This is a genomic window from Thauera sp. WB-2, assembly GCF_027594845.1.
Lineage (GTDB): Bacteria > Pseudomonadota > Gammaproteobacteria > Burkholderiales > Rhodocyclaceae > Thauera > Thauera mechernichensis.
The window spans coordinates 627422-856012 of the sequence record NZ_CP088935.1 but is presented as its reverse complement, the minus strand read 5'-3'; the positions used below and the strand labels follow the sequence as shown (position 1 = coordinate 856012).

Here is a 228591-nt window from a genome sequence, read left to right as displayed (position 1 = left end):
CTACGGCAACAACAGCAGCCCGGAATCGCTGGCGGCGATCAGCCGTGAAGACCTGGCGGACTTCCATCGCCGATACTACGGCGCCAACCGCGCCGCAGTGGCGATCGTCGGCGATATCGACCGCGCCACGGCCGAGCGCATCGCCGTCCGCCTCACCGAAGCCCTGCCGCAGACCACAGCCGCCAGCCCGCCGCCGCCCCCCACCCCCACCCGCGCCCAGACTTTCCGCATCCCCCACCCTTCAGCCCAGGCCCACATCCTCGTCGGCCAGCCCGGCATGGCACGCGAGGATGCGGACTACTTCGCGCTGCTGGTGGGCAACCACGTTCTGGGCGGCGGCGGCTTCGTGTCGCGCCTGACCCGCGAAGTGCGCGAGCAGCGCGGCTTCGCCTACAGCATCTATAGCTTCCTGTCGCCGCAACAGGTCGCCGGCCCCTTCCAGATCGGGCTGCAGACGCGCGGCAGCCAGGCCGACGACGCACTCTCGGTCGTGCGCCAGACACTCGACACCTTCATAGCCGAAGGACCGACTGCCGACGAGTTGCAGGCCGCCAAGGACAACCTGATCAACGGTTTCGGACTGCGCCTCGACTCCAACGCCAAGCTGCTCGACCATGTCGCCATGATCGGCTTCTACGGCCTCGCCCTGGACTGGCTCGACACCTATCCAGCACACGTCGAGAAGGTCACCGTGGCGGCAGTGCGCGACGCTTGGCAACGCCGCATCCGCCCGGATCAGCTCATCACCGTGATCGCTGGCGGCGACGGTGATCGCGCGCCGGATGCCGCTGCCACGCCGAGCGCCGCGATAACGGACGGCGCCAATTGAGCCGGGTACGCATCGTCGGCGGGCAATGGCGCTCCCGCCTGCTCGACGTCGCCCAGGTACAGGGACTGCGCCCCACGCCCGATCGTGTGCGCGAAACCGTGTTCAACTGGCTGGGCCAGGATCTGGACGGCCAGCACTGCCTGGACTTGTTCGCCGGCACCGGCATCCTCGGTTTCGAGGCGGCCTCGCGCGGTGCCGCGGGCGTGGTGCTGGTCGAGCGTGATGCACGCGCTCTGGACGCACTGCACAAATCGGCAAAGACCCTACAAGCATCGCAAGTAGAGATCGTGCGCGGCGATGCGGTAAGATTCGCGCAAACCACACCGCGAAGGTTCGACGGCGTGTTCCTCGACCCCCCGTACAAGCAGGGTTGGATCGAGCGTGTAGCCCCCTGGCTCGACCGCATCGTCCAGCCCGGTGGCTGGCTTTACGTGGAAGCCGAGGCGCCGGTCACGAGCCTGGGCAAGTGGCACGTCGTCAGGCAAGGACATGCCGGCCAGGTTCATTTCCATCTGATGCGTGGGAGCGATGAATGAAGGAAGCGATTGCGGTCTATCCAGGCACCTTCGACCCGTTCACCCGAGGCCATGAGGACCTCGTGCGCCGGGCCTCGGTGCTGTTCGACCGTGTCGTGGTCGCAGTGGCCAAGAGCAACAGCAAGAACCCGATCTTCTCGCTCGAGGAGAGGGTCGAGATCGCACGCTCGGCCGTCGCCGCCTTTCCCAATGTAACGGTGGTCGGCTTCGACTGCCTGCTCATGGACTTCCTGCTGCAGCAGAATGCGCGCGTAATCCTGCGCGGCCTGCGTGCGGTGTCCGACTTCGAATACGAATTCCAGATGGCGGGGATGAACCGCAAGCTCTATCCGGACGTCGAAACAGTATTCCTGACCCCGGCAGAAGAGTACATGTTCATCTCGGCCACCATGGTGCGTGAGATCGCCCGCCTCGGCGGCGACGTGAGCAAGTTCGTGCAGCCTCAGGTGCTGGCACGGCTGCAGGAAAAACTGAACTCAAAGTGAAAGCAAGGAAGCAAAGAACATGGCTCTGATCATTACCGACGAATGCATCAACTGCGACGTGTGCGAACCGGAGTGCCCGAACGGCGCCATCTCCCAGGGTGACGAGATCTACGAGATCGACCCCGGCAAGTGCACCGAATGCGTCGGCCACTTCGACGAGCCGCAGTGCCAGCAGGTGTGCCCGGTCGACTGTATTCCGCTCGATCCCGACCACAAGGAAACCAAGGATCAGCTCATGGAGAAGTTCCTCAAGCTGACCGGCAAGGCCTGAGCCCCTTCTCAGCGGGCAGACGCTGAAAACTCGAATGGGCGAGCCGCGGCTCGCCCATTCGTCTTTGCGGCCGCATGCGCTCAGGCGACGGCGCGCCCCGCCTCCGTGTCGACAGACTCCACCCGTGCCAGGCCAAGCGCGTCTGCGATCGCGTTCTCGTGCGCATCGAGGTCGGCGATGAGCGCCAGCACGGCCTGCTCGCCCTGCTTGAGCTCATCGACACGGCTCTCCAGCGTGTCGGTCGCCTCGTGGATGCGCTTCACGCTCTCAAGGCGGCGCTTGAGCTGGATCTGGTACTCGCGCACCTGGGTTTCCAGTGGCGACATGACTGCACGCAACCACTGCTCGACGTCGCGGTTGGCGATTTCGAACGTGCGGCGCGCCTGCACAGCCACGGTCTCGAAGAACTTCTGCGTGAGCGCGTGCTTCTCCGTCGTGACCAACACCAGCGCGGTATTGATCTGGCGATTGAAGGCCGCCTCGAGGCGGTCGATCTCCTTCTCGTAGCGTAACGTCGAGAAGCTCTCCGGCGGCGTCAGCTTGAGCCCGTGCTCGACGCTGAAGCGCTTGTACATGGCGTCGAGCATGCGCGTGATCTCGCCGATCTCTGCCGTCGACCGCTCCAGATTGGCGCGCAAGTGTTTGAAGAAGCCCTCCATCGCCTCGCGCAGGCCGCGCGAGAAGGAGGACTCGAGCATGGCCTCGCGCGTGCGTCGGGTCTCGTCGCGCAATGCATCCAACCCCATGTGGGCAAGAAGGTTGTTGGTCAGGTTGGAGAACACCGAGCGCACTGCGTAGTACTTCTGCAGGCCCTGCTCGAACTCCTCCTTTTCACTGCGGATCTTGCGCATCATGTATTCGATGACGCTCTGGTTCTTGCCGCGCAGGTCGGTGAGTTCCTGCAACTGCTCGCGCAGGCTGCCCAGGCGGGCCTCCAGCAGGCCGCGCGTGGCAGCGATGACCTCGTGCGTCTCGGCGAACATGTCCTCGCGCACGATCTCCTGCTTGGTGGGCAGCAGGTCCTCGCTCAAGGCGCGCTCGAGCACGGGCACGCGGCTACGCTCGAGCAGCGCCGCATCGCCCTGGATGCGGGCCACCAGCCCCTTCTGCGCCGACACCGGGAAGACCGCGGCGGGCTCGATGCCCAGCGTATCGGCCACCGAATCGACCTGGCGCGCGATCTCGGCTTCGATCCGCGCCTCGTCGCGCAGGCCGTCCCACAGGCCATCGATCTTGTTCAGCACCACCATGCGACCGCGCTGGCGCTCCGCACCACCCTGCACGTAGCTGCGCCATACGGCAAGGTCGCTCTGCGTCACCCCGGTGTCGGCCGCCAGAATGAAGAGCACGGCGTGCGCATTGGGCAACATCGACAGGGTCAGCTCGGGCTCGGCGCCGATGGCGTTGAGGCCGGGCGTATCGAGCACGACCAGGCCCTGCTCGAGCAGCGGGTGCGGGAACTGGATCACCGCATGGCGCCAAACCGGAATCTCGACCAAGCCGTCGGCGCCGGGCTTGATGCCCTCCTCGCCCTTGACATCGACCGCGAAGCCGAGCGCGTCGGCTTCGGGCTGGCTGACGCGCTGGGTGTCGCCCACGCGTGCGAGCGCACGCTGCAGGCTGGGCGCATCGACCGCATCGAGCGGCAACACATGCCACTCCTCGGGATAACGCTTGAGCTCGCTGACCGGCGTCTGGCGCACGCGCGTGCCTATCGGCAGCAGCCTGAGCTCTGCCTTCGCCCCCTTGGACCACTGCAGCTCGGTCGGGCACATCGTGGTACGCCCGGCGCTCGAGGGCAGGATGCGATCGCCATGGTCGGCAAAGAAGATGGCGTTGATGAGCTCGGACTTGCCGCGCGAGAACTCGGCAACGAAAGCCACCGTGAGCTTGTCGTCACGCAGGCGCTCGAGCAGGTACTGCAGGCGCAGGTCGGACTGCGCGTCACCCACCTCGTTGCGCGTCAGCCAGCTGCGCAGGCGGGTCACCGCATCGCCTGCATTGGCGCGCCAGCGGGCGTAGGCGGAGAACTGTTCGGTCAGATCGGTCATCTGCACCCTCGTCGAGTGGGTTGCCATGGATATTCCTGAAGGATAGCGGCGAGCACCGCCGTTTACAACGTGAAAAGCGCCTGCTGCGGACAGGAGGCGTGCCGCGGCCGACGAGCGACCTAGTTGCGACGCTGGCAGCGCGGGCAGAAGTAGGTGGCACGCTGGGCGCTGACGATCCGCCGCACCGGCGTGCCGCACACCCGGCATGCCTCGTCGTCACGGCCATAGACGAAGTACTGCTGCTGAAAGTAACCCGGCTGGCCATCGCCACCGACAAAATCGCGCAAGGTACTGCCACCCGCGGCGATCGCCGCCTCCAGCGTCTCGCGCACGGTACTGACGAGGCGTTCGCAACGCTGCTCGCCGAGCCGCCCGGCCACCTGGAGCGGATGGATGCGCGCCCTGAACAGGCTCTCGGAAGCATAGATGTTGCCGACACCGACAACCTTGTGGCTGTCCATCAGCACATGCTTGATCGGAGCACGCAGCCCACGCGTGACGCGGTACAGCCAGGCACCGTCGAAGCCGGCTTCGAGCGGCTCGGGCCCCAGACCGGCAAGCAGCCGGTGCCCGGACGCGGCACCGGGCTGCCAGAGCACCATGCCGAAGCGGCGCGGGTCGCGCAGACGCAAGGCCTGCGCACCGAACACGAAATCGACATGATCATGGACACCTGCGGGCTCATTCGCCTGCACCACGCGCAGGCTGCCGGACATGCCAAGATGCACGATCACCGTACCCGTACCGAAATCGAACAGGAGGTACTTGGCGCGCCGCGTCACCGCCTGCAGCGTGCGCCCCCCCACCTGCGCGGCCAGGTTGTCGGGTACGGGTTCACGCAGGCGCGCATTGCGTACCACGACAGCGTTCAGGCAACGCCCTTCGACATGCGGCTGGATACCGCGGCGGGTAGTCTCGACTTCTGGCAGTTCGGGCATGAAGATGGGCTGGGCGAGGCGAAACCCCGTGACGGGAAGGGAAGGCGCAGCGGGCGGAGCACCCACATTCGCGGGCCGGGCGGTGCCAATGGCGCACGCTGCTTGCGAGCAGTGCATCGAACTGCATACCATGACGCGAACCGAATTCTAGATCAGCCCTCCAACCCGCGTCAGCCCGCACACGGCCCCGCAACGCCGCGGCCCGCGCCGCATCGATCGAAGTCTGCCGGACCCTGCCCATGAAGACCCACTTGAAGCGCCTTGCCCGATCAGTCTGCCTCGCACTCGCGCTGGGCACGGGCGGGACCGCCGTAGCAGCCAATGGCGACATCGTCGGCGGCGCACTGCCCGCGCAGGAACTCACCGCGCGCACGCTGTACCACTTCCTGCTCGCCGAGATCGCCGGCGCCCGCGGCGAAATCGGCCTGTCCGCCCAGCTCTACCTCGACCTTGCGCGCTCCACCCGCGACCCGCGCATCGCACGCCGAGCCACCGAGATCGCAATGTACTCGCGCAACGTCCAGCTCGCGATCCAGGCTGCGCACATCTGGAGCGAAGTCGCGCCGGAGTCGGAGGAGGCCCGCCGCCTGCTTGCAAGCATCGCCGGATCCGGAGAGGCACGCGACAGCATCGATCTCGACGCGGTGCAGATCCAGCTCGCGCGGGTGCTCGCCCAGTCGAGCGAGCGCCTGCCGCAGAACCTGCTCGGCCTCAACCGCACGCTCGCGCGCATCCCGGACAAGCAGGCCGCCAAGGAGATCGTGCAACGCCTCACCGAGCCCTACCTTGAAGTGCCTGAAGCCCATGTCGCACGTGCGCAGGCCGCCATGATCGCCGAGTCCCCGATGGAGGCCCTCGCTGCGGCCGACAGCGCGCTCGCACTGCGCCCGGGCTGGGAACCCGGCGTGCTGCTCAAGGCCCAGATCCTGCAACAGGCGGGCGCCGGCGCCGAAGCCATGCGCCAGCTCGAAGCCGAGGTCAAGCGTGCGCCCGAAAGCCGCAGCCTGCGCCAGGCCTACGCACGCGCCCTGGTCGGCAACCAGCGCTTTGCCGAAGCGCGTGCCGAGTTCCGCCACCTGCTCGTCGGCGCGCCCGAGGATGCCGAGCTGCACTATGCCGTCGGCCTGCTTTCGCTCCAGCTCGGCGAAGCCAGCGAGGCCGAGTCCAGCTTCCTGCGCGCCCTTTCCGCCGGGCACCTGCAGGCCGACATCATCCGCCTCCACCTTGGCCAGATCGCCGACGGACGCGGCGAGGGCGAACGCGCCCGCCAGTGGTTTGCCGATGTCAGCGACGAGGGACACCGCACCGAAGCCATCATCCGCAGCGCCCAGAGCCTGGCGAAGGAAGGCCGCCTGGATGAAGCCCGGACGCTGCTGCAGGCTGAAGCCGACGAACCCGAGACCCAGCGCCGGCTGGTCCTCGCCGAGGTGCATCTGCTGCGCGACGCGAACCAGCCGGGCGAGGCCTTGCTGGTGATCGATGACGCCCTGCGCGAGACACCCGACGATACCGACCTCCTCTACGAATCGGCCATGCTGGCCGAGCGCCTCGACCGTATCGACCTGATGGAGACGCGCCTGCGCCGCATCATCGAGCTCGACCCCGAGCATGCCCACGCCCACAACGCCCTCGGCTACTCGCTCGCAGACCGCAACCTGCGCCTGGACGAAGCGCACGAACTGATCGAGCGCGCGCTCGAGCTCGCCCCCGACGACCCCTTCATTCTCGACAGTCTGGGCTGGGTACACTTCCGACGCGGCGACAAGCTGGCCGCGCTCGAGCACCTGGAGCGCGCCTACTCCATCCGCCAGGACGCCGAGATCGCAGCCCATCTCGGCGAAGTGCTGTGGGCGCTGGAGCGCAAGGACGCGGCCCGCCGCATCTTCGACGAGGCCTTGAGCGCCCACCCGGACAACCGCCTGCTCAACGACACCGCGCTGCGCCTGGGCGTGCGATGAGCACTGCGCAGCCTGCACACCGCCGGCACGGCCGCCAGCGGCGCGTGCTGATCCTGGCTCTGGGCGCCAGCCTGGCGCTCTCTGCATGCGCCCCCCTGCTCCCCTCATCGCCGGCAGGCGGCACGCCCGCGGCCGCGCGCACGGCATTGCCCGCCTTCCTGCTAGAAGGCCGCCTGTCGGCAAGCGACGGGGTGCAGGGTGCAAGCGGCAGGCTGGAGTGGCAGCACACGCCCGACGCCGATACGCTGGTGCTGCTGTCCCCGCTCGGCCAGATCGCCGCCCGCCTCGACAGCAGCGCTGAGGGCGCCCGCCTGAGCACCGCCGACGGCTCGATCATCGAGGCCCCAAGCGCAGACCTGCTGCTTCCCCGGGTGCTCAACGTCGACATCCCCGCTGCGCGCCTGCGCCTGTGGGTGCAGGCAGTCACCGACGGCAGCGCCGAGGTGCGCCTGCGCGACACCGCCGGGCGCCCCGTACTGCTCATCGACCGCGGCTGGCGGATCGAGTACGCCGCCTATGCCGACGACAGCGCCCAGGCCCTGCCCACGCGGGTGGACATCTCCCGCGGCGATGCCCGCATCCGACTGATAGCCGATTCATGGACCATCCTGCCCTGAACACCCCCCCCCTCCTAGGCACCGTTCTGCAAGCCGGCAAGCCGACCCAACTGCTGGGCTGCCCAGCGCCCGCCAAACTCAACCTCTTCCTGCACGTCGTCGGCCGTCGGCCCGATGGCTACCACCTGCTGCAGACCGCATTCCGCCTGCTCGACTGGGGCGACACGATCGACCTGCGGCTGCGCACCGATGGCGTCATCCGGCGCACCAACGCCATCGCTGGCGTTGCCGAGGAACAGGACCTTGTCGTGCGCGCCGCACGCCTGCTTCAACAACGCACGGCCACCACCCTGGGGGCAGACATTACCCTGCACAAGCAACTGCCCATGGGCGGCGGGCTGGGCGGCGGCAGCAGCGATGCCGCCACGACGTTGATCGCGCTCAACCGCCTTTGGCAAACCGGCCAGTCACGCGCGCAATTGCAGACCATCGGACTCGAACTGGGCGCCGACGTGCCGGTTTTCGTCTTCGGCGAGGACGCCTTCGCCGAGGGCGTTGGCGAGCAGCTGCAAGCCCTGAGGCTGCCCTCGGCGTGGTACGTGATCCTGTCGCCAGGCGTCTCCATACCGACTGCAGAAATTTTTTCGTCGAAGGACTTGACGCGCAACACACCTCTCATCAAAATGGCGGACTTCGCAGCAAGCACCACCCAAAACGACCTGCAGACAGTAGCCTGCAATCGTTATCCGGAGGTGCAAGAAGCGATCGACTGGCTGAGCACCTTTGCACCAGCCAGAATGACAGGCTCGGGCGCCTGCGTATTTGCGGAAGCACGCTCTGAAGAGCAGGCGGATCGCATCACGAAAAGTTGTCCGCCACGCTGGAAAGCTTGGAAAGCGCGCAGTCTTGCTCGCCATCCGCTTTACGAGTGGTTACAATAGCGCCCGCCCTGCCAAGCGATCTGCATCGCGGGCGAAAAGGTTTCTTGGGGAGTCGCCAAGTCGGTTAAGGCACCGGATTTTGATTCCGGCATTCGAGGGTTCGAATCCTTCCTCCCCAGCCAGATGACGACGGGCAGGCCATGGGCCTGCCCGAGTCGTTTCTGCGCGACAATTTTTATTCGCGCGTCGTTTAAACGGCTTCGGAGTAGCTGAAATGCCCCACGGCAGCCTGATGGTCTTCACCGGCAACGCCAACCCCAAGCTTGGCGCCGATGTGACGCGACGTCTGGGTATCTCCCTCGGTTCGGCCACCGTCGGCCGCTTTTCGGACGGCGAGGTCAATGTCGAACTGCTCGAGAACGTGCGTGGCAAGGACGTCTTCGTCCTCCAGCCCACCTGCTCGCCGACCAACGACAACCTGATGGAACTGCTGGTGCTGGTCGATGCGCTCAAGCGCGCCTCTGCCGGCCGCATCACCGCTGCCATCCCGTACTTCGGCTACGCCCGCCAGGACCGCCGCCCGCGCTCGGCGCGCGTGCCGATCACGGCCAAGGTCGTCGCCAACATGCTGCAAGCCGTGGGAGTGCAGCGCCTGCTGACCATGGACCTGCACGCCGACCAGATCCAGGGCTTCTTCGACATCGCGGTGGACAACGTCTACGCGGCGCCGGTGCTGCTCGCCGACCTCGACAAGCAGAAGTACGACGACCTGCTCGTGGTCTCGCCCGACGTCGGCGGTGTGGTGCGCGCACGCGCCTTCGCCAAGCGCATGGAATGCGACCTGGCGATCATCGACAAGCGCCGCCCCAAGGCCAACGTGTCCGAAGTCATGAACATCATCGGCGAGGTCGAAGGCCGCACCTGCGTGATCATGGACGACATCGTCGACACCGCAGGCACGCTGTGCAAGGCGGCTGCCGCGCTCAAGGAGCACGGCGCCAAGCGCGTGCTGTCCTACTGCACGCACGCCGTGCTATCGGGCGCAGCCGTATCGCGCATCAATGATTCGGCGCTCGACGAGCTCGTCGTCACCGACACCATCCCGCTGCGTGAGGACGCCAAGGCCTGCAACCGCATCCGCCAGGTCTCGGTCGCCTCCCTGCTCGCCGACACCATCCTGCGCATCAGCAACGAGGAATCGGTGTCCTCGCTGTTCATGGAATAAGTCTTTCGCCCGTACGGCCCCGTGCCGTACGGGCTTTCACCGTCTTCGCCTGGTCGCGGGCGAAGACACTCTTCACTCAGGAGCAACACAATGCAGATCGAATTCAAGGCCACCAAGCGTGACGCTCAGGGTACGGGTGCGAGCCGCCGCCTGCGTCGCGCCGGCCAGCTGCCGGGCATCATCTACGGCGGCGCGGGCGAAGTCAGCCTGATCACCATGGACCACAATGAGCTCTACCACCTGCTGCGCAAGGAAGCTTTCCACGCCTCCGTGCTGAGCATCGAGGTCGAGGGCGCCAAGGAATCCGTGGTGCTGCGTGACACCCAGTGGCACCCGTTCAAGCAGCAAGTGCTGCACATCGACTTCCAGCGCGTCGCTGCCGACCAGAAGATGCACCTGAAGGTGCCGCTGCACTTCGTCGGCGACGACGTCAGCCCGGCCGTCAAGCTCGGTGGCTGCATGATCTCGCACACCATCAACGAAATCGACGTCCAGTGCCTGCCCAAGGATCTGCCCGAGTTCATCTCGGTCGACCTGTCCGCGCTGGAAGCCGGCCAGTCGGTGCACGTGTCGCAGATCAAGCTGCCGGCCGGTGTCGAGCTGGTGATGCACGGTGAAGGCGATCCCGTGGTCGCCACCGCGCTGCTGGTCAAGGGCGCTGCGACCGAAGGCGAAGGCGAAGCGGCCTGATCGGCCACAGCCCTGCCCGTACAGCCAAGGCCGACACTGATGAGCACTGCGCCCATGCGCCCGCCTCGTCTGATCGTCGGCCTCGGCAACCCGGGCGCCGAATACTCCGAGACCCGGCACAACGCCGGGTTTTGGTTTTGTGAGCGGCTCGCCGACAAGTTCGGCGTACGCTTCTCGCACGAATCACGCTTCCACGGCCTGGTCGCCAACGCGCGCGAAGCCGGCATGTGGCTGTTGATGCCACAGACCTACATGAACCGCTCCGGCCAGGCCATTGGTGCGCTGGCGCGCTTCTACCGCATCGAACCGGCCGAGATCCTCGTCGTCCATGACGAGCTCGACGTGCCGCCCGGCCAGCTGCGCCTCAAGTTCGGCGGCGGCCTCGGCGGCCACAACGGACTCAAGGACACCTCCGCCCACCTCGGCACCAACGACTACTGGCGCCTGCGCATCGGCATCGGCCACCCTGGCGACCGCAACGAGGTGGTCAATTTCGTGCTCAAGCCGGCACGGCGCGAAGAGCAGCAGCTGATCGACGAGGCCATCGACAAGGCGCTCGCGGTCTGGCCGCAGATCCAGCGCGGCGAGCTCAATGCCGCCGCCACCAGGCTCAACGCACGCCCCGCGCCGCCCAAACCTCCGAAGTCGCCCAAGCCCCCCGGGCCACCCGCAGCCGTCGGCTCGGACGAGCCGCCCGCAGGGGACGGCTGAGGCCCTGATCGCGCTCAGTAGCCGACTGCAGCCAGCGCGCGCAGCGGACCCACCGCGCGGATCGCCTCGATCTGCTCGCGGTGGCGGGTGTATAAGGTCCCGCCGAAGCACACTGCGCTCATCGAGATGCCCTCGAAATGCTCCCGGCTGCGCGGAATCGCCAGCAGCCAGCCATCACCCACGAGTAGGTTGAAGGGCGGCAGCAGGCCATCCTCGCCCGCGCGCAACCCGAGCTCGGCACAGGCACGCTCGAAGCCCGCCAGCAGGCTGTCGGCTGACACGGCCACCGCCTCACCCCGTCCGCAGCGCACACGCACGAAGCAGTGCCGCATCGGCAGCGCCGGATGCGTGGCCACCCCCTGCTCTGCCAGCGCTGCCGGCAGCCCGGGCACGAACAGGCGCAGGCTGGCATTGCCCTCGGCCTCCGGCATCCACTGCACATGCTTGTGGCGCTGGCTGGCGCCCGCGGCAGCGCCGCCGTTGTAGAGCCCGATCCCGCCTGCCGCGGCCATCAGCTCGGCAAGCGCGGCAAAGTCACAAAGCGCCAGCGGTGACAACTGCTCGGCGAACTCTCGCCGCGCCAGCACCAGGTGACGCGCGCACAGCGGAAACTTGTTCAGGATCGCGACATGCCCGGGTCCGACCGGCCCGACGGTGAGTTCGGGGTCGGGATTGAGGAAGGGATTGAAGTTCGGGTCGCGCGGACCGCCGGGGATCGCCACCGTCTTGTCGTCCCTGGCGCCCTCAACCTTCACCGCGGCGGCTGCCTTGCTCGCATCTTTGGCCGCCAGCGAGGACACCCAGCGCACGATGAAGCGCATGCCGGCGTCCTCCATCTCGATCTGCTCGGCCTGCACCGGCACCAGCGCCCCCGACGCCAGCGCCGCCGTGCTACGGTCGTCGATCGCCTCGATCCAGCTCGCGTTCATCCATGTCTCCCTGTTTCTGGTTTCTGTTTTGCACAAATGCAGGACGGACGATTGTAGGCCAGGCACAGGACAAGAGCCACGCCGCCTCGTCTCGTCATGCGAAGGGATCGCCTTTGGAGCACCACACTGCGACGCGGTACAATCCGGGGTTTTCCACACCGGATCAAGCCCGTAGCCCTGCGAGCGGCGGCGCGCACCGGAACGATCAAGGATTCACATGAGCCTGAAATGCGGAATCGTCGGCCTGCCCAACGTCGGCAAGTCGACCCTGTTCAATGCGCTGACCAAGGCCGGCATCCAGGCCGAGAACTACCCCTTCTGCACCATCGAGCCCAATGTCGGCATCGTCGAGGTGCCTGATCCGCGCCTGGCCCAGCTGGCCGAGATCGTCAAGCCGCAGAAGATCCAGCCCGCCATCGTCGAATTCGTCGACATCGCCGGCCTTGTCGCCGGCGCATCCAAGGGCGAAGGCCTGGGCAACCAGTTTCTCGCCAACATCCGCGAGACCGACGCCATCGTGCACGTCGTGCGCTGCTTCGCCGACGACAACGTGATCCACGTCTCCGGCAGCGTCGACCCGATCCGCGACATCGAGGTCATCGACACCGAGCTCGCCCTGGCCGACATGGCCACCGTCGAGAAGGCCATCAACCGCTACAAGCGCCCTGCCGCTTCGGGCGACAAGGAGGCCAAGATCCTCTTCGCCGTGCTCGAGAAGTGCTTCGCCCAGCTCGACCAGGGCAAACCGGTGCGCGCGCTCGAGCTCGCCAGGGAAGAATGGGCCAGCCTCAAGCCCTTCTGCCTGATCACCGCCAAGCCGGTGCTCTATGCCGCCAACGTCGCCGAGGACGGTTTCGAGAACAACCCGCACCTGGACGCCGTGCGCGCCCATGCCGCCGCCGAAGGCGCCGAGGTCGTGGCGCTGTGCGCGGCGATCGAGGCGGAGATCGCCGACCTCGAGGACGCCGACAAAAAGGAGTTCCTCGAGACCATGGGCCTGGAAGAACCCGGTCTCGACCGCCTGATCCGCGCGGGCTACAAGCTGCTTGGCCTGCAGACCTACTTCACCGCGGGCGTCAAGGAAGTGCGCGCGTGGACCATCCACGTCGGCGACACCGCGCCGCAGGCAGCCGGCGTCATCCACACCGACTTCGAGCGTGGCTTCATCCGCGCCCAGACCATCGCCTTCGACGACTTCATCGCCTGCAAGGGCGAGGCCGGCGCCAAGGAAGCGGGCAAGATGCGCGCCGAAGGCAAGGAGTACGTGGTCAAGGACGGCGACGTACTGAACTTCCTGTTCAACGTCTAAAGCACCTCGACCTGACACACAACGCTTACGGACCGAGCCGGCTGCATGACGCGCCCCCGCAGCCGGCCACACGTCCCCCGTTGTAGCCTACAATAAGGCGATAGTCAGCAATCGCCCGCCACATGAACATGTCTGCTCACCACCGCCTCACCCGCTGCCGCGCGCCAGTCCGTGCGGGTGGGCGTGTGCGCGCGCGCAGCATGATGTCGCCGCTGCGCGATCTCGCGACCCAGCTCGCGTTCAAGGTTACAGGGTCTCCCGCCGTGCTTTCCCAGGCCGTGCGGGGCCAGTACCGGGGCTAAGCCCCACCCCCGCACGGCACCTTGCCCGGGACGCGCATGACGCGCCTCCCGATCAACGTGCAGCCGCTGCGGGCACCTGTCCAGTCCCCCGCTCCCAGACCGCCCAGGCGGTCAGGCCCCGGTCCATCCGGGCCACCCCGGTCATCGACGCCCCCATCGGCTGCACCCCAGGATGCCGCGCCTTGGCGCGGCCAGGCGATGCACGAGGGTGATGCAATGGTTCTCACACGCAGTTTCGTCAGGGCGAAGCGGCCCTGCACAGACGGTTTTCGCTGGTTCGTCCGCCAGTTCGGCGACGGCGCCAACTATCAGGACATGCTCGACGAGATGGTGGCTGCCGGCCGCGTCGGCGACGCCTGCTGGCTGCTCGAGCAGTTCGGCCCCACCGATGAGGTCCGCGTGCTCGACGCGATCGAGGCCGAGGCAATCGTATTCGCCGGTACGCTCGAGGTGCGCGGCAGCGTCGATGTCGAAGGCATCGTGCGTGTCGGACGCTCGCTGCATGCCGGTGCCGGGGTACGCGCCGGCGGCGAGTTGCGCATCGGTGCCGACCTGCGCATAGAGGGCAGCATCCGCGCCGAGGCCGAGCTGCGCGTAGGGGGCGACCTGCGCGCGGGCTGGGGCGTGGACTGCGCCGGCGAGCTGCGCTGCGACGGTGAGGTACGCATCGGCTGGGATCTGCGCTGCGCCGGCCGCGTGCGGATTGCAGGGAACGCCTTCATCGGCCTCGATCTTGAAGGCGACGAAGGCGTACGCTGCACCAAAAGCCTGCAGGCAGGCGGCGACATCCGCGTCGCGCACACGCTGCGCGCTGGCCAGGGCATCGCCGCTGGCGGCTCGATCGAGGTCGGCATGCACCTGGAGGCCGGTTGGGGCATCAAGGCCGGCAAGTTGATTGGTGCCGCCGGGGCCATCCGTGCCGGCGAGAGCCTGAACGCGGGCGAAGCCATCCGCGCTGGCACGGGCTACGGCGTTTTTGCCGGTCTCGACGTACAGATGGAGGCCTGGGAGAGCAGTGCGCGGGTAAGCGCCCCGCAGCGCCCGGAGGGCCTGATGAGCGGCTGGTGGGCCGGTCCGGCACCGTGCTGAGGGGAGGACGACGAATGAACGCAATCGCCCTTTGCCGCCGCTCGCTCGGCCACCTGCACACCCCACCCTCGCACCGCAGCAGCTTCTCGCCGCGCTCGGCGCTGGCCTTTCCGCAGCCGCCGCCCACGCGCACCGCCTGGGACGCCGTGCTGTCACTGGCGTGGCGCCTGCTCGCGCTCCACCGCACACTTCCGCCCCAAATCCGCCCACCGCGCCTCGAGCTGCGCATCGACGTCAACCCGCCCGACGAAGACATCGAGGCCGAGCTCTCTTCCCTCTACCGCCGCCTGCACACGCCGGGCGACGCCATGAACGCCTGCGCGCGCCTGGCCGCGTTGCAGCCGGGCCTGATCTTCCATCACCGCGAGGCCGACGGCGAACACTATGTGTATGTCGAGGACCCGAGCCGCGGCTGCCTCGCCGGCTACACCGTGTTCAACCGCCTGATCGAGGTCGACCGCCGCACCGATCGCCACGTGCGCTCGCCGCATTCCAAGTACGCCCCTGCCTATCAGGGTCGGGGCATCGCCAGCACCGTTTACGCCTGGGCACTGGGCCGCGGCCTGTGCCTGGTCAGCGGCGCGCGCCAGTCCGAGGGGGCACATGCCCTGTGGCGCGCGCTGGCGCGCCGCCATCCGCTGCGCTGGGTCAGCCTGCAGGCCAAGCGCATGCACGACCTCGGCAGCGAGGCGCCGGCCGCCCGCGCCGCCGCGCTCGACACCCGCATGCTGCTGCTGGGCGAGGGCTGGAGCCTGCCCCAACTGCACGCGCACCAACTGCTGCACCCGGCCGCCCCGGGGAGCCGCTGAGATGAAGACTCCCGACGCGCCGAGCGCCATCCCCTCCTGGCTGCGCGCCGCGGCCGCGCTTGCTCTGCTGGTGTTGGTCGCAGCCCTGGCCGAGCCCCTGTTCCAGCGCCTGCCCGCCGCCCATCCGCTGCAGGGCTGGCGCGAACCCGTGCGCAATGCGGCCCTCGCCCTCGCCCTGCTGTTCGGCGCCCACCTGCTGCATGCGCTGGTGAGCACTCGGCTGTCGCAGCGCCGCAAGGGGCAGCGGCCGGTGCCCAAGGTCCTGCTCGACTTGTTCCGGGTCCTCCTCTTCGCCGCGGCCACCCTTCTGGCGCTGTCACTGCTGCTGCGCCAGGGCCTGTCTGGCCTGCTGACCGGCTCGGGCCTGGTGCTGGCGGTGCTGGGCTTCGCCATCCGCAACGTGGTCGCGGACACCTTGTCGGGCATTGCGCTCGGCATCGAGGCGCCGTTTCGCATGGGCGACTGGGTGCGGATCGAGACCCTGGCGCAGGGACGGGTGCAGGAGATCGGCTGGCGCACCACCCGCCTCGTCACGCGCGACAGCACCTACGTGATCCTGCCCAACAGCCAGATCTCGCGCCAGCGCATCACCAATTTCAGCGCGCCGCGCAAGGAGTACCGCGACCATGTCGAGCTCACCCTGCCGGTGGACCTGCCGGTGGCCGAGGCCAGGGAGCTGATCCGCGTGGCGCTGGACGGCGCCCACAGCCTGGTGGACGGCAAGCCGCCCGAGGTACAGGTGGTGCAGTACGGCCCCCAGGGCATCAGCTACCGGGTGAAGTACTGGGTGCCTCAGCACGACCGCGAGCCCATGTGCCGCGACGAGGTGTTCAGCCTGATCGATCTCGCCCTACGGGAACGGGGCGTGCGCTTCGAGCGTACGCCGGCGGCGGCGCCTTGTGCACTGCGCGGCACGATGCGGGACGAAACGCTGTGAGGCGCGGCCCGGCCGCGGGCGCGTGCTGCCCCTTCAGCCCAGACTGCGCAGCAAATCCCTGACCCAGCGCCAGCGGCTCAGCACCAGCGCCGAGAAGATCAACGCGCAGCCGAGGAACTGTTGCGCGCTCATCGTCTCGCCGAACCACCACGCCGCCACCAGCGCGGTCCACATCGGCTCGAGCATCAGGATCACCGCCGCGTGGCTGGCGCTGGTCAGGCTCTGGCCGCGCAGCTGGACGAAGAAGCGCAGTGTGGTGGCGAGGATGGCGCTGGCGAGCAGCCAGCCCACGACCGGGGCGGCGACCGTTTCCGGCCAGCGCTCCAGCAGCAGCGACAGCGGCAGCATCAACACCGCGACCATCAGCACCTGCACCGCGCTCAGCGCCAGCGGCGGCACGTTGCGCACGATGCGGCTGTTGAGCGTGAACAACACAGCAAACACCAGCGCGGCGCCGAGGAAGAACCACTGCCCGGGCTCGAAGCGGAAGCCCTGCTCGAGCGACAGGCAGGCAAAGCCCAGCAGCGCGAGCGGCATCGCCACCCAGGTGATGCGCGGCGGGCGCTCGCCGAACAGCAGCCAGCCGATCAGCGGCACCATGACGATGCCAAGGCTGGAGATGAAGGCGCCTTCGCCGATGTGGGTGGCGTGCTCCAGGCCAGTGATCCACAGCGCCATCGCCGCGGCGAACAGCGCGCCGACGATCAGGGCGCCCCTGAGGCCCGCCGCCGTGAGGCGGCGCAGCTGTGGCCAGGCGAAGGCGAGCAGCACCACGCCGGCCAGCAGAAAGCGCAGGCTGACGAATTGCAGCGGCGCCAGCCCGGCGAGCGCCTCCTTGGAAAAGATCCAGCCGGCGGCAGCCAGCAGCGTGGTCGCCAGCAGCCACAGGTCGGCCTTCAGAGTGTGGGCGGGGGGCGTCACCGCGCTCACACGCCGCCCGGCGGACGTGCGAGCTTGCGCTGCAGCGTGCGCCGGTGCATCTGCAGCGCCCTCGCTGTCGCCGAGATGTTGCCCTCGTGTTCGGCGAGCACGCGCTGGATATGCTCCCACTCCAGGCGATCGACCGACATCGGCGCGCCCGGCGCGTGATCGTCGATGATCACATCCTCGGCTCGCAACGCCTTGATGATGGCATCGACCTCGGCTGGCTTGGCGAGGTACTGCACCGCACCGAGCTTGACGGCATCGACCGCGGTGGCGATGCTCGCGTAGCCGGTCAGCACCAGGATGCGCACCCCCGGACTGGCATCGAGCAGGGGGCGGATAAGCTTGAGGCCGGATTCGCCACCGATATTGAGGTCGAGCACGATGAACTCGGGGGTATGGTCCCCGGCAAGCTCGAGCGCCCCTTCGCTGTCGGTGGCGCCATAGGTATCAAAGCCGCGCTGAGCAAGCGCGCGCACCAGCACCCTGTTGAAGGCGGGGTCGTCATCGACGACGAGCAGGGTGGGAGCATTGTCGGCAATCATTGCACTGCAGCCTGGGACGGAATCATCAAGCGCGCAATGGTGCCACCGCCGGGCCGCGGACGGAACTCCAGCCGACCGCCATGGTGCTCGACCGCGGCGTGGGCGAGCATCAATCCCACCCCCATGCCCTGGGCATGAGCCCCGAGCGGCGCCCGGCGCGCAGCATCGATGCGCGCCGCGGACAGGCCCGGCCCGCGGTCGGCGACCTCGATGCACGCCAGCCCGGCGCTTGCGGTGATCGACACCTCGATCGCGCCGGCTACATCGGCCGCGACAACGGCGCCGGCTGTGGCGCACATGTGCTGATTGGCGTTGGCCGCATTATCGATGAGGTTGTGCAAGGCTTCGCCGAGCGAGGCATCGGCGACGATGCTGCCCCCCTCGCCCTGCACCTGGACAGCGACGCCGGGACGCAGTTGCCGCCAGCGCGCCGCCACCTGGTCCACCCAGACGCGCACTTCTACGGCGCCACCGCCTTCCGCGCGCTGCTGCCCAGCCTCGCGGGTGAGACTGTTGAGGATGTCGCGACAGTGGTCGACCTGCTCGCGCACGAGCTCCAGATCGTCGCGCACCTCGGCATCAAGGTCCGTGCGCCGAGCCAGTTCGCCGGCAAGGATGCGCATCGTTCCCAACGGCGTCCCGAGCCGGTGCGCCGCGCCAGCGGCGAGCTTGCCCAGGCCGACCACGTAGGCGTCGCGCGCACGCGCTGCGTTGGCTTCGGCCAACTCGGCCTCGCGGCGGGCGAGTTCGGCATTGAGGCGGGCGATGAACCACACCACCGTCACCGCCGCGAATACGAAGCTGATCCACATGCCGGCCAGGTGCCACTGCATGGCGAGCCCGCTGTCAGTGAGGCGCACCGGCTCGTGAAAGCGCCACAGGAAGGAATAGACCCCGACTGCCAGCACAGCCAGCGCCCAGCCCTGAGCAGCCGGCAGGATGGATGCGCCAATCGCCACCACCGGCAGCAGCAATGAGATCGCCGGGTTGGCGACACCGCCGGTGAAATACAGGAAGGCACCCCAGGCGACAAGATCCACCGTCAGCTGCAGGAAGGCGCCCCAGCGCCCCACCAGCCAGCGCGCCACATCCGCCAGCAAGGCCAGATTGACCGCCAGCAGTGCGAACGTCACGCCCGCCAGCGGCGCCAACGGCTGCGCTGGCACCAGCCATGGAAACACCACAAAGCTCATCGCGGCCATCGCCGCCAGCGACACCCAGCGCAACTGCAGCAAGCGCGCCCGGTTCGTGCGCACTGCGCTCAACCCTGACGTTTCGACCCGCCCCCCTTCCACCTCCATGCGCATGCCATTCACTCCGGTTATGGATATCCCTTTTCACGTCAGGGGCACGTCCCTGTCTTTGCGGTACATCAAGGTTTATGCCATGGCTGCTTCATAGAATGACCCTGCGACAAAACGTCACAGGACAAAACGTCACAGGACAAATTGTCACAGGCAGGCCGCACAGCCAACCCGGCGCGAGGGGCGCAGGGCGCAGTGATTGACTGGATGCCGGCGATCTTATGTGAATACGGGAGCGACGAACCATGCAAGAAACCAAGATGAACACGGTCGAGGCGATGCCCGATCCTAGCCGCCGCAAGTTCCTGAACACCGCCGCCTTCGCAGGCCTGGCGGGTGCAGGCCTGTCGGTCGGCTTGTCCGCCTGCAACAAGGAGTCCGCTCCCGCAGCCGGCGCACCGGCCGCCGCTGGCGCACCTGTCGCCGCAGCCAAGGCCGCCTACAACGATCCGCACCTGAAGCCGGGCGAACTCGACACCTACTACGGCCTGTGGTCGGGCGGCCACACTGGCGACTTCCGCGTGCTCGGTCTGCCTTCCGGGCGCGAACTGCACCGTGTGCCCTGCTTCGTGCCGGACGCACTGGTGGGCTGGGGCCACACCAACGAATCCAAGAAGATCATGGGCACCAAGGCTGACGGTAGCCTGCGTTACACCGTCGGTGACACCCACCACACCCATGCCTCCTACAAGGACGGCAACTACGACGGCCGCTACGCCTGGATCAACGACAAGATCAACAGCCGCATCGCCCGTATCCGCCTCGACTACTTCATCTGCGACAAGATCACCGAGCTGCCCAACGTGCAGGGCTTCCACGGCATCTTCCCGGACAAGCGCGACCCGGTGGACCCGGCGATCAACTACACCACCCGCGTGTTCTGCGGCGCCGAGTTCCATGTCCCGCTGCCGAACGACGGCCGCGACGTCGACAGCCCGGAGAAGTACCGGACGCTGTTCTCCTGCGTTGACGCCGAGACCATGGAAGTGCGCTGGCAAGCGCTGATCGACGGCAACTGCGACCTCGTCGCCACGTCCTTCGACGGCAAGCTCGCCGCAACCAACCAGTACAACACTGAAGGCGGCTACCACTACGAAGGCATGATGTCGGCCGAGCGCGACGCCTGCCTGTTCTTCAACATTGCCCGCATCGAGCAAGCGGTGAAGGACGGCAAGTACACCACCTACGGCACGTCCCGCGTGCCGGTGGTCGACGCCACCAAGGCGGCCAACACCGACCCGAAGACCGCGCTGGTGTGCTCCGTCTCCGTGCCGAAGAACCCGCACGGCGTGAATGCCAGCCCGGACGGCAAGTACTTCATCTGCGCCGGCAAGCTGTCGCCGACCGCCACCGTCATCGAACTGTCCAAGGTGCTGGACTGGTTCGACGGCAAGGTGGATGACGAAGACAAGACCATCGTGGCCGAAGTCGAGCTCGGCCTCGGCCCCCTGCACACCGCCTTCGATGGCCGCGGCAACGCCTACACCACGTTGTTCCTGGACAGCCAGATCGTCAAGTGGAACGTGGACGCCGCCATCAAGTTCCACAGCGGTGACAAGAGCGCGCAGTACGTGGTCGACCGCCTGGACGTGCATTACCAGCCCGGCCACATCAACGCGTCGCAGTCCGAAACCATGTTCGCCGACGGCAAGTGGCTGTGCGTGGGCTGCAAGTTCTCCAAGGACCGCTTCCTGCCCGTCGGCCCTCTGCACGCCGAGACCGAGCAGTTTGTCGACATCTCCGGCGAGAAGATGGTGCTGGTGGCGGACCACCCTGTCCGTCCCGAACCGCACGACTTCATCATCTTCAAGCGTGAGCTGCTGCAGCCCAAGCAGGTCTATGACATCAACGAGTTCCCGCTCGCGGTCAAGGACCCGAAGGAAGCCGGCGTCTTCCGCGACGGCAACAAGGTGACGGTGAAGATCACCTCGCTGGCGCCGGCCTTCGAGCCGCGCGAGTTCAAGCTGCAACTCGGCGACGAGGTCACGATCATCCTGACCAACCTCGACAAGATCGAGGATCTGACGCATGGCTTCGCGATCCCGAAGTACAACGTCAACTTCATCGTCAATCCGCAGGAGACGGCCTCGGTGACCTTCATCGCCGACAAGCCCGGCGTGTTCTGGTGCTACTGCACCCATTTCTGCCACGCCCTGCACCTCGAGATGCGCTCGCGGATGATCGTCGAGGCATAACGCAAAGCAATATCCAGGCTGGAAGACACAAGGGGCGAAAGCCCCTTGTGTCTTTTGATGGAGCGTCATTTCGCCCATCAAAAAATTAGAATTTGATAATGAACAAGGCAGGCGGCGGCGGGCCTCAATAGACTCTCCGCCAGCTTTCAACCGGAGCGCATCATGAACCCGTTCTCCGCCCTGCGCAGCGCCACCATGGGTGCTTTGCTGGCCGTCGCCACCCTGCTCGGCAGCCCGCCGTCATTCGCCCAGACCGCATACGAGGCCCCGCTGCCCGCCCAGATCAACACCGACCCCGACCTCTGCGCGCATGTTGCCTGTACCGAGGTGCTGCCGGCCGCCAGCAGCTTCTCGCACCGCATGGGCAAGCCGACCTACGTCGAGGGCTACCGTGACGACGCGGGCCAACGCAAGCTCGTGGGCTATGTGTTCCTGTCGACCGACATCGTGGATATCCCCGCGTACTCCGGCAAGCCCGTGATCACACTGATCGGCATGGATACTGACGGCATCATTACCGGGACCAAGATCCTGCGCCACAGCGAACCCATCCTGCTGCTGGGCATTCCCGAGAGCGTGCTGACGAAGTTCGTCAACCAATACCTGGGCAAGTTCGTCGGCGACAAGATCGAGATCGGCAAGGCGCGCAACGAGGAAGGCTACATCGGCCTCGATGCGATCACCGGCGCCACCGTCACGGTGATCGCTCAGAACCAGGTGGTGATGCGCTCGGGCGTGGCGATCGCACGCCAGGTCGGCATCCTGAAGGTCGAACCACGGCCGGCGATCCGCTATTCGGCCATCGACGAGCGTCTGAGCTGGGAGCAGCTGCTCAAGGACGGCAGCGTACGCCGCCTGACCGTGAAGTCCGAACAACTGGGCATGCCACGCACCGCTGAGCCTTATGTGGACATGTTCTTTGGCCACCTGAACACGCCCTCGGTCGGCAAGAGCATCCTCGGCGAGAGCGGCTACACCAGCCTGATGTCGCGCCTGAAGGACAACGAGCACGCGATCTTCATCATCTCCAACGGCTACGACTCGTTCAAGGGCTCGGGTTTCGTACGCGGCGGCATCTATGACCGCGTGCAGGTGAGCCAGGACATGGACGCCTACACATTCCGCGACCTCGACTACCTCAACCTTTGGGGTGTGCAGGCGCCCGGCGCCCCGAGCTACAAGGAGTCGGCGATCTTCATCATCCGCGACCCGGGTTTTGCAGCAGCCTACCCGTGGAGCCTGGTCTTCCTCGGCAACAAGCTCGACCGCAACACCGGCCACCGCGACTTCGTCAGCTTCGACAGCGAATACTGGGTGCCTGCGAAGTACATGGAGGGCGGCCGGCCCAAGGTCGTCAAGCCCGATGCCCCCTGGGTGCGCGTATGGAAGATGCGCGCGGTCGAGATCGTACTGTTCTCCATCCTGCTCGTCGGCGTCGCCGCCGTGTATGCGATGCGCGACCGCCTGACCCGTCTGTCCACACGCAAGAACAAGTGGCCGGTCGATGGCTTCAAGTACGCGGCCTGGCTCATCAGCATCTTCTTCGTCGGCTTCTACCTGCTTGCGCAGCCCTCGATCACCCAGGTGCTGACCTGGTTCCACGCCCTGCTGTTCCAGTGGAAGTGGGAGCTGTTCCTGACCGACCCCTTCATCTTCCTGTTCTGGATCTTCATCATCGTCACCGTGTTCGTGTGGGGACGCGGCCTGTTCTGCGGCTGGCTGTGCCCCTTCGGCTCGCTGTCCGAGCTGCTGTACAAGGTGGGCGCCAAGCTCGGCCTCAAGCGCTTCCAGTTCATGCTGCCGATGAAGTGGCACAACCGCCTGAAGTGGGTGAAGTACTTCGTGTTCTTCGGCCTGCTTGCGGTGTCCATGCTGTCGATGGGTCTGGCCGAGAAGCTGGCCGAGGTCGAGCCCTTCAAGACCACCTTCCTCGTCGGCCTGTTCAGCCGCAGCTGGCCCTACACCCTGTTCGCTGCGGGTCTGCTCGGGCTATCGATCTTCACCGAGCGGCCGTTCTGCAAGTACCTGTGCCCGCTCGGCGCAGCGCTCGCCATGCCTTCGACCTTCCGCTGGTTCGGCCTCAAGCGCAAGCAGGAATGCGACTCGTGCAAGGCCTGCGCCGTGGGCTGCGGATCGCTGGCGATCGATGACAAGGGCCGCATCGACCACCGCGAGTGCATGCTCTGCCTCGACTGCATGGTGATGTACACCGACGAGCACGCCTGCCCCCCCCTGGCCCAGGAGCGCAAGCGCCGCACCAAGGCCGGCCTGGCACTCACCCCCATCGGCGCCGACGGCTACTACATTCCGATCAAGCCGGTGGCTGCAGCCACCCCTAAAGCCTGAACCAGGAGGACACGAGAATGGTCGATCCGCGCATCCTGACCGAAGCCGTCCACCCACCCTACGAGGACCAGGGTGCAACCCGCCTGCTGGCCGAGGCCTGGGACCACATCTGGCCGTGGAGCCGCAGCGGGTTCGAGCGCCAACGCGCCGTGCAGGCGGCGGGGCTGGCTATTGCGGTCGCCGCCACGGTGGCCTGGGTACTGGCCGCAATGGGCAACCTGACACCTGGCGCCATCATCGGCTGGTGGTTCGGCTGGAGTGTCTTCGAGGTCGTGGTGCGCATGGGCGCCAAGCCCTACGTGAAGGACGGCCCCTGGTGGGGCCGGCGCTACCGCAAGGCCAGCCCGATGGACATGGTGTGCTACGTCGGCTTCAAGAACCTGCTGGTCGGCGCTGTGCTCTTCATCGGCCTCAAGAGCCTCGGCCTGATCGTGATCTGAGCGCAGCCCGGCAACGGGCTGGTTGAAAAAAGGCGGAGCGCTGCTTCACCCAGATCAAGGCAGCATGCGGCACTTCGTCGCACACTGGCGCCAGCCTCGCCACAGAGCAGACAATGCCCCACCCCCTCTTGCCCTTTCGCCTTGCCGTATTCATCGCCTTCGTCGTCCTGCTCGCCGCAGGGATCCTGCCGGCCCATGCGGCGACCTGGCGGGTGCAGCCAGGCGAATCGATCCAGGCCGCAATCGAGCGTGCGGCGGCCGGCGACACCGTGGAAGTCGAGCGCGCACGCTACGTCGAGAACCTGCGCATCGACAAGGCGCTGACCCTGCGTGGGCTCAACCGGCCGACGATCTCGGGAGGGCTGCGCGGCGACACCATCCGCATCACCGCCAGCGACGTCACGATCGAGGGTCTGATCGTGTCGGACTCCGGCGACAGCCTGCGCGAGCAGAACGCCGGCATCTACATCTTTCCCGGCTCGGACCGCGTGGTGGTGCGCAATTGCGACATCACCTACAGCCTGTTCGGGCTGTGGATCGAGAAGGCCAACGACGTCCTGATCGAGGGCAACCTGATCACCGGCAAGCGCGAGTACGCCTCGCCACAGCGCGGCAACGGCATTCAGCTCTACAACACCCGCCGGGCGCGCATCATCGGCAACAACGTCAGCTTCGTGCGCGATGCGCTCTATGTCGATGTGTCGCATGACGCCGAATTCCGTGACAACAAGCTGCACCACAGTCGCTACGGCACGCATTACATGAACGCCTACGACAACCTGTGGGAGAACAACGAGACCTGGATGAACCGCGGCGGGCTGGCGCTGATGGAAGTGCGCCGCCTGACGGTGCGCAACAACCGCGCCTGGGCCAACTCGGACCACGGCATCATGCTGCGCACCATCCAGGATTCGGTGATCGAGAACAACGTGGTCGCCGGCAACCAGCGCGGCTTCTTCATCTACGACGCCGAGTACAACACCCTGCGCGGCAACACCGTGGTCGACAACGTGGTCGGCATCCACCTGTGGGCGGGCTCCAAGAACAACGTGGTCGAACGCAATGACTTCATCTTCAACCGCGAACAGGTGCGCTACGTCGGCGCGCGCGACATGGTCTGGGGCGAACAGGAAGGCAACCACTGGGGCAACTACCTCGGCTGGGACCGTGACGGCGACGGCATCGGCGACGTGCCCTACGAGGCCAATGACCTCGTCGACCGCCTGACCTGGCGCCATCCGATGATGAAGCTGCTGCTCGGCAGCCCGGCAGTGCAGACCCTGCGCATGGTCGCGCAGCAGTTCCCGCTGCTGCGCGCGCAAAGCGTCGTCGATCCGAATCCGCGGATGGAGCCCAACAACCCTGACTGGAGCCAATGGCGTGGCAGACACTTCCCCCGCGCTCAATGAGGCCGGCAAGGCGATGATCGTCGCCCGCGGCGTGCGCAAGCATTTCGGTGCGATCCACGCGGTCGATGGCGTCGACCTCGACATCCGGGGGGGCGAGCTCTTCGGCCTCATCGGCCACAACGGTGCCGGCAAGAGCACCCTGTTCAAGATGATGCTCGGCCTGATCCCGATCACCGCCGGCGAGATCCGCATCGATGGCGCCCCGGTGGGCGCTGGCGGCGGCAGCTTCCGCGCAGTGCGCCGCAAGGTCGGCTACCTGCCCGAGAACGTCGTCCTCTACGACAACCTGACCGGGCTCGAAACCCTCGATTTCTTCGCCCGCCTCAAAGGGGTGTCGCCCGCCGACAACATGCGCGTACTGGAGCGCGTGGGCCTGGTTCACGCCGCCCGCCGACGCGTGCGCGAATACTCGAAAGGCATGCGTCAGCGCCTGGGCTTTGCCCAGGCCTTGCTCGGGCGGCCGCGCATCCTGTTCCTCGACGAACCGACCAATGGCCTCGACCCCGAGGCGATCCGCGGCTTCTATGCCATCCTGCGCCAGCTGCGCAGCGAGGGCGTGACCACCGTCATCACCTCGCACATCCTGGCCGAGATCCAGGAGCGCGTGGACCGGCTGGCCATCATGGCTGCAGGCAAGGTACAGGCCGTCGGCACCGTGGCCGGACTGCGCGAAAGGATGGACCTGCCGCTGTGGTTCGACGTGCGCGTTGCGCCAGCCGATTTCGAGGCGGTGCGCGCGGTGCTCGGCCATCTGCCCGTCGGTGCCGTCGAGGCGCACGACGACCACGTGGCAGTACAGTGCGCACGCGAATCGAAAATGGCCGTCATCGCCGCGCTGGCCTCGCTCGACGGCAAGGTGCTCGACCTGAGCGTGCGCGAACCTTCGCTCGAAGACGTGTTCTTCGGCTTTTCGGACTGAGAGGCAGGCCATGGAGTTCTCGCAGATCACCACCATCGCCGGCAAGGAATTCTGGGACCGCATCCGCAACCGCTGGGTGCTTGCGGTGGCCCTGGTATTCACCGTGTTCGCGCTGTCGATCGCCTATTTCGGCTCGGCCCAGCAAGGCGCGGTCGGGTTCCGCTCGATCGAGGTCACCATTGCCAGCCTGGTCAGCCTGGTCATCTACCTCATCCCCTTGATCGCGCTCCTGCTCGGCTTCGACGCCATCGTCGGCGAACGCGAGCGCGGCTCGCTCGATCTCCTGCTGTCGATGCCGATCACCCGCTTCGAGCTACTGCTGGGCAAGTACCTCGGCCTGGCCGGCGCGCTCACCTTCTCGACCATCGCCGGCTTCGGTCTGGTCGGGATCGTGCTGTCGGCCCAACTCGACCTCAACGCGCTGTTCCATTACTTCGGCTTCATGCTCAGCTCGGTCCTGCTGGGCTGCGCCTTCCTGAGCCTGGCAGTGATGCTGTCGGTGTTCGCCAGCGACCGTACCCGCGCCTCAGGCCTCGCGATCGCGCTGTGGTTCTTCTTCGTGCTGATCTTCGACCTGCTGGTGCTGGGCGTGCTGGTGGTGACAGGCGGCCAGTGGGGCGGCGAGGCGCTGCCCTACGTGATGCTGCTCAACCCGGCCGACGTGTTCCGCATCCTCAACATCTTCACGCTGGAAGATGTACGTACGCTCTACGGCCTGGCCACGGTCTTCCCGGCCACCCTCGCCCAGCCCTGGCTGCTGGGCCTGGTGATGGCGGGCTGGATCGCAGCACCGCTGGCCATTGCCGCCTGGCGCTTCCGGCGCTGAGACCCTGCAATACGTTCTGACTGAATGGAGCAATCCTCATGTGCACACATCACGCCTGCCAGAGCCGCCGCCGCTTTCTGATGGCCGCTGCCGGCGCTGGCCTGCTGGCTGCCTGCGGCAGCGGCAGCGAAGGCGGTACCGGCAACCTGGTGCCGCTCGAGATCGATCTCAACTCGAGTTGCGCACTCGACGGCATGCTGCTCGCCGACTATCCCGGCCCGAAGGTGCAGATGCACTACGCAGGGCGCGCCGAGCCCGACTGGTTCTGCGACACCATCGAGATGTTCAGCATCTACCTCAACCCAGAGCAGGCACGCGTCGTCCGCGCCATTTTCGTGCAGGACATGGGCAAGGCCGACTGGGACAGCCCGAAGGGCCATTGGATAGACGCCAAGACGGCGTTCTACGTCTTCGGCTCCAGGCGACTGGGCAGCATGGGCCCCACGGCAGCCTCCTTCTCGATCGAGGCCGAAGCCAAGGCTTTCGCCGACGAACATGGCGGCCGCGTGCTGCGTTTCAACGACGTCACCCCGGACATGGTCGTCCTGGACGGTGGCGCCCTTCATGATCAGCGAATGTAAATAGGCAATAGAACATGGATCCGGTCTACAGCGCCCTCCCTCCCGATGATGCCGCGCATGTGCAGCGGCTCAGCCGGCTGATGTACGAAAGCCGGGAAAACTGCCGCGATGTCCTCAATGCCCTTGGCGCCGGCTCGGCGGACGAACTCCTCGCCCGTATCGCGCACGCCGAACTGCCCGAACACCCGGCCTACGAGCACTACCTTGCCGCACGCATCCTCGCCGACACGCACGAGATCGCACGCAGCGAAGTCGCACGCATCCTGAAGGAGGCCAACGCACAATGAGCCTGCATCCGCACCTTGCCTCGGTGCTCGCCACCGAGCGCGCCGACTGTTTCGCCGCGCAGCCCCGCCTCACCCAGGACGCCATGCTGCTCGAGCTGGCGAACGGCGTCGAGATCACCGTCCGCTACGCCGCCCAGGACGCCTACTCCGTGCGCTGGCGCTGCCCGGACGGCAAGGAGCTTGGCATCGATACCGCGCCGACCCATCCCGGCCTGGCCACTACACCCAACCACCTGCATCTGGCCGAGGGCCTGGTGGTCGCCGACCCGCTCACCCGCACCGGGGACACGGCCGAGGACAACCTGCTGCGCATCATCGATGCCCTGATGCAGGACCCGCTCCTCGCCAGCGAGCGCGCATGACGACGCTGAACGGTCGCCGCCGCACCCTGCTGGCCGGCGGCGCCTTGCTTGCCGCGGGGCTAGCGGGCGCCCTGTTCTGGCGCCACGGCACGCGCGCAGGCACCGATTTCGAACCGCCCTTCGAGGACATCTGCATCGTTCCGCCGACGCGGGTGTCGACGCCACACCCATACGACCCGGCCTCAGGCCTGGCCATGCACGAGGCTCGCCCTGTCCCGGCTGAGGCACGTTGCCCGGTGTGCGGCATGTATCCCGCGCGCTTCCCGCGCTGGGCTGCACAGATCATCTTCACCGACGGCTCGGCGCACTTCTTCGACTCGCCGGTCGATCTGTTCATGTTTTTGGCCGAGCCCGGCCGCTTCGACGCCAGCCACAGCGCGGAGGACGCCGCCGCCCTGTATGTCGCCAACTTCGAGGACGGCAGCTGGCTCGACGCGCGGACGGCGGTGTTCGTGATCGAGGCCCGCGTACGAGGCCCCATGCGCGGCCCGGACCTCCCCGCTTTCGCAAGCACGGCGGCCGCCCAGGCCTTCATCGCCGCACAGGGCGGTCGCGCGCTGCACTTCACGGACATCGACCCTGCCGTCGTCGGCAGCCTGCGCGACGCTAACCACGGTCACCACACGCACTGATCCCCGGCACGGTCCTGCATTCAGTCCAGTAATTCGCCGCTGTCGGGGAAGGCACGTATGACCCGGTTCTTGCCCTGGCGCTTGGCCTCGTAGGCGCCACGATCGGCCCGCGCGACGAAATCGCGTGAACTCTCGCCTGGAACGAAACGCGTAACACCAATGCTGGCGGTGCAATGCACCAGAGCGGGCGCTCCTTCCGGGAGGAAGCTGCTTTCACGAAACAATGCCCGGACCCGCTCTGCGGCAGCGAGCGCCTCTCTCACCCGAGTTTCCGGCAGCAGCACGACGAACTCCTCGCCACCATAACGGAAGGCCTGGTCCGTCCGGCGCAGACAGGCGGTAACGCACTCGGCAAGGCGGATCAAGACCTGATCGCCCTCGACATGCCCCCAGGTGTCGTTGAAAAGCTTGAAATCGTCCACGTCCATCATCATCAGCGACAGCGGATGACGATAACGCTCGGCCCGATCCATTTCCTCGGTCAGTCGCTGCACGAAATGGCGCGCGTTGAAAAGCCCCGTCATGCCATCGGTGATCGACAACAGCCGGAAGCGCTCTTCGCTGCGACGCAGCTCCGCCTCGGCCCGCTTCTGCTCGGTGATGTCCTGCAAGGTCTCGACGGCACCGATGATCTCGCCACGCGCATTGCGCAAGGGCGCAGCCGTGAAGTAAAGCCAGCGCCCGCCATCTCCGAAAGCAGCGAAGAAGTCCTCGGCCTCGTAGGCGCCAGGCAGGGTCGCCGACGGGCGGTACCCCTTGCCCGCATAGTAGCGGTCGATCTCGCTCCCGACCGTGCCATCGACGACAAGATCGGCCAGGCAGGGACGTGCTTCGGTGTAGAAGGCCTTCCAGTGCTCGCCGGTGCCGACGATCTCATTGGCTGGGATACCCGTCAGCTGCGCACAGGCTCGGTTCCAATGCGTCACCTGGTGACTGCCGTCGATGACGAATGTGGGCACCGAGGAGCCATCGACGATCTGCTCCAGGCGCCGGCCCTCGTCGACATACGGCTGCCTGTCACGCGGCCGGGCCCGGACGCGTGCAGCGGACACCACCTCGACCAGACGCCCGCTCCAGTCGCCGCGTTCGTCGCGGACGACGATGTCAACCGCCCCCGCCTTCATCAACGCGATCGCGGTCTCAACCCCGTCGCAGGGACCGATGACGACCACCGGAACAGCGGAATCCTCGGCCACGCGTCGGCATGTCTTCAGCAGTGCCGCGTCGTCATCGCCGACCAACAGCAGCAGGTCGAACCCGGACATGTTGCCGCGCGGCCCGCTGCCATCAAACGCCGGGCGGCACGCCTCAACCTCAGCACAGCCGGCCAGACGCGCAGCGATCGTCGCCGATGCAACGCAGTCGTCGGACACCAGATCAATGAGAAGGATACGCATGGCGCTTTCGCTCTGCCTGGACGCCGATGCACGATATTGCCTCATCGTCAGCGGGCCGACAACGCGTGCGAACGGAGCGGAAGTGCGCTCATGCCATGCGCAAGAAGCAAGAATGGACCCCAGTGGGGTCCATTCTTGCTTCTTGCAGGGCGCGCGCGCGCCCATGCAGCCTGATCGCGCCTGCTTACTTGGACAGCGCGACCATGTAGTCCACGGCGGCCTTGACCTCGTCGTCGGTCAGCGATGCACCACCGCCACGGGCCGGCATCATGCCCTTGGAACCAGTGTAGCCCTCGATGGCGTGCTTGTAGAGGGTCTCGTCGCCCTGGGCGATGCGCGGCTCCCAGTCTGCCTTATCGCCCGGCTTGGGGGCGCCCGCGACACCCGCCGCATGGCACAGTGCGCAGGTCTTCTTGTACACGCTCTCGCCGGCTGCATTCACGGGTGCGGCAGGCGCCGCCGGAGCGGCGGGTGCGGGAGCGGCGGCTACCGGGGCGGGGGCCGCCGCCGGGGCACCGGAGTCGGAACCGCCACAGGCGGCAAGTACCACCGAGGCGAGCGCGGCAAGGATGAAGGGCTTCTTGATCATGGGGTCTCTCCGATTCGTCATGTTGGGTCACGCGAGCACAGCCTGCGAGTCGTTCGCACACTAACGGCATTCCCGTCATATTGGCTTGATGGCCATCAAATTGGGGCGAGGCCTGCTGCCGCTGCGGCAGATCGACGCAGTGCTATGATCCGCCGCCAGGCGCCTCCTGGATGCACCAGCAACCGGGCGGGCAGCGCTTAGACAAACCCACACCAAGCGCATGAATTGCACCTCCCGGACCTGTATTGGCCGATTTGCCCCCTCTCCAACCGGTGCCCTGCATTTCGGCTCACTGGTGGCCGCAGTCGGCAGCATGCTGGACGCGCGCGCGCGCGGCGGACGCTGGCTGCTGCGCATCGAGGACGTGGACACGCCACGTGCCGTGCCGGGCGCGGCCGATCGCATCATCACCACGCTGGCGCGCTTCGGCTTCGAATGGGACGGCGACATCGTCTGGCAATCCCGGCGTGGAGAGGCCTACCGCCATGCATTTGATACCTTGGTCGCCGCGGGCATGGCCTATCCCTGCGCCTGTACCCGTCGCGAGCTAGCCAATGCACCGCTTGCCCGCGACGGTTCACGCCGCTATCCAGGCACCTGCCGCGACGGCCTGGGAGCAGGTCGCAGCGCACGCGCCTGGCGGGTACGGGCCGAGGGCGTGATCCGCTTCAACGACCTGGTCCAGGGACCGCAATCGCTCGAGCTCGCGAGTGACGCCGGCGATTACGTCGTGCTGCGTGCGGACGGCCTGTTTGCATACCAGCTCGCCGTGGTCGTGGACGACATTGCGGCGGGCGTCACCCACGTGGTACGCGGCGCAGACCTGTTGGACTCGACCGCACGCCAGATCCACCTGCAGGGACTGCTCGGGGCTCCGCCACCAACTTACGCACACCTGCCGCTTGCGACCAACGCCGCGGGAGAGAAACTCTCGAAACAGACACTGGCGCGTGCGATCGACGACGCCCCCCCCGCCGCGGCGCTGCTCGCTGCACTGCGCTTCCTCGGCCAGGCGCCGCCACCGACGCTGGCGTCCGCGCCCCTCGCGCAGATCTGGGCGTGGGCGCTCGCCCACTGGTCGATCGATGCAGTGCCTCGCTGCCGGCAGGCCGTCGCAACGGCCTTCTTCTGAGCCTCCAGCCAAGCGCAGGAATCGACGCGGGCGGACTCCCGGACGACGCTGGTGCGCCACGCTCAGTGCACCCGGCCCAGCCCCGCCAGACCAATCGCAAGACGCACGCACTGGTAGGCCAGCCAGCTCAGACCACGGCGCAGCAAGGGCAGGCGGCGCCAGTCGCTTGCCCTAAGCTCCTGCGCGCCCTCGGCCATCGCAGCCTCCAGGCTGCCGCGCAACTGGCGTGCAAAGCCGACATCATCCACCACCACGTTGGCCTCACGCGCGAGCAACAGGCTGAAGGCGTCGATGTTGCTGGAGCCCACGGTTGCCCAGTGGTCGTCGATCACCGCCACCTTGGCATGCAGGTGACTGCGGTGATACTCGAACAGGCGCATCCCGCAGGCCAGAAAGTATGGGTAGAGCGCACGCGTGGCGTAAGCCTGCATCGGATGGTCGGCCAGCCCCTGCAGCAGCAGGGTGATCCGCACGCCGCGCGCAGCGGCTTCGGCGAGCGCGTGGCGAAAACGGCGGCCCGGAAAGAAGTAGGCGTTGGCGATCACGATGTCCCGCCGCGCGCGCGCGATCGCCTCGAGATAGGCCTCCTCGATCGCACGCCGATGGCGCAGGTTATCGCGCAGCACGAAGGCAGCGCGGATCTCGCCCGCTGGCTCTGTGCGGGCCTCGGCACGCAAGGGGTGGTGCTCGCGACGCTGGAAGCTGGCCCAGGCCACAAGCCGCCACAAGCGATGCGCCGAGGCGACAATGGGCTCGAGCAGCGGCCCCTCCACCTTCACGGCGTAGTCGTAACGCGGATGCTGTACACCATGCGGCTCGTAGTCATCGATGATGTTGATGCCACCGACGAAGGCCTCGCAGCCATCAATGACGACAAGCTTGCGGTGCAGGCGGCGCAGACGGTGGCGCTGCAGCGAGAAGCGACGCAACTCACGGCGGTAGATCAGCACCTGCACTCCGGCATCGCGCAATCGCGACTCCAGCCCGGCGACGAAGCTGCGCCCGCCAAATCCGTCCACCATCACGCGCACCGCCACGCCACGCGCCGCTGCCCGCGCCAGCGCATCGGCAATGCGCCGCCCGCTGCGGTCGTCCTCGAAGATGTAGCTCTGCACGAAGATCTCGAGCTCCGCACGCTCGATCGCAGCCTCGAGGGCGGGGAAGTACTGTTGCCCGCTCTCCAGCAGCGCCACTGCGTTGCCGGCCAGGAACTGCATCAGCGCTCGGGCTCCAGGTCGGCGGTGAGCGCAGCATGGTCGGAGATCTGCGCCCAGGGCGCGCCGTAGTGCACCTGCGCCTGGCGCACACGGAAGCCACGCACATAGATGCGGTCGAGACGGAAGAAGGGCAGCGCACTGGGAAAGCTGCGCGCCGGCCGCCCCCGCCCCGCACCGAAGGCCTCGGTAAGGCCGAGCCTGGAGCCGAGCAGGTCGTCGGCATGATTGCGCCAGTCGTTGAAGTCGCCAGCGATGATGAGCGGCGCATCACCGGGGGCAAGCTGCTCCATGCGCTCGGCCAGCGCCGCCATCTGCCGCCGCCGGCTGCCGGCCATCAGGCCCAGGTGCACGCACACGCAGTGCACCGGCACGTCGAACTGCGGCATCTCGACCTGGCAGTGCAGCAGGCCGCGGCGCTCGAAGCGGTGATCCGATACGTCCTGGTTCGCCGTGCTGAGGATGAGGTGGCGGCTGAGGATGGCGTTGCCGTGGTGGCCGTGGTCGTAGACCGCATTGCCGCCATAGGCGGTCTGGTGCCAGGCATCCTCGGCGAGGAACTCGTGCTGGGGCTGCAGCGGCCAGTCGGGATGGCGTGCCGGGTGGCCGAGGTGCAGGCCCTGCACCTCCTGCAGGAAGACGAGGTCCACGTCCAGGCTACGCAGGCGCTCCCGCAGTTCATGCACCACCATGCGGCGGTTGAACTGCGAGAAGCCCTTGTGGATGTTGTAGGTGCAGATCCTGAGCGTCATCGCCGCCGCACCCCGTCGGCCTCGATCAGGACACGGCGAGCATGCGGTCGAGCGCAATGCGCGCCAACTCCGCCTCGTGCTCGGGCACCTTGATCTGGTTCACCACCTTGCCCTCGGCAAGGTTCTCCAGCGTCCACGCAAGATGCTGTGGGTCGATGCGCTGCATCGTCGAGCACATGCACACCGTGGGTGCCATGAACTGCACCACCTTGCCCTGCGGCTTCATCTCCTCGGCCAGCCGGCTCACCAGGTTGAGCTCGGTGCCCACCAGCCAGTGGGTATTGGGTGGCGCCTGGGTGATGGTATTGAGGATGAACTCGGTGGAACCGACGTAATCGGACTTCTGGCACACCTCGAGCATGCTCTCCGGGTGGGAGATGACGAAGCCGTCGGGGTGCTTTTCGCGCCAGCGGTCGATATGCACCGGCTGGAACATCTGGTGCACCGAGCAGTGGCCCTTCCACAGCAGGACCTTCGCCTTGCGGATCTGCTCGGGCGTGAGGCCGCCGTACTCGAGGTCGGGATCCCACACCACCATCTCGTCGAGCGGAATGCCCTTCTTGAAACCGGTCCAGCGCCCGAGGTGCTGATCGGGGAAGAACAGCACCTTCTCGCGCTTGGAGAAGGCCCAGTCGAGAATGGTCGGCGCGTTGGTCGAGGTGCACACGATACCGCCGTGCTCACCGCAGAAGGCCTTGAGATCGGCTGCCGAGTTGATGTAGGTGACCGGCGTGATCAGCGCGTCGGGCGTATCGAGCACCTCGGCGAGTTCACGCCAGCAGCGCTCGACCTTGGCCAGGCTCGCCATGTCGGCCATCGAACAGCCGGCCGCGAGGTCGGGCAGGATGGCAACCTGGCTGGGCTTGGACAGAATGTCGGCCACCTCGGCCATGAAGTGCACACCACAGAAGACGATGAACTCGGCGTCGGTCTGCGAGGCCAGGCGGGCGAGCTTGAGCGAGTCGCCGGTGAGGTCGGCGTGCTGGTAGACGTCAGCGCGCTGGTAGTGGTGGCAGAGCAGCACCGCCCGCTCGCCAAGCCGGGCGCGGGCGGCGCGGATGCGCGCCTGCGCCTCGTCGTCGGCGAGCACGTTGAAGCGGTCGAAGCTGATGGTTGCAACTTGCATGATGCGGGTCCGGGTCCTTGCGAGAGGTTCGAGGCCTGGGGCGCTGCGCGCCCTCAGCCCTGCTGCCAGGGCAGGTTGGCGTGACGCCAGCCGCCGATGTTGTTGCGCTGCCCACTGGCATCGCGATCACCCTCGAAACCCTCGAGGATGTTGTAGCAGTTGCCATACCCCGCCACCGACGCGGCCTTGGCTGCGGAGTCCGAGCGTGCACCGGAGCGGCACAGGAACATGACCAGCGCCTCCGGGTCGACCTGATGCTTGAGCTGGGTCATGAAGTGCGGGTTATCCTGCATCGAGGGGTAGGTCTTCCACTCGATCTCGACCGCTCCGGGCACACGCCCAACCCAGTCGAGCTCGGCACGGGTACGCACGTCCACGAGTCGCGCCCCTGGGGCAAGCTGCATGACCTGCCACGCCTCGGCGGGCGTGAGCGCACCCTGGTAGGGCACGCCCAGGTTCTCCGCACGCTCGCGTGCAAGCGTCAGCAAATCAGAGAGGGTTCCCATGCGATCATCCGTCCACAGTCGAAAGTCGGCGAAGTATAGCGCGTCCTCCATGCCATGAAGCCTCACGGCCCCGCCCCCCATACTCAGCTGCCGCCGATGCGGCATCAACCGCCCGCGGCCGATCAGGCCCGCAGCCGTGGTATCCGGCGTGCAACCCTGATCGCCATCGTCACCAACGCCAGCCTGGCCATCAGCCAGGTGGTGGTTGGCCTGTTCGCGAACGCCTTCAGCCTGGTTGCCGATGCGGCTCACACGCTATCGGACCTCGTCACCGACCTGATGGTTCTGATCGCCGGTCAGCAGAGCGCGCACCCGGCCGACCTCGACCACCCCTACGGCCATGGCCGCATCGAGACGGTAACGACCATGGTACTGGGCGTCGTGCTCGCGACAGTGGGCATCGGCTTCCTGTGGAGCTCGGGCCTGCGCCTGCAGGATATTGAAGCTCTGCCCGCACTGCACCCTGCAGCACTGCTGATGGCGCTGCTTACCCTGGCCGCCAAGGAGGGCCTGTTCCGCTACACGCTCGCAGCCGGGCGCAGGCTCAAGGCGCCGATGCTGGAAGCCAACGCTTGGCACGCACGCTCGGACGCCGCGTCGTCACTGGTCGTCGCCGCAGGCATTGGCGGCAGCCTGGCGGGCTACCCCTTCCTCGAACCACTGGCCGCCGCGGTGGTGGGCTTCCTGATCTTGCATATGGGAATCAGGCTCGCACTCAAGGCGGTGCGCGAACTGATCGACACCGGCCTGCCCGCCGAGGAGCTTGCACGCCTGCGCCGCACCATAGAGGACACCCCCGGCGTGATCGGCCTGCACGACATGCGTACGCGGCGCATGGCGGACCGCGTGCTGTGCGACGCGCACGTCCAGGTCAGCCCTCACATCACCGTGTCGGAGGGCCATCGCATCTCGGACGCGGTCTATTTCCGGGTGCGCGACGCCCACCCCGAAGTCCGCGACGTACTGGTGCATATCGACCCCGAGGACGACACCGACCTGCAGGTGGTGCCTGCCGGCCCGGTTCCCGAGCGCGCCGAAGTGCTCGCCGACGTCCGCCTGTTGCTCGGACCGGAAGTCCCGCAGCCAAAGCGTGTCCAGATTCACTACCTGGGCCAGCGCCTCGAGGTGGAGCTCTTCCTGCCCCCAGCCCTGGACCAGGGGCAAGTCACAGCCATCCGCAACCGTGTGGACGCGTGGCTCGAAGAGCACCCGCACTACCGCGCAATCAGGCTGCTCCAGGAGATTGCACCATAATGGTGCATTCAATCCATGCGATGCACCATTGTGGTGCCAACCTCTTGAGGAATGGGCACCGCTTTCGAGCACTTGCCCTTGTGGCACAATGACTCGCCAGCCCGCTAGCGCCTGGCACGCTTAGTGCTTATACGCCTCACACGAATCCGGCGCATCGATCTCGTACCGCTGCTCCACCCGCTCAACGCAAAGACCGCCTCATCTCACCAGGAGTGAAAATGAACGCCCAAGACGTCATGAAAATGATTCAGGAAAACGAAGTGCGCTTCGTGGACCTGCGCTTTACCGACACCCGCGGCAAGGAACAGCACGTCGGCCTGCCGGTTTCGGCCTTCGAAGAAGAGCACTTCGAGCACGGCCACCCGTTCGACGGCTCGTCGATCGCCGGCTGGAAGGGCATCCAGGCTTCCGACATGGTTCTGATGCCCGAGCCTTCGTCGGCCTACATCGACCCCTTCTTCGATGAAACCACGCTGGTCATCACCTGCGACGTCATCGAGCCGTCGGACGGCAAGGGTTACGACCGCGATCCGCGCTCGATCGCCAAGCGCGCCGAGGCCTACCTGAAGAGCACCGGCATCGGCGACACCGCCTTCTTCGGCCCCGAACCCGAGTTCTTCATCTTCGACGCCGTCGAGTGGTCGGTCGACATGTCGGGCGTGTACAGCAAGATCATCTCGGAAGAGGCCGCCTGGTCCACCGCCGACAAGTTCGAAGGCGGCAACACCGGCCACCGTCCGCGCGTCAAGGGCGGCTACTTCCCGGTACCCCCGGTCGACAGCCTCAACGACGTGCGCGCCGCCATGTGCCTCGCGCTCGAGGCCTGCGGCGTGCCGGTCGAAGTGCACCACCACGAGGTGGCCAACGCCGGCCAGTGCGAGATCGGCACCAAGTTCAGCACGCTGACCAAGCGCGCCGACTGGACCCAGGTGCTCAAGTACATCGTGCACAACGTCGCACACCAGTACGGCAAGACCGCCACCTTCATGCCCAAGCCCATCGTCGGTGACAACGGCTCCGGCATGCACGTGCACCAGTCGATCTGGAAGGATGGCCAGAACCTGTTCGCGGGCAACGGCTACGCCGGCCTGTCCGAGACCGCGCTGTACTACATCGGCGGCATCATCAAGCACGCCCGCGCGCTCAACGCCATCACCAACCCGGGCACCAACTCGTACAAGCGCCTGGTGCCGCACTACGAAGCACCGACCAAGCTGGCCTACTCGGCCCGCAACCGTTCGGCTTCGATCCGCATCCCCTACGTCGCCAACCCGAAGGGCCGCCGTATCGAAGCGCGCTTCCCGGACCCCCTGGCCAACCCCTACCTGTGCTTCGCCGCACTGATGATGGCGGGCCTGGACGGCATCCAGAACAAGATCCACCCGGGCGATCCGGCCGACAAGAACCTGTACGACCTGCCGCCGGAAGAAGACGCGCTGATCCCGACCGTGTGCACCAGCCTCGAACAGGCGCTGGAGTACCTAGACAAGGACCGCGAGTTCCTGACCCGTGGCGGCGTGTTCTCCAATGACTTCATCGACGCCTACATCGCGCTGAAGATGGAAGAGGTGGACCGCATGCGCATCACCACCCACCCGGTGGAGTTCGACATGTACTACAGCCTGTAAGCCGAGCGCTACGGGACATCACGAAAGGGACGGGCATTGCCCGTCCCTTTTTTCTGGGGTCTAATCCAGGCTCGTCCCGCACGGTTTCGGGCCGGGCTGCGCCACTGCGCAGCCGCACTCCACCCCGGCAAAAAGCGCATGCGAACGTCAACACTCCTGCCTCTGGCACTGCTCGTACTCCTGCCATCTGCCGCCCAGGCGGACATCTTCAAGTGCACCGACGCCGACGGCCGCATCACCTATACCAATGACCGCAGCCTCGGGCGCGGCTGCGTACGCCTTGAGTCGGACCTGCCGGTGTCTTCGGTCCCGGCGCCAGTTCGCCGCCCGGCGGCAACCACCCCCCAAGGCAGCTCCAGTCCTGGCGCCTTTCCGCGCGTCAGTCCCGCCGACCAGCGCAGCCGAGACGACGCACGCCGCGAGGTGCTGAGCAACGAGCTCGCGGGCGAGGAGTCCGCACTTGCCGAGGCCGAGAAGGCGCTTGCCGAGCAGGAGTCGATCCGCCATGGCGACGAGCGCAACTACCAGAAGGTGCTGGACCGGCTGCAGCCGTTCAAGGACAAGGTGGAACTGCACAAGCGCAACATCGAGGCACTACGTCGGGAGATCTCTGGCCTGCGGTAGGCCCAATGCATGGCGCGCATCTTGCTTATGAATTGCCGTAACTTCTGGACGCGCCCATGCCATCGCCCCCCTTACACGCTGCCAACGGCCCCTTTGCAGGACTCGAACTGCTGTCGTCGGCGGTCGTCCTGGTCGACGGCAAGCTCTTCATCCGCTACATCAACCCGGGCGCGGAGAACCTGTTCGCGATCAGCCAGCGCAAGCTGATCGGTCAGCCGCTCGCCCGCATGCTGGGCGCACCGCCCGGATTGTCCGCCGCGCTCGACAACGCCCTGCGCACCAACTGGAGCTATACCGGACAAGACCTGACGATCACACGCAACGGCTCGGAACCGATACGGCTCGACTGCACGGTCACACCGGTCGAGACCTCCGGCGTGCGGCTGCTGCTGGAGTTCCGCCCGATCGACGCCCAGCTGCGCGTCGCCCGTGAAGAGCAGTTGCTGCACCAGCAGCAAGCCAACCGGGAGCTGATCCGCAACCTCGCCCATGAGATCAAGAATCCGCTCGGCGGCATCCGTGGCTCTGCACAGCTGCTTCAGCACGAACTCGATGACCCGCAGCTGCGCGAGTTCACCGACGTGATCATCGCCGAGGCCGACCGCCTGCAGGACCTGATGAACCGTCTGCTCAGCTCGCACAGCATGATGCGCCCGGCGCCATTGAACATCCATGACGTGCTCGAACGCGTACGCCGACTGATCCTGGCCGAGTTTCCTCAACTCAGCATCCGGCGCGACTACGACCTCAGCCTTCCGGAACTCACGGCCGACCGCGAGCAACTCATCCAGGCCACGCTCAACATCGTACGCAATGCCGCCCAGGCGCTGGAGGGCCACGGCGAGATCCTGCTGCGCACGCGCATCGCACGCCAGGTCACGCTCGCCAAGCGTCGCTTCAAGCTGGCACTGGAATTGCAAGTGATCGACAACGGCCCCGGCATTCCAGCAGAGATCCGCGACAAGATCTTCTATCCGCTGGTGTCGGGCCGGGACGGCGGGAGCGGGCTGGGCCTGTCCCTGGCGCAGAGCTTCATCGAGCAACATCAAGGCATGATCGACGTGGACAGCCGCCCGGGGCGAACCTGCTTCTCGATCCTGCTGCCGATTTCCGAACGCACCTGAACGGGTCACCGCCTGCCCTCCCTGGGGCTGAGGTGCACGACAGGCGCACAAAAACAGTGCATTTGATATGAATACAGTCTGGATCATCGACGATGACCGCTCGATCCGCTGGGTGCTCGAGAAGGCACTCAGCCGCGAAGGCATCAACCACGCCAGCTTCAGCTCCGCAAGCGACGCCCTGGCCGAGCTCGAAGCCACCCCCCACCCGCCGGCGGTGCTGCTGTCCGACATCCGCATGCCCGGCGAGTCGGGGCTCGACCTGCTGCAAAAGGTCAAGACCGGCCACCCTCACCTTCCGGTCATCATCATGACCGCGTACTCGGACCTGGACAGCGCGGTATCGGCGTTCCAGGGCGGCGCCTTCGAGTACCTGCCCAAGCCCTTCGACGTTGACCAGGCGGTCGCACTGGTACGCCGCGCACTGGAGCAAGGCGCGCACCAGAATGGTGCAGCAGAAGATACGGCCGTCGCGCCCGAGATCCTCGGCCAGGCACCATCGATGCAGGAGGTTTTCCGTGCCATCGGCCGTCTCGCCCACTCCCACGCCACCGTACTGATCAACGGCGAGTCGGGCAGTGGCAAGGAACTGGTCGCACGGGCGCTGCACCGCCACAGCCCTCGCCGCGACGCCCCCTTCATCGCCATCAACACCGCGGCCATACCGCGCGACCTGCTCGAGTCCGAGCTCTTCGGCCACGAACGCGGCGCCTTCACCGGCGCCGCCACCCAACGCCGCGGTCGCTTCGAGCAAGCCGATGGCGGCACCCTGTTCCTCGATGAGATCGGCGACATGCCGGCAGAGCTGCAGACCCGGCTGCTGCGCGTTCTGTCCGATGGCCACTTCTACCGAGTTGGTGGCCAGCAGCCGATCCGCTCGAACGTGCGCGTCATCGCGGCAACCCACCAGGACCTGGAGGAGCGCGTTCGCCAGGGCCTGTTCCGTGAGGACCTCTTCCATCGCCTGAACGTCATTCGTCTGCGCCTCCCTCCCTTGCGCGAGCGGCGCGAGGACATCCCGCTGCTCGTTCGCCACTTTCTGCAAAAGAGCGCCCAGGAGCTGGGTGTCGAGCGGAAGCGCATCTCGGATGCCGCACTCGAGTACCTCCAGGCACAGCCCTTCCCGGGCAACGTCCGCCAGCTCGAGAACCTGTGTCACTGGCTGACGGTGATGGCCCCGGCACAGATCGTGGAAGTCACCGACCTACCGCCGGAGATCCGCGACCAACCCGGGCGCGAGGCACCAACGAGCTGGATGGAAGGACTGGGTGCGGAAGCCGACCGCCTCATCGCCACCCACCCAGGTGAGGTGTTCGACCGCCTCACGCGCGAGTTCGAGCGCACACTCATCCGCCGCGCCCTGGCGGCCACCGGCGGACGCCGTATCGAGGCTGCACAACTGCTCGGCATCGGTCGCAACACGATCAGCCGCAAGATCCAGGAACTCGGCATGGACGACGTGCGCAACGGCGACGACGGCGAGCACTGAACACCAGCGGGGCGGGCGGGACACTCGTGCGCAAGCACGGGATGGCGGATAATGCGGCGATCTCAATGTTTGCCGGACTCCCGCCTTGTCATCGTCCAAACCTCAGACGGCTGCCCCAGCGCAGTCGTCCGCAGTGCCTGATGCCTCACCCGCCTCCCGCGAGATAGAAGCACGACGCGCGCTCGAGCACCGACTCGGACGGCTGGCCGACAGTTTCGTGATCGACTGGCGTGCTCACTGCACCTCCACCAATAGCGCACTGATCGAAGCCACACCGGCTGACGACGGCTTCATTCATGTGCTGATCGCCGACCGCCAGAGCGCGGGGCGCGGCCGCCGCGGACGACAATGGCTGTCCTGGGATGACGGCAGCCTGACGTTCTCGGCATTGTGGCGCTTCGCTCCAGGTGCGCCAGTGCCCGCCGGGCTGTCGCTGGTTGCCGGCCTCGCGCTCGCGCGCGCACTGGAGGAGCTCGGCGCGCAGGGCGTGCAGCTCAAGTGGCCGAACGACGTACTGATCCACGGCGACAAGCTTGCCGGCATCCTCGTCGAGCTCTTGCCCGGCCGTGGCCGCACACCCGCCGCGGTGATCGGCATCGGCATCAACCTGCAGCTCCCGGCAGACGCGCAGGTTCCGGAGCAGCGCGGCGTCACCGATCTTGCGCATGCCCTCGACACGGCGCCTCCGACACGAGCTACGGTTCTGGCCGCCGTGCTCGCGGAGCTGCGCAGCCTGCTCGACACTTACGCCGCCGCGGGCTTCGTCGCCCTGCGCGACGCCTGGCAGCAACGCAACGCCTTCGCCGACCTGCCCGTCTGCATCAGTGGCGAAGCGGAGACACTGCAAGGCATCTGTCGCGGCGTCGACGAGGACGGCGCCCTGCTGCTGGAGACGGCTGTGGGGATGCGCCGCGTACTGGTCGGCGATGTTTCGCTGCGCGCTGGCGGCGGAGGACAGGCGTGATCCTGCTCATCGATGCCGGCAACACCCGCGTGAAGTGGCGGCTCACCGCCGCCGACGCGCCACTGCAGGCCATCGAAGAGGGCGCACTCGCGCATGATGCGATCGGCTCGCTGGCCAGTCTGCGCGCGCGCTACCCGGCCCTGTCGCGGGCCGTGGGCTGCAATGTTGCCGGGGCGGCAATCGCCGCACACCTGGACCAGACCCTGGCGGGCATCGGCATCGAATGGCTACGTCCGGGCGCAAACTGCTGCGGCGTCCGCAACCATTACGAACAACCCGCGCGCCTGGGCGCTGACCGCTGGGCGGCACTGATCGGGGCACGCCAGCTGCACCGCCAGGCCTGCCTCGTGGTCACCGCAGGCACGGCCACGACGATCGACCTGCTGAGCGCCGACGGCGAATTCCTCGGCGGACTGATCCTGCCTGGTGTCGACCTGATGCAGCACGCACTCGCCCACGGCACGGCTCAGCTCCCGCTCGCCGAAGGCCGCTTCACGCTGCAGCCACGACGCACCGTCGATGCCATCCACTCGGGCTGCCTGCTCGCCCAGGCCGGCGCGGTGGAGCGCATGTTCCGCCAGATCGCCAGCCAGCCTCAGGCCAAGTGCCTGCTCGGCGGCGGCGCAGCAGACAGCTTTGCCGGCCTGCTCGACATTCCGCTGCGGCGCGTAGACAACCTGGTCCTGATTGGCCTGGGCGCAATCGCCGCAGCCGGCGAAATTCATCCACAATGACAGCGAACATACTCGCGAAGGGAGAACAAACGATGGAAGCAACCCGCATCCTGCTCGACGCCGCCGACATTCCGACCCACTGGTACAACGTCGTCGCCGACCTGCCGACACCGCCCGCGCCGCCACTCGGCCCGGATGGCAACCCGGCGACACCCGAGCAGATGGGGGCCATCTTCCCCGGCGCCATCCTCGAGCAGGAGATGAGCGCCCAGCGCTGGATCCCGATCCCCGAGCAGGTGCGCGAGATCTATCGCCTGTGGCGGCCGAGCCCGCTGGTGCGCGCGGTCCGTCTCGAGCAGATGCTCGGCACCCCAGCAAAGATCTTCTTCAAGTATGAGGGCGTCTCGCCCGCAGGCTCGCACAAGCCCAACTCGGCCGTGCCGCAAGCCTTCTACAACAAGCAGGCCGGCATCAAACGCCTGACCACCGAGACCGGCGCTGGCCAGTGGGGCTCATCGATCGCTTTCGCCGGCCAGATGTTCGGGCTCGAGGTCCGCGTCTACATGGTCAAGGTCAGCTATGGCCAGAAGCCATACCGCCGCTTGATGATGCAGACTTGGGGGGCCGAGGTGTTCGCCAGCCCGTCGGAGCTTACCGAGACCGGCCGTCGCCTGCTCGCCGAGGACCCCGACAACCAGGGCTCGCTCGGCATCGCCATCTCCGAGGCGGTAGAAGAAGCGGCCAGCCGCGCCGACACCAACTACACCCTCGGCTCGGTGCTCAACCACGTGGTCCTGCACCAGAGCATCATCGGGCTTGAGGCCAAGAAGCAGTTCGACAAGGTCGGCCTTTACCCGGATGTGGTCATCGGCCCGTGCGGCGGCGGCTCGAGCTTTGCAGGCATCGCCTTCCCCTTCCTCGCCGACAAGGCGGCGGGCGACAAGCGTGCCGAGAATCTGCGCTGCGTCGCAGTCGAACCGACCTCCTGCCCCACCCTCACCAAGGGCCAGTACGCCTACGACTACGGCGACGCCTCGGGCTTCACGCCGCTGATGAAGATGTACACGCTCGGGCACGACTTCATGCCGCCGGGCATCCACGCCGGCGGCCTGCGCTACCACGGCGACTCGCCGCTGGTATCCCAGCTCTTCCACGAAAAGCTGATCGAGGCGGTCGCTGTACCGCAGCTTGCCACCTTCGAGGCCGGCGTGCAGTTCGCGCGTGCAGAGGGCATCATTCCCGCTCCCGAGTCCTGCCACGCGATCCGGGCGGCGATCGACGAAGCGCTCAAGTGCAAGGCCACCGGCGAGGCCAAGACCATCCTGTTCAACCTTACCGGCCATGGGCACTTCGACATGAGTTCCTACGAGCGCTTCCTGTCCGGCAAGCTCGAGAACTACGACTACCCGGCCGAGGCGGTAAGCGCTTCGCTCGCGCATCTGCCCAAGCTGGGCTGATGTCGACGGCGACAGCCGCGGGGCCCGCCAGGCCCCGCGGTCGCCGCCCGCCACCGCCACCCGATCCCGATACGCCTGCCGCATGACCGTTCTGCGCTTTCTGATCATCCTGCTGCTGATGCTCAACATCCTGGCCTTGGCCGCGATACAGGGCTGGCTCGGCACCCCGGCACCGAGCGGCGAACCGGAGCGCATCGCAAACCAGCTCAACCCGGAACACATCCGGCTATCGAGCGAGACCGCCACCGGCGCGCCAGTGGCGGCCGAGCCCGCGGAGCAGACCACGGCCGCATCGCCCTCTGCAGACACCAGCGGCCAGCTCACCTCCGAAGCAATGCCCTCCCCGCCCGATCCGACGCCCGATCCGGCACGCGAAGCCGAGCCCCCCACGCTTGCCGCCACCGCGCCCATGCCACCCGCCGCAGCGGAGCCGCCGCCTGCCGAAGCCGCATCGCCACCGACCGTTTGCCAGGCCTGGGGCGGCCTGTCCGCAGACGAAGCGGAGCGGCTCAGCGCGCGCCTGCGCCGCATCGGCGTCACTGCAGCACGCAGCCGCAGCGAAACGCCGGACTCTTGGTGGGTACGCATTCCACCGCAACGCAGCCGTGCAGAAGCCGAGGCACGTGTCGCCGAGTTGCGCATCCTCGGTGTCACCGATACTTATATCGTGCCCGAGCCGGGCCCTACACAGTTCGCGGTCTCCCTTGGCGTATTCAAGACCGAGAGTCGTGCGCGCCTGCTGCTCGGACAACTGCGCGAACGCGGCGTCCGCAACGCCGGCATCGAACCACGCATGACCACCACCCACCGCATCCAGGCCAGCCTGCCTGTGGCCCAGTTGCGCAACGTCGAGCAGGCTGTCCCGGGAGTGGGCGCAAAGCGCCAGGCCTGCTCGCGCTGACGCCCCACGGAACCGCAATGAACGACATCGCCCCACGCCCGTACATCATCGGACTCACCGGCGGCATCGGCAGTGGCAAGAGCGCTGCCGCAGCACATTTCGCTCGTCTTGGCGCCGAGGTGGTCGACACCGACCTCATCGCGCATGGCCTCACTGCGCCCGGCGGCGCAGCCATGGACGCCATCCAGCGTGCCTTCGGTACCTCAATGATCGCCGCCGACGGCAGCCTGGACAGGGCCGCCATGCGTGCAAGGGTGTTCTCGCACCCGGAGGCCAAACGCCAGCTCGAGGCCATCCTGCACCCGATGATCCGAGACGAGAGCGCCCGCCAGTGCCACGCGGCGACTGCCCCCTATGTGATCCTCGCCGTTCCGCTGCTTGTCGAGTCCGGCAGCTACCGTGAGCGCTGCGACCGCATCTGCGTGGTGGATTGCCCCGAACACCTGCAGCTCGAGCGGGTACGCACGCGCAGCGGCCTCGACGAGGCACAGGTGCGCGCGATCATGGCGACCCAGGCCAGCCGCGAGGCGCGCCTCGCCGCGGCCGATGACGTGATCGACAACAGCACCAGCCTCGAGGCACTGGAGCAGCAGGTGGCAAGCTTGCACGCACGCTATCTCGCGGCCTCGAGGACGCGTTGAGCACGCAGCCCACTCGCCCTGTGGCGCTCGGGCGCTGTGCTATCATCGCCCCGAACTCAAGCGGCGCGATACTTGCGGATAGTGTCTGGTGATTAGCTACGAATACCCTCTCAACGAACGCATCCGCACGCTGTTGCGTCTCGAGGACCTGTTCGTCAAGATCGCCCACTTCTCCAGCGGCACTGCTCCACAGGATCACCACGTCGCCCTGCAGACGATCTTCGAGACCCTCGAGGTCGCAAGTCGTGCAGACCTCAAGGTTGATCTGGTCCAGGAGCTCGAGCGCCAGCGCCAGATCCTGATGTCCTTTCGCAACAACCCGGACATCTCCGAAGAGGCGCTCGCAGGCGCGCTCTACGAGATCGAGCAGGCCTCCACCGGACTCCTCGCCATGGCTGGCAAGATCGGCCAGTACCTGCGCGAGAACGAATGGCTGATGAGCATTCGCAGCCGGGCCGCCATCCCCGGCGGCGTCTGCCAGTTCGATCTGCCGGCCTATCACTACTGGCTCAACCGTGACCCCGAGGTCCGTCGCCGCGACCTCGACACCTGGATCCATCCGATGGCCCCCATCCGCGATGGCATCGAGATCGTGCTGCGCCTGCTGCGTGCAAGCGGCCGCGCAGAGAGCCAGCTCGCGCGCAGCGGCGCCTTCCAGCTGACAATGGCCGGGCGCACGGCACAAATGGTCCGGGTACGGCTGGAGCGCACGGACGCCGTGGTCCCCGAGATCAGCGCCAACAAGTATGCGCTCAATGTCCGCTTCATGCTGCCGGAGACGGTTGCGCGCCCCCGCCTGGCCGAGCGCGACGTCGCCTTCGAGCTCACCTTCTGCAGCCTGTAGCCCTTCCGTATGAGCCAGCCCGTGCGTACCGTGAACTGCCCGACTTGCGGCAAGCCCGTCGAGTGGAGCAAGGACAGCCAGCACCGCCCGTTCTGCTCCGCACGCTGCCGTCAGATCGACCTCGGGGCTTGGGCGTCGGAGTCCTATCGGGTGCCGACTGCCCCTCCCGACGCGCCGGATGAGGCCGACGGCTTCGCGCCACCCGGCGTCGGCGAAGGTCGCAATCGCTGACCGGCCTAGGCCGGCTAGGGCTGAGCCGCAGCGCGCCTGGGCCTTCAGGCGTCTTTCGGCCCCCACACACCGCGTATCGCCGCAATCCCATGCGCCCCTGCATCACGCGCCTCTGACATGTCATTCTGTGTCAGGCCGCCCAAGGCAAAGACCGGAATGGGTAAACCTTCGATCAGCTCGCCAAAGCGCGCCCAACCCAATCCAGCCTGGTCGGGATGCGTCGCGGTGGGTTGCACAGGACCGAGGAGCGCATAGTCCAGACCCAGCGCAGCCGCATGCTCGAGCTCGGCGCGCGTATGACACGACGCGCCAACCCATTCGAACTCGGGCCTGTCGCTGCTGGCCAGGAGGCGCTGCGCGGTAAGGTGACATCCGTCGGCACCAATGCGGCGAGCCAACTCGAGGTCGGAGTTGACCACCAGCAGTCCTCCGCTGGCCCTGACCCTGTCCAGCGCTGCACGCGCGAAGCGCTCCCGCTCACCGGCGTCCAGCGCCGCTTCGCGAACCTGGACCAGCCCCAGCCCCTGCTGCAGCGCGCGCTCGAGCACACTCAGCTGCTCGGCCGCGCCTATCGCCGTTGCCTGTGTGATACCCATGATGCGCGGCAGGCGTAGCGCCTTCAGGATCGGTCCATTGGCCGGCAGCATGGGTGCAGGCACGGGATCACCCGGCGCGACCCAGGCCAAAGCGCTGTGCACCCTGTCGTTGAGCGTTCCCTGCCAGGCCGCGACTTCGAAGAAATGCAGCCGCACATGCGCATGCTCATACAGATGTTCGCGGCGCAGCCAGGGTCGCAAGTGCGTAACGTGGATGCCCAATTCTTCTTCGAGCTCACGGCACAACGCCTGCGCAGGACTTTCGCCACGCTCGACCTTGCCACCGGGGAACTCCCAGTAGCCCGCATAGACGGTGTCGGGAGCGCGCTGCCCGAGCAGGTAGGCACCATCTGCGCGCAGCAGAACGCCTGCCGCTACATCGACCAGCTTGCGCGTCATCGGCCATGCCCCTCGTCATCGAGCCGCCCGGCGTGGTCTCGTGCGAACTGCCAGGCCACGCGCCCGGAACGCGAGCCACGCATCAACGCCCACTGCAGCGCGTCCTGGCGAGCCGCGGCGATCGCCTTCTTCGGCACGCCGAAGTGCCCGAGCCAATGCGCGACGATATCGAGGTACTCATCCTGGCTGAATGGATAAAAGGATATCCAGAGGCCAAAGCGCTCGGACAGCGAAATCTTCTCCTCCACCGCCTCGCCCGGGTGCAGTTCGCCATCCACATGACGTGCCTGCAGATTCTCATCGTGATACTCCGGCATCAGGTGGCGACGGTTCGATGTCGCGTAGATGAGCACGTTGTCGGACATCGCCGAAACCGAGCCGTCGAGCACGCTCTTGAGGGCCTTGTAGGCATCCTCACCTTCCTCGAAGGAAAGATCGTCGCAAAACAGGATGAAGCGCTCGGGCCGCCCCTCGATCAACTCGACGACCTCGGGCAGATCGACGAGGTCGGTCTTGTCCACCTCAATAAGGCGCAAGCCCCGCGGCGCATACTCGTTGAGGAGCGCCTTCACCAGCGACGACTTGCCCGTACCGCGGGCTCCTGTAAGCAATACGTTGTTGGCCCGGCGCCCAGCGAGGAACTGGCGCGTATTGCGATCGATGCGGGCCTTCTGCTCATCGACATCGTGGAGGTCAGCCAGGGCGATGCGATGCTGCAGGCGAATCGGTCTGAGCTCGGCACGACCGCGGCGGCGCTGCCAGCGGAAAGCGGCCGACGCCGTCCAGTCGGGCGCCTGAACCGGGCCTGGCAACAGGGTTTCGAGCCGTTCGAGCACCTGCTCGGCACGGCGCAGAAGATCTTGCAATTCAGTCATGTCTTGAGGACTCACCATCATCCGTGGGCGAGCGCGGCGCGGCTGGGGGCCGCGGCCTCAACGCCCGCAACACAACCAGCACCAAGGTCAGCGCAACGCCGAGTTCGAGGAAGATCAACCACACATCGCATCTCCGGCGACCGGCCTGGCACCGGTATACTCTGCCGCATCCGCCCACGAGTTTAACCGATGCACCCGATGATTCCGGCCGCTATCAGACGCCTTGCCCTTGCCTCCACTGTTGCCCTGATCGCCGCGGGCTGTGCACACCAGACCGAAGCCCCGGGACCTGAAGCGGCCGCACCGACCTGTCCGCCGCCACCTGCCTGCCCAGCCTGTCCGGTCTGCCCTGCACCTACGCCCGACAAGCCACCGGCGCCAGCCGCCGCCCCCCTGCAACGCGCTGACTGGAGCGCGTTGCCGAATTGGCAACTGGACGACCCGGCGGCAGCCTGGCCTGCGCTGCGGACCTCATGTTCGAAGCTTGTTCGTCAGACAGCGTGGAAGAACGCCTGCACGGCCGCCGAGAGCCTGGGTCGTGCGCCATCGGGCGCCGATGCGCGGCGTTACTTCGAAACGCATTTCGTTCCTTGGCGCCTGGTCAATCCAGACGGCAGCATGCAGGGGCTCATCACCGGCTATTACGAACCACTCATCCGTGGCAGCCGCACTCGCGGCGGTCGCAACACCTGGCCTGTCCATGGCGTGCCGCGCGACATGCTGACGATCGAGTTGGGCGACGTCTACCCGGAACTCAAGCATCTTCGTCTGCGTGGCCGCGTCGAGGGAAACAAGGTCTTGCCCTACTTCACCCGCGCGGAGCTCGAACAGCGCGGCGCGCAGCTCCCCGCCCCCATACTATTCTGGGCGGATGACCCGATCGACCTCTTCTTCCTGCAGGTGCAAGGCTCGGGCCGGATCCAGTTGCCCGATGGTTCGATGGCTCGTGTCGGCTACGCCGACCAGAACGGACACCCTTACCAGTCCATCGGCCGCTGGCTGGTTGCCAAGGGCGAGCTCAGCCTGGACAAGGCCTCGATGGACGGGATCAAGCGCTGGGCGCAGGACAACCCGCATCGCCTGGCGGAAATGCTGAATGCAAATCCGAGCTACGTGTTCTTCCGCGAGCTGCCCAGTTCAAATGATGGTCCGATCGGTGCTCAGGGCGTCCCGCTCACCGAGGGTCGCAGCATCGCAGTGGATCCGCGCTATGTGCCTCTGGGGGCGCCGGTATTCTTGTCCACCACCTATCCGCTCAGCGACCGCCCGCTCAATCGTCTGATGATGGCGCAGGACACGGGCGGCGCGATCAAAGGCGTGGTACGCGGGGACTTCTTCTGGGGCTTTGGACCCGAAGCGGGCCGCGAAGCAGGTCGCATGCGCCAGCAGGGCAGCATGTGGGTTTTACTGCCACGCGGCATGACACCACCCGCGCTGCAATGAGCGCACGCATGGCACATAAGGGCACCTCGAATAACGCGAGGTTTTCGTTGAATCCCGCCGCCAAACAATGACAGCGACCGAACTCGGTTCAATTTCTCCGGCAAATCACCGCTTTTCTCTGCGGTGTCGCTCCGTTTTCTCTTCGAATCGCCCGGGAAATCGGCGATTCGGCCCATTTCGGGCGTCAGAAAGCCTCGATTCCGGCCTTCTGGAAGTACACCAGCCGCTTCAGGTTGTAGCAGGCGGCCATCATCGTCATCGCAAAGTTCGCTCGCGCCTGGCCGATCGTGCGGATCAGCTTGCCACCCATCTGATCGATGGCCGCGAACACGTGCTCGACACGGGCGCGCGTCTTGGCGATGCGATGGTTACGCCCTTGCTGACACTCAGACAGCGGCTTGTTGCGCGTACCCTTTCTCTGAATCTGGTTCCGGTAACCCTTGTCCTTCAACCAGTCTTCACGCCCCTTGGACGTGTAGCCCCGGTCCGCATAGACGTCTCGGCTCGTGTTCAGGGTGTAGAACACGCTCTCGAAGTGCTGGCTGTCGTGGATGCTGGCCGTACCCGTCTCGATCTTGCGGATGACCTTGTACTTCTTGTCGACGTTGATCGAGAGCTTGTAGCCGAAGTGACTCTTGCCGTGCTTCTTGGTCCAGGTGGCATCGGTGTCTTTCTGGCGCCGTTTGGCCGGTTTCCAGTCGGCCGGCATCGCCCCTTCCTTGACGAGCTTGTTCTCTTCACGGCTGTTGCGTTGCTTGGGCGCGGGCACCAGCGTGGCGTCGATGATCTGACCACCGCGGGCGATGAAACCGCGCTTGAGCAGTTGGGCCGACACGCCGTCGAACAGGACCTTCGCGCCGGCTTCACCGATGCGATTCTCGAACGTCCACATCGTCGTTCGATCCGGAATATTGATCGCGCTGGCCAACCCGCAGAAGCGCTTGTAGCTCATCCGGTCAAGCAACTGATACTCCATCTGTTCATCCGACAGGTTGTACAGCCGCTTCAACACCAGAATGCGTACCATCGTCTCGGTCGGATACGGCGGACGACCGCCTTGCGGACTCACCGGACGCGGCGCCACCCGATCCACTTCCGCCGCCAACGCCCCGAAGTCGATGTACGACTCGATTTCGGCCAGTGGATCTCCGAGCGTGTCGATCTTCTTGCGGTGATGCTCGTCGGCGAACAGGTCGGTCTTGATGGCGGTGCGTTTCTTCATGGCTGGTGGCAGAGAACGAAATCAGGACAATCCAATTTTACCAATCACAGAGGTGCCGAGGTTTTTCGAGGCGCCCATAAGAAAGGGGGCGACCAGCGCCCCCTCGCGAACAAGCCGAACCCGCCCTAGCGCTTGACGCTGTCCATTGCCTTCTCGAGTTCGGCGGCCGGAACGTAGCCCCCGATGCGCGAGCCATCTGCGAGAAAGATGGTCGGCGTACCGCTGATGCGCAGGCTCTGCCCAAGTTCCACGTTGCGCGTGATCACACTGGTGTCGCAAGTCGCCTTGGCCGGCACCTTGCCGTCGACAACCCAGGCAGTCCACGCCTTGCCCTGATCCTTCGCACACCAGATGTTGTTGGACTTCTGGGTCGAGTCCTCACTCAGGATCGGATACAGGAAGGTATAGACGGTGATGTCATCCATCGCGTCGATCTCCTTTCCGAGGCGCTTGCAATAGCCGCAGTTGGGATCCTCGAAGGTGGCTATCACGCGCGTCCCCTTGCCCTTGACTACCTTGACCGCCTGATCGAGCGGCAGCGTCGAGAAGTCGATCGCTGAAAGCTGATTCAGGCGTGCGCGGGTAACGTCGCGTCGCGTGGCGGTATCGATCACGCTACCATCGACGATGAAGCTGGCCTTCTCATCCGTATAAACGAGCTGACCGTTCTTGAGCACGACCTCGTAGAGGCCCCCATATGGAGTCTGACTGACAGACTCCACCGCCGGCGCACCGATGAAGGCCTCCATCGCCTTCCTGACCTCATCTTCGCCAGCATGCGCGGCGGAGGTCAGCCCGAGTGCGATCGAAACGGAAAGGAGCTTCACCCGTACGGGCTTCAACAAGGCTTGCATCGAGTTCTCCGAAATATCAAAAGCGACCATGCACGGCGTAACGCACCAATGCGTTAGTTACGACTGGTACGCGGTTCGTAAGGTTCATTCCTGCATTACGCAAGAAGCCGAGCAGGGGGTCCTGGGCACCAAACAGCCGATTGAGCCCGTGGGTCAGATACTGCAGCAGGAAGGGCTCCTCGGCGCGACGGCGCGCGTAACGCCGCAATACCGCAAGTTCACCGACATCGCGCCATGACGGCAGGCTGCCCAACTCCTCAGCCAGCACCTTGGCATCCTGAAAGCCCAGATTGATGCCATGGCCGGACAGCGGATGAATTGCATGTGCAGCATCGCCGATCAAGGCCAACCTGGGTCGCACCACCTCGGCGACACGCATCAGCCTGAGTGGAAAGGCAGCCCGCGGCGTCGCCAGTTCGAGCACTCCGAGCCGCCGACCACCGGCCTCCATGACCCGCGCACAGAAGGTATCGTCGTCCAGCTTCATCAGTTCGCCAGCGATCGCATCCGGAGCCGACCAGACCATCGACATCATGCCATGCGCAAGGGGCAGCCAGGCGAGCACACCATCCTCGCGAAACCACTGAAAAGCGGTGCCACGATGCGGGCGCTCACAACGAAAGTTGGCCACGACCCCCATCTCGTCATAGGGCGTCGTCTGCGCTTCGATTCCGGCCGCACGACGGAGCCAGGAGTCACGACCGTCCGCTCCGACAGCCAGCGCCGCACTCAGAGTGCGGCCGTCCTCGAGCGTTACGGCAACCCGCCCCTCCTCCTGCAGGAGCGCCACCGGCACTGCCGGACACAGCAGGGTAACGTTATGCTGCCGCTTCAGACTCTCGCAGAGCTCAAGATGGACCAGGCTGGACTCGCCAATCCACGCCAGCTCGGCCAGCCCACAGTCATGGGCCGAGAAGCGGAGCTCACCATTGGCATCGCCATAGATCAGCATCTCGGCCACCGGCTCGAGACGACTCCGATCCAGATGGGACCACACGCCCAGCGCGGACAGAAACGCTGCGCTTGCGGGACTGTAAGCGTAGATACGCTGATCCCAGTCTTGCGGGCGCGATGGCACAGCATGCTCAAGCACCGCGATCTGCAGGCTGCTGCGACGCAAGGCAACTGCGAGCGCTGCGCCGGCCAGACCACCACCAACGATGACGATATCGAACTTCATAGGCTCAGCGATCCCGACGACAGCTGAGCATTTTGCCCCACGCAGGCCCCTTCGTCACGATCTGCGATCCCTATCGTTCCTTTCGCTGGCCGTTGACGTAACAAAGCCCTGCTTTCTTTTGAGAGCAGGGCTTTGTTTTGTGGGTTAGTCTGACGATGACCTACTTTCACGAGGGCGGACCTCACTATCATCGGCGCATGTGCGTTTCACGGTCCTGTTCGGGAAGGGAAGGGGTGGTTCCACACAGCTATGGTCGTCAGACTTTGACTTGTTCTTCAGCGTATTGAGCTGAAGCAAAGTTAGGAAGAAGTGTTGTGTGATTGTCTGGTGTGTTGATGCTTTCACCAGAGAGTCGAGTTCGTTTTGTGTTGAAGGTTATAGGATCAAGCCACACGGGCAATTAGTACCGGTTAGCTGAACGTGTTGCCACGCTTACACACCCGGCCTATCAACGTTGTGGTCTTCAACGACCCTTCAGGGGGCTCGAGGCCCCGGGGAAGTCTCATCTTGAGGCGAGTTTCCCGCTTAGATGCTTTCAGCGGTTATCTCTTCCGCACATAGCTACCCGGCGATGCGACTGGCGTCACAACCGGTACACCAGGGGTGCGTCCACTCCGGTCCTCTCGTACTAGGAGCAGGCCCTCTCAAACTTCCAGCGCCCACGGCAGATAGGGACCAAACTGTCTCACGACGTTTTAAACCCAGCTCACGTACCACTTTAAATGGCGAACAGCCATACCCTTGGGACCGGCTACAGCCCCAGGATGTGATGAGCCGACATCGAGGTGCCAAACTCCGCCGTCGATGTGAACTCTTGGGCGGAATCAGCCTGTTATCCCCAGAGTACCTTTTATCCGTTGAGCGATGGCCCTTCCATACAGAACCACCGGATCACTATGACCTGCTTTCGCACCTGCTCGTCTTGTTGGACTCGCAGTCAAGCCACCTTTTGCCATTGCACTATCAGTACGATGTCCGACCGTACCTAGGTGACCTTCGTACTCCTCCGTTACCTTTTGGGAGGAGACCGCCCCAGTCAAACTGCCCACCATGCACGGTCCCCGACCTGGATTCACAGGCCTGGGTTAGAACCTCAACGACACCAGGGTGGTATTTCAAGGTTGGCTCCACCGGAACTGGCGTCCCGGTTTCATAGCCTCCCACCTATCCTACACAAGTCCCGTCAAAGTCCAATGCAAAGCTACAGTAAAGGTTCATGGGGTCTTTCCGTCTAGCCGCGGGGAGATTGCATCTTCACAAACATTTCAACTTCGCTGAGTCTCAGGAGGAGACAGTGTGGCCATCGTTACGCCATTCGTGCAGGTCGGAACTTACCCGACAAGGAATTTCGCTACCTTAGGACCGTTATAGTTACGGCCGCCGTTTACCGGGGCTTCGATCAAGAGCTTGCACCCCATCACTTAACCTTCCGGCACCGGGCAGGCGTCACACCCTATACGTCCACTTTCGTGTTTGCAGAGTGCTGTGTTTTTAATAAACAGTCGCAGCCACCGATTCTCTGCGACCCCGTTCCGCTCCGGCCGCGAGGGCCTTCACGTACCAGGGGCATACCTTCTCCCGAAGTTACGGTATCAATTTGCCGAGTTCCTTCTCCTGAGTTCTCTCAAGCGCCTTGGTATTCTCTACCAGCCCACCTGTGTCGGTTTGCGGTACGGTCACTCTTAGACTGAAGCTTAGAGGCTTTTCCTGGAAGCCGGGTATCACTCACTTCGGATCCGAAGATCCTCGTCATCACGCCTCAGCTAAGCCACGCGGATTTGCCTACGCAGCACGCCTACACGCTTAAACCACCTATTCCAACAGATGGCTGAGCTAACCTTCTCCGTCCCCCCATCGCATCTAAGAGCGGTACAGGAATATTGACCTGTTTCCCATCGACTACGCATTTCTGCCTCGCCTTAGGGGCCGACTCACCCTGCGCCGATGAACGTTGCGCAGGAAACCTTGGGCTTACGGCGAGGGTGCTTTTCACACCCTTTATCGCTACTCATGTCAGCATTCGCACTTCCGATACCTCCAGCATCCCTTACGAGACACCTTCGCAGGCTTACGGAACGCTCCCCTACCACGTGTCAAAGACACATCCGCAGCTTCGGTTCATGGCTTGAGCCCCGTTACATCTTCCGCGCAGGACGACTCGACTAGTGAGCTATTACGCTTTCTTTAAAGGGTGGCTGCTTCTAAGCCAACCTCCTAGCTGTCTATGCCTTCCCACCTCGTTTGCCACTTAGCCATGCATTTGGGACCTTAGCTGGCGGTCTGGGTTGTTTCCCTCTTGACACCGGACGTTAGCACCCGATGTCTGTCTGCCGTATATCACTTTGCGGTATTCGGAGTTTGCTATCGCGGGGTAGATCGCAATGACCCCCCCAACGATTACAGTGCTCTACCCCCGCAAGTGTCCGTACGACGCACTACCTAAATAGTTTTCGGGGAGAACCAGCTATTTCCGGATTTGTTTAGCCTTTCACCCCTATCCACAGCTCATCCCCTAACTTTTCAACGTTAGTGGGTTCGGACCTCCAGTACCTGTTACGGCACCTTCATCCTGGCCATGGATAGATCATCCGGTTTCGGGTCTACGCCCAGCGACTAAGTCGCCCTTATCAGACTCGCTTTCGCTACGCCTCCCCTATTCGGTTAAGCTCGCCACTGAACGTAAGTCGCTGACCCATTATACAAAAGGTACGCAGTCACCCCTTACGAGGCTCCCACTGTTTGTATGCATGCGGTTTCAGGATCTATTTCACTCCCCTCCCGGGGTTCTTTTCGCCTTTCCCTCACGGTACTGGTTCACTATCGGTCGATCACGAGTATTTAGCCTTGGAGGATGGTCCCCCCATCTTCAGACAGGATTTCTCGTGTCCCGCCCTACTTGTCGCACGCTCAGACCCGCCACCGGCTTTTCGCATACGGGACTATCACCCTGTATCGTCGGACTTTCCAGACCGTTTTGCTAAGCTGATGGTTTAGTCGTGCAGGCTGCTCCGCGTTCGCTCGCCACTACTTGCGGAATCTCGGTTGATTTCTGTTCCTGCGGCTACTTAGATGTTTCAGTTCGCCGCGTTCGCCTCCTCAGACCTATGTATTCAGTCTGGGATACCCCTTGCGGGGTGGGTTTCCCCATTCGGACATCGTGGGATCAAAGCTCTATTGCCAGCTCCCCCACGCTTTTCGCAGGCTTACACGTCCTTCATCGCCTGTGATCGCCAAGGCATCCACCACATGCACTTAGTCGCTTGATCCTATAACCTTGGATCCTCTCCGATCTTGCGATCTCGAAGACCCTTCGTACAGGAACGAACTCGTTTGTGCGATCCGGCACTACGCTGACAAGCTCAGCACCGGATCAATGCAATCACACAACTTGCAGTACGCACCGGCTCGGTACGTACTACACTTCTTCCACTTTGTTAAAGAGCGAACCTCAAACAACCGACAACCGACTCGAACCGAGTCGCCCATCGATCAAGAAGTCAGACATGACGACATCCATCACCATGTCTGACTTCTCGAACGCCTACTTGCAGCACCGCTTTCATGCCGCACGAGTTCTGGTGGAGCTGGTCGGGATCGAACCGACGACCTACGGCTTGCAAAGCCGCCGCTCTCCCAGCTGAGCTACAGCCCCCTCTCGTGTCGAGCAACCAAAAAGACTTGGTGGGTCTGGTTGGGTTCGAACCAACGACCCCCGCCTTATCAAGACGGTGCTCTAACCAGCTGAGCTACAGACCCTCTCATATGCTTCGAGGCTCTTCGCCTGAACAACCGATAAGCTGTGGATACTTGGCAGACCGTGATCTGTTCTCTTGAAAGGAGGTGATCCAGCCGCACCTTCCGATACGGCTACCTTGTTACGACTTCACCCCAGTCATGAATCTCACCGTGGTAAGCGCCCTCCCGAAGGTTAAGCTACCTACTTCTGGTGAAACCCACTCCCATGGTGTGACGGGCGGTGTGTACAAGACCCGGGAACGTATTCACCGCAGCATGCTGATCTGCGATTACTAGCGATTCCGACTTCACGTAGTCGAGTTGCAGACTACGATCCGGACTACGATCGGCTTTAAGGGATTGGCTCCACCTCGCGGCTTGGCAACCCTCTGTACCGACCATTGTATGACGTGTGAAGCCCTACCCATAAGGGCCATGAGGACTTGACGTCATCCCCACCTTCCTCCGGTTTGTCACCGGCAGTCTCACTAGAGTGCCCAACTAAATGATGGCAACTAGTGACAAGGGTTGCGCTCGTTGCGGGACTTAACCCAACATCTCACGACACGAGCTGACGACAGCCATGCAGCACCTGTGTTCTGGCTCCCGAAGGCACCCTCGCCTCTCAGCAAGGTTCCAGACATGTCAAGGGTAGGTAAGGTTTTTCGCGTTGCATCGAATTAATCCACATCATCCACCGCTTGTGCGGGTCCCCGTCAATTCCTTTGAGTTTTAACCTTGCGGCCGTACTCCCCAGGCGGTCGACTTCACGCGTTAGCTGCGTCACTCAGTGCATTGCTGCTCCGAACGACTAGTCGACATCGTTTAGGGCGTGGACTACCAGGGTATCTAATCCTGTTTGCTCCCCACGCTTTCGTGCATGAGCGTCAGTACAGGCCCAGGGGGCTGCCTTCGCCATCGGTGTTCCTCCTGATATCTACGCATTTCACTGCTACACCAGGAATTCCACCCCCCTCTGCCGTACTCTAGCCTTGCAGTCACAAACGCAGTTCCCAGGTTAAGCCCGGGGATTTCACATCTGTCTTACAAAACCGCCTGCGCACGCTTTACGCCCAGTAATTCCGATTAACGCTCGCACCCTACGTATTACCGCGGCTGCTGGCACGTAGTTAGCCGGTGCTTCTTAGTCCGGTACCGTCATCCATGGCCTATGTTAGAGACCACGATTTCTTCCCGGCCGAAAGAGCTTTACAACCCGAAGGCCTTCTTCACTCACGCGGCATGGCTGGATCAGGGTTGCCCCCATTGTCCAAAATTCCCCACTGCTGCCTCCCGTAGGAGTCTGGGCCGTGTCTCAGTCCCAGTGTGGCGGATCATCCTCTCAGACCCGCTACGGATCGTCGCCTAGGTGAGCCTTTACCTCACCTACTAGCTAATCCGACATCGGCCGCTCCAATCGCGCGAGGTCTTGCGATCCCCCGCTTTCTCCCTCAGGACGTATGCGGTATTAGCGTACCTTTCGATACGTTATCCCCCACGACATGGGCACGTTCCGATGCATTACTCACCCGTTCGCCACTCGCCGGCAGGCCGAAGCCCCCGCTGCCGTTCGACTTGCATGTGTAAAGCATGCCGCCAGCGTTCAATCTGAGCCAGGATCAAACTCTTAAGTTCAATCCAGCAAAGTACTCAAAATACTGACTTTAATCAGCATGAGCACCTAATCATTGTGAAACCAAAACGACCGAAGTCGCTTTCGACCACAACCACCAAGCACCCACACTTATCGGTTGTTCAATTTTTTAAAGAGCGCTGCATTCGCTGCAGCAGAGAAACGAGATTATGATCAGCTTCAAACTCACTGTCAAGCATTTCGTGAATCTTTTTTTACCGCCGCCCGGCTACGCCGAACAAAGATCCACCAAACACCCACCTCACTTCCCAACTCCACCGCCGCCTGCACTTCCGAAGAAACCGCTGCAGCGCTGAAGAGGTGCGCATTATAGACACCCAATCCATACCGTCAAGAAAAATAACGATCAAGGTTTTAAATGGATGTATGCAGGCGCATCCAGTATGCCCCCCCCCAGCGCCCGTCAGTAGGCTCCCGGTCCGGCCGCATAGTTTTCGAATCGCGTGTTCTCACCAATGAAGGTCATGCGCACGGTGCCGGTCGGACCGTTACGGTGCTTGCCAATGATCAGCTCCGCCGTGCCCTTGTCCGGCGAATCGGGGTTGTAGACCTCGTCACGATAGATGAACATGATGATGTCCGCATCCTGCTCGATCGCACCGGATTCGCGCAGATCGGACATCACGGGGCGCTTGTTGGGACGCTGCTCGAGGCTTCGGTTCAACTGCGACAAGGCGATGATCGGCACATGGAGCTCCTTGGCCAGCGACTTCACGGAGCGCGAGATCTCGGAGAGCTCTGACGCCCGGTTGTCGCCTTCGCGCGTACCGCTCATCAGCTGCAGGTAGTCGATGACGATGAGGCCGAGCTTGCCGCACTGGCGAGCGAGCCGGCGCGCACGCGCGCGCAGATCGATCGGATTGAGGCCCGGCGTCTCGTCGATGAAGAGCGGCGCATCGTAGAGCTTGCCCATTGCCATGGTGAGCCGCTGCCAGTCATCGTCGGTAAGCCGTCCACTACGGATCTTCTGCATGTCGATGCGACCAACCGAGGAGATGAAGCGGGTCGCCAACTGCGTGCCCGGCATTTCCATCGAGAAGATCGCCACCGGCAGGCGCTGCTCGATCGCAATGTGCTCGGCAAGATTCAAGGCGAAGGTCGTCTTGCCCATTGCCGGACGCCCCGCAACGATGATCATGTCCGACGGCTGCAGGCCGGACGTCTTGGCATCGAGGTCCACCAGCCCAGTGGGCACCCCCGTAACCTCTTGCGGGTTGTCACGGTCATAGAGCTCCTGCACCCGATCCACCACCTGCTTGAGGATGGGCTGGATGGAGACGAACCCGCTGGCATGACGGGCGCCGGCCTCGGCAATCTCGAACACCCTCGCCTCAGCCTCGTCGAGCAAGGCCTTTGCGTCCTTGCCGGAAGGGCTCAGCGCACTCGCCGCAATCTCGTCGCCGACCGCCACCAGCTTGCGCAGGATTGCGCGCTCGCGAACGATCTCGGCGTAGCGGCGGATGTTCGCCGCCGACGGCGTGTTGTTGGCGATCTCGGCAATATAGGCCAGACCGCCGGCCTGCTCGGCCTCGCCGTTCTTCTCCAGCGACTCGAACACCGTCACCACGTCAGCCGGCCGCCCCTGATCGATGAGCCGGGTGATGTGGCGGTAGATGCGACGATGGTCGTCGCGATAGAAGTCAGACTCGTTGGCTAGATCGGCAACCCGCTCCCAAGCCTGGTTGTCGAGCAGGATGCCGCCGATCAGCGACTGCTCGGCCTCGATCGAATGCGGCGGCAGCTTGATCTGCGCCAGTTGCGGATCGGCCGCAACATGGTCGGCAAAACGGGAGGGAGGAGAGCTCATCACGACCACCTTTCGATTCCACTCGTCGGATTCTAGCGATGCTAGCGGCGCGCCACTCGCACGGCACGCCTCCGAAAACAAAAAAGGGCTGCGCAAGGCAGCCCTTTCGATCACGCGCAAAGACGCGGGAATTACTGCTCGCCAACCACCGTCACGGTGATGGTCGCGAGGACATCTGCGTGCAGGGACACTTCAACCTGAACATCACCGACCTGCTTGAGCGGGCCATCGGGCAGACGCACGGCCGAACGCTCGATCTCGAAGCCCTGAGCCACCAGTCCATCGGCGATGTCGGCGTTGCCGACCGAGCCGAACAGGCGACCGTCCATGCCGGCCTTGCGGGCGACCTGGACGCTGACACCTTCGAGCTTGGCTGCGAGCGCCTGGGCGGCAGCGAGCTTCTCTGCCTGGGCGCGCTCGAGTTCAGCGCGGCGGGCTTCGAACTCGGCCAGATTGGCCTGCGTGGCACGCTTGGCCTTGCCCTGCGGAATCAGGAAGTTACGAGCGTAACCGTCCTTGACCTTGACCACATCGCCGAGGCCACCCAGATTGACAACCTTCTCGAGAAGAATGATTTGCATGACGTCGTTCCTCTCTTACTGGTGCAGGTCGGTGTAAGGCATCAGAGCCAGGAAGCGGGCGCGCTTGACGGCGACCGACAGCTGACGCTGGTAACCCGCCTTGGTGCCGGTAATGCGGGCCGGCATGATCTTGGCGTTTTCGGTGATGAAGTCCTTGAGGATGTCCACATCCTTGTAGTCGACTTCTTCGATCTTCTCAGCGGTGAAGCGGCAGAACTTGCGACGCTTGAACAGACCACGACCGCCGCGGTCATCTTTCTTCTTGAACTTGGATTTGGGCTTGAAGGCCATTTTCAGTTTCCTTCGAGAAATTCGATTGTGTTCAGATGCAGAACCGGGCTGCGACTGCGCATGCTCCTGGCGGCCATGAAACCGGTCGCGCGGATCGCGCATCCCGGAGCCGCCACCGCGAGCACCGCAGCCAGATCACCCACTGCGACCGCCTGGAGCTCCACCGAAACATCGCGGCTCAAACCCGCTTCGATCTGTTTCGATTCGTGCGCCAACGTACAGCTGGCGACCGGCACTCCGGCAGGGGTTCGACGCAACGGCAGCACTTCGGCCACGCGCGCATCGATGCGCAGTTGGTTCAGACCCGGTTCAGGCAACTCAGGCAGCAGCAGCTTCGCTGTCGGCCGGCTTGTCGTCGGAAGCGGTGCTCAGCGAGCGCGACTTCTCTTCCTTCATCATCGGCGAAGGCGTGGTCACGGCCTTCTTCATCTTGATGGTGAGGTGGCGCAGCACGGCATCGTTGAACTTGAACGAGTGCTCGAGTTCAGCCAGCGTCTCGCCGTCGCACTCGATGTTCATCAGCACGTAGTGAGCCTTGTGCACCTTCTGGATCGGGTAGGCCATCTGGCGGCGGCCCCAGTCTTCCAGGCGGTGGATCTGGCCATTGCGGGCGGTCACGATGGTCTTGTAGCGTTCGACCATCGCCGGCACCTGCTCGGACTGGTCCGGGTGGACGATGAATACGATTTCGTAGTGTCGCATGCAGACTCCTTGCGGTTGAGTGAAGCAGCCCCCCGGCATGCGAATCCGGTGGGGCAAGGGAAGCCCGCGAATATAACAAGAAACCCGGGGATGTCAAAGCCTTGTATTGACAAAGCGGACACAACGAGCCCCATGTCGGCGCGCTCGAAAAATCCTGCTTACATTCGCACCGCCCCCGCATGCGCCGCAGCGCCTAGCATGCAGACACCGGGGCCATGCCCTGCGACACGACAACACGAACGAGGCAGATCATGAAGACACCCCTCTACCACAAGCTGCTCACCGCACTTCTGTGCGGCGGACTGCTCGCCAGCGCGGGCGCTGCCGAAGCGCGCGGCGACCGTGATCACCGCGGCTGGGACAGGCACGGACACACCCATAAGTACAAGCATGCGTACAAGCACAAACACGTCCACCGCGGCTGGGACGAGCGCCATGTCGTGCGCGAACGCGTGATCATCCACGAGCGTCCTCGCCACTATCGCGAGACGATCGTGCACAAGCACTACTACGAACCGGCGTATCGCCCCTACACCTATAGCCATTCGCCCGCAGTGGTGATCGGGGTGAGCGTCCCCCCGATCGTGATCCCGCTACGCTGAGACGGCGAGAGCCGCCCGCGTCGGGCTAGCGCGGGCGGCTCTCCCAGATCTTCTGCAGACGCTTGACCGACACGGGCATCGGCGTCCTCAGCTCCTGCGCATACAGACCGACGCGCAACTCCTCCAGCAGCCAGCGGAATTCCTCCAGCGCAGGGTCTTCGACGCCGGCGCGGCGGCGCGCCAGTCGCTCTCGCTCCCAGGTCTGGGCAAGCTGCCTCCACTCGGCCATGGCCTGTGCATCACGCGCCGGATTGTTGCGGAGTTTGTCGAGCCGAACCGATGCTCCTTTCAGGTAGCGCGGAAAATGGGCCAGCCTTTCCCACTCGAAGGCGACCAGGAAGTCCTTGGGCAACAGCCCGCCAAGTTGAGCCTGGATGTCTGCAACGACCTCGGGGAAGGTTTTCAGCCCAGACAGCCGCTTCTGCAAGCCCGCGTGCTCAACCAGCAACTGGCCCGCCAGGCGTACGAACTCCTGTGCAACCAGACTGACCCGCGTCTTCGCCTCTGCGCACCGCTGCGCGAAGGCTCCCGCCTCGGTCGGCAAAGGCTCCAGCAGACAGCAACGGCTCAATGTGGCGTCCACCAGGCGAGCCTTCAGCTCGGCCTCGGTGCCGAAGCTCATGTACTGCAACGCAAGCTCACGCAGGCCGGGCAGGCGCTCGACAGCACGCACCTGATCCTTCAGGTTCAACGCAAACAGACGGGCGAGACCGCGCCGATGCACACGCGCCGCCTCCTCGGGGGTGTCATAGGGCCGCAGCGAAACACTGTCGCCGTCATCATGCAGCGCAGGGAAGCCAATCACCTCGCGGCCGGCGACGCGGATCTCGAGCAGCTCGGGCAAGGGGCCAAAACTCCACGTGGTGAAGCCGGACAGCGTCTTCGCCGGTAGCGCTGGTGCCTCATTGCCCAGCCCCGCCACCTCAGCCGTCGCCCCGTCACGCCCCCGCGCGGCACCGCCCGCCTGCGCACCGCGGCCCGATGCAGCATGACTCGCACCGGGGCCGGACTGCCCTCCACCCGCGCGATCCGCCCGAACGCTTGCGGGCGCGCCTGCGACGCCGGCCGCCGAGAGCGCGCCCGCAAGCGCACTGCCGATATTCGCCGCCGAGAAACGCGCCGCCACCTGCTCGCGGAAGCGCGCGCGCAGGTCCATCAGGTTGCGCGACTGCCCCATCACCCGGCCGTGCTCGTCTATCACGCGGAAGTTCATGAAGCAGTGGGGCTTGAGGTTCTCCGTGCGGAAGCTCTCCAGCGGCAGCTTCAGCTGCACGCGCTCCTCGACGAAGCGCTGCAGCATCTTCAGCAGCGGCTCGTCGGTGTCGAACTCGCCGGCCTCGCAAGCCACCATGAAGGCCGCTGCGCTCTCGGCCACCGGCTGCAGGCGGTGGCGGTGCTTCTGCGGCACGGTCTTCATCAGCGCCGCGACTTTCTCCTCCAGCAACCCCGGCACCAGCCACTCGCAGCGGTTGGTCGGGACCTGATTCAACATGGCCAGCGGCACGGTCAGCGTCACACCGTCATCGGCCTCACCGGGTTGATGCAGGTAGGTGAGCTTGAGCTTCTGTCCCAGCACCTCCAGCACGGGTGGAAAACGGTCGGTCGTGACGCCCTCGGCCTCATGGCGCATCAACTGCTCGCGCGACAGGTGCAGCAGCCTGGGCTCGGACTTCTCCGCCTTCTTCCGCCATGCCTCCAGGCTGGCGACATCGCAAACATCCGCGGGGATCTTGCTGTCGTAGAAGGCCTCGATCAGCGCCTCGTCCACCAGCACGTCGGGACGGCGCGACTTGTGCTCCAGACGCTCGATCTCCGTCACCAGGCGCTGATTGTGAGAAAGGAAGGCCATCGCGCGCGCCGCGCCCTCCGCAACCTCGCCCTGCACCAACCCCTCGCGGATAAGGAGCTCGCGGCATAGTGCCGGATCGATGTCCCGATAGGCCACGCCGCGGCGCGGGTAGATCACCAGGCCGTACAGCGTGCCGCGCTCCCAGGCGCGCACCGCGCCCGAAGCCTTGGACCAGTGCGGCTCGAAGACCTGGCGCTTGAGCAGATGGCCGCCGACCTCTTCCACCCACTCCGGCTCGATGCGCGCGATGCAGCGCCCGAACAGGCGGCTGGTCTCGACCTGCTCTGCGGCCATGATCCACTTGCCGGCCTTCTTCGCGAGCGACGAGCCTGGATGCGGCCAGAACTTGATCCCGCGCGCGCCCAGGTAGGAACCCGCCTGCGGGCCCTTGGTTGCGTGCTCTCCTTCATCAACCTTGCAGCCTATGTTGCCGAGCAGCCCTGCGAGCAAGGCCTTGTGGATCGCCTCGTAGTTGGCGGGTTGCGCGTTGTCCTTCCAGCCGTGCTCAGCGCACAGCGTGTGCAGCTGACTGAACACGTCACGCCATTCGCGCATGCGCATGGTGTTGAGGAAGTGCTTCTTGCACCAGGCCTTCTGCTTGCTGGACGACTCGTGACGCTGCACCTCGTCCCAAGCCTTCCACAGATGCCAGTACCAGAGGAACTCGGACTTCTGGTCCTGCTCGCCGCCACGGAACCTTGCGTGGGCCTGGTCGGCGCCGCCGGGACTGTCCTGCGGCCGCTCGCGCGGGTCCTGCACCGACAGCGCGGCGGCGATCACCAGCAACTCGGCGAGCGCGCCACGATCGCGCGCGGCGAGGATCATGCGGCCGATGCGCGGATCGAGCGGCAGCCTGGCAAGCTCGATGCCGATCGGGGTGAGCTTGCGCTCATCGTCGTCGCTGACGGCGCCGAGCTCGGCGAGCAACGCATAGCCGTCGCCGATCAGGCGCGAGCCCGGCGCATCGATGAAGGGAAAGTCCTCCACCGCGCCCAGCTTCAGGGCCTTCATGCGCAAGATCACGCCAGCCAGCGAGGAACGCAGGATCTCGGGGTCGGTGTGCGCCGGGCGGCGGTTGAAATCGTCCTCGTCGTAAAGACGGAAGCAGATACCGTCCATGACCCGGCCGCAGCGCCCAGCGCGCTGCTTCGCGGCCGACTGGGCGACCTTCTCGACCTGCAACTGCTCGACCTTGTTGCGCGGCGAGTAGCGCTTGATGCGTGCCAGGCCCGTGTCGACCACGTAGCGGATGCCGGGCACGGTCAGCGAGGTCTCGGCCACGTTGGTCGACAACACCACCCGGCGCCCGCTGGAGGGCGAGAACACGCGCGCCTGCTCCTGAGCCGACTGGCGCGCGAACAGCGGCAGGATCTCTGTACCAGGCAGATGATGGGCCTTGCGCAGCGCCTCTGCGGCCTCGCGGATCTCGCGCTCGCCCGGCAGGAAGACCAGCACGTCGCCCGGGCCGCAGCGCTGCGCCTCGTCGACCGCATCGACAAGGGCGTCCATCAGGTCGCGCCCCTTATCCTTCGACTTGTCGCCCTTCGCCGCAGCCGTCCGCGCGGCCGCGGCGGGGTCGAGCTCCTCGCTCTCCACCGGCCGGTAGCGCATTTCGATCGGATACAGTCGCCCCGAAACCTCGATCACCGGCGCCGGCTGGCCCGCGGCGTCGGCGAAGTGTGTCGCGAAGCGCTCGGCATCGAGCGTCGCCGAGGTCACCACCACCTTAAGGTCGGGCCGGCGCGGCAGCAGGGTCTTGAGGTAACCGAGCAGGAAGTCGATATTGAGGCTGCGCTCGTGCGCCTCGTCGATGATCAGGGTGTCATAGGCGGCGAGCAACGGATCGGTCTGAGTCTCGGCGAGCAGGATGCCGTCGGTCATCAGCTTGATGTGGCTGCGCTCGCTACTGCGGTCGGTGAAGCGGATCTTGTAGCCCACCACCTCGCCAAGCGGGCTCCTGAGCTCCTGCGCAATGCGGCTCGCAGTTGCGCGCGCGGCAATCCGGCGCGGCTGGGTATGGCCGATGAGACCGGCAACGCCGCGACCGAGCGTCAGTGCGATCTTGGGCAATTGAGTGGTCTTGCCCGAACCGGTCTCGCCACAGACGATGATGACCTGGTGGGCGGCCAAGGCCGCGGCGATCTCGTCGCGCCGCGCCGAAACCGGCAGCTCGGGCGGAAAATCCGGCGTCGGCAGTGCGGCCCGACGAGCGGCATAGGCAGCGCGGGAACGCATGAGCAGCGTCTCGAGATCGGCCTGCAGCCGGGCGTGCTGGTCCGCTGCGCGCGGCGGGCGCGCGAGATCCCTCGCCAATCGACGCAATCGTGGCCGGTCGGCGCTCAGGCAATCATCGAAGTTCGGCGTGTCGGCCGGGCGGCGTGCGCCCCGTTGTTCAGCCCTCATGGATCCGTATCGGCGTCGTCAGGGCGCGCATTATCCTCCGCATCGCCCCCTTGTTGGCGTCGCAGTGCGACAATGGCGGCTGACACCGTACGCGCCGAACGCCGAGCCCGACCATGCCAGCCACAGCCATTGCCGCCGTCGTATACAAGCCCACCGACAACATCGAGGCCCTGCTCGCCCAGGCTGCACGCGCGCTCGCGGCAGACGGCGTGAAACTCGGCGGCGTGCTGCAGCACGACATCGCCACCGTCATTGACGACCCCTGCGCCATGGAACTGGAGAACCTGGAGACCGGCGAGAGCATCCCGCTGTCGCAGGAGCTCGGACGCGGCTCGGTGGCCTGCCGGGTCGACCCCGACGCGCTGGCACGCGGCTCGGTTGCGGTGCGCGGCGCGATCGAACGCGGTGTCGATCTGGTCATCATCAACAAGTTCGGCGCCCAGGAGGTCTCGGGCGCCGGCCTGCGCGCCGAGATGGGCGAAACGGTGATGGCTGGCGTGCCACTATTGACGGCCGTTGGCGAGCGCTTCCTCGGCGAATGGAAGAACTTCACCGGCGACGAAGGTGCGCTGCTGCCGCCCACGCTCGAGGCCGTCCTCGACTGGTGGTCAGCGCTGCCTGGGCAGGCATAGGCAATGGACTGTCGCTCGGGCTGCGCTGCCTGTTGCATCGCCCCCTCGATCTCCTCGGCCATCCCAGGCATGGCGCAGGGCAAACCGGCTGGCGTGCGCTGCATCCAGCTCGACGCCTCAAACCGCTGCCAGCTCTTCGGCGACCCGCGCCGGCCCGCGGTGTGCACCAGCCTGCAGCCCTCCATCGAAATGTGCGGCAGCGAGCAGGCGCACGCGCTGCGCTACCTGGACAGGCTCGAAGCACTCACCGCCGCCTGAGCGCTCCCAACGGTTCGGCGGACAACCGCCGAAGGCGACCGTGTCACGCATTCGGCATTGCCGCCGCAGTGCAACATCCCGGGGGCTATAATCCCGCCGCCCCCTTTCCCCACACCCAAGCCGCATGGACCTCTCTCTCCTTCTCGTCGCCCTCATCCTCGGAATCGTAGAGGGCCTGACCGAATTCCTGCCCGTGTCCTCCACCGGCCACCTGATCATCGTAGGCGACCTCCTCGGCTACAACGATGACACCAGCAAGGTATTCAAGATCGTCATCCAGCTCGCCGCCATCCTCGCCGTGTGCTGGGACTACCGCGAGCGCCTGATCAAGGTCGCCGTCGGCCTGCCCACGCAACCAAGCGCACAGCGTTTCGTGTGGATGCTGTTCATCGGCTTCCTGCCCGCGGCCATCCTCGGCCTGATGTTCCACTCCACGATCAAGGGCCTGCTGTTCAACCCGATCACGGTGGCGACCGCACTGGTGGTGGGCGGGCTGATCATCCTGTATGTGGAAAAGCGCGCCTATCACCCGCGCATCAACGACGTCGACGAGATGCGCTGGCCCGACGCGCTCAAGGTCGGCTTCGCGCAGGCGCTGGCGATGATTCCCGGCACCTCGCGCTCGGGCGCCACCATCATGGGCGGACTGATCTTCGGCCTGTCGCGCAAGACGGCAGCGGAGTTTTCCTTCTTCCTGGCGATCCCGACCATGTTCGCCGCCACCGCCTACGATCTGTACAAGAACTGGGCGCTGCTGCGGATCGAAGACCTGCCCGTGTTCGCGGTCGGCTTCGTCGCCTCCTTCATCGCAGCCATGTGGGCGGTGAAGAGCTTCATCAAGTTCATCTCCAACCACACCTTCATCGTCTTCGCCTGGTACCGCATCGCCTTTGGCATCTTCGTGCTGGCAACGTGGTACTTCGGCTGGGTCGAATGGTCCGAGCCCTGATCGAGGAACACACGATGATCGTCTACCTGCATGGTTTCCGCTCCGCCCCGGCCTCGATCAAGGCCCAGGCGCTCAAGGCGCGCATGACCGAGCGCGGGCTTGCCGAGCAGTTCTGGTGCGAGCAACTGCCCGTATCGCCGCGCGCCGCGATCGCGCTCGCCGAGGACGCGATCGCCCGCGCCCGCGCCGCCGGCCTGGAGCCGGCGGTGGTCGGCAGTTCGCTCGGCGGCTACTACGCCACCTGGCTCGCCGAACGCCACAACCTGCGCGCGGTGCTGGTCAATCCGGCGGTCGTCGCGCCGCTCTCGCTCGAGGCATACATCGGCACGCAGGACAACATGTACACCGGCGCGCGCTTCGAGTTCACCCGCACCCACATCGACGAGCTGCGCGCCCTGGAAGTGGCAACGATCACCCGCCCGGAACGCTACTGGCTGCTGGTTGAAACCGGCGACGAGGTGCTCGACTACCGCCACGCAGTACAGCGCTACACCGGCGCCCGGCAGACTGTGCTCGAGGGCGGCGACCACGGCTTTTCGCGCTGGAGCGACTACCTCGACGCGGTGATAGACTTCACCTGCCCCTGACGCCCGGCTGCCACCGATGAGCACCTACGACACCACCCCCAGCACACCGGACGCAGCCCAAGGCGCCGCACCCGGCTTCGACCCGCGCCGCTTCAAGGCCATGGAGCGCGCCGGTTTCAATCGCATCGCCGCACGCTATGCCGAAGGGGCGCACTTGCGCGCCGACCTCGCCGCAGCCCTGCTCGACGCCGCCGCGCTTGCGCCGGGACAGCGCGTGCTCGACCTCGCCAGCGGCCCCGGCCTGCTCGCACGCGACGCCGCGCTGCGCGTTGCCCCCGCCGGCACCGTGCTCGCCACCGATATCGCCGAAGGCATGCTCGCCGAGGGCGCGCGCCGCTGTGGCGAGCATGCCAAGGCGCCCTGCTTCGCGGCCACCGACGCCGAGCACCTGTGCCTGGCCGATGCCAGCGTGGACCGCGTGCTCGCCGGCCTCGCACTGTTCATCTTCCCGCAGCCCGAACGCGCGCTCGCCGAGATGCACCGCGTGCTCGTGCCCGGAGGGCAGATCGCGCTGTCGGTGTGGGGCACGCGAGAAACCGTGCCACTGATACACCGCGCGCAGGACACCATCGCCCGCCTGCTGCCGCCGCCCAAGGTCGCCCGCCCCTCGGTGTTCCGCTACGGCAAACCGGAAGTCCTGGCACAGACGCTGAGCGCGGCCGGTTTCATTAACGTCGACATCCGCACATGTACGTTCAGCTGTCACTTCGACAGCGCCGAGGCCTACTGGCAGGCCTTCCTCGACCTCGCGGGTGGCGCGGCCGAAGCCCTCGGCCGGCTGCCCCAGGCAACGCAGGAGGCGCTACAAGCGGCAGTCGCCGACGAGCTGGCCGATCATCGCTGCAGTGACGACCGCGGCGGTTACCTGCTGCAAGCTCACACCCTGATTGCCACCGCTACGCGTCAATGACCCTGTAGCCCCGTGTCGCCTGCGGCTCAGCACCTGCACGGCACGAATGCGCAGCAAGGGCCCCCTGTCCACCTCACGCCCCGTCACCCAGCCCACTCCACGCCATAGCTTCGCTCGTGCCCACGCCTTCCCCCCATACCCACGCGCGCAACGGCATGCTGGCCGCGCTGACCGCCTTCTGCATCTGGGGGCTGGCGCCGCTCTACTTCCGCGCCATCGGCAGCGTGCCGCCGTTCGAGATCGTCGCCCATCGTGTGTTGTGGTCAGCCCTGTTCCTCGCCGGCCTGCTCGCGCTAATCCCTTCGACCGGCGGATTCGCTCGCGTGCGCGCGGTCCTCGCGCAACCCCGCCTGCTCGCGCTGCTCACCCTCACCGCACTCCTGACCAGCAGTAACTGGCTGGTCTTCATCTGGGCGATCGACGCCGGTCGCTTGCTCGAGGCCAGCCTGGGCTACTTCATCAACCCACTCGTCAGCGTGGCCTTGGGCGCGATCTTCCTTGGCGAGCGCCTGCGCCCGCTGCAAGCGGCAGCAGTGGCGATCGCCTGTGCCGGCGTGGGCTGGCGGGTTTGGCAGCTGGGCAGCCCGCCATGGATCGCCATTTTCCTCGCCGGCACCTTCGGCCTCTACGGCCTGTTGCGCAAGCGCGCCCCAGTGGAGGCCGCAAGCGGCCTGTTCATCGAGACCCTGCTGGTCGCACCGCTGGCGCTGGCGTGGCTGGTCTGGCTGGGCGCACAGAACGCACTCACCTTCGGTGCCGGCACGACCGTCGACTGGCTGCTACCGCTCTCGGGCATTCTCACAGCAGTACCACTGACGCTGTTCGCAGTCGGTGCGCGGCGACTGCCGCTCGCCACCGTGGGTTTCCTGCAGTACCTCGCGCCCAGCCTCAACTTCCTGGTCGCGGTCGTGATCTTCCGCGAACCCCTGGACACTACCCAGCTCGTCGGCTTTGCCCTGATCTGGCTTGCACTCGCGGTGTACTCGGCCGACCTCATTCGCAGCGCGCGCAGAGCAGGGAACACTGGATAGGCAGCGCGGCACCGCGTGGAAGGCGCCCCGCAAGCCCGGAGCAGCGGTGCGCAAGCGCGATACGAGCGGCAACGCATCCGGAAATGGGGCTGACCGCCCGAATCCAGTAAACTAGCGCGCTTGCTTTCTTCAGGCGGATGCCGATGTTCGTGCTGTATGAAGAGGACGGGGCCTTCAAGGCCGGCACGATCCTCGCTGATAACGATGCCACCCTGCAGGTCGAGAACACCCACGGCAAACGGGTGAAGCTCAAGCGTGCCAATGTGCTGCTCGAGTTCCGCGACCCCGGCCCCTCCGACCTGCTCGCGCGCGCCGAGGCCGCGGCCGACGAGCTCGACATCGAGTTCCTGTGGGAAGTGTGCGGCGACGAGGAATTCGCCTATGCCGACTTCGCTGCCGAGTACCAGGGTCACACGCCGACCGCGGTCGAGTCCGCCGCCATCCTGCTGCGCCTGCATTCGGCGCCGATCTGGTTCCATCGCAAGGGCAAAGGACGCTTCCGCAAGGCCCCTGCCGACATCCTTCAGGCCGCGCTCGCGGGCCTGGAGAAGAAGCGCCAGCAAGCCGCTGCGATCGAGCACATGCGCACCGAGCTGGTCGCTGGCCGCCTGCCCGCCGAGCTCGCCGCCCTGCTGCCGCAGGCGCTCTACCGCCCCGACCGCAACCGCCCCGAGATCAAGGCGCTCGAGGCCGCCTGCGTCGACAGCGGGCTGTCAGCCGCACGCCTGCTGCTCAAGTGTGGCGCGCTCGCATCGAGCTACGACTTCCACTACAACCGCTTCCTGTTCCAGAACTTCCCCGAGGGCCCGGACTTCCCCGCCTTCGAGCCACCGGTGACGCCGGCCGACCTGCCGCGCGCGGAAGTCGCCGCGTTCTCGATCGACGACGCCTCCACCACCGAAATCGACGATGCCTTCTCGGTGACACCGCGACCCGAAGGCGGCTGGCGCATCGGCATCCATATCGCAGCCCCGGCGCTCGGCTTCGCCCGTGGCTCGGGCCTGGACGCGATCGCCCGCCGACGGCTGTCCACGGTGTACATGCCGGGCAACAAGATCACCATGCTGCCCGACGAGGTGGTGCAGGGCTTCACGCTGGCCGAAGGCCGTGACTGCCCGGCGGTGTCGCTGTACCTGGACGTGACACCAGGCCTGGCCATCGTCGCCGAGCACAGCCGGGTCGAGATGGTGCCGATCGTCGCCAACCTGCGGCATCACGACATCGAGCCGGTGTTCAACGACGAGACCGTGCACACTGGCCTGGCCGACTTCCCCTGGAAGCAGGAACTGTCCCTGCTGTGGGATCTCGCCACCGTGCTCGAGGCCGGGCGCGGCAAGGCAGGCGGCAACGAGGACCGCATCGACTTCGGCTTCAGCGTGGACTGGAACATCGATACCGCCGACGGCCCCGGCCATGTCAGCATCAGCCGTCGGCTGCGCGGCTCGCCGATGGACAAGCTGGTGGCCGAGCTGATGATCTACGCCAACATGACCTGGGGCAAGCTGCTCGACGCCTCTGGCATTCCCGGCCTGTACCGCGCCCAGGGCGGCGGCAAGGTGCGCATGACCACGGTCGCCGCGCCGCACGAAGGCCTGGGCGTGGATTGCTACGCGTGGTCGAGCTCGCCGCTGCGTCGCTACGTCGATCTGGTCAACCAGTGGCAGATCATCTCGGTGCTGCAGGGCACCCCGCCGGCCTTTGCACCCAAGTCCGCCGACCTGATGGCGGCACTGCGCGACTTCGAGCTCACCTATGCCGAATACGCCGAGTTCCAGCGTGGCATGGAGCGCTACTGGTGCCTGCGCTGGCTGCGCCAGCACGGCCGCGGCGAGGTCGAGGCCACCGTGCTGCGCGAGAACGTGGTGCGGCTGACCGAGGTACCGCTGGTGTTCCGCGTCCCCTCGATGCCGCTGCAACTCCCCGGCAGCCGGGTAAGGCTTCACGTCGAGCACACCGACCTCCTCGACGTCGAGGTCGAGGCCCGCTTCGTGGCGATCCTGGCCGAGCCGGAGGCACGAGACTTCAGCGAGGCCGGCTTCGGCTTCGCCTGAGCCGGCCGTCATCGAACCGCCATGGCACCGCCCGGCATGCCCCCCTCCGAACCCTCCGCAACGCCGGCACAGCGCGGCACGCAGGGCGTGAGAGGCAGGCTGCGCCGCCTCGGCGGGCCGCTGCTGCTGGCGGCATTCGCCCTCTCGCTGCTGCTGCACGGCCTGCTGCTGCTCGTTCAGTTCCGCCTGCCCGAGAGCAAGCCGACGCGCGACAAGGGACTGGAGGTCGTGCTGGTCAACACCCGCCACGCCCAGGCGCCGGAGAAGGCCGAGGTGTTCGCCCAGGCCAACGTTGATGGTGGTGGCAACACCGAGCAGGACGCACGCCCGAGCACGCCGCTGCCACCACAACCGAACCGCCAGGACGGCGACGCCCTGGTCGAGGCCAAGCGCCTGGCGCCCGCGCCGGTGCAGGAGCAGAAACCGGTGATCACGCGCGACAAGGCGCCAGCCAAGGTCGCCGCGGCTCCGAAGAAGGTCGAGCAGCCGGCACCAACCCCCGAGCCCGAACCGCGCCTGAGCGGGCTCGACCTGCTCGACAGCGCTGCTGCCGTGGCCCGGCTCGAGGCGCAGATCGACCGCGACCTGCAGGAGCTCGCGAAACGCCCGCGCAAGAAGTTCATCGGCGCGCGTGCACAGGAATACCGCTTTGCCCAGTACGTCGAGGACTGGCGCCAGAAGGTCGAGCGCATCGGCACCCTGAACTATCCGGAAGCGGCGCGCGGCAAGCTCTATGGCAGCCTGTTGCTGTCCGTCACCATCCGCGCCGACGGCTCGGTGGACAAGGTCGGCGTGCATCGCAGCTCGGGCCACAAGCTGCTCGACGACGCGGCGGTTCGCATCGTCGAGATGGCCGCGCCCTACGCGCCCTTCCCGCCTGACATCCGCAAGGACTACGACGTGATCGAGATCACCCGCACCTGGACCTTCACCAACCGCGACCAGGTGCGCGCCAACTGAGACCCCGCCCATGGACCGCTACGCCGTCATCGGCAACCCGATCGCCCACAGCAAGTCGCCGCAGATCCACGCCGCCTTTGCCCGCCAGACCGGCCAGACACTGAGCTACGAGGCCCTGCTCGCACCGCTGGACGGCTTCGTGCGCGCAGTCGAGGACTTCCGCGCCGAAGGCGGACGCGGCATGAACGTCACCGTCCCCTTCAAGCTCGAAGCCTTCGCCCTGTCCACACGGCACACGCCGCGCGCCGAACTGGCCGGCGCGGTCAACACACTCGCGTTCGGGGACGACGGCATCCTCGGCGACAACACCGATGGCGCCGGCCTGGTGCGCGATCTCATCGTCAACCTCGGCTGCACGCTCGGCGGACGCCGCGTCCTGGTGCTGGGTGCCGGTGGCGCCACCCGCGGCGCCCTGCTGCCGCTGCTCGACTGCCGGCCCGCCACGCTCGTCGTCGCCAACCGCAGCCCGGCCAAGGCCGACGAACTGGTCGCCCTCTTCACCCCCCACGCCGGACGCGCCGCGCTCGCGGCCAGCAGCTTCGACGCCCTTGCCGGTCATCGCTTCGACGTCGTCATCAATGCCACCTCGGCCAGCCTGTCCGGCGCGCTGCCACCCCTGCCATCCGGCCTGTACGCCCCCGGGGCAGTCGCCTACGACATGATGTACGGCCGTGGCGACACCCCCTTCATGGCCGCGGCGCGCACGCAGGGCGCGGCGCGCGTGGCCGACGGTCTGGGCATGCTGGTCGAGCAGGCCGCCGAGAGCTTCACGCTGTGGCGGGGGGTGCGCCCCGACACCGCGGCAGTGCTGGCCGAACTACGCCGCCAGCTCGATGCTGGCTGAGTGCCCATGAGCGCAGCCGGCATGCGGCGCGCACTGGGTTGGCTGGGCCGCGGCCTGGCCATCGCAGTGCTCCTGCTGCTGTTCTGGCAGGCGGTGATCTTCACCCAGATCGTATGGTGGAGCCGCTTCGATCCCGACAGCACGCGCTTCATGCGCATGCGCCTGGCCGAGTTGCAGAAGACGGACCCCAACGCCCGCCTGCGTCACGAGTGGGTGCCCTACGAGCGCATCTCCATCCACCTCAAGCGCGCGGTGGTCGCAGCCGAGGACGACCGTTTCCTGGACCACCGCGGCTTCGACTGGGAGGGCATCCAGCGCGCGCTCGAGCGCAATGCCGAACGCGGCCGGCTGGCCGCCGGCGGCTCGACGATCAGTCAGCAGCTCGCCAAGAACCTCTTCCTGTCGCCCTCGCGCAGCTGGCTGCGCAAAGGCCAGGAGGCGGTGATCACGGTGATGATCGAGGCGACCTGGGACAAGCGTCGCATTCTCGAGGTCTACCTCAATGTCGCCGAATGGGGCAACGGCGTGTTCGGGGCGGAAGCGGCAGCACGCCACTACTACGGCCGCCCGGCTGCCAGCCTGGGGCCGGCAGAGGCGGCAAGGCTGGCCGTCATGCTGCCCAACCCTCGCCGCTACGAACGCAGTTTCGGCCCCCGCCTGGCCACCCACGCCAGCCGCGTGCAACGACGCATGGTGCATTCTCAGGTGCCGTGATGCGGCGCAACGAAAAATTCACCTGCCGTGACATGTTCAGGGTCGCCTGCGCCCGCCCAAGCCCGTAGAATTCCGCTTTTCCGCCCCGCCCGCCCCCAGCCTCCCTCCCACAAGGCCGTGCGATGACCGAGCCCGAAGAACTCCACCCCGACGACGTCCAGCACCACCTGCGCGAGGTGCAGGACCTGCTCGCACGCCAGAAAGTGGTGGAAGGGCTCGTGCACCGCCAGGACATGCCGCGCCATGAGCTGGTCGAGAACCTGGTCCACAAACAGCACGAAGCCGGGCTGCGCACCAAGCTCGACAGCCTGCACCCGGCCGACATCGCCTACATCCTCGAGGCCCTGCCGCGCGAAGAACGCCTATACGTGTGGGACCTGGTCAAGGCCGAGCGCGACGGCGAAATCCTGCTCGAGGTTTCGGACGCAGTTCGCGAGTCCCTGATCGAGACCATGGCGCCGGAAGAGCTCAAGGCCGCCGCCGAATCGCTCGACGCCGATGAGCTTGCCGACCTTGCCCCCGACCTGCCGCCCGAGGTCATCCAGGACGTCTTCCAATCGCTAGACACCGAGGGCCGCGAGCAGCTGCGCGCGGCCATGTCCTACCCTGAGGACTCGGTCGGCGCGCTGATGGACTTCGACATGGTGACGGTACGCGAGGACGTCAGTCTCGAAGTCGTGCTGCGCTACCTGCGCCGCTTCGACGAGTTGCCCGACCATACCGACAAACTCTTCGTGGTCGATCGCGAGGATCACCTCAAGGGCATCCTGACGCTCGAGTCCCTGCTCATCAACGACCCCGAACTCGAGGTCGCCGATGTGATGCGCTCGGAAACGGTGATCAGCTTCACGCCCGAAGACGAGGCCGATGAGGCCGCGCAGGCATTCGAGCGCTACGACCTCGTCTCGGCACCAGTCGTCGACGGCGAGAAACGCGTGATCGGCCGCCTGACGGTGGCCGACGTGGTCGATTACATCCGCGAGGAGTCCGAGGCCGAAATCCTCAGCCACGCCGGTCTGCGAGAGGAAGAAGACATCTTCGCCTCGGTGTGGAGCTCGGTGAAGAACCGCTGGGCCTGGCTGGCGATCAACCTGGTCACCGCCTTCATCGCCTCGCGCGTGATCGGCGCCTTCGAAGGCTCGATCGAGAAGCTGGTGGCGCTCGCTGCGCTGATGCCCATTGTCGCCGGCATCGGCGGCAACTCGGGCAACCAGACGATCACCATGATCGTGCGTGCGATCGCGATGGGCCAGGTCGAGCAGTCAGCGATGAACCGCCTGCTCAAGAAGGAACTCGGCGTCGCGCTGTTCAACGGTCTGGTATGGGGTAGCCTGCTCGGCGTACTGGCGTGGTGGCTGTATGGCAACGTCGAGCTTGGCATGGTAATGACCGCGGCGATGACCCTGAACCTCTTGCTCGCTGCCAGCGCCGGCGTGCTGATCCCGATGATCCGCATCCGCCTCGGCGCCGACCCGGCGCTGGGCAGCTCGGTAATGATCACCGCGCTGACCGACTCGGGCGGCTTCTTCATTTTCCTCGGGCTGGCGACGATATTCCTGCTTTGAGCGCGGCGGCTTGCGCCCTGCCGTAGGAGCGGCGCGAGCCGCGAGCCTTCTGGGGCGCTTCCGATCCGCCACGCCGCCTTCAACCCCTCGCGGCTGGCGCCGCTCCTACGACGACCCCACGCGCCGCTGCTCGCTGTAGGAGCGGCGCGAGCCTTTTGGGGCGTTTCCGATCCGCCACGTCGCCTTCAACCCCTCGCGGCTGGCGCCGCTCCTACGACGACCCCACGCGCCGTTGCTCGCTGTAGGAGCGGCGCGAGCCGCGAGCCTTTTGGGGCGCTTCCGATCCGCCACGTCGCCTTCAACCCCTCGCGGCTGGCGCCGCTCCTACGACGACCCCACGCGCCGCTGTTCGCTGTAGGAGCGGCGCAAGCCGCGAGCCTTTTGTGGCGCTTCCGATCCGCCACGCCGCCTTCAACCCCTCGCGGCTGGCGCCGCTCCTACGACGACCCCACGCGCCGTTGCTCGCTGTAGGAGCGGCGCGAGCCGCGAGCCTTTTGGGGCGCATCCGAGCCGCCACGTCGCCTTCAACCCCTCGCGGCTGGCGCCGCTCCTACGACGACCCCACGCGCCGTTGCTCGCTGTAGGAGCGGCGCGAGCCGCGAGCTTTTTAGGGCGTTTCCGATCCGCCACGTCGCCTTCAACCCCTCGCGGCTGGCGCCGCTCCTACGACGACCCCACGCGCCGTTGCTCGCGGTAGGAGCGGCGCGAGCCGCGAGCCTTTTGGGGCGCTTCCGATCCGCCACGTTGCCTTCAACCCCTCGCGGCTGGCGCCGCTCCTACCGGAGCTTCGTCGCGCGCAGCGAGGGGCTGGACAGGGTCGCGGCCTGGTTACCGCGGCGGCCTCAAGCCAGGCCGGCGAACACCTCGCGCGCGGCCGCCACCGTGGCGTCGATCTCGGCAGCGCCATGCGCTGCCGATACGAAGCCCGCCTCGAAGGCCGAGGGCGCGAAATAGTGGCCTGCCTCCAGCATGGCATGGAAGAAGCGGTTGAAGCGCTCCTTGTCCGAAGCCATCACATCGGAGAACGACGCCGGGACCTTATCGGCGAAATAGACGCCGAACATGCCGCCGACCGAATCCGCACTGAAGGTGACACCGGCATCCTTGGCTGCAGCGGCGAGACCACAGACCAGGCGTTGAGTGCTCGCAGCCAAGCCCTCGTAGAAGCCGGGCTCGCGCGTCAGCTTCAGTGACACCATGCCTGCCGCCACTGCCACCGGGCTGCCCGACAGCGTACCGGCCTGATAAACGCTGCCCAGCGGGGCGATCTTTTCCATGATGTCGCGGCGGCCGCCGAAAGCCCCAACCGGCATGCCGCCGCCGATCACCTTGCCAAGCGTCGTCAGGTCGGGCGTGATGCCGTAGAGCCCGGCCACGCCCTGCGGGCCGACACGAAAGCCCGTCATGACCTCGTCGAAGATCAGTACCGCGCCGTACTCGGTGCAGATCCGGCGCAGGCCTTCGAGGAAGCCCGGCTGCGGCTTGATCAGGTTCATGTTGCCGGCCACCGGCTCGACGATGATGGCGGCGATTTCACCGCCGCGCGCCTTGAACACGTCCTCGACCTGCTGCAGGTCGTTGTAGTCGAGCACGATGGTGTGCTTGGCGAAATCGGCCGGTACGCCACCGGACGACGGGTTGCCGAAGGTGAGCAGGCCGGAGCCAGCCTTCACCAGCAGGCTGTCGGCATGACCGTGGTAGCAGCCTTCGAACTTGACGATGGCATCGCGACCGGTAAAGCCCCGCGCCAGGCGGATCGCGCTCATCGTCGCTTCGGTGCCGGAACTGACCAGGCGCACCATCTCGACCGCGGGCAGAAGTTCGCAGATCAGCTCTGCCATCTCGACCTCACTCTCGGTCGGCGCGCCGAAGGACAAGCCCTTGAGCGCGGCCTCGCGCACCGCCTCGACAATGGCGGGATGGGCGTGGCCGGCGATGGCCGGCCCCCAGGAGCCGACGTAGTCGATATAGGCCTTGCCATCGGCGTCCCAAACCCGGGCGCCCTCGGCGCGCGCCAGGAAGCGCGGCGTGCCGCCGACCGAGCGGAAGGCACGCACCGGCGAATTGACACCGCCCGGAATGGTCTGCTGGGCGCGCTGGAAGAGGGTTTCGTTACGACTGGTCATGGTGCATTCGTCCTGAACTGCTTGCGAAAGGCGACATTGTGGCGCCCGCATGCGGCGCCGGTCCACCGTCAACATCAAGAACCGTCGCGCCCGCAGACCGACGCGCTAGAACAGGAGGCGGTATGCGCGCGCACGCGCCGCAGGGTCAGCAGCGCCGAAAACGTCGTTCACCACCGCCAGCAGGTGCGCGCCTGCGTCCACCACCTGCGCCGCATTCTCGAGCGTGATGCCGCCGATCGCCGCAACCGGCAGGCCCAGCTCGCGCCGCGCGCGGCTTATCAGTGCGAACGGCGCCGGCGGTGCATTCGGCTTGGTCTGCGAGGGAAACATCGCACCGAAGGCAATGTAGCTGGCCCCCACCTCGGCACCCTCAGCGGCGCGCGCCCAATCAGCATAGCAAGTCAGACCGAGGATGCGATCACGGCCAAGGGCTTCGCGCGCCGCAGCCGGCAGACCGTCGTCACGGCCGAGGTGGGCGCCGTCGGCGTCGAGTTCGAGCGCCAGCGCAAGGTCGTCATTGATGATGAAGGGCACGCCGGCGCGACGGCAGAGCGCCTGCAGCGCACGTGCCTGAATACGGCGCAGTCGTGCATCGGCGACCTTGCTGCGGTACTGCAGCAGCACCGGGGCGCCCGCGAGCACTTGCTCGGTGAGTTCGAGCAGGCGCGCCGTGTCCGGCGTGTCGGGGGTAACGGCATACAGGCCACGTAGCGTCGTGGCAGCAGATTCGGTCGACAGCTCAGTCATCGCCACCATCCTTGCCGCGCGCCCAGAAGAAGCGGTCTGGCAGTGGCTGGCCCATGCCAGCGCGGTAGGCATGGCGCAGTGTGTGGTGGGTGAACTCCTGCGCCTCGCGCACCGCCTCGGGAAGCGCCATGCCATGGGCAAGCGCCGCCGCTGCCGCAGCCGCGAGGGTTGTTCCCGCCCCCAGGAAGCTGCCCTGCAGGTATGACCATGCATCCGTGCGCACAACGCCGTCCTGACCGAACAAGGTATTGACCACTTGCGGCCCATGCCCCCGGGCGCCAGTGAGCAAGACGAACTCGGTGCCGCAGCCAAACAGGCGGGCGAGCACTTCGTCACTGGCGGGATCGGGCACCACTGCATCTTCGTCCGCGTCGTCCTCATCGGCCTCGGTCATGCCCGCAAGCAGGCACAACTCATGGTAGCCCGCCACCAGCAAGGTGGTCTGCGGCAGGATCAGGTCCGACAGGGCGGCAACGATCTCGTCACCGTCATCGCCGATGGCGACTGCCGCCTGCAGGGCGGGCTCCACCACCAGCGGCACCTCGGGATAGTCGGACAGGATTTCGGCGATCAAGGCGACATTCTCGACGCTACCGCAGAAACCGAGCTTGAACGCAGCGACCGGTACGTCCTCCAGCACGGTGCGCGCCTGCATGACGATCAGTTCGGGCTCGACCGGCCACACCTCGTGGATGCCGCGTGTATCCCGCACCAGCGCAGCGGTCTGCACTGGCAGCGGATGGCACCCCATGCTGGCCAGGGTCAGAACTTCGGCAGCAAGGCCTCCGCCGGCGGTCGCATCGGCCGCAGACAGGCACATCACACAGGGCGGGGTCTCAGGAATGGCTATGGGCATGAACGCTGACTGAAGAACTGCGCCACTCGGGCGCGACGGTGAATGCGGTAATATGCGGCGAATTCTAACCGCTGGGCTCGGGGCACAGCGCCTCGAGTCAGGAGTAATCATGGCCGATCGCGATTACAAGACCTACATGTGCCTCATCTGCGGCTTCATCTACGACGAGGCCGCCGGCCTCCCCGAGGAGGGCATTGCGCCGGGAACGCGCTGGGAGGACGTCCCGCCGAACTGGACCTGTCCGGAATGCCAGGCACGCAAGGAAGATTTCGAGATGGTGGAGATCTGAGCGGCGGACTGTCGCACTCCCGCCCCTTTGGACGTTTTGGCAGGAAAGCAGCATGGATATTGCCGGCCTGAAGGTCATGATCATCGATGACAGCAACACCATCCGCCGCAGTGCCGAGATCTTTCTCGGCCAGGCCGGATGCGAGGTACTGCTCGCCGAGGACGGCTTCGACGCCCTGGCGAAGATCACCGACCACCGCCCGGACGTGATCTTCGTAGACATCATGATGCCCAGGCTGGACGGCTACCAGACCTGCGCCCTGATCAAGAAGAACGCCCGCCTGGCATCGACGCCGGTGATCATGCTGTCCTCCAAGGACGGTCTGTTCGACCGTGCTCGCGGACGCATGGTCGGCTCCGACGAGTACCTGACCAAGCCATTCACCAAGGACAGCCTGCTCAAGGCAGTCGCAAACCACGCGGCGCGCGGCGGCGCGCGCTGAGCATTCAACCCGCAGGACCCGACGATGCCGATCCGCAAGATTATGGTGGTGGACGATTCGCCCACCGAGCGCCTGTCGCTACAGGAGCTTCTCACCCGTAACGGCTACCAGGTGATCACCGCCGAGGGCGGCGAAGAGGCCGTCACCCGTAGCAAGACCGAGTTGCCCGATCTGATCCTGATGGACGTCGTGATGCCCGGCATGAACGGCTACCAGGCCACGCGCACGATCAGCCGCAGCGAAACGACGCGCGAGATCCCGATCATCATGTGCACAAGCAAGGGCCAGGAAACCGACAAGATCTGGGGGATGCGCCAGGGCGCTTTTGCCTACTTGGTGAAGCCCGTCGACCACGAAGAACTGCTTGCCCGCATCCGGGCCCTTGGCTGAGACCGGACATGGCCCGCGGCAGCCTGCGTGAATTTCAGGAGCACCTCGCCCGCCGGCTCGCCGAGTCGAAGACGGCAGAACGGCGCGGCCTGCTCGGTTTCCAGTGCGGCAACGAGAACTGGGTGATCGAGCTTGCCGAGGCAGGCGAGATCCTTCCCCCACCTGCACTGGCCGAAGTCCCGCTCACCCGCCTCTGGTACCGAGGGCTGGCCAACGTACGCGGCACGCTCTACAGCGTGGTCGACCTGGCGCAGTTCTGCGGCCAACCCCCCATCGTGGCAGCGGGCCGGGCGCGCTTGCTGCTGGTCGGCGCCCGCCTGGGCATTCACTGCGCCCTGCTCGTCTCGGCGTCGTCCGGCCTGCGCAGCCACGAGGACTTCGAAACCGACCCGAACGCTGACGGGCGCCCCTGGGTTGCGCGCCGACTGCGCGACCTGCAGGGTCGGATCTGGCACCAACTGGACGTGGCGCGCCTGCTTGCCCATCCCGACTTTCTCGACGCGGGCCTGCACTGATACCGCACGCATGCACGCGAACCGAACCCACACAATGACGATCGAGCATCCGACATGGCCATGACACTGTTCGGCAGCAAGCCCTCCAGCGACAACACCGACGGCAGCACCATCATCGACACCGGCGCCGGCAAAGCCGGCGCCCCGGCAGCGCGCAAGGACGAGAGCGCCATTGGTACCCGCCTGCGCAGCCTGGGTGCCCTCTTTGTCCTCCTCGGCGCAGCCAGTGCAGGCCTGCTCGTGTTCCAGGCCCGTGAATCGGCCACCGCGACCTTGCAGGTGCGCGCGGCAGGCGAACTGCAGCTCCTCTCTCAGCAACTCGCCAACGCGGCCCCACCGGCTGCGCGCGGCGACGCTGCGGCGCTGAGCGCGTTGGGCGATGCGCGCAGCCGCTTCGGCACCCTGCTCGGCGCCCTTGGCCAGGGCGGCGCAGTCGACGGTGGCACGATGGCGGCTCTGCCTGAACATGCACGCCCCCATCTTCAGCAGCTCGAACAATCCTGGCAGCAGATCGCAAGCGACGCCGGCCAGCTCACCGGACAAGGCCCGGTATTGGTCGAGGCGAAGGCTGCCGCAGCGGTGATCGTCGAGCGAGCGCCGACGCTGCAGGCGCTTGCAGAACGTGTCGCCGGCCTGCTCGTGCTGGGTGAGGCAAGCACCGGGGAGATCGTGGCCGCCCACCGCCTGGCCACACTCTCCCAGGGGATTGCCAATGCCGCGACGACGCTGCAGCTCGCCGACACCCTGCCACCGGATCTCGGTGCCCGCCTGACGCAAGATGCGGAAGCCCTGCTCAATCAGTTCGAGCGCCTCCGCCGCACGAACGCCAACGGCAACTACGCAGGCCTGTTCTCCGAACTCGAGAACGGCATCGGCAGCGTGCGCGAAGCGGCTACCGCTCTCGCCGAGCCCTTCGAGCCCCTCGCCGCCAGTCGCACCGCGGCACAGCGCATCCAGTCGGACGCGCGCACCCTGGGTGCTTCGGCCGCTGCGCTCGGCACCACGCTCATCGGCACCTCGAGCGCCATTGGCCCGCTCAATGCGGGTGCGGCGCTCTGCACGCTGCTCGCCCTTGTCGTGCTGCTGTTGATGGCCCGCACCTACCGCGCGGATGTCGCGCAACGTCGCCAGGAAGCCGAGCGCCAGCGCCAGGATGCAGAGAACGAGCGCAACCACACCCAGCAGGCCATCCTGCGGCTGATGAACGAAATGGGCGACCTCGCCGACGGCGACCTCACCGTGCGCGCGACGGTCACCGAGGACATCACCGGCGCCATCGCCGACTCGGTCAACTACACCATCGAGGAGCTCTCCGTCCTCGTCGGCCGCATCAACGATGCCGCCTCCCGCGTCACCTCCGCCACCGAAACCGCCCAGCGCACCTCGACCGAGTTGCTGGCCGCAACCGATCGCCAGTCCCAGGAGATCGAGGAGGCCGGCAACAGCGTCGAACACATGGCGCAGTCGATGTCCGAAGCGTCGGCACGCGCACTGCAGTCCGCACAGGTCGCACGCAGCTCGCTGCAAGCGGCCCGCAAGGGCGCAGACGCGGTGGAAAACACCATCCGTGGCATGAACGACATCCGCGGCCAGATCCAGGAGACCGCGAAGCGGATCAAGCGCCTCGGCGAGTCCTCGCAGGAGATCGGCGAAATCGTCGAGCTGATCTCGGACATCACCGAACAGACCAACGTGCTGGCGCTCAATGCCGCCATCCAGGCCGCCTCGGCAGGCGAAGCGGGGCGCGGCTTCACCGTCGTTGCCGAGGAAGTGCAGCGGCTCGCCGAACGCTCGGCCGAGGCGACCAAGCAGATCGCCGCGATCGTGAAGACCATCCAGACCGACACCCAGGATGCCGTCAGCGCGATGGAGAACGCCACCCGCAATGTGGTCGAAGGCGCCCAGCTGTCCGACGCCGCCGGCCAGGCGCTTGCCGAGATCGGCCAGTTCACGCAGGAAACCGCACGCCTGATCGAACAGATCTCGATCGACACCGAGCAACAGGCCACCTCGGCGGGACGCGTCGCGGCAAGCATGAAGGACATCCTCGGCATCACCGAACAGACCACGCTTGGCACCAAGCAGACGGCGGTGTCGATCGGCCAGCTCGCCGAGCTCGCAGTCGAACTCAAGGGCTCGGTTTCGGGCTTCAAGGTCTGACCTCCGGTACGCGGAACCCCACCATGACAAACGCCACCGCGCCGGACCTCGGACCGCTGACCTGGGTCAAGGGCGAGATCGACGCCGCGCTTGCCCGGGCCGACGAAGGCCTTCAGGACGCCGGATCAGGCACATCCGCACTGCAGTTCGCGCAGACTCACCTCCATCAGGTCCGCGGCGCGCTGTCGATCGTGGGCCTCGACGGTCTCACCCAGTTCGCGGACACCCTCGAGCAACTGCTGGGCGACATGATCCGCGGCGAACAGCCGGCCGACCCGGCGCATCGGGCGCTCGCCCGGCGCGCACTGGCCGTGATCGGCAACTACCTCGAGGAAATCGCCCACGGCGCGCCCGACCAGGCGCTGCGCCTGGCGCCGCATTACCTTGCCCTCGGTGCTGCCCGCGGCCTCAGCGATGCAGGACCGGTCGACCTGTTCCATCCCGACCTGTCGCGCCGCCCATCACTGCGCACGCCGGCACGGACGCCCACGGAAGACCATGCCACCAGCCTGCGCGCAGCGCGCAGCCGCTTCGAGCGCGGCCTGCTCGACTGGCTGCGCAAGGGGCCGGCGAGCGACGGCGCGCGCGCCATGCGCGAAGCCATGGCCGAAGTCGAAGCGCTGCAGCGCGCGACCCCCACACACACCCTGTGGTGGGTGAGCCTGGGCTTCTTCGACACCCTGATCCACGACGACAGTACGCCCGACCCGGCGCTCAAGCGCCTGTGCGCACAGGTCGATGCGCAGTTCCGGCGCCTGCTTGCCGGGACACCTTCGGCACCCGACCGGCTTGTGCGCGAGCTGTTGTACCGCATTGCCACAAGCCCCACGCATACCCCGCAGCAAGCCGAGGTGAAAGCGTGCTGGCAGCTCGATGGACTGATCCCGGAGCCCGGAGCAGCAGTCAGCGAGACACCGATCGCCCCCCTGCTCGAGCGCCTCAACCGACAGCTTGCCCAGGCCCGCGAGCACTGGGACGCATTCTGCTCAGGCACCGCCGTTGCGCTGGCCCAGTTCGACGACGCGCTCGAGGCGCTCAGTCTCGCTGCACGCCCGCTCGAACGTCCGGTCGCCCTGCGGCTGCTCGATGCCATGCTTGGCTTTGCGCGCTGGCTGCGCCGCGACCCGCTCCAGTTCACCGACGCAGGTGCGCTCGAACTCGCAACCGATCTGTTGATGCTCGAAACGGCTTTCGAGCGCCGCCCCCCCGATGCCGACCTTGCCCGGCGGGTGAATATCGCTCTCGCCCGCCTCGCGAGCCTGCAGCGCGGCGAGACGCTGCCCGAGGATGGAGGCGCCCTCGACCTCGGCAGCGCAGCCCAGTCGCAGGAGAAGGCGGCACTCGCCCAGGTCGCCAAGGAAATGCTCGCCAGCCTCGCCCTGGTCGAACAGGCGCTGGACGATTTCTTCCGCAACCAGGCCAAGCGCGAGCCGCTGCAGCACCTGCACAAACCGCTGCAGCAGATCATCGGCGCGCTGAGCATGCTCGGCGAAACCGACGCACTGCGCCTGGTGCGCGACGCCTCGACCCGTATCGCCGGTCTCGCCCACGCCGAGAGCAGCGACAGCCCGGGCGAGTTCGAAGCCCTTGCCCACACGCTCTCGGCCCTGGGCTTCTACATCGAGGCGCTACCTCGCGGCAACGTCCGCCTCGACGACTTGCTCAACCCGCATGCGGCCCAGGAGCAGCCGGCGTCGGTCCAGGCCGCAGGCTACACGGCCGCCGAACTCGCCCCCGCCGGCGTGTGCACCGAAGCGGAGGCGGAACCCGCCCCGGCCTCCGAAGCCTGCGCATCCGTAGGGGACACGGCAATCGCCACGCCTGGCCCAACGGCGCCCCCGGCGCCGACACAGGCCACGGATGAACGCAGCGAGCCCGAGGCCCTGCTGCCGCAGGAGCGCGATGATGACGAGATCACGCTCATCGAAGACCTCGAAGACGCCGCGGCGCTCGAATTCGACATCGCTCCACCGTTACTGGCCCCGCTCGAGATCCCGACCGCCACGCCCGCTGTGCCGGTGGCGAGCAGCGCCAGCCAGATCGATGCGGAACTGCTCGCGATCTTCATCGAGGAGGCCGTCGAGGTCCTCGCCACGGTGCGCGAGCACCTTGAACTGCTGCGCACGGAGCCGTCCGCGGGCGAGCATCTCATCACCATTCGTCGTGGCTTCCACACCTTGAAGGGCAGCGGCCGCATGGTCGGCCTGAGCGCGCTCGGCGAGGTAGCGTGGGCGGTAGAGCAAACGCTCAACCGCTGGTTGCAGCTGGACTGGCCGATCACACCTGCCTTGCTGCATTTCGTCGATGACGGACAGCAACTGTTCGACAGCTGGGTATCCAGCCTGCAGGCGGGCAGCGGCAGCATTCCCGATGCGCAAGCGCTGACCGCAGAAGCCGAGCGCCTGCGCGCTGCGGAAGAGCCCCCCCTCGCTCCCCCCCTTGCCCCCGAGTCGGCGCCGGAATGGTCGCCCGAGGCAGCGACGGACACCCGCATCGAAGCCGATGCAGGCGTCACCGCGCTCGACTTCCCCACCCTCGAACTCGGCGACGAGGGTGAGATCCTGCCGCTACCGGCCTTGGGCGACGAAACCGTAGCGGTGGAACCGGCGCCGGCGGCGGAAACCGGGGTCACCATCGAAGCTGCCGACTATCTGCTCGATGGCGATATCGGTGACATCGGCATCATGCCCTCCACCGCCGAAGCCGATCAGCTCGACGCGGAAGAGGCCGTCGAGGATCTCGGCACGCCGGCAGCCGCCGCGGCCGAAGCCCCCTCGGCAGCACAGCCCAGCGCTGAGACGTCCGCCGCTGCCGAGTCGATCGAACTTGACGGACAGTCGATCTCGCGAGCCTTGCACGAGCTCTACTGTATGGAGGCTGCACAGCACCTGGACGCGCTCGAGATCGAGTTCGAGCGCCTGCGTCTCGAGGGTAGCGGCGGCCCGACGCTGGCCGCACAACGCGCCGCCCATACGTACGCAGGCATCTCGGGCACTGCGAGGCTGACGGCGCCCCACCAGCTGGGGCGCGCACTCGAGCACGCGCTCGGGCGCCTGCGCGATGGTGGGCGCAGCCCCGATGCAAGCGAGCTCGAAGTACTCGACGCCAGCCTCGCCGCACTGCGGCAGATGCTCGACGACGTCTGCGCACTGCAGGCGCCCGAGCCGCAGCAAGCGCTTATCTGCGCACTCGATGCGGGCTTCCCGGCACAGCCGCCTGCGCCGCCTGCCGAGCACGAAGACGTCATCGCTTCGCCAACAGACAATCAGGCGGGCGCAGGCGTCGAACCGATCGCACAAGTGGAACACGAGGACGTTGGCCACGATGTGCAGCCGAGCGCGGCCGCAGGCGGCGCTGCGCCGGCCAGCCCGGCCGCCGGGCGCACGGCAGCGCCCGAAGACGAGGCCGCGCAGCACGACGACGTCGACACGCAGCTCCTGCCGATCTTCCTGGAAGAAGCCGCCGAACTGCTGACCGAACTGCATGCGACGCTACGCAGTTGGCGCAACGAGCCCGCGTCCGAGGAACATCCACGTGCGGTCGCCCGCGTGCTGCACTCGCTGAAGGGCAGCGCACGCATGACCGGTGCGATGAAGCTCGGCGCCCGCCTGCACGCACTGGAGTCGCGTCTCGAGGATGGGGTCGCGGCGCGCGAGGCGGCTGCCAGCCTCGCCGACGAGCTCGCCCTCGGCCTCGATACGTGCGAGCAGCTCATCGACAACCTCGCCCTTCCGGGAGCGCCTGCGGCTGCGGCAACCGAGTCCGCGCCCGTGCCCGAGGCGGCGGCCGGCGTCGCTACGGACGCAGACGCACGGCCCATCAGCGCAGTGGCAGAGGGCGGAGAGGGCGAAACCATCGCCACCCCAACACTGCGCGTGCGTGCCGAGCTGATCGACCGCTTCGTCAACCAGGCGGGCGAAATCGGCGTCGCGCGCAGCCGAATCGACGGCGAACTGCGCACCCTGCGCCGCTCGCTGCTGGACCTGACCGAAAACGTCATCCGCCTGCGCAACCAGTTGCGCGAGGTCGAGATCCAGGCCGAGGTGCAGATGCAGTCACGCATCGCCCAGGCGGAATCGCAACACGGCGAGTTCGACCCGCTCGAGCTCGACCGCTACACCCGTCTGCAGGAACTGACGCGGATGATGGCCGAGAGCGTCAACGACGTCACCACGGTCCAGCAGAATCTGCTCCACAACCTGGATGGCGCCGACATCGCGCTCAACGGCCAGGCGCGCCTGTCACGCGATCTGCAGCAAGGTCTCATGCAGGTGCGCATGCTGCCCTTCGACAGCCTGGCAAGTCGGCTCTACCAGGTCGTTCGGCAAAGTGCGCGCGAACTCGGCAAACGTGCCACGCTCGACCTGCGCGGCGGACGCATCGAGCTCGACCGCAGCGTGCTCGAACAGGTCGCAGCCCCGCTCGAGCATCTGCTGCGCAATGCCGTCGCCCACGGCATCGAAACCCCGGCCGCACGCCGCGCCGCCGGCAAGGCGGAGACCGGTCGCATCGACCTCAAGGTGACTCAGGAGGGCAACGAGGTCGCGATCGAGATCGCCGACGACGGTGCCGGCCTCGACTTCGAGCGCATCGCCCAACGTGCGCGCGAACGTGGATTGATCGGTCCCGGCGAACACCCCGACGACAAGCGGCTCACCAACCTGATCTTCGTCTCCGGATTCAGCACGGCAAGCGAGCTGTCGGCAGTCTCCGGGCGCGGCGTCGGCATGGACGTGGTCAAGGCGCAGACCGCAGCAGCCGGGGGCCGGGTGGACGTCAGCAGTCGCCGCGGCGAAGGCACGCGCTTCCACATCCACCTTCCCCTCACCCTCGCCGTCACCCAGGCGCTGCTGGTACGGGCAAGTGCGCGGACCTGGGCCATTCCATCGAACATGGTCGTCCAGGCCATGGAACTCAAGCCCGACGCATTGCGCAAGGTGCAGGACGAACGCGGCCTGAACTGGCAGGGCGAGCACTTCGCCTACCGCTATCTGCCGCGGCTGCTCGGCGACCACGATGCCCGCCCCGAAGCGCAACGCTATACCTGGGTGCTGCTGCTGCGCGCAGGGGCGCAGACGCTCGCGCTACATGTCGACGGCCTGCGTGGCAACCAGGAAATCATCGTCAAGAACGCCGGCCCTCAGCTGACCCGGATCATCGGCATGTCGGGCGCCTCGGTGCTCGGCAATGGCGAGGTCGTGCTCATCCTGAACCCGGTTGCCCTGGCCAGCCGCGGCCTGACGGATGAGGATGGCGACGCGCCGGGTACTATCGAACCCCCGCCGCCGCCGCTTCACCTGCCGACGGTGATGGTGGTGGACGATTCGCTGACGGTGCGCAAGATCACCGGCCGGCTGCTTGAACGCGAGGGCTACCGCGTACTGACCGCAAAGGACGGCGTCGATGCGCTTGAACAGCTGATCGACACCCGCCCGGACGTCGTCCTGTCGGACATCGAGATGCCGCGCATGGACGGTTTCGACCTGCTGCGCAACATCCGTGCCGACGAACGCCTGCAGCACCTGCCGGTGATCATGATCACCTCGCGCCTGGCCGAGAAGCATCGCCGCTACGCTCAGGAGATCGGTGCCAACCACTACCTGGGCAAGCCCTATCAGGAAGAGGAACTCCTTGCCCTGGTTGCGGGCTACTGCGGACGAGTGGCCGGCTGAGACAGGCGCTGCGGCTCAGGCACCGAGCGCACGCGCCATGCGCGCGAGGGCTTCGTCGAGCGTCGCACGCGGACAACCTAAGTTGAGACGGACGAAGCCGGGAGCGCCAAAGGCTGCACCATCCGACAAGCCGACGCCGGCGGCCTCGAAGAAGGCCGTCGGGTCGGTCTGCGCGCGCTCGGCCATCATCTGCCGGCAGTCGATCCAGGCCAGGTAGGTCGCTTCGGGTACGACCATCTCAAGCCCGGGCATCTTGCCCACCGCCTCCACCACGCGCGCACGATTGCCGCGCAGATAGGCAAGCAGCGCCTGCCGCCAGTCGTCGCCATCGCGATACGCCGCCTCGGCCGCCACCATGCCGAGTACGTTCGCATGAGGCACGATGCCGCGCATGGCCTGCCGGTAGCGTCGACGCACCGCGTCATCGGGGATCACCGCGAAGGCGCAGTAAAGCGCGGGAATGTTCCAAGTCTTGGAGGGTGCCATCAGGGTGATCGTGCGCCGCGCCGTCGCCTCGTCGAGCGCGGCGATCGGGCGATGCGGACGCGCCTCGTCAAGCACCAGGCCGCAGTGGATCTCGTCCGAGCAGATCAGCAGGTCACGCTCGGCCGCAAACGCTGCAAGACGACGCAGTTCGGCCTCGTCGAACACGCGGCCGACCGGGTTGTGCGGGCTGCACAGCAGCAGCAGGCGGCTTCGCGACGAACTGGCTGCGGCAAGCGCGTCCCAGTCCCACTGCCAGCGCCCGTCTTGCAGCACCAGATCGCAGCGCTGCAGCACCCGGCCGACGTTCGCCGGCGCACTCAGGAAAGGCGGATACACGGGCGCGGCAGTCAGCACGCCATCGCCCGCCTCGCCCGCGATGGCGCAGGCGAGGTTGAAGCCCGTGACCACGCCCGGCAGCCACACCAGCCAGTCGGCCTCGATCGACCAATCGTGGTCGCGCCGCAAACCGTCGATCACCGCGTCGACGAGCGAGGGCCAGGCCTCCGTGTAGCCGAACACGCCATGGCCAACGCGCTGCTGCAGCGCCTCGAGCACCGCAGGCGGCGCCGCGAAATCCATGTCGGCGACCCACAGCGGCAGCACGTCGCGCCCGGCATAGCGCCCCCACTTCTCGCTCGGCAGGCTGCGGCGGTCGATGATGCGGTCGAAATCGAAAGGCTCGGCGGTCATGGTGCAGGATCCGGGGACAGGACACGCATTGTCCCGCATTGCGGCCCGAGCTTGCACGCTGCTGTGCCGACTCATCCACCATCCTTGAGCACCCCGAAGCGCAGCAGCGTGCGCTCGCGTGCGGCCGCGTGATCCACGATCGGCGCCGGATAGTCCGCGCCGATCCGGGTCCGGCATGCGCTCTGATCGATGCCGCCCATTGTCCACGGCGCATGGATGAATTTGTCCGGCACGCGTGCAAGCTCGGGCAGGTAGCGGCGAATGAAACGCCCCTCCGGGTCGAACTTCTGCGACTGAGTTACCGGGTTGAAGATGCGGAACCAGGGTTGGGCATCGCAGCCGGTAGAGGCCGCCCACTGCCAGCCACCATTGTTGGCCGCAAGATCGTAGTCGTTGAGGTGGTCGGCGAAGTGGCGCTCGCCGCGCCGCCAGTCGATACCCAGGTCCTTGGTCAGGAAAGACGCCACGATCATGCGCAGCCGGTTGTGCATGTAGCCGGTCTGGTTGAGCTGGCGCATGGCCGCATCCACGATCGGATAGCCTGTGCGCGCCTCGCACCAGGCCTCGAACAGCTCAGCGTCGTCGTCCCAGACGATCGCCGCGTACTCCGGTCGGAAGGCGCGCTCGAGCACATGCGGGTTGTGCCAAAGGATCATGTGGTAGAAGTCGCGCCAGATCAGCTCGCCGAGCCAGCATTCCGCCCCCTCGCCACCGCGGCTGCGCGCCGCCGCGCATAGCTGGCGCACCGACACCGTGCCAAAGCGCAGGTGGGTCGACAGATAGCTCACCCCTTTCACCGCGGGGAAGTCGCGGGCGCGCTTGTAACGCTCGATGCGGGCGAGAAAGTCGTCTAACAGCTGCCTGCCGCCACTCATGCCCACCGGCATCCTCATCGCGGTCAGGTTGGTCGCCTCGAAACCGATCGCGCCGAGCGCCGGTACGCCGTCGCCAGCCTGCCGTGGCGCCAGGCGGCCTGCAAGGGGCTCGACGGGCCATGACGCGAGGCAGGCTTCGTCCACCATCCTCAGCCAGGCATTCTTGTAAGGCGTGAATACGCTGAACGGACGGCCAGCCTGGGTCAGCACCTCGTCGCGCTCGAACACGACCTGGTCCTTGAAATCCTCGAAGCCGATACCGGCTTCAGCCAGGCGCTGAGCCACACGGCTGTCGCGCTGGATCGCCGCCGGTTCGTAATCGCGGTTGGCGAATACCTTGTCCACACCCAACTCGAGCGCGAGCGCCGGGATCAGTTCATCGGCACGGCCATGGCGGACGATCAGCCCTGCCCCCCCACCTCCCGCTGCGCGGGACAGGGCATCGAGCCCGGCATCGAGTTCGATCAGGCTGCGCTGTATGAACTCGACCCTGCGGTCGGCTTTCGAGGGCAGCGCATCGAGAATCGCGCTATCGAACACGAAAACGCAATGCACACGATCGGCAAAGCGCAAGGCATGATACAAGGCGGCATGGTCGAAGCTGCGCAGGTCACGGCGAAACCAGACAAGGGCGGATGGCATGTTTTGTCCAGGACAAGTTTGAGCACATTATGGCGCATCCTGCACACATTCCCTCGGCTCACCAGACACGGACCAAGTGATCGGACCGCGGCGGCTCAAGACATGACCACGCCCTGCCGATATTCTGGTCAGCATCCCCTGGCAGTGTCCAACAACAACATCCCGAAGAATCGGAGTTCTGAATGAACGGCCTCTTTTCCTCACTAAAAGTAGGGTTACGCCTGGGTATCCTGCAGGTGCTTATGCTGGCATTCATGCTCGGCATTGGCACACTCGGCCTCTATGGCATGGCATCGACCGTATCCAGCCTGCAGCGCATGCATACCGAACAGCTGACGCCGATGCAGCACCTGGGCGAGGTCCGGGGGGCAGTTCAGGGGATCAACCTCGAGCTGCTGCGTGCGCTTCAGCATCAGCCCGGGCACGCACTGGTGGCACTGCACAATCACCCGACGTCGCTGCACCTGGAACGGGTCACCAAGCATGTGGCCACCTTGACCCAGAGCTGGCAGGGCTATCAGGCGGGACGATCGCTCGATGCCGAAGAGCGCGCCCTGGTGGCGCAGTTCGACGAAGCGCTCAAGGAGATTCTGCCCCTGGTTCGCGATACGACTTCGGCCCTGAACCAGGACGACTTCTCGATGGCGGTCCAGCGTCGCTTCATCGTCGAAGGGCAGGCAATGATGATGTCGCGCTTCACCTTGCTCGATCAACTCGCCGCGGTTCAACTCAAGAAGGGCGAGGCGCTGACGGCGGATGCCGAGCGCGCCTACCGCGGCCAGCAGTGGCTGCTCTCAGGCCTGGTCATCGCCGCCGTACTGCTGGGGCTCATGGTGGGCGTCGCGATCCTGCGCTCGATCACGCGTCCGCTTGGCGAAGCACTCGCGACGGCGGAGACGATCGCCGAAGGGCGCCTTGACCGCCCAATCGCGCTCAGCGGCGGCAATGACGAACTCAGCCGACTCGGCGCTGCCCTTGAAGCCATGCAACGCAACCTGCGCCAGATCATCGGCGCCCTGCAGCACTCGGCGGAGCAGCTCTCGAGCTCGGCCTTGCAGCTGACCACCTCGGCGGACAGTGTGGCCAAAGCCTCGGGGCATCAGAGCGAAGCCGCGGCATCGATGGCGGCCTCGGTCGAGGAGGTGACGGTCAGCATCAACCACGTCGCCGACTCGGCGCGCGAAGCTGCGCGCCTGGCGCAGGAGGCGGGCGACCAGAGCAAGCAGGGCAGCGCCGTGATCAACCAGGCGGTGACCGGCATGCGATCGATCGCCGAGAGCACGCATTCCGCTACGCTCCGGGTGAGCGAGCTGCGCGATCGCACCAGCGAGATCTCGCGTGTGGTCGGGGTGATTCGCGACGTCGCCGACCAGACCAACCTGCTCGCCCTCAACGCCGCAATCGAGGCTGCACGGGCCGGCGAGCAAGGCCGCGGGTTCGCTGTGGTGGCGGACGAAGTACGCAAGCTGGCCGAACGCACCGCGCTCTCCACCACCGAGATCGGCCAATTGGTGGGCGCGATCCAGAACAGCGTCGGTGACGTGTCCGGCGTCATGGAACACAGCGCCACCACCGCAACCGAAGGGGTCGCCGTCGCCAATCAGGCAGGCGAGGCCATCGGCCGCATCGACGCCAGCGCCCAGGCAGTCGACAGCGTGGTCGGCGAGATCTCGACGGCCTTGCGCGAACAGGGCGCAGCCGCCAATGACATCGCCCGCAACGTCGAGCGCATCGCCGAGATGGCCGAGCACAACGCCAGCGTGGTCGAGCAGACCTCCGTCGCCGCACACACGCTGCACGAGATGGCCAAGAACATCGACAGCATGCTGCGCCGGTTCAGGATGTAGCACGGACGCCCTGCCGCCCCGAGTCCAGGCGCAAAGCGCCTGCACTCGGGGCCCGGAGCGGGCCAACGATCTCCACACCAAAATTGACACAGACCCCGCGCCATGAACCGGGGTGATCGGCGTAAAATCGGCGCATGGATACACCCACGGCCAACTTCACGCATCACTTCCTGATCGCCATGCCCAACATGGCCGATCCGCACTTCACGCGCACACTCACCTACATCGCCGAACACAACGAGCAGGGTGCGCTCGGCATCATCGTGAACCGGCCGATCGACATGACGCTGCACACCTTGTTCGAGCGCATCGACCTGCCGCTCGATGCGCCCGGCTTCGATGCGCAGCCGGTGTATTTCGGCGGTCCGGTCCAGACCGACCGCGGTTTCGTGCTCCACCGCCCGCTCGGCGAATGGCACTCGACGCTCAAGGTCAACGACGAGATTGGCCTGACCAGCAGCCGCGACGTTCTGCAGGCGATCGGCGCCCATGGCGAGCCGCACGACGTGCTGGTCACGCTTGGCTATGCCGGCTGGGCTGCGGGCCAGCTCGAGCAGGAACTGATGGACAACGCCTGGCTGACCGTGCCTGCCGACATGGCGATCGTGTTCGATCTGCCGCCCGAAGAACGCCTGGTCGCGGCCATGCAGAAGCTGGGCGTCGATTTCGCCAACCTCAGCGAGGTCGCCGGGCATGCCTGATGCGGCTCGCGCCGCGACGACAGGTCACGAAACCACGCCCGCGGGTGCGGCGCTGCCTGCTCGCGGCACGCTGCTCGGCTTCGACTTCGGTCTCGCCCGCATCGGCGTCGCCACCGGCGAACTCGAGACCGGGCAGGCCAGCGCCCTTACCACGCTGCACGACGAATCGAACGACGCCCGCTTCAAGGCCATCGCCCGACTCATCGCCGAATGGCGGCCGGTCGCGCTGGTGGTTGGCATTCCAGCTCACCTCGACGGCAGCGCACATGCGCTGACCGCGCGCTGCCAGCGCTTTGCCAACCAGCTCCACGGCCGCTTCGGCCTGCCCGTCCTCACCGCGGACGAACGCCTGAGCTCGGTCGCTGCCGAGGTCGAACTTGCCGACGCCGGCCTCAGGCACTGGCGCGAACGCAAGGCCGTGCTCGACGCCGCCGCGGCCCAGATCATCCTGCAAACCTTCCTGGACACACGCCGCCATGAAAGACCTTGACGCCGAAGCCCTGTATCAAACGCTCGCCGAACAGATCCGCCCGCAGGTCAGCCCCGCAACCGCCCTTGTCGGCATCTACACCGGCGGCCTCTGGCTGGCCGAGCGCCTGCACCGCGAGCTCGGCATCGCCCAGCCCCTGGGCGCCATCGACGTCTCCTTCTACCGTGACGACTACGCGAGCAAGGGACTGCACGCCAAGCCGCAGAAGACGGACATCCCGTTCAATGTCGACGGTGCCCACGTCATCCTGGTCGATGACGTGTTGTTCACCGGCCGCACCACGCGCGCGGCCGTCAACGAACTTTTCGACTTCGGCCGTCCGGCCATGGTCGAGCTCGCGGTCCTGGTCGACCGTGGCAGCCGCGAACTGCCGGTCGCCGCGCGCTACTGCGCCCACACCCTGCCCACGCCGCTGGCGCGCGAGCAGAACCTGGACCTGCGGCGCGACGAGGACGGCGTATTCTCCCTCCAGCTCACCCAGGCCAACCGCTGATACCGAGGCACGCCCGATGCGCAACCCCCAACTCAACAAGCACGGCGAACTGCAACACCTGCTGACCCTGGACGGTCTGCCGCGCAACATCCTCACCGCCATCCTCGACACCGCCGCGCCCTTCACCGAAGTCGCCGAACGCGAGGTCAAGAAGCTGCCGCTGCTGCGCGGCAAGAGCGTGTTCAACCTGTTCTTCGAGAACTCGACGCGCACCCGCACCACCTTCGAGATCGCCGCCAAGCGCCTGTCGGCCGACGTGGTGAACCTCAACATCAACACCAGTTCGGCCGCCAAGGGCGAGAGCCTGCTCGACACCGTCGACAACCTGTGTGCGATGCAGGCCGACATGTTCGTCGTGCGCCACGCCGCCAGCGGTGCACCGATGCTCATCGCCCAGCACCTGCAGAATACCGGGCGCGACCACATCCACGTGGTCAATGCCGGCGACGGCCGCCATGCGCACCCGACGCAGGGCCTGCTGGACATGTACACGATCCGCCACTTCAAGCAGGACTTCACCAACCTGACGGTGGCGATCGTCGGTGACGTGCTGCACTCGCGCGTGGCGCGCAGCCAGATCGCCGCGCTGACCACGCTGGGCGTGCCCGAGGTGCGCGTGATCGGTCCCAGGACCCTGCTGCCGACCGAGGTCGAGAAGCTGGGCGTACGCGTGTTCCACGACATGCGCGAGGGGCTGAAGGGTGTGGACGTAGTGATGATGCTGCGCCTGCAGAACGAGCGCATGAACGGCGCGCTGCTGCCCACACCGCAGGAGTACTACAAGATCTGGGGCCTCACCGCCGAAAAGCTGGCGCTGGCCAAGCCCGACGCCATCGTGATGCACCCCGGGCCGATGAACCGCGGCGTCGAGATCGACTCGGCAGTGGCCGACGGCGCGCAGGCGGTCATCCTGCCCCAGGTCACCTTCGGCATCGCCGTACGCATGGCGGTCATGAGCATGCTGGGCAGCCACTGAGCGCCCACTACCGATAGGCAATAGAGCATGAACATCCTGATTTCCAACGGCCGCGTCATCGATCCGGCCAACCGCAGCGACGCGGTGCAGAACGTGTATGTATCTGGCGGCAAGATCGTCGCCCTCGGCCAGGCGCCGGACGGCTTCGTCGCCGAGCGCACGATCGACGCCAGCGGCCTGGTCGTCGCCCCCGGCTTCATTGACCTCGCCGCACGCCTGCGCGAACCCGGCTTCGAGTACCGCGCCACGCTCGAATCCGAGATGGAGGCGGCGATGGCCGGCGGCGTCACCAGCCTGGCGATCCCGCCCGACACCGACCCCGCGCTCGACGAGCCCGGGCTGGTCGAGATGCTCACCTACCGCGCCAAGAAGCTCAACCGCGCCCACATCTACCCTGTGGGCGCGCTCACCATCGGTCTCAAGGGCGAGCGCCTGTCGGAGATGGCCGAACTGGTCGAAGCCGGCTGCGTTGCCTTCTCGCAGGCCAACGTGCCAATCGTCGACAACGCCGTACTGATGCGTGCATTGCAGTACGCCGCCACCTTCGACTTCCGTGTCTGGCTGCAACCGCTCGCACCTTTCCTGTCGCGCGGCGGCAACGCCCATGACGGTGAAGTCGCCACGCGCATGGGCCTGGCAGGGATCCCGGTCGCCGCCGAGACGGTGGCGCTGTTCACCTATCTGGAGCTTGCCAAGATCACCGGCGCACGCCTGCACATCACCCGCCTGTCGTCCGCTGCCGGCCTGGCGCTCATCGAGCAGGCACGTGCCGAGGGCATGGACGTCACCTGCGACGTGTCGATCAACCATGTGCACCTGTGTGACATGGATATCGGCTACTTCGACTCCAACTGCCACCTCATCCCGCCGCTGCGCAGCCAGCGCGATCGCGAGGCGCTGTGTCGAGGGCTGGCCGAAGGCCGCGTCAACGCGCTGTGCTCGGACCACACCCCGGTGGACGACGACGGCAAGCAAGCCCCCTTCTCGGAATCCGAGCCCGGTGCCACCGGCCTGGAACTGCTGCTGCCGCTCACGCTGAAATGGGCCGAGCGCGCCGGCCTGTCGCTGCTTGATGGCCTCGCCCGCATCACCTCCGATGCGGCCAGGATCGTCGGCATCACCAAGGCCGGCCACCTGGCGGTAGGTGCACGTGCGGACATCTGCGTGTTCGACCCCGACACCCACGTCACCGTTACCCGTGACAACCTGCGCAGCCAGGGCAAGAACACGCCCTTCCTCGGCATGGAGCTGCCGGGCAAGGTGCGCTACACCCTGGTCGAGGGGCAGGTGATGTACGCGGTCGACTAAGGCTGTGAGAGCCGGCCCTGCAGGGCCGGCTCCACTTCAGGCAAGCCCGGGCTCAGGCCCCGAACAGCAGCGGCGCAAAGCCGCCGCGCAGCCCGGCCAGCACCATCAGCACGATCTGCAGCACCAGCAACAGCACGAGCGGCGACAGGTCAACATTGGCGATGCTCGGCACCACGCGGCGGAACGGGCGCAGAAAGGGATCGGCAAGGGCATGCAGCAGCGGCGCAAGCGGTGCGTGCGGGCTGACCCAGGACAGCACGGCCGAACCGAGCACGACCGCGAACAGCAGATAGATCATCATGCGCACGGTCTCGATCAGGCCCACGCCGAGCAAGCCCAAGGCCACTGCGCCGGCATTGCCGCTGAACACCGCGCCGCGCAGGCTGAGCTCGAAGGCCACCAGCAGCATCTGAACGAGCCACGCTGGCAGCAGGCTCGCGAGGTCGAGGCCAAGCACGCCGGGGATGAAGCGGCGCAGCGGACGTACCACCCAGTCGGTGGTGGTCACGACGAACTGGCCGATCTGGTTGCGGAAGGAGATGCGCTGCCACTGCATGTAGAAGCGCGCGAGCAGCATCAGGGTAATGAAGCCGCAGACGGTGTTGAGCACCAGCAGCAGGATGTTCGCGAGCATGTTCAGTCCTTGCCCAGTTCGTCGCCCAGGGCGCGACCACGGGCCTCGGCCGCGCTTACCGCCGCCACCAGCGCATCGTGCCAGCCCGACGCCGCCAGACTGGCCAGGGCCGCTTCGGTGGTGCCACCCTTCGAGGTGACCTTCTGGCGCAGCACGGCGGGTGAGTCTTCCGCGCTCGCCGCCAGCCTGGCCGCACCGAGCACGGTATCGATCGCCAACCGGCGCGCACTGGCCTGGTCGAAGCCGAGGGCGCACCCGGCGGCCTCGAGCGCCTCGATGAAGTGGAACACATAGGCCGGCCCGCTTCCCGAGATTGCCGTCACCGCGTCAATCTGCCCCTCTTCGGTCGCCCATACCGTACTGCCGACCGCAGCCAGGATGCGCTCGGCAGCCGCGCGCCCAGCCTCATCCACCGAGGGGTCAGCATACAGGCCGGTGACGCCGCAGCCGATCAGGGCCGGTGTATTGGGCATGCAGCGCACTACGCGCGCATGGGGCTGCTCCGGCGTACCCAGCCAGCGCCCGAGATCGGCCAGGCGCAGCCCGGCGGCGATGCTGATCACCAGTTGCCCCTGCAGGCGACCCGCAATCGGCGCCAGCGCCGCCTTCATCTGCTGCGGCTTGACCGCCAGCACCAATACATCGCAGGCCAGCGCCGCGGCATCGAGGGACGCATGCACGCCGACGCCAAAGCGCGCCGCAAGCGCAGCGCGCGCCTGCTCGCCAAGCTCGACGACGGCAATATCGGTCGCCGCGAAGCCGCGCTCGATCATGCCGCCGATGAGGGCGCTCGCCATGTTGCCGCCGCCGAGAAAAGTGATCTTCATGATTTGATCCGTTTGGGTTGAACCGATTTACTTGAGCCGATGCCGCCCAGGCGCCGCATCAGCCGGGTTGAGCAAAAGCGCCTGCCTGGCGCTCGCCGAAGATCGCCGTGCCGACGCGCACGACGGTGGCCCCCTCGGCTACAGCGGCTTCGAGATCATGGGACATGCCCATCGACAAGGTATCGAGCGTGAGGCCGCTCACGGCAAGCTCGTCCTTCAGCCGGCGCAGCAGCGCAAAGCGGGCGTGCAGAAGCGCCGGATCGGCACTCGGCTCCGGGATGCACATCAGGCCGCGCAAGCGCAGGCCCGGCAGCGCCGCCACTGCTGCCGCCAGGCTGGCCGCATCGATGGGCGCGACGCCGCTCTTGCTTTCCTCGCCACTGACATTGACCTGAATGCAGACATTGAGCGGGGGGAGATGCACGTCGCGCTGTGCGGACAGACGTTCGGCGATCTTCAGCCGATCGATGCTATGCACCCAGTCGAACGCATTGGCCACGAGCCGGGTCTTGTTGCTCTGCAAGGGCCCGATGAAATGCCACTCGAGCCCGAGTTCGCGCAGGGCCTCGACCTTGTCGACACCCTCCTGCACGTAGTTCTCGCCGAACGCACGCTGGCCGGCCGCAGCGGCCTCGCGCACGGCTGCTGCCGGCCAGGTCTTGCTCACCGCGAGCAGGGCGACCGAATCGGGGGCACGGCCCGCGGCGTGCGCGGCAGCGGCGATGCGGTCATTGACCGCTTGCAGTCGGGCAGCGATTGTCGTCATATTGCGTGGCCTAATTCCTCTAGCACAGGGCGCAAAAAGTATAGCATTGCGCTGTTGCCCACCCTTTCCGGCCCCCGGCTGCCGGCCATACCATGGACATCACTGAACTCCTCGCCTTCGCAGTCAAGAACAAGGCCTCCGATCTTCACCTGTCGGCCGGCTTGCCGCCCATGATCCGCGTCCATGGCGACGTGCGCCGCATCAACCTGCCTCCGCTCGAGCACAAGGAAGTGCACGCCATGGTGTATGACATCATGAACGACGCGCAGCGCAAGCAGTACGAGGAGTCCTGGGAATGCGACTTCTCCTTCGCCATACCCAACCTGGCGCGCTTCCGGGTCAATGCCTTCAACCAGAACCGCGGTGCAGGCGCGGTGTTCCGTACCATTCCGTCGAAGGTGCTGACGCTCGAAGAGCTCAACTGTCCGAAGATCTTCAAGGACATCTCCAGCCAGCCGCGCGGCATCGTGCTGGTGACCGGGCCGACGGGCTCCGGCAAGTCGACGACGCTGGCGGCGATGATCGACTACGTCAACGAGAACCAGTATGGCCACATCCTGACCGTCGAAGACCCTATCGAGTTCGTGCATGAATCCAAGCGCTGCCTGATCAATCAGCGCGAGGTGCACCGCGACACGATGTCCTTCAACAATGCCCTGCGCGCGGCGCTGCGCGAGGACCCGGACGTCATCCTCGTGGGCGAAATGCGCGACCTCGAAACCATCCGCCTGGCACTGACCGCAGCCGAAACCGGCCACCTCGTGTTCGGCACCCTGCACACCTCGTCCGCGGCCAAGACCATCGACCGTATCGTCGACGTGTTCCCGGCGGCGGAAAAGGACATGGTGCGCTCGATGCTGTCGGAGTCACTGCGCGCGGTGATCTCGCAGACCCTGCTCAAGACCAAGGACGGCCAGGGCCGGGTGGCGGCGCACGAGATCATGATCGGCAGCCCGGCTATCCGCAACCTGATCCGCGAGAACAAGATCGCACAGATGTACTCGTCGATCCAGACCGGTCAGAACGTCGGCATGCAGACCCTCGACCAGTGCCTGGCCGACCTGGTGCGCCGCAATGTCGTCTCGTCGGCCGAAGCCCGTATCCGGGCACAGAACAAGGACAACTTCGTCTAGGCCGAGCAAGGCGCATCGGAGCACATTGAGGCCAGATTCGAGCCTCAGCGCCCGCGGCGAATTGCGCGGGTCCCAAGTTCATTGCAGCACGCCGCACACAAGGTGCGCCAGGAGTCTGAAACATGGAACGCGACCAGGCACTCAGGTTCATGCACGATCTGCTGCGGCTGATGCTGCAGAAGAACGGCTCCGACCTGTTCATCACCACCGGCTTCCCGCCAGCGATCAAGATCGACGGCCGCATCATGCCGCAATCGAACCAGATGCTGCAGCCCGCACATACCGCCGAGCTTGCGCGCGCGATCATGAACGACCGCCAGGCCGCCGAGTTCGAGTCGCACAAGGAGTGCAACTTCGGCATCTCGCCAGCCGGCATCGGGCGCTTCCGGGTCAACGCCTTCGTGCAGCAAGGCAAGGTCGGCCTGGTGCTGCGCACCATCCCGCAGCGCATCCCCAAGTTCGAAGAGCTGGGCCTGCCCCCGGTGCTCAGCGATATCGCGCTGACCAAGCGCGGCCTGGTGATCTTCGTCGGTGGCACCGGCACCGGCAAGACCACCTCGCTCGCCTCGATGGTGGACTACCGCAACGAGAACACCTACGGCCACATCATCACCGTCGAGGACCCGATCGAGTTCGTGCATGCACACAAGAACTGCATCGTCACCCAACGCGAGGTCGGCCTCGACACCGAGTCCTGGGAGAGCGCACTCAAGAACACCCTGCGCCAGGCACCGGACGTGATCCTGATGGGCGAGATCCGCGACCGCGAGACCATGGACTACGCCATCGCGTTCGCCGAGACCGGCCACCTGTGCCTGGCCACCCTGCACGCAAACAGCGCAAACCAGGCCATCGACCGCATCATCAACTTCTTCCCGGAAGACCGCCGCCAGCAGCTGCTGATGGACCTGTCTCTGAACCTGCGCGCAATGGTGTCGCAGCGCCTGCTGCCCCTGAAGGACCGCAAGGGCCGGGTGCCGGCGGTCGAGGTACTGCTCAACTCGCCGCTGATCTCCGACCTCATCTTCAAGGGCGACATCCCGGCAATCAAGGAGATCATGAAGCGCTCGACCGAGCTCGGCATGCAGACCTTCGACCAGTCGCTGTTCCAGCTCTATGAGGACGAGCTCATCAGCTACGAGGACGCGCTGCGCAACGCCGACTCCGTCAATGACCTGCGCCTGCAGATCAAGCTCAACAGCCGCCACGGCGAACGCGACACCAGCGACAGCCTGAAGAACCTAGGCATGCTGTAAGCCTGCCTCCGCCCGGAGGCAGGGCGCCCGGCTCAGCTCGAAGCCGGCGCTGCGTCGCGGCTGCGGTTGCTGCCTGCCACCATGCGGTATTCGTACAGCCGGCACTCCAGCGCGCCGTTGAACAAGGGCGTGCGCCGGCTGGCCTTGAGACCAATGAGCTTGGGCAACTGGATGTCGGCGGTAAACAGATAGCATCGCCAGCCACCCCAGTTGCGCTTGAGCGCGTCACCAAGCCGCGGATAGAACGCAGCGAGCTCCTCGGCCTCGCCGATCCGCACGCCATAGGGCGGATTGGCCACCATCACGCCCTCGGCTGCTGGCGGCGTACGCTCGAGCACATCGGCACGGTCGAGACGCACACAGTCGGCGAGCCCGGCAGCCTCCAGGTTGAGGCGGCTGCGGCGAACCCATTCGCCAACGATGTCCGAGCCGAACACGGGCAGCACCCGCGGCGCCTGCCGGCGCCGTTCTGCCGCAGCACGCACCGCTGTCCAGGCACTGCGGTCGTGGTGGCGGAAGCGCTCGAAGGCGAACTTGCGCCCCAGCCCCGGCGCCACGTCCAGCGCCATCAAGGCGGCCTCGATGAGGAAAGTGCCACTGCCACACATCGGGTCGACCAGCGCCTCGCCCGGCTGCCAGCCGCTCAAGCGCAGAATGCCGGCAGCCAGGTTCTCCTTGAGCGGCGCCTCGACTGCCGCTGGCTTGTAGCCGCGCTTGTAAAGCGCCTCGCCCGAGGTGTCGACGTACAGCGTGACCGTATCGGCAGTGAGAAAAACGTGGATGCGGACCGCCGGATTGGCTGTATCGACACTCGGCCGCCGCCCGCTCACGGTGCGGAAGTGGTCGCACACGGCGTCCTTGACCCGCAACGTGATGAACTCCAGGCTCTTGAGCGGCGACTTCTGCGCGGTGACGTGGATGCGGATGGTGTCATCGGCGGTGAACCACTTCGCCCAGGTCACGCTGTAGGCAAGCTTGTAGATGTCCACCTCGGCGCGATAACGCCCCTGCCCCACCCGCCACAGCACCCGGGTTGCGATCCGACTTTCGAGGTTCGCACGCTGGCAGGCCGTCCAGTCGCCCTGCCAGCCCACGCCTCCGAGCACGGCCTGCACCTGACGCGCGCCCAGGCCCTCGAGTTCGGCCGCCAGCGCGGTCTCGAGCCCGCGCGGGCATGGGGAAAAAAAATGCTCGGCCATGAGGCCTCCGATCACATGAGACGGCGCATTGTAGCGCTCGCCGCCGCAGGCGCGCCGTCCGCGCAGGATTCATGCCCTTTACATGATGCAAGAGACGCCTTGCACAACCTGGCCAAGGTATTATTTCCCCGCAATTATTCAAATAACCAGCAATACTCCGCAGCCTGGGGTGCAACGAGGAAGACACGATGCAGGCCAACCGAGACAACGCCCTCCCGCCGGCTCACGGACGCGGCCCATTTGGCGCGACACTGCTCGGCCTGGTTGCCGCCGCATGCGCGCAAGGCGCACTCGCCCAGGACTTCATCTACGTCGTGCGCCCCGGCGACAACCCGTGGAACATCACCGAGCGCTACCTGAAGAGCATCGATTACTGGCCGCGCATCCAGGACTACAACCGCATCCTGGAGCCGACGGCGATCCAGCCCGGCACCCTGCTGCGCATCCCCGTAGGCTGGATGCGTGCCAGACAGGACACCGCACGCGTGATCGACGTGCATGGCAGCGTCGAGCACCGCCGCGGCAGCACTGTCGAGCCCGTGGTCGCAGGCATGGAGCTCACCGCCGGTGCGACCATCCACAGCGGCGACGACGGCAGCCTCACCATCGAGTTCGCAGACGGCAGCCGCAGCCGGGTCGGCAACAATGCCGAGTTGCGGGTTGGCCAGGTCCAGCGTCTGAACGCGTCCGGCGCCCAACAGGTCGGCATCGAGCTCAAGCGCGGGCAGATCGAGAGCGTGGTCACCCCGGCACGCAAGGCCGGCGGCCGCTACACCATCGAAACCCCGGCTGCAGTCGCCGCCGTGCGCGGCACCGACTTCCGCGTACGCACGGACGGCACCGCCATGCTCGCGGAGACACTCGAAGGCGAGATTGCGCTGCGTAACCGGCGCGGTGAAACCCGCCTGCGCGCGGGGACCGGCACCCAGGCGACACCCAGTACCGCGCCCGCGCCGGCCCAACGCCTGCTGTCCGCACCCGCGCTCGATGCCCTCCCCGAGCGCATCGAGCGCGTCCCCTTCAGCATCGACATCGCCGACGTCCCGGGCGCGACCGGTTACCGTACGCAGATCGCGCCCAGTGCGGCCTTCACCGTCGTCGCCTCGGACCGTGTCAGCGCCGCGCCCGCTGTTCGGGGCGAGGCCCACCTGCCCGACGGCGAATACATGATGCGGGTGCGGGCGATCGATGCGCGCGGCCTCGAAGGCATCGATGCCGAACGCAGCATCATCATCGACGCTCGCCCCGAGCCCCCTTTCCCCAGCCAGCCGGCCCCCGACGGCTTTGCCACCGAGGAGCGTATCGGCTTCACCTGGGGGGGCATAGCCGACGCCCTGCAGTACCATTTCGAGCTTGCCGGCGACCCAGGCTTCGAGCACCTGCTCCAGCGTGAGGACCTTGTCGAGCCGCACTTCGTGCTCGCCCACGCGTTGGAGGCGGGCGACTACTTCTGGCGCGTCGCCGTCACCACCGCGAGCGAAGGCCGCGGCCCCTTCTCCGACCCACAGCGCTTCCGCCGGCCTCCGCCCGGCCCCACCCCCGAGGCCCCCGAGATCGACGGCGAGCACCTGCAGTTGCGCTGGCGCGCCAGCGATGGTGCCGAGCGCTACGAAGTGCAGGTGAGCAGCGACGCCAGCTTCAGCGCGCCCGAGTACACGCTCGAAACCGAGCGCGCAGAACTGGTCATGCCCCGCCCGCCGGGCGGCACATGGCACGTCCGCATCCGCAGTCAGGCGGCCGCGGCGCCCATGGGCCCCTGGGGCACGCCACAGCAACTCGAAGTGCCGCATAACCATTGGCGCGCACTGCTGATCCTGCTGCCGCTGCTGCTCGCGCTATGACCCTGCGCTGGCGCCCCACCGCACTCGGGCGCCGATCCGGCTGGCTGGTCTCGGCACTGTTTGCCTGTGCGCTCGCACTCTTTCCGCCGGGGGTCATCCAGCGCACAGACCTGCTGCTGTTCGACACCCTGGAGCCGTGGTTCCGAGCCCCCGCACTGCCCACCGAGTCGACCGTGATCGCCATCGACGAGGCGACGCTCGCCGCCATGGGGCGTTGGCCCTGGAACCGTGCGGTACACGCGGAACTCATCGACCGCCTGACCGCGGTCGGTGTCTCGTCGATCGCCATGGCCATCCTGTTTCCCGAAAGCGCTCCTGGCGACGCCGAGCTGGCAGAGGCCATGCAGGCGTCGGGCCGCGTGATCCTTGCCGTCGCACCCCATGCAGGCACCGCCACGGAAGGCATGTCCGAGCTGCTGCCTGTCGACACCCTGCGCGCAAGCGCCGCTGCGCTCGGTCATGTCGACGTCGAAATCGATGTTGACGGCCTTTCCCGTCGCACCTACCGCCTTGCCGGCAGTGGCCAGCCACGCTGGGATGCACTCGCAGTCGCAGCATTAAGGCACCCTGGCAGCGGCGAGCCTTCAGGACTCAATGCGCGCGCCCGGGCAGGCCTGCAACAGGTCGTCCAGCGTCCGCTCTGGGTCCGCCAAGGCGAGTTGCTGCTGCCGTTTCCGGACACGCGCGGACGGCCCGAGGTGGTGTCCTATTACACCTTGCTGAGCCGCCCAGAGCAGGTACGCCGCCTCGAAGGCCGCACGGTATTCATCGGCACCACTGCAAGCGGTATCGACGCAGGCCTGGCGACCCCCAGTGCGGCACACGGTGGCAACATGCCGGCGGTCGAGTTCCACGCCCGTGCGTTCGAGGCATTGCGCAGCGGGCTGACCTACAACAGCGCAGCAGCCGGCCTCGCCCTCGCCCTCTGCCTGACCGTGATCAGCCTGGCAGCACTGCTCCGGCCACAAGCAGGGACACGAGGCAAGCTCCTGCTCGGCGGCCTGCTGCTGATGCCGCCCCTGCTGTCGGGGGCAGTCCTGGGCGCATTCCAGCTATGGATACCGCCAGCCAGCGCCATGGCGGGCCTGCTGCTGGGGGGTGCGCTTTGGTTCCTGTCGGTGCTTCGCCACACCCAGGGTTCGCTCGCCCAGGCCCGCCACGACGCCGACGCCACCCTGCGTTCGATCGCCGACGCTGTCCTGACGATCGACGAGGATGCCCGCGTCGTACTGCTCAACCCGGTCGCCGAGCGCCTGACGGGGGCGACCCTGGACAGCGCACGCGGCACCCCGGTGGGCGAACTCATCCGCGACTTCACCGACCAGAGCGCGGTAGTGGTCGAAACCATCCTCGGCTGCCTCAAGCATCGGCAGGCCATCCGCCTGCCCGAACCGATCGCCTGGCAAGCCGTCAGCGGCAAGCATCATGCGCTGCGCCTGACCGCAACACCGGTGGGCGGAGAGGGCGAGGGTGCGGTGCTCGTGTTCCACGATGTCACCGAGACCCTCGCCATCACCGCGCGCCTGCAGCATGAAGCCACCCACGACGTGCTCACGGGGCTACCGAACCGCGCCCTGCTCCTCGACCGCCTGCACCAGGCGCTGGCGAACGCCCAGCGCCGAGGTAGCCTGGTCGCCCTGCTGTTCGTCGACCTTGACCGCTTCAAGCGCATCAACGACAGCCTGGGCCATTACGTCGGCGACCAGGTGCTTCAGGTGGTGGCCGAGCGCCTGACAGCCTCGGTACGCAGCGGTGACACGGTCGCGCGCTGGGGCGGTGACGAGTTCATCATCCTGATGGATCACCTGCGCGACCGCAGCGCAGTGGTGGCAGTGGCCGGCAAGCTGCTCGACCTGCTCGAGCGCGAGGTCGAGACCCAAGGCGAATCCGGGCTGGTGCTGTCGTGCAGCATCGGCATCAGCGTCGGCCCCGCCGACAGCAGCGACGCCGAGACCCTGCTATCGATGGCCGACAAGGCGATGTACCGCGGCAAGCTCGAGGGCGGCAGCCGCTACACCTTCTACTCGCCCGAGATGAACACCTGGTCGCGCGACCGCCTGAACCTGGAAGCAGCACTGCGCAAGGGCCTGGGCAATGACGAATTCGAGCTCTTCTACCAGCCCCAGATCGACATCCGCAGCGGGCGCCTGGCCGGGCTCGAGTCGCTCATCCGCTGGCACCGACCAGGCAGCGGCCTGGTGCGCCCGGACCTCTTCATCGCCGCCGCCGAGGAAAGCGGCCTGATCACGAACATCGGCGAGTGGGTGCTCAACGCCGCCACGCACCAGGCGGCGCGCTGGAGTGCGGACGGCCTGGTGCCCGTGCCGATCGCGGTCAATGTATCGGTGCGCCAATGCACCGACATGAGCGTGGTCGACACCATCCGCCACGCGCTCCGCGACAGCGGCATGGACCCGCGCCAGCTCAAGATCGAGGTAACGGAGTCCACTGCAATGCACGATCCGGAACGTGTCGCCGAACTGCTGCACCGCGTCCACGCGCTCGGCGTCGGCGTGGCCGTCGACGATTTCGGTACCGGCTACTCGTCCCTGTCGCTGCTCAAGCGCTTCCCGATCTCCGAACTCAAGATAGACAAGAGCTTCGTCATCGACCTGGCCGAAGACAATGATGACGCAGCCATCGTCCGCGGCACCATTGCCCTCGCCCACAGCCTGGGCATGCGCGTGGTGGCGGAAGGCGTCGAGACCGAACTGCAACTGCGCTTCCTCGCCCGCCACGGCTGCAACGTGGCCCAGGGCTTCCTGTTTGCACAGCCCTTGCCCACTGCCGAGATCCGCCACTGGTTAAGGATGCCCCCACCGCACGCACAGCGGGCCATCGAAGGCTTGCAGCACGCGCGCGCAGGAGCCCCGGGAACGAACGGCGACGGATAAAACAAGGCCCCGGCGCGGTCGATCCGCACCGGGGCCAAATAATCCGGGCCAGAGGGAGGTCAGGAGCAGGCCCGGATCAAAGCCATCGGCAGGGGCGCAGCCCAGTGGTGCGCCCCTGGCAGGCGATCAGGGATGCCCGGACTTGCCCGCCTTGATGTCCTGATACCAGATTTCGTGGTGCTCCTTCGCCCAGGTCTCATCCACGTAGCCGGTCTTCATCGACTCGTAGGCACCTTCCACGCCCAGCGTACCCATGTAGATATGGCCGAATGACAGCCCCAGCAGCAGGATGGCGCCGATCGCGTGCACGATGTTGGCTGTCTGCATGTCGGAACGCGTCCACTCGCCAATGTTGGGGAAATCCAGGATCAGGCCCGAGATGACCACTGCCAGCCCGAGGAAGGTGACGCCGATCCAGAACCATGTCTTCTCGCCGAAGTTGAAGCGTCCCGATGGGACATGGCTGCCGTCGAGCACACCGCCTGCACGACGGATCCACACCGCGTCGATCGCCTGCCAGACGTTATCACGCAGGAAGGTCAGGATCATCAGCACGACGAACACCCCGAAGGCCGGGCCGACGTAGTTGTGCACCGTCTTGCCGACGTCGAGCAGCGCAGCGAGCACACCATGGCCGAAGATCGGCAGCAGCACATGCTTGCCGAACAGGATGGCCAACCCGGTCACCGCCAGCACCAGGAAGGTGATCGCAGTGCCCCAGTGGATGAAACGCTCGAAGGCGGAGAAGCGCTTCATGAGGCGTCCCGTGCGTGGCTGGTGCAGCCTGATCGTGCCCTTGACCAGCCAGAACAGCACGATCGCCGAAGGCACCAGGATCAACAGCCAGCCACCGTACTGCGTGATCGGCCCGTTCCTGAGCTGACGCCAGGTGTTGCCCTCGCTCTGGATCAGCACGCCCGCCTCGGGGCCTCGCACATTGGTGGTGTGCACCTCGCCCGAGCGCACCGCACGCCACACCGGTGCGTTGTTGAGCGGACGCTCGACCTGGCGCTCGGCCTGATCCGCCGCGCTGCTGCCGGCGGGCCGCTCGGCCGCATGCAGCGGCAGGGCGAACGCCCACAGCAGGAGCATGAGCAGCAGTGCGGCGAACCCGCCGCCCTGCGCCCGCATCATGCGTATCGTCATGGTGCTCTCCTCACTGGATGCGGTTGTACTCGGACTGGTTGCGGGCACGCTGCTTGAGCGCCTTCTCCCAGGCCGCGCGGTCACCCTTGAACTCGCTGTCTTCCCAGGGCCGGGTGTCGGTCTTGCCGCGGTACTGCCCCTGCTCGTACACGGTGACCTGCGGCACCTCGCCACAGGCCGACAAGCCGGCAGACAGCACCCCCGCCAGCACGAGCACAGGCAGACGCTTCAAAGGGTGGCGGCTCATGATTGCCCCTCCCGCTTGCGCTCGCGCTTCTGCTCGCCACCGCCGTAGGCCGCATCCCAGCCCCACACCTCGGCGCCCGTGCCGCGGCGCAGCACGCGCTCGCGGAAGATGTCGGCCACCACGTTGGCGTCACCAGCCAGCAGGGCCTTGGTCGAACACATCTCGGCGCACAAGGGCAGCTTGCCCTGGGCCAGACGGTTTGAGCCGTACTTGTCGTACTCCGCCTGCGAGCCGGTTTCCTCGGGGCCGCCGGCACAGAAGGTGCATTTGTCCATCTTGCCGCGCGCACCGAAGGCCGCCTGGCCATTGGGGAACTGCGGCGCCCCGAACGGACAGGCGAAGAAGCAGTAGCCGCAGCCGATGCACTTGTCCTTGTCGTGCAGCACCACGCCGTCTTCGGTCTTGTAGAAACAGTCGGTCGGGCATACCGCCATGCACGGCGCATCCGAGCAGTGCATGCAGGCGACCGAGATCGAGCGCTCGCCCGGCACGCCGTCGTTCATCGTCACCACCCGGCGGCGGTTCACGCCCCAAGGCACCTCGTGCTCGTTCTTGCACGCAGTGACACAGCCGTTGCATTCGATGCAGCGCTCGGCGTCACAGAGAAATTTCATGCGTCCCATCGTGTTCTCTCCTCGCCCTTACGCTTTGCTCACGCGGCACAGGGTGGTCTTGGTTTCCTGCATCATCGTCACCGGGTCGTAGCCATAGGTCGTGGCGGTGTTGACCGCCTCGCCACGCACGATCGGTGCCGCGCCATCGGGGTAGTACTTGAGCATGTCCTGGCCCTGCCACCAGCCGGAGAAATGGAAGGGCAGGAACACCGTGCCCGGAGCAACACGCTGGGTGACCTGGGCACGCACCTTGAGGCGCGCCTTGGTCGGCGACTCGACCCAGATGTACTCGCCGTTGCGAAAGCCCGCATCGTTGGCGTCCTTGGGGTTCACCTCGGCGAACATCTCCTGCTGCAGTTCGGCCAGCCAGGGGTTGGAGCGCGTTTCCTCCCCGCCCCCCTCGTACTCCACCAGACGGCCGGAGGTCATGATCAGCGGGTATTCGCTGGAGATGTTCTTGACCTTGTCCTGCATCGACTTGTAGAGCGTCGGCAGGCGCCAGAACTTCATCTTGTCGTCATGGGTCGGGTACTTCTCGACCAGGTCGGGCCGCGGCGAGTAGATCGGCTCGCGGTGCAGCGGCACCGGGTCGGGGAAGTTCCACACCAGCGCACGCGCTCTGGCGTTGCCAAAAGGGTGGCAGCCATGGTTCTTCATCGCCACGCGGATGATCCCGCCCGACAGGTCGGTCTTCCAGTTCTTGCCTTCCGCCGCCTGCTTCTCGGCGTCGGTGAGTTCGTCCCACCAGCCCAGCTTCTTGAGCAGCACGTCATCGAACTCGGGGTAGCCCATCTGCAGGTCGGCGCCCTTGGAGGCCGAGCCCTCGGCGGCCAGCAGCGATACGCCGTCCTTCTCCACGCCGAAGTTGGCGCGGAAATTTCCGCCGCCGTCCATGACGTGCTTGGAGGTGTCATAAAGGTTGGGCGTGCCCGGGTGCTTCATCTCCGGGTTGCCGTAGCACGGCCACGGCAGGCCGAAGTACTCGCCGTCGCAAGGGCCGCCGGCCGCCTTCAGCGTCCTGACGTCGAAGGTGTGCATGTTCTTCATGTGCAGCTTGAGGCGCTCGGGCGACTGGCCGCTGTAGCCGATGGTCCAGGTGCCGCGGTTGATCTCGCGCAGGATGTCCTCGATGTTCGGCTCGTCCCAGCCCTGGGCGTCCTTGTCGACCTTGATGTTCTTCACCAGCTCGTCCGCCCAGCCGAACTTCTTCGCGAAGGCGTACATGATGGTGTGGTCGGGCTTGGACTCGAACAGCGGCTCGATGACCTTCTCGCGCCACTGAATGGACCGGTTCGACGCAGTACACGAGCCAGTGGTCTCGAACTGGGTGCAGGCCGGCAACAGGTACACGCCATCCTTGCGCACCATCGCCGCCATTGACGCAGTCGCCGACGGATAGGGGTCGATCACCACCAGGGTGTCGAGCTGCTTCATGGCCTCGACCATCTCGGCGCCGCGCGTCTGCGAATTGGGCGCATGGCCCCAATACACGACTGCGCGCAGGTTGCTGGGCTGGTCGATCAGCTCCTTGTTCTCGGTCACGCCGTCGATCCAGCGCGACACGGTGATGCCCGACTTGGTCATCAGTTCCTCGGAGGCGTAGCGGGCCTTGACCCACTCGTAATCGACGCCCCACACCTTGCACCAGTGCTTCCACGAACCGGCGGCCAGGCCGTAGTAGCCAGGCAGCGAATCCGGGTTGGGGCCGACGTCGGTCGCGCCCTGCACGTTGTCGTGACCGCGGAAGATGTTGGTGCCGCCACCCGATACGCCGACGTTGCCGAGCACCAGCTGCAGGATGCACATCGCGCGCACGTTGGCGTTGCCGACGGTGTGCTGGGTCTGGCCCATGCACCACACAACGGTCGAGGGCCGGTTCATGGCCAGCGTCTCGGCGACCTTGAACACCTGGTCTTCCGGAATACCGGTCACTTCCTGCACGCGCTCGGGCGTCCAGGTCATGATCTCTTCCTTGACCTTCTCCAGGCCGAAGACGCGGTCGTCGATGTACTTCTGGTCTTCCCAGCCGTTCTTGAAGATGTGGTACAGCATGCCCCAGATGAAGGGGATGTCGGTGCCCGAGCGGATGCGCACGTACTGGTGCGCCTTCGCCGCCGTGCGCGTGAAGCGCGGGTCCACGACGACCATCTTGCAGCCGTTTTCCTTGGCATGCAGCATGTGCAGCATCGACACCGGGTGGGCCTCGGCCGCATTCGAGCCGATATAAAGCGCCGCCTTGGAGAACTGCATGTCGTTGTAGGAGTTCGTCATCGCACCGTAACCCCAGGTGTTCGCCACGCCCGCCACCGTGGTGGAGTGGCAGATGCGCGCCTGGTGGTCGCAGTTGTTGGTGCCCCAGAAGGACACGAACTTGCGCAGCAGGTAGGCCTGCTCGTTGTTGTGCTTCGATGAACCGATCCAATACACGGCGTCCGGGCCGGACTCCTCGCGGATCCTGAGCAGGCGGTCGCCGACCTCGTTCAGCGCCTGCTCCCAGGACATGCGCTGGTACTTGCCGTCGACCAGCTTCATCGGGTACTTCAGGCGGTGCTCGCCGTGGCCGTGCTCGCGCAGCGCCGCACCCTTGGCACAGTGCGCGCCGAGGTTGATCGGCGAATCGAACACCGGCTCCTGATGCACCCACACGCCATTGCGCACGATGGCATCGGTCGAACAGCCGACCGAGCAGTGGGTGCATACGGTACGACGCACTTCGGCGGGGCCGTCGCTGCGTGACACGCCCGCGGCCGCAGCGTCTGCCGCACCGATGAGGTTGTAGGGCAGCTGGGTGGCGATCGCCCCCGCGCCCACGCCCAGGCCCGAGCGCTTCAGGAAGGCGCGCCGATCCATGGTCTGGCCCAGCGGCCGCGCTGCCGCGCCGCGCAGGCGACGCGCACTGCCGGCAGTCGCAGCGGATTTCTTGGTCAGCATCGTGGCGTCCTCCTCAGATCCGCGCGGTGCGGTAGTAATTGCGCATGTGCGCGCTGGTGCCCTGCTCTGCAGCCTCGCGGCGTGCATCCTCGACCACGGCCGCCGCCTGCGGTACGGCCTGGGTCGCTGCCGTCGCCACCGCGGCGGCGCTTGCGGCACTGCCCGCACCGACGGCCATCAGGAAGTTCCGCCGGGACAATTTCGTCGTGTCGTCTTTCATCATCGATCTCCCCCCCAACAAAGAATCGGCATCCGCCCGTCAGGCGGACACCTCCAGCATGTCGAACGCCTCGCGCTCGATGTCCATGAAGGCCAGCAGCAAGGCACCCACCTTCGCGTAAAAGTCCGCCCCGGGCGCCTGCGCCAGGGCATGTGCAAAATCGGCATACCAGGGCGCGATGTGGCGCGCGAAGAACGCGCGCTGGCGCTGCAGGCCCGCCTCGTCAGGCCCGGTCAGCACCAGGTGGCGCATGACCTCGGCGAGCGCGGCGATGTGGTCCTCGGTTTCCGTCACCCCGGCGCGACGGCCAAGCCCGAGCTCGGCGAGGTCGGCACGCAGTTCGGCTAGCGGTTCCTCTTGCAGGAAGCCGGTCAGGTACCACGAGCCATTGGCCATCACCGCCGGCTTGCCAACGCTGATGAAGAGGGCGTTGAATTCGTCGCATACCCCCTGCAAGGGCGCACCAGCCGCAGCGCCAAGTGCGGCCCAGGCCTGCGGCAAGGCGCCGGCCGTACCGCCGAGGGCGCTCGCCGCCGCTGCAAGCGCAGCCAGCAGCGGCGCATCCGGCGCGCCATGGAGCAGGCGCGCAAGCAGTGCGTAGTGCTCGGCACGAGCACGGTCCTCTTCGGACCAGCTGGGTTGGGCATGGACGGGGATGGTAGCGGCGCTCATTCGGACAGATCCCAGGCCTTCACGGCCGAACTTGAGGTCGATTCGGACTTCATCATGTCGATGACACGGCAGTCCGCACACATGCGCAGGCGGGCGCGCTCAACCTCGGTGGCGAACATGGAATGCCCGGACAGGCGGGCGATCATGGATTCGATCAGCGGCGTGGCCCCCATCGCCTTGCCACAGGCGGTGCAGTGGCACATGTCGGCCTCACGCAGGGCACGCGCCCGACGCGCCTCCTCGCCCAGCGCCAGGCGGGGTTCGAGCGCCAGCGCCGACTCCGGACAGGAGGCGACGCACAGGCCGCACTGCAGGCAGTTGCGCTCGATGAAGTCGAGCCGGTAGCTGTCGGTCGCAGCACGCAGGGCGCCAGCCGGACAGGCGCCGGTACAGGCCATGCACAGCGTGCATGCGTCGGACACGACGACCTGACCGAAGGGCGCGCCGGCCTTCAGTGCGATCGCGGCGGGCAAGCCCGGCGCGGCCTGCGCCGCGGGAGCGTGTTGGACAAGGTGGCGGAGCGCGAAGTCCAGCGTCTCGCGCTTCTTCGGCAGCAGGCGGAAACGCGCCGGCACGGCAACGCCGGTTGCGGGCGTCCACGACCACAGGACGCGCTCCAGTGCCTGCCAGTCCTCGGCATCGGCCTCGATGATGCGCAGATGCTCGCCCGCGTAGCCGAGTGCAGACAGGATGGTCTGGCCGTAGCCGGCCTGGGCCTTGAGTGGCGCGGCGTCGTGACTGCCGGCAGCGAGTACGGCGACCTGGCAGGCCCCCAGCGCCAGGCTACCGAGCATCAGGTCCAGCCCGACCGCATCCGCGCTCCACACCTCGACCGGGATCACGCGCGCAGGCAGGCCGCGACCACGGCGCGCAAGACGGGCAATGGCAGCGGCACCGTCCTCTGCAGCGTGAAACACGATGCAGGCGTCGCGGCCACCCGTGCGGGCGTACTCAGAAAGCAGGGTCTTCACACGCAGGCCTACATCGGGCACGCGCGGAAACTGGAAGCCCAGCGCACCCGACGGACACACCGTGCTGCAGGTGCCACAGCCCTTGCACAACCAGGGATCAACGGCGATTACGTCGCCGTTGGAACGGATTGCCTCGGTGGCGCAGACCTCGATGCAGTTGGTACAGCCCGTCTTCCTGGCGCGGCTGTGCGCGCACAGGCCCGCGTCGAAGGCAACGTAGCGCGGCTTCTCGAACTCGCCGATGAACTCGCCCAGCGACTGCACCGCCAGCGCCTGCTCGAAGGGATCGCGGCCCGGCGCCGCGTAGCCGTCGGGCAGTTCGATGCGCTTGAGCAGAGGCTCGACGGACAGGTCGAGCACGAGGTCAAAGCGCTCGCTGCGCGCCGTATCGGTGCGCGCGAAATCGATCGCGCCGATCTCGCCACAGGCGGCGACGCAGGCGCGGTGGCCGCGACAGGCGTCGACATCGACCTGCAGGTCGAAACCGATCGCGCCCTCGGGACAGGCCTTCACACAGGCGTTGCAGCGCACGCAAAGTTCGAGGTCGATCGGATTGCGCTGCTGCCATTGCAGCTCGAATTCGCCGAGGTGACCGGACAAGCTCAGCACCTTGCCCGACCACACCGGGTACTCATTGGCCGCGGGCAGTTCGACTTCGCCAGCACGCTGGGTTATGAGCACCGCCGGATCGAAGCTGCCTGCCAGGCGTTCTGCCCAGCCAAGCGCGGCGCCTGCTTCACCGATGATCAACAGGCTGCGCCCAGCCTGCATCTGCACCGCGGGCACGGGCTCGGGCGCGGGCAAGGTGGTCGCTGCCGCGATCAGCGCGGCCAGCTTGGGCGCCGCCTGCGCCGACTCGGCCGAGCGGCCGGCGTTCTCGCGCAGGTTGAAGAAGTGGATGCGCTGACCGGCCTCGTGCGTGTCGGCCAGTTCGCCGAACAGCGCGGTTTCCTGCGTACAGGACACGAAGACCGTGCGCCCGGCGGCAAGGTCTGCGTCCACCACAGGCAAGTCCTGGGCGCACAGCGCGTGGTGACAGGACGCAACGACGCCGGCAGCAGCAAGCTGCCCGGCGTCCAGCGAGAAACTGCGATTACAGTCGCAGAGGCGGATCCGCTCTTGATTGTCGTGCATCGATTCGTCCGTTTAATCCACCGATTCGAAGCACTCGGCGGGCCAGCCAAAACGGAACCCTGGACCACAAAACAAACCGCAAAAGACCACCCTGGGGCGCCAACTGGTCTCAGTACAGACAAATTGTCCCAGACGCCCCGTTTTGTCCCACCGGGCCGGCTACGCCTCCCAGGCAGCGCCGTTGGTCTGCCCCTCGGCCGCGCTCCCGGCTGCAGGCGCAGCTTCGGCAAGGCCTGCAGCCGACGCCTGCTCGCCGGCTGGGGGCGTCGAGGCGCCCTCGGGCACGAGCTCCTCGGATAGGCCCGCTGCGGACGCGGCAGCGGGTGTATCCAGAGTTTCGCCGGGCGCCTCCGTCTGCTCTGCAGGCGGCGCATCCCCCAGCCACTCGCGCGCATGCTTGAGCTTTTCCATCAAGTTCGGCGGGATCGGGTCGGCGATGTTGTAGTCGTCGATATAGACGTCCAGCCCGTCCATGCGGTTGAAATGCGGGTCGGCAAAGAGCTTCTTGAGCGCCTGGCGGCGCACGGCCTCGCTGACCTCCTCCTTGAGGAAGGCGGTGAAGTCCGACGCCAGCGTCAGCGCTTCAACCGGGGGCAGTTCGACCGCCGCGGGCGCCGGAACGGCAAGGGCGGCATCCGCATGTTCGTCCAGCCCGCCATCGGCAGCTCGATCCGCGACCGTAACCGGCGGCTCGGCAACAGGGCGCACGGGCGCGCCCCCCGCTGCGAGCTTGCGCTTCGACCAGCGCGACAGGAAGCCACCGCTCACTGCGGCCTCCTGTCCTGCGCAAGCGGGTCATTGCGCCTCACCTTGCGACGCGGAGCTGGCTTGTAATGGGTATTGACGAAATCGCCCACCCAGTCGGCGATCTCACGCGACATCGCCACCCCATCGACCTGCTCGCCCGAGTCCAGCCAGCGCGCCGCCTCACCATAGCTCACTGACACGGCAGCAGGCAGCGCCTGGCCGCCTTCCTTGCGCCACATCACGAACACCTTGGGAATCGGCGAGCTCATGTTGAGGAAATAGTTGTCCACCTCGTCACGAAAGAGCGCCAGCGCGTGACCGCCAATCCGCCACTGCCGCCGCTCCGGCTCGGAGACGATCTCGGCGACCCCGGGTCCGGGGTCGGCGAAGGCCGGCACCACCCCGACCGCCTCCCAGGCCTCATCCACCCAGGGATTGTTCAGGCGGCGACACTCCATGATCACCGCGATCGGAAACTCGTTCATGACTCTTCACCTGACTTGTGGAACCGAACTCTGTCTACAGCATACGTCCGCAGCCTCGAGCCGGCGACCATCGAGCACTGCAGCCCGGTGATCGTAGCACCGCCACGCAGCGCCCCGCTTGCCGCTACAATCTTCTGCTCCAGGGCCTGCAGCCCCGCGTGCAACAAGCGATCCGCCCATGAATGCGCCTCCCCCGAATCCTCCCCTGCTGAGCCAGGCCAGCCGCCCGCTCACGGTCGACATCCCGGCGATCAACGAACACGGCGACGTCGTGCCGACCTCGATTGCCGGCGAACACCCGCTCACGCTGTATGTCGACAAGCGCGAGATCGTCACCCTCATGACCCTCGGCGCAGCGCCCGAGGCGCTCACCATCGGCTGGTTGCGCAACCAGCGCCTGGTGCGCGCGCTGGACGAGATCGCCGCGGTCCAGGTCGACTGGGAGGTCGACGCCGTGTCGGTGACCACCCGCGCCGGGCTGCGCGACCTCGACGACAAGCTCGGCAGCCGCACCGTCACCACCGGCTGCGGCCAGGGTACGGTGTTCGGCGGGCTGATGGACGAGATCGACCAGATCCGCCTGGCCCATGAGCGCACGCTCAGACAGTCGACCCTGTATGCGCTGATGGACGCGGTACGTCACCATGAGTCCATCTACAAGCAGGCTGGCGCCGTGCACGGCTGCGCCCTCGCCCAGGCCACGCCGGGCGGGTGCGAGATCCTGATGTTCTTCGAGGACGTCGGTCGCCACAACGCGGTGGACGCGATCGCCGGGCAGATGTGGCTCGACGGCCTGGATGGCGGAGACAAGATCTTCTACACCACCGGCCGGCTGACCTCCGAGATGGTGATCAAGACGGCGCAGATGGGCATCCCCTTCCTTGTCTCGCGCTCCGGCCTCACCCACATGGGCTGGCAGATCGCGCAGCGCATCGGCCTCACCATGATCGGGCGCGCACAGGGCAAGCACTACCTGCTCTTCACCGGCGCCGACCGCTTCGAGCGCGACTGAAGCCACCACAAACAAAGCCAACCGCGTACCGATGGAGCCCAGACGATGACCGCGACAACGACGCCTGCCGGCCTCCCGGACTCCGGCCGCGCCGCCGATCGGCGCATCACCGGCGTGCTACTGGCGGGCGGCCAGGGCAGCCGGATGGGCGGCGTCGACAAGGGTCTGGTCGAGCTCGCCGGACGGCCGATGGCCGCACATGCGCTCGAGCGCCTCGCCCCCCAGGTCGATGCGCTGATCATCAACGCCAACCAGAACCTCGAAGCCTGGCAAGCATTCGGCTATCCGGTATTCGGCGACGACATCGGCGGATTCGCGGGGCCGCTGGCCGGGCTGCATGCAGCACTCACGCGCGCTCGGCACCCCCTGGTCGTCACCGCGCCCTGCGACTCGCCCTTCCTGCCCCATGACCTTGTCGAGCGTCTCGCCAGCGCACTGCATGCAGCCAATGCACAGCTTGCCGTGGCAAAGACCTTCGACCAACCCCACCCGGTGTTCTGCCTGTGCCGGCGCGATCTCGCCGAGCACCTCGGCACTTTCCTCGCCAGCGGCGGACGCAGGATCGATCGCTGGTACGGCAGCCTCGACGTGGTCGAGGTGAGCTTCGACGACGAGGAGGCTGCCTTCCGCAACATCAACACCCGCGACGAACTCGCCGCTGCAGGGCAGGAGCTGCCCGCAGGCCATGGCTGACAGGGACAAGCGGGTGACGGACCCGGCCTTGACACAGCGTGCACCGCAGGATGTCGCGCTCCCGGCAGCCTGCCTGACCGCGCGCGAAGCGGCCAGCTTCCTGCAGCTCAACGAGAAGAAGCTCTACGAGCTCGCCAATAGCCGCGAGATTCCGGCCGCACGCATCGGCGGCAAGTGGCTGTTCCCGCGCGCCTTGCTGGAGGAGTGGCTGCTCGAGCAGGCCCATGGTGGCGCACTCACCGACCGCCTGCTGATCACCGGCAGTGACGACCCGCTGCTGGCCGCGACCACCGCGGCGCTGGCCGCCCAACTCGGCGCCGAAGGCCTGGTCGCCTACAGCCCCACCGGCACGCTCACCGGCCTGGAGCTGCTCGCACGCCGTCGAGCCAACGTGTGTGCGCTGCACTGGGGCGGGGTCGAGCACAGCGCGCAGCAGCATGCGCTCCTGTTGCGCCGCTTCGGCGCCAGTCGCGGCTGGACCCTGGTGCGCCTGGCCCTGCGTGAGCAGGGCGTGATCCTGCGCCGCGGGCTGGAGGTCGACGGTCTCGAGACGCTTGTTGCTTTCGACTACCGCTGGGCGATGCGCCAGACCGGCGCCGGCTCGCGCCACTTCCTGGAGTCGGCCCTCGCCAGCCGCGGGTTTTCCGCCGCCGATTGCAGCGTGGTGGCAGAAGCACGCAGCGAGCGCGAAGCCGCTGCGGTGGTCGCACGCGAGGACGCCGACTGTGCACCGGGCACGCGCGCGGCGGCGGCGGAGTTCGGACTGGGCTTCCTGCCCCTGGGCTGGGAGGCCTTCGATCTCGCACTGCCGCGCGACATCCTGTTCCGCCGCCTGTTCCAGGACCTGCTCAGCGCCTACGGCAACGCCCGCGCGCAGTCCCTGTCACTGCGCCTGAGCGGCTACGATCTATCGCCGCTCGGCCGCGTACTCACCCTGGACTGAAGCAGGCCTCCTGCACGAGGGCGAGCGGACTCAGCCCTGCATCCAGTCGACGATGAAGTCGGCCACCTTCACGGGGTCGTTGATGTTCAGCCGCGGCAAGGGCGTGACCAGGTCGACATCGGTGGCGACAGCGATGATGTGCGGGTCGTCCGGATGCAGCAATGGCTCGGAAACGACCGCCCGATGCACCTCGATCTTGGGAATCTGTGCGCGCTTGAAACCCTCGACCAACACCAGATCGCAGGGCCCCAGATGGGCAAGCAACTCATCGAGCGTGGCCTCGGGCTGCCCGCGCAGCTCGCGGGTGAGCGACCAGCGCTGCGCCGAACTCACCAGCACCTCACGGCAGCCGGCCTGGCGATGACGCCAGGAGTCCTTGCCAGCATGGTCGATATCGAAGCTATGGTGCGCATGCTTGACCAGCGACACGACGAGACCGCGTGCGCTCAGCACGCCGACCACCTGCTCGACGAGCGTGGTCTTGCCGCTGCCGGACCAGCCGGCGAACCCGATCAGTTTCATCTTGCTGCATGTTCCATTGGGTTAGGGGTGGATGGGCGCACCGCTGGCGGCATTGTCCGGCGCAGCGTCACGGCGATAGACCGGCTCGGCAAGCAGGCTGACGATGAAGGCACTGCCCTGGCCGGGTTCGCTGTCAACGCCGATGCGTCCGCCGTAGCGCTCGACCAGGGTATGGCTGATCGACAGCCCCAACCCTGTGCCCTGGCGTTTCTTGGTGGTGAAGAAGGGGTCGAAGATGCGCGCCATGTCTTCCCGCGCGATGCCTCTGCCCGTATCGCGGACGACGATGACGACACCGGCTGCATCGGTGGCGGGATCGCGATCCGCCGTCTCGAGCGTCAGCGTACCGCCCTCGGGCATCGCTTGCACGGCGTTGACGATGAGGTTGATCAACACTTGCTGCAACTCCTGCAGGTTGATCAACACCGGACAACGCGCCTCGAGGCGCTGCACCAGCTGCACCTCGCTGCGCGCCAGGTGCTGGCGGGTAAGCACCAGGCAGTCGGCAAGCGCGGCATTGACATCGACCGCCTCGACGTAGCCGGCAAACTCACCGGGGCGGGCAAACTGCAGCAGCTTGGTCACGATCAGGCGGATGCGGTGCACCTGCTCATGGATGAGGCGGATCTCGTTGGCAACCGGGCGGGCCGCCGGCCCCAGCTCCTCGCGCAACACGTCGAGGTTGCCCTGGATCACCGCCGTCGGGTTGCTGATCTCGTGCGCGACCCCCGCAGTGAGCTCCCCGATGGCCGCGAGCTTCTCGCTCATCACGAGGCGGTGCTGCGCGGCCCGCAGATCCTCATTGGCAGCAGCGAGATCGGCCGTGCGCTCGGCCACCTTGCGATCGAGCGACGCATTGAGGGCCTGCAGCTCGCCGCGCTGCGCGGCCTGGCCGTCGAGCAGGTGATCCAGCGCAGCAGCCAGGCGGCCCAGTTCGTCGCGGCTGCCCACGCTGCCGACGCGCGCAGCCTCGTCGCCGCCGTCGACGCACTCGATGGTGGCATGCATGCGCTCGATCGGGCGGAAGATGCTGCACGCCCAGTGCAGCGTCAGCAGGGCGCCGATGAAGCTCACCAGCAAGGACACCACCGCGACGATGAGCAAGGACATGCGCTTGGCCGCGCGGAAAGGGGCTTCCAGAAACCCGACATAGAGCATGCCCACACGCTCACCGCGACTGTCGAGTACGGGCTCGTAGCCCGACACGTACCAGTCATTGACGACAAAGGCGGTCTCCAGCCAGGTCCGCCCCTGGCCGAGCACATGCTCGCGCACCTCTGCCGACGCCCGCGTGCCGAGCGCGCGCACATCCGCGAACAGACGCACATTGGTGGCGATCCGCGTGTCATCGACGAAGAGCGTGGCCGTACCCTCGCTGCCCTCAGGCAGGGCCCCCTCGCGGTAGACGATGGCATTGATCGTGTCGACGAAGCCGAGGTTGCCATTGAGCAGTACGCCGCCCTCGAGCACGCCGACCTGCCTGCCAAGCGCATCGCGCACCGGCGCCGCGGCGTGGATGACGAGACCGCGCGACTCTTCCAGGCGCAGGTCGGGCTGCGCGCGCTCGGTGGCGATCAAAGGCAGGCGTGCGCGCTCGCGCAGCGCCGGCGCGAGCGCCAGCAGGTCATCAGGCTCAAAGCGCTCGATCACCGCGCCGCCGCCCGACTCGAGCGCGCGTGCGACGATCGGCCAGGCGCTGCGCGCACTGCCCGCCGCCGTCCCGGTCGCGGCGTGCAACACGCGGCCTTCGGCATCTAGCAGGTTGAGGAAGTCGAGTCCGAGCCGGGTCTGCTGCGCCCCAAGCAAGGCCGGCAGTGCATCGCCCTCGCGCGCGACGGACAGCGCCTGTGACGCCGCCAGCGCGTCGACACCGCCGCCCACACCGTCGATGACGCGCTGGAAGTAGGCGTTGGCCGTGACCAGGTCGCTGCCGACACGAGACACCATCAGACGGTGGTAGTAGGCCTCGCCCCAGTACCACACCAGCCCCATCATGACGGGGAAACCGAGCATCAGCGGCGCCAGCACGAGGCAAAGCAGCTTGGCCCGTACCGAGCTGCGCAACCAATCCAGCCCGGGCACGCTCAGCCTCGCCCGCCGTTGATGCCTGCCCGGCTCATGCACGCCGCACGAGATCAGGCGCAGGCGCCTCCTCGGCCCACTCGGCGAACTTGCGCTCCAGGGTCTTGCGCGACACCCCCAGGCGGCGTGCGGCCTCGGTCTTGTTGCCCGCACAGGCCTCGGTAACACGCTCGATGTGGCGGCGCTCGACCGCGGACAAGCTGAGCTCGAGCTCGTCCGCAGGCGGAGCGGTGTCGTGGTCTGTCTCGGCGAAGCAATCGGTGGCGAAGCAACCGAGGATCATCGAACGCTCGACGTAGTTGCGCAGTTCGCGCACATTGCCCGGCCACGCATAGCGCTGCAAGCGGCTGACGACGCCGTGCGACAGCGGCAGCGGCGCCACGCCGAGCTGGACCGCGAGCGGCCCCATGAAGTGATGCATGAGATCGGGGATGTCCTCGACGCGCTCGCGCAAGGGCGGCAGGCGCATGTCCACCACAGCAAGGCGATAGTAGAGATCCTGGCGAAAGCGCCCGGCCTGGACTTCGGCCGCAAGGTCGCGATTGGAAGCGGCGATGATGCGCACGTCCACCGGCACCTCGCGCTCGGAACCGACCGGGCGCAGCTTGCGCTCCTCGATCACGCGCAGCAGCCGGGTCTGCATGGCCAGCGGCAGCTCGCTGATCTCGTCCAGGAACAAGGTGCCACCGTGAGCGTAGTAGAACAAGCCATTGCGGCTCTCGCCCGCTCCGGTGAACGCGCCCTTCACATGACCGAACAGCTCGCTCTCGATCAGCTCCGAGGCGATCGCGGCGCAGTTGAGCGGCACGAAGGGCCGTTGCGCACGCGGACTGGTCTGGTGCAATGCGCGCGCCACGACCTCCTTGCCCGTGCCCGACTCACCGAGCAACAGGACCGTGCTGGGCATCTGCCCGACACGCCGCACTAGCCCGCGCAACTGCTCGATCGCCGCCGAGTGGCCCACCAGCCCCATCGGATCGGCAGCCAGGCCGGCGAGCTCGCGGCGCAGCACGAAGTTCTCGCGCGCAAGACGAGCGCGCTCGAAGCAGCGCTTGATCGAGTTCAGGATCTGATCGACCCGGAAAGGCTTGAGGATGAAGTCGGAGGCACCACCCCGTAGCGCGTCGATCGCAGTCTCCATGTCGGCGAACGCGGTCATCAGGATCACATCGCCGGTATAGCCGTGCTCGCGCAGCTCATGAAGCCACTCGATGCCCGACTTGCCCGGCAGCGCGATGTCCAGCACAAGCAGATCGAAATGCAGGCGCGCCATGAGCGCGGCCGCATGCTCGGCATCGCCCGCGCTCTGCACCATGCCGCAGCGGCGCGCGAGCGTGCGCTCGAGAAAGTTGCGCATGCCCTCCTCGTCATCGACGACGAGGACCGAATGGGCTTGCCAGTTGTACTCGGCCAGGTCGACCGGCCTGTCCGTCATGCCTGCTGTCTCTTGCAGCATCGTGTCTCCTCCTGATCCTTCGTCTTGCCTGAACCCACCATCAGAACGGCTTGAGCACAACGAGGAAGACGACGACGAACAGGATCAGCACCGGAACCTCGTTGAACACGCGGTACCAGACATGCGAGCGGGCGTTGCGGCCTGCGGCGAAGTCGCGCATCAGCCGGCCGCAGTACAGGTGGTAGCCGACGAGCACCAGCACGAGCAAGGTCTTCACATGCAGCCAGCCACCGGCAAATCCGTAGCCGAACCACAGCCAGAACCCCAGGCCGACGGCGAGGATGCCGAGCGGGGTCATGAAGCGATAGAGCTTCAGCTCCATCATCGCCAGGCGCTCGCGTGTCGCGATGTCGTCGACCATCGCGTGATTGACGAACAGACGCGGCAGATAGAACAGGCCGGCGAACCAGCTCACGACGAAGATGATGTGCAAGGCCTTGAGAGTCAGCATGTGCAGAACGTGCTCCAGAAAAAAGGATGTCGCCAGGCGGCGCAGCCGTAGGCAGCGCCTCAGCCGGGCGCAACGACGCACTCACGCGCTGCAGCCAGGCCAGCAGAGATGGTCGGATAGGCAAGCTGCGCACGCAGTTCCCGCTTCATGCGACGGTTGTCGATCCGGCGCGATTCGCTCATGAAGGACAGCGTGACGGGCGACAGTCGCTCGACGATCTGCCGCCGATCGAGGCGAGGCGGCCGCGCGAGGGCGAACGTATCGGCCACCGCATCGAAGTAGTCGCCCATCTTCATGTCCGAATCGTCGCTGACGTTATACACACGACCGGGGAGCGCACGAAAGAGCGCCAGACAGGCCAGGCGAGCGAGATCCACGGCATGGATGTGGTTGGTGTGGACATCGTCTTCGGCACACAGCACCGGATCACCGCGCCGCAGCCGGTCGAGCGGCAGGCGGTCGGCCGCATAGATGCCAGGCGCGCGCAGCACCGATACCCGCACCCCTGTGCGTCCGCCAAAAGCGCGCAGACGCTGCTCTGCATCGACCCTGCGCCGCGCACGTGCCGTCTGCGCCCGACAGGGCCGCAGCTCGTCCACCCGCGCACCTGCACAATCGCCGTAAACCCCTGTCGTGCTTATGTATACGAGGGCCTGTGGTAGACTTCGGCGCGCTCCGAGCGCAGCCAGCAGGCGCTTCGTCCGCGGGTCGCCCTCACCGGCGCCGGGCGGCGGTGCAAAGTGCAGGATGGCGTCGGCGACGCCACCCAGACGGGCCAGACTGCGCGCATCATCGAGATCGGCCACGATCGGGATGGCACCGGCGGCACGCAGCGGAGCGCATGCCTCGCGGTTGCGAACGAGCGCAAAAACACGAAAACGACGCGTCAGCCAGGGCAGTGCGCGCCGGGCCACGTCGCCACTGCCAACGATCAGGACTCTTTTCATCAGGGCATTATCTCACGCACCATGAACCACCGGATTTCACTTCAGCCCGGCAACCACCAATTCGACGCCGAAGCCGGACAGACCGTGCTCGAGGCCGCGCTTGGCGCGGGGCTGCTGCTCCCGCACAGCTGCCGCGATGGCGCCTGCGGCGCCTGCAAGGGCAAGGTACTCGAAGGCGAGGTGGTACACGGCCCGCACTCCGAAGGCGCCCTCCCGGAGGCCGAGCGCGCCGAGGGCTACGCGCTGTTCTGTTGCGCGCAGCCGGTCTCGGACCTCGTCATCGAGGCACGCAATGTAAGCCGTGCGGACGACATCCCGGTGCGCAAGCTGCCCTGTCGCGTGCAGCGGCTGCAGCGCCTGGCCGACGACGTGATGCTGATCGACCTCAAGCTGCCGGCCAGCGAAGCCTTCAAGTTCCGCGCCGGCCAGTACATCGACATCCTGCTCGCCGACGGCGCCCGGCGCAGCTTCTCGATCGCCAACGCCCCGCATGACGCCGGCCACCTCGAGCTGCATGTCCGCCGCATCGATGGCGGCCGCTTCACGCGCCACGTCTTCGAGGCCATGAAGGAGAAGGAGATCCTGCGCTTCGAAGGTCCGCTCGGCAGCTTCTGGCTGCGCGAGGACTCCGCCCGACCGATCGTGATGGTGGCAGGTGGCACTGGCTTCGCACCGATCAAGGGCCTCATCGAGCATGCACTGCACATCGGCTTGCAGCGCCCGATCACGCTCTACTGGGGCGCGCGCGACCGCGCCGGGCTCTATCTCGACGCGCTCGCGCGCGACTGGGAAGGCCGCCTGCCCGGCTTCCGCTACATCCCGGTACTGTCCGACGAGAAGCCCGACGACGCCTGGACAGGACGGCGCGGCCTGGTCCACCAGGCCGTGCTCGACGACTTTGCCGACCTCTCGACACACGAGATCTACGCCTGTGGCGCACCGGCGATGATCGACGCCGCGCGCTCGAGCTTCGTCGCCAGCCGCAGCCTGCCCGAGGACGCGTTCTTCGCCGACGCCTTCACCTTCGCCCAGCCGACGAACTGAACCGCCCCACCTGGAGCGCTCGATGAGCCAGACCACCCTGCTGACCCGCGAGCCGGTCGTCAACAAGAACCGCGCCATCACGGCCAACCGCATCATCGCCCATGGCCCCAACGTGGCGTCGGTGGTCGAGGCGCTCGCGACCCAGACCGAAGTCTGGCCCAGCCATCACCCGGTGTTCGTCAGTCTCGGCCGCCTGGTGCCGACCCCGGAGCTGCTCGAGTGGGCGCTGCCCGAGAACGCCACCATCGAGATCCCGGCGCAGACCCTGGCACACCCGCAGACACAGGCGCTCATGGCTCGGCTGCAGGAAGCCGGCACGGGCATGTGCCTGACCTGGTTCTCGCCCGGCACCGCCCTGCCAGCCGGCGTGGATTGGCGTTTCGTGCTCATGGACGGGCGTCGCAACACCGCCCCTGCCGGCTCACCCGGCCTGACCATGGCCTGGGGCCTGGCCGATATCGGCGCCTTCCGCCAAGCCGTCGGTGCGGGCTTCGACGGCGCCTCGGGATGGTTCTTCCTGCACGGCAACCCGCCCGCCAAGGCCTTGAATCCCGGGCACGCACAGATCGTGCGGCTGCTCAACCTGGTCCGCAACAACAGCGAGGTGCGCGACATCGAGGCGGTGCTCAAGCAGGATGTGGCGCTGTCCTACAAGCTGCTGCGCTACATCAACTCGGCCGGTTTCGGTCTGATGTGCGAGATCCAGTCCTTCCGCCACGCAGTGAGCATCCTCGGCTACGACGCCCTGAACAAGTGGCTGTCGCTGCTGCTGGTCACGGCCAGCCGCGATCCCAGCGCGCCGGCGATGATGCAGACGGCGATCGCGCGCGGCCGCTTCATGGAGGAGGTGGGCTCGGCGTACTTCGACGCATCCGAGCGCGACAACCTGTTCATCACCGGCGCCTTCTCGCTGCTGCACCTGCTGCTCGGCACCTCCATGCAGGAAGTGCTCGAGCAGATGAACCTGCCCGCCAACGTCAGCGAAGCACTGCTCTACGGCCAGGGCGAGTTCGGCCCCTTCCTCAAGCTTGCACAAGCCTGCGAAAGCTTCGACGCCAGCACCCTCGCCAAGGTCGCGACCGACCTGCACATCCCCTTCGAGCGCATCAACCGGGCCCAGCTGCTGGGGCTGAACTTCGCCGACAGCATGCAGGCCTGAGCCGAGCCCGCACACACGCGGCCGCGGCATGGATCACGCCCGCTGCACATGGCTCGGGCTAGAATCGTGGCTCCTGCGCCATCCAACCGCCTCGCCACCGAATGCTCCCTGCCACCTTCAGTGCTTTCGAGCTGCAGCCCGTTCCGGATGGCGCATCCACCATCCTGCGCCTGCTCGCCGCAGCGGCGCCGAACTGGCCCGAGGTGGCCCTGGTCGCTGCACGCGACCCGGCACTCAGCCTGGCGCTGCTGATCGCGCGCCCGCTTGCCGCCGGAGAGCTCGACGGCGGGATCAACAGCGCCCTGCGGCGCAGGCTGGAGGATATCGGCACCGACCTGCTGCGCGCCTGGCTACTGGGTCTCGGCCACCTCGGCAACGGCAATGCCGAAGCCGGCACGAAGGCCTTGCTGCGCGCAGAGTGCGCCATGCACCTGGCGATCGAGTCCGGCTACCCGCGCCCGGACGAGGCCTATCTGGGTGGCCTGTGGCGCGGGCTGTCCCGCCCCGGCTCATGCCGCGACGGCCGCCGCCCCCCGTACCACAGCCTGATGCGTGACTGCGGCCTGCCCGCCAGCCTCGCAGACGGCCTCGAACTCGCTGGCCTGGCCGATGAACGCGCAACCGGTGCTCACCCCCTGCTCGCGCTCCTCTCCGCCGCCGACCTGCTCACCGCCGACGACTGGGAAGCGCACATCGCACGCGTCTCCGGACTCGCCGGCCTGCCAGCGGAAGCGGTGCTCAGCCTGCGCACGGATGTCGGCTACATCGTGTCGGGGCATGCCGTCTATCCGCCCGCAGGATCACCCCTGCAAACCACGCCTCACCCGCCTGCGCGGCTGTCCGACGACCCTTATCGCAGCGCAGGCATGCTGGGCCTGCTCACCGCGGCATTCGTAGACCTCGACACGGCCGCCATCAAGGCACGCCTGCAGCTGGCCTGCCCGCTGTTCGGCCTGCATACGCCCCCGGTCCTGCTCGGTGTCGACGGCGACGGACTGCTGCGCCCGCTGCTGGAGGCCGATTGCGGCAGCACCGAGGCCCTGATCGCCGAACTGAGCCTGCGCCTCGAAGACGAGGCCAGCTGCATCGCACTCAGCACGCGCAGCGAACTGCCCACCTCCTTCATTCCCGCCGGCGGCGCACCGGGGCGCAGCGTGGCCGACTGGCAGATCGCACGCTGGCTGGGCCAGCATGGTTTCCACTGCCTGCCGCTGTCCAGCGGCCACGATGCCGCAGTGGCACTCATCCCGGCGCCTTCGGAGAACGCGCTCGACAGCGAGCTGCGCTGGCGTTACGCCGCACTGCTGGGTGCCGCCGCCCGTGCACTGCGCAACGTTGCCCGCCAACGCAACGAGATCGCCGCGCGCGAGGCGATGCTGCAGCAACGCTTCCGCGAGCATGTGCGCAAGATTGCCCACGAGGCCGCCAACCCGCTGACCGTCCTCAAGAGCCGGCTCGGCATGCTCGTCCAGCAACGCCCGGAGGACGCTCCGCTGCAGGACGAAATGAGCCTGCTCAATGCCGAGCTCGACCGCATCGACAACCTGCTGCGCAGCGCCGCCGAGCTCCCCACCGACACGGCCGAGCCGCGCTACTGCCGGGTTCCCGAACTGCTCCTCGACATGCGTACGCTGTACGGCGAGCCGCTGTTCGGCAGCCGCGATCTTCAGCTCGAATTGCGCGCCGCACGCGACGTACCGACTGCCGCAATACCCGCGTCCGCACTCAAGCAAGTCCTGCTGAACCTGCTGCGCAATGCATCGGAGGCGCTGCAGCCTGGTCAGCGCCTGGTCATCTCGGTGTTTCCGCAGGTCAATGTGGACGGCCGCAACTGCCTCGAGATCCGCTTCGTCGATAACGGCCCGGGCCTGCCGACGGACCGCCTCGACGACCTCCTCAGCGCGCGCCCCAGCGCCAAGGGCGGCAACCACCAGGGCGTCGGGCTTGCCGTGGTGCGGGACATCCTCGCCCAGTGGAGCGCCACGCTACTGTGCCGGAGCCAGGCGGGCACCGGGACGAGCTTCCAGATCTTCGTTCCGCTGGAACAAACGGCCTGAGTGTTGCATCATGAGGGCGGACAACACATCTGCTTACACTGCCCTGAGAGCCATGGTCACTCCGGCTGAGCAACCGTTCCGGCCTCAGGTCGAAGGCGCTGCGGACGCTGACACCGCCACCTTCCGCATCCTCGTCGTCGATGATGATCCGGCCTTGCGCCGGACCTTTCCCCACGTGCTCGCGCGCCCGGGGCGGCTATTCGACGAGTGCGGCAGCATCGGCGAGGCCATAGACCGCCTGCTGCAGCGTCACTACGACCTCATCCTGCTCGATTACCGTCTGCCAGACGCAAATGGCCTCGCGCTGCTCGACTGGCTGGGCGACAACCAGCGTGACGAGGCCGTGGTCATCATCAGCGGCGAAGACACGATCGACGCAGCGATCGGCGCCTTGCGCAAGGGCGCCGACGACTACGTGCGCAAGCCCTACCACGTCGCCCAGCTGCAGCGGGCGGTTGACGGCGCACTGCACAAGGGTGCGCTCGAAAAGACCAACCGCCTGATGAGCCAGCGCCTCAAGGCCTCGGAGCGGCTGCATCGCTACCTGGTCGAGAGTTCGCCCGACCTCATCTTCACCCTCGACAGCGAGGGCCGCTTCAGCTACCTGAACCCACGCGTCAAGGCCCTGCTCGGCTACGAACGCAGCGCACTCATGCGGCGCCCCTTCACCACGCTGGTGATGCCCGAGGACCTCGACCGCATCTTCGGCCTGCTCAGCCAGCCGAGCAGCTTGCCGGGGGAGAGCTTCAACGTCGAACTGCGCCTGCGTCGCCACCACCCCGACGGCGATGGCGACAGCGTCACCGTATCGCTCACCGGCATTCCGATGCTCACCCACGAGAACGACCGCCGGGTCGTCGGCCTATACGGCGTGGCGCGCGACATTTCCGAACGCAAGCGCGCCGAGGAGATCATCTCCTTCCAGGCCTACCACGACCAGCTCACGCACCTGCCCAACCGCGTGCTGTTCAAGGACCGCCTGGAACTGGCCATCGCCCAGGCCCAGCGCCGTACCGGCGCACTGGCGGTGATGTTCATCGATGTGGACCGCTTCAAGCTCGTCAACGACACCTTCGGCCATGCCGAGGGCGACAACCTGCTGCGCTCGATCGCCAGCCGCCTGTCGGCAACGCTGCGCCGCGGCGACACCCTGGCCCGCCTCGGCGGCGACGAGTTCACCGTGCTGCTGCCCGACATCAACCAGCCCGAGGACGCGAAGGTCATCGCACGCAAGATCCTCGACACGCTGACGCCGCCCATCAAGCTGAGCCAGGGCGACTTCCGCGCCACGGTGAGCGTGGGCATCGCACTCTTCCCGCGCGACGGCAGCACGGCCGAAGAGCTGACGCGCAACGCCGACGTCGCGATGTACCAGGTCAAGCGCTCGGGCAAGAACGCCTTCCGCTTTTTCGACCCGGAGCTCAACAGCCGCCACCGCGACCGCATCGCACTCGAGAACGACTTGCGCAGCGCGATCGCCCGCAACGAGCTCGAGCTGCATTACCAGCCCCAGGTCAGCTTCAGCAAGCGCAGCATCGTCGGCCTGGAAGCCCTGTTGCGCTGGAACCACCCCTCGCTCGGTGCCGTGCCCCCAGGCACCTTCGTCCAGGTCGCAGAGGAGGTGGGGCTGATCGGCGAGATCAGCGCCTGGGTGCTCGAGCGCGCCTGCAACCAGATTTCCGAATGGCAGCGCAACGGCGTCGAACCCCCGCGCATGTCGATCAACCTGTCGGCGCACGACTTCCTGCGCACCGACATCGTCGACACCATCACCGCCTGCCTCGACCGCCACGAGGTCGCGCCAGAGGCGCTCGAGATCGAGATCACCGAAAGCATCATGATGAACGACACGGCCGGTGTCGCCAGCAAGGTGCGCGGCCTGCGCTCCGCGGGCCTGAGCGTGGCCATCGACGATTTCGGCACCGGCTACTCTGCGCTTGCCTACCTGCAGAAGTTCCCGGTCAGCACACTGAAGATCGACCGCAGCTTCGTGCGCGACCTGGAAGGGCCGATGACCAACCCGATCATCTCGGCGATCACCGGCATTGCGCGCGGCTTCGAACTCGACCTGGTGGCCGAGGGCGTGGAGAACATCGAGCAGGCAGACGCACTGCGCACGCTGGGCTGCGATGTCATGCAGGGCTACCTGTTCGCGCGCCCGGCACCCGCTGCCGCGGCCGAAGCCTGGCTGCGCAGCCCCGAGTTGCTGTTCGCCCAACCCCATTGAAAATGGCCGGCAAGGCCGGCCATCGATGCACGACCCCCACCGCTGCGGCGGTGGGGTAACGCGCTTTTACTTCTGCGCCATCACCCACTCGGCCAGCGCCTTGGCGTCGGCGTCATTCACCTGCGGGTTGGGCGGCATCGGCACCGGACCCCAGTTACCCGAACCGCCCTTCTGGATCTTGGCGGCGAGCACTTCGACCGCATCGCCCTGGCCTGCGTACTTGGCAGCGACATCCTTGTAGGAGGGGCCGACGAGCTTCTTGTCCACTGCATGACAGGCCATGCAGTTCTTGGCCTTGGCCAGCTCGGCGGACGCGAACGCCGGCGCAGCGGAGAGGAGACCTGCAGCAACTGCAGCAGCAACGAAAACCTTCATCTTCCTTACCTCGTGGTGTTGGTTGAGACAGCCTCGCGATGTTAACCCAGCCCGCCCCCCTTGCCTATTGATCCACCTCATAAGCAAAACGCTGTTGCGCATTAATCCACGACGAAAATCAAGGACAGCGCCACTTACTGCCTGACCTCCATCGCCTCGTCCGCACGCAGATGGGCGTGACTGGCGCGAAAAGGGTTGATGTCGAGTCCGCCGCGCCGCGTGTAGCGTGCCCACACCGCCAGCTCGCAAGGCCGGCAACGCGCCATGAGATCGCAGAACACACGCTCGACGCACTGCTCGTGGAACTCGTTGTGGTCGCGGAAGGAGACGATGTAGCGCAACAAGCCCTCGCGATCGATCGCCGGGCCGCGGTAGCGCACCACCAGCGTGCCCCAGTCGGGCTGGCCGGTCACCAGGCAGTTCGATTTCAGCAGGTGCGAGTAGAGCGTCTCGGCGACCTCCTCGCCTGCCGCAGACAGCAGGCCGGGATCGGGCTGGTAGCGATCGATACCGATATCGAGCTCATCGAGGCAGTGCCCCTCCGGATAGGCGCTGTGGCGCTGCGGCCGCGCCGAGAGCGGGACGACGGAAACGGCGACAGTCGCGCCGGCGGCAGCGGACAGGTCGCGCGCGATCGTTTGCGTCACCTCTTCAAGCGAAGCACAGCGCTGCTGGTTGAAGGCGTTGAGATAGAGCTTGAGCGATTTCGACTCGATCAGCCGGGGCGAATCTGCCGGCACGCGGAACCCGCCCAACGCTACGACCGGCTTGCCGCGGGGGTCAAGCCAGGACAGCTCGTAGGCATTCCATGAATCCTCGCCAAAGAAGGGCAGCGCGCCGACTGCGATGCCAAGCTCGGCGCGCTTGAGCTGGCGCTCGATCGGGAACAGCAGCTCGGGCGCATAGGTGTCGCGATACGCCACCGGGCGACCGAGCGGGGAGGCCTCGGCGCCGTGTGCGGGTGTGGGGGTCGGCTCGGTCATGCGAAATCCTGTGCGTTGATCTTGAGTGCCGGGAGCTTGCCGTCGAACAAGGCGTCGACATCGAGATGGCGCTCGACGGCATCGGCGAGGCGGTCTATGTCGGCCTCGCGACGCGCCGCCAGGTCCACTGCCTGCACTCGCTCCAGCCCGGCCCAGGCGAGCAGCGCGGCCAGTGCCTCCGGCGCATCGAACAACCCGTGCACATAGGTGCCGAGGATGCGGCCATCGGCGGACAGCGCGCCATCGGTACGCGCGCCGGCACCGTCATCGACCACCAGGGCCGGGCGCGACAGCGCCGGCCCTGCCGACCGCCCCATGTGGATCTCGTAGCCGGCAACTGCAGCCTGGCCGTGGTCAAGCTCCACGCTCAGACTGCCCCTCACGTTGCAAAGTTGCTTGTCGCGCTCGAGTACCGTGTCCATGTCGAGCAGACCGAGTCCGGCACTGCTGCCGGGCGGGCCCTCGAGCCCAAGCGGGTCGGCCAGTGTCTGCCCCAGCATCTGGAAGCCGCCGCAGATGCCCACCACGCGGCCGCCGTAGCGCAGGTGGCGCAGGATGGCTGCCTCCCAGCCTTGCGCACGCAGCCAGGCGAGGTCGGCCTGCACGCTCTTGGAGCCCGGCAGCACGATCAGGTCGGCGGGCGGGATCGCCTGTCCGGGCCCGACCCAGTGGAAGTCGACCTGCGGATGCAGGCGCAAGGCATCGAGATCGGTGTGATTGGAGATGCGCGGGTAGACCGGCGCCACCACCTTGAGCGCTCCGCTGCCGGCCGCCACGTCGGCGGCGGCGTCGGCGAGCCCGTCCTCGGCATCGAGAAACAGACCGTGCAGGTAGGGCATCACGCCGTACACCTTGCGCCCGGTGCGCGCCTCGAGCCAGTCCAGGCCGGACTGCAGCAGGCCGATGTCGCCGCGAAAACGGTTGATGACAAAGCCCTTCACCCGCGCCTGCTCGCTCGCGGAAAGCAGTTCCAGGGTTCCGACCAGGTGGGCGAACACACCGCCGCGGTCGATGTCGGCGACCAGCACCACCGGCACGTCGGCCGCCTCGGCAAAGCCCATGTTGGCGATGTCGCGGTCGCGCAGGTTGATCTCGGCCGGGCTGCCTGCCCCCTCCACCAGCACGGCGTGGTAGGCGGCGCACAGCCGGCCCCAGCTCTGCATCACGGCGGCCATCGCGGTGGGCTTGTAGGCGTGGTAATCGCGCGCCGACAGGTTCGCCGTGGCGCGCCCGTGGATGATGACCTGGGCGCCGATGTCGCTCGAGGGCTTGAGCAGCACCGGGTTGAAGTCGGTGTGCGGCACAACGCCGGCGGCCAGGGCCTGCAGCGCTTGGGCACGACCGATCTCGCCACCGTCGGCGGTGACCGCTGAGTTGAGCGCCATGTTCTGCGGCTTGAACGGCGCCACCTTCAGGCCGCGCCGGCGCAGCACGCGGGCCAATCCTGCCACCAGCGTGCTCTTGCCCGCATCGGAGGTCGTGCCTTGCACCATCAGGGTCAGAGGAGGAGACATCGCGTAAAATCACGTTCTTCAGGAAGGGGGCGGATTATCGCCGATTCCGCCACTGCGGGTCCCGGGCAGAGATGACCGCCCCCTGCATGCATGTCGAGGCAAGCGCCTGGACGACCAATACCGCGCGGCTGGCGCCGCTTGCTCCCACGATTGATTGAAGCGCCAAGCGCTACCCACCGCCCCATGCCGATCACGCCCTCCCTCGTCCTCACCTGCAAGCTCGCCGCCGGTGTGCTCGCCGACCGCCTGCTGGGCGAGCCACGCCGCCTGCACCCGCTCGTCGGCTTCGGCCGCTGGGCAGCTGCGGTCGAAGCCGCTGTACGCCGCATCGCCGGCGACGGGCGCCTGGCCGGCGTGCTGGCCTGGTCGGTGGCGGTACTGCCCTGGGTCGGACTCGTGCTCGTCCTGCGCGCTCTGACGCCGTGGGCGCACTGGGTGGTCGACATCGCCCTGCTCTACTTCGCACTCGGCGCGCGCAGCCTCGCCGAGCATGCCGAGGCGATCGCAGCCCCACTCGCCACCGGCGAGCTGGCGCAGGCGCGCGAGCGCGTGGGCTGGATCGTCAGCCGCGACACCGCCAGTCTGGACGCCACCGGCGTAGCCGCCGCCGGGACCGAATCGGTGCTCGAGAATGGCAACGACGCGGTGTTCGGCGCGCTGTTCTGGTTCGTCGTCGCCGGCGGCGCCGGTGCGCTGCTGTTCCGCCTGGCCAACACGCTGGATGCGAGCTGGGGCTATCGCACCCCACGCTACCTGCGCTTCGGCTGGGCGGCCGCGCGCATCGACGACCTGCTCAACCTCGTGCCTGCCCGCCTCACCGCGCTCACCTATGCTGTGCTTGGCCGCACCCGCAGTGCGCTCGCATGCTGGCGCCGCCAGGCCCCGGCCTGGGACAGCCCGAATGCCGGTCCAGTGATGGCTGCAGGCGCGGGCGCACTTGGCGTCGCCCTCGGCGGCCCCGCGGTGTACCACGGCAAGCTCGAACAGCGCCCACCGCTGGGCACCGGCGCGGCACCCGATGCGGCGACGATCCGCGCCGCCGTCGCCCTCGTGCGCCACGGCGTGCTGCTGTGGCTGGGGCTCGCACTGTTGTTCGCTCTGGCCGTGCAGGTGCATGGAGGACTGCAGGCATGATCGAACATGGCGGTCGGCTCAGGCGAGCCGCACAGCAGTACGGCATCGCGCTCACGGACTGGCTCGACCTATCCACAGGCATCAACCCGCACCCTTATCCGGTGCCGCCCATTCCGGCCGAGACCTGGCAACGGCTGCCGGAGGACGACGACGGCCTCGAAGCCGCCGCTGCAGGCTACTTCGGCACCGCTGCGCTGCTGCCGGTGGCCGGCTCGCAGCCGGCGATCCAGGCCCTGCCCCAAGTGATCCCGGGTGTGCGCGTGAGCGTGCTTGCCCCCAGCTATGCCGAGCATGCGCACGCCTGGCGCCATCACAATGCAAGCAGCTTTGCTGCCGAAGCGCTCGACGATGTCGCCGCAAGCAACGACATCGTCGTCGTGGTGCAGCCAAACAACCCCACCGGCACGCTGTTCCCACGCGAACGCCTGCTCGCCGCGCACCGCCGGCTCGCCGCACGTGGTGGCTGGCTGGTGGTCGACGAGGCCTTCATCGATACCACCCCCGAGGTCAGCCTGGCCACGCTGGCGGGCACCGACGGCCTGGTGGTGCTACGCTCGATCGGCAAGTTCTTCGGCCTCGCCGGCGCACGCGTCGGCTTCGTGCTGGCACCCGCCACAGTGCGTGCAGCACTGGCCGAACGGCTGGGCCCCTGGACCGTCAGCGGCCCGGCCCGCCATGCCGCCCGCCATGCCCTGCTGGACCGCGCCTGGCAGGACGACACTCGGCGCAGGCTGGATATGGCCGGAGCGCGCCTGGCGCGCCTGTTGCGAGACACCGGCTGCGGCCAGCCGCGCGGCCCGGCCCTGTTCAAATGGATCGCGCGCAGCGACGCCGGTGTGCTGCACGCGCGACTTGCGCAGCAAGGCATTCTCAGCCGCCTGTTCGAACACCCACCCGCCGTGCGCTTCGGCCTACCGGCCAACGAGGCGGAGTGGGCGCGCCTCGAAACTGCCCTCAGCGCCTGCGCCGCCAATACCATTGCCACGGCCAGCAGCACCTGATCCGTGCTGGTCCGCCGTCACCGCAACCCGAGGAACATCGTCGTAATGAATCAAGCATCGTCCCCCACCCGCCACATCGGCGCGTGCCTGAGCACCGCCGCCCGCGTGACGGCCACGCTGGTGCTGGCCAGTTCCGGCACCGCGCTGGCGCAGATCGAACTGACCGACGATGCCGGCAAGGTCGTGCGCCTGCAAGGCCCTGCACAGCGCATCGTCAGCCTTGCGCCGCACGTCACCGAACTCCTGTTCGCGGCCGGCGCAGGCGAGCATGTCGTCGGCGTAGTGGCCTACAGCGACTACCCCCCGGCGGCGCGCGAACTGCCCCAGGTCGGCAGCTACACCCAGGTCGACCTTGAAGCGGTGGCGAGGCTGCGCCCCGACCTGGTCGTCGGCTGGCGCAGCGGCAACCGCGGCCAGCACCTCGAGCGCCTGCAGGCGCTCGGCATCCCGATCTGGATCAACGAGCCGCGCAGCCTGGACGACGTGGCCCGCAGCCTGGAGTCCCTGGGCGCGCTGGCGGGCAGCAGCACAGTGGCCAACGCCAACGCCAGCGACTTTCGCCAGCGTCACGCCGAACTGCGCGCACGCTACAGCGAGCAAGCGCCCGTACGCACCTTCTACCAGATCTGGAATCGGCCGCTGATGACAATCAACGACGAGCACCTGATCGCAGACGTGATTCGTCTTTGCGGCGGACAGAACGTATTCGGGACGCTGCCGCAGCTGGCCCCCACCATCGGCGTTGAGGGCGTACTCGCTGCCAATCCTGAGGCGATCGTCGCCAGCGGCATGGGCGAGGCGCGCCCCGAATGGCTGGACGAATGGAAGCGCTGGCCGGCCCTGGCCGCCACGGCCGCAGACAACCTGTTCTTCGTACCGCCCGACCTGCTCCAGCGCCACACGCCGCGCATCCTCGACGGCGCACAGCAACTGTGTACGCACCTCGAGACCGCGCGCAGCCGGCGCGCCTCAGCCCAACCTGCCGCGGCGGGCACCCAGGAACGCTGAACATCGGGAAGTCCGGAGACCGCTCAGCGCCTGGCTACAAAACCCTGCACCGACGCCACTTGCTCCGGACCAAGCATCGGGTGCCTGGGGCTGCGACTGTACTCGCACCACTCCCGATCGAAGACCCAGGCCAGGGTCGGTACCAGCCCGGCGAAAAAGCGTTCGGCCGCCGACCCGGCACCCTGCGGCAACGGCAGCTGGAACTGCCGGCAGGCGACCCTCAGCGCACGCAAGCGGCGCCGCGGCGTAGGGTGGAGGTCGTGGCGCCGGTCGCGCACGCCCTCCACGACATCCGCGCAGGCAGCGGCAGCCTGGGCATAGCCGGCGAGTACGCCGTGCCCCATCTCACGGAACGGACGCACACGCGAGCCGGCATCCGATGACCTTAAGGCCTGAACCCGCGGCCAGTAGTCGTGCTCGAGAAAATGCGCCTTGCGGCTCAACTCGACGAGGGTCTCGCCGACCAACTCGGCACCAACCAGTCGCGCGGCCACCGCATCGGCTTCGAACTCCTCCATCCGCGCAAGCCGCTGCATGTCCAGGAAGTAGCGCTCCGCCGCACGATCGAGCCAGCGACCATCGCCGACCTCATCATCGATCACGGCATTGAGGATGCGCGCCCACCATGCGCGCACATGAGCGGACCAGCCGTCACGCCCGCGTCGCTGCGCAGCCAGATGGCCGAATTCGTGCGCCAGCACGGCAGCGAACTGCTCGGGGGAGACGCTATGCACCAAGGGCAAACCGACGAGCAATTCGGTCCGCAGCGGCCCTACCAGGTTAAGCGCCGGGCGCTGCATCACGGCAGCATTGATTTCTCCGGTTATGCGCACGACGTGCACCGGGGCTACCGCAGTCTGCGCCGCAAGTTCGTCCAGCAGCGCGAACAGATCGGGCGCAACCGCCCTCGGCAGGCGGACACCCTCCGCAACTGGGACACCCGTCGACAAGGCATTCAGCAAACCGACCGCGGCGAGGGCCATGACCAGCATCGCCCCCACCCACATCACGGTCTCCACGGGTTGACCGGACTCGATCGCCAACCAGGCCCGTGCCGCGCATGCCGCAGCGACCACCAACACCAGCAAGCCGGTCGCCAGCACCGCGGCCACGCCGCCGATCGCCCACCACGTCAGGCGCCGCGCGAGCCGGGCGCGCAGGCGGATGACGCTGGATCGGGGTTCGAAATCGTGCATTCGGGCAGGCGCACGGTCGTGGACGAGCCGAGGAGTGTAACCAAGAATCACGCCCTGCGCAGCCGTGGGCCGCCCCCTACCTTGGTGCACGTGCGAAAGACCTCGCTAAACGGACACGAAGCGCTTATAGTCCAGCCTCGCTGCGGTGCACCAGTCGTTCGCAGCGTCTCCTGAAACGATCCGCACGGCCTCGGCCCGGATCCCTTTCCCGCAGCCCGGATTGGTGTCGCCGTACAACGCGCGACGGGCTCGCGCCGGACCATCGAATGAACCCCGAACTGACTTTTGCCAGCCTCGCGCTGGCGGAACCCATCCTGCGCGCCATCGGCGAGGCGGGCTACACCCACCCCACGCCCATCCAGGCCCAGGCCATTCCCCAGGTGCTTGCCGGCGGTGACCTGCTCGCAGCGGCCCAGACCGGCACCGGCAAGACCGCAGGTTTCACCCTGCCGGTGCTGCACATGCTGGCAGCCACCCATGCACACCCGCATCCGCCCGGGCGACCGCGCTGCCTCATCCTCACGCCCACGCGCGAGCTCGCGGCGCAGGTCGAGGAGTCGGTCAAGACCTATGGCAAGCACCTGCCGCTCAGCTCGCTGGTCATGTTCGGCGGTGTCAACATCAACCCGCAGATCAGTGCGCTGAAGAAGCGGGTGGACATCCTGGTCGCCACGCCGGGCCGCCTGCTCGACCACGTCAGCCAGCGCACGCTCGACCTGTCGGGCGTGGAGATCCTGGTACTCGACGAAGCGGACCGCATGCTCGACATGGGCTTCATCCGCGACATCCGCAAGATCCTCGCCCTGCTCCCCAAGAAGCGCCAGAACCTGCTGTTCTCGGCGACCTTCTCCGACGAGATCCGCGAACTCGCCAACGGCCTGCTGCACAAGCCTGGCACCGTGGAGGTGGCACCGCGCAACACCACGGCCGAGCGAGTGGACCAGGCCGTCTACGAAGTGGGCCAGAAGCACAAGCGAGAACTGCTCGCGCACCTGATCAAGGAGAAGCAGTGGTTCCAGGCGCTGGTGTTCACCCGCACCAAGCATGGCGCCAACAAGCTGGCCGAGTACCTCAGCAAACACGACATCCCTGCGGCCGCCATCCATGGCAACAAGAGCCAGGCCGCACGCACGCGCGCACTGGCGCAGTTCAAGGACGGCTCGCTGCCCGTGCTGGTCGCCACCGACATCGCCGCACGCGGCCTGGATATCGATCAGCTGCCGCAGGTGGTCAACTTCGAGCTCCCCAATGTGCCCGAGGACTACGTGCACCGCATCGGCCGCACCGGCCGCGCCGGTGCCGCAGGCCACGCGATCTCGCTGGTCGACCGGGAAGAGCTCAAGCTGCTGACGGCGATCGAGCGTCTGATCAAGCGCCGCATCGAGCGTGCGACCGCGGAAGATTTCGTCCCCAGTGCCGGCGCCGAGGCTGCACATGATGCCGACCATCGGCGCGAACCCCTGCAGCGTCGCGGCGGCGGGCGCCCCGGCCAGAGCCAGGGGCGTGCCGCCAGCGGCGATGCAGCGCGCGGCGGCAATCGTGGCAACGGCGGGCGCAGCTCATCGGTCGCCAAGACCGACGGCCGCACTCAGCCGCGCGCCCATGGCGACGTCGACGGCAATCGCCGGCCGGCGCCCCGCCCCGATGTCGATGGCAACCGCGGCAACAGCGGGCGCGCCCCAGGCGCAGACGGCAATCGCGCGCCGCACGGGCAGGGCCGCGGCACGAGCGGACGACCTGCCCAGCGTCCGGCCCTGTTCGCGGCCAAGCCCGGCAGCGGCAATCGCTGACCTCCCCGGGGCCCCACCCCGGGTAATCGCTGTCAGGCGCCCCCTTCGCAGCGCCTGCAGAGACCGTTTAAGATTGAAGCAAGGATGCATCCACGCCTGACACGTGTCCTGGCGCGCACTGCGCGTACCAGGATACGTGACGGGCATTCGCTTTGCGCTTCTTCATCCAGGCGGAACGACTCATGGGGCCTCATGGCGACGATCTGGTCGAGTTCATCGACGACTCCCCTCTGCCTGGGCCTGCGCCGGCCCATGGAAGACGCAGCTGGACCGTTCTCATCGTCGACGACGACGAGGACGTCCATGAGAGCACCCGTTTCGCCCTCCGCGGCCTGGACATAGAGGAGCGCCCACTGCGCCTGCTCCACGCCCATTCGGCGGCGGAATGCATGGCCGTGTTGCGCGCAGAGCGCGACGTCGCGGTCGTGCTGCTCGACGTGGTGATGGAGGCCTCCGACGCCGGGCTCGTCGCGGTGGAAGGCATCCGCGGCGCACTGGGCCTGCACAACACGCGCATCATCCTGCGCACCGGCCAGCCCGGCCAGGCGCCCGAGATCGACACGATCCGCCGCTATGACATCAACGACTACAAGACCAAGAGCGAACTCACTCGCACCAAGCTGTTTACCTCGCTGACCGCGGCAATCCGCTCCTACGCGCAGTTGTGTCAGCTCGACGAGAGCCGCAGGGGCCTGGAGCAGATCGTGGCCTCCAGCCACCACCTGATGGCGCACGACGGCGTACAGGGCTTCGCCGCCGGGGTGATCACCCAGATCGCCGGCCTGTTCGGCATCCCCTCGGAGGGACTGGTGTGCGCAAGCGCCAGCGGCGACCCGGACAGCCTGACCGCAGAACAACTCAGGATCATCGCTGCGGCGGGCTGCTTCAGCCACCTCGTCCAGCACCCCGTCTCCGAGATCGGCGATCCGCAGATCATCTCGAACCTCACCCGCTGCCTGCGCGAACAGCGCAACCTCGTAACCGAAACCAGTGTCACGCTGTGCTTTTCCGGCCACGAGGATACCCGCTATGCCGTGTTCATCGATTCACCCGAACCCCTGGGCGACGTCGATCGCGAACTGCTCGGCGTGTTCTGCACCAACATCTCGCTGTGCGCGGACAACGTCGAACTGGTCACCCGGCTGCGCGAGATCGCCTTTGTCGACCCCTTGCTGGGTCTGCCCAACCGTAGCGCCTTCGTCCAGCACCTGGACACTGCGATCGAGGCCGACGCCCTCGCGGGCTGCACGATCGCCCTCATCGACCTCGACCAGTTTGCCGAGACGAACGACATGTTCGGCCACGTCTATGGCGACCGCCTGCTTGGCGCCATCGCCAGCCGCCTTCGCAAGGCCCTGCCGGGCTCATGCACGATCGCGCGGGTCTCGGGCGATGTGTTCGCGATCTGCGGCGACGAAACCCTGGTGTCGCCCGCCCACCTCGCACCACTATTCGAAACCCCTTACGTGTTCGACGGTATCGAGCGCCCGGTGTCGGCGTGCATGGGCTTCGTGCGAGCCGACACCGGCTCCAGCGCTGGGGCCGAACTGCTCAAGGATGCATCCATCGCGCTCAAGCGCGCCAAGGCGCGCGGACAGGGCGAGCACGAGTTCTACACCTCGGCAATCGGGCTGGAGTCGCGCCAGCACACCCGGCTGCTGCACGAACTGCAGCAATCCTTCGGCAGCGATGCGCTCTTTCTCGCTTTCCAGCCGCAGCTCTCACTGGAAAGCGGACGGGTCACCGGCGTGGAGGCCCTGCTGCGCTGGCGCAGGGCCGATGGCAGCTTCGTCCCGCCAGACCAGTTCATCCCGGTAGCCGAGCGCTCCGGCATCATCACCCTGCTGGGGAACTGGGTCATGCGCACCGCACTGGGCGCACTCGCGCAACTCGACCATGCCGGCTTCAGCGACATCCGCATGGCCATCAACGTCTCGCCCGCTCAGTTGCGCGACCGCAGCTATGCCGAACAGCTCGGCCTCGCCCTGCAGGAGAGCGGGGTGGCGCCAGGGCTGCTCGAACTGGAGATCACCGAGTCAGTGGCCGTCATGGGCATGGCCCGGGTGTCCGCGCTTCTCGCCGAAGTCAAGGCACTGGGCGTCGAGATCGCGATCGATGATTTCGGGACCGGCTTTTCATCGCTGTCCTACCTCGACCAGCTCCCGGTGGACCGGCTCAAGATCGACCGCAGCTTCATCGCCCTGCTCGACAGCTGCCGCCCCGGCGCCCGCATTGCGGAGATGATCGTACCCCTCGGCCATTGCCTTGGCATCGCGGTGCTTGCCGAGGGTGTGGAGACCGAACGCCAGGCCGAACGCCTGCGCGCGATGGGCTGCAACGAAGCGCAAGGCTACCTCTACGCGCGACCGATGCCGCTCGATGCGCTCTTGCAGTGGCTGCAGTCATACCGGACAAGAGTCGCATGAGCGTACAACGCATCCTCATCTTTCTGCTCGCGGCCTTGCTGGCAGCATGCGGCAAACCCGAGCCGATCGTGATTGGCTTCATCGCCGGCCTCTCCAATCGCACCACAGACACCGGTGAAGCGGCGCGCAATGCGCTCACCCTTGCCATCGAGGAGCGCAACGCGGCGGGTGGCATCGGAGGCCGTCCGCTGCGACTGCTGGTCGGTGACGACGGCCAGGACGCTGCCACTGCTCACCAAGCCATGCAAGCGCTGATCCGTGCCCGCCCGGCGGTGATTGTCGGCCCGTACACCAGCGCGATGGCCGATGTCATCCTCCCGCTGGCCGACGCAGCAGGCGTCGTTGTCCTCAGCCCTGTCATCACGGCAATGCACTTCGTCGGCAAGGACGACATGCTGATCCGGCTCAACCGCAGCACGCGCGACAATGCCGCGGACTATGCCCGCGTGCTAGCCGAACGCGGCCTGCACCGGCTGGCTGTGGCTTACGACGTACGCAACCGGGCATTCTCCGAGTCCTGGCTCACCGAACTGCGCAGCCAGTTCCCAGCCTACGGCGGAGAGGTCATTGCCGCGGTCGAGTTCGAATCCACCGCAGATACGATGTTCAGCGAGGTCGCCGCACGCCTTCTCGAAACCGAACCCGATGGGCTGCTGTTCATCGCCAATGCAGTGGATGTCGCGCGGCTGGCACAACAGACGCGCAAGCTCTCACCAAACATGCCGCTCGCTGCCGCGGAATGGGCCGCAAGCGAACAGCTGGTGGAGCTCGGCGGCCAGGCCGTGAACGGACTGTTGATCGCGCAATCCCACGATCGCACCGACGAAGCGCCTCGCTTCACTGCCTTCCGCGACGCCTACCGGGCCCGTTTCCAGCGCGACCCCGGCTATAGCGCGATCGCCAGCTACGATGCCGGCATCGTGCTGTTCCAGGCACTGGAACGGCGCAAGAGCGGGCAGTCCGTGAAGGACGCCGTCCTGCGCCACGGTCCCTACCCCGGCTTGCAGCACCTGATCGAGATCGACGCCTTCGGCGACAGCACGCGGCCGATCCATTTCGCAGAGATCCGCGACGGCCAGTTCGTCCTGGTGCGCTGAATGACCCTCCGGAACTGGCGGCTGCGCAGCTTCGTCGTTGCCATCATGGCCGCCACGACCGTCATGGTCGTGGTGCTGGTGGTAGCGGCCCTGCTCGCGATCAGCATTCCCGCCCTCGAAGATGAGACCCAGCGCGAAGTGCAGTTGCAGGCCAACGACCACGCCAACCGCACACAGATCGTGCTCGGTGCTCTTGAGTCGCGCCTGGAGGTGGTAGGCGAGAGTCATGCTCTGGTTGACGCAGAGGTATTCGCGGGCGTCCTCGACATGATCATCGCGCGCACTCCGATGCTGCGAGCGCTTTACCTCGTCGATGCCAACGGGCGTGTGACAGCGGCAGGACTGGACTCGTCGATGAGCCGGCTACGCAGCGAGATCCTCGGTAGCGATCTGTCATCCACCCCCTTGTTGCGCGCAACCCAGGCGACCCGCAGTACGACCTGGAGTGACACCTACCTGTCCGCGCTCTCGGGGGTGCTCACCGTTGGCGTCGCGACACCGGCCGGTGACTCGCACGTACTGATCGGCGAGGTGCCGCTCGACGCCGTAATGAGCACCCTGGAAGAAACCGGCAGCACTCGCCTTGCCGCACTCTGGGTAATCGATAGCCGTGGCGAGGTCATCACCGAGTCCCGCCACGGCCCGGGTGCCCGACGCATGAATCTCAACGGCCTGCCGCTTCTTCAGGCCAGCCTTGCAGGCACCCCCCTGCCCCCCTACATCGACTTCGAAGGACAGCGCTACCACGCCGGGCTGGCGCTCTCGGAGGCCCTCAACTGGCGCTTCGTCACCATTGCCCCGACCGGCCTCGACAACCCACGTGTGAGCCGTATGGTGATCGCCATCGGGGCGGCGTTCGCGATCGCCTTGTTGCTCGGCGTACTGCTGTCACGCAGCCTCGCGCAGCTTCTGCTCGCGCCACTGAACAGCATCATTGCCCAGGCCCGCGACACAGCGCACGGCAGGCAGGGCCACTGGCCGCGTGGCCCGGTGGTCGAGCTCAATGCCCTGTCCGGCGACCTTGAGGCGATGGCCGCGCACCTGCAATCGCTCAACCTCGACCTGGAGCAGCGCGTAGCCCAGCGCACCGAGGCCCTCGCCGAAAGCAACCGTTCGCTGCAGGCCACGCTGGCAGAGCTCGAGCGCACCCAGCACGAACTCGTACGCGCCGAAAAGATGGCCGCCCTCGGCGGCCTGGTGGCCGGCGTCGCCCACGAACTCAACACTCCGATCGGCAACGGGCTGATGGCGGTGAGCACGCTGCAGGGGCAGGCCGGCGACTTCCGCCGCTGCATGCAAGCCGGGCTGCGACGCTCGGACCTCGATGCCTTCCTGCTCAACGTAGACCAGGCGGCAGACATCGCAACGCGGAACCTGAGCCGTGCCGCCGACCTTGTGACCAGCTTCAAGCAGGTCGCCGTGGATCAGTCGAGTGCCCAGCGCCGTCGCTTCATGCTCGACGAGGTCGTCGACGAGATCATCATCACGCTGCGGCCCTCGATCAGACGCCTGCCGTTCTCGATCGAGACCGACATCCAGCCCGGCCTGGAACTCGACAGCTATCCGGGCCCGCTCGGGCAGGTCCTGGCCAACCTCATCAACAACGCCTTGATCCACGCATTCGAAGATCGCGAGCAGGGCACGATCGTCATCGCCGCACGCCGCGCTGAGGACGGACGCATCAGGCTGACCGTCAGCGATGATGGACAAGGCATGGACGCAAGCGTACTGGAGCAGGTGTTCGAACCCTTCTTCACCACGCGCAAGGGGCGCGGCGGTACCGGACTGGGCCTGCACATCGCCTTCAACGCCGTCGCCAACGTGTTGGGCGGCAGCCTCACGGCCAGCAGCGCAAAGGGCAGGGGCAGTTGCTTCGAACTGCACATCCCAGCGATTGCCCCAAGCATGAGCGAAACAGGCGCGACAGCCTGACGCCACATCGCATCCATACGTACCAGTATGGAACCCGGTATAATCCGCGGTTACGCCACTAAAAGCACCGTTGCCACGGAGGACAGCATGACCGAGCCGCAAGCCCTTTATCTCGAACGGCGCATGACACCCGCCGATGCCGCCGGCTTCGTGCGCGACGGCGACACGGTGGTCGTACCCACCGGCGTCGGTGAGCCGCCCGCGCTGCTGCACGCACTGTCCGAACGCCGCAACGCGCTGCGCGACGTCGCGGTGAGCCAGATCCTGCCGCTGCGCAAGTTTGCCTACCTCGACCCCGAGACGCGCGCGAACATCCGCCACGACGCCTACTTCTTCGGCGGCGCCACCCGTGCAGGTGGCCAGGCGGGCTGGGTGGACTTCATTCCCGCCTACTTCTCCGAGCTGCCGATGCTGATCGACCGCGGCCTGTCGCCGGCCGACGTGGTGGTGTCGATGGCCTCGCCGATGGACGAGCACGGTTACTTCAGCCTGGCGCTGGCGCCCGACTACACGATGGCAGCGATCCGGCGCGCCCGCGTGGTGCTGCTCGAAGTGAACCCGAACGTGCCGTTCGCCAACGGCAACTGCCACATCCACATCTCGCAGGTCACCGGCCTGGTCGAAAGCGCCGAGGAGCTGTTCGAGGTCGGCCTGCCACAGATCGGCCCGGTACAGGAAGCCATCGGCAAGTACGTCGCCGACCTCATCGACGACGGCGCCACACTGCAGATCGGCTACGGCGGCATCCCCGACGCGGTCGTCATGCAGCTGCAGCACAAGCGCGACCTCGGCATCCACACCGAGATGATCGGCGACGGCATCCTGTCGCTGATCGAATCCGGCGCCGTCACCAACCGCCAGAAAACCTTCATGCCGGGCAAGACGGTTGCCACCTTCGCGCTCGGCTCGCGGCGCCTGTATCGCCACCTGCATCGCAACCCGGCGGTCGAGATGCACCCGGTGGACTTCACCAACGACCCCTACATCGCAGCGCGCAACGACAAGCTGTGCGCGATCAACGCCACGCTGCAGATCGACCTGCTCGGCCAGTGCGGCTCGGAGAGCCTGGGCCACCTGCCCTACTCGGGTACCGGCGGCCAGGTGGACTTCGTGCGCGCAGCCAACCGTTCGAAGGACGGCAAGGCCTTCATCGTGCTGCCGTCGACGGCAAAGAACGACACCGTGTCGCGGATCGCGCCAGTGCTCTCGCCCGGCACTCATGTCACCACGAGCAAGAACGACATCAACTACGTGGTGACCGAGTATGGCGTCGCCGAACTTCGCGGCAAGACCGCCAAGCAACGCGCGCAAGCGCTGATCGGCATTGCCCACCCCGACTTCCGCGCCGAACTGCGCGAAGCTGCAAAGCGCATGGGGCTGCTGTAAGCGAAACCGGGAAGTCGTGCTGCAGGGCGATCGCCCCGCAGCACGGATCGCTCAGAGGATGACGGTGATTTCCTCGCGACGCACCAGTTCGGAACCGAAGTCCAGGGCATCGAGCGCAAGCGCATCGCGCGCCGTCACCACGCCAAGCGGACGACGGTCGGCATCGACCACCGGCACGTGGCGCACGCCGTTCTCGAACATCAGATGCAGGGCATGGCCGAAGGGCTTGTCATCGGTCAGCGTCTGCGGGTTGTGGGTCATCACCTCACCGACCGGCGTGGCGTCGGGATCGAGGCCGGCGGCAAGCACGCGGAAAGTGGCGTCCCGTTCGGTGAAGATGCCGGTGAGCACGCCATGCTCGGTGATGAGGGCAGCGCTGCAGTGCAGGTCCTGCATCATGCGGGTGACTTCGCGCACCGGCTTGAAGATCGAGACGCTGACGAAGGGACGCTCGGCGAGAACCTGATGGATCGGACGGCTGGGCATGATCTGTCTCCTGATGCTCTTGTGGAAAGGCACAGTTATCAAAGCTTCAACCGTGCCAGCTTCGGCACCCTCTGCCGCAACCCGACAGCAGGCGCCAAACACCTGTTTTAGCGCATCTTTTTGACAGCATAATGACGTTACAAGAATATTGCAGCGCAATATCCCGCCTGCAGCATGCCTCACCAGCGTGCATGGACAGCATGGCTCGCACCGCGACGGTGCAAGCGAGGACGCTCAGTCCTCAACCTTCTTGCACTGCGCCATGGCCTCGCCCATGCGTACCGGCCGCGCTGCGACCCACTCGGAACTGAAGCGCAGCACGTCGCGCGGGAACAGCATCACCACGGTTGAACCGAGCAGGAAACGCCCCATTTCAGCGCCCTGCTCGAGCACGACCTCGCCCTCGGCGTAAGCGCGCTTCTCGATGTCCGGCCGCCGCGGCGGATTGACGACGCCGTGCCATACGGTCGCCATGCTGCCGACGATGGTCGCACCCACCAGCACCATCACGAAGGGCCCGAACTCGCCCTCGAATACGCACACCACACGCTCGTTACGCGCAAACAAGCCCGGTACGCCGCGCGCGGTGGCCGGATTGACCGAGAACAGTTCGCCAGGCACGTAGATCATCTGGGTGAGGCGTCCCGCGCAGGGCATGTGGATGCGGTGGTAGTCGCGCGGCGACAGGTACAGGGTGGCGAAGTCACCGTCCTCGAAGCAGGCAGCCAGGCTGCGGTCGCCACCCACGAGCGCAGCGGTGGAATAGAAGTGCCCCTTGGCCTGAAAGATCTGGTCGCGCTCGATGGGTCCGAACTGGCTGATCGCACCATCCACCGGGCACACGAAGTCGGCCTCGGCATGCGGCCGCGCACCTTCGCGCAGCGGGCGGGTGAAAAATGCGTTGAAGCTGGCGTAGCTTGCCGGATCGGGATTGGCCGCTTCGGCCATATCCACGCCGTAGCGCTTGATGAACCAGCGGATAACGGCAGTGGTCACGCGTCCGCCCTCGAGACCGGCCAGCTTGCCGGCAAGCTGGGTAAGCAGACGCTTGGGCAGGACGTACTGCAGGGCAACGGTGAGACGTTCGGACACGGCGAGATCCTGGACAAGAGCGGCGCAGCAGGCGCCAAGGCCACGATTATAGCGGCCGCCCCGGTCTCACCCTATGCCAGCAGCAGCGATGCGGCGATCCCCCACAGCATCAGGGCGACCAGCCCGTCCAGCACGCGCCACGCCAGCGGACGGGAGAACAGCGGCACGAGCAGACGCGCACCGTAGCCGAGCAGCACGAACCACACGATCGACGCACTGATCGCACCGGCGGCGAAAAGCGGACGCAGATCCTCCGCCTGCTGGCTACCGATCGAGCCGAGCAGCACCACGGTATCGAGATAGGCGTGCGGGTTGAGCAGGCTGAAACCGGCCGCCGCGAGCAGGGCCTGGCCTCGCGACATGCGTTTGTGCTCGGCGAGGTTCATTTCCCGCCCCCCGCGCAGCGCCGAGCGCAGGGCGCGGCCACCGTACCAGAGCAGGAATGCGGCGCCACCGTAGCGCGCCATTGCCATCAGGTCCGGGCTGGCGACGAAAAGGCTGCCAAGCCCTGCGATGCCGACCAGGATCAGCGCCATGTCGCACAGTGCCGACACGCTCACGGTCAGCAGCACGTGCTCGCCGCGCAGCCCCTGGCGCAGCACGTGGGCGTTCTGCGCGCCGATCGCCATGATCAGGCCAAGCGTGAGGATGAAGCCGTTTAAGTAGACATTGCTCATGATGCGTTCCGTTGTCGTTATGGGTCGGCGGCAGCGCCCGCGCGATCCTTTGTATGCAGCGAGCGGTGCAGCACCGCAATGACCCAATGTAGCGCTGCAGAAACGTACTATTAAGTAAAATCGATTTAATTCATTTTCGACAAAAACTGCTAATGGTCGACCATCGCCTGCTCGCCTTCGAAGCCGTGCTGCAGGAAGGCGGCTTTGAGCGCGCCGCGCGCCGCCTGGCGCTCACCCAGTCCGCGGTGTCGCAACGGGTGAAGCTGCTGGAGGCCGAACTCGGCCAGGTGCTGCTGGTGCGCAGCAAGCCGGTGCGCCCGACGCCGGCCGGCCGTCGCCTGCTGCCTTACCTCGCCCAGCTACGACTGATGGAGACCGAAGCGCGACGCGCCCTGGAGCCGGGACAGCGCCACGGCCCGATGCGGCTTGCGGTTGGCGTCAACGCCGACTCGCTCGCAACCTGGTTCATAGGCGCCGTCGCCGAAGTGGTCCGTGAAGAGGGCCTGGTCCTCGACTGCGTGGTGGACGACCAGGATCACACTCATGCCCTGCTGGCCGACGGCGAGGTACTGGGCTGTGTCTCCACCCGCCCGGATCCGATGCGCGGCTGCGCGGCGATCCGGCTTGGCGAGATGCCTTACCTGTGCGCTGCCTCGCCGGCCTTCCGCGCACGCTGGTTCCCGCGCGGCCTCAGCCGCAGCGCGCTGGCGCACGCGCCGGCGATCATCTTTGGCCGCAACGACGACATGCACGAGGCCTTCCTGCAGCGTCACTTCGGGCTGGATACCGGGCAGTACCCTCACCACGTCGTACCCTCTTCCGAGGGCTTCATGGCCTTCGCGGTCGCCGGCCTGGGTTACGGCTTCATCCCCGAGATCCAGGCCCGCGCCCACCTGGCGCGGGGCGAGCTGATCGACCTCGCCCCGCAACGTGAGGAGGTGGTGCTTTACTGGCACCACTGGCAGGTACAGTCCCCGGTGATGGCGCGGCTCGCAGGCGCGATCGCGGAAGCCGCCGCGAGAGCGCTGGGTACGCCCTGATGACCAGCCCCCTGCAATCGCCCTTACCGCGCTGTTCGGTGGAAAGCGGCGCCAGCCGTGAAGGGTTGAAGGCGATGGGGGTTGGGCGGAACGACGAAAGGCTCGCGACTTGCGTCGCTCCTACAGCACACCGCGCGCGCCCCTCGTAGGAGCGGCGCCAGCCGCGAGGGGGTGACGGCGATGGGGGTGGGCGGGTGCGACGAAAGGCTCGCGACTTGCGTCGCTCCTACCGCACACCGCGCGCGCCCCTGTAGGAGCGGCGCCAGCCGCGAGGGGGTGAAGGCGATGGGGGTGGGCGGGTGCGACGAAAGGCTCGCGACTTGCGTCGCTCCTACCGCACACCGCGCGCGCCCCTGTAGGAGCGGCGCCAGCCGCGAGGGGTTGAAGGCGATGGGGGTGGCGGGTGCGACGAAAGGCTCGCGACTTGCGTCGCTCCTATGGCACGCCATCGGGCGGCGCGACGTGCCTACGCCGCGCGGGCGTTGCCAGCCAACAGGGCCGCAACGGCGGTCGGGTTGGAAGGGAACCAGAAATGCATGTAGGAGGCGGTAATCGAGCCGAGCCGATACACCGCCTCGCCCTCGCCGCCATCCGGCCGTTGCGCACGCAGCCAGGGCTCGAGCGGTGTCACGGTCTTCGAATAGTGGAAGGTGTGACCGGTGATACGCCCTTCGGGCAGGTCCGCCTGCTGCATGCCGAGTGCAGCCAGACGCTGCTGCATGATCGCCCGCCCCGGCAGCACGCCGGCAAAGGCGTGCTCGACGCCTGCCTTGTCCACCACAGCTTCGAGCAGGCTCATCATGCCACCGCACTCGGCAAGCAGCGCCCGTCCGGCCGCCACGTGGGCATGGAGGTCGGCGCGCAGGCGCACGTTGGCCGCCAGCGCCGCGCCGTGCAACTCGGGATAGCCACCAGGCAGCCATACCGCGGCGCTGCCCGCCGGCAGCGTCTCGCCTGCGAGCGGGGAGAAGAACGCCAGATCGGCACCCAGTGCGCGCAAGGTGTCAAGATTGGCCGGATAGATGAAGCCGTAGGCAGCATCGCGAGCAATGGCGATGCGCTGCCCCGCAAGCAGCGGCGGGGGTGCGGGCAGCGCCATTGGCGGAAAACTCACCGCGGGCGGCAGCGCGGCCGCGCCCGTCTGCTGCAGATGATCGGCAAGGCGGTCGAGGCGCTCGTCCAGGTCGGCGATCTCCGCCGCCTGCAGCAGGCCAAGGTGGCGCTCTGGCAGCGCAGCCTCGGCGTCGCGCATGACTGCGCCGAACCAGCGCATGCCCGCAGGCAGCGCCGCACGTAGCATGTCGGCATGGCGCGCGCTACCGACGTGGTTGGCAAGTACCCCCGCAAAGGGCAGTCCCGGCTGATAGTGCGCCAGGCCGTGTGCGACGGCGCCGAAGGTCTGCGCCATCGCGCGTGCGTCGATCACGGCCATCACCGGGATCCCGAAACGGCGTGCAATGTCGGCGGCGGAAGGGGTGCCATCGTAGAGCCCCATCACGCCTTCGACCAGGATCAGGTCTGCCTCGCCGGCGGCAGCGTACAGGCGCGCAGCAATGTCGGCCTCGCCGCACATGCCGAGGTCGATGTTATGCACCGGAGCCCCGCTCGCCACCGCATGGATCTGCGGGTCGAGGAAGTCCGGCCCGCACTTGAACACCCGCACCCGCCGTCCGAGCCGGGTGTGCATGCGCGCAAGCGCCGCGGTGATGGTGGTCTTGCCCTGGCCGGAGGCCGGTGCGGCAACGAGCAGCGCCGGGCAGGCACGCCCCCCTGCAGCGCTCACGCTGCGCCCTTGCCGTGCACCACGGCGCAACCGGCATGCGGCAGCGGCGAGGACTTGGGCTGGTCCTGGGGTTCGAACCAGGCGAGCTTGGGGTACAGGCCGACCACGCTGCCGATCACCGTCAGCGAGGGCGGGCGCACACCTTCTTCCAGCACACGCTGCGCCAGGGTGGCGAGGTCGGCCACCACCACGCGCTGGGCGTGCGTGGTACCGCGCTCAATGACCCCGGCCGGCGTCTCCGGCGGCAGGCCGTGGGCGACGAACTGCGCACAGATATCGGCCAACCGCGAAATGCCCATGTAGATCACCACAGTCTGATGCGGACGCGCCAGCATCGGCCAGTCGAGGTCGACCTTGCCCTCTTTGAGGAAGCCGGTTGCGAACACGACGGACTGGGCGTGGTCGCGGTGAGTGAGCGGAATGCCCGCGTACGCCGCGACACCCGCCGCCGCGGTTACGCCGGGGATGACCTCGACCGGGATGCCCGCATCGACCAGCACCTCCATCTCCTCGCCCCCACGACCGAAGATGAAGGGGTCGCCGCCTTTCAGGCGCACGACACGCTTGCCTTGCTGCGCGAGCTCCAGCAGCAGCTGGTTGATCTCGTCCTGAGGCAGCGAGTGGTCGGCGGCCTTCTTGCCGACGTAGATCCGCTCCGCCGCGGCAGGCGCGAGCTCGACGATGGCTGGGCTAACGAGGTTGTCGTACACGACGACATCCGCCCCGGCCACCAGTCGCGCACCGCGCAGCGTGAACAGCTCCGGATCACCAGGGCCTGCCCCCACCAGATACACCCAGCCGGGCTGGGGACCGGGACGATGAACGGCAAGATCGGGAATAGTCATGTCAATTGCTCCATACCGGCCGCCGCCTTCGCCCCTGCGGCGATGTCAAATGCGTCCAGCTTCATGTCGATGACGCCGCCCGGCGTGCCAGGTCGCGTCCAGAGGGCGAGAGCGTACGTCCTTACGACGCGCAATGCACGCTCGGCCACAGGCTAAGGCGCCTTCTGTGGCGCGCATCCGGGCAGACGCGCTCGGCCTCTGCATCAGCTTCAACGGCTTCACTCGCCGGGGCACCTCAGTCCGGCAGGAACACCACCCGCCCTTCGTGCTCGATGCGGCGCAATGGGTGACCAAAAGCCTGGCCAAGCAGGTCGGCACGCAGCACAGCGTCGCGGTCACCGGCAATCACTCCGCCGCGGCCATCGAGCAGGATGATGTGGTCGGCATAGCGTGCAGCAAGGTTGATGTCGTGCAGCACCATCACGCTGCCGCGCCCCGTTCCAGGCTCGCGCACCAGGCGCTGGAACAGCTCGAGTGTGGCGATCTGGTGGTGCAGATCGAGGTGGTTGAGCGGCTCGTCGAGCAGGAACAGCCGCGGCGCCTGCGTCAGCAGTGCGGCGATCGCCACGCGCTGGCGCTCGCCGCCCGACAGCGTATGCACCGCGCGCTGCTCGAAGCCCGCCAGCCCCACCTCGGCCAGCGTCCGGCGCGCGATCGCAACATCCTCCGCACTCTCCCAGCCCCAGCGCCCGAGGTGCGGGTGGCGCCCCACCAGCACGGTCTCAAGCACACCGGCGGCGAAGGGGTCGGGCTGCTGCTGGGCGAGCAGACCGCGATAGCGCGCGGCCTCGAGTGCAGGCCACGCCGCATACGGCAGGCCGCCCAGGCGTACCTGCCCCACCGTGGGCTCGCGCAGGCCGGCGAGCGTATGCAACAGCGTGGTCTTGCCAGCGCCGTTGGGCCCGAGCAGCACCAGGCACTCGCCCGCGGCCAGGCTCAGGCTGAACTCGCAGCACAGCCAGCGCTCTCCCACCTGCAGTGCGAGGCGTTCGGCCTCGAGCAAGGGTGCGGCATCGACGGGCAGGCGGCGCGCGGCGTTCATGTGCTGCTGCGCGGACTGCGCGAAAGCAGGAACAGGAACACCGGCACGCCGATCATCGCGGTGAGCACGCCGACCGGCAGTTGCTGCGGCGCCAGCATGGTGCGCGCCGCGGTGTCGGCCAGGGTGAGCAGGGTGCCGCCCACCAGCGCCGCCGCGGGGATGAGCACGCGCTGGTCATTGCCGAGGACGAGCCGCACCAGGTGCGGCACGATGAGGCCAACGAAACCCACCGAGCCAACCAGCGTGACCGCGGTGGCGGTAAGCAGCGAGGCCAGCACGTAGAGCACGATGCGCAGCCGTTGCACGCGCACGCCGAGCGCACGCGCCGTAAGCTCGCCACGCGCGAGCACGTTCAGATCACGCGCGAACGGCATCACCGCCAGCAGCGCCAGTACCAGCACGACCACTGCCGGCCACGGCCGCGCCGCCGCGCTGGCGTCGCCCATCATCCAGAACAGCATCGGCATCACCCGCGTATCCGATGCCAGCGCCAGCATCATCGACACCGCCGCGCCACAGCCGGCCGCGACGATGACGCCGGTGAGCAACAGCCGCGTCTGCGTCCAGCTGCCGTCGCCGTGCGCCAGGCCGAACACCACCAGCATCGCCGTGAGTGCACCGGCAAAGGCCATCGCATCGATCCAGAACGCCGCTGCCCCGAGCGTGATTGCTCCCAGCGCCCCCACCGCCGCCCCACCCGAGATGCCAAGGATGTAGGGGTCGGCAAGCGGGTTGCGCAGCAGCACCTGCATGAGCGCGCCCGCGGTGGCGAGCAGGCCGCCACTGACGAACGCCGCGACGGCGCGGGGGAGGCGGAGCTCGAGGATGATGGCGGCCTGCAGATGCTGCGCGCCACTCAAAGCGGCAGCAACATCTGCAAGCCCCATCGGAATCTCACCCGCCACCAGCGCTGCGAACAATGCGCCGCAGCCCAGCGCTGCAAGCGCGATCAGCGAAAGCACGTGCCGGCGACGACATGACATGGCCGGGCCCCCGAATGCGCGACTTCAGGACTCAGCGCGGCGCATAGCGCACACCGATGAACACGCCAGCACCCGGTGTTCCATAGCCACGCGCCGTCTCATACTGCTTGTCGAACACATTGTCTGCGCGCGCCTCGACTGACCAGTCGCGATCGATTGCATAGCGTGCGGTCAGGTTAACGAGTCCGTAGCCGCCGAGCCGGTTGGTTTCGAAGTTGGTGTCGTACCGCGACCCGACCAGCGCCCACTCCCCACCAAGCGTCCATGCCCCAATCGTTCGCGTGGCAGAGACATTCATCGACTGCTTGGCACGCCGCCCCAGCCGGAACCCGGTCGTACGGTCCTTTGCATCGAGGAAGTCCGCGTTGGCTGCGAAGTCCCAACCATCGACGTTGAGCGCATAGGCGAGCGTGAGGCCACGGATCCTGGCCTTGTCTACGTTCGCGTAGCCGCCGCTCCAGCCGATCATGTCCTCGATCGTGTTGATGAAATAGGTCGCGGAAACCAGCTGGTTACCGCTTGCCCAGGTCAGCCCCAGTTCGCGATTAAGCGCATTCTCCGGTTTCAGGTCCGGATTGCCGTAGGAGACGTTGTAGAGCTGGTCAAGGCTCGGACTCTTGAATGCCTTGCTGACGCCTGCGCTTGCACGCAAGTCGGGCGCAAGCTGATAGCCGTAGGACACCCCGCCGGTAAGCTTGTCCCCGTAGCGGCTATGGTCGTCGTGGCGGACATTTGCCTGCCAGCTATGTGGCCCCAGATCGGCAGTCCAGCCCAGGCCAAGAGAGTCGATCTGCACATTTCCCTCGGCGAAGGTCTCGCGCGGGCGCGCCACCTGCTCGAAGCGTTCGACCACGACAAGTCCCGTCCCGATCGGCAGCGCGATGTCGTTCTGCCAACTCAAGGTCTTGTTGGTGCTCTCCCGCCGGGTGATGCCCAAAGGATCCCAGGGCGCGGGCTCGCTGTAGTCCGCACGATCCTCGTCGGTGCGCCCATACGACAGGCGACTGGACCACGACGAGGTCAGGCGGTTTCGGACGAATGCGTTGAATACCGAGGTCTTGAAGCTCGCACGGTCATCGAAGTTGCCGCTACCGCCAAAACTGTCGTATTGCACCGTTCCCGACTGTTCAAGGAAGGAAACGCCCACTTCGTGCCCCTCGGCAGGATGGAAGGACAGCGCACCACCATAGCCCTCGTTGCGGTAACGATCGTCATCCGCATCGCGATTGCTGGCGCCCCTGCGGGACGAAAAGCCATCGGTGTTCAGCGAGTTGACGTGAAGGCGGAAGCGCCACCGCTCATCCCCACCCGACACTGCCAGATCGCCCTGACGCGTATCCCGACTGCCAGCACCGGCATATCCGTCCAGGCGCAGCCCGGGCTCAGCCGTGCGGGTGATGATGTTGATCACTCCGCCAATGGCGTCCGCGCCGTAGATCGCACTCGCGGCCCCACGGACGATCTCGATACGCTCTACGTTGTTGAGCGACAGGTACTGCAGCGACGAACCCGACAAGGCAGTGGAGTTGAACGGGACACCGTCGACCAGAATCTTGGTCTGATCCGGTTTCGTGCCCCGCAGGTAGAGGCTGACCGATGCGCCGGGACCACCATTGCGGGCAAACTGGACACCGGGCTGGCGGCCAAGCAGGTCGACGACGTTGGATGCCGCGGCGCGCTCGATCTGGGTGCGATCGATCACGGTGACGTCGGCGAGCAGTTCGTTGGCCTTGACCGGCTGACGCGTTGCGGTAACGACAACCGTCGGAGCAATGTGCTCCTGAGCGTAGACCGGCACGGCAAGGACTGCCGACGCCAGGCCGCCAATACAGAGGCCAAGTTGGGAATAACGCAGATTCATCGAAAAGACTCCCTGAGCTGCGCAATGCGTCCCCGCATGCGACAAGCCATCCAGCACATGGACGCACCACGACCCAGGTAGAACCGAAGAGAGCAGAAAGAGAAACCACCACGCCCGTCGCCGCCACCCCGCGGCACATCCGCCATTTCGCGCTCCGGCCGGTCTCCGGGCTCGTGCGCTGTGCCGGCGGAGCCGGACGGATGGATCGCCTTCCCGGGTCGAGGACCCAGTGGCTGCATGACCCACCTTGCGCGCACTTACCGTTGCGGGGGCAGCACAGGCATTGCGGCCTCGTTTGCGAGGGGCCGCGCACCTGTTTCCCGTTTAACCCTGGGCGAGAAACGCCCGTGGGCACCGATAACGCGTTGCCCCTTCCGGGGCAGTCGGCGCGGATGATACCGTACGGGGCGGTATCGTGCACTGCAATAAGATACAGACGTTCCCTACACAAGGACCCGCCAGAACAATGACATGCGAACTGATCCTCGGTGGCGCCCGCTCCGGCAAGAGCCGCGAGGCCGAGCGCCGGGCGGCGGCGTCGGGGCTGGCGGTGACGGTGATCGCCACCGCCGAGGCGCTGGATGCGGAGATGGCTGCGCGCATCCGGCGCCACCAGGCCGACCGCCCCGCCGGCTGGCGCACAGTGGAGGCGCCGATTGCGCTCGCGGACACGCTGCGCGAAGCCTCCGCCCCCGGGCACTGCCTGGTGGTCGACTGCCTGACGCTGTGGCTGAGCAACCTGCTCACCGATGCCCACCACCTACCCCCGGGCGCGAGCGCCGAAGACTTGCCTGCCTTCCGCCGCGAGCGCGACGCATTGCTGGCCGTGCTGCCGACCCTGCCGGGGCACATCATCCTCGTCGCCAACGAAGTTGGCCTGGGACTGGTCCCCGAGACCGCGCTTGGCCGGCTCTTCCGCGACGAGGCGGGCCGACTCAACCAAGCGGTTGCGGCAGCGTGCCCACGCGTGGTGTTCGTCGCTGCAGGGCTGCCGCTGGTGCTCAAGGACGGCTAAACTCGCGCTCATTCCGTCTGCATCCTGCAGGCCCGCGACCCGGCATTCGTAAATCATGAACTTCCAGCTCTCCCAGCCCGACACCCTGCTCAGCGCTGCCATCCAGCACAAGATCGACCGCAAGACCAAGCCAGTGGGCGCGCTCGGGCGGCTCGAGGCGCTCGCGCTACAGATCGCACTGGTGCAGCAGACGCCTGCCCCCGAGCTGCACCAACCGCACATCGTCGTCTTTGCCGGCGACCATGGCGCGGCACGCGCCGGGGTATCGGCCTACCCGCAGGACGTGACCTGGCAGATGGTGGAGAACTTCCTCGCCGGCGGGGCCGCGATCAACGTCTTCAGCCGCCAGATGGGGCTGGGGCTGAGCGTGGTCGACGCAGGCGTGAATCATGAGTTCGGCAAGCGCCCGGGCCTGATCGACGCCAAGATCGGCCCCGGCACGGCGAGCTACATCGACCGCCCGGCGATGACGCCGGCGCAGCGCGACGCCGCCCTCGAGCGTGGGCGCGGCATCGCCCATGCACTCGCCGGCAACGGCAGCAACTGCATCGGCTTCGGCGAGATGGGGATCGGCAACACCGCCTCGGCGTCCCTGATCACCCATTGCCTGGTGGGTGCCGACCACGACGCCGAGCTCTACAACGTCACCGGCCGCGGCACCGGGCTGGATGACGCCGGCCTTTTCCGCAAGCGCAGCCTACTGGCGCAAGCGCTCGAGCGCGGCGGCCGGCCGAGCGATCCGCTGGCAGTGCTGGCCGAGTACGGCGGCTTCGAGATCGCGATGATGGCCGGCGCCATGCTCGGCGCGGCCGAAAAGCGCATGCTGCTGCTGATCGACGGCTTCATCGTCACCTCGGCATTGCTTGTCGCCTACGCCATCGATCCGCGCATCCTCGCCTACTGCGTGTTCGCCCACCGATCGCAGGAGCCGGGCCACCGCGTGCAGCTCGACTTCCTGCAGGTCGAGCCGCTGATGGAGCTCGACCTGCGCCTGGGCGAGGGCACGGGCGCAGCGCTCGCCTTCCCGCTGGCGCAGGCGGCGGTCAACTTCCTCAACGAAATGGCGAGCTTCGAGTCGGCTGGCGTCAGCGACCAGGGCTGAAGCCCGATGCGCACGCAGCTCGAACTGTTCTGCATCGCCCTCGGCTACTTCACCCGCATCCCGGTGCCGGGCTGGGTGGCGTGGGCACCGGAGCGCCTCACCCACGCCGCACGCTGGCTTCCGCTGGTGGGCTGGGTGGTGGGTGGCACAGGTGCGGCAAGCCTGCTGCTGTTCGCCCAGTTCCTCCCGGCCAGCCTGGCGGTGATCCTGTCCATGGCAGTGACGATCCGCCTTACCGGCGCCTTCCACGAAGACGGCTTCGCCGACAGCTGCGACGGTCTCGGCGGCGGCTGGGACAAGGCGCAGATCCTGGCGATCATGAAGGACTCGCGCATCGGCAGCTATGGCGCCATCGGCCTGGTGCTGATGCTGCTCGCCAAGGCTGCGGCGCTGATCGAGCTGGCCGCGGCCAGCCCCGCCACCGCCGCGACCGCCCTCTTCGTCGCCCACGCGCTGTCGCGCCTGGCGGCCAACGCGGTGCTGCACGCCCTGCCCTATGCGCGCAGCGACGACAGCAGCAAGGCAGCGGCCGTCGTCGGCCACCTGGGCCGCAAGGACCTCCTCATCGCCGCCGCCTGCGGCCTGCTGCCCGCGTTCGTGCTGCTCGCGCCGCTGCCTGCGCTGGCCGCGCTGAGCCTGGCGGCGCTGCTCACCGTATGGCTGGCCCGCCTCTTCCTGCGCCGCCTGGGCGGCCACACCGGCGACCTGCTGGGCGCGGTGCAGCAGGTGACGGAGCTGGCGTGCTACGTCGGCCTCGTCGCCGTCAGCCTCTGAGCACCTGGGATATACTTCAACCATATCCATGCAGAACGAGGTGAGGCCATGACGAGCTCCTCGCAAACCACCGTCTTTCGCAGCAACAAGACTCAGGCCGTGCGACTGCCCAAGGCGCTCGAGCTGCCCGAATCGGTGAAGAAGGTCAGGATCACCGCGATCGGCAATACCCGCATCATCACACCCGCCGAAGCGAGCTGGGACGCCTGGTTCGACGGCCCCGACGTCAGTGCCGACTTCTTGAGCAGCCGCGACCAGCCTGCGGACCAGGTGCGCGAGGCCTGGTGAGCATGCTCAAGTACCTGCTCGACACCAACATCGTCATCTACACCATCAAGAACAAGCCTGCCCAGGTGCGCGAACGCTTTCGCCAGCACGACGGCCAGATGGCCATCTCCAGCGTCAGCCTGGGCGAGCTCGTGTTCGGCGCCGAGCGCTCGGCCCAGCCGGAGGCGAACCTGGCCGTCGTCGAGGGCTTTGTCGCCCGTGTCGAGTCGCTGGATTTCGATGCCGCCGCCGCCCACCACTTCGGCCAGATTCGCGCCGAGCTCTGCCGCGCCGGCCGCCCCATCGGCCCCTACGACATGATGATCGCCGCCCACGCGCGCTCGCGCGGCCTCATCCTGGTGACCAACAACACCTCGGAGTTCGAGCGCGTTGCAGGCTTGCGGCTCGAGAACTGGGCCTGACGCGGCACGATCACCGACGCAAGCCCGGCCGCACTGCCCTCAGCCTCTCCACGCCCATGCAACTCCATCTCATCCGCCACCCCCGTCCCGCTGTCGCGCCCGGCATCTGCTATGGCCAGACCGACCTTGGCCTTGCCGAATGCCCGGCCACCGTCGCCGAGCGCCTGCGCCCGCTGCTGCCCGAAACCTTCGCCCTGCACACAAGCCCGCTCGCGCGCGCACGCCTGCTCGCCGAAGCGCTCGGCACGCCGCGCGAGGATGACCGCCTCAAGGAAATCCACTTCGGTGACTGGGAGGGCCGCAGCTTCGCCGACATCGGTCGCGCGATCGACGACTGGGCAGCTGACCCGCTCGGCTTTCGCGCACCGGGCGGCGAGTCGCCGCGCGAGATGGCCGCGCGGGTGCTGGCGTGGCTGGAGGAGGCAACGGGTAATGGGGGACAGACCCCGATTTCCACGGAAATTGGGGTCTGTCCCCCATTACCGGAGGCGGTGGTCGTGGTGGCCCATGGCGGGCCGCTGCGCGCAATCGCCGGGCACCTGCTCGGCATGCCGCCCGAACGCTGGATCGGGCTCGACTTCGGCTGCGGGCAGGTGACGCGGATCGACGTCGAGCGTTGGGGGGTGGTGTTGAAGTGGTTCAATCGCTGAAGCGTCGCTCGCAGTGAAGCGGCCCTTCCAGCTTGCGACATGCGCACACACCACCTATCTTACAAATCTAAACTTCAACTTTAGATTTGTAAGATGATCCCGCGATCGGCTCTCTCGACCCTTCAGCGCCTGGCGCGTGGTTTCCCCGTGATCGCCATCACCGGCCCGCGCCAGGCCGGCAAGACCACGCTCGCTCAGCAAACCTTTGCCGACAAGGCGTATGTTTCGCTCGAGAACCCGGAGGAGCGCGAGTTTGCCGAATCCGACCCCAGGCGCTTTCTTGCCCGCTTCGAGGGCGGCGCCATATTCGATGAGGTTCAGCGCTGCCCTCAGCTTCTGTCGTGGCTGCAGGGCATCGTCGACACGCGCAAGCGCATGGGTGACTTCGTGCTCACCGGCTCCCAGCAGTTCGAGCTCGTCTCGGGCATGACACAGTCGCTCGCGGGCCGGGTGGGCCGAGTCGAGTTGCTCGCGCTCTCCACCCAGGAGCTCGCCGCGGCTGCTCGCCTGCCCGCGCGCCTCGACGACATGCTGTTCAAGGGTGGCTACCCCGCCCTGTACGACCGCGACCTGAGCCCGGAAGATTGGTTCGCCAATTACGTCGCCACCTACCTGGAGCGCGACGTCCGCCAACTGATCGCGATACGCGACCTCACCCAGTTTCAGCGCTTCGTGCGCATGTGTGCCGCACGCTCCGGCCAACTGCTAAACCTGAGCGCGCTCGGTGCCGACTGCGGCATCACCGCGGTCACCGCGCGCGAGTGGCTGTCCGTGCTTGAGGCCAGCTATCTGGTGGCGCGCATCCCGCCCTACTTCGAGAACTTCGGCAAGCGCCTGGTGAAGACACCCAAGCTCTACTTCCTCGATGTCGGCCTGATGTGCTGGCTGCTCGGCATCCGCGACGCCGAGACGATCGCCACCCACGCCATGCGCGGCACGCTGTTCGAAACCTGGGTCGTCTCCGAATTCATCAAACAGCAGTTCAATGCGGGCCGCCCCGCCGACCTTTACTTCTGGCGCGACAACGTGGGCCATGAGGTGGACCTGCTGTTCGAGACGCGGGACGGTCTGCAGGCGGTGGAAATCAAGTCTGGCCACACCTTCGCCAGCGACTGGCCGGCTTCCGCCCTGAAGTGGCAGAAATTGAGCGGCAGCCCCCTGGCACCGTGGATCATCTACGGAGGCGAGGGGGAATATGAACGCCAGGCTTGCCTCGCACTCGGCTGGCAAACCTTCGCCAAGCGGGACGTATCCGCCCGATGAGTAGCACGACACTCATGCTCACCCTCTGGCTCATCACCGACAACAAGCCCGGCCACCGCAGCCAGTTGCAGGGGCTGGCGCAAGCGCTGGCAGCGCGCACGGCGGTCGATACGCACTGGATCGACGCGCCAGCCGGGCGCAGCTCGCTGTGGCAATGGCTCGGGGGCCGCTTCCCAGCCGGCGCAGACCTGCCCGCCCCGGACCTGATCCTCGTCGCCGGCCACCGCACCCACCTCGCCGGCCTCGCCGCCCGGCGCGCACGCGGCGGCAAGCTGGTCGCGCTGATGCGGCCGAGCCTGCCGCTGGGCTGGTTCGATCTGTGCGTGATCCCGCAGCACGACAAGCCGCCCGCCCGCACCAATGTCCTCGCCACCCGCGGCGTGCTCAACACCGCCCGTCCCAGCGCCGAACGCGAGGCCGACACGGGGCTGTTCCTGATCGGCGGTCCATCGAAACACCACGGCTGGGACACCCACGGCCTGCTCGCCCAGATCGACGCCATCCTCGCCGCCACGCCCGGCATGCGGTGGACGCTGACCACCTCGCGGCGCACGCCGGCCGAAACGGAAGCCGCCCTGCTCACCCTGCGCGAACGCGGGGTCGATGTGCGGCCGGTGGCCGACACCCCGCCCGGCTGGGCGATGGCGCAGGTGGCGCGCAGTGCCCAGGCCTGGGTGACGGAAGACAGCGTATCCATGGTGTACGAGAGCCTCACCGCCGGCGCCGCCACCGGCCTGCTCGCGGTGCCGCGGCTGGGCGAGACGCGTATCACGGCCGGGGTGGCGCAGCTGCAGCAGGAGGGTTTCGTTACGCCTTTCGCGGGCTGGCAGCGTGAGGGCCGGCTGCACACGCCACCAACGCCTCTGCGCGAGGCCGACCGCGTCGCGGACGCGGTCCTGTCTCGATGGCCGCAATAGCGCGCGGCGCGATCGCCTAGAATACGGACATCGCCGCAACCCGCCAGGGGCACCGCCATGGGTCTCGCACTGAAAGAGGAAAAGCACCACACCTACGCCGACTACCTCACGTGGCGGGACGACGCGCGCTACGAGCTCATCGACGGCGAAGCTTTCCTGATGGCGCCCGCGCCGCTCATCGAGCATCAGGAAGTCGCGGGCGAGGTGTTTCGCCAGCTGGCCAACCAGCTCGACGGCCAGCCCTGCCGCCCCTACATCGCCCCGGTCGACGTCCGCCTGCCGCGCAAGGACGAGGCCGACGACGCCATCGACACCGTGGTCCAGCCCGACGTCCTGGTGGTGTGCGACCAAGCGAAGATCGACCGCCGCGGCGTACGTGGTGCGCCCGACTGGCTGCTCGAGGTGCTCTCTCCCAGCACGGCCGCCCACGACCAGATCGCCAAACGCCGCACCTACGAACGCGCCGGCGTGCGTGAATATTGGCTGGTGCATCCGGGCGACCGCACGCTCACCGTCTATGTGCTCGAAAACGGCCAGTACGGCCGCCCGGAGATCTACGAACTGAAAGATGAGACCCCGATCGGCGTGCTGCCGGGCGTGTCGATCGCGTGGGATGCGCTCGTGGCGCGTCTGCCAAAGCCGGAGTACTGAACCGAGCGATGAAACCCCTCAAGGTCCTGCAACTGCTCCCCGCGCTCGACAGCGGCGGCGTCGAGCGTGGCACGCTGGAGATCGCGCGCGCGCTGGTCGCGGCCGGGCATGAATCAGCGGTGCTGTCCAAGGGCGGGCGGCTGGTCGAGCAGCTGCAGCGCGAGGGCTCGCGCCACATCACGCTCGACCTCGGGCGCAAGTCGCCGACCACCTTCCTGCAGTACCGCGCGCTGCGCAGGCTTTTCGAGGCCGAGCGCTTCGACATCGTCCACGCGCGCTCGCGCCTGCCCGCCTGGGTGGCCTGGCTCGCCTGGCGTGGAATGCCGGCGGACACGCGCCCGCACTTCGTCACCACGCTGCACGGCATGCACTCGGTGAGCCGCTACAGCGCCATCATGTGCGCTGGCGAGCGCGTGATCGCGGTCAGCGACACGGTGCGCGACTACATCCGCACGCATTACCCGCCGACGCGCTGGCCGCATCTCACCGATGACCGCATCACGGTAATCCCGCGCGGCATCGACCCGGCGGAGTTTCCACGCGACTACCGGCCGTCGGACGAATGGCTGGCGCGTTTCCATGCCGAGTTTCCGCAGATCGGACAGCGCAAGGTGCTGACGCTGCCGGGGCGGCTCACAAGGCTGAAGGGGCATCACGACTTCATCAGCCTCGTCGGCAAGCTGGTCGCCGAAGGGCAGGACGTGGTGGGACTGGTCGTCGGCGGCGAGGACCCGAAGCGGCCAGGCTACGCGAAGGAGATCCGGGAGCGGGTGCAGGCGGAAGGACTGAGCGAGCGCATCGTATTTACCGGGCACCGGACCGATGTGCGCGAGATCTATGCGGTTTCGGACTGCGTGCTGAGCTTGTCGAGCACGCCGGAGTCGTTCGGGCGCACGGTGCTGGAGCCGCTGGCGATGGGGCGGCCGGTGGTGGGGTATGCGCATGGCGGGGTGGCGGAGATTCTCGGGGAGTTGTTCCCGCAGGGGGCAGTGGCGAAGGGGGAGTTAGAAGGGGCGACAAGCCGCGTCAGAGCGGTGCTGGCTGGGCATTCCGGCGCCGTGCTCGCCAATCACAGCTTCCTGCTGGGAGAGATGCAGGCGGCAACGTTGACGCTCTACATGAGCTTAACGACCAGCACAGCCGCACACCGCATCACCCAAGCCACTTCCATCCATGCTTGAAAAAATTCTAATCTGGGCACGGGGTGCCACACTTGAGAACGCCTACTCGCGCGACCGCGTCGTATATCGTTTGCTGCGGCAAAGCGGCGTCCAACTGAGCGTTTTCAGCCCCGCCATTTCTGTGATCGGAGACATCGAGGCCCTGATCAAACGCCTCCCGAAGGCTGATGCCGTGTGGGTACCCAGCTTCCGGCAGCGCGATATCGCTGCGGCTTCGCGCTTTGCACGTCGGCGCGGCATCCCTCTGATTGTTGACCCTCTGATCAGCGCGTATGACAAGCAAGTCAACGAGCGCCGCAAGTTTCCTGCCGATAGCACAAGAGCAAGAAAGCTGCTCGCCCAGGAGCGCGGCCAGTTTTCGGTTGCCGACATCGTAATTGCCGATACGCAGGGGCACGCCGACTACTTCCACGAGATACTCGGCGTCGCACGCACAAAGATTATCGTGCTGCCGGTCGGGGCTGACGAATCCATCTTCAAGGCCCAGCCGCTCAGCCCAATGTGCGAAGGTCGCCCGATTCGCGTGCTCTTTTACGGATCGTTCATTGGCTTGCACGGCTTGCCAACCATCGTCGACGCAATCCGGCAGTATGACGGCCCTGCGGTCGAGTTCCGGTTCATTGGCGAAGGGCCGATGCGCGCTGAGGCTGAGCGGGCACTTATAGCAATGCAAGCTCGCACATCAATCGCCGCGATCCGGTTTGAAGACTGGCTCGACATCAACAGCCTGGCGGGCCGCATTGCGGAGAGCGATATTGTGCTAGGGGTCTTTGGCACGACAGGCAAGGCACTACGCGTGGTGCCAAATAAGGTCTATCAGGCGCTAGCCATGGGGAGACCGGTGATCACCGGCGACACGCCGGCGTTCGACGACAAGTTCCGGAGTTCCACGCCTGCAGCAATCGCCTTCTCCACCCCGGGTAACCCCGGCGCCCTGGCTAAACAGATTGCGGATTGGGCACGCGAGCCCACTTTGCTCGAGCAGAGAGGAGTCACAGCACAGAAACTGTTCAAAACCGAATTCGCCGAGGAGCCGCTCAGGCTAAACCTCATGCGCGATCTGCTTCTTCACCTCTGAGTCTGCCTCCCAAGTTCGCCCGCACTAATCGAAATGCAAACAACAACACGCGACTCCCTATTCGGCGCTCTTCTGGCTGCACCGATCGTGGCCTTTCCATTTGCCCGTTCATATCTCATCTTCTACGTTGCAATCATAATTACGGCCATGATTGCGCGGCGCACAGTGCCTGCCCTGCGAGCAGAGCGCGACCTGGCGCTCGGCGTGGCACTGCTCGCAGGCCCCGTACTGATCACTGTCATCGCGCTCGCACTCAGCACTGGGAACATCGAACGCGTGTGGCTGGAAAAGCTGGGCCTCATCCTGATTGCGGGGCTGCTTGGTTTCTCTATTGTAGGACTCTCAACAGCCCCACGTAGTCGCGACATTGCTGCCGCGATCATTGGGCTGACAATCCTATTCTGGATCTTCGATGGACTCGTGCAGTTGCTCTTCGGAAAGGATCTGTTCGGTATTGCGGCAAATACTCAATCGGGAGGCGAGCGCATCGGAGCCTTCTTCGACAACCCATACAGGTATGGCTACTTCATTGCCTTCCTAGCCGCACTCCCAGCATTCTGGCTGCTTTCGCAATCCAGAGGACGCTTGCTGGGTTCGCTGGCGCTCATCTCCGGCGGCACAGTAGCGCTTGCAGGGGGTAGCCGTTACGCCATGCTCGGATACGGTCTGCTTGCGATGATCTTTGTACTCGTGATGACACGCGGTCTGCCCACCAGTCAGCGTAAAGGTCTCCTGATAGGCGCCCCGATTGCTCTGGCTGCGCTCGTGGGACTTCTTCTTCTGGCAAGCCCAAGTCTCCAACAGCGCATTGCTGACACCCTGATCATCTTGGATGGGGTGGATCGTCATACGCTTAACCTAGCGCTCTCCCACCGCCTAGACATCTGGGAGCCTGCGCTCGCCCTGGCCAGCGACAACTGGCTATTCGGCACGGGCCCCAGCCAGATCACTGCGGCAATCAAGCCCTATCTTCCGCCCGATTCCATCTTCGTAACGCAGAACATCGATGTCATGCACGCGCATCAAGTGCTGATCGAAGTACTCGTGGGCACGGGTGCCATCGGCCTGATCTGTTTCATCGCCTACTATGCGAGGGTAGGCGTCATCGCTTGGCGGCAGCGTGGCGCATCAGCCACGTTCGGCTGGGGTTGCCTGCTCGCGTTTCTGCTCATGTGGATGCCATTCGGCAGCCAAAAGGATATCTACGGCTCTGAGCAAATGCTGCTCTCGTTCTACCTGCTGGGCCTAGGCTTCGGCTTCCTACGCAACAGGGAAACGGCATGAGCCTGCGTGTCAAATTCCTCAGCCGGCTGGCTCCCGGCGAATGGGCACGCTACTTCCCGAACGAAAACGGTCTTTGGGGGAACTGCCACTTCATCTTCGAGCGAGACGAAGCACGTTACGACTGGCTTGTCGCCTACGACGACATTCCGAGCGCACCGGGTCAAGCTCGCACTAGCGCCTGCGAACCACTCAGTTGCCCAGCTCAGAACACGATCCTCATCACAACCGAACCGTCGTCAATCAAAGCCTACGGCAAGTACTTCGCAAGCCAATTCGGACATGTCCTCACCAGCCAGCCCGCCTGGGCACTACCACACCCACAACGGCACTTCCAGCAGGCAGCCAACCACTGGTTCTACGGCAGCGGCAGCCAGAAACGAATGACTAGGGAAGAAATGCTCAAGAGTCCGTGCGCGGCAGACAAGAAGCACGCGATATCGACGGTGTACTCGTCGAAGCGCCAGTGGCACACCATGCATGCCCAACGGTTCGCCTTCATCGAGAAGATGCGTCAACTGCTACCTGAAATGGACCTCTTTGGCCGCGGCGCAACGCCTATGGACGACAAAGCCGAAGCCCTGGCACCCTATCGCTACCATCTCGCGGTCGAAAACCACATAGCCCCACACCACATCACCGAGAAGCTAACCGACGCGTTCCTTGGTCGTTGCCTGCCCTTCTACGCCGGAGCACCCAACGCGGCAGACTACTTCCCTGAAGGGAGCTTCATTCCCATCGACATTCGCGATCCGGAAAGCGCCGCAGCGACAATTCGCACCGCCATTACCAACGACGCATGGTCAGAGCGCCTGACGGCCATCGACGAAGCGCGGCGCCGCACCTTGGAGGAGCATCACCTTTTCGCCGTGGTGGCGCGGATCATCGGGAGTTCGGAATCGTCCCCACACGCTGCAGCCCAGCCAGGCCACGTCCTTTTGAGTCGACACGCCTGGCGCAAGGCACACCCCCTGGGAGCTTTGCTGCACATGGCAGAAAAACTGTACGTCCGCACCCGGACGCTTGCTGAAAAACAACTCACGAAGTGAAGCACATGACCCTTGGCAGCGAGAGCGTCCTGATCATCAAGCACGGCGCCTTTGGCGACATCGTGCAGGCAGACGGCGTCATTCGAGACATCCGCGCGCAACACTCCCAAGCAGAGGTCACGCTACTGACGACGCCGCCGTTTCGCAAGCTCATGAGCCGCTGCCCGCATATCAACCGCATCATCACCGACGCACGACCACCGTTCTGGAAGATTGGCGACTGGCTAGCGCTGGCGGGCAAAGTGCGCCTGGAGGGTTTCACCCACGTCTACGACCTCCAGAAATCCGACCGCAGCGACCTGTACCGCAAGCTGTTTTTCCGCTCAACGAAATGGAACGGGCGCAAGCGTGGGTACCAGCCACCCTCCGCGATTGCGGGCTACATCACTCAACTGACGGATGCCGGCATCCCCGCGACACGCTGCAACAGCCCGGACGTTTCGTGGATGGCCGACGACGTCAGCCAAATCCTCGCTACCGAGGGCGTGCGCAAGCCCTACATTGCCCTCATCCCAGGCTGCTCCGCCAAACACCCACAAAAACGCTGGCCGTACTACGCCGAGCTTGCACAAGCCTTGATTGGGCAAGGCTACGACGTAGTCATGGCGCCCGGACCCGACGAAATCGAACTCTCGAAGAGCATTCCCGGCCACACCCTGCTCGGCCCGAATGGCTTTCTCAACTGGTTCGAACTTGCAGGCGTGCTCAAGGGAGCGTGTTTCGTCGTGGGGAACGACACTGGCCCCAGCCACGTCGCGTCGTGCCTTGGCAAACCTGGCCTTGCCCTGTTCGGACCGCACACCAGCGCCGCACGCACCGGGATCTGTCGCGGCGAGTTCAAAGCAATTGAGGTAACCAACCTGGTCGACCTGGACGTGCAGACTGTCCTCAATGCAGTTCTGAGCAGAATCCCCGCTCAGGAAAACTCGGTATAAGACTTTTCTTCGACGATGCTCGAGCCGCAGTGTTCGTTGATCTGCTTCTTAATCACAGCGCGCTTGTCGTTCTGGATGTAAACCGAGCGTGCGAGCTCGATGAATTTGGCCCCGAAATCGCGCGCAGCCTCACAGGCACGAATGTCGTCCTCGATCACCCACAGCGCCTCATTCACCGCCTGGAGTTCAGCCTCGAGGCGCGCAAGCTCTGGCGTTGCAGCCAGATTCTGCGCGCACGCCGTACTCAGCACCGACAGCTCGTGATTCACGTTCTTAAGCTTGCCCGGGTCGGCCATCCGCTCGGCCTTGATCTTCAGGATCGTGATCTTGTCGATCAGCTCACCTGCACCCACCTCGATCAGCAACGAACCCTTACTCATCATTTCCTTTCCTGTTCAAGCACATGATGTCTACGGCCAGCGCACGTACAACGGCAGACCGACCTGTGAAGATGGGATAATCTCGCGGACAACCCAGGCCGTGGATTCTAACGCATGGCCACATGCGCCCCGCGTCACTGAAAGACAAAAGCACGCCATGAAGAAAATCGCCCTCATCACCGGCATCACGGGCCAGGACGGCTCCTACCTCGCCGAGTTCCTGCTCGCCAAAGGCTACGAAGTCCACGGCATCAAGCGCCGCGCCTCGAGCTTCAACACGCAGCGCATCGACCACATCTACCAGGATCCGCACACCCCCAACCCGCGCATGGTCCTGCACTACGGCGACCTCACCGACTCGTCCAACCTCACCCGCATCCTGCAGCAGGTGCAACCCGACGAGGTCTACAATCTCGGGGCGCAGTCGCATGTAGCGGTGAGCTTCGAGTCGCCCGAGTACACCGCCGACGTCGACGCCATGGGCACGCTGCGCCTGCTCGAGGCCATCCGCCTGCTCGGCCTGGACAAGAAGACGCGCTTCTACCAGGCCTCCACCTCCGAGCTCTACGGCCTGGTACAGGAAATCCCGCAGAAGGAAACCACCCCCTTCTACCCGCGCAGCCCCTATGCGGTGGCCAAGCTCTACGCCTACTGGATCACGGTGAACTACCGCGAGGCCTACGGCATGCATGCCTGCAACGGCATCCTGTTCAACCACGAGAGCCCGCGCCGCGGCGAAACCTTCGTCACCCGCAAGATCACTCGCGGTCTCGCCAACATCGCACAGGGCCTGGAAGACTGCCTGTACATGGGCAACATGGACGCACTGCGCGACTGGGGCCATGCCAAGGACTACGTGCGCATGCAGTGGATGATGCTGCAGCAGGACCAGCCTGAAGACTTCGTGATCGCCACCGGCGTGCAGTATTCGGTACGCGAGTTCATCCGCTGGTCGGCGGCGGAGCTGGGCATCACGCTGCGCTTCGAGGGCAGGGGCGTGGAAGAGCACGCGGTGGTCGAGCACATCGACGGCGAGGGGAGAGAACTGAGAGCCCCCGCGCTGAAGGTGGGCGACGTCATCGTGCGCGTCGATCCACGCTACTTCCGTCCCGCCGAGGTCGAGACCCTGCTCGGCGATCCCGCCAAGGCCAAGGAAAAGCTCGGGTGGACACCGGAGATCACCGTGCAGGAGATGTGCGCGGAAATGGTCGCCGAAGATCTCAAGGTGGCGCAGCGGCATGCGTTCCTGAAGGCGCATGGGCACGATGTGCCGGTGGCTGTTGAAAATTGATCGACTCGAACATCGCGGCTTGCGCCGCTCATACAGAATGAACCTCACCGACACCATCTTCGTTGCCGGCCATCGCGGCATGGTCGGCTCGGCGATCGTGCGCCGGCTACAGGCGCTTGGCTACGCCAACATCCTCACCGCCGGCCGCGACGCGCTCGACCTCACCAACCAACACGCGGTCAATGCCTTCTTCGCCGCCCAGCGCATCGACCAGGTCTATCTGGCCGCGGCCAAGGTCGGCGGCATCCACGCCAACAACACCTACCCGGCCGAGTTCATCCACCAGAACCTGATGATCGAGGCCAACATCATCCACGCCGCCCACACCCACGGCGTGCACAAGCTGATGTTCCTCGGCTCCTCGTGCATCTATCCCAAGCTCGCCGAGCAGCCGATGAAGGAAGAGGCGCTGCTCACCGGCCTGCTCGAGCCCACCAACGAGCCCTACGCGATCGCCAAGATCGCCGGCATCAAACTGTGCGAGAGCTACAACCGCCAGTACGGCCGCGACTACCGCAGCGCCATGCCCACCAACCTCTACGGCCCGGGCGACAACTTCCACCCCGAGAACAGCCACGTCATCCCCGCGCTGATGCGGCGCATCCACGAGGCCAAGCTGGAGCAGGTGCCCGAAGTGGTGATCTGGGGCAGCGGCACGCCGATGCGGGAGTTTCTACATGTCGATGACCTGGCCGAGGCGGTAGTGCATCTGCAGAACATCCCGCAGGAGCGCTACGCGAGCGAGACCGAACCGATGCGCTCGCACATCAATGTGGGCACGGGAACGGACGTAACCATTCGCGAACTGGCCGAGACGCTCGTAGAGGTGATCGGTTACGAGGGTAGGCTGGTGTTCGACACCACCAAGCCGGATGGAACGCCGCGCAAGCTGATGGATGTTGGCCGACTGGCGAGACTGGGGTGGCAGGCGCGCGTTTCACTGCAGAAGGGCCTGGAAGAAACGTACGAGTGGTTCGTGACATACGATAGCGCAGCAAGGACTTAGGGCTCTATGCCGTTTCCAGTGGAAATTGACTTCTCAACAAACATGACGGTAGCGCCCGTAGTCGCGGGGGATGGCCGGCACCAAGGGGCTTTGTGGTAGATGCTTGAGCTTGGACATGCGCAGGTAGGCAATCGCGATGAAGTTCTCGGGGTCCCGGAAGCCTCGGGCAGCGGACTTCGCTTTCTGAAGCAGGCCGTTCATCGCCTCGACGTAGGCGTTGCTGCGCCCATCGAGCATGCCGCGCACGACGCCACCGAGATGTTCCTTCAACGTGGCCGCCAGGCGCTTGAACGGTTCGAGCCGCGAGCGTCGCGCCCAACTCATCCACTTCGTCAGTGCCCCGAGGGCGATCGCGTCGCTGTTGCTGTCGCGCGCCTCGCGGTAGACGAGCCGCAGGGCCTGCTTGAGCCGCCAGGCCCGCGCGCTCTTCAGGTTCGAGCGCTGCAGCCAGTGCATCGCCTCGAACTGCGCGCGGGTCCAGCTCGCCGCGTCCTTTCGCATGCCCCACAGCAACTGGCGAAGGGTCTTCTTGCTGTCTGCGCCGACCGCTTCGCGGACCGCCGCAGCCGAGGTTCGCATCTCCTCGCGGCGCACCTCATCCATCGCCGCATTGGCCAGGGCAACGACGTGGAAGCGGTCGTAGCTGATCTGCGCGCTGGGCAGCGACTGGCCAATCCCCTTGGCGTAGGCCGCGCTCATGTCGATGCAGGCGTGCTCGATCCTGGCCGGATCGCCGCCGTGCGCACGCAGGTCATCGGCAAAGGCTCCCAAGGTTTGATGGTCACGACCGGGGCAGGCGAACAGCAAGCGCTTGGCCGCCAGGTCATGCACCACGGTGATGTACTGGTGCCCACGCTTGACGCTGGTCTCATCGATGCCCACGTGCCGCACGCCCGACATGTCGTCCTTGGCGCGGGCCACCTCGACATAGTGGCGCACCCGCCGCCACAGCCGCTTTGGCGCAACCCGCATCTGATTGGCGGCCTGGGTTACCGGCAATTCCCGGCACAGCGACAGGCCCAGCGCCTCGAACAGCAACGTGAAGCCACTGCCCTCGCGTGCCCACGGCACCGGCAACTGCGCGGTCTTGCCGCAGCCCGAGCACTGCACGCGCGGCACCTCAGCATGCAACCACGCTTCGAACTGGAAGAAATCCAGGTGTCGCCAACTGCGGCGCACCCGGTCATGGATCAACTGATGCTCGACCCCGCACGCAGGGCAGGCTGCACGCTTGCCGGTGTGCTCGACCTCGAAGTCGATGCGCCGCTTGGCCGTGTTGAGCTCGACCTTGGCGACGTGCCAGGGCGGCTGCAGGCCAAGTGCGGTGGTGAAGAGGGCTTCGATCTGGTTGTTCATCGGGTGCGAGGTCGGCGTCAGTGTCGGGCGGTTGTACCACCGCAGATCATGTTTGTTGAGAAGTCAATTTCCACTGGAAACGGCATAGAGCCGGACTTAGCTGAGCAGATTCAACACTTTCCCCTCAACCGCGTCCTATCACCTTCGTCCAATGTCATCACACCGCCGATAGGTGGGATAATCCGGGTTTTGCCGCACCATCTCGCCGACATGCAGAACACCCAGCCGCACGCCCAGCCCTACGACGACGAGATCGACTTGCGCCAGCTCGTTGCAGTACTGTGGCGTCAGAAGGTGATGATCACCGCCATAGGTATCCTTGGCGCTGCCATTGGGGTGGGCGCGAGCATCAGTTCTACGAAGCATGTCGCCGAGGGGCTCTTCATCACCCCAGGCGTCTCGGCCAGCAACTACAAGCGTTACGAGAGCGTCTTCTCCAACGGCGCCCGCCTGCAGCAATACCTCCAAAGTACCAACCAGGCGACCACCCACGACGGCGCATTGCTCGTCAAGCTCGCCGACGAGCCGAACGGTCTCACCAACGCCCTCAAGCCGGAGTTCGCCTTTACCGACCGCGACTCCAAAGCATTCGGCGTTAAAGTGGAAGATGCAGCCGGCGCCATGATTGGCGTACGCATCCAAGTCGCCCACAAAGCCCCCACGGGCGGCACGCCGGTCACCCTGCTCGCCGAGTACGTCCGCGACTCCATCATCAGGGTCGATATGGAAGCCACCATGCTCAGCCAGTGCAACAGCTTCCGCACCCGCGAGCAGGAACTGCGCAACGCCCAGATCCAGAACGACTTTGCCATTCGCCAGGAAGAAAGCCGACTGGCCAACCTGCGCGACATCATCGCCCGCAACCCCGAGGCCAGCGGCATCGGCAACAGCCAGATCGTCTCAGTAGAAAGAGGCGCCGAACGCTTCCTTTCGCCAGCAGCGCAGCTCGTCGCCTCCGAAATCCAGATTGGCGAACTGAAGCTCGCCGAAGTGCTGCGCGAGCGCGACCGCATCGCCAGTGCCCTCAAGCGCGACTATTACTGCCAGGCGCAGCAAGCCCTGCAGCAACCCACCACGGGCCGCGCCTTCCTCGACGGCATCCAGAACATCCAGGCTGCAGCATTCCAAGGTCAGGACAAATCCATCGACGTCGTCGAACAGGCCTGGAACGAACTCGACGTCGAGCGCGCTAACTGGATCAACACCTACCTGCAGTCGATGCGCTTCGTCGCCTCCCCCGAAGGCACCGAGATCAAGCAACGCAAACCCGGACTGGCCCTCGGCATCGTGTTGGGCGGCATGCTCGGCGGTATGCTGGGCATCATGATCGCGCTCATCCGTGCCTGGTGGCGTAGCGGGTTCGAAGCGGCCAACGCAAACAACACCAAGGCCTGACCCCATGTGTGGAATCGTCGCCGCCGTCTCACCGGCCGCCAACATCGTTCCCGTCCTGCTCGAAGGCCTGCGCAAGCTCGAATACCGCGGCTATGACTCGGCAGGCATCGCCGTGCTCAACGGCGCCGGCGTTCAGCGCGTGCGCACCGCCGGCCGCGTGGCCGAGCTGGCGGCGGCGAGCAAGGGCGTCGCCGCCCATGCCGGCATCGCCCACACGCGCTGGGCCACCCACGGCGCGCCGAGCGAGCGCAACGCCCACCCGCACGTCTCGGGCGGCATCGCCGTCGTGCATAACGGCATCATCGAGAACCACGAGGCCCTGCGCAGCGCGCTCAGCGCCCAGGGATACGTCTTCACATCGGACACCGACACCGAAACCATCGCGCACCTGGTCGAGGCCGAGCTGCGCGCGCGGCCCGACCTCTTCGACGCCGTGCTCGCCGCCACCCGCCAACTGGTCGGCGCCTATGCCATCGCCGTCATCGACGAGCGCCAGCCGGGCAAGGTCGTCGTCGCGCGCGAAGGCTCGCCGCTACTGCTCGGCCTGGTCGAGGACGGCGCACATGCCGGGCACTACGCCGCGTCCGACGCCTCTGCCCTGCTGCAGGTCACGCGCAAGCTCATCTACCTGGAGAACGGCGACATCGCCGAGCTCACCGCCGATAGCCTGCGCATCGCCGACGCCAGCGGCGCGCCGGTCGAGCGCCCCGTCGTCGTCTCGCAGCTTTCCGCCGATGCGGTCGAGCTCGGCCAGTACCGCCACTACATGCAGAAGGAGATCTTCGAGCAGCCCGAGGCCCTGGCCAACACGCTCGAGCTCATCGGCAACGGCGGCAGGCTGCAGCCCGGCATCTTCGGCGCCGACGCGGCGGACCTGCTGGCGGGCGTGCGCTCGGTGCTGATCCTCGCCTGCGGCACCAGCTACCACTCCGGCGTCACCGCGCGCTACTGGCTCGAATCGCTCGCCGGCATCCCCTGTACGGTCGAGATCGCCAGCGAATACCGCTACCGCAGCTCGGTGGCCGACCCCGACCAGCTCGTCGTGGCCATCTCGCAATCGGGCGAAACCGCCGACACCCTGGCCGCGCTGCGCCACGCCAAGGACCTCGGCCACACCCGCACGCTGGCCATCTGCAACGTGCCGGAATCGGCCATCGTGCGCGAATGCGCGCTGCGCTTCATCACCCGCGCCGGGCCGGAGATCGGCGTCGCCTCCACCAAGGCCTTCACCACCCAGCTCGCGGCGCTGTTCCTGCTGACCCTGGTCGTCGGCAAGCTGCGCGGCCGCATCGACGAACAGGCTGAGCACGACCAACTGGCCCGCCTGCGCCACCTGCCGGTCGCCGTCGCCCGCGTGCTGGAACTCGAGCCCAGCATCCAGGCCTGGGCGCAGAACATCGCCCACCGCCATCACGCCCTCTTCCTCGGTCGCGGCCGGCACTGGCCGATCGCGCTCGAAGGCGCACTCAAGCTCAAGGAAATCTCCTACATCCACGCCGAAGCCTACGCCGCCGGCGAACTCAAGCACGGCCCGCTCGCCCTGGTCGACCGCGACATGCCCGTCATCGCCGTCGCCCCCAACGACAGCCTGCTCGACAAGCTCAAGTCCAACCTCAAGGAAGTCCAGGCCCGCGGCGGCGAGCTGTATGTCTTCGCGGATGCCGACAGCCACTTCCCCGAGACCGCGCAGATCCACGTGCTACGGCTGCCGGAGCATTACGGTGATTTGTCGCCGATCCTGCACGTGGTGCCGCTGCAGTTGCTGGCGTATCACACGGCGCTGGCGAAGGGGACGGATGTGGATAAGCCGAGGAATTTGGCGAAGTCGGTCACAGTTGAATAATCAAACCCAGCGAATCACCTAATGCACACCCTTTCTGACATCAAGCTCGCCGTCATCGGCCTCGGTTACGTCGGCCTGCCGCTGGCCGTCGAATTCGCCAAGCAACGCGACGTCCTCGGCTTCGACATCAATCGGGCGCGTATCGACGCCCTGCGCGCGGGCCACGACAGCACGCTCGAGGTCTCGGACGAAGAAATGCGCGAGGCGAAGGGCCTGCGCTACTCCTCCGATCCACAGGACCTCGCGGCCTGCAACGTCTTCATCGTCACCGTGCCCACACCGATCGACGAACACAAGCGGCCCGACCTGACCCCGCTGATCAAGGCCTCCGAGACCATCGGCAAGGTCCTGAAGAAAGGCGACATCGTCATTTACGAATCCACCGTCTACCCCGGCGCCACCGAGGAAGACTGCGTCCCGGTCCTCGAAAAATTCTCCGGCCTCAAGTTCAACGAAGACTTCTACGCCGGCTACAGCCCCGAGCGCATCAACCCGGGCGACAAGGAACACCGCGTCTCCACGATCAAGAAGGTCACGTCCGGCTCCACGCCCGAGGTCGCCGAACTGGTCGACCAGCTCTACCGCAGCATCATCGTCGCCGGCACCCACAAGGCCAAGAGCATCCGTATCGCCGAGGCCGCCAAGGTCATCGAGAATACCCAGCGCGACCTCAATATCGCGCTGATGAACGAACTCTCGGTGCTCTTCGCCCGCCTCGACATTGATACCCTCGCCGTGCTCGAAGCGGCCGGCACGAAGTGGAACTTCCTCCCCTTCCGTCCCGGCCTGGTCGGCGGCCACTGCATCGGCGTAGATCCTTACTACCTAACCGACAAGGCCGAGAAGGTGGGCTACATCCCGCAGGTCATCCTCGCCGGACGTCGCATCAACGACAACATGGGCCGCTACGTCGCCCGCACCACCATCAAGAAAATGGTGCAGAACAAGATCGACCTTTCCAGCGCCACGGTTGGAGTGCTGGGGCTAACCTTCAAGGAAAACTGTCCCGACATCCGCAACAGCAAGGTCATCGACATCATCCGCGAGTTCCAGGACTTCGGGATCCGCGTCGTCGCGACCGACCCCTATGCCGACCCCGACGAGCTGGCCCATGAATACCCCGGTGTCGAGCTCGGCGCCGTCAATGCCGACCATCCCGTGGACGCGCTCGTCATGGCTGTGGCCCATCAGGAATACGCCGCCCTGGCCGCGACCGACATCAAGACCCTGCTTAAGTCGCCCGGCGCCGTGGTGGCCGACGTCAAGGGTCTTTTCGACCCCGATCAACTCAAGCAAGCCGGCATCTGTGCCTGGAGACTCTGACATGCAGTTCGCCCCCCCCATCACCGACCGCAAGATCCGCTTCGCCCTTGTCGGCTGCGGTCGCATCGCGCAAAACCACTTCGCTGCCATGGAGAAGCATGGCGATCGTTGCGAGATTGTCGACGTCTGCGACATCAACCCCGTCGCACTCGAAGCTGCAGTTGCCAGGACCGGCGCCCGTGGCCACACCAAGCTCACCACCCTGCTCGCCAGCACCACGGCCGACTGCATCATCCTCACCACGCCGAGCGGCCTGCACCCGGCGCAAGCGATCGAGATTGCCGAAGCCGGCAAGCACGTGATGACCGAGAAGCCCATGGCGACCCGGTGGCAGGACGGCCTCAAGATGGTCGAAGCCTGCGACAAGGCCGGCGTACGCCTCTTCGTCGTCAAGCAGAACCGGCGCAACGCCACGCTGCAACTCCTCAAGAGCGCCGTGGAGCAGAAGCGCTTCGGCAAAATCTACGCCGTCGCGGTCAACGTCTTCTGGACGCGCCCCCAGGATTACTACGACAGCGCCAAGTGGCGCGGCACCTGGGAATTCGACGGCGGCGCCTTCATGAACCAGGCCAGCCACTACATCGACCTGCTCGACTGGCTCATCGGCCCCGTCGAATCTGTCATGGCTTACACCGGCACCCTGGAGCGCGACATCGAGGTGGAAGACTCGGGCGTGGCAGCCATCCGCTGGCGCAGCGGCGCCATGGGTACGCTCAACGTCAGCATGCTCACCTACCCCAAGAACCTCGAAGGCAGCATCACCATCCTCGGCGAGAAGGGCACGGTGCGCGTCGGCGGCGTTGCGGTAAACGAGATCCAGCACTGGGAATTTGACGAGCAGCGTCCCGAAGACGAAGACATCAAGCAGGCCAGCTACGCCACGACCAGCGTCTACGGTTTCGGCCACCCGCTCTACTACGACAATGTGATCAAGACGCTACGCGGCGAAGCCCAAGCCGAGACCGACGGCCGCGAAGGCCTCAAGAGCCTCGAGCTGCTCATCGCCATGTACCTGTCGTCGCGTGACGGCAAGCGCGTGGCACTGCCGCTGGAGTACTGAGACGTGCGTGTGGCGGTCGTCGGCGCTGGCATCGTGGGGGCGTGCACCGCCTGGGCGCTCGCGCGTCGCGGCGTGGCGTGCACCCTTTACGAGCGCAGGCAACCCATGGGCGAGACCAGCCGCGCGTCGTCCAAGCTGTTGCACGGCGGCCTTCGTTACCTGGAAACCGGGCAGTTCCGCCTCGTCGGCAAGGCACTGCACGCCCGCAGCGACTGGCTGGAACTCGCCCCGCACCTGTGCCACCGCCTCGAAATGCTGCTGCCCATGTACCGCGAGAAGGGGCGTTCGCAGCTCACCATCGCGGCCGGCATCCGCATCTACGACGTGCTGGCCATGGGCAGCGGCTTTCCGCGTGCGCGCATGCTCAACCCGGCCGACGTACTCGCCCTGCAGCCGGGGCTGTCGGCCGGGGGGCTCGTCGGTGCGTGGGCCTTCTTCGATGCGCAGATGGACGACTATGCCCTCGGCAACTGGGTGGTCGACCAGTTCTGTGATCTGGGCGGCGAGTTGGTCACCGACCATGAGGTGCGCGACCTTGCCGAGCTAGACGGCTACGACCGCATCGTGAATGCCACCGGCCCTTGGGCCATGCAACTGCGCGAGACCGTGCCCGGCAAGCCGAGCCACCACCTCGACTGGGTGCGTGGCAGCCACATCGTGCTCGACCGTCCGTGCCCAGCGGCCATGCTGCTCGAAGTGCCCGGCTCCAGCCGCATCTTCTTCGTGCTGCCCCATCAAGGTCGCACCCTAGTGGGCACGACAGAGGTGCGCCAGACCGGCCCCAACAATCCCGGCCCGAGCGAGAACGAGATCCGTTACCTGCTCGACGCCCACAACTTCTACCTGGCCCCTGCCGCCACGCACTACGACGTGGTCGAGGTTTTCTCTGGCGTGCGCCCGCTGCTGCGCAGCGCCGACAACCCCTCCGAAGCGACCCGCGAATGGGCCTTCGAGCGCACCGCCAAGGTGCTCCACATCTACGGCGGCAAATGGACCACCGCCAAGCTCCAAGGCGACGACGCCGCACAAAGGATCCTGCAATGACCCAGAACACCCCCTACACCGTCCACCCCAGCGCCATCGTCGACGAAGGCGCCCAGATCGGCGAAGGCTCGCGCGTCTGGCACTTCGCCCACGTCTGCGCCGGCGCGCGCATCGGCAAGGGCGTCTCGCTCGGGCAGAACGTTTTCGTCGGCAACAAGGTCGTCATCGGGGACAAGTGCAAGGTGCAGAACAACGTCTCGGTGTACGACAACGTCACCCTGGAAGAAGGCGTGTTCTGCGGCCCCAGCATGGTGTTCACCAACGTTTATAACCCGCGCTCGCTCATCGAGCGCAAGAGCGAATACCGCGACACCCTTGTCAAGCGCGGCGCCACCCTGGGCGCCAACTGCACCATCGTTTGTGGCACCACCATTGGCGAATTCGCCTTCATCGGCGCCGGCGCCGTCATCAACAAGGACGTCAAGCCCTACGCCCTCATGGTCGGCGTGCCCGCCCGACAGGTCGGCTGGATGAGCGAACACGGCGAACAGATCCCGCTGCCGGTGAAAGGCAAGGGCGAATACATCTGCCCGCACGCCGGCACGCGCTACGCGCTCGACGGCGACACCCTCACCACATCGCAAGCCCAGTAAATCGGAAGCCCAGTAAAAATGATCGAATTCTGCGACCTCAAAGCCCAACAAGCCCGCATCAAGGACAAGATCGACGCCGGCATCCAGCGCGTGCTGGCCCATGGCCAGTACATCCTCGGCCCCGAAGTGGCCGAGTTAGAAGAAAAGCTCGCCGCCTTTGTCGGCGCCAAGCACTGCATCACCTGCGCCAACGGCACCGACGCCCTGCAGATCGCCCAGATGGCGGTGGGCGTGGCCCACGGCGACGAGGTGATCACCCCGGGTTTCACCTACATCGCCACCGCCGAAACCGTCGCCGTGCTTGGCGCCAAGCCTCTGTATGTCGATATCGGCCCGCGCACTTACAACCTCGACCCTGCGCTGCTCGAAGCCGCCATCACGCCCAAGACCCGCGCCATCATCCCGGTGAGCCTGTACGGTCAGTGCGCAGACTTCGATGCCATCAACGCCATTGCCGCCAAGCACGGCATTCCGGTTATCGAAGACGCCGCGCAGAGCTTCGGCGCCAGCTACAAGGGCCGCATGTCGTGCAACCTCAGCACCATTGCCTGCACCAGCTTCTTCCCTAGCAAGCCACTTGGTTGCTACGGCGACGGCGGGGCGATCTTCACGAACGACGACGAGTTCGCCAAGGTCATCCGCCAGATCGCCCGCCACGGCCAGGATCGCCGTTACCACCACATCCGCGTGGGTGTGAACAGCCGCCTCGACACCCTGCAGGCTGCCATCCTGCTGCCCAAGCTCGAGATCCTCGCCGAGGAGGTTCAACTCCGCCAGCAGGTCGCCGCCAACTACGACCGCCTGTTCAACGAAGCCGGCATCGACACTACACCCTACATCGAGCCGCACAACGTCAGCGCCTGGGCGCAGTACACCGTTCAAGTCGACCGCCGAGAAAAAATCCAGGACCAGCTAAAGGCTGCAGGCATACCTACCGCGGTTCATTACCCGATTCCGCTCAACAAGCAACCCGCCGTAGCCGACACAACCGCCACGTTGCCGACCGGCGACTCCGTTGCACATCGCGTCATGAGCCTACCAATGCACCCCTATCTGGATCAGGCATCACAACAACAAATCACCGAGACCCTGAAGAAAGCCTGCACTAACTCAGACAAGTAACCACAGTGTTTAACGCACTTCTCCCAGTGCGCCGCTACGCGCGCAACCAAATAGCCCAGATTGCGAAGACTTGCTGTGTGCTGACCATTGCCCTTTCCGAGAATTCTCTGACCAGCGCCCTTTCACTCCTGCACGCACGGCAGGGTATGCAAGTGCCAGATAGCTTGTTCGGTGCGTAAAGGCCTTCCGATGTCGAATGCCAAGCGCAGTTTCATACGCTCAATATCAGTATTGGTGGGGGGCACCGCCGCCGGCCAGGCAATCACTGCGTTGGCTATGCCGGCGCTATCGCGGCTATATCAACCAGCCGACTTCGGCACCTTGGCCGTGTTCATGGGCATCGTCACAACCGTAAGTGTGGCAGCCTGCCTTCGCTATGACATAGCGATTGCAGTACCCGAATCAGATGAGGACGGTCTTGCATTGCTTGCTCTGTCCCTGATCTCCGCTACGTTGATTAGCCTTCTTTCAGCTCTGGCCATTGCAGTGGGATTTGACTATTTGGCCGAATGGCTAGACGCAGAGCATCTACATGCGGGCAAGTGGCTCATTCCTGTGGGGATTTTTTCTGCAGCCGCGTGGAGTGCGTTACAAAACTGGCATATCCGCAAACACAACTTCCCGTTGATGGCGCGGGCTCGGATTAGTCAGGCGCTAGCCATGGTGAGCACACAAAGCGCCTCCGCCTTGGCCAGTTTCGGCCCCGTTGGTCTTGTCGCAGGACCACCCGTGGGTTTCGTTGTTAGTGGTGCATGGTTCTTGAAACGAGCGTTGGAAGATCTGTTGGACTGGCTAAAACGCGGGCAAATAACAGACCTGCGCCGCGTTGCGCGCGAGTTTCGCCGGTTCCCGGCCTACTCGACTTGGGAGGCCTTATTCAATCAGGCTGCGATTCACCTGCCGATCATACTGATCGCGGCGAGCACCACAGTTGCAGAGGCTGGCTACTTGATGCTCGCCATGTATGTACTGCAAGCACCGCTCGGTTTACTCGGATCCGCCATCGGGCAGGTCTATTTGTCAAGAGCACCTCAGGCGCATCGCGAAGGCAACTTGGCCGAATTCACCAATGAAGTACTCCGTAACCTAGTCAAAGCTGGGACGGGGCCCATACTTGCAATTGGGGTTTTGTCCCCAGTCCTGTTCCCGCTCGTTTTCGGCCCCGATTGGGAACGGGCTGGATGGCTGGTTGCATGGATGACTCCGTGGTTCCTTTTGCAGTTCCTAGCGTCCCCTATTTCTATGGCGCTTCACGTCGTGGGCGCCCAACGCGCTGCAATGGGTCTCCAGTTTTTTTCGCTCTCTATTCGCCTCGGAATGACGTGGATAGCTACAACATGGATGGACGGCCTTGTCGCTGAAGTTTACGCGGTTTCTGGAGCCATCGTATATGGAAGCTACTTCATCGCAATTAAAAGCCATTTGGCAGGATATCGGGCAAGCTCAAAAAACTCTAGCTCAATTTGACGAAGAAACTACCTCAGACGCTGACTCAACCAATAACAGCGATGATCCAAAAGATGCAAACGCAAATCTCTTTAGCGATAACAAACAGAATCCTGAGCCCAAAAGGGGGGCTTTTACTCTTTCTCCTTAGTCTTTTTATTTTCTACTTTCTTGTTCCACTTTCTGCATTTTCATTTTCAAAACCTCTTGACGAATATCCATTACTTTCAACCCTTACCCTTGTCTCAATCCTATCGATCCTAATTGGTTATTATACCTTTAAAGCAACTTCAACCTCAAACCTCAAGCCAACTGGCGCGCCAGCGAAAAACGCGCACCTAATTCCTTTAAACTTTCATTTCGTCCACGGCTCGATTTGGGCCGTGTTTATATCCTTCTCTATATTCACTCTAATTACCGCCCCATCAATTCCGTTCATAAGCGCACTGCAAGGTGCTGATGCCGCGACTCTCAGCGAAGAGCGAGGAGCCTTCCTCAAAGGAAGAGAAGGCGGAGCTATTGCTATTTTGTATTTAAATACAATTCTAACTAACACACTTGTACCATATAGCATGGTCTCGCTCTTTAACGAACGCTCAAAATGGCGCTACGTATCGGCCGTTTTATTCTTCGCGTATTGTATCAGTTTCATGCAAAAGGCCCTCTTTCTGAATCTCGCCCTACCGCTGTTAGCTTATATGGCGCATGCGCGACGCTTGAATGCAAGAGTTCTATTTGCGGCGCTTTCGCTATCAATTGCTACTCTTATCACGGCAACCGCTCTCTCCTATTCTGGATCGGAGCCACCCTCAACTTCTATTACTGATGATTACCTCACGGCCCGCCACCAACCCGCCTCGGCGTTCGATTACGTCGTCTGGCGTGCTCTTGCTGTACCCATCTTTACCGCAGTGGATACTCTCGTTGTCCATAAAGAGCAGTTCTCAGCTGAACCCATGCTAGGGGCAACGAGCAGCCTCCTTTCTTTATTATTTGGAATTGAAAGAATCAACTTAGAACGTTACGTTTTTGAGCATCAATTCGGCTCCTGGAACGAAACCGCAAACTCAAATGCCGTTTTTCTCACAGACGCCTATGTGAATTTTGGCTGGATTGGCGTTTTTATATTCAGCATAGCTTGTGGCTTCGCGTTCGCCTTGATGCAGAAAACTCATGACGTAGGACTTAGATGTTTATGGCCTATATTTGCTTTCGGGCTTTTCTCTTCTTCGCTGATCGGAACGCTCTTCAGCAACGGCTTCATCCTTGTATTCTTTTTGAGTCTGTTATTCAAAGTAAATCACCGCAAGAGTTAAGGGCACCTCGAATAACGCGGGGTTTTCGTTGAATCCCGCCGCCAAACAATGACAGCGACCGAACTCGGTTCAATTTCTCCGGCAAATCACCGCTTTTCTCTGCGGTGTCGCCCCGTTTTCTCTTCGAATCGCCCTGGAAACCGGCGATTCGGCCCATTTCGGGCGTCAAAAAGCCTCGATTCCGGCCTTCTGGAAGTACACCAGCCGCTTCAGGTTGTAGCAGGTGGCCATCATCGTCATCGCAAAGTTCGCCCGCGCCTGGCCGATCGTGCGGATCAGCTTGCCGCCCATCTGATCGATGGCCGCGAACACGTGCTCGACACGGGCGCGCGTCTTGGCGATGCGATGGTTACGCCCTTGCTGACACTCAGACAGCGGCTTGTTGCGCGTACCCTTTCTCTGAATCTGGTTCCGGTAACCCTTGTCCTTCAACCAGTCTTCACGCCCCTTGGACGTGTAGCCCCGGTCCGCATAGACGTCTCGGCTCGTGTTCAGGGTGTAGAACACGCTCTCGAAGTGCTGGCTGTCGTGGATGCTGGCCGTACCCGTCTCGATCTTGCGGATGACCTTGTACTTCTTGTCGACGTTGATCGAGAGCTTGTAGCCGAAGTGACTCTTGCCGTGCTTCTTGGTCCAGGTGGCATCGGTGTCTTTCTGGCGCCGTTTGGCCGGTTTCCAGTCGGCCGGCATCGCCCCTTCCTTGACGAGCTTGTTCTCTTCACGGCTGTTGCGTTGCTTGGGCGCGGGCACCAGCGTGGCGTCGATGATCTGACCACCGCGGGCGATGAAACCGCGCTTGAGCAGTTGGGCCGACACGCCGTCGAACAGGACCTTCGCGCCGGCTTCACCGATGCGATTCTCGAACGTCCACATCGTCGTTCGATCCGGAATATTGATCGCGCTGGCCAACCCGCAGAAGCGCTTGTAGCTCATCCGGTCAAGCAACTGATACTCCATCTGTTCATCCGACAGGTTGTACAGCCGCTTCAACACCAGAATGCGTACCATCGTCTCGGTCGGATACGGCGGACGACCGCCTTGCGGACTCACCGGACGCGGCGCCACCCGATCCACTTCCGCCGCCAACGCCCCGAAGTCGATGTACGACTCGATTTCGGCCAGTGGATCTCCGAGCGTGTCGATCTTCTTGCGGTGATGCTCGTCGGCGAACAGGTCGGTCTTGATGGCGGTGCGTTTCTTCATGGCTGGCGGCAGAGAACGAAATCAGGACAATCCAATTTTACCAATCACAGAGGTGCCGAGGTTTTTCGAGGCGCCCTTAATTCTACTTTTACGCCAGCCCACCAGAAAGCCATCATGCAAAAAAACGCCCCAGATATTTCTGTCGTCATAGCAGCTCGCAATGAGCGGGCGCATATTCGTGAGGCGCTCGAGAGCGTTTTGTCTCAGGAAGGCGTCCGTTTCGAACTAATATTTGTTGATGACAACTCAACGGACGATACGTATCAATTGGTCGATACTTTATCGAAATATCGAGGCAGCATCGATGTACGGAGAAACCCCAGCAGGGGAAAGTGTAGCGCTTTCAATTATGGCGTCTCATTATCGCGTGGCCGGTTTGTCTGCATATTCGCAGGCGACGACCTTATGCCCCCAGGAAGCCTCAGGGAGCGCTTCCTTGCGGTCGAACACGAGCCCGACGACGTACCCGTAGTTGGGCTTAGCAAGCTGATTACTATGTCGGAGGACCCAAAGTTCGACGGACATCTCGTTCCTCGAGTGAGGGGGCGAGGCGCGACAAGCGGCGTCTCGCCCTTGATGAATCGGATGGCGGCGAATTTCATCTTTCCAACGCCGGAGCATCTTCCTAACGAAGACACATGGATGGAACTGGCCGTACTACACATGCCCGGGTGGAAAATTATTCATAGCGATATCATTTGCTGCAAGTGGCGAGTCCACTCAGGGAATAGCATTAATCACACAGTTGACTTTGACACTTACAATCAGAAAATCAGCATCAGAATGGAGGCTCTTTCATTTTTCATGGAAAAGTATGGCGCGATCCTTGAAGATAGCCAGAAGCTTTTATTGCAGGCGAAAATTGAGATTGAGCAAGCAAGGAAAGCCGGAAAATGGTTTCGAGTTTTGACAACAAAAGCCCCTTTAGTTGATCGCTTGCGTGCGCTTTCTATTACTAATTCGACAATGTACAGCATTCGCAGGCATCTCTACGGCTTGTTGAGTGGCTGGTGAGAAGGAGCGGAACGGATGACTGGATACCGGATCTGTAACAATTGCGTAATGGACACCTCGGACCCTGGAATTGCCTTCGACGCGGGGGGGGTGTGTGACTACTGCAACAACTTTGATGCGACGATCAAACCGCATTGGGACACAGGTGAGCGCGGCCGTCTCGCACTTAATGAGATGGCAGATGCGATACGTGCAGCCGGAAACGGGCACGAATTCGATTGCATTATCGGACTTAGCGGAGGGCTGGACAGCTCTTACGCCGCATATATTGCGAAAGAAGTAATGGGTTTGCGCCCGTTGCTTTTTCATGTGGACGCGGGCTGGAATACCGATCAGGCCGTAGGCAACATCGAGAAACTTGTCGACGGCCTTGGATTGGACCTCTACACCGATGTTGTCAATTGGGAATCCGTCAAACGCATGCAAGTGGCTTTCTTGCGTGCGGGCATTCCCGACCAGGATTTGGTTCAAGACGCCGCCTTTTTCTCCGGGCTTTACAAGTTCGCACGGAAACACAAGATCCGACACATCATCACTGGGTCCAACTTCTCTACGGAGTGTTGTCGTGAGCCTGAGGAATGGGGAGGATACCTGGGCATCGACAGGAGATTGTTTGACGATATCTGGAAGAAGTGCGGTGACGGCAAGCCCAACGATTTTCCACTGGTCGACATTCTGGTTTACAAGCTCTGGTATCAGAAGGTACTCGGCATGAAGGTTCACCACCCGCTCAACCTCGTGCCTTACATCAAGAAGGATGCGGAGGACGAGCTTGCGCGTTTGTTCGGCTGGCAGCGCTTTCAACATAAGCACCACGAATCTCGTTTCACCCGTTTTTACGAGGACTATTGGTTGCCGCGTCGATTTGGCTATCAAAAGCGTCGGGCACACTTTTCGAGCCTGATCATGACTGGGCAGATGACGCGCGATCAAGCCTTGGAAAGGATTTCTCGCCCAGAAATGGACGAGAATTTCCTGAAGAAGGAGTTCGAGTATGTGGCCCACAAGCTCGGGCTGACGGTTGTTGAACTGCAGCAATTGTTTGAGATGCCACGAAGGACCTACCGCAACTATAGGAACAAGCGCCAGTTGATTGACCTCGGTGCCAATGCCATGCGGTGGCTGGGTCTAGAGAAGAGGTATTTCCGATGATTTGTGTGGTCGATTATGGCGTTGGCAATATCCAGGCGTTTTTGAACGTGTTCAAGCGTTTGGGGGTAGATGCACGCCGTGCAGACAAGCCGAATGCCTTGGGTGGCGCCACCCGACTGGTGTTGCCTGGAGTTGGCCATTTCGACCATGCGATGCAGCGGCTGAATGACTCGGGCATCCGACCAAGACTTGAGGAGATGGTCTTGGGGGCAAGCGTGCCCGTGGTTGGTGTCTGCGTGGGGATGCAGATGCTGTCGGGTGGCTCTGAGGAGGGCGAGCTCTCTGGCCTCAACTGGGTTCCTGGCCGCGTTCGCGCCTTTTCGAACAATGATTTAAGTGCTTCGCTGCCGATGCCGCACATGGGCTGGAATGAACTCAACCCAAATTCGGGTTCCAAGCTGTTTTCGCAGGGCTTTGATGACGCTCCACAGTTCTATTTTTTGCATTCCTATTACTTTGAAGCACAGGATAGGCAGGACGTGGCGGCAACGGCGCACTATGGTCTGGACTTCGACGCCGTGGTCTCACGCGGTCATATTCACGGAGTGCAATGCCATCCTGAGAAAAGCCACCATTGGGGCGAACAGTTGCTGAAAAATTTTGTGGAGCTTTGAGCGATGCTGCGGCCCCGAATCATTCCGTGTTTGCTGGTCCATCAGGGGGGATTGGTCAAGACTCAGGGCTTCAAAGAGCCTAAGTATGTCGGTGATCCAATCAACGCGGTTCGAATCTTCAACGAGAAAGAGGCCGATGAATTGATGGTGCTGGACATTGACGCCAGCGTGAATGGAACTGAGCCCGATTTCGAGTTGATCGCAAAACTCGCGGCGGAGTGCCGCATGCCGCTTTGCTACGGTGGCGGGGTGACGACCGCCGAGCAAGCGGCCCGCATTGTCGACTTAGGGGTCGAGAAAGTGGCGGTCAGTGCCGCGGCGATTGTGGATCCTGCGTTGCTGACGCGGATGGCGGCGGCGGTGGGACGTCAGTCGGTCGTGGCCGTGTTGGATGTGCGCAAGCGCAGCGGGCTGTTCGCCAAGGGCTACGAGCTTGTCACACACAATGCGAAGAAGGTGCACAAGCTGGATCCTGTGACGGTTGCAGCCGAGCTGCAGGCGGCGGGTGCCGGCGAGATCGTGATCAACTCAGTGGACCGGGACGGTGTGATGCAAGGCTATGATCTGGAGCTGGCGTCACACGTCAAACGGGTCCTGAAGGTGCCGGTGACTTTTTTGGGGGGAGCGGGTTCATTGGCGGATTTGGGTGAATTGATTCAGCGACTCGGTGTCGTCGGGGCAGCAGCGGGCAGTTTGTTCGTGTTCAAGGGTAAGTACCGGGCCGTGCTTATTAATTACCCAACCCCGGCGCAGAAGAAACAGCTTTGCCGGGACGCCTTAAAACGATAGTTTTCTGAAGGAAGGGATGTGTTTAACGATAGGACGCTGTTGATTACAGGTGGTACCGGTTCTTTCGGGAATGCGGTGTTGCGGCGCTTTCTAGACTCTGATTTGCGCGAGATCCGCATCTTCAGCCGTGACGAGAAGAAGCAGGACGACATGCGCAAGCGCTACAACAGCGCCAAGCTCAAGTTCTACATCGGCGACGTGCGCGACCAGCGTAGTGTGGAACAGGCGATGCGCGGCGTGGATTTCGTCTTTCACGCGGCGGCGCTCAAACAAGTTCCGTCCTGCGAATTTCACCCGATGCAGGCAGTGCGCACCAACGTACTCGGCACCGAGAATGTGCTCGAGGCAGCGGTCGCGGCTGGCGTTAAACGCGTGGTCTGTCTGAGTACCGACAAGGCTGTATATCCAATCAACGCCATGGGCATCTCCAAGGCGATGATGGAGAAGGTCATGGTCGCCGCCAGCCGCAACCTGGAAGGCACCGGCACTGTGATCTGCGGCACGCGCTACGGCAACGTAATGGCCTCGCGCGGCTCGGTCATTCCGCTTTTCGTCGAGCAGGTCTTGGCGGGCAAGGCCATCACCATCACCGACCCGAGCATGACGCGCTTCATGATGACGCTGGCCGATGCGGTGGATCTGGTGCTGTATGCGTTCGAGCACGGCAACAACGGCGACATCTTCGTGCAGAAGGCGCCGGCCGCGACGATCGAGACGCTGGCACGCGCTGTGACCTGCCTGATGGGCAAGCCTGGGCACCCTGTGAACATCATCGGCACCCGCCACGGCGAGAAGCTCTACGAGGCGTTGCTGAGCCGCGAGGAGATGGCCTGCGCCGAGGACATGGGCGACTATTTCCGCGTGCCACCCGACGGGCGCGACCTCAACTACGGAAAGTTCGTGGATCAGGGCGAAGCAAAGCTGACCCAGACTGCGCATGGCGAGGACTACAACTCGCACAACACCGGACGCCTGGACGTGGAAGGCATGACGCAACTGCTGCTGAAGCTAGAAGGCATGCAGCGCATTGCCCGCGGCGAGACGACCACCGTCGAGGATTGCTGAGGCGATGAAGGTCCTGATCACCGGCGCCGGCGGTTTTGTCGGCAAGAACCTGCAGCAGCATCTCGCCGAGCGCGCGAATGTGGAGGTGGTGTGCTTCACGCGCGCAAACACCGCGGCCGACCTACCACGCCTGCTCGAAGGGGTGGAATTCGTTTTCCACCTCGCTGGGGTGAACCGGCCGCAAGACCCGCAGGAGTTCGTCACCGGCAACGCCGACCTGACCGCCGTGCTGGTGCAGGCGGTGGAAGGCGAGATGCGTGCGCGTGGTCGCAAGATCGCGATCGTCTGCACCTCGTCCACCCAGGCCGCCCGCGACAACCCCTACGGCGCCAGCAAGCGCGCGGCCGAAGACGTGCTGCGTGCCTTCGCGGCGCGCACCGGCGCAGCGGCGCATGTGTTTCGCCTGCCCAACGTGTTTGGCAAGTGGTGCCGGCCGAATTACAACTCGGCGGTGGCGACCTTCTGCCACAACATGGCCCGCGGCCTGCCCATCCAGATCAACGACCCGGCCGCGCTGGTGACGTTGGTGTACGTGGACGACGTGGTCGAGCGCTTCATCCAGCTCATGGACGGCGCCGACGCGGCGGTGGATGCCGAAGGCTTTGCCACCGTGACGCCGCAGTACACCACGACGGTGGGCGAGATGGCGGGGCTGATCGAGACCTTCCGCGCCAGCCGCGACACGCTGATGACCGAGCGCGTGGGTACCGGCTTCGTGCGCGCGCTGTATTCCACCTACGTGAGCTATCTACCGCCCGAGTCCTTCGCCTACACCGTGCCGATGCACGGAGACGCGCGCGGCGTGTTCGTGGAGATGCTCAAGACGCCCGACTGCGGGCAGTTCTCCTTCTTCACCGCGCACCCAGGCATCACCCGCGGCGGCCACTACCACCACACCAAGACCGAGAAGTTCCTGGTGATCAAGGGCGAAGCCCGCTTCAAGTTCCGCCACATGCAGACGGGCGAGACGCACGAGCTGGTGACGAGTGGCAGCAAGGCCGAGATCGTGGAAACGGTGCCGGGGTGGACGCACGACATCACCAACATCGGCAGCGACGAGATGGTGGTGATGCTGTGGGCGAACGAGGTGTTTGACCGGCAGAAACCGGATACGTACGCCTGCCCCCTGTAAGAGAAGAAAATGAAAAAACTCAAAGTCATGTCCGTGGTCGGCACCCGGCCCGAGATCATCCGCCTGTCGCGCGTGCTGGCCGCACTCGACGACCATTGCGAGCACGTGCTGGTGCACACCGGCCAGAACTACGACTACGAACTCAACCAGGTCTTCTTCGACGACCTGGGGGTGCGCAAGCCGGATTACTTCCTCAACAGCGCCGAGGGCAGCACAGGGGCGGCGCACACCATCGGCAACCTGATCATCGCGGTCGACCGCGTACTGGGCGAGGTGCAGCCCGAGGCCATGCTGGTGCTGGGCGACACGAATAGCTGCCTGTCGGTGATACCGGCCAAGCGGCGCAAGATCCCGATCTTCCACATGGAAGCGGGCAACCGCTGCTTTGACCAGCGCGTGCCGGAGGAAACCAACCGCCGCATCGTCGACCACACCTCCGATATCAACCTGACCTATAGCACCATCGCGCGCGACTACCTGCTGCGCGAGGGCCTGCCGCCCGACCAGGTGATCAAGACCGGCAGCCCGATGTTCGAGGTGCTGACGCACTATCGCCCACGCATTGAGGCGTCGGACGTGCTGCAGCGTTTGTCCCTGGAGGTCGGGCGCTACTTCGTGGTGAGCGCGCACCGCGAGGAGAACATCGAATCCGAGAAGTCCTTCACCAAGCTGGTGGCGGTGCTCAACGCGGTGGCGGAAGACCATGGCCTGCCGGTGATCGTGTCAACCCACCCGCGCACGCAGAAGCGCGTGGATGCGACCGGGGCGAAGTTCCACCCGATGGTGCGGCTGCTGAAGCCGCTGGGCTTCCACGACTACGTGAAGCTGCAGTTGTCGTCCAAGGTCGTGCTGTCGGACAGCGGCACAATCAACGAGGAATCGTCGATCCTCAACTTCCCGGCGCTGAACCTGCGCGAGGCGCACGAGCGCCCGGAAGGCATGGAAGAGGCGGCGGTGATGATGGTTGGGCTGGAGGTGGAGCGCGTGCGCCAGGGGCTGGCGATTCTCGCCTCGCAGTCGCGCGGCGAGGAGCGCAGCCTGCGCCAAGTGGCCGACTACAGCATGCCGAACGTGTCGGCCAAGGTGGTGCGCATCATCCACAGCTACACGGATTACGTGAAGCGGGTGGTGTGGAAGCAGTACTGAGGTAGGCGTGCGTATTCTTGTCATCAGCCAGTATTTCTGGCCAGAGAATTTCCGCATCAACGACCTCGTAACCGAGTTCGCCGCTCGCGGGCATGACGTCACCGTATTAACGGGGTATCCAAACTACCCGTCGGGCGCAGTTTTCCCTGAGTTCGAGGCGGCGCCGGAGTCGTTCGCACGCTTTGGGGCAGTACGTGTCGTTCGCGTGCCCTTGCTCCCGCGGGGACAAGGCGGGCTGCGGCTCATGTTGAACTATGCGAGCTTTGCGGCGAGCGCCGCCTTGCTTGGCGCCTGGCGCCTGCGCAAGGAAGGATTCGACGTCATTTTCGTCTTCGAGCCTTCACCCATCACAGTCGGTTTCCCTGCCGCGTTTTTGCGCTATCTGAAGCGTGCGCCTGTGGCCTTCTGGGTGCTGGACCTTTGGCCAGAAACGCTGGAAGCCGTCGGCGTGGTGCGATCGAAGGCGATCCTGAATATGGTCGGGAAGCTGGTCTCGTTCATCTACAACAGGTGCGACCTGATCCTTGCCCAGTCGAGAAGCTTTATTCCGCAGATATTCAAGTACTGTCGGAAAGACGGAAACGTTCAGTACTTCCCTAGCTGGTCGGATTCGGTCTTTGATTTCGAGAAGGTAGAAGCTGCACCTGAAGTCCCTGAAGGATCTGGTCATTTTGACATCATGTTCGCCGGCAACATTGGCGAGGCTCAGGACTTCCCGGCAATCATCGAGGCGGCCACCCTACTGAAAGAGAATGACGCGATTCGGTGGCTGATCGTGGGGGACGGACGGGCGTCGGAATGGGTTAAATCCGAGATTCAGAAAAGAGGACTGGAGCATCGGGTGCTCATGCTTGGCCGGCATCCGGTGGACAGGATGCCGTCGTTCTACAAATGCGCAGATGCGCTGCTGGTTTCATTACGGGACGAGCCAATTTTCTCCATGACCATCCCCGGAAAACTTCAGTCCTATCTGGCGGCGGGTATTCCAGTGCTTGCGATGTTGAATGGCGAAGGCGCGGACATCGTCCACAAGTCCGGGGCCGGCCTTGCATGCCCCGCAGGGAATGGCGCAGCGCTCGCCGAAGCAGCGCTGAATATGTCGCGCATGAGCGACGAAGACCGACGCATCATGGGCGCGCGCGGAGTCCAACTCAGCAAGACGGAGTTCGACCGGGATCGCCTGATCTCGAAATTGCTGTCATGGTTCGACGATCTGGCGGCAGATAGCCGCCTTCACAAGGCGGGCACGAAATGATCCTCGTCACTGGAGCAACCGGTTTTGTCGGGCGTGCGCTGTGTGAGCGACTGAAGGGCCACGATGCCTTGCGCATTGCCGTACGTAACCCCATCGCGGGCGCATGGGCAGAACCATCTGATGTCGTACAGGCTGCGCTCGATCCTGCCCAAGACTGGAGGCCTGCACTGGAAGGGATTACGACCATCGTCCACTGTGCGGCGCGCGTGCATGTGATGAACGATGACGCGGCCGATCCGCTCAGGGAGTTCCGTCGCATCAATGTCGACGGGACCTTACGGTTGGCCACCCAGGCGGCAGAGGCTGGCGCGGGGCGATTCGTTTTCATCAGTTCGATCAAGGTCAATGGTGAAAGCACCGTACCGGGACGGCCGTTCACAGCGCAGCAAGCCCCCGCCCCGATCGACCCCTACGGCGTCTCGAAGTGGGAGGCCGAGCAGCAGTTGCGCAAACTCTCGGCCGAAACCGGCATGGAACTCGTCATCATTCGCCCCGTACTGGTCTACGGTCCGGGCGTGAAGGCGAACTTCCTCAACATGATGAATTGGCTGTACAAGGGCGCTCCTCTGCCATTGGGCGCGATCCACAACAAGCGCAGCCTGGTCTCGCTGGACAATCTGGTCGATCTAATCGTGACCTGCATCGATCACCCACGTGCTGCGAATGAGACGTTCCTGGTCAGCGACGGCGAGGACCTTTCGACGACAGAGCTGTTGCAGCGGATGTCACAGGCGCTTGGCAAGCAGCCACGCTTGCTTCCGGTACCAGCGTGGATGCTTGAGACTGCGGCGAAATTTGCAGGGAAACAATCCATCGCACAAAGGCTGTGCGGGTCTTTGCAGGTCGATATTTCGCACACACGAGAGCGCCTGGGTTGGACGCCCCCGGTCAGCGTCGATGCCGCACTCCGAAAGACGGCTCAGCACTTCCTCGAGCAACAAAAACAATGAACTCCTGGTTTCTGATTTTCTTCGTCTCAGCGGCCTCATTGGGGCTGACCTATGCCTTGCGCAAATACGCGCTTTCGCGAAGCCTGATGGACATCCCCAATGCGCGCAGTTCGCACTCAGTGCCGACGCCGCGCGGCGGTGGGGTCGCCATTGTTGTGAGTTTTCTGGTTGCGCTTGCACTCATTGCGGCAACAGGTGGCCTTGATTGGTCTGCATGTCTTGCACTGCTTGGCGCGGGCGGGTTCGTCGCCTTGGTTGGCTTTCTGGATGACCATGGCCACATCGCGGCGCGCTGGCGTCTGCTCGCACATTTCGTCGCGGCCTTCTGGGCGCTTGGCTGGCTGGGCGGCGCCCCGACCTTGCAGCTTTTTGGGGCGCAGTTCGATCTCGGCTGGCTGGGGATCGCCTTGGTGGCCGTGTACCTGGTCTGGCTGCTCAATCTCTACAACTTCATGGACGGCATCGACGGGATCGCCAGCGTGGAGGCGATCTGCGTGTGCGTGGGCGGGGCGCTGCTTTATGCGCTGCTGGGCAAGCCCGATCTGGCGTTGTTGCCGCTGATGCTTGCCGCGGCGGTGGCTGGATTTCTGTTCTGGAACTTTCCGCCCGCACGGATCTTCATGGGCGACGCGGGCAGTGGCTTCCTGGGCATCGTGCTGGGCATCATGTCGATCCAGGCGGGCTGGGTGAATCCGGCCTTGTTCTGGAGTTGGGTGATTCTGCTCGGGGTGTTCGTGGTGGATGCAACCTTCACGCTAGTGCGCCGCCTGTTGCGCGGAGACAAGGTGTACGAGGCGCATCGCAGCCACGCTTATCAATACGCATCGCGCCAGTTCGGGCGGCATCTGCCGGTGACGCTGGCCGTCGGCGCGATCAACCTGGCATGGTTGCTACCGATCGCGCTGCTCGTTGGCACGGGCAGGGTCGACGGGGTGATTGGGGTCGCGCTGGCCTATGCGCCGCTCGTTCTCCTGGCAATCAAGTTCCATGCGGGAGAACTGGAAGTGAGGCAGACGGCATGAGCAAGCGCGTCATCGTGATCGGCGCGGGTGGCCATGGGCGCTCGGTGGCCGAGGCGATTCTGCTGGTCGGGCGAGACGAAATCGTCGGCTTTGTCGATGACGGCGCGGATGCGAACGCGAAGGTGTGGAAGTATCCGATCCTCGGCAGGACGGACTCGCTTCACACCCTGCGCGCGCATGCCGACACCGTCGTAGTCGCGATCGGCAACAACGCCGTCCGCGAGAAGCTGCACGCGCTGGTGCGGGATGCCGGCTTCGAACTGCAGAACGTGATTCACCCCGCGGCCTTCGTGTCGCCGACAGCTACCTTGGGCCCCGGATGCGCGGTGATGGCGGGTGCCGTGGTCGGAACGGAAGCCCATCTTGGCGAGGGCGTGATCGTCAATTGCGGCGCCACGGTCGACCACCATTGCAGGGTCGACGCCTTCGGGCACCTCGGCGTGAATGCATGCATGGCGGGCGGGTCGGTGCTGGGGCATCGCGCCTGGATGCAGGCCGGGAGCGCGCTTGGCTATGGCGTACAGGTGGAGGACGGCGCGATGCTGGCGCCCGGCGAGGCCCGCTCGACCTGAGCCCAAACCCTTTTCAAGTCGCCAGGACGGGCGGCGGCTTAATGCATGTAATTTATGACCAACTCAATCCGATCGGTTCTCGTCTTTCTCTTCGACCTGCTTGCGGTGGTGATTGCATGGGTCGGTGGAATGTGGATTCGCTTCAACTTCGAGTTGCCTGGCCATTACACACATAAGGTGTGGCTGGGCCTCGGCGTGCTGCTGGTCGCCCATGCCATCGCCTGCCGCTGGGCCGGCCTCTACCGCGGCATGTGGATCTTCGCCAGCCTGCCGGACTTGAAGCGCGTGCTGCGTGCGGTGGGCGTTTCCGCCCTGGCGCTGGTGGCGCTGGTGGCGCTCGACCGCATGCCGGGCCCGGTGATCCCACGCTCGATACTGGTGCTCTATCCGTTGCTGCTCCTGATGGTCATGGGCGGTGGACGTGCCGCCTGGCGGATGTGGAAAGAGCACCGCATCTACGGCAGTCTACGTGCGGAAGGCAAGCCGGTCGTCGTGGTCGGTGCGGGCACGGGCGGTGCGATGCTGGTGCGCGAGCTCGAGCGCAGCGCCGATTGGCAGGTGGTCGCTCTTGTCGATGACAACCGCGCCAAATGGGGTCTGGAGCTTCATGGCCACCCTGTGGCGGGCGGGATCGAGCAGTTGCCGCAGGTGCTGGAGGACTTCAAGGCGCAGCACGTGATCCTCGCCATGCCCTCGGCCGCCGCCGACTCGCTGAAGCGCGCCGCGGATCTGGCGGTGCGCGCAGGCGCGCATGTCTTCACCGTGCCCGGCATCGAGGACCTGATGAGCGGAAAGGTGGCCATCAACGCCATGCGGCCGGTGGATATTGAGGATCTGCTCGGGCGCGATCCGGTGAAGATCGATTCCGCCCACCTCAAGGACATGATCGGCGGCAAGACCGTGCTGATCACCGGCGCCGGAGGCTCGATCGGCAGCGAGCTCTGCCGCCAGCTCGCCCGCTTCGCGCCGGCACGGCTGGTGCTGTTTGAAGCAAGCGAGTTCGCGCTCTACAACATCGAGCAGTGGTTCCGCGTGCACAAGCCCGAGACGCAGATCGTGCCGCTGGCCGGCGACGTGAAGGACGCAGCGCGCCTCGACGAGATCTTCTCCACCTGGAAGCCGCAGCTCGTCTTCCACGCCGCCGCCTACAAGCACGTGCCGCTGATGGAAGTGGGCAACGCCTGGCAGGCGGTGCGCAACAACGTGCTCGGCACGCTGCTGGTGGCGGCGCACGCGCAGCGCCACGGCGCCGAACGCTTCGTGCTGATCTCCACCGACAAGGCAGTGAACCCGACCAACGTGATGGGCGCGACCAAGCGCCTGGCCGAGATGGCCTGCGAGGCGCTGCACAGCGCGGGCACGGCCAGCACGCAGATCGAGATGGTGCGCTTCGGCAACGTGCTAGGCAGCACGGGCAGCGTGATCCCCAAGTTCGCCGAACAGATCGCCCGCGGCGGGCCGGTAACGGTGACCCACCCCGAGATCAACCGCTACTTCATGTCCATCCCCGAGGCGGCGCAACTGGTTCTGCAGGCGGCGGCCATGGGCAACGGCGGCGAAGTGTTCGTGCTGGATATGGGCGAGCCGGTGAAGATCGTGGACCTCGCGCGCAACATGATCCGGCTGTCGGGCTATACGGAAGACGAGATCCGCATCGAGTTTTCCGGGCTGCGGCCGGGCGAGAAGCTTTACGAGGAGCTGCTGGCGGATGCGGAAGAGACGCGCGAGACGCCGCACCCGAAACTGCGCATCGCACGCTCACGGCCAGTGAATGGGACCTTCCTCGAAGAGCTGGAGCAGTGGCTGGCACAGCCGGGGCCGGTGGCGGACGAGGCGGTGCGGATGGGGCTGAAGCGGTGGGTGCCGGAGTATGAGCCGGCGCGGCACTAGGTTACTGCCCCCAGCAGCGGGATATACTCGGGTCTGGAAATCGGGGGCTGACCCCGGTTTCGCCCCGCAGGCGGGCGACCGACTGAGTGCGGCGAATCCTGGGAGGCGCTGAGTTCAGGCGTTGAACCTGCTCACAGCTCGACATCCTCATACAACCCATCCAGCGCCAGCTCGACCCCGACGCTTTCCACCCGGATGATATCGCCCTCGCCCGCCGGATGCAGTACCCACAGCCCCTCGCTGTTCTTACGAAAAAGATCGGCGTGCTTGCGGTCCTGCTCGATGAGCAGGTATTCCTGCAGGGCGTCGATCTGCTGGTAGAGCTCGAACTTGCGGCCGCGGTCGAAGGCGGCGGTGGAGTCAGAGAGGACCTCGATGATCAGGGCCGGATGCTGCTTGGCGAGGCTGGCCTCGGGCTCGCGGTCACGCGCATCGCAGGTAACGAAGACGTCAGGGTAGAAGACGGCGTCGGCGCGGTCGATGCGCAGCTTCATGCCGGAGACGAAGGCGCGGCAGGGCTTGCCAGAAAGGGTCGCGCGTAGTCCAGCGTAGGCATTGCCCAAGATCGTGTAATGCGCATCCGTACCGCCGGACATGGCAAACACCTCGCCGGCGAGATACTCGTGGCGTTCGGGCTGCTGGTCTTCCCACGCCATGTAGGCGTCAACGTTGAATTCGGGCTGGGTCTTGGGCAGGGCCATGGCGCGTACTCCTTATGTCGGCTGAGCATAGCCGGTCGATACAGCGGGCTCAAGCTGCGGGGCGAGCGTTCCGGCCAAGCCTGCTTCCGCGTCCACGGCTCAGGTAAGCCCCGGTTCCTCCCCGATCGCCTGCAGCCGCGCATACACCCCGCCCCGCGCCACCAGCTCCGCGTGCGTCCCCCGCTCCACGATGCGCCCGGCCTCCATCACCAGGATCTGGTCCGCCTTCTCGATCGTCGATAGGCGGTGGGCGATGACGATGGTCGTGCGGCCTTCCATCAGGCGCTCGATCGCTGCCTGGATCAGGCGCTCGGACTCGGTGTCGAGCGCGGAGGTCGCCTCGTCGAGGATCAGGATCGGCGCGTTCTTCAACAAGGCGCGCGCAATCGCCAGGCGCTGGCGCTGGCCGCCCGAGAGCAGCACGCCGTTCTCGCCGATCTCGGTGTCGAGGCCCTGGGGCAAGCGGTCGATGAACTCGCGCGCGTTGGCGGCCTCGGCGGCGGCGACGATCTCTTCGCGGCTGGCACCGGCAAGCTCGCCGTAGGCGATGTTCTCGGCCACCGTACCGTTGAACAGCGTGACCTGCTGGGTGACGAGCGCGATGTGACGGCGCAGGTTGGCGAGCGTGTAGTCCTCCACTGCCACGCCGTCGACCAGCAGCCGGCCTTCGTCGTGCTGGTAGAAGCGCGGGATGAGGTTGGCGAGGGTGGACTTGCCACTGCCCGACTTGCCCACCAAGGCGATCATCTGCCCCGGCTCGGCCTTGAAGTCAATGCCTTGCAATGCACGCCCTTCCGCACCGGGATAGGTGAAGCCCAGGCCCTGGGCCTCGACGCGGCCAGCGACGCGTTCGCGCGCGACCGTGCCGCTGTCCGGTTCAGGCGCCTCATCGAGCTGCTCGAAGATGCTGTCGGCCGCCGCCACGCCGCGCTGGATGCGCGCGCTGACGCCGCCCAGCAGCTGGATCGCGCGCGGCAGCAGGCCGGCGGCGGTGATGTAGGCGACCACGTCGCCGGCGGAAGCGTCGCCGCGCACCTTGAGCACGGTGAACAGCAGCAGCCCCATTGACGAATACACGATCAGGTGCATCAGTACCTGAAACGTCTCCTGGGTGCGCACCATTTTGAGCTGCCGCTTGGTGTTGTCTGTGCTCGCCTTGACGAAGCGCGCCGACTCATAGGCCTCGCCGCCGAAGCTGCGCACCACGCGATAGCCCTGGATGGTCTCGGAAGCGACGTGTGTGACCTCTCCCATCGAGGTCTGGATGTTCTTGGACAGGCGGCGGAACTTGCGGCTGGCGTTGGACACCAGCCAGGCGATCACCGGCAGCACCACGAGCAGGGTCAGCGTGAGGCGCCAGTTCATCCACAGCAGGTAGCTGAGCAACGCAACAACGGTGAGGCCCTCGCGGAACAGGATCTTGACCGCGTCGGTGGCGGCGTCGGTCACCATGGACACGTTGTAGGTGAGCTTGGAGACAAGGTGGCCGGAGTTGTTGGCGTCGTAGAAGCGGTTGGGCAGCACCAGGAAGCTGCCGAAGAGCTGGGTGCGCAGGTCGTGGATAAGACCAAGCGAGACGCGCGAGATGCCGTAGTTGCCGAGAAAGGTGCCCAGGCCCTCGAGCAGGGCGATGGTGACGATCATCACCGGAATGGCCATGACCAGATCAAGCGTGTCTAGCCAGGGCAGACCGGTCGAGATCGGCGCATCGGGTGCGGCGAGGCCGTCGATGAAGTATTTGAGCACGCTCGCCAGCGCCGCCTTGCAGGCCCCCGCAATGGCAAAGCCGAGAATGCTGAGCGCAAAGAAGCCGATGAAGGGTCTTGTGTAGCGGAGCAGGCGAAGGTAGACCTTCATGCTGCTCGTCTGCGGACTCGCTGCGCCGCCCAGCGCAGGATCGCTTACCTGCGCAGCAGCCACTGTACTTGTCGGGGTCGGGGGATTACTCATGGCGCGCAATGATACGGGGCAGCGGGGCTTGCGTCTCGCCACGCCATCAGTGCGCTTCGTCCCAGTTGTCGCCCGCCCCCACCTCGACCAGCAACGGCACCTTGAGCTCGGCGACACCGCCCATCAGCTTCGGCAGTTCGGTGCGAATCGTGTCGAGCTCGGATTTCGGCACTTCCAGCACCAGTTCGTCGTGCACCTGCAGCACCAGCCTGGACTTCAGCCCCGACGCGGCCAGCCAGGCGTCGGTGGCGATCATCGCCTTCTTGATCAGGTCGGCGGCCGTGCCCTGCATCGGCGCGTTGATCGCCGCACGCTCCGCGCCGGCGCGGCGGCCGGCCTGGCTGGCGCGGATGTCGGGCAGGTACAGCCGGCGGCCGAACACGGTCTCGACATAGCCTTGCTCGCGCGCCTCGGCGCGGGTGCGGTCCATGTAGGCCGCGACGCCGGGGTAGCGCGCGAAGTAGCGGTCGATCCAGCTCTGCGCAGCGGCGCGCTCGATGCCCAGGTTCTTGGCCAGGCCGTGCGCGCTCATGCCGTAGATGAGGCCGAAGTTGATCACCTTGGCGTAGCGGCGCTGCTCGCTGGTCACCTCGGCCGGTGCCACGCCGAAAACCTCGCCGGCGGTGGCGCGGTGCACGTCCTCGCCTTGGGCGAACGCTTCGAGCAAGCGGGCGTCGTCCGACAGGTGGGCCATGATGCGCAGTTCGATCTGCGAGTAGTCGGCCGACACGATGAGGTGCTCACGCGGCGCAATGAAGGCAGCGCGGATGCGGCGGCCCTCCGGCGTGCGGATCGGGATGTTCTGCAGGTTGGGCTCGGAGCTCGACAGCCGGCCGGTGACGGCGGTGGCCTGCGAGAAGCTGGTGTGCACGCGACCGGTCTTCGGATTGACCATGCGCGGCAGCTTGTCGGCGTAGGTGCTCTTCAGCTTGGCCAGGCTACGGTGCTCGAGCAGCAGCTTGGGCAGGGGGTAATCCTCGGCGAGCTTCTCGAGTACTTCCTCGTCGGTGGAGGGCTGGCCTGTGGCGGTCTTCTTGACCACCGGCAGGCCGAGCTTGCCGAACAGGATCTCGCCGAGCTGCTTCGGCGAGCCGAGGTTGAAGGGCTGGCCGGCGAGGTCTTGGGCTTCGCGCTCCAGATCGTGCAGGCGGCGGCCGAGTTCCTCGGAATGCTGGCTGAGCAGGAAGGGGTCGATCAGCACCCCGGTGCGCTCCATGCGCTGCAGCACGCCGAGCACCGGCATCTCGATGTCGCGGTAGAGGGCGTCGAGCACCGCCGTCCCTTGCAGCTGCGGGTGCAGGTGCCGGTGCAGGCGCAGGGTGACGTCGGCATCTTCGGCGGCGTATTCGGTGGCGCGGTCGATGGCGACCTCGTCGAAGCCGATCTGCTTGGCGCCCTTGCCGCAGACCTCGGTGTAGGGAATGGTGGCCAGGCCGAGGTGGCGCTTGGCGAGCGAATCCATGTCGTGCGGCTTGTCGCTCTCCAGCACGTAGGATTCGAGCAGGGTGTCGTGGGCGATGCCGCGCAGCGCGATGCCGTGGTTGGCGAGCACATGGGCGTCGTACTTGAGGTTCTGGCCGAGCTTGGCGTGCTGGTCCGACTCCAGCCAGGGACGGAGTTTGTCCAGCACCTCGTTCAAGGGCAGCTGCGCCGGCGCATCGGATGCACGGTGCGCCAGCGGCAGGTAGGCCGCCTCGCCCGGCTCGACCGCGAAGGACATGCCGACCAACTGCGCCGCCATCGGGTCGAGGCTGGTGGTTTCGGTGTCGAATGCGGTGAGCGCGGCGGCGGAGATCTTCGCCAGCCAGGCATCGAAGCCCGGCCAGTCGAGGATGGTCACATAGCCGCTGCGGTGGGCGCCTGCAATGCCCCCCGTAGGAGCGGCGCCAGCCGCGAGCTTTTCCTCGCCCGGCCCATCGCCGAAAAGGCTCGCGGCTGGCGCCGCTCCTACGGAAAAGCCTTGCGGGTGCGAGGAGCGTGGGAGCGGCACGAGCCGCGAGGGGTCGAAGGCGACATCGCCTGGGGCCTGTCCCCTGTTTCCCTGACCATCGAAGCGACGCGCCTCGGTCGCGGCCTTGGAGGCGGCGACGCTCGCTGCGCCGGCGTCCAGATCCTTGAGCCAGCCGCGGAACTCGAAGCGCTCGTACAGCGCGCGCAGCGCCACCTTGTCGTCCGCGCGCGCGGGCAGTTCATCGAGCGTCACCGGCAGCTCGACGTCGGTCGCCACCGTCACCAGCTTCTTGCCCAGCGGCAGGAAGTCCAGGTGTCGGCGCAGATTCTCGCCCACCTTGCCGCCCACCTTGTCGGCGTTGGCGACCAGGTTGTCGAGGGTGCCGTACTCGGTCAGCCATTTCACCGCCGTCTTGGGGCCGCACTTCTCCACGCCCGGCACGTTGTCCACCGTGTCGCCGACCAGCGCCAGGTAGTCGACGATGCGCTCGGGCGGCACGCCGAACTTGGCCTCCACGCCCGCAGAGTCAAGCACCTCCTCGCTCATCGTGTTGACCCACTGCACCCCGGGGCGTACGAGCTGGGTGAGGTCCTTGTCGCCGGTCGAGATCACCACCTCCCAACCGCGCTCGAGCGCCTTACGGGTGAGCGTGCCAATGACGTCGTCGGCCTCCACGCCTTCCACCGCCAGCAGCGGCCAGCCTTCGGCCTGCACCGCCTCGTGCAGCGGCACGATCTGCGCGCGCAGGTCGTCGGGCATGGGCGGACGGTGCGATTTGTACTCGGGATACCAGTCGTCGCGGAAGGTCTTGCCCTTGGCGTCGAACACGCAGGCGCGAAATTCTGCCTTGTAGTCGCTCTCCAGCCGCCTTAGCATCGACAACACCCCCCGGATCGCCCCCGTAGGCTCGCCCTGCGAATTGCGCAGGTCAGGCAAGGCATGGAAAGCGCGGTAGAGATAGCTGGAGCCATCGACGAGCAGCAGGGTGGGCATCTTCTGGAAAATCCTTGTCCTTGTTGGGGTCAGGTCTTGCATTTGCTCATCCGCGCTTCACCGGAACGAGCAAATGCAAGACCTGACCCCAGAGAGACACAACGAGAACAACAACATGACCGCGAAAGAAAAACTCCCCCGCAGCGCGCCCGACAGTACCGCGCCACGCTACAACGCGCGCGAGTCCTGGCGAATCTTCGGAATTATGGCAGAGTTCGTCGAGGCGACCGAACGCTTGGCCTCGATCCGGCCGGCGGTGTCGATCTTCGGCAGCGCGCGTACGCCGCCCGACCACCTGTACTACATGCTCACCGAAAAAATCGCCCGCCTGCTGTCGGATTCAGGCTTCGCGGTGATCTCGGGCGGCGGCCCGGGCATCATGGAAGCCGCCAACAAGGGCGCCTACTTCGGCAAGAGCCCCTCGGTGGGCCTCAACATCCAGCTGCCGCTGGAGCAGAGCGCCAACCCCTACCAGGACATCTCGCAGACCTTCCAGCACTTCTTCGCGCGCAAGTTCATGTTCGTGAAGTTCGCCACTGCCTATGTCGTCATGCCGGGCGGTTTCGGCACGCTGGACGAACTCCTCGAGGCGATGACGCTGATCCAGACCAGGAAGAGCCGCAAGATCCCGATCATCCTGGTGCACGGTCCCTTCTGGCAGGGGCTGCTCGACTGGTTGCGCGACCGGCTCGTCAGCGAAGGCATGATCAACCGCGAAGACCTCGACCTGATCCAGGTGATCGACAAGCCCGAGGACGTCGTCGAGGCCATCTTCAAGCACTACGAGCGCCGCGGCTTCCAGCCCCTGCCCACCGAGCGCGAGATGCTGCTCAACCTGTGACGGCGTCTGGGGCGGGCAAGCGTCTGGGGCTCCTGAGCATTTCTGGCTAGAATTGAGGCATCTTCAGGAGAACACCATGCGCCGCACCCTTTTGGCACTGCTGCTGGCCGTCAGCCTACCCGCCTTCGCCCAGCAACCCGCGGGCCTCGAGCCCATCCCCGAACCGCCGCCCATACCCGCCGGCATGAGCGAGCTCGACGAACCCGAAGTCACCATCGTCCAGCGCGGCGAGGACACCGTGGCCGAGTACCGCATCCGCGGCAAGCTCTACATGGTCAAGGTAACCCCGCCGCACGGCGTGCCCTACTACCTGATCGACAAGGAAGGCAACGGGCAGATGGTGCGCGACGACGCTGCGCCCGGCCTTGCCGTGCCGATGTGGGTGATCAAGTCTTGGTGAGCGCCGCGATCGTGCCGCCGGCGAGTCGGCAGAAAACGCCGATTCGCCATGGAACACCGGGGGCCACCCCGGACGTCCCGGCCGATCTCCCCGAGCGCCCTACCCGGGAACCCGGACAGGGGCAGCGCGTGCGAAGCTTTCCTGCGGTGCACACTGGCGCTGCACGCGTACTCATTCTGGGCAGCATGCCGGGCGAAGCCTCGTTGGCCGCCGTGCAGTACTATGCGCACCCCCGCAACGCGTTCTGGCCGATCATGGGCGCATTGTTCGGTGCCGGCCCCGAGCTGCCGTATGTGCAACGCCTCGAACGCCTGTGCGCCGCCGGTGTGGCCCTGTGGGACGTCATCGGCGCGTGCCAGCGCGAGGGCAGCCTCGACAGCGCGATCGCGCGCGACAGCATCGTGGCCAACGACTTCACCGCGCTATTCTCGGCCTGCCCAGGCATCGGCCACGTTTTCTTCAATGGCAGTGCTGCAGAGGCAGCCTTCCGTCGTCATGTAAAACGACCGCCAACTGGCCAGCCCCTGCGCTTCACCCGCCTGCCATCGACCAGCCCGGCGCATGCCGCACGCAGCTTCGAGGCCAAGCTTGCCGCCTGGCAGGCCGTGCGCTCCGCCGCCTGTGCGGCCGACGCACTCGCCGGCTGAGCCCCGGCGCCCTCTGACCCCCTCCCACCGGAGCCCGCATGTCCGTCTTCACCCCCGTTCCCGAATCCGCGCTCGCCGACTGGCTCAAGGACTATGCCATCGGCCGCCTGGTGGAACTCAAGGGCATCTCGGCCGGCGTGCAGAACAGCAACTTCTTCGTCACCACCACGCTCGGCCGCTACGTCCTCACCCTGTTCGAAGGCATGTCGCGCGCCGAGCTGCCCTACTACCTGCATCTGATGGCCCATCTTGCGCGCCACGGCCTGCCGGTGCCGGGCCCGATCGCCAACCTGCACAACGAATACCTCGGCACCCTGCAGGAGCGCCCGGCCGCGCTGGTGGTGCGCCTGTCCGGCGCTTCGGAGATGGCGCCCGGCGTCGAGCACTGCGCCCGTGTCGGCGCCATGCTTGCCGGACTCCACCTCGCCGGCCAGTCCTACGGCCGCCGCCAGCCCAATCCACGCGGCCCCGAGTGGCGTCTGGCCACGGCGCAGGCGGTGCGCGACTTCCTGCCCACTGACGAGCGCGCCCTGCTCGACGCCGAGATCGCCTTCCAGTCCGCACAGGCGCTCGCCAACCTGCCCGCCGGCGCCATCCACGCCGACCTCTTCCGCGACAACGTGCTATGGGACACGGATGCCGACGGCAGCGTGCACATCGGCGGCGTCATCGATTTCTACTTCGCCGGTCACGACGCGCTGCTGTTCGACGTCGCGGTCACGGTCAACGACTGGTGCTCCCTGCCCGACGGCGGCCTCGACGGCACCCGCTGCACGGCCCTGCTCGCGGCCTACCATGCCGAGCGTCCGTTCACCGCGGCCGAGCGCGCTGCCTGGCCCGGCCAGTTGCGCGCAGCCGCACTGCGCTTCTGGCTGTCGCGCGCAGCCGACTTCCACCTGCCACGCGCAGGCGAGATGGTGCTGGTGAAGGACCCCAACGAATACCGCGACATCCTGCGCCTGCGCATCGCGGACACCCCGCCACTGCCGCTATGACCGACGCTCGCCGCCCCCACCCTGCACCGCCCGCACCTGGCGACGTCGCCCCCGGCCACGCCCTCAACTGGCTCAGCGAGGGCTGGCGCCTGTTCATGAAGGCGCCCGGCGTGTGGGCCATCCAGGCGCTGATCTTCTTCGTCATCCTCACCGCGCTCGGCCTGATGCCCTTCCTCGGCTGGGCTGCGGCGCCGATCGCACTGCCGGTGCTGGTAGGCGGCATGATCGCCGGAGCCCAGGCCCTGGACCGCGGCGAGTCGCTGCGCGTCGACCACCTGTTCGACGGCGTTCGCCACCATGCGGGCAACCTGCTGCTGGTCGGCGTCTTCCATCTGCTCGGCCTGCTGCTGGCCGCCTTGATCGCCGCCGCCATCGGCGGCAGTGCGGCGCTGACCGGCGCCGCAGTCGGTGCCCTGGCAGGCATGGGCATGGCCGGCAGCGGCATGATGCTCGGCGTGGTGGTGTTTACCGTGCTGTGGGCGCTGCTCATGATGGCGCTGTGGTTCGCCCCCGCCCTGGTGATGCTGCACGAGATGGCCCCACTCGACGCCATGCGCCTGTCTGCACGCGCCTGCATCCACAACCTGCTCGCCTTCCTCATCCTCGCCGCGCTGCTCTATGTCCTGCTTTGGGTGGCGATGCTCCCCGCCGGGCTCGGCATGCTGGTGCTGATCCCGGTGATTGCATGTGCGCTCTATGCCGCCTGGAAGGAAACCTTCGCACCACAGCTCCCGGCGTCCCTGCCGATCGCTGCCGATGGCCCCGAATCTGCGGACCGAACGCCGGACGCCCCTCCTCCCCCCTGAACGCCCACGAAGAACATCAATGCAAGCAAACAGACTCCCCATGCAGCGCGGCTGGTCCTGGCTGCGCGAGGGCCTCGTCCTCTGGCGCCGCAATCCGGCGCTCATCACCTTCGCCACGTTCGGCTACCTGCTCTCGATCGTCGTGCTCAGCCTGGTCCCGCTGCTGGGCCAGCTCGCCGCCTCGCTGCTCATGCCGGCCCTGTCGGTCGGGGTGCTCAACGCCTGCCGCGCCATCGACAGCGGTCGCAAGGTCGGCCCGGACGTGCTGTTCTCCGGCTTCAAGACCAACCTGCAGTCCCTCATCGCGATCGGCGGCATCTACCTGGTCGCCACCCTGCTCGTACTCGTGCTGGTATCGCTGGTCGACGACGGCAGCCTGTTCGCACTCATGCGCGGCGAGGAGCCTGCCGAAGATGCCGGTGTCGGCTTCACGCTGCTCATCGCCCTCACCCTGTCCACACCGGTCGTCATGGCCTACTGGTTCGCGCCGGTACTGGCCGCCTGGTGGAAGGTGTCCCCAGCCAAGGCCTTGTTCTTCAGCTTTTACGCCTGCCTGCAGAACTGGCGCCCGTTCCTGGCCTACGCCATTGGCGTGGCGATTTTCGGCGCCATCCTTCCCGGCATCGTCATCGGTGTGCTCGGGCTGCTCTCGCCCGCGCTTGGCACGCTGGCCTCGCTGCCGATCCCGCTCATCGTCATCCCGGTGATCTTCGCCACCTTCTACACCGCCACCCGCGACGTTTTCGGCCTGCCCGACGCGCCCCCCGTGATCGACCGCAGCCCGCAGGACGCCGACGATGCCGGCTGAGCCGCGTCCGCCGGCAACCGCCGGGCCGCTCGGCCTGCTCGGCGGCACCTTCGACCCGATCCACCTCGGCCACCTGCGCCTGGCCGAAGAGGCGCGCGAGGCCCTCGGGCTGGCCGCCGTGCGCCTGATCCCGGCCGGTCACCCGCCCCACCGCGGCGAGCCACGCAGCAGTGCGGATCAGCGCCTGGCCATGGCCAGGCTGGCGAGCACCGGCAACCCGGCACTCGAAGTCGATGACAGCGAGGTACGCGCCGCAAGCAAGAGCTACACCGTGCTCACCCTCGAGCGCCTGCGCGCCGAACTCGGTCCCGCCCGCCCGCTGGTGCTCATTCTCGGCGCCGACGCCTTCGAAGGCTTGCCCGGCTGGCACCGCTGGCAGGCGCTCTTCGACCTCGCCCACATCGCCGTCGCCAATCGCCCCGGCTACGCGCCGCACGGCCGGCGCTGGCCTGCCACACTGTCGCCCGAGCTCGCCGCCGCGTGCGCGGGCCGCCACAGCAGCGACCCGGCCGACCTCGCCACAGCGCCCGCCGGCCGCATCGTGCCCTTCGACATGACCCCGCTCGCCATCTCAGCCTCGCTCATCCGCGATCTGGTTCGCACCGGCCACAGCGTGCGCTATTTGCTGCCGGATTCCGTTGTCGACTATATTGCCGCGCACCATCTTTACGAGGGCAACGGGACCTAGGGCCTTCCCATTTGCCGGGAACGCGCCCCCCACTTCTTGCCCTTCTCGCCCCCACTCTTCATTCCTGCCGAGCCCATGGACCTTCCCACCCTGCAAAACATCGTCGTCAGCGCCCTCGAGGACATCAAGGGCCGCGACATCGAGGTCATCGACACCTCGAAGCACACGCCGCTGTTCGATCGCATCGTCATCGCCAGCGCCGAATCGGGCCGCCAGACCCGCGCCCTGGCGCAGAACGTTCAGGACAAGGTCAAGGAGGCCGGCGGCGAGGTACTCAGCATGGAAGGCCAGGACACCGGCGAGTGGGTGCTGGTCGACCTTGGCAGCATCGTGGTGCACGTGATGCAGCCCGCCGTGCGCAGCTACTACAAGCTCGAAGAGCTGTGGAATACCAAGCCCGCCGGCCGCCAGGCCGCCGCCGGACGCTGACCAGGCGCCCGCGCGGCCGTGAAGCTCTGCATCGTCGCCGTCGGCCACCGCATGCCGGCCTGGGTACAGGCCGGCTTCGACGAGTTCGCCCGCCGCATGCCGCGCGAACTGCCGCTGCAGCTTGTCGAGGTGAAAGCCGAGCCGCGCACCAGCGGCAAGACCGTCGACGCCATGATGGCTGCCGAAGCCGCCCGCATCGAAGCCGTGCTGCCAGCACGCTGCCGACGCGTGATCCTCGACGAGCGCGGCGCCGACCTCTCCTCCCTGGCGCTGGCGCAGCGCCTGGAGACCTGGCAGGGCGAAGGCCAGGACGTGGCGCTCATCATCGGCGGCCCCGACGGTCTGTCCCCCGCCCTCAAGGCGAGCGCACACGAAGCCATTCGCCTGTCCAGCCTCACCCTGCCCCACGCCCTGGTGCGTCCGCTGCTGGCCGAGGCGCTGTATCGCGCATGGACGGTGCTGCGCAACCACCCCTATCATCGCGAATGAGTACTGCATGACGCCCATGTACCCGCGCATCTACCTCGCCTCCAAGAGCCCCCGCCGCCGCGACCTGCTGCGCCAGATCGGCGTGCAGTTCGACGTGCTCACCTTCCGTGACGGCGAGCGCGGCGAAGACGCCGACGTGGACGAAACGCCCCTGCCTGCGGAGCCGGTCGAGCGTTACGTCGAACGTATCGCGCTGGCCAAGGCCGAGGCCGGCATGCGCCGTGTGCTGTGGCGCAAGCTGTTGCGACGCCCGGTACTCGCCGCCGACACCACGCTCGAGCTCGACGGCGAGATCATCGGCAAGCCCAGGGACGCGGCCGATGCCCAGGCCATCCTCACCCGCCTGTCCGGGCGCCGCCACCGCGTCCTCACCGCACTGGCCGTCAGCGACGGCGAACGCACGCGCAGCCGGGTGTCAGTGAGCGAGGTCAGCTTCACCACGCTCTCCGAGAACGACATCCGCCAGTATGTCGCCAGCGGCGAGCCCATGGACAAGGCCGGCGCCTACGGCATCCAGGGCCGCGCCGCGGTGTTCATTGACGAGATTCATGGCAGCTACTCCGGCATCATGGGCCTGCCGCTGTTCGAGACCGCCAGGCTGCTCGACATCTTCGCCACCGAGGAGCGGCAGTGAGCATCGAATTCCTCATCAACTTCACCCCGCAGGAAACCCGCGTCGCGCTCGTCGAGCAGGGCGTCGTCCAGGAACTGCATATCGAGCGCACCGCCAGCCGCGGCATCGTCGGCAACCTCTACCTGGGCAAGGTGGTGCGCGTGCTGCCCGGCATGCAGTCGGCCTTCATCGACATCGGCCTCGAGCGCACCGCCTTCCTGCATGTGGCGGACATCTGGAGCGAACGCCAGAACGGCGAAGCCGCCCGCCCGATCGAGAAGATCCTCGCCGAAGGCCAGAACCTGCTCGTGCAGGTGCTCAAGGACCCCATCGGCACCAAGGGGGCGCGCCTGTCAACGCAGGTCAGCCTCGCCGGCCGGTTGCTGGTCTACCTGCCCCAGGAAAAGCACATCGGCATCTCCCAGCGCATCGAGGACGAGGCCGAACGCGAAGCCCTGCGCGTGCGTCTGACGGCACTGGTGCCCGAGGATGAACGCGGCGGCTTCATCGTGCGCACGATGGCCGAATCCGCGTCGGATGCCGAGCTCGCCGCCGACATCGCCTACCTGCGCAAGCTGTGGAGCGAGATCTCGGCCAGCACGGCCGGCATCTTCCCGCCCAAGCTGCTGCACGAGGACCTCGGCCTGGGGCAGCGCACGCTGCGTGACCTCGTTACCGACGAAACCACCCGCATCCGCGTCGATTCCCGGGAAAACTACCAGAAGCTCGCCACCTTCGCCGCCGAATACACGCCCCAGGTGCTGCCGCTGCTCGAGCACTACAGCGGCGAACGCCCGCTGTTCGAGCTCTACAACGTCGAGGAAGAGATCCAGAAGGCGCTCGCCCGCCGGGTGGATCTCAAATCCGGCGGCTACCTGATCATCGACCAAACCGAGGCGATGACCACCGTCGACGTCAACACCGGCGGTTTCGTCGGTGCGCGCAATTTCGACGACACCATCTTCAAGACCAACCTCGAAGCCAGCCAGGCGATCGCCCGCCAGCTCCGCCTGCGCAACCTGGGCGGCATCATCATCATCGACTTCATCGACATGGAGAACACCGAACACCGCGAGATGGTGCTCGAGGAGTTCCGCAAGGCCTTGTCGCGCGACCACACGAAGATGACGATCAACGGCTTCACGGCGCTCGGCCTGGTCGAAATGACGCGCAAGCGTACCCGCGAGTCCCTCGCCCACCTGCTGTGCGAGCCCTGCCCCACCTGCAGCGGTCGCGGCGAGGTGAAGACCGCGCGCACCGTGGCCTACGAGATCCTGCGCGAGCTGCTGCGCGAGGCGCGCCAGTTCAACGCCAAGGAGTTCCGCGTGCTCGCCGCCCCCAATGTCATCGACCTCTTCCTCGACGAGGAGAGCCAGTCGCTGGCGATGCTGTCCGACTTCATCGGCAAGAAGGTGTCGCTCCACGCCGAGGCCAGCTACACGCAGGAACAATACGACATCGTGCTGCTGTGAGCACTGCCATCGAGCACCCCGCCGAACCCCGCCCCGAACGGCTGCGCAATCCGTTCCTGCGCCTGGTCGCCGCCACCCGCCCGGCCTTTCTCGCCGTCACCCTGGTCGGCTGCCTTATCGGCATCTCCAGCGCGCACGCCAGCGGCCTTGTCATCGACCCGCTCAGCGCCGCGCTCACGCTGCTGTTCGCCCTGCTCGCACATGCCGGCGGCAACGTCATCAACGACTACCACGACGCCCTGAGCGGAGCCGACGACATCAACAGCGGCCGGATCTTCCCGTTCACCGGCGGCAGCCGCTTCATCCAGAACGGCGTGCATACGCCAAGGCAGACGGCGCTGCTCGGCTATGGCCTGCTTGCAGCAGTGGTGCCGGGCGGGCTATGGCTGACCTGGCAGGCCGGGCCGGGCCTGCTGCTGATCGGGATCGCCGGCCTGGCGCTGGGCTGGGCCTACTCCGCGCCGCCGCTCAAGCTGGTGTGCCGCGGCTTCGGCGAAGTCGTCATCGTGGCCTGCTGGCTGCTGGTCGTGGTCGGTGCCGACTTCGTGCAACGCGGCGCCTTCGACCTGCTGCCCGTCTTCGCCGGCCTGTCCTACGCCCTGCTGGTGGCCAACCTGCTGTTCATCAACCAGTTCCCGGACCATGACGGCGACGCCGCCAGCGCCAAGCGCACCCTGGTCGTGCGCCTGGGCCCGCAAACCGCCAAGTGGGGCTACCTGCTGATCGCCATCGCCGCTTACGCCTGGCTGATCGCCATGGTGGCCAACGAACTGCTGCCACAGAAGACCGCCGCCGCAGCGCTCACCGTCGCCCTGTCCTTCCCCGCCGGGCGCGACCTGCTCGAGCACGCCGCCGACCCGTCGGAGCTGACGCCTGCGATCAAGCGCACCATCGTCGCCGCGCTCGCGCATGGTGTCGTGCTGGCCGGCGTGCTGGCCTTCTCCTGAGACCGCCTCAGGGCGACACCCTCAGCCTGCCTCCGGGCTCAGTGCGCCGACCCGATAACTTACATATACTTGTTCTCGAGTAGCCCTGAAGAGAACTATATGTGATGTCGAAATCCTCACTTGCACTCGATGCCCTGCCTCCCGAGGTGAGCCGCTCGCTGCAGACACTCGGCGAGCACTGCGCCTTGGCGCGCCTGCGGCGCAAGGAGTCGCAGAAGCAATGGGCCAGCCGCCTGAGCGTTTCGGTGCCAACCTTGATCCGCCTCGAAAAGGGCGACCCGACGGTGAGCATGGGCGTGTACGCCACCGCGCTGTGGCTGATCGGCCTGTCGGCCGGGCTTTCCGAGCTGGCCGACCCGGCCAAGGACCTGCGCGCACTCGAATCCGACGTCCGCGAGGCAAGCCGCCTGCGCGTCAGGCGGACGCGCGCGTCGCGCACCACACCGCCCCCCGCGCCGAACGCCGAGGACGACCAGTGAGCCTGCATCCGGCACTGCCCGACACGCTGTACCTTTGGCACCTCGGCCAACCGGCGGCCCCGCGCGTGGTCGGCACGCTCAACCTGGTCATGAACCGCCGTGGTGTCTCGCTGCGCTATGCCGATGCCTGGCTCGAGGACGGCTTTGCGCTCAGCGAGGACCTGCCCCTCACCGACGTCGAGCACTTTCCCCACGACAAGGACAGCGCCGCCGGCGCCGTCGACGACGCGCGGCCCGACCGCTGGGGCGAGCGCGTGATCCGCCTGCTCGACCGGCCACCGCGCCTGTCCGTGCTCGACTACCTGTATTACGCCGGTGACGACCGCTTCGGTGCATTGGGCGTGTCGCCCCGTGCGGACGCCTACCAGCCGCACGAAATCGGCCCGCTGCCGCGGCTTGGCGATCTGCAGGCGGTGCACGAGGTGGTCCGCCGGGTGCTGGCGCGAGAAGCGGTCGACGAGCGCCAGAAGCGGCTCCTCGCCCCTGGCGTGACCATGGGTGGCGCGCGGCCGAAGGCCTTGTTCGAGCTGGAGGGCGCGGAATGGGTAATCAAGTTTGGCGAAGACGACCGCCCAGCGGAGCCGCTGATCGAGCATGCGACGATGACCCTGGCCGCAAGGGCGGGAATCCAGGTCGCCGAGACGCGCCCGATCGTGCTCGGGCGGGACGTGGCGGTTGCCATCCGCCGCTTCGACCGTGCCGCCGGCCGGCGCCTGCACGCGCTCTCGGCCAAGGTGGCCCTGCGCGCCGCCGGCGTCGAGCTGTCCTACCCCGATCTCGCGCTGCTGCTGCGCCGGCGGGGAAAGACTGCGACCCATCGGCAGCAGATGCACGAGCTCTTCCGGCGCCTCGTGTTCAACATCCTGATCGACAACACGGACGACCACGAGAAGAACCATGTCCTGCTGGTCGGGCCGGAGCAGCACTATACGCTGGCGCCCGCCTTCGACATCCTGCCCTGCGCGCAGTCGCTCGGCTACCAGGCGATGGAAGTGGGCGAACGCGGCGCCGAGTCATCGATCGACAATGCGCTCAGCGCCTGCGCGCAGTACTGGCTGAGCCCCCAGGCCGCGCGGGACGAAGCGCGCCGCGTAGCCGAAGTGATCGAAGGCTGGCGCGCGCACTTTGTCGCCCAGGGGGTCGGCGAAGCCGACCTCGATGAGTTGGGCCGGCATATCGACCGCCCCTTCCTGCGTGAACAGCGCCAGGCGCTGCAAGGACGCTGGTGAGCCTCAAGCGACGAGCAGACCCGTCAGGAGACCGAGGCGCCACCCGCTGTACGAAAACCCACCTGAGGCGCCGAGGCCGGGCCGGACACTGTTAGACTTGCGGCTTCGCAAGCTCCCGACCCGGCCACCATGATCGGACGCATCACCGGCACCCTGCTGGAAAAAAACCCGCCGCAGATCCTCGTCGACGTGCACGGCGTCGGCTATGAGATCGACGTGCCGATGAGCACCTTCTACAACCTGCCCGCCACCGGCACCACGGTGAGCCTGCACATCCACCATGTGGTGCGCGAGGACGGCCACTTCCTGTTCGGCTTCGCCACCGACGAGGAACGCGCGACCTTCCGCCAGCTGCTCAAGGTCTCGGGCATCGGTGCGCGCATGGCGCTGGCGGTACTGTCAGGCCTGTCGGTGAATGACCTCGCGCAAGCGGTGGCGCTGCAGGAGGCCGGACGGCTGGTGAAGATCCCTGGCATCGGCAAGAAGACGGCCGAGCGCCTGCTGCTCGAACTGCGCGACAAGCTCGGCAAGGCCTTGCCCAACATGGCGGGCGTACGCCTGGCAGCGGCGCCCGGAACCGCCCCGGACGCGAGGAGCGACATCCTCAACGCCCTGCTGGCGCTCGGCTACAACGAGCGCGAGGCGCTATCGGCGATGAAGGGCCTGGCCGAAGAAGTCGGCGTGTCGGACGGCATCCGCCAGGCACTGAAGGCGCTGTCGAAGGGCTGAATGGAGGCCGAGCCGAAGACATGATCGAAACCGACAAGCTCAAGGCGGTCGCGCCCGCCGAACGGCTCATCTCCGCCACCCCTGCCGACCGCCAGGAAGACGCCATCGAGCGCGCACTGCGCCCGAAGCGTCTCGCCGAATACGTCGGCCAGGCCAAGATCCGCGAACAGCTGGAGATCTTCATCCAGGCCGCACGCAAGCGCAGCGAGGCGCTCGACCACGTACTGCTGTTCGGACCACCCGGCCTGGGCAAGACCACGCTGGCGCACATCGTCGCCGCCGAGATGGGGGTGAACCTGCGCCAGACCTCGGGCCCGGTGCTGGAGCGCGCTGGCGACCTCGCCGCGCTGCTCACCAACCTCGAGCCGCACGACGTGCTCTTCATCGACGAGATCCACCGCCTCTCGCCGGTGGTCGAGGAAATCCTCTACCCTGCGCTGGAAGACTTCCAGATCGACATCATGATCGGCGAAGGGCCGGCCGCGCGCTCGGTCAAGCTCGACCTGCCGCCCTTCACGCTGGTCGGCGCCACGACTCGCGCAGGCATGCTCACCAACCCGCTGCGCGACCGCTTCGGGATCGTGTCGCGGCTGGAGTTCTACACGCCGGAGGAGCTCGGCTTCATCGTCAGCCGCTCGGCGCGCCTGCTCAACGTCGAGATCGACGACAACGGCGCACTCGAGATCGCCCGCCGCGCCCGCGGCACGCCGCGCATCGCCAACCGGCTGCTGCGCCGGGTGCGCGACTATGCCGAAGTGAAGGCAAACGGCCACATCACTGCCGCGGTAGCCGATGCCGCCCTGCGCATGCTGGATGTGGACAACCTTGGCCTCGATCTGATGGACCGCAAGCTGCTGTCGGCAATGCTGGAGAAATTCGGCGGCGGTCCGGTCGGCCTCGACAACATCGCCGCTGCGATCGGTGAATCCACCGACACCATCGAAGACGTCATCGAGCCTTACCTGATCCAGCAGGGCTACCTGCAACGCACGCCGCGCGGGCGCATGGCCACGCACTCGATCTGGCAGCATTTCGGGCTTGCGCCGCCACGCAGCGGCGGCGACCTGTTCGCCCAATAGCAGGCTCGTACCATGCGCTCGCTGCAGGTGGTGATGATGACGCTGTGCGTAGTCGGCGGGCTCTTCCTGCTCATGCACGCGCCGGACTTCTTCATGCCCGACCGCTGGGACCCATCGCGTGGCCGCCAGTTCGACGCCACCGCCTCGCGCCTGCTGGGCGCAGGCCTGCTGGTGCTGGCCGTGCTCGGCGGCCACTACATGCGCAACATGTACTACGGCACGCGCCGCCGGCTCCCCGGGCCAGCCGCGCAGGTGCGTTACTTTCTGCTGCTGGTGCTGACCCTGGTGCTGATCAGTGCCGCCATGCATCGCGCCGAACCCGGCCCCAACCCCGAATACCGCGCCCCGGCCTCGGCAACCACGCGCTGATCAGCGCGCGTCGGCGTCAAGCAGGGCGCGCACGCGCTCGGCCGTCTCCAGCAACTCGCCCAGCTGGCGCGAACTGAGCAGCGCACCAAAGTGATCGACCGCGGCCCGGGTGATGAAAAGATGGCCGTTGTCCCTGCGCACGATCCAGCCGAGTTCGATCAGGCGCACGATCTTGCGGCGTACGGTCTCGCGCGGCAACCCGGTCGCCGCAGCGATCGAATACGCATTGCAGGGTTTGAGTTCGCAGTACGCGTCGTCGACGTCGCTACTGAACTCGATCACTGCGGCGCCTGCAGCCTCGGCACCGTGGTTCCCGTTGCCACGTTCACCGCCGGTTTCGAGTGCACCAATGTTGTGGAGTGCGATCTCGCCGAGCAGGATGGGCAGCAGGATGTCACGATCGAAATCCTCGAACCAGCGCCTGATGTTGCGAATCTCGTGGCGCGCGAGCATCAGCGCCACCGACTTGAGGATGCGCTGGGCCGAACCAGGCTCGATGACTTCGAGCGTGTCCTTGTCGGACGCTGCCGCCGGCGCGTCCTGTGCTTTGGCTTTGAGGACCATTGATATTGGGGAGACTGGCTGCGATCCGTGTCGACCTGTGCAGTATCGACAAAAAACCGATTTTTATTAAATGATCGTAATCAACGCGCGCAGCATAGCGGAGCAGCACGCCGTGCTCAGCCCGGAAGTACCCAACATGGGCAACCCGCCCCTCGGACCTTACTTGCGCGCGCGCGGGTGCGCCGCATCATAAACGCGGGCAAGGTGCTGAAAGTCAAGGTGAGTGTAGATCTGCGTACTGCGGATGCTGGCATGGCCAAGCAGTTCCTGAACGGCACGCAGGTCGCCGCTCGACTGCAGCAGATGGCTTGCGAAGCTGTGGCGCAGCATGTGGGGGTGGACGTGCACACCCAGGCCCAGCACCCGCGCACGCTGCTCGAGCCGGCTGGCGATGCCGCCCGTGCTGAGGCGGCCACCGCTGCGGGTAACGAACAACGCAGGCTCGTCCGCGCGTGCAAGCTGCGGCCGCAGCGCCGACCAGCGCACCAGCGCGGCCAGCGCCTTGCCGCCGACAGGCACGCTGCGGCTGCGCTGGCGCTTGCCGGTGACGGTCACCATACCCTGCGCCAGGTCGATTCCAGTGTCGACATCGAGCGCAGCAAGCTCGGCCGCACGCAGGCCGGACGAGTAGAAAAGCTCGAACATCGCAATATCGCGAGTTTCGAGCAAATTTGACGGCTCTGGATCGAGCAAGGCCTGTGCCTGCTCGGGAGACAGCACACGCGGCAGGGGCGACGGCGATCGCGGCGGGCGTACGCCAAGCGCGGGGTTGACACGCACGCCGCGGTGACGCGCCAGCCAACGATAGAAACTGCGCCAGGCTGACAGATGACGCGAGATAGAACGCCCGCCCAGGCCCTCGCCATGAAGGCGGGCGACGAAGCGCCGGATGTCCTGCATGTCGAGTTCGGCGGGCTGGCGCTCGGCAGCCAGGCGCAGCAACGCATGCAGACCTTCGCGGTAAGCCTTGAGCGTGAGTTCGGCGGCCCTGCGCTGGCTCGCCAGCCAGTCGAGCCAGGCTTCGCCATCCGCCGGCAACGGCCCCGCTGCCGGGGACACCATTGCCCGGGCGGCCTGATCGCCTCGCCCCGCCTGCGACCGCCTGCTCATTGCATGCTCCCGCGCGCTGCGATCAGCCGCCGCGACTGACGAGCGCCGCCGCTGCGAGATCGGCGATGCGGCTCAGGTAAAGCGTGCCCATCTCGGGATAGAAGCGCTCCGGCTCGGCGCTGCCCAGCGCCAGCAAACCGAAACACACACCGCTGGCACGCAGCGGCATCAGCGCAAGCGAACGCACATGGGGCGCAGCCTCGCCAAACCAGCCCGTTGCCTCGATACTCTCGGGCGGCCCACAATAGGGGTGGCGCAGGGCTTCCACATGCCTGCGCGCAGCCGCGCTGACCTCGTCTGCGTCCGCCTCGGCGACGCTGCCCCACAGCCTGAGACTGACGTGCGGAACCGCAAAGTCGTCCTGCAGGCTGGACACCAGCGCCTGGCGCACCGACACCGCGCTACCGGCTGCAAGCAGCATCACCGACAGCCGATGCACCTTGGTGCTGATGTCGTCGTTCTCGGCGCCAAAGCGAATGAGCTCGGAGAGCTTGACCTCGAGCTGGCGGATCTTGTCACGCAGGGCATGCAGCTGGCGCTCGGCCAGCGAGATCGCCTGCCCGCCGTGCTGTGGGTGCGGCACGGTGAGCTGGGTGAACAGCTCATGGTGCTGGTTCAGGAAATCGGGGTGCTCGCGCAGATAGCGCGCCACATCGTCGGCATTCATCGCTCGTGTACTCCCTGTCGGGCCGCTCGGCGACCCGCTTTGTTCATGCGCGCACGCGGTGCGCGCTACGTGGTCCAGCCCGCAGCCCAGCGTTCAGTCCAGCACCATCTCTGCTTCGAAAACGCTCACCGCCGGCCCGGTCATCAGCACCGGCGAGCCCGGGCCAGCCCAGGCGATCTCGAGTTCGCCGCCACGGGTCTCGACCTTCACCGGCGAGACCAGCAGGCCGCGTCCGATGCCCGCGACCACGGCCGCGCAAGCGCCCGTGCCGCAGGCCAGCGTCTCGCCCGCACCACGCTCGAACACTCGCAAGCGCGCGTGGCCGGGGTCGACAACCTCCAGGAACCCGGCATTGACGCGGGCCGGGAAGCGCTCGTGGCGTTCGATGAGCGCCCCCAGCTCGGCGACCGGGGCGGTATCGACGTCAGCCACCACCTGCACTGCATGCGGATTGCCCATCGACACCGCGGTGATCGCCACCGTCCTGTCGCCGACCTCGAGCGGCTGCACGAAGGCATCCGACTCGGACACGAAGGGAATCTTGTCGGGCGCGAATTGCGGCACCCCCATATCGACCGTCACCAGGCCGTCGTCGCGCAGGCGTGGCGCAATGACGCCCGATCGCGTCTCGACGCGGATCTCGCGCTTGCTGGTGAGCCCCTTGTCATGGACGAAGCGCACGAAGCAGCGCGCGCCGTTACCGCACTGCTCGACCTCGCCGCCGTCGGCGTTGAAGATGCGGTAGCGGAAATCGACATCGGGCCGGGTAGCGGGCTCGACCACCAGCAACTGGTCGCAGCCGACGCCAAAATGGCGGTCGGCGATCGCGCGCACGCGTGCCGGCGTAAGCTCGACCGGCTCACGGGTGGCGTCGATGACGACGAAGTCGTTGCCGAGGCCATGCATCTTGGTGAAGCGCAGTTTCATCGGAAGCCTGACGGATACTATTGGAAAGATGCGCTCATGCGTACGCAGCGCAAGCCGCGATTGTCCTCCACCGCGACGACCAGCGTCCACCTCCAGCGCAGCGTAAGCGCCGCGCCAGCGGCAAGCTCTTTGTCGGCCCACCCAATCCGGATCGCCTTCAACCCCTCGCGGCTCGCGCCGCTCCCACGGGGGTCGATCAGCCGCGGCGGCCTGCTGTAGGAGCGGCGCCAGCCGCGAGCTTTTCATCGCCCCCCAAGCCACATCGCCTTCAACCCCTCGCGGCTCGCGCCGCTCCCACGGGGGTCGATCGGCCGCGGCGGCCTGCTGTAGGAGCGGCGCCAGCCGCGAGCTTTTCGCACGACATCAGTAGATGCGCGGCTCGCCTTCGGGGCGCGTCTTGAAGCGGCGATGCACCCAGTAGTACTGCTCGGGCATGGTCCGAACCACGCCCTCGAGCCAGGCGTTCATGCGCCGGGTATCGGCCTCGACGTCGTCCGAGGGGTAGTCCGTCCACGGCTCACCGAGCTCGAGCACGTAGCCGCCGCCACCGGGCAGCATGCGTACCACGCAGGGCACCACCGCCGCCCCCGCCAGGCGCGCCAGCCGAGGCAGGCCGGTGATGGTGGCGGCTGGCACGCCGAAAAAGGGTACGAAGATCGACTCCTTGCGGCCGTAATCCAGGTCGGGCAGGTAGTAGAAGGGGCGGCCGGACTTCATCGCCTTGACGGTAGCGCGCACGCCGTCGTGGCGCGACAGCAACAGCTGATCGTTGAAGCGGCTGCGGCCGTGGTAGAGCCAGCGGTCGATCACCTTGTCCTTCTGCGGCGAGTAAACACTGACGAAGTCACCCTCCAGCGACAGCCTCGTGCCCGCCATGTCGAGGCCGACGAAGTGCGGCGCCAGCAGCAACACCGGCCGGCCGGCGGCGCGCAGCGCCTGCAGGCGCTCGAGGCCATCGATGCGCACGGTGGCGCGCAGGCGCTCTGCGCTCGCCCACCAGGCCAGGCCGCGCTCGAGCATGCTGCGCCCGGTGACCGCGAAATGGCGGCGGGCGAGCGCGCGCCGCTCGGACTCGGACAGATCGGGGAAGCACAAGTGCAGATTGATCAGCACCACCTTGCGCCGCGGCACCACCAGCCAGTACAGCAGCCACCCGAAACCGCTTCCGATACGGGACAACAACGACAGCGGCAGCCAGTGCAACAGCCAGATGAGGGCAATGATCACGCGGCTCACGACCTGCCCTCCACGTCGCCGCGGGGCGGCGTTGGCGAATCGGGTGCCGCCGCATCAGCAGGCGCGCCAGCAACAGGGACGATGTCCTCGCGTTCGCGACGCGGCCCCTTGTAGCGGTTATAGCCCCACAGGTACTGCTGCGGGCACTGCAGGATCATGCGCTCAACCTCACGGTTGATGATCGCGACATCGGCCTCGAGCGCGCCGGTGAGCGCCTCGGTGGGCGCCTGCAGGCGGAACACGTAGCCCTCGCCGCGCGGCAGGCGCTCGGCCCAGGTGTAGATCACACGCACGCCCTTGACCGCAGCCAGGCGCGCGGCCAGCGTCATCGTCCACGCCGGCTTGCCGAAGAAGGGCGCCCACACGCCCTCGCCCGCGCCCGGCACCTGGTCGGGCAGCATGCCCACCGCCTCGTGGCTGCGCAGGGTCTTGACCAGCTTGCGCACGCCCGACAGGTCCGCCGGTGCGGTGCGCATCTGGCCGCGCGCGCGGCCTGCCTCCATCAGCGGCTGCAGCACGTCCTTGCGCGGCGGACGGTAGAGCACCGTGATCGGGATCTGTGCCGCAATGCACTGCGCGGTGATCTCGAAGCAGCCCAGGTGCGGGGTGATGAAGAGGATACCGGCGCCCTCGGCGCGCGCCGCCTCGACCAGATCCCAGCCCTCGGTGCGCACTGCGCTCGCCACCACCTCGGCCGCCGGCCGCCCCCAGATGAAGGGCAGCTCGAGCGCCTGGCGACCGGCCTCGACGATGGCTGCGCGCAGCACCGTCTCGTCCTCGCGACCGAGGGCGTTGAACAGGTTCTCGCGCAGACGGCGGGCATAGGACGGCGAGGCCTTGTAGGTCAGCCAGCCCGCCCAGCCGCCCAGGCGGTGGAGCCAGGCCAGCGGCAGGCGCGAGAGCAGACGAAAGAGGGATTGAAACAGCACGGGCAGGGTCCAAGCGGGGGCCGGCAGGGGCGCATTGAGAATGCCGGCACGGTTCACCAGCCCCGAATGCTTACACACCCCGCCGTCCCGGTCTATAATCCGGGCCTTACCGCCGAGTTAACTCGACAACTTGCAGGGCGGCATGGCAGCGCGGCTGCCGTACAAATACTGCTAAAGCGTCGGCTGCTCGACGAAATCCCCGGAGCTGGCCGCAGACGCAAGGCCAGAAAAACGGGGATTTTTGCTTTTCAAGGAGTAGCAGCATGGCAGAGTTCCTCTTCACCTCCGAGTCGGTCTCCGAAGGCCACCCGGACAAGGTCGCCGACCAGGTCTCCGACGGCGTGCTCGACGCCATCCTGGCCGAGGACCCCAAGGCGCGCGTCGCCTGCGAGACGCTGGTGTCCACCGGCCTCGTCGTGATCTCAGGCGAGATCACCACCACCGCACACCCCAACTATCGCGAGATCGCGCAGGACGTCATCCGCCGCATCGGCTACGACAACTCCGACATCGGCTTCGACTACAAGAGCTGCGCGGTGCTGGCGGCGATCAACCGCCAGTCGCCCGACATCGCCCAGGGCGTGAATAACGCCAACGACGACCCGCTCGACCAGGGCGCCGGCGACCAGGGCCTGATGTTCGGCTACGCCACCAACGAGACTGCCAGCCTGATGCCGCTGCCGATCCATTACGCGCACCGCGTGATGCAGCGCCAGGCCGAGGTACGCAAGGACGGCCGCCTGCCCTGGCTGCGCCCGGACGCCAAGAGCCAGATCACGGTGAAGTACGTCGACGGCAAGCCGACTGCGATCGACACCGTGGTGGTGTCGACCCAGCACGACCCGGACGTCACGCAGGAGCAGATCCGTGAGGCGGTGATCGAGCTGATCATCAAGCCGGTGCTGCCGCCCGAACTGATGCAGGGCAACGTACGCTACCTGGTCAACCCCACCGGCCGCTTCGTGGTCGGCGGCCCGCACGGCGACTGCGGCCTGACCGGGCGCAAGATCATCGTCGACACCTACGGCGGCGCAGCCCACCACGGCGGTGGCGCGTTCTCGGGCAAGGACCCCTCCAAGGTCGACCGCTCGGCCGCCTACGCCGGGCGCTACGTGGCCAAGAACATCGTCGCCGCTGGGCTGGCCGACAAGTGCGAGGTGCAGGTCGCCTACGCGATCGGCGTGGCACGTCCGGTGTCGCTGATGGTCAATACCTTCGGTACGGGCAGGATTGCCGACGAGCAGATCGTGGCACTGGTTGGCAAGCACTTCGACCTGCGCCCGAAGGCAATCATCCAGACGCTCGACCTGCTGCGCCCGATCTACTCGCGGACCGCCGCCTATGGCCACTTCGGCCGCGACGAACCCGAGTTCTCCTGGGAGCAGACCGACAAGGCCGCTGCACTGCGCGCCGACGCCGGGCTCTAAAATAGCGCTACGAACCGCACGCCTCTCTCCGGCGACGGAGGGAGGCGTCTTTTTTGATCACCGATCCACGACCATCTAAACACCGCCACACTCGACCGCGAACGTCCTTCCACGGCAACGGTCTTCCCCGCTCCCCTGCTCCTCACATCACAACGCAAGATCCTTCCCTATGCTCGAACAAACCCTGATGTTCGTCCTCGGTCTCACCGTCCTCGTCATCGGCGCCGACGTGATGGTGCGCGGCGCCTCGCGGCTGGCAGTGTCCTTCGGCGTGTCGCCACTGGTGGTCGGTCTCACCGTGGTCGCCTTCGGCACCAGTGCACCGGAGATGGCGGTGTCGGTGGGTTCAGCCCTGTCGGGCAGCCCCGACCTCGCGATCGGCAACGTGGTGGGCAGCAACATCGCCAACATCCTGCTGATCCTGGGCATTTCGGCCCTGATCACGCCGCTGCTGGTCGATGAACAGATCATCCGCCAGGAGATCCCGATCATGATCGGCGCTTCGGTGCTGCTGGTGGTGGTGGCGCTCGACGGCCGTATCGGGCTGCTGGAGTCGATCGTGATGTTCGGCCTGGTGATCGCTTACACCCTCTTCCTGGTCGTTCAGTCCCGGCGCGCCTCCAAAGCGGTGGAAGACGAATTCGCCTCCGAGATTCCGACCTCGAACTGGGACCGCCACTGGGCCGTACAGATCGCGTTGGTGGGGGTCGGCCTGGCGATGCTGGTGGTGGGCGCAGACTGGCTGGTGGATTCCGCCGTCGCCTTTGCGCGCGCCTTCGGTGTCAGCGACCTGGTGATCGGACTGACCGTGGTCGCGGTGGGCACCTCGATGCCCGAGATCGCCACCTCGATCGTCGCCGCCATGCGCGGCCAGCGCGACATCGCGGTCGGCAACGTGGTGGGCAGCAACGTGTTCAACATCCTCGCCGTGCTCGGCGTCACCGGCATCGTCTCGGGCGCTGGGCTCCCGGTGTCGGAAGCCGCGCGCAACTTCGACCTGTGGGTCATGCTGGCGGTGGCCTTCGCCTGCCTGCCCATCATGATCACCGGGCGCGAGATCGCGCGCTGGGAGGGCGGCGTGTTCCTCGCCTACTATGCGGCGTACACTGCCTGGCTGGTCCTGCAAGCGCAGCAGCACGCCAGCCTGCCGGCGTTCTCGAACGTGATGCTGGGCTATGTGCTGCCGCTGACGGTGGTCACGCTCATCGTCAGCATCGTGCGCGACAACGGCCGCACAAGCCGTTGACGCGTATATAATCTGCGCTTTCCGAGGAGCGCTGCGAGGCGCCCGCCGGCACTGCCGGCCGCGGCCCCCAGGCTCGGACCCCGCCGCCCGGCGGGTTGCAGTACAACGGCGCTCACCCTGCTAAT

208 protein-coding genes, 3 tRNA genes, 3 rRNA genes and 1 riboswitch (1 of these 215 running past the window's edge) are annotated in these 228591 nt (G+C 66.0%); of the genes, 139 read left to right on the top strand and 75 right to left on the bottom strand.

Annotated features, from left to right (window positions below):
• The 4 genes in view from LQF09_RS03870 to LQF09_RS03855 are tightly spaced (at most 19 nt apart) and all read left to right on the top strand, a layout consistent with a single transcriptional unit that may run on beyond the window.
• On the top strand, positions 1-829 hold the 3' portion of the coding sequence (locus LQF09_RS03870; protein WP_270069242.1) for a M16 family metallopeptidase. The gene continues 545 nt to the left of window position 1, outside the view; 829 of the gene's 1374 nt are visible here — the last part of the coding sequence; its start codon lies beyond the left edge, outside the window; it ends in the stop codon at positions 827-829.
• Complete coding sequence (rsmD, locus tag LQF09_RS03865) at positions 826-1365, top strand: 16S rRNA (guanine(966)-N(2))-methyltransferase RsmD (RefSeq protein ID WP_002931040.1); 540 nt, start codon at positions 826-828, stop codon at positions 1363-1365. Before LQF09_RS03870 ends, rsmD begins: the two co-directional genes overlap by 4 nt.
• Entirely contained in the window at positions 1362-1850 is a 489-nt protein-coding gene (gene coaD / locus LQF09_RS03860; protein WP_002931041.1) for a pantetheine-phosphate adenylyltransferase, read from the top strand. Before rsmD ends, coaD begins: the two co-directional genes overlap by 4 nt.
• 19 nt (positions 1851-1869) lie before the next feature.
• Positions 1870-2121: a YfhL family 4Fe-4S dicluster ferredoxin gene (locus tag LQF09_RS03855; RefSeq protein WP_002938455.1), complete on the top strand. Its 252-nt coding sequence runs from the start codon at positions 1870-1872 to the stop codon at positions 2119-2121.
• An 80-nt stretch (positions 2122-2201) separates the two neighbouring features.
• On the opposite strand, the gene LQF09_RS03850 is transcribed toward LQF09_RS03855, so the two are convergent.
• Together LQF09_RS03850 and mutM are read right to left on the bottom strand one after the other, a co-directional pair.
• Positions 2202-4172 (bottom strand): dynamin family protein, encoded by a 1971-nt coding sequence (locus LQF09_RS03850; protein WP_270069847.1) that lies wholly within the window; start codon positions 4170-4172, stop codon positions 2202-2204.
• A 119-nt stretch (positions 4173-4291) separates the two neighbouring features.
• Complete coding sequence (gene mutM, locus LQF09_RS03845) at positions 4292-5110, bottom strand: bifunctional DNA-formamidopyrimidine glycosylase/DNA-(apurinic or apyrimidinic site) lyase (protein WP_002931048.1); 819 nt, start codon at positions 5108-5110, stop codon at positions 4292-4294.
• A 239-nt stretch (positions 5111-5349) separates the two neighbouring features.
• Between mutM and LQF09_RS03840 the strand changes: the two genes are divergently transcribed.
• From LQF09_RS03840 to pth, 7 genes are all read left to right on the top strand, one after another.
• Entirely contained in the window at positions 5350-7068 is a 1719-nt protein-coding gene (locus LQF09_RS03840) for a tetratricopeptide repeat protein (protein ID WP_270069241.1), read from the top strand.
• Positions 7065-7685, top strand: coding sequence for a lipoprotein insertase outer membrane protein LolB (gene lolB / locus LQF09_RS03835; RefSeq protein ID WP_270069240.1), 621 nt, complete (start codon positions 7065-7067; stop codon positions 7683-7685). The genes LQF09_RS03840 and lolB overlap by 4 nt, the downstream gene beginning before the upstream one ends.
• Entirely contained in the window at positions 7667-8566 is a 900-nt protein-coding gene (gene ispE / locus LQF09_RS03830; protein WP_270069239.1) for a 4-(cytidine 5'-diphospho)-2-C-methyl-D-erythritol kinase, read from the top strand. Before lolB ends, ispE begins: the two co-directional genes overlap by 19 nt.
• Before the next feature lie 45 nt (positions 8567-8611).
• A tRNA-Gln gene (locus tag LQF09_RS03825) sits at positions 8612-8688 on the top strand.
• Between the two features lie 92 nt (positions 8689-8780).
• Positions 8781-9731, top strand: coding sequence for a ribose-phosphate pyrophosphokinase (locus LQF09_RS03820; RefSeq protein WP_002931055.1), 951 nt, complete (start codon positions 8781-8783; stop codon positions 9729-9731).
• Positions 9732-9821: 90 nt separating this feature from the next.
• Positions 9822-10421 (top strand): 50S ribosomal protein L25/general stress protein Ctc, encoded by a 600-nt coding sequence (locus LQF09_RS03815; protein WP_002931056.1) that lies wholly within the window; start codon positions 9822-9824, stop codon positions 10419-10421.
• Positions 10422-10460: 39 nt separating this feature from the next.
• A complete protein-coding gene (pth, locus tag LQF09_RS03810; RefSeq protein ID WP_270069238.1) occupies positions 10461-11132 on the top strand; it encodes an aminoacyl-tRNA hydrolase in 672 nt (223 codons plus the stop codon).
• Positions 11133-11146: 14 nt separating this feature from the next.
• Here pth and LQF09_RS03805 read toward each other — a convergent pair whose 3' ends face one another.
• Positions 11147-12061: an ATP adenylyltransferase family protein gene (locus LQF09_RS03805; RefSeq protein WP_270069237.1), complete on the bottom strand. Its 915-nt coding sequence runs from the start codon at positions 12059-12061 to the stop codon at positions 11147-11149.
• Between the two features lie 217 nt (positions 12062-12278).
• On the opposite strand from LQF09_RS03805, the gene ychF reads away from it, so the two are divergent.
• From ychF to LQF09_RS03785, 4 genes are all read left to right on the top strand, one after another.
• Positions 12279-13370: a redox-regulated ATPase YchF gene (ychF, locus tag LQF09_RS03800; RefSeq protein WP_270069236.1), complete on the top strand. Its 1092-nt coding sequence runs from the start codon at positions 12279-12281 to the stop codon at positions 13368-13370.
• Between the two features lie 518 nt (positions 13371-13888).
• The gene (locus LQF09_RS03795; protein WP_270069235.1) at positions 13889-14761 is read left to right on the top strand and encodes a hypothetical protein; all 873 of its coding nucleotides are present in this window, start codon (positions 13889-13891) and stop codon (positions 14759-14761) included.
• A 14-nt stretch (positions 14762-14775) separates the two neighbouring features.
• Complete coding sequence (locus LQF09_RS03790; protein WP_002931076.1) at positions 14776-15570, top strand: hypothetical protein; 795 nt, start codon at positions 14776-14778, stop codon at positions 15568-15570.
• 1 nt (position 15571) lies between these two features.
• The gene (locus LQF09_RS03785) at positions 15572-16507 is read left to right on the top strand and encodes a mechanosensitive ion channel family protein (protein ID WP_002931077.1); all 936 of its coding nucleotides are present in this window, start codon (positions 15572-15574) and stop codon (positions 16505-16507) included.
• A gap of 33 nt (positions 16508-16540) precedes the next feature.
• Here the strand turns inward: LQF09_RS03785 and LQF09_RS03780 are convergent, their stop codons facing one another.
• Genes LQF09_RS03780 through LQF09_RS03770 form a run of 3 tightly spaced genes read right to left on the bottom strand, consistent with a single transcriptional unit; the run spans position 16541 to position 19283 of the window.
• Positions 16541-17437 carry a DMT family transporter gene (locus tag LQF09_RS03780; protein ID WP_443081771.1) on the bottom strand — a complete coding sequence of 299 codons (897 nt, stop codon included), beginning with the start codon at positions 17435-17437 and terminating at the stop codon, positions 16541-16543.
• Entirely contained in the window at positions 17434-17976 is a 543-nt protein-coding gene (locus tag LQF09_RS03775) for a response regulator transcription factor (protein WP_002931081.1), read from the bottom strand. The genes LQF09_RS03780 and LQF09_RS03775 overlap by 4 nt, the downstream gene beginning before the upstream one ends.
• Positions 17973-19283: an ATP-binding protein gene (locus LQF09_RS03770; RefSeq protein ID WP_270069233.1), complete on the bottom strand. Its 1311-nt coding sequence runs from the start codon at positions 19281-19283 to the stop codon at positions 17973-17975. The genes LQF09_RS03775 and LQF09_RS03770 overlap by 4 nt, the downstream gene beginning before the upstream one ends.
• A gap of 242 nt (positions 19284-19525) precedes the next feature.
• Between LQF09_RS03770 and nosZ the strand changes: the two genes are divergently transcribed.
• From nosZ to LQF09_RS03720, 10 genes are all read left to right on the top strand, one after another.
• Positions 19526-21475 (top strand): TAT-dependent nitrous-oxide reductase, encoded by a 1950-nt coding sequence (nosZ, locus tag LQF09_RS03765; protein ID WP_002938410.1) that lies wholly within the window; start codon positions 19526-19528, stop codon positions 21473-21475.
• Between the two features lie 162 nt (positions 21476-21637).
• Positions 21638-23821, top strand: a complete 2184-nt coding sequence (locus LQF09_RS03760) for a NosR/NirI family protein (RefSeq protein ID WP_002938409.1) — start codon at positions 21638-21640, stop codon at positions 23819-23821.
• A 17-nt stretch (positions 23822-23838) separates the two neighbouring features.
• Positions 23839-24261 (top strand): transcription regulator, encoded by a 423-nt coding sequence (locus tag LQF09_RS03755; RefSeq protein ID WP_270069232.1) that lies wholly within the window; start codon positions 23839-23841, stop codon positions 24259-24261.
• Positions 24262-24374: 113 nt separating this feature from the next.
• A complete protein-coding gene (locus LQF09_RS03750; RefSeq protein WP_270069231.1) occupies positions 24375-25670 on the top strand; it encodes a nitrous oxide reductase family maturation protein NosD in 1296 nt (431 codons plus the stop codon).
• A complete protein-coding gene (locus tag LQF09_RS03745) occupies positions 25642-26589 on the top strand; it encodes an ABC transporter ATP-binding protein (RefSeq protein WP_002931098.1) in 948 nt (315 codons plus the stop codon). The genes LQF09_RS03750 and LQF09_RS03745 overlap by 29 nt, the downstream gene beginning before the upstream one ends.
• A 10-nt stretch (positions 26590-26599) precedes the next feature.
• On the top strand, positions 26600-27415 hold the full coding sequence (locus tag LQF09_RS03740; RefSeq protein WP_002931099.1) for an ABC transporter permease: 816 nt from the start codon (positions 26600-26602) through the stop codon (positions 27413-27415).
• A gap of 38 nt (positions 27416-27453) precedes the next feature.
• Positions 27454-27996, top strand: coding sequence for a nitrous oxide reductase accessory protein NosL (locus tag LQF09_RS03735; RefSeq protein ID WP_002931100.1), 543 nt, complete (start codon positions 27454-27456; stop codon positions 27994-27996).
• 14 nt (positions 27997-28010) lie between these two features.
• Entirely contained in the window at positions 28011-28283 is a 273-nt protein-coding gene (locus LQF09_RS03730; RefSeq protein ID WP_002931103.1) for a hypothetical protein, read from the top strand.
• Positions 28280-28645, top strand: a complete 366-nt coding sequence (locus LQF09_RS03725; protein WP_002931104.1) for a hypothetical protein — start codon at positions 28280-28282, stop codon at positions 28643-28645. Before LQF09_RS03730 ends, LQF09_RS03725 begins: the two co-directional genes overlap by 4 nt.
• Positions 28642-29277 (top strand): nitrous oxide reductase accessory protein NosL, encoded by a 636-nt coding sequence (locus tag LQF09_RS03720; RefSeq protein WP_002938388.1) that lies wholly within the window; start codon positions 28642-28644, stop codon positions 29275-29277. The genes LQF09_RS03725 and LQF09_RS03720 overlap by 4 nt, the downstream gene beginning before the upstream one ends.
• A 20-nt stretch (positions 29278-29297) precedes the next feature.
• Here LQF09_RS03720 and LQF09_RS03715 read toward each other — a convergent pair whose 3' ends face one another.
• Together LQF09_RS03715 and LQF09_RS03710 are read right to left on the bottom strand one after the other, a co-directional pair.
• On the bottom strand, positions 29298-30839 hold the full coding sequence (locus LQF09_RS03715; protein ID WP_232433292.1) for a sensor domain-containing diguanylate cyclase: 1542 nt from the start codon (positions 30837-30839) through the stop codon (positions 29298-29300).
• A 19-nt stretch (positions 30840-30858) separates the two neighbouring features.
• Positions 30859-31263, bottom strand: coding sequence for a c-type cytochrome (locus tag LQF09_RS03710; protein ID WP_002931108.1), 405 nt, complete (start codon positions 31261-31263; stop codon positions 30859-30861).
• 220 nt (positions 31264-31483) lie between these two features.
• Here LQF09_RS03710 and gluQRS point away from each other — a divergent pair, with 220 nt between their 5' ends.
• Positions 31484-32395, top strand: coding sequence for a tRNA glutamyl-Q(34) synthetase GluQRS (gluQRS, locus tag LQF09_RS03705; RefSeq protein WP_270069230.1), 912 nt, complete (start codon positions 31484-31486; stop codon positions 32393-32395).
• A 62-nt stretch (positions 32396-32457) separates the two neighbouring features.
• On the opposite strand, the gene clsB is transcribed toward gluQRS, so the two are convergent.
• From clsB to LQF09_RS03685, 4 genes are read right to left on the bottom strand one after another with little or no spacing between them, the layout of a single operon-like run.
• On the bottom strand, positions 32458-33612 hold the full coding sequence (gene clsB / locus LQF09_RS03700; protein ID WP_270069229.1) for a cardiolipin synthase ClsB: 1155 nt from the start codon (positions 33610-33612) through the stop codon (positions 32458-32460).
• Entirely contained in the window at positions 33612-34361 is a 750-nt protein-coding gene (locus LQF09_RS03695) for an endonuclease/exonuclease/phosphatase family protein (protein ID WP_270069228.1), read from the bottom strand. Before LQF09_RS03695 ends, clsB begins: the two co-directional genes overlap by 1 nt.
• Positions 34362-34386: 25 nt before the next feature.
• Positions 34387-35487, bottom strand: coding sequence for a quinolinate synthase NadA (gene nadA / locus LQF09_RS03690; RefSeq protein WP_002931115.1), 1101 nt, complete (start codon positions 35485-35487; stop codon positions 34387-34389).
• Positions 35488-35540: 53 nt separating this feature from the next.
• The gene (locus LQF09_RS03685; RefSeq protein ID WP_037982547.1) at positions 35541-35993 is read right to left on the bottom strand and encodes a rhodanese-like domain-containing protein; all 453 of its coding nucleotides are present in this window, start codon (positions 35991-35993) and stop codon (positions 35541-35543) included.
• A 96-nt stretch (positions 35994-36089) separates the two neighbouring features.
• Between LQF09_RS03685 and LQF09_RS03680 the strand changes: the two genes are divergently transcribed.
• The 12 genes from LQF09_RS03680 (at position 36090) to yacG (ending at position 47821) form a co-directional block, all read left to right on the top strand.
• Positions 36090-37247 carry a cation diffusion facilitator family transporter gene (locus LQF09_RS03680; RefSeq protein ID WP_002938375.1) on the top strand — a complete coding sequence of 386 codons (1158 nt, stop codon included), beginning with the start codon at positions 36090-36092 and terminating at the stop codon, positions 37245-37247.
• A gap of 218 nt (positions 37248-37465) precedes the next feature.
• Entirely contained in the window at positions 37466-38875 is a 1410-nt protein-coding gene (gene glnA / locus LQF09_RS03675) for a type I glutamate--ammonia ligase (RefSeq protein WP_002931126.1), read from the top strand.
• A gap of 138 nt (positions 38876-39013) precedes the next feature.
• The gene (locus LQF09_RS03670) at positions 39014-39499 is read left to right on the top strand and encodes a DUF4124 domain-containing protein (protein WP_002938369.1); all 486 of its coding nucleotides are present in this window, start codon (positions 39014-39016) and stop codon (positions 39497-39499) included.
• A gap of 56 nt (positions 39500-39555) precedes the next feature.
• Positions 39556-40623: a nitrogen regulation protein NR(II) gene (gene glnL, locus LQF09_RS03665; protein WP_002931130.1), complete on the top strand. Its 1068-nt coding sequence runs from the start codon at positions 39556-39558 to the stop codon at positions 40621-40623.
• Between the two features lie 67 nt (positions 40624-40690).
• Positions 40691-42109: a nitrogen regulation protein NR(I) gene (gene ntrC / locus LQF09_RS03660; protein WP_002931131.1), complete on the top strand. Its 1419-nt coding sequence runs from the start codon at positions 40691-40693 to the stop codon at positions 42107-42109.
• 133 nt (positions 42110-42242) lie between these two features.
• Complete coding sequence (locus LQF09_RS03655) at positions 42243-43073, top strand: biotin--[acetyl-CoA-carboxylase] ligase (protein WP_002931133.1); 831 nt, start codon at positions 42243-42245, stop codon at positions 43071-43073.
• A complete protein-coding gene (locus LQF09_RS03650) occupies positions 43070-43807 on the top strand; it encodes a type III pantothenate kinase (RefSeq protein ID WP_002931135.1) in 738 nt (245 codons plus the stop codon). The genes LQF09_RS03655 and LQF09_RS03650 overlap by 4 nt, the downstream gene beginning before the upstream one ends.
• A 32-nt stretch (positions 43808-43839) precedes the next feature.
• Positions 43840-45204, top strand: coding sequence for a TrpB-like pyridoxal phosphate-dependent enzyme (locus LQF09_RS03645; protein WP_002931142.1), 1365 nt, complete (start codon positions 43840-43842; stop codon positions 45202-45204).
• Between the two features lie 82 nt (positions 45205-45286).
• Positions 45287-46105, top strand: a complete 819-nt coding sequence (locus LQF09_RS03640) for an SPOR domain-containing protein (protein WP_270069227.1) — start codon at positions 45287-45289, stop codon at positions 46103-46105.
• Between the two features lie 17 nt (positions 46106-46122).
• Complete coding sequence (gene coaE, locus LQF09_RS03635) at positions 46123-46746, top strand: dephospho-CoA kinase (protein ID WP_002931147.1); 624 nt, start codon at positions 46123-46125, stop codon at positions 46744-46746.
• An 88-nt stretch (positions 46747-46834) separates the two neighbouring features.
• On the top strand, positions 46835-47590 hold the full coding sequence (gene zapD, locus LQF09_RS03630; RefSeq protein ID WP_002931149.1) for a cell division protein ZapD: 756 nt from the start codon (positions 46835-46837) through the stop codon (positions 47588-47590).
• Between the two features lie 9 nt (positions 47591-47599).
• Complete coding sequence (gene yacG, locus LQF09_RS03625; protein ID WP_002931151.1) at positions 47600-47821, top strand: DNA gyrase inhibitor YacG; 222 nt, start codon at positions 47600-47602, stop codon at positions 47819-47821.
• Between the two features lie 44 nt (positions 47822-47865).
• Here yacG and LQF09_RS03620 read toward each other — a convergent pair whose 3' ends face one another.
• The gene (locus tag LQF09_RS03620; protein WP_002931152.1) at positions 47866-48816 is read right to left on the bottom strand and encodes a Nudix family hydrolase; all 951 of its coding nucleotides are present in this window, start codon (positions 48814-48816) and stop codon (positions 47866-47868) included.
• Positions 48813-49691 carry an ATP-binding protein gene (locus tag LQF09_RS03615; protein WP_270069226.1) on the bottom strand — a complete coding sequence of 293 codons (879 nt, stop codon included), beginning with the start codon at positions 49689-49691 and terminating at the stop codon, positions 48813-48815. Before LQF09_RS03615 ends, LQF09_RS03620 begins: the two co-directional genes overlap by 4 nt.
• 417 nt (positions 49692-50108) lie before the next feature.
• Between LQF09_RS03615 and mltA the strand changes: the two genes are divergently transcribed.
• Positions 50109-51134 (top strand): murein transglycosylase A, encoded by a 1026-nt coding sequence (mltA, locus tag LQF09_RS03610; protein ID WP_002931154.1) that lies wholly within the window; start codon positions 50109-50111, stop codon positions 51132-51134.
• Between the two features lie 184 nt (positions 51135-51318).
• Here mltA and LQF09_RS03605 read toward each other — a convergent pair whose 3' ends face one another.
• From LQF09_RS03605 to rpsF, 13 genes are all read right to left on the bottom strand, one after another.
• The gene (locus tag LQF09_RS03605) at positions 51319-52356 is read right to left on the bottom strand and encodes an IS5 family transposase (RefSeq protein WP_270067868.1); all 1038 of its coding nucleotides are present in this window, start codon (positions 52354-52356) and stop codon (positions 51319-51321) included.
• 125 nt (positions 52357-52481) lie between these two features.
• Positions 52482-53210: a DsbC family protein gene (locus tag LQF09_RS03600; protein ID WP_270069225.1), complete on the bottom strand. Its 729-nt coding sequence runs from the start codon at positions 53208-53210 to the stop codon at positions 52482-52484.
• Positions 53211-53226: 16 nt separating this feature from the next.
• On the bottom strand, positions 53227-54390 hold the full coding sequence (locus tag LQF09_RS03595; protein WP_270069224.1) for a UbiH/UbiF family hydroxylase: 1164 nt from the start codon (positions 54388-54390) through the stop codon (positions 53227-53229).
• A 147-nt stretch (positions 54391-54537) separates the two neighbouring features.
• Positions 54538-54651: ribosomal RNA gene (gene rrf, locus LQF09_RS03590) — 5S ribosomal RNA — on the bottom strand.
• A gap of 118 nt (positions 54652-54769) precedes the next feature.
• Positions 54770-57656, bottom strand: a 23S ribosomal RNA gene (locus tag LQF09_RS03585).
• Positions 57657-57966: 310 nt separating this feature from the next.
• A tRNA-Ala gene (locus LQF09_RS03580) sits at positions 57967-58042 on the bottom strand.
• A 27-nt stretch (positions 58043-58069) separates the two neighbouring features.
• Positions 58070-58146: transfer RNA gene (locus LQF09_RS03575), tRNA-Ile, on the bottom strand.
• Between the two features lie 77 nt (positions 58147-58223).
• Positions 58224-59760, bottom strand: a 16S ribosomal RNA gene (locus LQF09_RS03570).
• The 16S, 23S and 5S rRNA genes sit together here with 2 tRNA genes alongside, the layout of an rRNA operon.
• A 422-nt stretch (positions 59761-60182) precedes the next feature.
• The gene (gene dnaB / locus LQF09_RS03565) at positions 60183-61586 is read right to left on the bottom strand and encodes a replicative DNA helicase (RefSeq protein WP_198291912.1); all 1404 of its coding nucleotides are present in this window, start codon (positions 61584-61586) and stop codon (positions 60183-60185) included.
• Between the two features lie 131 nt (positions 61587-61717).
• Positions 61718-62167 (bottom strand): 50S ribosomal protein L9, encoded by a 450-nt coding sequence (gene rplI / locus LQF09_RS03560; RefSeq protein ID WP_002933042.1) that lies wholly within the window; start codon positions 62165-62167, stop codon positions 61718-61720.
• A gap of 15 nt (positions 62168-62182) precedes the next feature.
• Entirely contained in the window at positions 62183-62458 is a 276-nt protein-coding gene (gene rpsR / locus LQF09_RS03555) for a 30S ribosomal protein S18 (protein WP_002933051.1), read from the bottom strand.
• A gap of 2 nt (positions 62459-62460) precedes the next feature.
• Positions 62461-62775: a primosomal replication protein N gene (gene priB / locus LQF09_RS03550; RefSeq protein ID WP_002933054.1), complete on the bottom strand. Its 315-nt coding sequence runs from the start codon at positions 62773-62775 to the stop codon at positions 62461-62463.
• A 1-nt stretch (position 62776) separates the two neighbouring features.
• Entirely contained in the window at positions 62777-63160 is a 384-nt protein-coding gene (gene rpsF, locus LQF09_RS03545) for a 30S ribosomal protein S6 (protein ID WP_002933056.1), read from the bottom strand.
• A 251-nt stretch (positions 63161-63411) separates the two neighbouring features.
• Here rpsF and LQF09_RS03540 point away from each other — a divergent pair, with 251 nt between their 5' ends.
• Complete coding sequence (locus LQF09_RS03540) at positions 63412-63762, top strand: hypothetical protein (protein ID WP_002933057.1); 351 nt, start codon at positions 63412-63414, stop codon at positions 63760-63762.
• A gap of 25 nt (positions 63763-63787) precedes the next feature.
• On the opposite strand, the gene hrpA is transcribed toward LQF09_RS03540, so the two are convergent.
• Entirely contained in the window at positions 63788-68014 is a 4227-nt protein-coding gene (gene hrpA, locus LQF09_RS03535) for an ATP-dependent RNA helicase HrpA (protein WP_270069223.1), read from the bottom strand.
• A 113-nt stretch (positions 68015-68127) separates the two neighbouring features.
• Between hrpA and LQF09_RS03530 the strand changes: the two genes are divergently transcribed.
• The 11 genes from LQF09_RS03530 (at position 68128) to mgtE (ending at position 78515) form a co-directional block, all read left to right on the top strand.
• Entirely contained in the window at positions 68128-68646 is a 519-nt protein-coding gene (locus tag LQF09_RS03530) for a DUF2478 domain-containing protein (protein WP_002933065.1), read from the top strand.
• A 3-nt stretch (positions 68647-68649) separates the two neighbouring features.
• Positions 68650-68904, top strand: a complete 255-nt coding sequence (locus LQF09_RS03525; protein ID WP_002933067.1) for a YkgJ family cysteine cluster protein — start codon at positions 68650-68652, stop codon at positions 68902-68904.
• A 124-nt stretch (positions 68905-69028) separates the two neighbouring features.
• Entirely contained in the window at positions 69029-69853 is an 825-nt protein-coding gene (locus LQF09_RS03520) for an undecaprenyl-diphosphate phosphatase (protein ID WP_002933072.1), read from the top strand.
• A gap of 14 nt (positions 69854-69867) precedes the next feature.
• The gene (locus tag LQF09_RS03515) at positions 69868-70440 is read left to right on the top strand and encodes a YqiA/YcfP family alpha/beta fold hydrolase (protein WP_198291791.1); all 573 of its coding nucleotides are present in this window, start codon (positions 69868-69870) and stop codon (positions 70438-70440) included.
• 16 nt (positions 70441-70456) lie between these two features.
• Positions 70457-71350, top strand: coding sequence for a class I SAM-dependent methyltransferase (locus tag LQF09_RS03510; protein WP_270069222.1), 894 nt, complete (start codon positions 70457-70459; stop codon positions 71348-71350).
• A gap of 155 nt (positions 71351-71505) precedes the next feature.
• Positions 71506-72381, top strand: a complete 876-nt coding sequence (gene rarD / locus LQF09_RS03505) for an EamA family transporter RarD (RefSeq protein WP_270069846.1) — start codon at positions 71506-71508, stop codon at positions 72379-72381.
• A gap of 143 nt (positions 72382-72524) precedes the next feature.
• On the top strand, positions 72525-74432 hold the full coding sequence (locus LQF09_RS03500; RefSeq protein WP_270069221.1) for a ribonuclease catalytic domain-containing protein: 1908 nt from the start codon (positions 72525-72527) through the stop codon (positions 74430-74432).
• Between the two features lie 21 nt (positions 74433-74453).
• Positions 74454-75392, top strand: coding sequence for an energy transducer TonB (locus tag LQF09_RS03495; RefSeq protein WP_002939961.1), 939 nt, complete (start codon positions 74454-74456; stop codon positions 75390-75392).
• Positions 75393-75402: 10 nt separating this feature from the next.
• Entirely contained in the window at positions 75403-76236 is an 834-nt protein-coding gene (gene aroE / locus LQF09_RS03490) for a shikimate dehydrogenase (RefSeq protein WP_002939966.1), read from the top strand.
• A 21-nt stretch (positions 76237-76257) separates the two neighbouring features.
• The gene (gene mtgA, locus LQF09_RS03485) at positions 76258-76950 is read left to right on the top strand and encodes a monofunctional biosynthetic peptidoglycan transglycosylase (protein ID WP_157384669.1); all 693 of its coding nucleotides are present in this window, start codon (positions 76258-76260) and stop codon (positions 76948-76950) included.
• A gap of 122 nt (positions 76951-77072) precedes the next feature.
• Complete coding sequence (gene mgtE / locus LQF09_RS03480) at positions 77073-78515, top strand: magnesium transporter (RefSeq protein WP_002933083.1); 1443 nt, start codon at positions 77073-77075, stop codon at positions 78513-78515.
• Positions 78516-79357: 842 nt separating this feature from the next.
• Here mgtE and hemL read toward each other — a convergent pair.
• The 3 genes from hemL to thiD form a co-directional block, all read right to left on the bottom strand.
• Positions 79358-80641, bottom strand: a complete 1284-nt coding sequence (gene hemL / locus LQF09_RS03475) for a glutamate-1-semialdehyde 2,1-aminomutase (protein WP_002930416.1) — start codon at positions 80639-80641, stop codon at positions 79358-79360.
• 105 nt (positions 80642-80746) lie between these two features.
• Positions 80747-81388 carry a thiamine phosphate synthase gene (gene thiE / locus LQF09_RS03470; RefSeq protein ID WP_002930415.1) on the bottom strand — a complete coding sequence of 214 codons (642 nt, stop codon included), beginning with the start codon at positions 81386-81388 and terminating at the stop codon, positions 80747-80749.
• Entirely contained in the window at positions 81381-82244 is an 864-nt protein-coding gene (gene thiD, locus LQF09_RS03465; protein WP_443081770.1) for a bifunctional hydroxymethylpyrimidine kinase/phosphomethylpyrimidine kinase, read from the bottom strand. Before thiD ends, thiE begins: the two co-directional genes overlap by 8 nt.
• Positions 82245-82380: 136 nt before the next feature.
• Between thiD and LQF09_RS03460 the strand changes: the two genes are divergently transcribed.
• The 6 genes from LQF09_RS03460 to LQF09_RS03435 are packed head-to-tail and all read left to right on the top strand — an operon-like array spanning position 82381 to position 91712.
• Positions 82381-82533, top strand: coding sequence for a rubredoxin (locus LQF09_RS03460; RefSeq protein WP_002930413.1), 153 nt, complete (start codon positions 82381-82383; stop codon positions 82531-82533).
• Between the two features lie 52 nt (positions 82534-82585).
• Positions 82586-82975, top strand: a complete 390-nt coding sequence (locus tag LQF09_RS03455; RefSeq protein ID WP_002930412.1) for a response regulator — start codon at positions 82586-82588, stop codon at positions 82973-82975.
• Positions 82976-82999: 24 nt separating this feature from the next.
• Positions 83000-83365, top strand: a complete 366-nt coding sequence (locus LQF09_RS03450; protein WP_002930411.1) for a response regulator — start codon at positions 83000-83002, stop codon at positions 83363-83365.
• Between the two features lie 8 nt (positions 83366-83373).
• Positions 83374-83880 carry a chemotaxis protein CheW gene (locus tag LQF09_RS03445; protein WP_002930409.1) on the top strand — a complete coding sequence of 169 codons (507 nt, stop codon included), beginning with the start codon at positions 83374-83376 and terminating at the stop codon, positions 83878-83880.
• Positions 83881-83934: 54 nt separating this feature from the next.
• A complete protein-coding gene (locus LQF09_RS03440) occupies positions 83935-86040 on the top strand; it encodes a methyl-accepting chemotaxis protein (RefSeq protein ID WP_270069220.1) in 2106 nt (701 codons plus the stop codon).
• A 23-nt stretch (positions 86041-86063) separates the two neighbouring features.
• Positions 86064-91712 (top strand): hybrid sensor histidine kinase/response regulator, encoded by a 5649-nt coding sequence (locus tag LQF09_RS03435; protein WP_270069219.1) that lies wholly within the window; start codon positions 86064-86066, stop codon positions 91710-91712.
• A gap of 15 nt (positions 91713-91727) precedes the next feature.
• On the opposite strand, the gene LQF09_RS03430 is transcribed toward LQF09_RS03435, so the two are convergent.
• Positions 91728-92888 carry a MalY/PatB family protein gene (locus tag LQF09_RS03430; protein ID WP_270069218.1) on the bottom strand — a complete coding sequence of 387 codons (1161 nt, stop codon included), beginning with the start codon at positions 92886-92888 and terminating at the stop codon, positions 91728-91730.
• A 71-nt stretch (positions 92889-92959) separates the two neighbouring features.
• The gene (locus LQF09_RS03425) at positions 92960-94405 is read right to left on the bottom strand and encodes a cryptochrome/photolyase family protein (RefSeq protein ID WP_270069217.1); all 1446 of its coding nucleotides are present in this window, start codon (positions 94403-94405) and stop codon (positions 92960-92962) included.
• 182 nt (positions 94406-94587) lie between these two features.
• Between LQF09_RS03425 and LQF09_RS03420 the strand changes: the two genes are divergently transcribed.
• The 6 genes from LQF09_RS03420 (at position 94588) to LQF09_RS03395 (ending at position 100220) form a co-directional block, all read left to right on the top strand.
• Positions 94588-96252 carry a methyl-accepting chemotaxis protein gene (locus LQF09_RS03420; protein ID WP_270069216.1) on the top strand — a complete coding sequence of 555 codons (1665 nt, stop codon included), beginning with the start codon at positions 94588-94590 and terminating at the stop codon, positions 96250-96252.
• Positions 96253-96386: 134 nt separating this feature from the next.
• Complete coding sequence (locus LQF09_RS03415; RefSeq protein WP_002939988.1) at positions 96387-96953, top strand: YqgE/AlgH family protein; 567 nt, start codon at positions 96387-96389, stop codon at positions 96951-96953.
• Positions 96946-97443 (top strand): Holliday junction resolvase RuvX, encoded by a 498-nt coding sequence (gene ruvX, locus LQF09_RS03410; RefSeq protein WP_002930398.1) that lies wholly within the window; start codon positions 96946-96948, stop codon positions 97441-97443. The genes LQF09_RS03415 and ruvX overlap by 8 nt, the downstream gene beginning before the upstream one ends.
• Positions 97430-97936 carry a bifunctional pyr operon transcriptional regulator/uracil phosphoribosyltransferase PyrR gene (pyrR, locus tag LQF09_RS03405; RefSeq protein WP_002930396.1) on the top strand — a complete coding sequence of 169 codons (507 nt, stop codon included), beginning with the start codon at positions 97430-97432 and terminating at the stop codon, positions 97934-97936. Before ruvX ends, pyrR begins: the two co-directional genes overlap by 14 nt.
• A gap of 16 nt (positions 97937-97952) precedes the next feature.
• Positions 97953-98912 (top strand): aspartate carbamoyltransferase catalytic subunit, encoded by a 960-nt coding sequence (locus tag LQF09_RS03400; RefSeq protein ID WP_002939992.1) that lies wholly within the window; start codon positions 97953-97955, stop codon positions 98910-98912.
• A 27-nt stretch (positions 98913-98939) separates the two neighbouring features.
• Positions 98940-100220: a dihydroorotase gene (locus tag LQF09_RS03395; RefSeq protein WP_270069215.1), complete on the top strand. Its 1281-nt coding sequence runs from the start codon at positions 98940-98942 to the stop codon at positions 100218-100220.
• A gap of 52 nt (positions 100221-100272) precedes the next feature.
• Here LQF09_RS03395 and LQF09_RS03390 read toward each other — a convergent pair whose 3' ends face one another.
• The 3 genes from LQF09_RS03390 to LQF09_RS03380 are packed head-to-tail and all read right to left on the bottom strand — an operon-like array spanning position 100273 to position 102447.
• Positions 100273-100854 (bottom strand): YggT family protein, encoded by a 582-nt coding sequence (locus LQF09_RS03390; RefSeq protein ID WP_002940003.1) that lies wholly within the window; start codon positions 100852-100854, stop codon positions 100273-100275.
• Positions 100855-100856: 2 nt separating this feature from the next.
• Positions 100857-101681, bottom strand: a complete 825-nt coding sequence (proC, locus tag LQF09_RS03385) for a pyrroline-5-carboxylate reductase (RefSeq protein ID WP_270069214.1) — start codon at positions 101679-101681, stop codon at positions 100857-100859.
• Positions 101682-101739: 58 nt separating this feature from the next.
• Positions 101740-102447, bottom strand: a complete 708-nt coding sequence (locus tag LQF09_RS03380; RefSeq protein ID WP_270069213.1) for a YggS family pyridoxal phosphate-dependent enzyme — start codon at positions 102445-102447, stop codon at positions 101740-101742.
• Positions 102448-102539: 92 nt separating this feature from the next.
• On the opposite strand from LQF09_RS03380, the gene LQF09_RS03375 reads away from it, so the two are divergent.
• Positions 102540-103580, top strand: a complete 1041-nt coding sequence (locus LQF09_RS03375) for a type IV pilus twitching motility protein PilT (RefSeq protein WP_002930383.1) — start codon at positions 102540-102542, stop codon at positions 103578-103580.
• Positions 103581-103702: 122 nt separating this feature from the next.
• Entirely contained in the window at positions 103703-104836 is a 1134-nt protein-coding gene (locus tag LQF09_RS03370; RefSeq protein WP_002930380.1) for a PilT/PilU family type 4a pilus ATPase, read from the top strand.
• Positions 104837-104868: 32 nt separating this feature from the next.
• On the opposite strand, the gene LQF09_RS03365 is transcribed toward LQF09_RS03370, so the two are convergent.
• A complete protein-coding gene (locus LQF09_RS03365) occupies positions 104869-106035 on the bottom strand; it encodes a THUMP domain-containing class I SAM-dependent RNA methyltransferase (RefSeq protein WP_270069212.1) in 1167 nt (388 codons plus the stop codon).
• Positions 106036-106223: 188 nt separating this feature from the next.
• On the opposite strand from LQF09_RS03365, the gene LQF09_RS03360 reads away from it, so the two are divergent.
• The gene (locus LQF09_RS03360; protein ID WP_270069211.1) at positions 106224-107876 is read left to right on the top strand and encodes a FecR domain-containing protein; all 1653 of its coding nucleotides are present in this window, start codon (positions 106224-106226) and stop codon (positions 107874-107876) included.
• Positions 107873-110770, top strand: a complete 2898-nt coding sequence (locus LQF09_RS03355) for an EAL domain-containing protein (RefSeq protein WP_270069210.1) — start codon at positions 107873-107875, stop codon at positions 110768-110770. Before LQF09_RS03360 ends, LQF09_RS03355 begins: the two co-directional genes overlap by 4 nt.
• A 126-nt stretch (positions 110771-110896) precedes the next feature.
• On the opposite strand, the gene LQF09_RS03350 is transcribed toward LQF09_RS03355, so the two are convergent.
• The 9 genes from LQF09_RS03350 to LQF09_RS03310 form a co-directional block, all read right to left on the bottom strand.
• Positions 110897-111916 carry a formate dehydrogenase subunit gamma gene (locus LQF09_RS03350; protein ID WP_270069209.1) on the bottom strand — a complete coding sequence of 340 codons (1020 nt, stop codon included), beginning with the start codon at positions 111914-111916 and terminating at the stop codon, positions 110897-110899.
• A gap of 10 nt (positions 111917-111926) precedes the next feature.
• Entirely contained in the window at positions 111927-112163 is a 237-nt protein-coding gene (locus LQF09_RS03345) for a hypothetical protein (protein ID WP_002930370.1), read from the bottom strand.
• A complete protein-coding gene (fdh3B, locus tag LQF09_RS03340; RefSeq protein ID WP_002930368.1) occupies positions 112160-112786 on the bottom strand; it encodes a formate dehydrogenase FDH3 subunit beta in 627 nt (208 codons plus the stop codon). Before fdh3B ends, LQF09_RS03345 begins: the two co-directional genes overlap by 4 nt.
• Positions 112787-112804: 18 nt before the next feature.
• A complete protein-coding gene (locus tag LQF09_RS03335) occupies positions 112805-115708 on the bottom strand; it encodes a formate dehydrogenase subunit alpha (RefSeq protein ID WP_002940017.1) in 2904 nt (967 codons plus the stop codon).
• Between the two features lie 13 nt (positions 115709-115721).
• Positions 115722-115928, bottom strand: a complete 207-nt coding sequence (locus LQF09_RS03330) for a hypothetical protein (RefSeq protein ID WP_157354550.1) — start codon at positions 115926-115928, stop codon at positions 115722-115724.
• A 39-nt stretch (positions 115929-115967) separates the two neighbouring features.
• Positions 115968-116600 (bottom strand): TorD/DmsD family molecular chaperone, encoded by a 633-nt coding sequence (locus LQF09_RS03325; protein WP_002930363.1) that lies wholly within the window; start codon positions 116598-116600, stop codon positions 115968-115970.
• Positions 116597-118705, bottom strand: a complete 2109-nt coding sequence (locus LQF09_RS03320; protein ID WP_270069208.1) for a 4Fe-4S dicluster domain-containing protein — start codon at positions 118703-118705, stop codon at positions 116597-116599. The genes LQF09_RS03325 and LQF09_RS03320 overlap by 4 nt, the downstream gene beginning before the upstream one ends.
• A gap of 159 nt (positions 118706-118864) precedes the next feature.
• A complete protein-coding gene (locus LQF09_RS03315) occupies positions 118865-119473 on the bottom strand; it encodes a DUF3306 domain-containing protein (RefSeq protein WP_002930361.1) in 609 nt (202 codons plus the stop codon).
• A complete protein-coding gene (locus LQF09_RS03310) occupies positions 119470-119937 on the bottom strand; it encodes a DUF3305 domain-containing protein (RefSeq protein ID WP_002930360.1) in 468 nt (155 codons plus the stop codon). The genes LQF09_RS03315 and LQF09_RS03310 overlap by 4 nt, the downstream gene beginning before the upstream one ends.
• A gap of 178 nt (positions 119938-120115) precedes the next feature.
• On the opposite strand from LQF09_RS03310, the gene LQF09_RS03305 reads away from it, so the two are divergent.
• From LQF09_RS03305 to LQF09_RS03295, 3 genes are read left to right on the top strand one after another with little or no spacing between them, the layout of a single operon-like run.
• Positions 120116-120949: a formate dehydrogenase accessory sulfurtransferase FdhD gene (locus LQF09_RS03305; protein WP_002930359.1), complete on the top strand. Its 834-nt coding sequence runs from the start codon at positions 120116-120118 to the stop codon at positions 120947-120949.
• Between the two features lie 45 nt (positions 120950-120994).
• Entirely contained in the window at positions 120995-121642 is a 648-nt protein-coding gene (gene mobA, locus LQF09_RS03300) for a molybdenum cofactor guanylyltransferase MobA (protein ID WP_270069207.1), read from the top strand.
• Complete coding sequence (locus LQF09_RS03295) at positions 121635-122585, top strand: helix-turn-helix transcriptional regulator (protein ID WP_002930357.1); 951 nt, start codon at positions 121635-121637, stop codon at positions 122583-122585. Before mobA ends, LQF09_RS03295 begins: the two co-directional genes overlap by 8 nt.
• A 30-nt stretch (positions 122586-122615) precedes the next feature.
• Here LQF09_RS03295 and mobB read toward each other — a convergent pair whose 3' ends face one another.
• The 5 genes from mobB to LQF09_RS03270 all read right to left on the bottom strand — a co-directional run bounded on the left by mobB (position 122616) and on the right by LQF09_RS03270 (position 128043).
• Entirely contained in the window at positions 122616-123107 is a 492-nt protein-coding gene (gene mobB, locus LQF09_RS03290; RefSeq protein WP_002930352.1) for a molybdopterin-guanine dinucleotide biosynthesis protein B, read from the bottom strand.
• A gap of 21 nt (positions 123108-123128) precedes the next feature.
• Positions 123129-125120 carry a sensor histidine kinase gene (locus tag LQF09_RS03285; RefSeq protein WP_270069844.1) on the bottom strand — a complete coding sequence of 664 codons (1992 nt, stop codon included), beginning with the start codon at positions 125118-125120 and terminating at the stop codon, positions 123129-123131.
• 103 nt (positions 125121-125223) lie between these two features.
• On the bottom strand, positions 125224-126645 hold the full coding sequence (locus tag LQF09_RS03280; protein ID WP_270069206.1) for a sigma-54-dependent transcriptional regulator: 1422 nt from the start codon (positions 126643-126645) through the stop codon (positions 125224-125226).
• Between the two features lie 40 nt (positions 126646-126685).
• Positions 126686-127096: a CopD family protein gene (locus LQF09_RS03275; protein WP_002940045.1), complete on the bottom strand. Its 411-nt coding sequence runs from the start codon at positions 127094-127096 to the stop codon at positions 126686-126688.
• Between the two features lie 59 nt (positions 127097-127155).
• Positions 127156-128043, bottom strand: a complete 888-nt coding sequence (locus tag LQF09_RS03270) for an NAD-dependent epimerase/dehydratase family protein (RefSeq protein ID WP_270069205.1) — start codon at positions 128041-128043, stop codon at positions 127156-127158.
• A gap of 21 nt (positions 128044-128064) precedes the next feature.
• Here LQF09_RS03270 and LQF09_RS03265 point away from each other — a divergent pair, with 21 nt between their 5' ends.
• From LQF09_RS03265 to LQF09_RS03250, 4 genes are all read left to right on the top strand, one after another.
• Positions 128065-129087, top strand: a complete 1023-nt coding sequence (locus LQF09_RS03265) for a CDP-6-deoxy-delta-3,4-glucoseen reductase (protein ID WP_270069204.1) — start codon at positions 128065-128067, stop codon at positions 129085-129087.
• 22 nt (positions 129088-129109) lie between these two features.
• Entirely contained in the window at positions 129110-130246 is a 1137-nt protein-coding gene (locus LQF09_RS03260; protein ID WP_002940052.1) for an EAL and HDOD domain-containing protein, read from the top strand.
• Positions 130247-130347: 101 nt separating this feature from the next.
• Positions 130348-132303: a sensor histidine kinase gene (locus tag LQF09_RS03255; RefSeq protein WP_002930337.1), complete on the top strand. Its 1956-nt coding sequence runs from the start codon at positions 130348-130350 to the stop codon at positions 132301-132303.
• A 52-nt stretch (positions 132304-132355) separates the two neighbouring features.
• Positions 132356-134530 (top strand): EAL domain-containing response regulator, encoded by a 2175-nt coding sequence (locus LQF09_RS03250; protein ID WP_002930336.1) that lies wholly within the window; start codon positions 132356-132358, stop codon positions 134528-134530.
• A gap of 66 nt (positions 134531-134596) precedes the next feature.
• Here LQF09_RS03250 and LQF09_RS03245 read toward each other — a convergent pair whose 3' ends face one another.
• The 3 genes from LQF09_RS03245 to LQF09_RS03235 all read right to left on the bottom strand — a co-directional run bounded on the left by LQF09_RS03245 (position 134597) and on the right by LQF09_RS03235 (position 137402).
• The gene (locus LQF09_RS03245; RefSeq protein ID WP_002930334.1) at positions 134597-134905 is read right to left on the bottom strand and encodes a c-type cytochrome; all 309 of its coding nucleotides are present in this window, start codon (positions 134903-134905) and stop codon (positions 134597-134599) included.
• A 134-nt stretch (positions 134906-135039) separates the two neighbouring features.
• Entirely contained in the window at positions 135040-135888 is an 849-nt protein-coding gene (gene queF, locus LQF09_RS03240) for an NADPH-dependent 7-cyano-7-deazaguanine reductase QueF (RefSeq protein WP_002930332.1), read from the bottom strand.
• Positions 135885-137402, bottom strand: coding sequence for a cobyric acid synthase (locus tag LQF09_RS03235; protein WP_270069203.1), 1518 nt, complete (start codon positions 137400-137402; stop codon positions 135885-135887). The genes queF and LQF09_RS03235 overlap by 4 nt, the downstream gene beginning before the upstream one ends.
• Before the next feature lie 183 nt (positions 137403-137585).
• Between LQF09_RS03235 and cbiB the strand changes: the two genes are divergently transcribed.
• From cbiB to LQF09_RS03220, 3 genes are read left to right on the top strand one after another with little or no spacing between them, the layout of a single operon-like run.
• Positions 137586-138536: an adenosylcobinamide-phosphate synthase CbiB gene (gene cbiB / locus LQF09_RS03230; protein WP_270069202.1), complete on the top strand. Its 951-nt coding sequence runs from the start codon at positions 137586-137588 to the stop codon at positions 138534-138536.
• Entirely contained in the window at positions 138533-139537 is a 1005-nt protein-coding gene (gene cobD / locus LQF09_RS03225) for a threonine-phosphate decarboxylase CobD (RefSeq protein WP_270069201.1), read from the top strand. The genes cbiB and cobD overlap by 4 nt, the downstream gene beginning before the upstream one ends.
• Before the next feature lie 45 nt (positions 139538-139582).
• Complete coding sequence (locus LQF09_RS03220) at positions 139583-140545, top strand: cobalamin-binding protein (RefSeq protein WP_270069200.1); 963 nt, start codon at positions 139583-139585, stop codon at positions 140543-140545.
• Between the two features lie 23 nt (positions 140546-140568).
• On the opposite strand, the gene LQF09_RS03215 is transcribed toward LQF09_RS03220, so the two are convergent.
• The gene (locus LQF09_RS03215; protein ID WP_002930316.1) at positions 140569-141741 is read right to left on the bottom strand and encodes a M48 family metallopeptidase; all 1173 of its coding nucleotides are present in this window, start codon (positions 141739-141741) and stop codon (positions 140569-140571) included.
• A gap of 266 nt (positions 141742-142007) precedes the next feature.
• Here LQF09_RS03215 and LQF09_RS03210 point away from each other — a divergent pair, with 266 nt between their 5' ends.
• From LQF09_RS03210 to LQF09_RS03190, 5 genes are all read left to right on the top strand, one after another.
• The gene (locus tag LQF09_RS03210) at positions 142008-143531 is read left to right on the top strand and encodes a DEAD/DEAH box helicase (RefSeq protein ID WP_270069199.1); all 1524 of its coding nucleotides are present in this window, start codon (positions 142008-142010) and stop codon (positions 143529-143531) included.
• Positions 143532-143713: 182 nt separating this feature from the next.
• Positions 143714-145957, top strand: a complete 2244-nt coding sequence (locus tag LQF09_RS03205) for a GGDEF/EAL domain-containing response regulator (protein WP_270069198.1) — start codon at positions 143714-143716, stop codon at positions 145955-145957.
• Positions 145954-147054, top strand: coding sequence for an ABC transporter substrate-binding protein (locus tag LQF09_RS03200; protein ID WP_270069197.1), 1101 nt, complete (start codon positions 145954-145956; stop codon positions 147052-147054). Before LQF09_RS03205 ends, LQF09_RS03200 begins: the two co-directional genes overlap by 4 nt.
• Complete coding sequence (locus LQF09_RS03195; RefSeq protein WP_270069196.1) at positions 147055-148986, top strand: sensor histidine kinase; 1932 nt, start codon at positions 147055-147057, stop codon at positions 148984-148986. It abuts the gene before it with no gap.
• A gap of 87 nt (positions 148987-149073) precedes the next feature.
• The gene (locus LQF09_RS03190; RefSeq protein ID WP_002930836.1) at positions 149074-150372 is read left to right on the top strand and encodes an acetyl-CoA hydrolase/transferase family protein; all 1299 of its coding nucleotides are present in this window, start codon (positions 149074-149076) and stop codon (positions 150370-150372) included.
• Positions 150373-150423: 51 nt separating this feature from the next.
• Here the strand turns inward: LQF09_RS03190 and LQF09_RS03185 are convergent, their stop codons facing one another.
• The 3 genes from LQF09_RS03185 to LQF09_RS03175 form a co-directional block, all read right to left on the bottom strand.
• Positions 150424-150858 carry a CBS domain-containing protein gene (locus LQF09_RS03185; RefSeq protein WP_002930834.1) on the bottom strand — a complete coding sequence of 145 codons (435 nt, stop codon included), beginning with the start codon at positions 150856-150858 and terminating at the stop codon, positions 150424-150426.
• Positions 150859-151092: 234 nt separating this feature from the next.
• Positions 151093-151950, bottom strand: coding sequence for an archaetidylserine decarboxylase (gene asd, locus LQF09_RS03180; RefSeq protein ID WP_002930833.1), 858 nt, complete (start codon positions 151948-151950; stop codon positions 151093-151095).
• A gap of 71 nt (positions 151951-152021) precedes the next feature.
• Positions 152022-152627 (bottom strand): LysE/ArgO family amino acid transporter, encoded by a 606-nt coding sequence (locus LQF09_RS03175; RefSeq protein ID WP_270069195.1) that lies wholly within the window; start codon positions 152625-152627, stop codon positions 152022-152024.
• A gap of 152 nt (positions 152628-152779) precedes the next feature.
• Here LQF09_RS03175 and LQF09_RS03170 point away from each other — a divergent pair, with 152 nt between their 5' ends.
• The gene (locus LQF09_RS03170) at positions 152780-153667 is read left to right on the top strand and encodes a LysR family transcriptional regulator ArgP (protein WP_270069194.1); all 888 of its coding nucleotides are present in this window, start codon (positions 152780-152782) and stop codon (positions 153665-153667) included.
• A 466-nt stretch (positions 153668-154133) separates the two neighbouring features.
• On the opposite strand, the gene LQF09_RS03165 is transcribed toward LQF09_RS03170, so the two are convergent.
• The 5 genes from LQF09_RS03165 to LQF09_RS03145 form a co-directional block, all read right to left on the bottom strand.
• Positions 154134-155450 (bottom strand): cobyrinate a,c-diamide synthase, encoded by a 1317-nt coding sequence (locus tag LQF09_RS03165; RefSeq protein WP_270069193.1) that lies wholly within the window; start codon positions 155448-155450, stop codon positions 154134-154136.
• Entirely contained in the window at positions 155447-156295 is an 849-nt protein-coding gene (cobA, locus tag LQF09_RS03160; protein WP_270069192.1) for a uroporphyrinogen-III C-methyltransferase, read from the bottom strand. Before cobA ends, LQF09_RS03165 begins: the two co-directional genes overlap by 4 nt.
• 235 nt (positions 156296-156530) lie before the next feature.
• Positions 156531-157337 carry an ABC transporter ATP-binding protein gene (locus LQF09_RS03155; protein WP_270069191.1) on the bottom strand — a complete coding sequence of 269 codons (807 nt, stop codon included), beginning with the start codon at positions 157335-157337 and terminating at the stop codon, positions 156531-156533.
• A complete protein-coding gene (locus LQF09_RS03150; protein WP_002942667.1) occupies positions 157334-158320 on the bottom strand; it encodes a FecCD family ABC transporter permease in 987 nt (328 codons plus the stop codon). Before LQF09_RS03150 ends, LQF09_RS03155 begins: the two co-directional genes overlap by 4 nt.
• 31 nt (positions 158321-158351) lie before the next feature.
• A complete protein-coding gene (locus LQF09_RS03145; RefSeq protein WP_270069190.1) occupies positions 158352-160181 on the bottom strand; it encodes a TonB-dependent receptor domain-containing protein in 1830 nt (609 codons plus the stop codon).
• Positions 160182-160321: 140 nt separating this feature from the next.
• Positions 160322-160555, bottom strand: a riboswitch (cobalamin riboswitch).
• Between the two features lie 92 nt (positions 160556-160647).
• Here LQF09_RS03145 and cobU point away from each other — a divergent pair.
• The 14 genes from cobU (at position 160648) to LQF09_RS03075 (ending at position 172766) form a co-directional block, all read left to right on the top strand.
• On the top strand, positions 160648-161196 hold the full coding sequence (cobU, locus tag LQF09_RS03140) for a bifunctional adenosylcobinamide kinase/adenosylcobinamide-phosphate guanylyltransferase (protein ID WP_270069189.1): 549 nt from the start codon (positions 160648-160650) through the stop codon (positions 161194-161196).
• Between the two features lie 55 nt (positions 161197-161251).
• Complete coding sequence (gene cobT, locus LQF09_RS03135) at positions 161252-162298, top strand: nicotinate-nucleotide--dimethylbenzimidazole phosphoribosyltransferase (protein ID WP_270069188.1); 1047 nt, start codon at positions 161252-161254, stop codon at positions 162296-162298.
• A gap of 6 nt (positions 162299-162304) precedes the next feature.
• Complete coding sequence (locus LQF09_RS03130) at positions 162305-163072, top strand: adenosylcobinamide-GDP ribazoletransferase (RefSeq protein ID WP_270069187.1); 768 nt, start codon at positions 162305-162307, stop codon at positions 163070-163072.
• Between the two features lie 48 nt (positions 163073-163120).
• Entirely contained in the window at positions 163121-163360 is a 240-nt protein-coding gene (gene vapB / locus LQF09_RS03125) for a type II toxin-antitoxin system VapB family antitoxin (RefSeq protein WP_270069186.1), read from the top strand.
• 2 nt (positions 163361-163362) lie between these two features.
• A complete protein-coding gene (gene vapC, locus LQF09_RS03120; RefSeq protein ID WP_270069915.1) occupies positions 163363-163761 on the top strand; it encodes a type II toxin-antitoxin system tRNA(fMet)-specific endonuclease VapC in 399 nt (132 codons plus the stop codon).
• Positions 163762-163817: 56 nt separating this feature from the next.
• Complete coding sequence (gene cobC / locus LQF09_RS03115) at positions 163818-164411, top strand: alpha-ribazole phosphatase family protein (RefSeq protein ID WP_270069185.1); 594 nt, start codon at positions 163818-163820, stop codon at positions 164409-164411.
• 93 nt (positions 164412-164504) lie between these two features.
• Positions 164505-165674, top strand: coding sequence for an ATP-binding protein (locus LQF09_RS03110; RefSeq protein ID WP_270069184.1), 1170 nt, complete (start codon positions 164505-164507; stop codon positions 165672-165674).
• A 14-nt stretch (positions 165675-165688) separates the two neighbouring features.
• On the top strand, positions 165689-166591 hold the full coding sequence (locus LQF09_RS03105; RefSeq protein WP_270069183.1) for a mitochondrial fission ELM1 family protein: 903 nt from the start codon (positions 165689-165691) through the stop codon (positions 166589-166591).
• A gap of 57 nt (positions 166592-166648) precedes the next feature.
• Positions 166649-167242 (top strand): Uma2 family endonuclease, encoded by a 594-nt coding sequence (locus LQF09_RS03100; protein WP_270069182.1) that lies wholly within the window; start codon positions 166649-166651, stop codon positions 167240-167242.
• Positions 167243-167250: 8 nt separating this feature from the next.
• The gene (locus LQF09_RS03095; protein ID WP_270069181.1) at positions 167251-168423 is read left to right on the top strand and encodes a glycosyltransferase family 4 protein; all 1173 of its coding nucleotides are present in this window, start codon (positions 167251-167253) and stop codon (positions 168421-168423) included.
• The gene (locus LQF09_RS03090; protein ID WP_270069180.1) at positions 168416-169501 is read left to right on the top strand and encodes a glycosyltransferase; all 1086 of its coding nucleotides are present in this window, start codon (positions 168416-168418) and stop codon (positions 169499-169501) included. Before LQF09_RS03095 ends, LQF09_RS03090 begins: the two co-directional genes overlap by 8 nt.
• Positions 169502-169534: 33 nt before the next feature.
• Positions 169535-170785: an O-antigen ligase family protein gene (locus tag LQF09_RS03085; RefSeq protein ID WP_270069179.1), complete on the top strand. Its 1251-nt coding sequence runs from the start codon at positions 169535-169537 to the stop codon at positions 170783-170785.
• Positions 170782-171831 carry a glycosyltransferase family 10 domain-containing protein gene (locus tag LQF09_RS03080; protein WP_270069178.1) on the top strand — a complete coding sequence of 350 codons (1050 nt, stop codon included), beginning with the start codon at positions 170782-170784 and terminating at the stop codon, positions 171829-171831. The genes LQF09_RS03085 and LQF09_RS03080 overlap by 4 nt, the downstream gene beginning before the upstream one ends.
• A gap of 5 nt (positions 171832-171836) precedes the next feature.
• The gene (locus tag LQF09_RS03075) at positions 171837-172766 is read left to right on the top strand and encodes a glycosyltransferase family 9 protein (RefSeq protein WP_270069177.1); all 930 of its coding nucleotides are present in this window, start codon (positions 171837-171839) and stop codon (positions 172764-172766) included.
• Here the strand turns inward: LQF09_RS03075 and LQF09_RS03070 are convergent.
• Entirely contained in the window at positions 172748-173131 is a 384-nt protein-coding gene (locus LQF09_RS03070; RefSeq protein WP_270069176.1) for a DUF6165 family protein, read from the bottom strand. The two genes, LQF09_RS03075 and LQF09_RS03070, sit on opposite strands and share 19 nt — an antisense overlap.
• 172 nt (positions 173132-173303) lie before the next feature.
• Here LQF09_RS03070 and gmd point away from each other — a divergent pair, with 172 nt between their 5' ends.
• Both gmd and fcl read left to right on the top strand, forming a co-directional pair.
• Positions 173304-174437: a GDP-mannose 4,6-dehydratase gene (gmd, locus tag LQF09_RS03065; protein ID WP_270069175.1), complete on the top strand. Its 1134-nt coding sequence runs from the start codon at positions 173304-173306 to the stop codon at positions 174435-174437.
• Positions 174438-174474: 37 nt separating this feature from the next.
• Positions 174475-175443, top strand: a complete 969-nt coding sequence (fcl, locus tag LQF09_RS03060; RefSeq protein WP_270069174.1) for a GDP-L-fucose synthase — start codon at positions 174475-174477, stop codon at positions 175441-175443.
• A 33-nt stretch (positions 175444-175476) separates the two neighbouring features.
• On the opposite strand, the gene LQF09_RS03055 is transcribed toward fcl, so the two are convergent.
• A complete protein-coding gene (locus LQF09_RS03055) occupies positions 175477-176799 on the bottom strand; it encodes an ISL3 family transposase (protein WP_270069173.1) in 1323 nt (440 codons plus the stop codon).
• A gap of 48 nt (positions 176800-176847) precedes the next feature.
• On the opposite strand from LQF09_RS03055, the gene LQF09_RS03050 reads away from it, so the two are divergent.
• The 9 genes from LQF09_RS03050 to LQF09_RS03010 all read left to right on the top strand — a co-directional run bounded on the left by LQF09_RS03050 (position 176848) and on the right by LQF09_RS03010 (position 187941).
• Entirely contained in the window at positions 176848-178194 is a 1347-nt protein-coding gene (locus tag LQF09_RS03050) for a Wzz/FepE/Etk N-terminal domain-containing protein (RefSeq protein ID WP_333482877.1), read from the top strand.
• Between the two features lie 4 nt (positions 178195-178198).
• Positions 178199-180037 carry a glutamine--fructose-6-phosphate transaminase (isomerizing) gene (gene glmS / locus LQF09_RS03045; RefSeq protein ID WP_270069172.1) on the top strand — a complete coding sequence of 613 codons (1839 nt, stop codon included), beginning with the start codon at positions 178199-178201 and terminating at the stop codon, positions 180035-180037.
• Between the two features lie 21 nt (positions 180038-180058).
• The gene (locus LQF09_RS03040) at positions 180059-181360 is read left to right on the top strand and encodes a nucleotide sugar dehydrogenase (protein WP_270069171.1); all 1302 of its coding nucleotides are present in this window, start codon (positions 180059-180061) and stop codon (positions 181358-181360) included.
• A gap of 1 nt (position 181361) precedes the next feature.
• Entirely contained in the window at positions 181362-182420 is a 1059-nt protein-coding gene (locus LQF09_RS03035; RefSeq protein WP_270069170.1) for a Gfo/Idh/MocA family protein, read from the top strand.
• A 3-nt stretch (positions 182421-182423) separates the two neighbouring features.
• Positions 182424-183464, top strand: a complete 1041-nt coding sequence (locus LQF09_RS03030) for a glycerol-3-phosphate dehydrogenase/oxidase (protein ID WP_270069169.1) — start codon at positions 182424-182426, stop codon at positions 183462-183464.
• Entirely contained in the window at positions 183461-184057 is a 597-nt protein-coding gene (locus LQF09_RS03025) for an acyltransferase (RefSeq protein WP_270069168.1), read from the top strand. The genes LQF09_RS03030 and LQF09_RS03025 overlap by 4 nt, the downstream gene beginning before the upstream one ends.
• 18 nt (positions 184058-184075) lie before the next feature.
• The gene (locus tag LQF09_RS03020) at positions 184076-185179 is read left to right on the top strand and encodes a DegT/DnrJ/EryC1/StrS family aminotransferase (protein ID WP_270069167.1); all 1104 of its coding nucleotides are present in this window, start codon (positions 184076-184078) and stop codon (positions 185177-185179) included.
• 189 nt (positions 185180-185368) lie between these two features.
• The gene (locus LQF09_RS03015; RefSeq protein ID WP_270069166.1) at positions 185369-186646 is read left to right on the top strand and encodes a lipopolysaccharide biosynthesis protein; all 1278 of its coding nucleotides are present in this window, start codon (positions 185369-185371) and stop codon (positions 186644-186646) included.
• Positions 186647-186699: 53 nt separating this feature from the next.
• Complete coding sequence (locus tag LQF09_RS03010) at positions 186700-187941, top strand: hypothetical protein (RefSeq protein WP_270069165.1); 1242 nt, start codon at positions 186700-186702, stop codon at positions 187939-187941.
• A gap of 165 nt (positions 187942-188106) precedes the next feature.
• On the opposite strand, the gene LQF09_RS03005 is transcribed toward LQF09_RS03010, so the two are convergent.
• Complete coding sequence (locus LQF09_RS03005) at positions 188107-189144, bottom strand: IS5 family transposase (protein WP_270068863.1); 1038 nt, start codon at positions 189142-189144, stop codon at positions 188107-188109.
• On the opposite strand from LQF09_RS03005, the gene LQF09_RS03000 reads away from it, so the two are divergent.
• Genes LQF09_RS03000 through LQF09_RS02945 form a run of 12 tightly spaced genes read left to right on the top strand, consistent with a single transcriptional unit; the run spans position 189097 to position 201745 of the window.
• A complete protein-coding gene (locus LQF09_RS03000) occupies positions 189097-190158 on the top strand; it encodes a glycosyltransferase family 2 protein (protein ID WP_270069164.1) in 1062 nt (353 codons plus the stop codon). The genes LQF09_RS03005 and LQF09_RS03000 overlap by 48 nt on opposite strands.
• 48 nt (positions 190159-190206) lie before the next feature.
• On the top strand, positions 190207-191310 hold the full coding sequence (locus LQF09_RS02995) for an N-acetyl sugar amidotransferase (protein ID WP_270069163.1): 1104 nt from the start codon (positions 190207-190209) through the stop codon (positions 191308-191310).
• Entirely contained in the window at positions 191307-191924 is a 618-nt protein-coding gene (gene hisH / locus LQF09_RS02990) for an imidazole glycerol phosphate synthase subunit HisH (RefSeq protein ID WP_270069162.1), read from the top strand. The genes LQF09_RS02995 and hisH overlap by 4 nt, the downstream gene beginning before the upstream one ends.
• A gap of 3 nt (positions 191925-191927) precedes the next feature.
• Positions 191928-192713 (top strand): AglZ/HisF2 family acetamidino modification protein, encoded by a 786-nt coding sequence (locus tag LQF09_RS02985; protein WP_270069161.1) that lies wholly within the window; start codon positions 191928-191930, stop codon positions 192711-192713.
• Positions 192714-192731: 18 nt separating this feature from the next.
• On the top strand, positions 192732-193778 hold the full coding sequence (locus LQF09_RS02980; protein WP_270069160.1) for a polysaccharide biosynthesis protein: 1047 nt from the start codon (positions 192732-192734) through the stop codon (positions 193776-193778).
• A 4-nt stretch (positions 193779-193782) separates the two neighbouring features.
• Complete coding sequence (gene wbjC, locus LQF09_RS02975; RefSeq protein WP_270069159.1) at positions 193783-194910, top strand: UDP-2-acetamido-2,6-beta-L-arabino-hexul-4-ose reductase; 1128 nt, start codon at positions 193783-193785, stop codon at positions 194908-194910.
• A gap of 9 nt (positions 194911-194919) precedes the next feature.
• A complete protein-coding gene (wecB, locus tag LQF09_RS02970; protein ID WP_270069158.1) occupies positions 194920-196056 on the top strand; it encodes a non-hydrolyzing UDP-N-acetylglucosamine 2-epimerase in 1137 nt (378 codons plus the stop codon).
• A 7-nt stretch (positions 196057-196063) separates the two neighbouring features.
• Positions 196064-197311, top strand: a complete 1248-nt coding sequence (locus LQF09_RS02965) for a glycosyltransferase family 4 protein (RefSeq protein WP_270069157.1) — start codon at positions 196064-196066, stop codon at positions 197309-197311.
• Positions 197308-198261 (top strand): UDP-glucose 4-epimerase family protein, encoded by a 954-nt coding sequence (locus LQF09_RS02960; protein ID WP_270069156.1) that lies wholly within the window; start codon positions 197308-197310, stop codon positions 198259-198261. The genes LQF09_RS02965 and LQF09_RS02960 overlap by 4 nt, the downstream gene beginning before the upstream one ends.
• Positions 198186-199283: an MraY family glycosyltransferase gene (locus LQF09_RS02955; protein WP_270069155.1), complete on the top strand. Its 1098-nt coding sequence runs from the start codon at positions 198186-198188 to the stop codon at positions 199281-199283. The genes LQF09_RS02960 and LQF09_RS02955 overlap by 76 nt, the downstream gene beginning before the upstream one ends.
• The gene (locus LQF09_RS02950; protein WP_270069154.1) at positions 199280-199855 is read left to right on the top strand and encodes a PglD-related sugar-binding protein; all 576 of its coding nucleotides are present in this window, start codon (positions 199280-199282) and stop codon (positions 199853-199855) included. Before LQF09_RS02955 ends, LQF09_RS02950 begins: the two co-directional genes overlap by 4 nt.
• 54 nt (positions 199856-199909) lie before the next feature.
• Positions 199910-201745 carry a polysaccharide biosynthesis protein gene (locus tag LQF09_RS02945; RefSeq protein ID WP_333482876.1) on the top strand — a complete coding sequence of 612 codons (1836 nt, stop codon included), beginning with the start codon at positions 199910-199912 and terminating at the stop codon, positions 201743-201745.
• A gap of 131 nt (positions 201746-201876) precedes the next feature.
• Here LQF09_RS02945 and LQF09_RS02940 read toward each other — a convergent pair whose 3' ends face one another.
• From LQF09_RS02940 to polA, 3 genes are all read right to left on the bottom strand, one after another.
• Positions 201877-202446 carry a Uma2 family endonuclease gene (locus LQF09_RS02940; RefSeq protein WP_270069153.1) on the bottom strand — a complete coding sequence of 190 codons (570 nt, stop codon included), beginning with the start codon at positions 202444-202446 and terminating at the stop codon, positions 201877-201879.
• A 99-nt stretch (positions 202447-202545) separates the two neighbouring features.
• Positions 202546-204303: a lipid A export permease/ATP-binding protein MsbA gene (gene msbA / locus LQF09_RS02935; protein WP_270069152.1), complete on the bottom strand. Its 1758-nt coding sequence runs from the start codon at positions 204301-204303 to the stop codon at positions 202546-202548.
• 139 nt (positions 204304-204442) lie between these two features.
• Complete coding sequence (gene polA, locus LQF09_RS02930) at positions 204443-207340, bottom strand: DNA polymerase I (RefSeq protein WP_270069151.1); 2898 nt, start codon at positions 207338-207340, stop codon at positions 204443-204445.
• A gap of 115 nt (positions 207341-207455) precedes the next feature.
• Here polA and LQF09_RS02925 point away from each other — a divergent pair, with 115 nt between their 5' ends.
• The 17 genes from LQF09_RS02925 to LQF09_RS02845 all read left to right on the top strand — a co-directional run bounded on the left by LQF09_RS02925 (position 207456) and on the right by LQF09_RS02845 (position 220360).
• On the top strand, positions 207456-208181 hold the full coding sequence (locus LQF09_RS02925; protein WP_270069150.1) for a TIGR00730 family Rossman fold protein: 726 nt from the start codon (positions 207456-207458) through the stop codon (positions 208179-208181).
• A gap of 76 nt (positions 208182-208257) precedes the next feature.
• Positions 208258-208581 carry a DUF2782 domain-containing protein gene (locus LQF09_RS02920; protein WP_270069149.1) on the top strand — a complete coding sequence of 108 codons (324 nt, stop codon included), beginning with the start codon at positions 208258-208260 and terminating at the stop codon, positions 208579-208581.
• A gap of 185 nt (positions 208582-208766) precedes the next feature.
• The gene (locus LQF09_RS02915) at positions 208767-209228 is read left to right on the top strand and encodes a DNA-deoxyinosine glycosylase (RefSeq protein ID WP_270069912.1); all 462 of its coding nucleotides are present in this window, start codon (positions 208767-208769) and stop codon (positions 209226-209228) included.
• 38 nt (positions 209229-209266) lie between these two features.
• Complete coding sequence (locus LQF09_RS02910) at positions 209267-210223, top strand: homoserine kinase (RefSeq protein ID WP_002933148.1); 957 nt, start codon at positions 209267-209269, stop codon at positions 210221-210223.
• Complete coding sequence (locus LQF09_RS02905; protein ID WP_002933146.1) at positions 210220-211029, top strand: BPSS1780 family membrane protein; 810 nt, start codon at positions 210220-210222, stop codon at positions 211027-211029. Before LQF09_RS02910 ends, LQF09_RS02905 begins: the two co-directional genes overlap by 4 nt.
• A 19-nt stretch (positions 211030-211048) precedes the next feature.
• Positions 211049-211837: a BPSS1780 family membrane protein gene (locus LQF09_RS02900; protein ID WP_269745391.1), complete on the top strand. Its 789-nt coding sequence runs from the start codon at positions 211049-211051 to the stop codon at positions 211835-211837.
• Complete coding sequence (gene nadD, locus LQF09_RS02895; protein ID WP_270069148.1) at positions 211827-212525, top strand: nicotinate-nucleotide adenylyltransferase; 699 nt, start codon at positions 211827-211829, stop codon at positions 212523-212525. Before LQF09_RS02900 ends, nadD begins: the two co-directional genes overlap by 11 nt.
• A gap of 75 nt (positions 212526-212600) precedes the next feature.
• Entirely contained in the window at positions 212601-212954 is a 354-nt protein-coding gene (gene rsfS, locus LQF09_RS02890; RefSeq protein ID WP_002933138.1) for a ribosome silencing factor, read from the top strand.
• Between the two features lie 18 nt (positions 212955-212972).
• Positions 212973-213443, top strand: a complete 471-nt coding sequence (gene rlmH, locus LQF09_RS02885) for a 23S rRNA (pseudouridine(1915)-N(3))-methyltransferase RlmH (protein ID WP_270069147.1) — start codon at positions 212973-212975, stop codon at positions 213441-213443.
• Positions 213444-213450: 7 nt separating this feature from the next.
• Positions 213451-214077, top strand: coding sequence for a Maf family protein (locus tag LQF09_RS02880; protein WP_002933133.1), 627 nt, complete (start codon positions 213451-213453; stop codon positions 214075-214077).
• Positions 214074-215528 carry a ribonuclease G gene (gene rng, locus LQF09_RS02875; RefSeq protein ID WP_002944981.1) on the top strand — a complete coding sequence of 485 codons (1455 nt, stop codon included), beginning with the start codon at positions 214074-214076 and terminating at the stop codon, positions 215526-215528. The genes LQF09_RS02880 and rng overlap by 4 nt, the downstream gene beginning before the upstream one ends.
• A complete protein-coding gene (locus tag LQF09_RS02870; protein WP_270069146.1) occupies positions 215525-216475 on the top strand; it encodes a prenyltransferase in 951 nt (316 codons plus the stop codon). Before rng ends, LQF09_RS02870 begins: the two co-directional genes overlap by 4 nt.
• Before the next feature lie 104 nt (positions 216476-216579).
• Entirely contained in the window at positions 216580-216954 is a 375-nt protein-coding gene (locus LQF09_RS02865; protein WP_270069145.1) for an XRE family transcriptional regulator, read from the top strand.
• Entirely contained in the window at positions 216951-218183 is a 1233-nt protein-coding gene (locus LQF09_RS02860) for a type II toxin-antitoxin system HipA family toxin (RefSeq protein WP_002933125.1), read from the top strand. The genes LQF09_RS02865 and LQF09_RS02860 overlap by 4 nt, the downstream gene beginning before the upstream one ends.
• A 129-nt stretch (positions 218184-218312) precedes the next feature.
• Positions 218313-218912 (top strand): Holliday junction branch migration protein RuvA, encoded by a 600-nt coding sequence (ruvA, locus tag LQF09_RS02855; protein ID WP_270069144.1) that lies wholly within the window; start codon positions 218313-218315, stop codon positions 218910-218912.
• Positions 218913-218932: 20 nt separating this feature from the next.
• Entirely contained in the window at positions 218933-219991 is a 1059-nt protein-coding gene (gene ruvB, locus LQF09_RS02850; protein WP_002933113.1) for a Holliday junction branch migration DNA helicase RuvB, read from the top strand.
• A gap of 12 nt (positions 219992-220003) precedes the next feature.
• Positions 220004-220360 (top strand): hypothetical protein, encoded by a 357-nt coding sequence (locus LQF09_RS02845; protein WP_002933112.1) that lies wholly within the window; start codon positions 220004-220006, stop codon positions 220358-220360.
• Here the strand turns inward: LQF09_RS02845 and LQF09_RS02840 are convergent, their stop codons facing one another.
• The 6 genes from LQF09_RS02840 to LQF09_RS02815 all read right to left on the bottom strand — a co-directional run bounded on the left by LQF09_RS02840 (position 220361) and on the right by LQF09_RS02815 (position 225793).
• Positions 220361-220924: a hypothetical protein gene (locus LQF09_RS02840; protein ID WP_002933111.1), complete on the bottom strand. Its 564-nt coding sequence runs from the start codon at positions 220922-220924 to the stop codon at positions 220361-220363.
• Between the two features lie 159 nt (positions 220925-221083).
• The gene (locus LQF09_RS02835) at positions 221084-221986 is read right to left on the bottom strand and encodes a tyrosine-type recombinase/integrase (protein WP_002933107.1); all 903 of its coding nucleotides are present in this window, start codon (positions 221984-221986) and stop codon (positions 221084-221086) included.
• A gap of 70 nt (positions 221987-222056) precedes the next feature.
• On the bottom strand, positions 222057-222701 hold the full coding sequence (locus LQF09_RS02830) for a DUF484 family protein (protein WP_002933105.1): 645 nt from the start codon (positions 222699-222701) through the stop codon (positions 222057-222059).
• A gap of 93 nt (positions 222702-222794) precedes the next feature.
• Positions 222795-223628 carry a diaminopimelate epimerase gene (dapF, locus tag LQF09_RS02825; RefSeq protein ID WP_002933102.1) on the bottom strand — a complete coding sequence of 278 codons (834 nt, stop codon included), beginning with the start codon at positions 223626-223628 and terminating at the stop codon, positions 222795-222797.
• Between the two features lie 363 nt (positions 223629-223991).
• Complete coding sequence (locus LQF09_RS02820; protein WP_270069143.1) at positions 223992-224864, bottom strand: lysophospholipid acyltransferase family protein; 873 nt, start codon at positions 224862-224864, stop codon at positions 223992-223994.
• Positions 224861-225793, bottom strand: coding sequence for a lysophospholipid acyltransferase family protein (locus LQF09_RS02815; protein ID WP_232433308.1), 933 nt, complete (start codon positions 225791-225793; stop codon positions 224861-224863). Before LQF09_RS02815 ends, LQF09_RS02820 begins: the two co-directional genes overlap by 4 nt.
• A gap of 263 nt (positions 225794-226056) precedes the next feature.
• Here LQF09_RS02815 and metK point away from each other — a divergent pair, with 263 nt between their 5' ends.
• Together metK and LQF09_RS02805 are read left to right on the top strand one after the other, a co-directional pair.
• Positions 226057-227220, top strand: coding sequence for a methionine adenosyltransferase (gene metK, locus LQF09_RS02810; protein ID WP_270069142.1), 1164 nt, complete (start codon positions 226057-226059; stop codon positions 227218-227220).
• Between the two features lie 169 nt (positions 227221-227389).
• A complete protein-coding gene (locus tag LQF09_RS02805; protein WP_002932620.1) occupies positions 227390-228466 on the top strand; it encodes a calcium/sodium antiporter in 1077 nt (358 codons plus the stop codon).
• Positions 228467-228591: the final 125 nt, after the last annotated feature.

Excerpts from the sequence above, each read along its gene's own strand:
- coaD (WP_002931041.1), top strand. The coding sequence starts at position 1,362 with ATGAAGGAAGCGATTGCGGTCTATCCAGGCACCTTCGACCCGTTCACC.
- LQF09_RS03855 (WP_002938455.1), top strand. The coding sequence starts at position 1,870 with ATGGCTCTGATCATTACCGACGAATGCATCAACTGCGACGTGTGCGAA.
- LQF09_RS03850 (WP_270069847.1), bottom strand. The coding sequence starts at position 4,172 with ATGACCGATCTGACCGAACAGTTCTCCGCCTACGCCCGCTGGCGCGCC.
- mutM (WP_002931048.1), bottom strand. The coding sequence starts at position 5,110 with ATGCCCGAACTGCCAGAAGTCGAGACTACCCGCCGCGGTATCCAGCCG.
- LQF09_RS03840 (WP_270069241.1), top strand. The coding sequence starts at position 5,350 with ATGAAGACCCACTTGAAGCGCCTTGCCCGATCAGTCTGCCTCGCACTC.
- lolB (WP_270069240.1), top strand. The coding sequence starts at position 7,065 with ATGAGCACTGCGCAGCCTGCACACCGCCGGCACGGCCGCCAGCGGCGC.
- ispE (WP_270069239.1), top strand. The coding sequence starts at position 7,667 with ATGGACCATCCTGCCCTGAACACCCCCCCCCTCCTAGGCACCGTTCTG.
- LQF09_RS03820 (WP_002931055.1), top strand. The coding sequence starts at position 8,781 with ATGCCCCACGGCAGCCTGATGGTCTTCACCGGCAACGCCAACCCCAAG.
- LQF09_RS03815 (WP_002931056.1), top strand. The coding sequence starts at position 9,822 with ATGCAGATCGAATTCAAGGCCACCAAGCGTGACGCTCAGGGTACGGGT.
- pth (WP_270069238.1), top strand. The coding sequence starts at position 10,461 with ATGAGCACTGCGCCCATGCGCCCGCCTCGTCTGATCGTCGGCCTCGGC.
- LQF09_RS03805 (WP_270069237.1), bottom strand. The coding sequence starts at position 12,061 with ATGAACGCGAGCTGGATCGAGGCGATCGACGACCGTAGCACGGCGGCG.
- ychF (WP_270069236.1), top strand. The coding sequence starts at position 12,279 with ATGAGCCTGAAATGCGGAATCGTCGGCCTGCCCAACGTCGGCAAGTCG.
- LQF09_RS03795 (WP_270069235.1), top strand. The coding sequence starts at position 13,889 with ATGGTTCTCACACGCAGTTTCGTCAGGGCGAAGCGGCCCTGCACAGAC.
- LQF09_RS03790 (WP_002931076.1), top strand. The coding sequence starts at position 14,776 with ATGAACGCAATCGCCCTTTGCCGCCGCTCGCTCGGCCACCTGCACACC.
- LQF09_RS03785 (WP_002931077.1), top strand. The coding sequence starts at position 15,572 with ATGAAGACTCCCGACGCGCCGAGCGCCATCCCCTCCTGGCTGCGCGCC.
- LQF09_RS03775 (WP_002931081.1), bottom strand. The coding sequence starts at position 17,976 with ATGATTGCCGACAATGCTCCCACCCTGCTCGTCGTCGATGACGACCCC.
- LQF09_RS03770 (WP_270069233.1), bottom strand. The coding sequence starts at position 19,283 with ATGCGCATGGAGGTGGAAGGGGGGCGGGTCGAAACGTCAGGGTTGAGC.
- nosZ (WP_002938410.1), top strand. The coding sequence starts at position 19,526 with ATGCAAGAAACCAAGATGAACACGGTCGAGGCGATGCCCGATCCTAGC.
- LQF09_RS03760 (WP_002938409.1), top strand. The coding sequence starts at position 21,638 with ATGAACCCGTTCTCCGCCCTGCGCAGCGCCACCATGGGTGCTTTGCTG.
- LQF09_RS03755 (WP_270069232.1), top strand. The coding sequence starts at position 23,839 with ATGGTCGATCCGCGCATCCTGACCGAAGCCGTCCACCCACCCTACGAG.
- LQF09_RS03750 (WP_270069231.1), top strand. The coding sequence starts at position 24,375 with ATGCCCCACCCCCTCTTGCCCTTTCGCCTTGCCGTATTCATCGCCTTC.
- LQF09_RS03740 (WP_002931099.1), top strand. The coding sequence starts at position 26,600 with ATGGAGTTCTCGCAGATCACCACCATCGCCGGCAAGGAATTCTGGGAC.
- LQF09_RS03735 (WP_002931100.1), top strand. The coding sequence starts at position 27,454 with ATGTGCACACATCACGCCTGCCAGAGCCGCCGCCGCTTTCTGATGGCC.
- LQF09_RS03730 (WP_002931103.1), top strand. The coding sequence starts at position 28,011 with ATGGATCCGGTCTACAGCGCCCTCCCTCCCGATGATGCCGCGCATGTG.
- LQF09_RS03725 (WP_002931104.1), top strand. The coding sequence starts at position 28,280 with ATGAGCCTGCATCCGCACCTTGCCTCGGTGCTCGCCACCGAGCGCGCC.
- LQF09_RS03720 (WP_002938388.1), top strand. The coding sequence starts at position 28,642 with ATGACGACGCTGAACGGTCGCCGCCGCACCCTGCTGGCCGGCGGCGCC.
- LQF09_RS03715 (WP_232433292.1), bottom strand. The coding sequence starts at position 30,839 with ATGGGCGCGCGCGCGCCCTGCAAGAAGCAAGAATGGACCCCACTGGGG.
- LQF09_RS03710 (WP_002931108.1), bottom strand. The coding sequence starts at position 31,263 with ATGATCAAGAAGCCCTTCATCCTTGCCGCGCTCGCCTCGGTGGTACTT.
- gluQRS (WP_270069230.1), top strand. The coding sequence starts at position 31,484 with ATGAATTGCACCTCCCGGACCTGTATTGGCCGATTTGCCCCCTCTCCA.
- clsB (WP_270069229.1), bottom strand. The coding sequence starts at position 33,612 with ATGCAGTTCCTGGCCGGCAACGCAGTGGCGCTGCTGGAGAGCGGGCAA.
- LQF09_RS03695 (WP_270069228.1), bottom strand. The coding sequence starts at position 34,361 with ATGACGCTCAGGATCTGCACCTACAACATCCACAAGGGCTTCTCGCAG.
- nadA (WP_002931115.1), bottom strand. The coding sequence starts at position 35,487 with ATGCAAGTTGCAACCATCAGCTTCGACCGCTTCAACGTGCTCGCCGAC.
- LQF09_RS03685 (WP_037982547.1), bottom strand. The coding sequence starts at position 35,993 with ATGGGAACCCTCTCTGATTTGCTGACGCTTGCACGCGAGCGTGCGGAG.
- LQF09_RS03680 (WP_002938375.1), top strand. The coding sequence starts at position 36,090 with ATGCGGCATCAACCGCCCGCGGCCGATCAGGCCCGCAGCCGTGGTATC.
- glnA (WP_002931126.1), top strand. The coding sequence starts at position 37,466 with ATGAACGCCCAAGACGTCATGAAAATGATTCAGGAAAACGAAGTGCGC.
- LQF09_RS03670 (WP_002938369.1), top strand. The coding sequence starts at position 39,014 with ATGCGAACGTCAACACTCCTGCCTCTGGCACTGCTCGTACTCCTGCCA.
- glnL (WP_002931130.1), top strand. The coding sequence starts at position 39,556 with ATGCCATCGCCCCCCTTACACGCTGCCAACGGCCCCTTTGCAGGACTC.
- ntrC (WP_002931131.1), top strand. The coding sequence starts at position 40,691 with ATGAATACAGTCTGGATCATCGACGATGACCGCTCGATCCGCTGGGTG.
- LQF09_RS03645 (WP_002931142.1), top strand. The coding sequence starts at position 43,840 with ATGGAAGCAACCCGCATCCTGCTCGACGCCGCCGACATTCCGACCCAC.
- LQF09_RS03640 (WP_270069227.1), top strand. The coding sequence starts at position 45,287 with ATGACCGTTCTGCGCTTTCTGATCATCCTGCTGCTGATGCTCAACATC.
- coaE (WP_002931147.1), top strand. The coding sequence starts at position 46,123 with ATGAACGACATCGCCCCACGCCCGTACATCATCGGACTCACCGGCGGC.
- yacG (WP_002931151.1), top strand. The coding sequence starts at position 47,600 with ATGAGCCAGCCCGTGCGTACCGTGAACTGCCCGACTTGCGGCAAGCCC.
- LQF09_RS03620 (WP_002931152.1), bottom strand. The coding sequence starts at position 48,816 with ATGACGCGCAAGCTGGTCGATGTAGCGGCAGGCGTTCTGCTGCGCGCA.
- LQF09_RS03615 (WP_270069226.1), bottom strand. The coding sequence starts at position 49,691 with ATGACTGAATTGCAAGATCTTCTGCGCCGTGCCGAGCAGGTGCTCGAA.
- LQF09_RS03605 (WP_270067868.1), bottom strand. The coding sequence starts at position 52,356 with ATGAAGAAACGCACCGCCATCAAGACCGACCTGTTCGCCGACGAGCAT.
- LQF09_RS03600 (WP_270069225.1), bottom strand. The coding sequence starts at position 53,210 with ATGCAAGCCTTGTTGAAGCCCGTACGGGTGAAGCTCCTTTCCGTTTCG.
- LQF09_RS03595 (WP_270069224.1), bottom strand. The coding sequence starts at position 54,390 with ATGAAGTTCGATATCGTCATCGTTGGTGGTGGTCTGGCCGGCGCAGCG.
- dnaB (WP_198291912.1), bottom strand. The coding sequence starts at position 61,586 with ATGAGCTCTCCTCCCTCCCGTTTTGCCGACCATGTTGCGGCCGATCCG.
- rplI (WP_002933042.1), bottom strand. The coding sequence starts at position 62,167 with ATGCAAATCATTCTTCTCGAGAAGGTTGTCAATCTGGGTGGCCTCGGC.
- rpsR (WP_002933051.1), bottom strand. The coding sequence starts at position 62,458 with ATGGCCTTCAAGCCCAAATCCAAGTTCAAGAAGAAAGATGACCGCGGC.
- rpsF (WP_002933056.1), bottom strand. The coding sequence starts at position 63,160 with ATGCGACACTACGAAATCGTATTCATCGTCCACCCGGACCAGTCCGAG.
- LQF09_RS03540 (WP_002933057.1), top strand. The coding sequence starts at position 63,412 with ATGAAGACACCCCTCTACCACAAGCTGCTCACCGCACTTCTGTGCGGC.
- hrpA (WP_270069223.1), bottom strand. The coding sequence starts at position 68,014 with ATGAGGGCTGAACAACGGGGCGCACGCCGCCCGGCCGACACGCCGAAC.
- LQF09_RS03530 (WP_002933065.1), top strand. The coding sequence starts at position 68,128 with ATGCCAGCCACAGCCATTGCCGCCGTCGTATACAAGCCCACCGACAAC.
- LQF09_RS03525 (WP_002933067.1), top strand. The coding sequence starts at position 68,650 with ATGGACTGTCGCTCGGGCTGCGCTGCCTGTTGCATCGCCCCCTCGATC.
- LQF09_RS03520 (WP_002933072.1), top strand. The coding sequence starts at position 69,029 with ATGGACCTCTCTCTCCTTCTCGTCGCCCTCATCCTCGGAATCGTAGAG.
- LQF09_RS03515 (WP_198291791.1), top strand. The coding sequence starts at position 69,868 with ATGATCGTCTACCTGCATGGTTTCCGCTCCGCCCCGGCCTCGATCAAG.
- LQF09_RS03510 (WP_270069222.1), top strand. The coding sequence starts at position 70,457 with ATGAGCACCTACGACACCACCCCCAGCACACCGGACGCAGCCCAAGGC.
- rarD (WP_270069846.1), top strand. The coding sequence starts at position 71,506 with ATGCTGGCCGCGCTGACCGCCTTCTGCATCTGGGGGCTGGCGCCGCTC.
- LQF09_RS03500 (WP_270069221.1), top strand. The coding sequence starts at position 72,525 with ATGTTCGTGCTGTATGAAGAGGACGGGGCCTTCAAGGCCGGCACGATC.
- LQF09_RS03495 (WP_002939961.1), top strand. The coding sequence starts at position 74,454 with ATGGCACCGCCCGGCATGCCCCCCTCCGAACCCTCCGCAACGCCGGCA.
- aroE (WP_002939966.1), top strand. The coding sequence starts at position 75,403 with ATGGACCGCTACGCCGTCATCGGCAACCCGATCGCCCACAGCAAGTCG.
- mtgA (WP_157384669.1), top strand. The coding sequence starts at position 76,258 with ATGCGGCGCGCACTGGGTTGGCTGGGCCGCGGCCTGGCCATCGCAGTG.
- mgtE (WP_002933083.1), top strand. The coding sequence starts at position 77,073 with ATGACCGAGCCCGAAGAACTCCACCCCGACGACGTCCAGCACCACCTG.
- hemL (WP_002930416.1), bottom strand. The coding sequence starts at position 80,641 with ATGACCAGTCGTAACGAAACCCTCTTCCAGCGCGCCCAGCAGACCATT.
- thiE (WP_002930415.1), bottom strand. The coding sequence starts at position 81,388 with ATGACTGAGCTGTCGACCGAATCTGCTGCCACGACGCTACGTGGCCTG.
- thiD (WP_443081770.1), bottom strand. The coding sequence starts at position 82,244 with ATGCCCATAGCCATTCCTGAGACCCCGCCCTGTGTGATGTGCCTGTCT.
- LQF09_RS03460 (WP_002930413.1), top strand. The coding sequence starts at position 82,381 with ATGTGCCTCATCTGCGGCTTCATCTACGACGAGGCCGCCGGCCTCCCC.
- LQF09_RS03455 (WP_002930412.1), top strand. The coding sequence starts at position 82,586 with ATGGATATTGCCGGCCTGAAGGTCATGATCATCGATGACAGCAACACC.
- LQF09_RS03450 (WP_002930411.1), top strand. The coding sequence starts at position 83,000 with ATGCCGATCCGCAAGATTATGGTGGTGGACGATTCGCCCACCGAGCGC.
- LQF09_RS03445 (WP_002930409.1), top strand. The coding sequence starts at position 83,374 with ATGGCCCGCGGCAGCCTGCGTGAATTTCAGGAGCACCTCGCCCGCCGG.
- LQF09_RS03440 (WP_270069220.1), top strand. The coding sequence starts at position 83,935 with ATGGCCATGACACTGTTCGGCAGCAAGCCCTCCAGCGACAACACCGAC.
- LQF09_RS03435 (WP_270069219.1), top strand. The coding sequence starts at position 86,064 with ATGACAAACGCCACCGCGCCGGACCTCGGACCGCTGACCTGGGTCAAG.
- LQF09_RS03430 (WP_270069218.1), bottom strand. The coding sequence starts at position 92,888 with ATGACCGCCGAGCCTTTCGATTTCGACCGCATCATCGACCGCCGCAGC.
- LQF09_RS03425 (WP_270069217.1), bottom strand. The coding sequence starts at position 94,405 with ATGCCATCCGCCCTTGTCTGGTTTCGCCGTGACCTGCGCAGCTTCGAC.
- LQF09_RS03420 (WP_270069216.1), top strand. The coding sequence starts at position 94,588 with ATGAACGGCCTCTTTTCCTCACTAAAAGTAGGGTTACGCCTGGGTATC.
- LQF09_RS03415 (WP_002939988.1), top strand. The coding sequence starts at position 96,387 with ATGGATACACCCACGGCCAACTTCACGCATCACTTCCTGATCGCCATG.
- ruvX (WP_002930398.1), top strand. The coding sequence starts at position 96,946 with ATGCCTGATGCGGCTCGCGCCGCGACGACAGGTCACGAAACCACGCCC.
- pyrR (WP_002930396.1), top strand. The coding sequence starts at position 97,430 with ATGAAAGACCTTGACGCCGAAGCCCTGTATCAAACGCTCGCCGAACAG.
- LQF09_RS03400 (WP_002939992.1), top strand. The coding sequence starts at position 97,953 with ATGCGCAACCCCCAACTCAACAAGCACGGCGAACTGCAACACCTGCTG.
- LQF09_RS03395 (WP_270069215.1), top strand. The coding sequence starts at position 98,940 with ATGAACATCCTGATTTCCAACGGCCGCGTCATCGATCCGGCCAACCGC.
- LQF09_RS03390 (WP_002940003.1), bottom strand. The coding sequence starts at position 100,854 with ATGCTCGCGAACATCCTGCTGCTGGTGCTCAACACCGTCTGCGGCTTC.
- proC (WP_270069214.1), bottom strand. The coding sequence starts at position 101,681 with ATGAAGATCACTTTTCTCGGCGGCGGCAACATGGCGAGCGCCCTCATC.
- LQF09_RS03380 (WP_270069213.1), bottom strand. The coding sequence starts at position 102,447 with ATGACGACAATCGCTGCCCGACTGCAAGCGGTCAATGACCGCATCGCC.
- LQF09_RS03375 (WP_002930383.1), top strand. The coding sequence starts at position 102,540 with ATGGACATCACTGAACTCCTCGCCTTCGCAGTCAAGAACAAGGCCTCC.
- LQF09_RS03370 (WP_002930380.1), top strand. The coding sequence starts at position 103,703 with ATGGAACGCGACCAGGCACTCAGGTTCATGCACGATCTGCTGCGGCTG.
- LQF09_RS03365 (WP_270069212.1), bottom strand. The coding sequence starts at position 106,035 with ATGGCCGAGCATTTTTTTTCCCCATGCCCGCGCGGGCTCGAGACCGCG.
- LQF09_RS03360 (WP_270069211.1), top strand. The coding sequence starts at position 106,224 with ATGCAGGCCAACCGAGACAACGCCCTCCCGCCGGCTCACGGACGCGGC.
- LQF09_RS03355 (WP_270069210.1), top strand. The coding sequence starts at position 107,873 with ATGACCCTGCGCTGGCGCCCCACCGCACTCGGGCGCCGATCCGGCTGG.
- LQF09_RS03350 (WP_270069209.1), bottom strand. The coding sequence starts at position 111,916 with ATGACGATACGCATGATGCGGGCGCAGGGCGGCGGGTTCGCCGCACTG.
- LQF09_RS03345 (WP_002930370.1), bottom strand. The coding sequence starts at position 112,163 with ATGAGCCGCCACCCTTTGAAGCGTCTGCCTGTGCTCGTGCTGGCGGGG.
- fdh3B (WP_002930368.1), bottom strand. The coding sequence starts at position 112,786 with ATGGGACGCATGAAATTTCTCTGTGACGCCGAGCGCTGCATCGAATGC.
- LQF09_RS03335 (WP_002940017.1), bottom strand. The coding sequence starts at position 115,708 with ATGCTGACCAAGAAATCCGCTGCGACTGCCGGCAGTGCGCGTCGCCTG.
- LQF09_RS03330 (WP_157354550.1), bottom strand. The coding sequence starts at position 115,928 with ATGAAAGACGACACGACGAAATTGTCCCGGCGGAACTTCCTGATGGCC.
- LQF09_RS03325 (WP_002930363.1), bottom strand. The coding sequence starts at position 116,600 with ATGAGCGCCGCTACCATCCCCGTCCATGCCCAACCCAGCTGGTCCGAA.
- LQF09_RS03320 (WP_270069208.1), bottom strand. The coding sequence starts at position 118,705 with ATGCACGACAATCAAGAGCGGATCCGCCTCTGCGACTGTAATCGCAGT.
- LQF09_RS03310 (WP_002930360.1), bottom strand. The coding sequence starts at position 119,937 with ATGAACGAGTTTCCGATCGCGGTGATCATGGAGTGTCGCCGCCTGAAC.
- LQF09_RS03305 (WP_002930359.1), top strand. The coding sequence starts at position 120,116 with ATGAATGCGCCTCCCCCGAATCCTCCCCTGCTGAGCCAGGCCAGCCGC.
- mobA (WP_270069207.1), top strand. The coding sequence starts at position 120,995 with ATGACCGCGACAACGACGCCTGCCGGCCTCCCGGACTCCGGCCGCGCC.
- LQF09_RS03295 (WP_002930357.1), top strand. The coding sequence starts at position 121,635 with ATGGCTGACAGGGACAAGCGGGTGACGGACCCGGCCTTGACACAGCGT.
- mobB (WP_002930352.1), bottom strand. The coding sequence starts at position 123,107 with ATGAAACTGATCGGGTTCGCCGGCTGGTCCGGCAGCGGCAAGACCACG.
- LQF09_RS03285 (WP_270069844.1), bottom strand. The coding sequence starts at position 125,120 with ATGCTCGGTTTCCCCGTCATGATGGGGCTGGTGTGGTACTGGGGCGAG.
- LQF09_RS03280 (WP_270069206.1), bottom strand. The coding sequence starts at position 126,645 with ATGCTGCAAGAGACAGCAGGCATGACGGACAGGCCGGTCGACCTGGCC.
- LQF09_RS03275 (WP_002940045.1), bottom strand. The coding sequence starts at position 127,096 with ATGCTGACTCTCAAGGCCTTGCACATCATCTTCGTCGTGAGCTGGTTC.
- LQF09_RS03270 (WP_270069205.1), bottom strand. The coding sequence starts at position 128,043 with ATGAAAAGAGTCCTGATCGTTGGCAGTGGCGACGTGGCCCGGCGCGCA.
- LQF09_RS03265 (WP_270069204.1), top strand. The coding sequence starts at position 128,065 with ATGAACCACCGGATTTCACTTCAGCCCGGCAACCACCAATTCGACGCC.
- LQF09_RS03260 (WP_002940052.1), top strand. The coding sequence starts at position 129,110 with ATGAGCCAGACCACCCTGCTGACCCGCGAGCCGGTCGTCAACAAGAAC.
- LQF09_RS03255 (WP_002930337.1), top strand. The coding sequence starts at position 130,348 with ATGCTCCCTGCCACCTTCAGTGCTTTCGAGCTGCAGCCCGTTCCGGAT.
- LQF09_RS03250 (WP_002930336.1), top strand. The coding sequence starts at position 132,356 with ATGGTCACTCCGGCTGAGCAACCGTTCCGGCCTCAGGTCGAAGGCGCT.
- LQF09_RS03245 (WP_002930334.1), bottom strand. The coding sequence starts at position 134,905 with ATGAAGGTTTTCGTTGCTGCTGCAGTTGCTGCAGGTCTCCTCTCCGCT.
- queF (WP_002930332.1), bottom strand. The coding sequence starts at position 135,888 with ATGACCGAGCCGACCCCCACACCCGCACACGGCGCCGAGGCCTCCCCG.
- LQF09_RS03235 (WP_270069203.1), bottom strand. The coding sequence starts at position 137,402 with ATGTCTCCTCCTCTGACCCTGATGGTGCAAGGCACGACCTCCGATGCG.
- cbiB (WP_270069202.1), top strand. The coding sequence starts at position 137,586 with ATGCCGATCACGCCCTCCCTCGTCCTCACCTGCAAGCTCGCCGCCGGT.
- cobD (WP_270069201.1), top strand. The coding sequence starts at position 138,533 with ATGATCGAACATGGCGGTCGGCTCAGGCGAGCCGCACAGCAGTACGGC.
- LQF09_RS03220 (WP_270069200.1), top strand. The coding sequence starts at position 139,583 with ATGAATCAAGCATCGTCCCCCACCCGCCACATCGGCGCGTGCCTGAGC.
- LQF09_RS03215 (WP_002930316.1), bottom strand. The coding sequence starts at position 141,741 with ATGCACGATTTCGAACCCCGATCCAGCGTCATCCGCCTGCGCGCCCGG.
- LQF09_RS03210 (WP_270069199.1), top strand. The coding sequence starts at position 142,008 with ATGAACCCCGAACTGACTTTTGCCAGCCTCGCGCTGGCGGAACCCATC.
- LQF09_RS03205 (WP_270069198.1), top strand. The coding sequence starts at position 143,714 with ATGGGGCCTCATGGCGACGATCTGGTCGAGTTCATCGACGACTCCCCT.
- LQF09_RS03200 (WP_270069197.1), top strand. The coding sequence starts at position 145,954 with ATGAGCGTACAACGCATCCTCATCTTTCTGCTCGCGGCCTTGCTGGCA.
- LQF09_RS03195 (WP_270069196.1), top strand. The coding sequence starts at position 147,055 with ATGACCCTCCGGAACTGGCGGCTGCGCAGCTTCGTCGTTGCCATCATG.
- LQF09_RS03190 (WP_002930836.1), top strand. The coding sequence starts at position 149,074 with ATGACCGAGCCGCAAGCCCTTTATCTCGAACGGCGCATGACACCCGCC.
- LQF09_RS03185 (WP_002930834.1), bottom strand. The coding sequence starts at position 150,858 with ATGCCCAGCCGTCCGATCCATCAGGTTCTCGCCGAGCGTCCCTTCGTC.
- LQF09_RS03175 (WP_270069195.1), bottom strand. The coding sequence starts at position 152,627 with ATGAGCAATGTCTACTTAAACGGCTTCATCCTCACGCTTGGCCTGATC.
- LQF09_RS03170 (WP_270069194.1), top strand. The coding sequence starts at position 152,780 with ATGGTCGACCATCGCCTGCTCGCCTTCGAAGCCGTGCTGCAGGAAGGC.
- cobA (WP_270069192.1), bottom strand. The coding sequence starts at position 156,295 with ATGACTATTCCCGATCTTGCCGTTCATCGTCCCGGTCCCCAGCCCGGC.
- LQF09_RS03155 (WP_270069191.1), bottom strand. The coding sequence starts at position 157,337 with ATGAACGCCGCGCGCCGCCTGCCCGTCGATGCCGCACCCTTGCTCGAG.
- LQF09_RS03150 (WP_002942667.1), bottom strand. The coding sequence starts at position 158,320 with ATGTCATGTCGTCGCCGGCACGTGCTTTCGCTGATCGCGCTTGCAGCG.
- LQF09_RS03145 (WP_270069190.1), bottom strand. The coding sequence starts at position 160,181 with ATGAATCTGCGTTATTCCCAACTTGGCCTCTGTATTGGCGGCCTGGCG.
- cobU (WP_270069189.1), top strand. The coding sequence starts at position 160,648 with ATGACATGCGAACTGATCCTCGGTGGCGCCCGCTCCGGCAAGAGCCGC.
- cobT (WP_270069188.1), top strand. The coding sequence starts at position 161,252 with ATGAACTTCCAGCTCTCCCAGCCCGACACCCTGCTCAGCGCTGCCATC.
- LQF09_RS03130 (WP_270069187.1), top strand. The coding sequence starts at position 162,305 with ATGCGCACGCAGCTCGAACTGTTCTGCATCGCCCTCGGCTACTTCACC.
- vapB (WP_270069186.1), top strand. The coding sequence starts at position 163,121 with ATGACGAGCTCCTCGCAAACCACCGTCTTTCGCAGCAACAAGACTCAG.
- vapC (WP_270069915.1), top strand. The coding sequence starts at position 163,363 with ATGCTCAAGTACCTGCTCGACACCAACATCGTCATCTACACCATCAAG.
- cobC (WP_270069185.1), top strand. The coding sequence starts at position 163,818 with ATGCAACTCCATCTCATCCGCCACCCCCGTCCCGCTGTCGCGCCCGGC.
- LQF09_RS03110 (WP_270069184.1), top strand. The coding sequence starts at position 164,505 with ATGATCCCGCGATCGGCTCTCTCGACCCTTCAGCGCCTGGCGCGTGGT.
- LQF09_RS03105 (WP_270069183.1), top strand. The coding sequence starts at position 165,689 with ATGCTCACCCTCTGGCTCATCACCGACAACAAGCCCGGCCACCGCAGC.
- LQF09_RS03100 (WP_270069182.1), top strand. The coding sequence starts at position 166,649 with ATGGGTCTCGCACTGAAAGAGGAAAAGCACCACACCTACGCCGACTAC.
- LQF09_RS03095 (WP_270069181.1), top strand. The coding sequence starts at position 167,251 with ATGAAACCCCTCAAGGTCCTGCAACTGCTCCCCGCGCTCGACAGCGGC.
- LQF09_RS03090 (WP_270069180.1), top strand. The coding sequence starts at position 168,416 with ATGCTTGAAAAAATTCTAATCTGGGCACGGGGTGCCACACTTGAGAAC.
- LQF09_RS03085 (WP_270069179.1), top strand. The coding sequence starts at position 169,535 with ATGCAAACAACAACACGCGACTCCCTATTCGGCGCTCTTCTGGCTGCA.
- LQF09_RS03080 (WP_270069178.1), top strand. The coding sequence starts at position 170,782 with ATGAGCCTGCGTGTCAAATTCCTCAGCCGGCTGGCTCCCGGCGAATGG.
- LQF09_RS03075 (WP_270069177.1), top strand. The coding sequence starts at position 171,837 with ATGACCCTTGGCAGCGAGAGCGTCCTGATCATCAAGCACGGCGCCTTT.
- gmd (WP_270069175.1), top strand. The coding sequence starts at position 173,304 with ATGAAGAAAATCGCCCTCATCACCGGCATCACGGGCCAGGACGGCTCC.
- fcl (WP_270069174.1), top strand. The coding sequence starts at position 174,475 with ATGAACCTCACCGACACCATCTTCGTTGCCGGCCATCGCGGCATGGTC.
- LQF09_RS03055 (WP_270069173.1), bottom strand. The coding sequence starts at position 176,799 with ATGAACAACCAGATCGAAGCCCTCTTCACCACCGCACTTGGCCTGCAG.
- LQF09_RS03050 (WP_333482877.1), top strand. The coding sequence starts at position 176,848 with ATGTTTGTTGAGAAGTCAATTTCCACTGGAAACGGCATAGAGCCGGAC.
- glmS (WP_270069172.1), top strand. The coding sequence starts at position 178,199 with ATGTGTGGAATCGTCGCCGCCGTCTCACCGGCCGCCAACATCGTTCCC.
- LQF09_RS03040 (WP_270069171.1), top strand. The coding sequence starts at position 180,059 with ATGCACACCCTTTCTGACATCAAGCTCGCCGTCATCGGCCTCGGTTAC.
- LQF09_RS03035 (WP_270069170.1), top strand. The coding sequence starts at position 181,362 with ATGCAGTTCGCCCCCCCCATCACCGACCGCAAGATCCGCTTCGCCCTT.
- LQF09_RS03025 (WP_270069168.1), top strand. The coding sequence starts at position 183,461 with ATGACCCAGAACACCCCCTACACCGTCCACCCCAGCGCCATCGTCGAC.
- LQF09_RS03020 (WP_270069167.1), top strand. The coding sequence starts at position 184,076 with ATGATCGAATTCTGCGACCTCAAAGCCCAACAAGCCCGCATCAAGGAC.
- LQF09_RS03015 (WP_270069166.1), top strand. The coding sequence starts at position 185,369 with ATGTCGAATGCCAAGCGCAGTTTCATACGCTCAATATCAGTATTGGTG.
- LQF09_RS03010 (WP_270069165.1), top strand. The coding sequence starts at position 186,700 with ATGCAAACGCAAATCTCTTTAGCGATAACAAACAGAATCCTGAGCCCA.
- LQF09_RS03000 (WP_270069164.1), top strand. The coding sequence starts at position 189,097 with ATGCTCGTCGGCGAACAGGTCGGTCTTGATGGCGGTGCGTTTCTTCAT.
- LQF09_RS03005 (WP_270068863.1), bottom strand. The coding sequence starts at position 189,144 with ATGAAGAAACGCACCGCCATCAAGACCGACCTGTTCGCCGACGAGCAT.
- LQF09_RS02995 (WP_270069163.1), top strand. The coding sequence starts at position 190,207 with ATGGACACCTCGGACCCTGGAATTGCCTTCGACGCGGGGGGGGTGTGT.
- hisH (WP_270069162.1), top strand. The coding sequence starts at position 191,307 with ATGATTTGTGTGGTCGATTATGGCGTTGGCAATATCCAGGCGTTTTTG.
- LQF09_RS02985 (WP_270069161.1), top strand. The coding sequence starts at position 191,928 with ATGCTGCGGCCCCGAATCATTCCGTGTTTGCTGGTCCATCAGGGGGGA.
- wbjC (WP_270069159.1), top strand. The coding sequence starts at position 193,783 with ATGAAGGTCCTGATCACCGGCGCCGGCGGTTTTGTCGGCAAGAACCTG.
- wecB (WP_270069158.1), top strand. The coding sequence starts at position 194,920 with ATGAAAAAACTCAAAGTCATGTCCGTGGTCGGCACCCGGCCCGAGATC.
- LQF09_RS02960 (WP_270069156.1), top strand. The coding sequence starts at position 197,308 with ATGATCCTCGTCACTGGAGCAACCGGTTTTGTCGGGCGTGCGCTGTGT.
- LQF09_RS02950 (WP_270069154.1), top strand. The coding sequence starts at position 199,280 with ATGAGCAAGCGCGTCATCGTGATCGGCGCGGGTGGCCATGGGCGCTCG.
- LQF09_RS02945 (WP_333482876.1), top strand. The coding sequence starts at position 199,910 with ATGACCAACTCAATCCGATCGGTTCTCGTCTTTCTCTTCGACCTGCTT.
- LQF09_RS02940 (WP_270069153.1), bottom strand. The coding sequence starts at position 202,446 with ATGGCCCTGCCCAAGACCCAGCCCGAATTCAACGTTGACGCCTACATG.
- msbA (WP_270069152.1), bottom strand. The coding sequence starts at position 204,303 with ATGAAGGTCTACCTTCGCCTGCTCCGCTACACAAGACCCTTCATCGGC.
- polA (WP_270069151.1), bottom strand. The coding sequence starts at position 207,340 with ATGCCCACCCTGCTGCTCGTCGATGGCTCCAGCTATCTCTACCGCGCT.
- LQF09_RS02925 (WP_270069150.1), top strand. The coding sequence starts at position 207,456 with ATGACCGCGAAAGAAAAACTCCCCCGCAGCGCGCCCGACAGTACCGCG.
- LQF09_RS02920 (WP_270069149.1), top strand. The coding sequence starts at position 208,258 with ATGCGCCGCACCCTTTTGGCACTGCTGCTGGCCGTCAGCCTACCCGCC.
- LQF09_RS02915 (WP_270069912.1), top strand. The coding sequence starts at position 208,767 with ATGCCGGGCGAAGCCTCGTTGGCCGCCGTGCAGTACTATGCGCACCCC.
- LQF09_RS02910 (WP_002933148.1), top strand. The coding sequence starts at position 209,267 with ATGTCCGTCTTCACCCCCGTTCCCGAATCCGCGCTCGCCGACTGGCTC.
- LQF09_RS02905 (WP_002933146.1), top strand. The coding sequence starts at position 210,220 with ATGACCGACGCTCGCCGCCCCCACCCTGCACCGCCCGCACCTGGCGAC.
- LQF09_RS02900 (WP_269745391.1), top strand. The coding sequence starts at position 211,049 with ATGCAAGCAAACAGACTCCCCATGCAGCGCGGCTGGTCCTGGCTGCGC.
- nadD (WP_270069148.1), top strand. The coding sequence starts at position 211,827 with ATGCCGGCTGAGCCGCGTCCGCCGGCAACCGCCGGGCCGCTCGGCCTG.
- rsfS (WP_002933138.1), top strand. The coding sequence starts at position 212,601 with ATGGACCTTCCCACCCTGCAAAACATCGTCGTCAGCGCCCTCGAGGAC.
- LQF09_RS02880 (WP_002933133.1), top strand. The coding sequence starts at position 213,451 with ATGACGCCCATGTACCCGCGCATCTACCTCGCCTCCAAGAGCCCCCGC.
- LQF09_RS02865 (WP_270069145.1), top strand. The coding sequence starts at position 216,580 with ATGTCGAAATCCTCACTTGCACTCGATGCCCTGCCTCCCGAGGTGAGC.
- ruvA (WP_270069144.1), top strand. The coding sequence starts at position 218,313 with ATGATCGGACGCATCACCGGCACCCTGCTGGAAAAAAACCCGCCGCAG.
- ruvB (WP_002933113.1), top strand. The coding sequence starts at position 218,933 with ATGATCGAAACCGACAAGCTCAAGGCGGTCGCGCCCGCCGAACGGCTC.
- LQF09_RS02845 (WP_002933112.1), top strand. The coding sequence starts at position 220,004 with ATGCGCTCGCTGCAGGTGGTGATGATGACGCTGTGCGTAGTCGGCGGG.
- LQF09_RS02840 (WP_002933111.1), bottom strand. The coding sequence starts at position 220,924 with ATGGTCCTCAAAGCCAAAGCACAGGACGCGCCGGCGGCAGCGTCCGAC.
- LQF09_RS02835 (WP_002933107.1), bottom strand. The coding sequence starts at position 221,986 with ATGGTGTCCCCGGCAGCGGGGCCGTTGCCGGCGGATGGCGAAGCCTGG.
- LQF09_RS02830 (WP_002933105.1), bottom strand. The coding sequence starts at position 222,701 with ATGAATGCCGACGATGTGGCGCGCTATCTGCGCGAGCACCCCGATTTC.
- dapF (WP_002933102.1), bottom strand. The coding sequence starts at position 223,628 with ATGAAACTGCGCTTCACCAAGATGCATGGCCTCGGCAACGACTTCGTC.
- metK (WP_270069142.1), top strand. The coding sequence starts at position 226,057 with ATGGCAGAGTTCCTCTTCACCTCCGAGTCGGTCTCCGAAGGCCACCCG.
- LQF09_RS02805 (WP_002932620.1), top strand. The coding sequence starts at position 227,390 with ATGCTCGAACAAACCCTGATGTTCGTCCTCGGTCTCACCGTCCTCGTC.